General features: G+C 66.1%; 225 protein-coding genes, 2 tRNA genes, 2 rRNA genes and 1 pseudogene (2 of these 230 cut by a window edge). 140 read left to right on the top strand and 90 right to left on the bottom strand.

Features of this window, described 5'->3' with window-relative positions; genetic code table 11:
- The 4 genes from V6U71_RS00350 to V6U71_RS00365 all read left to right on the top strand — a co-directional run.
- A 23S ribosomal RNA gene (locus V6U71_RS00350) occupies nt 1-2,048 on the top strand (it extends 743 nt beyond the left edge of the window).
- Between the two features lie 132 nt (nt 2,049-2,180).
- A 5S ribosomal RNA gene (gene rrf / locus V6U71_RS00355) occupies nt 2,181-2,295 on the top strand.
- 114 nt (nt 2,296-2,409) lie between these two features.
- Nucleotides 2,410-2,486 (top strand) — tRNA-Met (locus tag V6U71_RS00360).
- A 172-nt stretch (nt 2,487-2,658) separates the two neighbouring features.
- Nucleotides 2,659-3,525: a DMT family transporter gene (locus V6U71_RS00365; protein ID WP_411340467.1), complete on the top strand. Its 867-nt coding sequence runs from the start codon at nt 2,659-2,661 to the stop codon at nt 3,523-3,525.
- 24 nt (nt 3,526-3,549) lie between these two features.
- On the opposite strand, the gene V6U71_RS00370 is transcribed toward V6U71_RS00365, so the two are convergent.
- Complete coding sequence (locus V6U71_RS00370) at nt 3,550-4,170, bottom strand: TetR/AcrR family transcriptional regulator (RefSeq protein ID WP_411340468.1); 621 nt, start codon at nt 4,168-4,170, stop codon at nt 3,550-3,552.
- An 89-nt stretch (nt 4,171-4,259) separates the two neighbouring features.
- Between V6U71_RS00370 and V6U71_RS00375 the strand changes: the two genes are divergently transcribed.
- From V6U71_RS00375 to V6U71_RS00385, 3 genes are read left to right on the top strand one after another with little or no spacing between them, the layout of a single operon-like run.
- Nucleotides 4,260-5,699 (top strand): efflux transporter outer membrane subunit, encoded by a 1,440-nt coding sequence (locus V6U71_RS00375; RefSeq protein ID WP_411340469.1) that lies wholly within the window; start codon nt 4,260-4,262, stop codon nt 5,697-5,699.
- Nucleotides 5,696-6,868 carry an HlyD family efflux transporter periplasmic adaptor subunit gene (locus V6U71_RS00380; protein ID WP_411340470.1) on the top strand — a complete coding sequence of 391 codons (1,173 nt, stop codon included), beginning with the start codon at nt 5,696-5,698 and terminating at the stop codon, nt 6,866-6,868. The genes V6U71_RS00375 and V6U71_RS00380 overlap by 4 nt, the downstream gene beginning before the upstream one ends.
- Nucleotides 6,869-6,875: 7 nt before the next feature.
- Nucleotides 6,876-8,432, top strand: a complete 1,557-nt coding sequence (locus tag V6U71_RS00385; RefSeq protein ID WP_411340471.1) for a DHA2 family efflux MFS transporter permease subunit — start codon at nt 6,876-6,878, stop codon at nt 8,430-8,432.
- A gap of 3 nt (nt 8,433-8,435) precedes the next feature.
- Here the strand turns inward: V6U71_RS00385 and V6U71_RS00390 are convergent, their stop codons facing one another.
- Entirely contained in the window at nt 8,436-8,858 is a 423-nt protein-coding gene (locus tag V6U71_RS00390) for a VOC family protein (RefSeq protein WP_411340472.1), read from the bottom strand.
- Nucleotides 8,859-8,869: 11 nt separating this feature from the next.
- Nucleotides 8,870-10,168 carry a dicarboxylate/amino acid:cation symporter gene (locus tag V6U71_RS00395; RefSeq protein WP_411340473.1) on the bottom strand — a complete coding sequence of 433 codons (1,299 nt, stop codon included), beginning with the start codon at nt 10,166-10,168 and terminating at the stop codon, nt 8,870-8,872.
- Between the two features lie 152 nt (nt 10,169-10,320).
- Between V6U71_RS00395 and V6U71_RS00400 the strand changes: the two genes are divergently transcribed.
- Both V6U71_RS00400 and V6U71_RS00405 read left to right on the top strand, forming a co-directional pair.
- Entirely contained in the window at nt 10,321-11,661 is a 1,341-nt protein-coding gene (locus V6U71_RS00400) for a dicarboxylate/amino acid:cation symporter (RefSeq protein WP_411340474.1), read from the top strand.
- Between the two features lie 57 nt (nt 11,662-11,718).
- Complete coding sequence (locus V6U71_RS00405; protein WP_411340475.1) at nt 11,719-13,599, top strand: ABC-F family ATP-binding cassette domain-containing protein; 1,881 nt, start codon at nt 11,719-11,721, stop codon at nt 13,597-13,599.
- On the opposite strand, the gene V6U71_RS00410 is transcribed toward V6U71_RS00405, so the two are convergent.
- Complete coding sequence (locus tag V6U71_RS00410) at nt 13,596-14,474, bottom strand: hypothetical protein (RefSeq protein WP_411340476.1); 879 nt, start codon at nt 14,472-14,474, stop codon at nt 13,596-13,598. The genes V6U71_RS00405 and V6U71_RS00410 overlap by 4 nt on opposite strands.
- A gap of 185 nt (nt 14,475-14,659) precedes the next feature.
- On the opposite strand from V6U71_RS00410, the gene hppD reads away from it, so the two are divergent.
- Both hppD and V6U71_RS00420 read left to right on the top strand, forming a co-directional pair.
- Nucleotides 14,660-15,751, top strand: a complete 1,092-nt coding sequence (gene hppD, locus V6U71_RS00415) for a 4-hydroxyphenylpyruvate dioxygenase (RefSeq protein ID WP_411340477.1) — start codon at nt 14,660-14,662, stop codon at nt 15,749-15,751.
- Nucleotides 15,748-16,293, top strand: a complete 546-nt coding sequence (locus V6U71_RS00420) for a VOC family protein (RefSeq protein WP_054586413.1) — start codon at nt 15,748-15,750, stop codon at nt 16,291-16,293. Before hppD ends, V6U71_RS00420 begins: the two co-directional genes overlap by 4 nt.
- A 129-nt stretch (nt 16,294-16,422) precedes the next feature.
- On the opposite strand, the gene V6U71_RS00425 is transcribed toward V6U71_RS00420, so the two are convergent.
- The 5 genes from V6U71_RS00425 to V6U71_RS00445 all read right to left on the bottom strand — a co-directional run bounded on the left by V6U71_RS00425 (nt 16,423) and on the right by V6U71_RS00445 (nt 24,169).
- Nucleotides 16,423-17,076 carry a YqaA family protein gene (locus V6U71_RS00425; RefSeq protein WP_411342287.1) on the bottom strand — a complete coding sequence of 218 codons (654 nt, stop codon included), beginning with the start codon at nt 17,074-17,076 and terminating at the stop codon, nt 16,423-16,425.
- A 97-nt stretch (nt 17,077-17,173) separates the two neighbouring features.
- Nucleotides 17,174-18,766 (bottom strand): bifunctional phosphoribosylaminoimidazolecarboxamide formyltransferase/IMP cyclohydrolase, encoded by a 1,593-nt coding sequence (gene purH / locus V6U71_RS00430; RefSeq protein ID WP_411340479.1) that lies wholly within the window; start codon nt 18,764-18,766, stop codon nt 17,174-17,176.
- Nucleotides 18,767-18,848: 82 nt separating this feature from the next.
- A complete protein-coding gene (locus V6U71_RS00435) occupies nt 18,849-19,865 on the bottom strand; it encodes a phytase (protein WP_411340480.1) in 1,017 nt (338 codons plus the stop codon).
- Nucleotides 19,866-19,874: 9 nt separating this feature from the next.
- Complete coding sequence (locus V6U71_RS00440; RefSeq protein ID WP_411340481.1) at nt 19,875-21,323, bottom strand: metallophosphoesterase; 1,449 nt, start codon at nt 21,321-21,323, stop codon at nt 19,875-19,877.
- Nucleotides 21,323-24,169, bottom strand: coding sequence for a TonB-dependent receptor (locus V6U71_RS00445; RefSeq protein WP_411340482.1), 2,847 nt, complete (start codon nt 24,167-24,169; stop codon nt 21,323-21,325). Before V6U71_RS00445 ends, V6U71_RS00440 begins: the two co-directional genes overlap by 1 nt.
- A 434-nt stretch (nt 24,170-24,603) precedes the next feature.
- Here V6U71_RS00445 and V6U71_RS00450 point away from each other — a divergent pair, with 434 nt between their 5' ends.
- The 5 genes from V6U71_RS00450 (at nt 24,604) to V6U71_RS00470 (ending at nt 28,535) form a co-directional block, all read left to right on the top strand.
- Nucleotides 24,604-25,506, top strand: a complete 903-nt coding sequence (locus V6U71_RS00450; protein WP_411340483.1) for an SPFH domain-containing protein — start codon at nt 24,604-24,606, stop codon at nt 25,504-25,506.
- Nucleotides 25,507-25,528: 22 nt separating this feature from the next.
- On the top strand, nt 25,529-25,729 hold the full coding sequence (locus V6U71_RS00455; RefSeq protein WP_411340484.1) for a toxin-antitoxin system HicB family antitoxin: 201 nt from the start codon (nt 25,529-25,531) through the stop codon (nt 25,727-25,729).
- Nucleotide 25,730: 1 nt separating this feature from the next.
- Nucleotides 25,731-25,973: a hypothetical protein gene (locus V6U71_RS00460; RefSeq protein WP_411340485.1), complete on the top strand. Its 243-nt coding sequence runs from the start codon at nt 25,731-25,733 to the stop codon at nt 25,971-25,973.
- Nucleotides 25,974-26,069: 96 nt separating this feature from the next.
- Nucleotides 26,070-26,759, top strand: coding sequence for a ribulose-phosphate 3-epimerase (rpe, locus tag V6U71_RS00465; protein ID WP_411340486.1), 690 nt, complete (start codon nt 26,070-26,072; stop codon nt 26,757-26,759).
- A 3-nt stretch (nt 26,760-26,762) separates the two neighbouring features.
- Nucleotides 26,763-28,535 carry a heparinase II/III family protein gene (locus V6U71_RS00470; protein WP_411340487.1) on the top strand — a complete coding sequence of 591 codons (1,773 nt, stop codon included), beginning with the start codon at nt 26,763-26,765 and terminating at the stop codon, nt 28,533-28,535.
- Nucleotides 28,536-28,690: 155 nt separating this feature from the next.
- On the opposite strand, the gene V6U71_RS00475 is transcribed toward V6U71_RS00470, so the two are convergent.
- On the bottom strand, nt 28,691-30,889 hold the full coding sequence (locus V6U71_RS00475; protein ID WP_411340488.1) for a M3 family metallopeptidase: 2,199 nt from the start codon (nt 30,887-30,889) through the stop codon (nt 28,691-28,693).
- Between the two features lie 85 nt (nt 30,890-30,974).
- A complete protein-coding gene (locus V6U71_RS00480) occupies nt 30,975-31,844 on the bottom strand; it encodes an SMP-30/gluconolactonase/LRE family protein (protein ID WP_411340489.1) in 870 nt (289 codons plus the stop codon).
- Nucleotides 31,845-32,135: 291 nt separating this feature from the next.
- Between V6U71_RS00480 and V6U71_RS00485 the strand changes: the two genes are divergently transcribed.
- From V6U71_RS00485 to V6U71_RS00500, 4 genes are all read left to right on the top strand, one after another.
- On the top strand, nt 32,136-33,290 hold the full coding sequence (locus V6U71_RS00485) for an acyl-CoA dehydrogenase family protein (RefSeq protein WP_411342288.1): 1,155 nt from the start codon (nt 32,136-32,138) through the stop codon (nt 33,288-33,290).
- 31 nt (nt 33,291-33,321) lie between these two features.
- A complete protein-coding gene (locus tag V6U71_RS00490) occupies nt 33,322-34,491 on the top strand; it encodes an acetyl-CoA C-acetyltransferase (RefSeq protein WP_054586424.1) in 1,170 nt (389 codons plus the stop codon).
- A 111-nt stretch (nt 34,492-34,602) separates the two neighbouring features.
- Nucleotides 34,603-35,385 carry an SDR family NAD(P)-dependent oxidoreductase gene (locus tag V6U71_RS00495; RefSeq protein ID WP_411340490.1) on the top strand — a complete coding sequence of 261 codons (783 nt, stop codon included), beginning with the start codon at nt 34,603-34,605 and terminating at the stop codon, nt 35,383-35,385.
- Between the two features lies 1 nt (nt 35,386).
- A complete protein-coding gene (locus V6U71_RS00500) occupies nt 35,387-35,824 on the top strand; it encodes an acyl-CoA thioesterase (RefSeq protein ID WP_411340491.1) in 438 nt (145 codons plus the stop codon).
- Here the strand turns inward: V6U71_RS00500 and gmk are convergent.
- Nucleotides 35,821-36,483 (bottom strand): guanylate kinase, encoded by a 663-nt coding sequence (gmk, locus tag V6U71_RS00505; protein WP_411340493.1) that lies wholly within the window; start codon nt 36,481-36,483, stop codon nt 35,821-35,823. The genes V6U71_RS00500 and gmk overlap by 4 nt on opposite strands.
- A 52-nt stretch (nt 36,484-36,535) precedes the next feature.
- Here gmk and V6U71_RS00510 point away from each other — a divergent pair, with 52 nt between their 5' ends.
- Nucleotides 36,536-37,099, top strand: coding sequence for a DUF2585 domain-containing protein (locus tag V6U71_RS00510; protein ID WP_411342289.1), 564 nt, complete (start codon nt 36,536-36,538; stop codon nt 37,097-37,099).
- A 3-nt stretch (nt 37,100-37,102) separates the two neighbouring features.
- On the opposite strand, the gene V6U71_RS00515 is transcribed toward V6U71_RS00510, so the two are convergent.
- From V6U71_RS00515 to V6U71_RS00530, 4 genes are read right to left on the bottom strand one after another with little or no spacing between them, the layout of a single operon-like run.
- Nucleotides 37,103-37,471 (bottom strand): hypothetical protein, encoded by a 369-nt coding sequence (locus tag V6U71_RS00515; RefSeq protein ID WP_411340494.1) that lies wholly within the window; start codon nt 37,469-37,471, stop codon nt 37,103-37,105.
- Between the two features lie 21 nt (nt 37,472-37,492).
- Nucleotides 37,493-38,914, bottom strand: a complete 1,422-nt coding sequence (gene fumC, locus V6U71_RS00520; protein WP_411340495.1) for a class II fumarate hydratase — start codon at nt 38,912-38,914, stop codon at nt 37,493-37,495.
- The gene (locus tag V6U71_RS00525) at nt 38,911-39,225 is read right to left on the bottom strand and encodes a hypothetical protein (RefSeq protein ID WP_411340496.1); all 315 of its coding nucleotides are present in this window, start codon (nt 39,223-39,225) and stop codon (nt 38,911-38,913) included. The genes fumC and V6U71_RS00525 overlap by 4 nt, the downstream gene beginning before the upstream one ends.
- Before the next feature lie 4 nt (nt 39,226-39,229).
- Nucleotides 39,230-39,712: an SspB family protein gene (locus V6U71_RS00530; RefSeq protein ID WP_054586432.1), complete on the bottom strand. Its 483-nt coding sequence runs from the start codon at nt 39,710-39,712 to the stop codon at nt 39,230-39,232.
- An 87-nt stretch (nt 39,713-39,799) separates the two neighbouring features.
- On the opposite strand from V6U71_RS00530, the gene hisB reads away from it, so the two are divergent.
- The 5 genes from hisB to V6U71_RS00555 all read left to right on the top strand — a co-directional run bounded on the left by hisB (nt 39,800) and on the right by V6U71_RS00555 (nt 43,726).
- Nucleotides 39,800-40,387 (top strand): imidazoleglycerol-phosphate dehydratase HisB, encoded by a 588-nt coding sequence (gene hisB, locus V6U71_RS00535; protein ID WP_411340497.1) that lies wholly within the window; start codon nt 39,800-39,802, stop codon nt 40,385-40,387.
- An 87-nt stretch (nt 40,388-40,474) separates the two neighbouring features.
- A complete protein-coding gene (gene hisH / locus V6U71_RS00540) occupies nt 40,475-41,086 on the top strand; it encodes an imidazole glycerol phosphate synthase subunit HisH (RefSeq protein WP_411340498.1) in 612 nt (203 codons plus the stop codon).
- 8 nt (nt 41,087-41,094) lie between these two features.
- Nucleotides 41,095-41,820: a 1-(5-phosphoribosyl)-5-[(5-phosphoribosylamino)methylideneamino]imidazole-4-carboxamide isomerase gene (gene hisA, locus V6U71_RS00545; protein ID WP_411342290.1), complete on the top strand. Its 726-nt coding sequence runs from the start codon at nt 41,095-41,097 to the stop codon at nt 41,818-41,820.
- On the top strand, nt 41,817-42,581 hold the full coding sequence (gene hisF, locus V6U71_RS00550) for an imidazole glycerol phosphate synthase subunit HisF (RefSeq protein ID WP_411340499.1): 765 nt from the start codon (nt 41,817-41,819) through the stop codon (nt 42,579-42,581). Before hisA ends, hisF begins: the two co-directional genes overlap by 4 nt.
- A gap of 50 nt (nt 42,582-42,631) precedes the next feature.
- Nucleotides 42,632-43,726, top strand: a complete 1,095-nt coding sequence (locus V6U71_RS00555) for a calcium:proton antiporter (RefSeq protein ID WP_411340500.1) — start codon at nt 42,632-42,634, stop codon at nt 43,724-43,726.
- A gap of 6 nt (nt 43,727-43,732) precedes the next feature.
- Here the strand turns inward: V6U71_RS00555 and V6U71_RS00560 are convergent, their stop codons facing one another.
- Nucleotides 43,733-44,869 carry a beta-ketoacyl-ACP synthase III gene (locus tag V6U71_RS00560; protein WP_411340501.1) on the bottom strand — a complete coding sequence of 379 codons (1,137 nt, stop codon included), beginning with the start codon at nt 44,867-44,869 and terminating at the stop codon, nt 43,733-43,735.
- A gap of 192 nt (nt 44,870-45,061) precedes the next feature.
- Here V6U71_RS00560 and V6U71_RS00565 point away from each other — a divergent pair, with 192 nt between their 5' ends.
- On the top strand, nt 45,062-45,613 hold the full coding sequence (locus tag V6U71_RS00565; RefSeq protein WP_411340502.1) for a hypothetical protein: 552 nt from the start codon (nt 45,062-45,064) through the stop codon (nt 45,611-45,613).
- Between the two features lie 21 nt (nt 45,614-45,634).
- Here the strand turns inward: V6U71_RS00565 and V6U71_RS00570 are convergent, their stop codons facing one another.
- The 4 genes from V6U71_RS00570 to V6U71_RS00585 all read right to left on the bottom strand — a co-directional run bounded on the left by V6U71_RS00570 (nt 45,635) and on the right by V6U71_RS00585 (nt 49,355).
- Nucleotides 45,635-46,063, bottom strand: coding sequence for an addiction module antidote protein (locus V6U71_RS00570; protein WP_411340503.1), 429 nt, complete (start codon nt 46,061-46,063; stop codon nt 45,635-45,637).
- Nucleotides 46,064-46,489: 426 nt separating this feature from the next.
- A complete protein-coding gene (locus V6U71_RS00575; protein ID WP_411340504.1) occupies nt 46,490-48,295 on the bottom strand; it encodes a CocE/NonD family hydrolase in 1,806 nt (601 codons plus the stop codon).
- Between the two features lie 303 nt (nt 48,296-48,598).
- On the bottom strand, nt 48,599-49,081 hold the full coding sequence (gene bfr / locus V6U71_RS00580) for a bacterioferritin (protein WP_411340505.1): 483 nt from the start codon (nt 49,079-49,081) through the stop codon (nt 48,599-48,601).
- Nucleotides 49,082-49,181: 100 nt separating this feature from the next.
- Nucleotides 49,182-49,355 (bottom strand): (2Fe-2S)-binding protein, encoded by a 174-nt coding sequence (locus tag V6U71_RS00585; RefSeq protein WP_037513974.1) that lies wholly within the window; start codon nt 49,353-49,355, stop codon nt 49,182-49,184.
- A gap of 182 nt (nt 49,356-49,537) precedes the next feature.
- On the opposite strand from V6U71_RS00585, the gene purS reads away from it, so the two are divergent.
- Nucleotides 49,538-49,768, top strand: a complete 231-nt coding sequence (gene purS / locus V6U71_RS00590; protein WP_054586440.1) for a phosphoribosylformylglycinamidine synthase subunit PurS — start codon at nt 49,538-49,540, stop codon at nt 49,766-49,768.
- A 23-nt stretch (nt 49,769-49,791) separates the two neighbouring features.
- Nucleotides 49,792-50,457 (top strand): phosphoribosylformylglycinamidine synthase subunit PurQ, encoded by a 666-nt coding sequence (gene purQ / locus V6U71_RS00595; RefSeq protein WP_054586441.1) that lies wholly within the window; start codon nt 49,792-49,794, stop codon nt 50,455-50,457.
- On the opposite strand, the gene V6U71_RS00600 is transcribed toward purQ, so the two are convergent.
- Together V6U71_RS00600 and V6U71_RS00605 are read right to left on the bottom strand one after the other, a co-directional pair.
- Nucleotides 50,419-50,823: a hypothetical protein gene (locus V6U71_RS00600; RefSeq protein ID WP_411340506.1), complete on the bottom strand. Its 405-nt coding sequence runs from the start codon at nt 50,821-50,823 to the stop codon at nt 50,419-50,421. The genes purQ and V6U71_RS00600 overlap by 39 nt on opposite strands.
- A gap of 2 nt (nt 50,824-50,825) precedes the next feature.
- Entirely contained in the window at nt 50,826-51,575 is a 750-nt protein-coding gene (locus tag V6U71_RS00605) for a queuosine precursor transporter (protein WP_411340507.1), read from the bottom strand.
- Between the two features lie 71 nt (nt 51,576-51,646).
- On the opposite strand from V6U71_RS00605, the gene V6U71_RS00610 reads away from it, so the two are divergent.
- Nucleotides 51,647-51,723: transfer RNA gene (locus tag V6U71_RS00610), tRNA-Arg, on the top strand.
- Nucleotides 51,724-51,765: 42 nt separating this feature from the next.
- Here the strand turns inward: V6U71_RS00610 and V6U71_RS00615 are convergent.
- Entirely contained in the window at nt 51,766-53,850 is a 2,085-nt protein-coding gene (locus tag V6U71_RS00615; protein ID WP_411340508.1) for a M13 family metallopeptidase, read from the bottom strand.
- A 123-nt stretch (nt 53,851-53,973) separates the two neighbouring features.
- On the opposite strand from V6U71_RS00615, the gene V6U71_RS00620 reads away from it, so the two are divergent.
- The 6 genes from V6U71_RS00620 to V6U71_RS00645 all read left to right on the top strand — a co-directional run bounded on the left by V6U71_RS00620 (nt 53,974) and on the right by V6U71_RS00645 (nt 62,669).
- Nucleotides 53,974-55,242 (top strand): MFS transporter, encoded by a 1,269-nt coding sequence (locus V6U71_RS00620; protein ID WP_411340509.1) that lies wholly within the window; start codon nt 53,974-53,976, stop codon nt 55,240-55,242.
- Nucleotides 55,235-55,960 carry a MerR family transcriptional regulator gene (locus tag V6U71_RS00625; protein ID WP_411340510.1) on the top strand — a complete coding sequence of 242 codons (726 nt, stop codon included), beginning with the start codon at nt 55,235-55,237 and terminating at the stop codon, nt 55,958-55,960. Before V6U71_RS00620 ends, V6U71_RS00625 begins: the two co-directional genes overlap by 8 nt.
- A 41-nt stretch (nt 55,961-56,001) precedes the next feature.
- On the top strand, nt 56,002-58,050 hold the full coding sequence (locus V6U71_RS00630) for a M13 family metallopeptidase (RefSeq protein WP_411340511.1): 2,049 nt from the start codon (nt 56,002-56,004) through the stop codon (nt 58,048-58,050).
- Between the two features lie 171 nt (nt 58,051-58,221).
- Nucleotides 58,222-60,522 carry a TonB-dependent receptor gene (locus V6U71_RS00635; RefSeq protein ID WP_411340512.1) on the top strand — a complete coding sequence of 767 codons (2,301 nt, stop codon included), beginning with the start codon at nt 58,222-58,224 and terminating at the stop codon, nt 60,520-60,522.
- A gap of 23 nt (nt 60,523-60,545) precedes the next feature.
- Nucleotides 60,546-61,307, top strand: a complete 762-nt coding sequence (locus V6U71_RS00640; RefSeq protein WP_411340513.1) for an aspartate dehydrogenase domain-containing protein — start codon at nt 60,546-60,548, stop codon at nt 61,305-61,307.
- A gap of 45 nt (nt 61,308-61,352) precedes the next feature.
- On the top strand, nt 61,353-62,669 hold the full coding sequence (locus tag V6U71_RS00645; protein WP_411340514.1) for an MFS transporter: 1,317 nt from the start codon (nt 61,353-61,355) through the stop codon (nt 62,667-62,669).
- On the opposite strand, the gene V6U71_RS00650 is transcribed toward V6U71_RS00645, so the two are convergent.
- Nucleotides 62,666-64,441: a hypothetical protein gene (locus tag V6U71_RS00650; RefSeq protein WP_411340515.1), complete on the bottom strand. Its 1,776-nt coding sequence runs from the start codon at nt 64,439-64,441 to the stop codon at nt 62,666-62,668. The genes V6U71_RS00645 and V6U71_RS00650 overlap by 4 nt on opposite strands.
- A gap of 271 nt (nt 64,442-64,712) precedes the next feature.
- Here V6U71_RS00650 and V6U71_RS00655 point away from each other — a divergent pair, with 271 nt between their 5' ends.
- The 8 genes from V6U71_RS00655 to V6U71_RS00690 all read left to right on the top strand — a co-directional run bounded on the left by V6U71_RS00655 (nt 64,713) and on the right by V6U71_RS00690 (nt 76,330).
- A complete protein-coding gene (locus V6U71_RS00655) occupies nt 64,713-67,088 on the top strand; it encodes a TonB-dependent receptor (protein ID WP_411340516.1) in 2,376 nt (791 codons plus the stop codon).
- Between the two features lie 13 nt (nt 67,089-67,101).
- On the top strand, nt 67,102-68,856 hold the full coding sequence (locus V6U71_RS00660) for a hypothetical protein (protein ID WP_411340517.1): 1,755 nt from the start codon (nt 67,102-67,104) through the stop codon (nt 68,854-68,856).
- A gap of 21 nt (nt 68,857-68,877) precedes the next feature.
- Nucleotides 68,878-69,801 carry a hypothetical protein gene (locus V6U71_RS00665; RefSeq protein ID WP_411340518.1) on the top strand — a complete coding sequence of 308 codons (924 nt, stop codon included), beginning with the start codon at nt 68,878-68,880 and terminating at the stop codon, nt 69,799-69,801.
- Between the two features lie 13 nt (nt 69,802-69,814).
- The gene (locus V6U71_RS00670) at nt 69,815-70,501 is read left to right on the top strand and encodes a fumarylacetoacetate hydrolase family protein (RefSeq protein WP_411340519.1); all 687 of its coding nucleotides are present in this window, start codon (nt 69,815-69,817) and stop codon (nt 70,499-70,501) included.
- A 112-nt stretch (nt 70,502-70,613) separates the two neighbouring features.
- Complete coding sequence (locus tag V6U71_RS00675; protein ID WP_411340520.1) at nt 70,614-72,242, top strand: thiamine pyrophosphate-binding protein; 1,629 nt, start codon at nt 70,614-70,616, stop codon at nt 72,240-72,242.
- Entirely contained in the window at nt 72,239-73,681 is a 1,443-nt protein-coding gene (locus V6U71_RS00680; RefSeq protein ID WP_411340521.1) for an aldehyde dehydrogenase family protein, read from the top strand. Before V6U71_RS00675 ends, V6U71_RS00680 begins: the two co-directional genes overlap by 4 nt.
- Complete coding sequence (gene kynU, locus V6U71_RS00685) at nt 73,671-74,924, top strand: kynureninase (RefSeq protein ID WP_411340522.1); 1,254 nt, start codon at nt 73,671-73,673, stop codon at nt 74,922-74,924. Before V6U71_RS00680 ends, kynU begins: the two co-directional genes overlap by 11 nt.
- Entirely contained in the window at nt 74,921-76,330 is a 1,410-nt protein-coding gene (locus V6U71_RS00690; RefSeq protein WP_411340523.1) for an amino acid permease, read from the top strand. The genes kynU and V6U71_RS00690 overlap by 4 nt, the downstream gene beginning before the upstream one ends.
- Here the strand turns inward: V6U71_RS00690 and V6U71_RS00695 are convergent.
- The gene (locus V6U71_RS00695; RefSeq protein ID WP_411340524.1) at nt 76,321-77,274 is read right to left on the bottom strand and encodes a LysR family transcriptional regulator; all 954 of its coding nucleotides are present in this window, start codon (nt 77,272-77,274) and stop codon (nt 76,321-76,323) included. The genes V6U71_RS00690 and V6U71_RS00695 overlap by 10 nt on opposite strands.
- 253 nt (nt 77,275-77,527) lie before the next feature.
- Between V6U71_RS00695 and V6U71_RS00700 the strand changes: the two genes are divergently transcribed.
- Nucleotides 77,528-78,544 carry an amidohydrolase family protein gene (locus tag V6U71_RS00700; RefSeq protein WP_411340525.1) on the top strand — a complete coding sequence of 339 codons (1,017 nt, stop codon included), beginning with the start codon at nt 77,528-77,530 and terminating at the stop codon, nt 78,542-78,544.
- 38 nt (nt 78,545-78,582) lie between these two features.
- Here V6U71_RS00700 and V6U71_RS00705 read toward each other — a convergent pair whose 3' ends face one another.
- The 3 genes from V6U71_RS00705 to V6U71_RS00715 form a co-directional block, all read right to left on the bottom strand.
- Nucleotides 78,583-78,975, bottom strand: a complete 393-nt coding sequence (locus V6U71_RS00705) for a hypothetical protein (RefSeq protein ID WP_411340526.1) — start codon at nt 78,973-78,975, stop codon at nt 78,583-78,585.
- Between the two features lie 129 nt (nt 78,976-79,104).
- Nucleotides 79,105-79,551 carry a VOC family protein gene (locus V6U71_RS00710; RefSeq protein ID WP_411340527.1) on the bottom strand — a complete coding sequence of 149 codons (447 nt, stop codon included), beginning with the start codon at nt 79,549-79,551 and terminating at the stop codon, nt 79,105-79,107.
- Between the two features lie 13 nt (nt 79,552-79,564).
- Nucleotides 79,565-80,368 carry an aspartate dehydrogenase gene (locus tag V6U71_RS00715; RefSeq protein ID WP_411340528.1) on the bottom strand — a complete coding sequence of 268 codons (804 nt, stop codon included), beginning with the start codon at nt 80,366-80,368 and terminating at the stop codon, nt 79,565-79,567.
- Nucleotides 80,369-80,555: 187 nt separating this feature from the next.
- Between V6U71_RS00715 and V6U71_RS00720 the strand changes: the two genes are divergently transcribed.
- The 14 genes from V6U71_RS00720 (at nt 80,556) to dmpG (ending at nt 92,338) form a co-directional block, all read left to right on the top strand.
- On the top strand, nt 80,556-81,383 hold the full coding sequence (locus tag V6U71_RS00720) for a sulfite exporter TauE/SafE family protein (RefSeq protein WP_411340529.1): 828 nt from the start codon (nt 80,556-80,558) through the stop codon (nt 81,381-81,383).
- Between the two features lie 152 nt (nt 81,384-81,535).
- Nucleotides 81,536-82,450 (top strand): fumarylacetoacetate hydrolase family protein, encoded by a 915-nt coding sequence (locus V6U71_RS00725; RefSeq protein ID WP_411340530.1) that lies wholly within the window; start codon nt 81,536-81,538, stop codon nt 82,448-82,450.
- Nucleotides 82,451-82,453: 3 nt separating this feature from the next.
- The gene (locus tag V6U71_RS00730) at nt 82,454-83,494 is read left to right on the top strand and encodes an ABC transporter substrate-binding protein (protein WP_411340531.1); all 1,041 of its coding nucleotides are present in this window, start codon (nt 82,454-82,456) and stop codon (nt 83,492-83,494) included.
- A complete protein-coding gene (locus V6U71_RS00735; RefSeq protein ID WP_411340532.1) occupies nt 83,491-84,048 on the top strand; it encodes a VOC family protein in 558 nt (185 codons plus the stop codon). The genes V6U71_RS00730 and V6U71_RS00735 overlap by 4 nt, the downstream gene beginning before the upstream one ends.
- Entirely contained in the window at nt 84,045-84,797 is a 753-nt protein-coding gene (locus V6U71_RS00740; RefSeq protein WP_411340533.1) for an ABC transporter permease, read from the top strand. The genes V6U71_RS00735 and V6U71_RS00740 overlap by 4 nt, the downstream gene beginning before the upstream one ends.
- Entirely contained in the window at nt 84,794-85,543 is a 750-nt protein-coding gene (locus tag V6U71_RS00745; protein ID WP_411340534.1) for an ABC transporter ATP-binding protein, read from the top strand. The genes V6U71_RS00740 and V6U71_RS00745 overlap by 4 nt, the downstream gene beginning before the upstream one ends.
- Complete coding sequence (locus V6U71_RS00750; protein WP_411340535.1) at nt 85,543-86,370, top strand: alpha/beta fold hydrolase; 828 nt, start codon at nt 85,543-85,545, stop codon at nt 86,368-86,370. The genes V6U71_RS00745 and V6U71_RS00750 overlap by 1 nt, the downstream gene beginning before the upstream one ends.
- Nucleotides 86,367-87,845, top strand: coding sequence for a 2-hydroxymuconic semialdehyde dehydrogenase (locus tag V6U71_RS00755; protein WP_411340536.1), 1,479 nt, complete (start codon nt 86,367-86,369; stop codon nt 87,843-87,845). The genes V6U71_RS00750 and V6U71_RS00755 overlap by 4 nt, the downstream gene beginning before the upstream one ends.
- A gap of 9 nt (nt 87,846-87,854) precedes the next feature.
- Nucleotides 87,855-88,634 carry a 2-keto-4-pentenoate hydratase gene (locus V6U71_RS00760; protein ID WP_411340537.1) on the top strand — a complete coding sequence of 260 codons (780 nt, stop codon included), beginning with the start codon at nt 87,855-87,857 and terminating at the stop codon, nt 88,632-88,634.
- The gene (locus V6U71_RS00765; RefSeq protein ID WP_411340538.1) at nt 88,631-89,068 is read left to right on the top strand and encodes a RidA family protein; all 438 of its coding nucleotides are present in this window, start codon (nt 88,631-88,633) and stop codon (nt 89,066-89,068) included. The genes V6U71_RS00760 and V6U71_RS00765 overlap by 4 nt, the downstream gene beginning before the upstream one ends.
- A gap of 4 nt (nt 89,069-89,072) precedes the next feature.
- Nucleotides 89,073-89,597 carry a 3-hydroxyanthranilate 3,4-dioxygenase gene (locus V6U71_RS00770; protein ID WP_411340539.1) on the top strand — a complete coding sequence of 175 codons (525 nt, stop codon included), beginning with the start codon at nt 89,073-89,075 and terminating at the stop codon, nt 89,595-89,597.
- A complete protein-coding gene (locus V6U71_RS00775; protein ID WP_411340540.1) occupies nt 89,594-90,373 on the top strand; it encodes a 2-keto-4-pentenoate hydratase in 780 nt (259 codons plus the stop codon). The genes V6U71_RS00770 and V6U71_RS00775 overlap by 4 nt, the downstream gene beginning before the upstream one ends.
- A gap of 4 nt (nt 90,374-90,377) precedes the next feature.
- Complete coding sequence (locus V6U71_RS00780; RefSeq protein ID WP_411340541.1) at nt 90,378-91,319, top strand: acetaldehyde dehydrogenase (acetylating); 942 nt, start codon at nt 90,378-90,380, stop codon at nt 91,317-91,319.
- The gene (dmpG, locus tag V6U71_RS00785; protein WP_411340542.1) at nt 91,316-92,338 is read left to right on the top strand and encodes a 4-hydroxy-2-oxovalerate aldolase; all 1,023 of its coding nucleotides are present in this window, start codon (nt 91,316-91,318) and stop codon (nt 92,336-92,338) included. The genes V6U71_RS00780 and dmpG overlap by 4 nt, the downstream gene beginning before the upstream one ends.
- A 19-nt stretch (nt 92,339-92,357) precedes the next feature.
- Here the strand turns inward: dmpG and V6U71_RS00790 are convergent, their stop codons facing one another.
- Nucleotides 92,358-93,311: a beta-propeller fold lactonase family protein gene (locus V6U71_RS00790; RefSeq protein WP_411340543.1), complete on the bottom strand. Its 954-nt coding sequence runs from the start codon at nt 93,309-93,311 to the stop codon at nt 92,358-92,360.
- A 154-nt stretch (nt 93,312-93,465) separates the two neighbouring features.
- On the opposite strand from V6U71_RS00790, the gene V6U71_RS00795 reads away from it, so the two are divergent.
- From V6U71_RS00795 to lepA, 4 genes are all read left to right on the top strand, one after another.
- Nucleotides 93,466-93,609 carry a hypothetical protein gene (locus V6U71_RS00795; protein ID WP_156343986.1) on the top strand — a complete coding sequence of 48 codons (144 nt, stop codon included), beginning with the start codon at nt 93,466-93,468 and terminating at the stop codon, nt 93,607-93,609.
- Nucleotides 93,610-93,665: 56 nt separating this feature from the next.
- Nucleotides 93,666-94,652: a hypothetical protein gene (locus V6U71_RS00800; RefSeq protein WP_411340544.1), complete on the top strand. Its 987-nt coding sequence runs from the start codon at nt 93,666-93,668 to the stop codon at nt 94,650-94,652.
- On the top strand, nt 94,640-95,524 hold the full coding sequence (locus tag V6U71_RS00805; RefSeq protein WP_411340545.1) for a transposase: 885 nt from the start codon (nt 94,640-94,642) through the stop codon (nt 95,522-95,524). Before V6U71_RS00800 ends, V6U71_RS00805 begins: the two co-directional genes overlap by 13 nt.
- A gap of 366 nt (nt 95,525-95,890) precedes the next feature.
- The gene (gene lepA, locus V6U71_RS00810) at nt 95,891-97,714 is read left to right on the top strand and encodes a translation elongation factor 4 (protein WP_411340546.1); all 1,824 of its coding nucleotides are present in this window, start codon (nt 95,891-95,893) and stop codon (nt 97,712-97,714) included.
- Between the two features lie 246 nt (nt 97,715-97,960).
- Here lepA and V6U71_RS00815 read toward each other — a convergent pair whose 3' ends face one another.
- The 3 genes from V6U71_RS00815 to V6U71_RS00825 form a co-directional block, all read right to left on the bottom strand.
- On the bottom strand, nt 97,961-98,242 hold the full coding sequence (locus V6U71_RS00815; RefSeq protein ID WP_054724058.1) for a hypothetical protein: 282 nt from the start codon (nt 98,240-98,242) through the stop codon (nt 97,961-97,963).
- Nucleotides 98,243-98,436: 194 nt separating this feature from the next.
- Complete coding sequence (locus V6U71_RS00820) at nt 98,437-98,736, bottom strand: DUF1153 domain-containing protein (RefSeq protein ID WP_054590010.1); 300 nt, start codon at nt 98,734-98,736, stop codon at nt 98,437-98,439.
- The gene (locus tag V6U71_RS00825) at nt 98,729-99,121 is read right to left on the bottom strand and encodes a hypothetical protein (RefSeq protein WP_411340547.1); all 393 of its coding nucleotides are present in this window, start codon (nt 99,119-99,121) and stop codon (nt 98,729-98,731) included. Before V6U71_RS00825 ends, V6U71_RS00820 begins: the two co-directional genes overlap by 8 nt.
- A gap of 145 nt (nt 99,122-99,266) precedes the next feature.
- Between V6U71_RS00825 and mnmA the strand changes: the two genes are divergently transcribed.
- From mnmA to V6U71_RS00855, 6 genes are all read left to right on the top strand, one after another.
- Nucleotides 99,267-100,400 carry a tRNA 2-thiouridine(34) synthase MnmA gene (gene mnmA, locus V6U71_RS00830; protein WP_411340548.1) on the top strand — a complete coding sequence of 378 codons (1,134 nt, stop codon included), beginning with the start codon at nt 99,267-99,269 and terminating at the stop codon, nt 100,398-100,400.
- 51 nt (nt 100,401-100,451) lie between these two features.
- Nucleotides 100,452-100,889, top strand: a complete 438-nt coding sequence (locus V6U71_RS00835; protein WP_411340549.1) for a hypothetical protein — start codon at nt 100,452-100,454, stop codon at nt 100,887-100,889.
- Nucleotides 100,890-100,980: 91 nt separating this feature from the next.
- Nucleotides 100,981-101,115 carry a hypothetical protein gene (locus V6U71_RS00840; protein ID WP_257719792.1) on the top strand — a complete coding sequence of 45 codons (135 nt, stop codon included), beginning with the start codon at nt 100,981-100,983 and terminating at the stop codon, nt 101,113-101,115.
- 39 nt (nt 101,116-101,154) lie between these two features.
- Nucleotides 101,155-101,847 carry a DsbA family oxidoreductase gene (locus V6U71_RS00845; protein ID WP_411340550.1) on the top strand — a complete coding sequence of 231 codons (693 nt, stop codon included), beginning with the start codon at nt 101,155-101,157 and terminating at the stop codon, nt 101,845-101,847.
- Nucleotides 101,848-101,936: 89 nt separating this feature from the next.
- Complete coding sequence (locus tag V6U71_RS00850; protein ID WP_082396171.1) at nt 101,937-102,248, top strand: hypothetical protein; 312 nt, start codon at nt 101,937-101,939, stop codon at nt 102,246-102,248.
- A 217-nt stretch (nt 102,249-102,465) separates the two neighbouring features.
- The gene (locus V6U71_RS00855; RefSeq protein WP_411340551.1) at nt 102,466-102,936 is read left to right on the top strand and encodes a thermonuclease family protein; all 471 of its coding nucleotides are present in this window, start codon (nt 102,466-102,468) and stop codon (nt 102,934-102,936) included.
- Nucleotides 102,937-102,954: 18 nt separating this feature from the next.
- On the opposite strand, the gene V6U71_RS00860 is transcribed toward V6U71_RS00855, so the two are convergent.
- The gene (locus V6U71_RS00860; protein ID WP_411340552.1) at nt 102,955-103,656 is read right to left on the bottom strand and encodes a hypothetical protein; all 702 of its coding nucleotides are present in this window, start codon (nt 103,654-103,656) and stop codon (nt 102,955-102,957) included.
- A 142-nt stretch (nt 103,657-103,798) separates the two neighbouring features.
- Between V6U71_RS00860 and V6U71_RS00865 the strand changes: the two genes are divergently transcribed.
- Together V6U71_RS00865 and V6U71_RS00870 are read left to right on the top strand one after the other, a co-directional pair.
- A complete protein-coding gene (locus V6U71_RS00865; RefSeq protein ID WP_411340553.1) occupies nt 103,799-104,056 on the top strand; it encodes a DUF2171 domain-containing protein in 258 nt (85 codons plus the stop codon).
- A 208-nt stretch (nt 104,057-104,264) separates the two neighbouring features.
- The gene (locus V6U71_RS00870; RefSeq protein ID WP_411340554.1) at nt 104,265-105,806 is read left to right on the top strand and encodes a sulfatase-like hydrolase/transferase; all 1,542 of its coding nucleotides are present in this window, start codon (nt 104,265-104,267) and stop codon (nt 105,804-105,806) included.
- Here V6U71_RS00870 and V6U71_RS00875 read toward each other — a convergent pair.
- Nucleotides 105,803-106,261, bottom strand: coding sequence for a hypothetical protein (locus V6U71_RS00875; protein WP_411340555.1), 459 nt, complete (start codon nt 106,259-106,261; stop codon nt 105,803-105,805). The genes V6U71_RS00870 and V6U71_RS00875 overlap by 4 nt on opposite strands.
- 134 nt (nt 106,262-106,395) lie before the next feature.
- On the bottom strand, nt 106,396-106,545 hold the full coding sequence (locus V6U71_RS00880) for a hypothetical protein (protein WP_411340556.1): 150 nt from the start codon (nt 106,543-106,545) through the stop codon (nt 106,396-106,398).
- A gap of 363 nt (nt 106,546-106,908) precedes the next feature.
- Here V6U71_RS00880 and V6U71_RS00885 point away from each other — a divergent pair, with 363 nt between their 5' ends.
- Nucleotides 106,909-107,406, top strand: coding sequence for a hypothetical protein (locus tag V6U71_RS00885; RefSeq protein WP_411340557.1), 498 nt, complete (start codon nt 106,909-106,911; stop codon nt 107,404-107,406).
- 110 nt (nt 107,407-107,516) lie between these two features.
- Here V6U71_RS00885 and V6U71_RS00890 read toward each other — a convergent pair whose 3' ends face one another.
- The 7 genes from V6U71_RS00890 to V6U71_RS00920 form a co-directional block, all read right to left on the bottom strand.
- Nucleotides 107,517-107,906: a GIY-YIG nuclease family protein gene (locus V6U71_RS00890; RefSeq protein ID WP_411340558.1), complete on the bottom strand. Its 390-nt coding sequence runs from the start codon at nt 107,904-107,906 to the stop codon at nt 107,517-107,519.
- 312 nt (nt 107,907-108,218) lie between these two features.
- Nucleotides 108,219-109,094 (bottom strand): HNH endonuclease, encoded by an 876-nt coding sequence (locus V6U71_RS00895; RefSeq protein ID WP_411340559.1) that lies wholly within the window; start codon nt 109,092-109,094, stop codon nt 108,219-108,221.
- 46 nt (nt 109,095-109,140) lie between these two features.
- Nucleotides 109,141-109,371 carry a hypothetical protein gene (locus tag V6U71_RS00900; protein ID WP_054586491.1) on the bottom strand — a complete coding sequence of 77 codons (231 nt, stop codon included), beginning with the start codon at nt 109,369-109,371 and terminating at the stop codon, nt 109,141-109,143.
- Between the two features lie 121 nt (nt 109,372-109,492).
- Entirely contained in the window at nt 109,493-110,554 is a 1,062-nt protein-coding gene (locus V6U71_RS00905; protein WP_411340560.1) for a ribonucleotide-diphosphate reductase subunit beta, read from the bottom strand.
- A 120-nt stretch (nt 110,555-110,674) separates the two neighbouring features.
- Entirely contained in the window at nt 110,675-112,633 is a 1,959-nt protein-coding gene (locus tag V6U71_RS00910; RefSeq protein ID WP_411340561.1) for a ribonucleoside-diphosphate reductase subunit alpha, read from the bottom strand.
- Between the two features lie 737 nt (nt 112,634-113,370).
- Nucleotides 113,371-114,183: an EAL domain-containing protein gene (locus V6U71_RS00915; protein WP_411342291.1), complete on the bottom strand. Its 813-nt coding sequence runs from the start codon at nt 114,181-114,183 to the stop codon at nt 113,371-113,373.
- Entirely contained in the window at nt 114,074-115,663 is a 1,590-nt protein-coding gene (locus V6U71_RS00920) for a CHASE2 domain-containing protein (protein WP_411340562.1), read from the bottom strand. Before V6U71_RS00920 ends, V6U71_RS00915 begins: the two co-directional genes overlap by 110 nt.
- Before the next feature lie 361 nt (nt 115,664-116,024).
- Between V6U71_RS00920 and V6U71_RS00925 the strand changes: the two genes are divergently transcribed.
- The 7 genes from V6U71_RS00925 (at nt 116,025) to V6U71_RS00955 (ending at nt 123,261) form a co-directional block, all read left to right on the top strand.
- Entirely contained in the window at nt 116,025-116,402 is a 378-nt protein-coding gene (locus V6U71_RS00925) for a BlaI/MecI/CopY family transcriptional regulator (RefSeq protein ID WP_054724110.1), read from the top strand.
- Nucleotides 116,402-118,150, top strand: coding sequence for a M56 family metallopeptidase (locus tag V6U71_RS00930; protein WP_411340563.1), 1,749 nt, complete (start codon nt 116,402-116,404; stop codon nt 118,148-118,150). The genes V6U71_RS00925 and V6U71_RS00930 overlap by 1 nt, the downstream gene beginning before the upstream one ends.
- Nucleotides 118,151-118,262: 112 nt before the next feature.
- Nucleotides 118,263-119,003, top strand: a complete 741-nt coding sequence (locus V6U71_RS00935; RefSeq protein WP_411340564.1) for a hypothetical protein — start codon at nt 118,263-118,265, stop codon at nt 119,001-119,003.
- Entirely contained in the window at nt 119,000-121,102 is a 2,103-nt protein-coding gene (locus V6U71_RS00940) for a TonB-dependent receptor plug domain-containing protein (RefSeq protein WP_411340565.1), read from the top strand. Before V6U71_RS00935 ends, V6U71_RS00940 begins: the two co-directional genes overlap by 4 nt.
- A 17-nt stretch (nt 121,103-121,119) precedes the next feature.
- Entirely contained in the window at nt 121,120-121,497 is a 378-nt protein-coding gene (locus V6U71_RS00945; RefSeq protein ID WP_411340566.1) for a reverse transcriptase-like protein, read from the top strand.
- A gap of 73 nt (nt 121,498-121,570) precedes the next feature.
- A complete protein-coding gene (locus tag V6U71_RS00950; RefSeq protein ID WP_411340567.1) occupies nt 121,571-122,032 on the top strand; it encodes a hypothetical protein in 462 nt (153 codons plus the stop codon).
- A 188-nt stretch (nt 122,033-122,220) separates the two neighbouring features.
- Nucleotides 122,221-123,261, top strand: coding sequence for a rod shape-determining protein (locus tag V6U71_RS00955; RefSeq protein WP_411340568.1), 1,041 nt, complete (start codon nt 122,221-122,223; stop codon nt 123,259-123,261).
- A gap of 9 nt (nt 123,262-123,270) precedes the next feature.
- Here V6U71_RS00955 and V6U71_RS00960 read toward each other — a convergent pair whose 3' ends face one another.
- Both V6U71_RS00960 and bla read right to left on the bottom strand, forming a co-directional pair.
- Nucleotides 123,271-124,935: a M28 family metallopeptidase gene (locus V6U71_RS00960; RefSeq protein WP_411340569.1), complete on the bottom strand. Its 1,665-nt coding sequence runs from the start codon at nt 124,933-124,935 to the stop codon at nt 123,271-123,273.
- Nucleotides 124,936-125,012: 77 nt separating this feature from the next.
- Nucleotides 125,013-125,891: a subclass B3 metallo-beta-lactamase gene (bla, locus tag V6U71_RS00965; RefSeq protein ID WP_411340570.1), complete on the bottom strand. Its 879-nt coding sequence runs from the start codon at nt 125,889-125,891 to the stop codon at nt 125,013-125,015.
- Nucleotides 125,892-125,986: 95 nt separating this feature from the next.
- On the opposite strand from bla, the gene V6U71_RS00970 reads away from it, so the two are divergent.
- Nucleotides 125,987-126,871: a LysR family transcriptional regulator gene (locus V6U71_RS00970; protein WP_411340571.1), complete on the top strand. Its 885-nt coding sequence runs from the start codon at nt 125,987-125,989 to the stop codon at nt 126,869-126,871.
- On the opposite strand, the gene V6U71_RS00975 is transcribed toward V6U71_RS00970, so the two are convergent.
- Entirely contained in the window at nt 126,858-127,703 is an 846-nt protein-coding gene (locus tag V6U71_RS00975) for a GGDEF domain-containing protein (protein WP_411340572.1), read from the bottom strand. The genes V6U71_RS00970 and V6U71_RS00975 overlap by 14 nt on opposite strands.
- A 231-nt stretch (nt 127,704-127,934) precedes the next feature.
- Between V6U71_RS00975 and pip the strand changes: the two genes are divergently transcribed.
- Both pip and V6U71_RS00985 read left to right on the top strand, forming a co-directional pair.
- The gene (gene pip / locus V6U71_RS00980) at nt 127,935-129,026 is read left to right on the top strand and encodes a prolyl aminopeptidase (RefSeq protein ID WP_411340573.1); all 1,092 of its coding nucleotides are present in this window, start codon (nt 127,935-127,937) and stop codon (nt 129,024-129,026) included.
- A gap of 34 nt (nt 129,027-129,060) precedes the next feature.
- Nucleotides 129,061-130,209: an aminotransferase class I/II-fold pyridoxal phosphate-dependent enzyme gene (locus V6U71_RS00985; RefSeq protein WP_411340574.1), complete on the top strand. Its 1,149-nt coding sequence runs from the start codon at nt 129,061-129,063 to the stop codon at nt 130,207-130,209.
- A 13-nt stretch (nt 130,210-130,222) separates the two neighbouring features.
- Here V6U71_RS00985 and V6U71_RS00990 read toward each other — a convergent pair whose 3' ends face one another.
- Entirely contained in the window at nt 130,223-130,882 is a 660-nt protein-coding gene (locus tag V6U71_RS00990) for a TetR/AcrR family transcriptional regulator (RefSeq protein ID WP_411340575.1), read from the bottom strand.
- 125 nt (nt 130,883-131,007) lie between these two features.
- Between V6U71_RS00990 and V6U71_RS00995 the strand changes: the two genes are divergently transcribed.
- The 12 genes from V6U71_RS00995 to V6U71_RS01050 all read left to right on the top strand — a co-directional run bounded on the left by V6U71_RS00995 (nt 131,008) and on the right by V6U71_RS01050 (nt 141,738).
- Nucleotides 131,008-133,011, top strand: a complete 2,004-nt coding sequence (locus V6U71_RS00995; protein ID WP_411340576.1) for a prolyl oligopeptidase family serine peptidase — start codon at nt 131,008-131,010, stop codon at nt 133,009-133,011.
- Nucleotides 133,012-133,167: 156 nt separating this feature from the next.
- Nucleotides 133,168-133,692, top strand: a complete 525-nt coding sequence (locus tag V6U71_RS01000) for a hypothetical protein (protein ID WP_411340577.1) — start codon at nt 133,168-133,170, stop codon at nt 133,690-133,692.
- Complete coding sequence (locus V6U71_RS01005) at nt 133,692-135,047, top strand: DNA-packaging protein (protein ID WP_411340578.1); 1,356 nt, start codon at nt 133,692-133,694, stop codon at nt 135,045-135,047. Before V6U71_RS01000 ends, V6U71_RS01005 begins: the two co-directional genes overlap by 1 nt.
- 608 nt (nt 135,048-135,655) lie before the next feature.
- Nucleotides 135,656-136,762, top strand: coding sequence for a phage portal protein (locus V6U71_RS01010; protein WP_411340579.1), 1,107 nt, complete (start codon nt 135,656-135,658; stop codon nt 136,760-136,762).
- 97 nt (nt 136,763-136,859) lie between these two features.
- The gene (locus V6U71_RS01015; RefSeq protein WP_054586510.1) at nt 136,860-137,168 is read left to right on the top strand and encodes a DUF6127 family protein; all 309 of its coding nucleotides are present in this window, start codon (nt 136,860-136,862) and stop codon (nt 137,166-137,168) included.
- Nucleotides 137,165-137,593 carry an HK97 family phage prohead protease gene (locus tag V6U71_RS01020; RefSeq protein ID WP_411340580.1) on the top strand — a complete coding sequence of 143 codons (429 nt, stop codon included), beginning with the start codon at nt 137,165-137,167 and terminating at the stop codon, nt 137,591-137,593. The genes V6U71_RS01015 and V6U71_RS01020 overlap by 4 nt, the downstream gene beginning before the upstream one ends.
- A gap of 5 nt (nt 137,594-137,598) precedes the next feature.
- Nucleotides 137,599-138,738 carry a phage major capsid protein gene (locus tag V6U71_RS01025; protein WP_411340581.1) on the top strand — a complete coding sequence of 380 codons (1,140 nt, stop codon included), beginning with the start codon at nt 137,599-137,601 and terminating at the stop codon, nt 138,736-138,738.
- 248 nt (nt 138,739-138,986) lie between these two features.
- Nucleotides 138,987-140,345, top strand: coding sequence for a tail fiber domain-containing protein (locus V6U71_RS01030; RefSeq protein ID WP_411340582.1), 1,359 nt, complete (start codon nt 138,987-138,989; stop codon nt 140,343-140,345).
- Nucleotides 140,342-140,506 carry a hypothetical protein gene (locus tag V6U71_RS01035; RefSeq protein ID WP_411340583.1) on the top strand — a complete coding sequence of 55 codons (165 nt, stop codon included), beginning with the start codon at nt 140,342-140,344 and terminating at the stop codon, nt 140,504-140,506. The genes V6U71_RS01030 and V6U71_RS01035 overlap by 4 nt, the downstream gene beginning before the upstream one ends.
- 16 nt (nt 140,507-140,522) lie before the next feature.
- The gene (locus tag V6U71_RS01040) at nt 140,523-140,804 is read left to right on the top strand and encodes a hypothetical protein (protein WP_411340584.1); all 282 of its coding nucleotides are present in this window, start codon (nt 140,523-140,525) and stop codon (nt 140,802-140,804) included.
- Nucleotides 140,804-141,349: a head-tail connector protein gene (locus tag V6U71_RS01045; RefSeq protein WP_411340585.1), complete on the top strand. Its 546-nt coding sequence runs from the start codon at nt 140,804-140,806 to the stop codon at nt 141,347-141,349. Before V6U71_RS01040 ends, V6U71_RS01045 begins: the two co-directional genes overlap by 1 nt.
- Entirely contained in the window at nt 141,346-141,738 is a 393-nt protein-coding gene (locus tag V6U71_RS01050; RefSeq protein WP_411340586.1) for a DUF3168 domain-containing protein, read from the top strand. Before V6U71_RS01045 ends, V6U71_RS01050 begins: the two co-directional genes overlap by 4 nt.
- Nucleotides 141,739-141,741: 3 nt before the next feature.
- Here the strand turns inward: V6U71_RS01050 and V6U71_RS01055 are convergent, their stop codons facing one another.
- A complete protein-coding gene (locus tag V6U71_RS01055) occupies nt 141,742-142,077 on the bottom strand; it encodes a hypothetical protein (RefSeq protein WP_411340587.1) in 336 nt (111 codons plus the stop codon).
- Nucleotides 142,078-142,124: 47 nt separating this feature from the next.
- On the opposite strand from V6U71_RS01055, the gene V6U71_RS01060 reads away from it, so the two are divergent.
- The 11 genes and pseudogenes from V6U71_RS01060 to V6U71_RS01110 all read left to right on the top strand — a co-directional run bounded on the left by V6U71_RS01060 (nt 142,125) and on the right by V6U71_RS01110 (nt 151,816).
- Nucleotides 142,125-142,532 carry a phage major tail protein, TP901-1 family gene (locus V6U71_RS01060; RefSeq protein WP_411340588.1) on the top strand — a complete coding sequence of 136 codons (408 nt, stop codon included), beginning with the start codon at nt 142,125-142,127 and terminating at the stop codon, nt 142,530-142,532.
- A complete protein-coding gene (locus V6U71_RS01065) occupies nt 142,529-142,840 on the top strand; it encodes a gene transfer agent family protein (RefSeq protein ID WP_411340589.1) in 312 nt (103 codons plus the stop codon). Before V6U71_RS01060 ends, V6U71_RS01065 begins: the two co-directional genes overlap by 4 nt.
- A 1-nt stretch (nt 142,841) precedes the next feature.
- On the top strand, nt 142,842-143,045 hold the full coding sequence (locus V6U71_RS01070; RefSeq protein ID WP_411340590.1) for a phage tail assembly chaperone: 204 nt from the start codon (nt 142,842-142,844) through the stop codon (nt 143,043-143,045).
- A complete protein-coding gene (locus V6U71_RS01075; protein WP_411340591.1) occupies nt 143,038-143,613 on the top strand; it encodes a tail tape measure protein in 576 nt (191 codons plus the stop codon). Before V6U71_RS01070 ends, V6U71_RS01075 begins: the two co-directional genes overlap by 8 nt.
- Nucleotides 143,613-145,944: pseudogene (locus V6U71_RS01080) on the top strand (DUF2460 domain-containing protein). Before V6U71_RS01075 ends, V6U71_RS01080 begins: the two are co-directional and overlap by 1 nt.
- Nucleotides 145,938-146,762, top strand: coding sequence for a DUF2163 domain-containing protein (locus V6U71_RS01085; protein ID WP_411340592.1), 825 nt, complete (start codon nt 145,938-145,940; stop codon nt 146,760-146,762). The pseudogene V6U71_RS01080 and the gene V6U71_RS01085 overlap by 7 nt, the downstream one beginning before the upstream one ends.
- 70 nt (nt 146,763-146,832) lie before the next feature.
- On the top strand, nt 146,833-147,174 hold the full coding sequence (locus V6U71_RS01090; protein WP_411340593.1) for a peptidoglycan endopeptidase: 342 nt from the start codon (nt 146,833-146,835) through the stop codon (nt 147,172-147,174).
- A gap of 70 nt (nt 147,175-147,244) precedes the next feature.
- Nucleotides 147,245-149,419 carry a phage tail protein gene (locus V6U71_RS01095; RefSeq protein WP_411340594.1) on the top strand — a complete coding sequence of 725 codons (2,175 nt, stop codon included), beginning with the start codon at nt 147,245-147,247 and terminating at the stop codon, nt 149,417-149,419.
- A gap of 51 nt (nt 149,420-149,470) precedes the next feature.
- The gene (locus V6U71_RS01100; protein ID WP_411340595.1) at nt 149,471-149,875 is read left to right on the top strand and encodes a DUF2793 domain-containing protein; all 405 of its coding nucleotides are present in this window, start codon (nt 149,471-149,473) and stop codon (nt 149,873-149,875) included.
- A gap of 129 nt (nt 149,876-150,004) precedes the next feature.
- A complete protein-coding gene (locus V6U71_RS01105) occupies nt 150,005-151,114 on the top strand; it encodes an OmpA family protein (RefSeq protein WP_411340596.1) in 1,110 nt (369 codons plus the stop codon).
- Nucleotides 151,115-151,378: 264 nt separating this feature from the next.
- Nucleotides 151,379-151,816, top strand: a complete 438-nt coding sequence (locus V6U71_RS01110) for an ExbD/TolR family protein (RefSeq protein WP_411340597.1) — start codon at nt 151,379-151,381, stop codon at nt 151,814-151,816.
- A gap of 45 nt (nt 151,817-151,861) precedes the next feature.
- Here the strand turns inward: V6U71_RS01110 and V6U71_RS01115 are convergent, their stop codons facing one another.
- The 3 genes from V6U71_RS01115 to V6U71_RS01125 form a co-directional block, all read right to left on the bottom strand.
- Nucleotides 151,862-152,398, bottom strand: coding sequence for a DUF1993 domain-containing protein (locus tag V6U71_RS01115; RefSeq protein ID WP_411340598.1), 537 nt, complete (start codon nt 152,396-152,398; stop codon nt 151,862-151,864).
- 37 nt (nt 152,399-152,435) lie between these two features.
- On the bottom strand, nt 152,436-154,247 hold the full coding sequence (locus tag V6U71_RS01120) for an ABC transporter transmembrane domain-containing protein (RefSeq protein WP_411340599.1): 1,812 nt from the start codon (nt 154,245-154,247) through the stop codon (nt 152,436-152,438).
- Nucleotides 154,248-154,352: 105 nt separating this feature from the next.
- A complete protein-coding gene (locus V6U71_RS01125; protein ID WP_411340600.1) occupies nt 154,353-154,610 on the bottom strand; it encodes a YjhX family toxin in 258 nt (85 codons plus the stop codon).
- 275 nt (nt 154,611-154,885) lie between these two features.
- Here V6U71_RS01125 and V6U71_RS01130 point away from each other — a divergent pair, with 275 nt between their 5' ends.
- Nucleotides 154,886-156,106, top strand: coding sequence for a polyhydroxyalkanoate depolymerase (locus V6U71_RS01130; protein ID WP_411340601.1), 1,221 nt, complete (start codon nt 154,886-154,888; stop codon nt 156,104-156,106).
- Nucleotides 156,107-156,294: 188 nt separating this feature from the next.
- Here V6U71_RS01130 and V6U71_RS01135 read toward each other — a convergent pair whose 3' ends face one another.
- Complete coding sequence (locus V6U71_RS01135; RefSeq protein ID WP_411340602.1) at nt 156,295-156,690, bottom strand: YkvA family protein; 396 nt, start codon at nt 156,688-156,690, stop codon at nt 156,295-156,297.
- A gap of 24 nt (nt 156,691-156,714) precedes the next feature.
- Here V6U71_RS01135 and V6U71_RS01140 point away from each other — a divergent pair, with 24 nt between their 5' ends.
- On the top strand, nt 156,715-157,719 hold the full coding sequence (locus V6U71_RS01140) for a dipeptide epimerase (RefSeq protein ID WP_411340603.1): 1,005 nt from the start codon (nt 156,715-156,717) through the stop codon (nt 157,717-157,719).
- A gap of 31 nt (nt 157,720-157,750) precedes the next feature.
- Here the strand turns inward: V6U71_RS01140 and V6U71_RS01145 are convergent, their stop codons facing one another.
- Entirely contained in the window at nt 157,751-158,215 is a 465-nt protein-coding gene (locus V6U71_RS01145) for a pyridoxamine 5'-phosphate oxidase family protein (RefSeq protein ID WP_411340604.1), read from the bottom strand.
- Between the two features lie 64 nt (nt 158,216-158,279).
- Nucleotides 158,280-158,675, bottom strand: a complete 396-nt coding sequence (locus V6U71_RS01150) for a VOC family protein (RefSeq protein ID WP_411340605.1) — start codon at nt 158,673-158,675, stop codon at nt 158,280-158,282.
- 88 nt (nt 158,676-158,763) lie between these two features.
- Between V6U71_RS01150 and soxR the strand changes: the two genes are divergently transcribed.
- Nucleotides 158,764-159,234, top strand: coding sequence for a redox-sensitive transcriptional activator SoxR (soxR, locus tag V6U71_RS01155; RefSeq protein ID WP_411340606.1), 471 nt, complete (start codon nt 158,764-158,766; stop codon nt 159,232-159,234).
- 168 nt (nt 159,235-159,402) lie between these two features.
- On the opposite strand, the gene V6U71_RS01160 is transcribed toward soxR, so the two are convergent.
- From V6U71_RS01160 to V6U71_RS01190, 7 genes are all read right to left on the bottom strand, one after another.
- Nucleotides 159,403-159,693, bottom strand: a complete 291-nt coding sequence (locus V6U71_RS01160) for a putative quinol monooxygenase (RefSeq protein WP_411340607.1) — start codon at nt 159,691-159,693, stop codon at nt 159,403-159,405.
- Between the two features lie 59 nt (nt 159,694-159,752).
- Nucleotides 159,753-160,934 (bottom strand): acetyl-CoA C-acyltransferase, encoded by a 1,182-nt coding sequence (locus V6U71_RS01165; RefSeq protein ID WP_411340608.1) that lies wholly within the window; start codon nt 160,932-160,934, stop codon nt 159,753-159,755.
- 54 nt (nt 160,935-160,988) lie between these two features.
- Complete coding sequence (locus tag V6U71_RS01170; protein ID WP_411340609.1) at nt 160,989-161,447, bottom strand: MaoC family dehydratase; 459 nt, start codon at nt 161,445-161,447, stop codon at nt 160,989-160,991.
- A 95-nt stretch (nt 161,448-161,542) separates the two neighbouring features.
- A complete protein-coding gene (locus V6U71_RS01175) occupies nt 161,543-162,742 on the bottom strand; it encodes a mechanosensitive ion channel family protein (RefSeq protein WP_411340610.1) in 1,200 nt (399 codons plus the stop codon).
- A gap of 21 nt (nt 162,743-162,763) precedes the next feature.
- Nucleotides 162,764-163,774: a DNA topoisomerase IB gene (locus V6U71_RS01180; protein WP_411340611.1), complete on the bottom strand. Its 1,011-nt coding sequence runs from the start codon at nt 163,772-163,774 to the stop codon at nt 162,764-162,766.
- Nucleotides 163,775-163,811: 37 nt separating this feature from the next.
- On the bottom strand, nt 163,812-165,194 hold the full coding sequence (locus V6U71_RS01185) for a putative O-glycosylation ligase, exosortase A system-associated (protein ID WP_411340612.1): 1,383 nt from the start codon (nt 165,192-165,194) through the stop codon (nt 163,812-163,814).
- The gene (locus tag V6U71_RS01190; protein ID WP_167346263.1) at nt 165,187-165,348 is read right to left on the bottom strand and encodes a hypothetical protein; all 162 of its coding nucleotides are present in this window, start codon (nt 165,346-165,348) and stop codon (nt 165,187-165,189) included. The genes V6U71_RS01185 and V6U71_RS01190 overlap by 8 nt, the downstream gene beginning before the upstream one ends.
- A 109-nt stretch (nt 165,349-165,457) precedes the next feature.
- Between V6U71_RS01190 and V6U71_RS01195 the strand changes: the two genes are divergently transcribed.
- Both V6U71_RS01195 and V6U71_RS01200 read left to right on the top strand, forming a co-directional pair.
- A complete protein-coding gene (locus tag V6U71_RS01195) occupies nt 165,458-166,681 on the top strand; it encodes a TIGR04063 family PEP-CTERM/XrtA system glycosyltransferase (protein ID WP_411340613.1) in 1,224 nt (407 codons plus the stop codon).
- A 47-nt stretch (nt 166,682-166,728) separates the two neighbouring features.
- Entirely contained in the window at nt 166,729-167,607 is an 879-nt protein-coding gene (locus tag V6U71_RS01200) for a hypothetical protein (protein WP_411340614.1), read from the top strand.
- Between the two features lie 6 nt (nt 167,608-167,613).
- Here the strand turns inward: V6U71_RS01200 and V6U71_RS01205 are convergent, their stop codons facing one another.
- Both V6U71_RS01205 and V6U71_RS01210 read right to left on the bottom strand, forming a co-directional pair.
- On the bottom strand, nt 167,614-167,940 hold the full coding sequence (locus V6U71_RS01205) for a hypothetical protein (protein WP_411340615.1): 327 nt from the start codon (nt 167,938-167,940) through the stop codon (nt 167,614-167,616).
- Nucleotides 167,937-168,200, bottom strand: coding sequence for a hypothetical protein (locus V6U71_RS01210; protein WP_411340616.1), 264 nt, complete (start codon nt 168,198-168,200; stop codon nt 167,937-167,939). Before V6U71_RS01210 ends, V6U71_RS01205 begins: the two co-directional genes overlap by 4 nt.
- A 128-nt stretch (nt 168,201-168,328) precedes the next feature.
- Between V6U71_RS01210 and V6U71_RS01215 the strand changes: the two genes are divergently transcribed.
- The gene (locus V6U71_RS01215) at nt 168,329-168,997 is read left to right on the top strand and encodes a S24 family peptidase (protein WP_411340617.1); all 669 of its coding nucleotides are present in this window, start codon (nt 168,329-168,331) and stop codon (nt 168,995-168,997) included.
- Between the two features lie 109 nt (nt 168,998-169,106).
- Here V6U71_RS01215 and V6U71_RS01220 read toward each other — a convergent pair whose 3' ends face one another.
- Nucleotides 169,107-169,412 carry a hypothetical protein gene (locus V6U71_RS01220; RefSeq protein ID WP_411340618.1) on the bottom strand — a complete coding sequence of 102 codons (306 nt, stop codon included), beginning with the start codon at nt 169,410-169,412 and terminating at the stop codon, nt 169,107-169,109.
- Between the two features lie 176 nt (nt 169,413-169,588).
- Between V6U71_RS01220 and V6U71_RS01225 the strand changes: the two genes are divergently transcribed.
- Entirely contained in the window at nt 169,589-170,875 is a 1,287-nt protein-coding gene (locus V6U71_RS01225) for a methyl-accepting chemotaxis protein (protein WP_411340619.1), read from the top strand.
- 126 nt (nt 170,876-171,001) lie between these two features.
- Complete coding sequence (aqpZ, locus tag V6U71_RS01230; RefSeq protein ID WP_411340620.1) at nt 171,002-171,727, top strand: aquaporin Z; 726 nt, start codon at nt 171,002-171,004, stop codon at nt 171,725-171,727.
- 40 nt (nt 171,728-171,767) lie between these two features.
- Here aqpZ and galU read toward each other — a convergent pair whose 3' ends face one another.
- From galU to V6U71_RS01260, 6 genes are all read right to left on the bottom strand, one after another.
- Nucleotides 171,768-172,634, bottom strand: a complete 867-nt coding sequence (galU, locus tag V6U71_RS01235) for a UTP--glucose-1-phosphate uridylyltransferase GalU (protein WP_411340621.1) — start codon at nt 172,632-172,634, stop codon at nt 171,768-171,770.
- Between the two features lie 144 nt (nt 172,635-172,778).
- Nucleotides 172,779-173,276 (bottom strand): OmpA family protein, encoded by a 498-nt coding sequence (locus V6U71_RS01240; RefSeq protein ID WP_411340622.1) that lies wholly within the window; start codon nt 173,274-173,276, stop codon nt 172,779-172,781.
- Nucleotides 173,277-173,299: 23 nt separating this feature from the next.
- Nucleotides 173,300-174,529 carry a diguanylate cyclase domain-containing protein gene (locus tag V6U71_RS01245; RefSeq protein WP_411340623.1) on the bottom strand — a complete coding sequence of 410 codons (1,230 nt, stop codon included), beginning with the start codon at nt 174,527-174,529 and terminating at the stop codon, nt 173,300-173,302.
- Nucleotides 174,526-175,071, bottom strand: a complete 546-nt coding sequence (locus V6U71_RS01250; protein WP_411340624.1) for a YfiR family protein — start codon at nt 175,069-175,071, stop codon at nt 174,526-174,528. The genes V6U71_RS01245 and V6U71_RS01250 overlap by 4 nt, the downstream gene beginning before the upstream one ends.
- A 131-nt stretch (nt 175,072-175,202) precedes the next feature.
- A complete protein-coding gene (gene msrA / locus V6U71_RS01255) occupies nt 175,203-175,739 on the bottom strand; it encodes a peptide-methionine (S)-S-oxide reductase MsrA (protein WP_411340625.1) in 537 nt (178 codons plus the stop codon).
- A gap of 55 nt (nt 175,740-175,794) precedes the next feature.
- Complete coding sequence (locus V6U71_RS01260; RefSeq protein WP_411340626.1) at nt 175,795-176,784, bottom strand: M48 family metalloprotease; 990 nt, start codon at nt 176,782-176,784, stop codon at nt 175,795-175,797.
- A gap of 88 nt (nt 176,785-176,872) precedes the next feature.
- Here V6U71_RS01260 and V6U71_RS01265 point away from each other — a divergent pair, with 88 nt between their 5' ends.
- From V6U71_RS01265 to rpsI, 4 genes are all read left to right on the top strand, one after another.
- Nucleotides 176,873-177,925, top strand: coding sequence for a COX15/CtaA family protein (locus tag V6U71_RS01265; protein WP_411340627.1), 1,053 nt, complete (start codon nt 176,873-176,875; stop codon nt 177,923-177,925).
- Complete coding sequence (locus V6U71_RS01270; protein WP_411340628.1) at nt 177,922-178,725, top strand: hypothetical protein; 804 nt, start codon at nt 177,922-177,924, stop codon at nt 178,723-178,725. Before V6U71_RS01265 ends, V6U71_RS01270 begins: the two co-directional genes overlap by 4 nt.
- 172 nt (nt 178,726-178,897) lie before the next feature.
- Complete coding sequence (gene rplM, locus V6U71_RS01275) at nt 178,898-179,377, top strand: 50S ribosomal protein L13 (protein ID WP_054586551.1); 480 nt, start codon at nt 178,898-178,900, stop codon at nt 179,375-179,377.
- Complete coding sequence (gene rpsI, locus V6U71_RS01280) at nt 179,377-179,874, top strand: 30S ribosomal protein S9 (protein ID WP_411340629.1); 498 nt, start codon at nt 179,377-179,379, stop codon at nt 179,872-179,874. The genes rplM and rpsI overlap by 1 nt, the downstream gene beginning before the upstream one ends.
- 269 nt (nt 179,875-180,143) lie before the next feature.
- Here the strand turns inward: rpsI and V6U71_RS01285 are convergent, their stop codons facing one another.
- From V6U71_RS01285 to V6U71_RS01305, 5 genes are read right to left on the bottom strand one after another with little or no spacing between them, the layout of a single operon-like run.
- The gene (locus tag V6U71_RS01285) at nt 180,144-180,656 is read right to left on the bottom strand and encodes a hypothetical protein (protein WP_411340630.1); all 513 of its coding nucleotides are present in this window, start codon (nt 180,654-180,656) and stop codon (nt 180,144-180,146) included.
- Entirely contained in the window at nt 180,653-181,696 is a 1,044-nt protein-coding gene (locus tag V6U71_RS01290; protein ID WP_411340631.1) for a phosphotransferase family protein, read from the bottom strand. The genes V6U71_RS01285 and V6U71_RS01290 overlap by 4 nt, the downstream gene beginning before the upstream one ends.
- Nucleotides 181,693-182,781 carry a hypothetical protein gene (locus tag V6U71_RS01295; RefSeq protein ID WP_411340632.1) on the bottom strand — a complete coding sequence of 363 codons (1,089 nt, stop codon included), beginning with the start codon at nt 182,779-182,781 and terminating at the stop codon, nt 181,693-181,695. The genes V6U71_RS01290 and V6U71_RS01295 overlap by 4 nt, the downstream gene beginning before the upstream one ends.
- 60 nt (nt 182,782-182,841) lie before the next feature.
- Nucleotides 182,842-183,690, bottom strand: a complete 849-nt coding sequence (locus V6U71_RS01300; RefSeq protein WP_411340633.1) for a metallophosphoesterase family protein — start codon at nt 183,688-183,690, stop codon at nt 182,842-182,844.
- Nucleotides 183,687-184,517 (bottom strand): diacylglycerol/lipid kinase family protein, encoded by an 831-nt coding sequence (locus V6U71_RS01305; RefSeq protein WP_411340634.1) that lies wholly within the window; start codon nt 184,515-184,517, stop codon nt 183,687-183,689. The genes V6U71_RS01300 and V6U71_RS01305 overlap by 4 nt, the downstream gene beginning before the upstream one ends.
- A 105-nt stretch (nt 184,518-184,622) precedes the next feature.
- Here V6U71_RS01305 and V6U71_RS01310 point away from each other — a divergent pair, with 105 nt between their 5' ends.
- Nucleotides 184,623-185,567, top strand: a complete 945-nt coding sequence (locus tag V6U71_RS01310) for an alpha/beta hydrolase (RefSeq protein ID WP_411340635.1) — start codon at nt 184,623-184,625, stop codon at nt 185,565-185,567.
- Nucleotides 185,564-186,340, top strand: coding sequence for a nucleotidyltransferase family protein (locus tag V6U71_RS01315; RefSeq protein ID WP_411340637.1), 777 nt, complete (start codon nt 185,564-185,566; stop codon nt 186,338-186,340). Before V6U71_RS01310 ends, V6U71_RS01315 begins: the two co-directional genes overlap by 4 nt.
- A 96-nt stretch (nt 186,341-186,436) precedes the next feature.
- Here the strand turns inward: V6U71_RS01315 and V6U71_RS01320 are convergent, their stop codons facing one another.
- The 3 genes from V6U71_RS01320 to V6U71_RS01330 all read right to left on the bottom strand — a co-directional run bounded on the left by V6U71_RS01320 (nt 186,437) and on the right by V6U71_RS01330 (nt 189,517).
- Nucleotides 186,437-187,096 carry a hypothetical protein gene (locus V6U71_RS01320; RefSeq protein ID WP_411340638.1) on the bottom strand — a complete coding sequence of 220 codons (660 nt, stop codon included), beginning with the start codon at nt 187,094-187,096 and terminating at the stop codon, nt 186,437-186,439.
- Nucleotides 187,097-187,160: 64 nt separating this feature from the next.
- Nucleotides 187,161-187,901: a methyltransferase family protein gene (locus V6U71_RS01325; protein WP_054724239.1), complete on the bottom strand. Its 741-nt coding sequence runs from the start codon at nt 187,899-187,901 to the stop codon at nt 187,161-187,163.
- A gap of 83 nt (nt 187,902-187,984) precedes the next feature.
- Complete coding sequence (locus tag V6U71_RS01330) at nt 187,985-189,517, bottom strand: lipopolysaccharide biosynthesis protein (RefSeq protein ID WP_411340639.1); 1,533 nt, start codon at nt 189,515-189,517, stop codon at nt 187,985-187,987.
- A 125-nt stretch (nt 189,518-189,642) separates the two neighbouring features.
- On the opposite strand from V6U71_RS01330, the gene V6U71_RS01335 reads away from it, so the two are divergent.
- From V6U71_RS01335 to zapE, 4 genes are read left to right on the top strand one after another with little or no spacing between them, the layout of a single operon-like run.
- Complete coding sequence (locus V6U71_RS01335) at nt 189,643-190,425, top strand: succinate dehydrogenase iron-sulfur subunit (RefSeq protein WP_411340640.1); 783 nt, start codon at nt 189,643-189,645, stop codon at nt 190,423-190,425.
- Complete coding sequence (locus V6U71_RS01340) at nt 190,425-191,405, top strand: MBL fold metallo-hydrolase (protein ID WP_411340641.1); 981 nt, start codon at nt 190,425-190,427, stop codon at nt 191,403-191,405. The genes V6U71_RS01335 and V6U71_RS01340 overlap by 1 nt, the downstream gene beginning before the upstream one ends.
- On the top strand, nt 191,402-191,899 hold the full coding sequence (locus V6U71_RS01345) for a PaaI family thioesterase (protein ID WP_411340642.1): 498 nt from the start codon (nt 191,402-191,404) through the stop codon (nt 191,897-191,899). The genes V6U71_RS01340 and V6U71_RS01345 overlap by 4 nt, the downstream gene beginning before the upstream one ends.
- The gene (zapE, locus tag V6U71_RS01350; RefSeq protein ID WP_411342292.1) at nt 191,896-193,017 is read left to right on the top strand and encodes a cell division protein ZapE; all 1,122 of its coding nucleotides are present in this window, start codon (nt 191,896-191,898) and stop codon (nt 193,015-193,017) included. Before V6U71_RS01345 ends, zapE begins: the two co-directional genes overlap by 4 nt.
- Here zapE and V6U71_RS01355 read toward each other — a convergent pair.
- Both V6U71_RS01355 and V6U71_RS01360 read right to left on the bottom strand, forming a co-directional pair.
- Nucleotides 192,988-194,031 (bottom strand): polysaccharide deacetylase family protein, encoded by a 1,044-nt coding sequence (locus tag V6U71_RS01355; protein ID WP_411340643.1) that lies wholly within the window; start codon nt 194,029-194,031, stop codon nt 192,988-192,990. The genes zapE and V6U71_RS01355 overlap by 30 nt on opposite strands.
- A 71-nt stretch (nt 194,032-194,102) precedes the next feature.
- Nucleotides 194,103-194,654, bottom strand: a complete 552-nt coding sequence (locus tag V6U71_RS01360) for a phosphatase PAP2 family protein (protein WP_411340644.1) — start codon at nt 194,652-194,654, stop codon at nt 194,103-194,105.
- Nucleotides 194,655-194,937: 283 nt separating this feature from the next.
- On the opposite strand from V6U71_RS01360, the gene mdh reads away from it, so the two are divergent.
- The 9 genes from mdh (at nt 194,938) to V6U71_RS01405 (ending at nt 204,746) form a co-directional block, all read left to right on the top strand.
- On the top strand, nt 194,938-195,900 hold the full coding sequence (mdh, locus tag V6U71_RS01365; RefSeq protein ID WP_411340645.1) for a malate dehydrogenase: 963 nt from the start codon (nt 194,938-194,940) through the stop codon (nt 195,898-195,900).
- 7 nt (nt 195,901-195,907) lie between these two features.
- Nucleotides 195,908-196,219, top strand: a complete 312-nt coding sequence (locus V6U71_RS01370; protein WP_411340646.1) for a hypothetical protein — start codon at nt 195,908-195,910, stop codon at nt 196,217-196,219.
- Nucleotides 196,216-197,106, top strand: coding sequence for a succinate--CoA ligase subunit alpha (gene sucD, locus V6U71_RS01375; RefSeq protein ID WP_411340647.1), 891 nt, complete (start codon nt 196,216-196,218; stop codon nt 197,104-197,106). Before V6U71_RS01370 ends, sucD begins: the two co-directional genes overlap by 4 nt.
- Nucleotides 197,107-197,191: 85 nt before the next feature.
- Nucleotides 197,192-200,014, top strand: a complete 2,823-nt coding sequence (locus V6U71_RS01380; protein ID WP_411340648.1) for a 2-oxoglutarate dehydrogenase E1 component — start codon at nt 197,192-197,194, stop codon at nt 200,012-200,014.
- A gap of 30 nt (nt 200,015-200,044) precedes the next feature.
- Entirely contained in the window at nt 200,045-201,289 is a 1,245-nt protein-coding gene (gene odhB / locus V6U71_RS01385; RefSeq protein WP_411340649.1) for a 2-oxoglutarate dehydrogenase complex dihydrolipoyllysine-residue succinyltransferase, read from the top strand.
- A 31-nt stretch (nt 201,290-201,320) separates the two neighbouring features.
- Nucleotides 201,321-201,647, top strand: a complete 327-nt coding sequence (locus tag V6U71_RS01390; protein WP_411340650.1) for a hypothetical protein — start codon at nt 201,321-201,323, stop codon at nt 201,645-201,647.
- A gap of 47 nt (nt 201,648-201,694) precedes the next feature.
- Nucleotides 201,695-203,092: a dihydrolipoyl dehydrogenase gene (lpdA, locus tag V6U71_RS01395; protein ID WP_411340651.1), complete on the top strand. Its 1,398-nt coding sequence runs from the start codon at nt 201,695-201,697 to the stop codon at nt 203,090-203,092.
- Between the two features lie 46 nt (nt 203,093-203,138).
- Entirely contained in the window at nt 203,139-203,756 is a 618-nt protein-coding gene (locus V6U71_RS01400; RefSeq protein WP_411340652.1) for a trimeric intracellular cation channel family protein, read from the top strand.
- Nucleotides 203,757-203,843: 87 nt separating this feature from the next.
- Nucleotides 203,844-204,746, top strand: a complete 903-nt coding sequence (locus tag V6U71_RS01405) for an alpha/beta fold hydrolase (protein ID WP_411340653.1) — start codon at nt 203,844-203,846, stop codon at nt 204,744-204,746.
- Nucleotides 204,747-204,774: 28 nt separating this feature from the next.
- Here the strand turns inward: V6U71_RS01405 and sppA are convergent, their stop codons facing one another.
- The 6 genes from sppA to V6U71_RS01435 all read right to left on the bottom strand — a co-directional run bounded on the left by sppA (nt 204,775) and on the right by V6U71_RS01435 (nt 211,571).
- Nucleotides 204,775-206,754, bottom strand: coding sequence for a signal peptide peptidase SppA (sppA, locus tag V6U71_RS01410; protein WP_411340654.1), 1,980 nt, complete (start codon nt 206,752-206,754; stop codon nt 204,775-204,777).
- 75 nt (nt 206,755-206,829) lie between these two features.
- Nucleotides 206,830-207,726 carry an NAD(P)H-binding protein gene (locus tag V6U71_RS01415; protein ID WP_411342293.1) on the bottom strand — a complete coding sequence of 299 codons (897 nt, stop codon included), beginning with the start codon at nt 207,724-207,726 and terminating at the stop codon, nt 206,830-206,832.
- A 17-nt stretch (nt 207,727-207,743) separates the two neighbouring features.
- Nucleotides 207,744-208,847: a glutamate 5-kinase gene (gene proB / locus V6U71_RS01420; RefSeq protein ID WP_411340655.1), complete on the bottom strand. Its 1,104-nt coding sequence runs from the start codon at nt 208,845-208,847 to the stop codon at nt 207,744-207,746.
- Nucleotides 208,848-208,890: 43 nt separating this feature from the next.
- Nucleotides 208,891-209,688 (bottom strand): MipA/OmpV family protein, encoded by a 798-nt coding sequence (locus V6U71_RS01425; RefSeq protein WP_411340656.1) that lies wholly within the window; start codon nt 209,686-209,688, stop codon nt 208,891-208,893.
- A gap of 50 nt (nt 209,689-209,738) precedes the next feature.
- Nucleotides 209,739-210,788, bottom strand: a complete 1,050-nt coding sequence (gene obgE, locus V6U71_RS01430; protein WP_411340657.1) for a GTPase ObgE — start codon at nt 210,786-210,788, stop codon at nt 209,739-209,741.
- A gap of 174 nt (nt 210,789-210,962) precedes the next feature.
- Nucleotides 210,963-211,571: a TetR/AcrR family transcriptional regulator gene (locus tag V6U71_RS01435; protein WP_054724269.1), complete on the bottom strand. Its 609-nt coding sequence runs from the start codon at nt 211,569-211,571 to the stop codon at nt 210,963-210,965.
- A gap of 57 nt (nt 211,572-211,628) precedes the next feature.
- Between V6U71_RS01435 and V6U71_RS01440 the strand changes: the two genes are divergently transcribed.
- Nucleotides 211,629-212,519: a metal-dependent hydrolase gene (locus V6U71_RS01440; protein ID WP_411340658.1), complete on the top strand. Its 891-nt coding sequence runs from the start codon at nt 211,629-211,631 to the stop codon at nt 212,517-212,519.
- On the opposite strand, the gene V6U71_RS01445 is transcribed toward V6U71_RS01440, so the two are convergent.
- The gene (locus V6U71_RS01445; protein WP_411340659.1) at nt 212,520-212,909 is read right to left on the bottom strand and encodes a hypothetical protein; all 390 of its coding nucleotides are present in this window, start codon (nt 212,907-212,909) and stop codon (nt 212,520-212,522) included.
- Between the two features lie 101 nt (nt 212,910-213,010).
- Between V6U71_RS01445 and V6U71_RS01450 the strand changes: the two genes are divergently transcribed.
- Nucleotides 213,011-213,559, top strand: coding sequence for a hypothetical protein (locus V6U71_RS01450; RefSeq protein WP_411340660.1), 549 nt, complete (start codon nt 213,011-213,013; stop codon nt 213,557-213,559).
- Nucleotides 213,560-213,590: 31 nt separating this feature from the next.
- A complete protein-coding gene (locus V6U71_RS01455; protein ID WP_411340662.1) occupies nt 213,591-214,121 on the top strand; it encodes a GNAT family N-acetyltransferase in 531 nt (176 codons plus the stop codon).
- Here V6U71_RS01455 and V6U71_RS01460 read toward each other — a convergent pair.
- A complete protein-coding gene (locus tag V6U71_RS01460) occupies nt 214,118-214,564 on the bottom strand; it encodes an NfeD family protein (protein ID WP_411340663.1) in 447 nt (148 codons plus the stop codon). The two genes, V6U71_RS01455 and V6U71_RS01460, sit on opposite strands and share 4 nt — an antisense overlap.
- 1 nt (nt 214,565) lies before the next feature.
- Complete coding sequence (locus V6U71_RS01465; RefSeq protein ID WP_054586585.1) at nt 214,566-215,477, bottom strand: SPFH domain-containing protein; 912 nt, start codon at nt 215,475-215,477, stop codon at nt 214,566-214,568.
- Between the two features lie 83 nt (nt 215,478-215,560).
- On the opposite strand from V6U71_RS01465, the gene V6U71_RS01470 reads away from it, so the two are divergent.
- Both V6U71_RS01470 and V6U71_RS01475 read left to right on the top strand, forming a co-directional pair.
- Nucleotides 215,561-216,370 carry an HpcH/HpaI aldolase/citrate lyase family protein gene (locus V6U71_RS01470; protein WP_411340664.1) on the top strand — a complete coding sequence of 270 codons (810 nt, stop codon included), beginning with the start codon at nt 215,561-215,563 and terminating at the stop codon, nt 216,368-216,370.
- Nucleotides 216,371-216,440: 70 nt separating this feature from the next.
- The gene (locus tag V6U71_RS01475) at nt 216,441-217,937 is read left to right on the top strand and encodes a M28 family peptidase (RefSeq protein ID WP_411340666.1); all 1,497 of its coding nucleotides are present in this window, start codon (nt 216,441-216,443) and stop codon (nt 217,935-217,937) included.
- A 65-nt stretch (nt 217,938-218,002) separates the two neighbouring features.
- Here the strand turns inward: V6U71_RS01475 and V6U71_RS01480 are convergent, their stop codons facing one another.
- Nucleotides 218,003-219,376: a class II 3-deoxy-7-phosphoheptulonate synthase gene (locus tag V6U71_RS01480; protein WP_411340667.1), complete on the bottom strand. Its 1,374-nt coding sequence runs from the start codon at nt 219,374-219,376 to the stop codon at nt 218,003-218,005.
- Nucleotides 219,377-219,639: 263 nt separating this feature from the next.
- On the opposite strand from V6U71_RS01480, the gene V6U71_RS01485 reads away from it, so the two are divergent.
- The 3 genes in view from V6U71_RS01485 to V6U71_RS01495 are tightly spaced (at most 4 nt apart) and all read left to right on the top strand, a layout consistent with a single transcriptional unit that may run on beyond the window.
- The gene (locus V6U71_RS01485) at nt 219,640-220,317 is read left to right on the top strand and encodes a Crp/Fnr family transcriptional regulator (protein ID WP_411340668.1); all 678 of its coding nucleotides are present in this window, start codon (nt 219,640-219,642) and stop codon (nt 220,315-220,317) included.
- A gap of 4 nt (nt 220,318-220,321) precedes the next feature.
- Complete coding sequence (locus V6U71_RS01490) at nt 220,322-220,672, top strand: ArsC family reductase (protein WP_411340669.1); 351 nt, start codon at nt 220,322-220,324, stop codon at nt 220,670-220,672.
- Nucleotides 220,669-221,457, top strand: partial view of a glycerophosphodiester phosphodiesterase gene (locus tag V6U71_RS01495; RefSeq protein ID WP_411340670.1) — the 5' portion only. It continues 288 nt past the right edge of the window; the window shows 789 of its 1,077 coding nt (coding positions 1-789); the start codon lies at nt 220,669-220,671; the stop codon falls past the right edge of the window. Before V6U71_RS01490 ends, V6U71_RS01495 begins: the two co-directional genes overlap by 4 nt.

Below are 221,457 nucleotides of genomic sequence, written 5' to 3' on the forward strand. Positions count from 1 at the left end.
GTAACACGCACTGGAGGACCGAACCGTTCAATGTTGAAAAATTGTCGGATGAGTTGTGTTTAGGGGTGAAAGGCCAATCAAACCGGGAAATAGCTGGTTCTCCGCGAAATCTATTGAGGTAGAGCGTCGGATGAATACCTTGGGGGGTAGAGCACTGGATGGATGCGGGGGTCGCGAGATCTACCAATTCTAACCAAACTCCGAATACCCAAGAGTAATATCCGGCAGACAGACGGCGGGTGCTAAGGTCCGTCGTCAAAAGGGAAACAGCCCTGACCTACAGCTAAGGTCCCCAAGTCACGTCTAAGTGGGAAAGCATGTGGGAATCCCAAAACAACCAGGAGGTTGGCTTAGAAGCAGCCATCCTTTAAAGAAAGCGTAACAGCTCACTGGTCTAAATAAGGGTTCCTGCGGCGAAAATGTAACGGGGCTCAAGACGTGCACCGAAGCTTAGGGTGTGTAGCAATACACGCGGTAGCGGAGCGTTCCGTAGGCTGATGAAGCGATCTGGTAATGGGTCGTGGAGGTATCGGAAGTGCGAATGCTGACATGAGTAGCGATAAACAGGGTGAGATGCCCTGTCGCCGAAATCCCAAGGGTTCCTGCTTAAAGCTAATCTGAGCAGGGTAAGCCGGCCCCTAAGACGAGCCCGAAGGGGGTAGTCGATGGGAACCACGTTAATATTCGTGGGCCTGGAGGTGTGTGACGGATCTCGTAAATTGTCTGACCTTATTGGATTGGTCAGGCTTTGAAGAGGTTCCAGGAAATAGCCCCTCCATTATAGACCGTACCCTAAACCGACACAGGTGGGATGGTAGAGTATACCAAGGCGCTTGAGAGAAGTCTCCTGAAGGAACTCGGCAAATTGCCTCCGTACCTTCGGAAGAAGGAGGCCCCACTTCTGGGCAACCAGTTGTGGGGGGCACAGGCCAGGGGGTAGCGACTGTTTAGCAAAAACACAGGGCTCTGCTAAGTCGGCTTCAAGACGACGTATAGGGCCTGACGCCTGCCCGGTGCCTGAAGGTTAAGTGGAGGGGTGCAAGCTCCGAAATGAAGCCCAGGTAAACGGCGGCCGTAACTATAACGGTCCTAAGGTAGCGAAATTCCTTGTCGGGTAAGTTCCGACCTGCACGAATGGCGTAACGACTTCCCCACTGTCTCCAGGAGATGCTCAGCGAAATTGAATTCTCCGTGAAGATGCGGAGTACCCGCGGTTAGACGGAAAGACCCCGTGCACCTTTACTGCAGCTTCAGAGTGGCATTAGGAAAGAACTGTGTAGCATAGGTGGGAGGCTTTGAAGCACTGGCGCCAGCCGGTGTGGAGCCATAGGTGAAATACCACCCTGTTGTTTTCTGATGTCTAACCTCGATCCATGAAACTGGATTAGGGACCCTCTGTGGCGGGTAGTTTGACTGGGGCGGTCGCCTCCTAAAGAGTAACGGAGGCGCGCGATGGTAGGCTCAGGACGGTTGGAAACCGTCTGTTAGAGTGCAATGGCATAAGCCTGCCTGACTGCGAGACTGACGAGTCGAGCAGAGACGAAAGTCGGTCATAGTGATCCGGTGGTCCCGAGTGGAAGGGCCATCGCTCAACGGATAAAAGGTACGCCGGGGATAACAGGCTGATGATTCCCAAGAGCTCATATCGACGGAATCGTTTGGCACCTCGATGTCGGCTCATCACATCCTGGGGCTGGAGCAGGTCCCAAGGGTTTGGCTGTTCGCCAATTAAAGTGGTACGTGAGCTGGGTTCAGAACGTCGTGAGACAGTTTGGTCCCTATCTGCCGTGGGCGTCGAAATTTGAGAGGAGTTGACCCTAGTACGAGAGGACCGGGTTGAACATACCTCTGGTGTACCTGTCGTGGCGCCAGCCGCGCAGCAGGGTAGCTATGTATGGACGGGATAACCGCTGAAAGCATCTAAGCGGGAAGCCTCCCTCAAGATAAGATTTCTTAGAGCCGTGGAAGACCACCACGTTGATAGATCGGATGTAGAAGCGCGGTAACGCGTGGAGCTAACCGATACTAATTGCTCTATTCGCACTTAAGAGTCCCGCCATCAACGACAAGCCTGATCGGCCAAAAGCCTTTAGCTTGTTCGCTTGGAGCGGATGATTGATCAGACAGTATTTGCACGGACATCGATTGAAACCCTTTTTGACCCTACGCCGGCTTCATTGCTTGGTGACCATGGCGTCAGTGACCCACCCGATCCCATCTCGAACTCGGACGTGAAACCTGACAGCGCCGATGGTACTACCGCTTAAGCGTTGGAAGAGTAGGACGTCGCCAGGCATTGCAGCCGACGTAAGGTCGAAACGGAAACCCATTCACAAAGTTAGAGGCCGGCAGCGATGCCGGCCTTTTGCTGTTTTAGCGGCCCCGGAAACGGCGCCGCGAACTGGTTGACGCGGGATGGAGCAGCCCGGTAGCTCGTCAGGCTCATAACCTGAAGGTCGCAGGTTCAAATCCTGCTCCCGCAACCAACAAGAACCCGCCGCCCGCAAGGGATGGCGGGTTTTTTTGTGGCCGGTGCGGCCGCGCTCGCCCTGTTTCGGGCATCTAGACCATGACGTCCCTCGTTTCGCACGCTATGCGCGCGGCATGAAACGCTTGCGATCCCCCCTTGGGCCGCTGGATACAGCCGTCGCCGTTGCGATGATTTTCGCGTGGGGTTTCAATATTATCGCGATGAAGATCATCGTCGGCGAGGCAGGGGCGCTGCCGTCGGCGATGCTTCGCCAGTTGATCGTACTGGTCGTCTGCCTTCCCTTCCTGCGCATCGTTCCCGGGCGTATGCTCGCCCTGACCGGTTTCGGGCTGTTGTCGGGTGCCTGCTTCTACCTTGCAGTGAGCTGGTCGCTCGCGGTCGCCGACAATGTCGGCGCGCTCGCGATCGCCGGCCAGCTCGGGGTCCCCTTTTCGCTGATCCTCGCGGTGCTGATCCTGAAAGAGCGGATTCACTGGCGGCGGATCATGGGCATCGTCCTCGCCCTCTCGGGCGTCGGGTTGCTCGTCTTCGATCCCGAGGCGGGCAAGGAAATCTACGGCATATTGGTCACCGCGCTCGCGAGCCTGATCTGGGCGTTCGGCGCCCTGATCCAGCGCGGGTTGAAAGGCGTGCCGGTGCTGACGATCACCGCCTGGGTCGGCGCGATGGGGAGTCTTGCGATGGTTCCGGCAACGCTGATCGGCGATCCGGCAGGCTTTGCGGCAATCCCCGACCTGCCGCTCTCGGCGTTCGGCTGGGTCGCCTATGCCGCGGTCGTTTCGACGATCCTCGGGCACGGCGCCATGGCCTGGCTGCTGCAGCGGCACGATGTGTCGGTGATCGTGCCCTTCACGATCCCGACGCCGGTCGTTTCTGTCGCGGCGGCTGCGGCGTGGTTCGGCACCCCCGTCACGCCGCTGATGATGCTCGGCGGCTTTATCGCGATCGTCGGCGTCGGGATCGTCGCGCTGCGGACCGCGAAGGTCGACGGACCCATGCCCGAAGCGACGAAGGCAAGCAATGTTCCGGATTGAGCGAACGATGCGGCGTCGGTCGGATCAGGCTGGTTCGGCGGTCTCGACGCACCAGGCGCGGCAGAAGGTATCAACCGCGGCATCGACTTCGTCCTGCAGCCGGCCGAGATCGCGCCCTTCGGACAGACCCAGCACCGCAAACTGATAGACGCCGGACTGGCAGAGCCCGGTAAATTGTTGGATCGCGCGCATCGGATCGCCCATCCGGATTTCGCCGCGCGCCATTTTTTCCGCGACCCAGGCCGCGGCGCGCGCCTTGCCGCGGCGCGGCCCGCGGGCATAAAAAGTCTCCGAAAGGTGCGGAAAACGCTCCGCTTCGCCGATGACGAGCCGATAGAGCGACAACAGCGGCGTCGCCGTCAGCTTGGTCATCAGCACATTGCCGAACACGCGGAGGACATCGCGCACCGGCTCGTCGAGCGGCAGATCGATCGCGAGCGCGTCGCCATATTGCGCGACAATATCATCGACGACCGCGGCGAACAGATCCTCCTTCGAGGGAAAATAGGTCCAGAGCGTCGTCTTCGATCCGCCCACCTTGCTCGCGATCGACGACATCGTCGTGCCGGCATAGCCGTTGACGAAGAAGAGCTCGCGCGCCGCGTCGACAAATGCCTTGCGCCGCAACGCCGCGGCATCGTCCAAAACAGCCGTACCATCTGGTATCATTTCGATTGACAACGCATCCTCCGAGGTCCATTGGCGCATGATACCAGCTAGTATCGTTGGACGCCATGCCTTATCGACTTCTCTCCCCCACCACATTTTTGGGTGTCGCGGTTTTCGGGCTGCTTTCCGCCTGCGCGAGTGTTCCCGACCTTGGCCCCAGACCCGCTCCGGCTGCGGCCGGCTCGCTTGCCTCGTCGGCGAGTTTCGCCGAAGCGAGCGGCGCCTGGCCGGTCGAAGGCTGGTGGCACGGTTTCGGTGACCCCGGTCTCGACCGGCTTATGGATGAGGGACTGAAGGGCTCGCCCGACATCGCGGTTGCCGCCGCACGCGTCCGCGCCGCCGATGCCTTGGCGCAGCAGGCAGGATCCGCACTCGGCCCGCGCGTCGGTGCCGAAGCGAGTGCGGGCGGGGTCCAGCAAAGCAAGACCATGGGCATCCCGCCGCAATTCGTGCCCGAAGGAATCCAGGACACCGGCCATGTCGCCGCAACCTTTTCCTTCGACCTCGACCTGTGGGGCCGCAATCGCGCGGCGCTCGCGGCGGCGACCTCCGAGGCCGAAGCGGCGCGCGTCGATGCGGCGCAGGCGCGGTTGATGCTGACCACCGGCATTGCGTCGGCTTACGCCGATCTTGCCGGCTATTATGAAGCGCTCGACGTGGCGCAGGAGGCGCTGCGTATCCGCGGCGCGAGCGCCGGGCTGTCGGCCGACCGGACCCGCGCCGGGCTCGACAATATGGCGAGCCAGCGGCAGGCCGAAAGCCGCGCGGCCGCCGCGCGCGGCGATATCGTCGCGCTCGAGGAAGCGATCGCGCTGACCCGCAACCGGCTCGCCGCGCTGGTCGGCGCGGGTCCCGATCGCGGGCAGGCGGTCGCACGCCCACAGCTTGCCGTGCCTGCCGGCGCCTTGCCCCCTGCGGCGGGCATCGACCTCATCGGCCGCCGCCCCGATATCGTCGCGGCGCGATTGCGCGCCGAAGCCGCGGCCAAGCGTATCGATGCCGCGCGCGCCGACTTCTATCCCAACATCAGCCTTTCGGTGCTGGTCGGTTTCCAGTCGCTCGGGCTGTCGAACCTGTTCGACGGCGGGTCGAAATATGGCAATGGCGGCGCTGCGATCAGCCTGCCGATCTTCGACAGCGGGCGGTTGCAGGGCCGTTATCGCGGTGCGCGTGCCGATTATGACATCGCGGTGGCGAGTTATGACGGCACGCTCGTCGCGGCGCTGCGCGACGTCGCCGACATCGTCGCCAGCCGCGCGGCGACGGCGCGCCAGCTTGCCGACCGCCGCGAGGCGCTCCGCGCGGCGTCGGAGGCGGCGAACCTGGCCGGGCTGCGCTATCGCGCCGGTCTGTCGAACCAGCTTGCGCAACTGACCGCCGAAGACAGCATGGTGGCGCTGAGCCGCTCGGTCGCCGACCTCGAGGCGCGGCAGCGGACGCTCGACATTGCCCTGATCCGCGCTCTTGGCGGCGGATATCGCGCCCAAACCCCCACAGGAGAATGACGATGGCCGAAGACACGGCTGCGGCCGCATCCCCGACTCCCCAGGACGCTCCCGACAGTGCCGAAGCGAACGGCGAACGCTTGGCGAAGCGCAAGAAGCTGCTGCGCATCCTCGCCATCGTGGTGGTCACGATCGCGGCCTTGTGGGGCATCTGGTACTTCCTGACGCAGGCGGGCCGCGTGTCGACCGACAATGCCTATGTCGGTGCCGATTCGGCGACGGTGACCGCGCTTGTTTCGGGGCCGGTCAGGGACGTGCGCGTCAGCGGCACCCAGTCGGTGAAGAAGGGCGATATCCTCGTTATCCTCGACGATGCCGATCAGCGAATCGCGGTCGCCGATGCCGAAGCGGCACTGCGTCAGGCGCGTCAGCGTTACGGGCAGGCGAGCGCGACCGCCGACGCCGCGCGCGCACGGGTCAGCGCCCGCGGCGCCGAAATCGCACAGGCGCGGGCGCGGCTGCGCGACGCCGATGCAGCGGTCGTGAAGGCACAGGCCGAATTTGCGCGGCGTAACAGCATCGCCGGGACCGGCGCGGTATCGGGCGAGGAATTGACCGCCGCGCGCGCCGCACTGACGCAGGCGCAGGCGGCGCGCGACCTTGCCGCCGCCGGCATCGCGTCGGCCGAGGCGACGCGCGGCTCGGCAAGCGGCGATCTCGGCGCGGCCGAGGCGGTGGTGCGCGGCACGACGATCGAAACCGCCCCCGACGTCGCGGCGGCGGAGGCGCGGCTCGAAAAGGCGCGGCTCGACCTCGCGCGCACGGTGATCCGTGCACCTGTCGACGGCATCGTCACCAACCGCCAGGTGCAGGTCGGGCAGCGGATTGCGGCAGGCGCGCCGATCATGGTCATCGTTCCGATCGCAACCGCCTATGTCGACGCCAATTTCAAGGAAAGCCAGTTCAGGCGCATCCGCATCGGCCAGCCGGTCGAACTCGTCTCCGACTATTATGGCGGCGATGTCGTCTATCGCGGCAAGGTGACCGGCATCGCCGGCGGCACCGGTGCGGCTTTCTCGCTGATTCCCGCGCAGAATGCGACGGGCAATTGGGTGAAGGTGGTGCAGCGGCTGCCGGTGCGCATCGCGCTCGATGCCAAGGAACTGAAGGCACATCCGCTTCGCGTCGGCCTGTCGATGGAAGCGACGATCGACACGCGCGGGAACTGAGCCGGTAATGGCCAGCGCCGCTGCCCCTGCCACAACCGCGAGCGTTCCGGCCGAGCCGCAACCGCTGAGCGGCATGCGGCTGATCGCCGCGGCGTTCGCGCTGGCGCTCGCCAATTTCGTCGTCGTACTCGACACGACGATCGCCAATGTGTCGGTCCCGCACATCGCGGGGGGCCTCGCCGTATCGCCGACGCAGGGAACGTGGGTGATCACCAGCTATGCGGTCGCCGACGCGATCAGCGTGCCGCTCACCGGCTGGCTCGCGATGCGCTTCGGCACCGTGCGCTGGTTCATGATATCGATCATCGGTTTCGGCATCTTCTCTTTCCTCTGCGGCGTGTCGCGCACGCTCGATGCGCTCGTCCTCTTCCGCGTGCTGCAGGGGCTCGCCGGCGGGCCGCTGATGCCGCTGTCGCAAATCTTGCTGCTGCGCATCTTTCCGAAGGAAAAGGCGGGGCTCGGCCTTGCGATCTGGGCGATGACGACGACCACGGCGCCGATCCTCGGTCCGATCCTGGGCGGCACGATCAGCGACAACTGGACCTGGCCGTGGATATTCTTCATCAATCTGCCCGTCGTCGCCATCTGTGCCTTCGGCGTCTTCAGCCTGCTGACGCCCTTTGAAACGAAGCGCGAAAAGGCGCGCATCGATGTGATCGGGCTGATCCTGCTCGTCGTCTCGGTCGGCGCCTTTCAGATCATGCTCGACACGGGGCGCGAGCATGACTGGTTCGGATCGACGTGGATCGTCGGGCTCGCGATCGTCGCGGCGATCAGCTTTGCGGCCTTTGTCATCTGGGAACTGACCGATGCCAATCCGGTTGTGAACCTGCGGATCTTCCGTTTCCGCGGCTTCAGTTTCGCGACGATGGCGATATCGCTGGGCTTCGGCGCCTTTTTTGCGCAGGTCGTGCTGACACCTTTGTGGCTTCAGCAGGTTGCGGGCTACACCGCGACGGAGACGGGTTTCATCGTCGCCTGGCTCGGCGTCTTCGCCGTGCTGCTATCCCCCGTCGCCGCCGGCCTGATCACAAAGGTCGATGTGCGCATTACCATCTGCGCCGGGATTCTCTGGATGGCGTTGATGTCGATTCTGCGTGCCAGCTGGAACGCCGACGTCGGTTACTGGACGCTCGCGCTGCCGCACATATTGCAGGGTATCGGCATGCCCTTCTTCTTCGTCGGGTTGACCGCGCTCGCACTGAGTTCGGTCCCGGCGCAGCATCAAACCTCGGCGGCGGGGTTGATGAGCTTCCTGCGCACGCTTTGCGGCGCGATCGGGACCGCGATTGCGACGACGGCGTGGGACGACGCCAGCCGTACCTCGCGCTCCGAACTCGTCTCGGCGCTCAACAACCCCGAAGCGACGGTGACCTCGTTGCAGAATGCCGGCTTCACGCTCGAACAGGCGCGCGCCGTGATCGAGCGGCTGGTCGAGGTTCAGGCATCGACGCTCGGCGTGCTCCACCTGTTTCTCGCCTCGGGCGTGGTGTTCGTGATCGCCGCAATATCGGTGTGGTTCGCACCAAGGCCGAAACAGATTTCGATGGGCGGCGGCCACTAAGCGCTATTTCGCAAATAATTGTCCGAGGTCGGCGAAGGCCTTGAACTCCAGCGCATTGCCCGACGGATCGTGGAAGAACATCGTCGACTGCTCGCCCGCTTCGCCGGCGAAGCGCGTGTGCGGCTCGATGACGAACGCGACGCCGTGTCCCCGGAGTCGCGTGGCCAGCGCCTGCCATTCGGCGGGCGGCAGGACGACGCCGAAATGCGGGACGGGAACCTCATGGCCGTCGACCGGATTATGCCCCGCCACCGCCGTGGACGACGCGACACGATGTGCGACGATCTGATGACCATAGAGGTTGAAGTCGATCCATTCGGCGCTGCTGCGCCCCTCGGGACAGCCGAGGACGGTGCCGTAGAAATGGCGCGCGGCGGCGAGGTCGTGGACCGGGAAGGCGATATGGAAGGGGGCGAGGTCGGTCATCGACGGGTGTTCTACACATCCTTGGCGGAAAGATATTCGTCGACGTCGATTTCCTTTTCCCAGCGTGCGACTGCGGTCGCGATCGACAGGTCGCAGGTGACGTTGGGCACGGTGCGGATCATGTCGAGGATGCGGTCGAAGGGCAGGATGAAGCCGACGACGAGCGCCGTCTGCTCGGGCGTGATGCCGATCGCGTGGAGCACCGCGGCGAGCACGAACAGCGACCCCGACGGCACCGGCGCGACCCCCATTGCGACGATCGTCGTCGTGCCCGCGATCACCAGATAGTCGGCCAGACTGAGGTCGAGGCCGAAGGCTTGCGCCGAAAACAGCGTCAGCATCGCAACATACATCGCGGCGCCGTCCATGCCGATGGTGGCGCCGAGTGGCAGCACGGTCGAGGCGACGGGCGGCGAAACGCCGAGGTTGCGCTCTGCGACGCGGATTGCGACGGGCAGCGCGGCCGAACTCGACGAGGTCGAGAAACCGACCATGATCGCGTCGGCGATACCTCGGAAGAAGGGGAGCGGCGGCAACCAGGCGAGCAGGCGGATGACAATGCCGCCATGGATCACCAGCGTGACGATCGTGGCGCCGGTCAGCACGCAGAGCGCCAGTTTGAAGATGGCGAGGAAGCTCGACGGGCCGGTCGTCCCCATCATCACCGCGATCAGCGCGAAAACGCCGAAGGGCGCGGTCTCCATCACGAACCCGACGATGCGCAGCATCACCGCTGTGCCGCTCGTGAGCAGGCGGCGTACCGGTTCGGCCTCCTTGCCCGCCGCGATGACGCCGGCCCCGACGACGATGGCGAAAAAGATGATCGACAGCGTCGCACCATTCGCCATCGCCCCGACCGGATTGTCGGGCACAATCTCGATGAACATCCGCGCCGGGTCCTGCGCTTCGGCAAGCGCCTTCGGCACCGCGCCGGCGAAGCTCGCTCCCGCGCCCGGCGCGATCAGCGTTGCGACGATCAGCCCGGTGGTGACCGCGAGCGATGTCGTGAACACATACATCGCCAGCGTCTTGATGCCGATGCTGCCGAGCCGTTTCGGGTCGGCGAGCGCCGCGACCCCCGATGCGATGGTGAGGAAGACGAGCGGGACGACGAGCATGCGGATCAGCCGCACGAACAATTCGCCGATCCACGCGATCGACGTTGCGCCTTCGCCCCACAGCAGGCCGACGATAGCGCCGAGGACGAGCGCCGCCATGATGCGTTTCCATAGCGCGATGCCGAACCAGCGGCCCAGCGGGCCGGGCTTGCCGGCATCCGTCGCGGCCGGGGGCGGCGCGGTATCGGTCATGCGGTCGATCCCATGCCGCATAGTAGCTGGTGCGCCCGCAATGTCCAATTTATGGCCGGATCGATGCCTTGATGGAGATTTCCGGCTGCCCGCTTCTTCGCTAAAAGGCCGATCCGGCGCGGCGGATTTGCCAAGCCGGACGGGGGATATCGATGACGGCTGTAACGAATTTGGGCACTCCGCGCGATGCCGTACCCCGCGGGGCCTGGTGGACGCATCTTTATGTCCAGGTGCTGACCGCGATTTTCGCCGGCGTGCTGCTCGGCCATTATTTCCCCGATGTGGGCGTCGCCCTCAAACCGCTCGGCGACGGGTTCATCAATCTCGTCAAGATGATCATCGCGCCGGTGATCTTCCTGACCGTCGCGACCGGCATCGCCTCGGTCGGCGAGGCCAAGACGCTCGGCCGGCTGACGGTGAAGACCTTCGCCTATTTCCTCTTCTTCTCGACGCTTGCGCTGATCGTCGGGCTGATCGTCGCCAATCTGGTGCAGCCCGGGGCGGGGATGAACATCGATCCCGCGACGCTCGATGCCGGCGCGGTCGCCGAATATCAGGAGAAGGCGCACGAAGCGACGCTGACCGGATTCCTCCTTGCGATCATCCCGACGACCTTCGTTTCGGCGCTCACCTCGGGATCGATCCTGCAGGCGCTGTTCGTCGCGATCCTGTTCGGCATCGCGCTGTCGCGTACCGGCGAGGCGGGGCAGCAGGTGCTGGGGATGCTCGAAAAGCTGTCGGTCGTTTTCTTCCGCCTCGTCGCGATGCTGATGCGCTTCGCGCCGATCGGGGCATTTGGTGCGATGGCGTTCACGATCGGCAAATATGGCGTCGAATCGCTCGCCAACCTGGGGGCGCTGATCGCAACCTTCTACCTGACCTCGCTGTTCTTCGTGATCGTCGTCCTCGGTGCGATGGCGCGGCTGGCGGGCTTTTCGATCTTTCGCCTGATCGCTTACCTCAAGGCCGAACTGCTGCTCGTGCTGGGGACTTCGTCTTCCGAGGCGGCGCTGCCGAGCCTGATGGAAAAGCTCGAACGGGCGGGCTGTGCCAAGCCGGTCGTCGGCATGGTCGTGCCGACCGGCTACAGCTTCAACCTCGACGGCACCAACATCTATATGACGCTCGCGGCGCTGTTCGTTGCACAGGCGACCAATGTCGACCTGTCGCTTGGCGACCAGATCGCGCTGCTGCTTGTCGCGATGGTGAGCTCGAAGGGCGCGGCCGGGGTCACCGGTGCAGGCTTCATCACGCTCGCCGCGACCTTGTCGGTGGTGCCGTCGGTCCCGGTCGCGGGCCTCGCGCTGATCCTCGGCATCGACCGTTTCATGAGCGAGTGCCGCGCGCTCACCAATTTCGTCGGCAATGCGCTGGCGGCGATCGTCGTTGCCAAGTGGGAAAAGGCGCTCGACGGCGAGGCGTTCCGGCGCGCGCTCTATGGCGATGCTGCGCCGGGCCTTGCGGCGCGGCCGATCGAGACCGACACCGATTGACGCGAACGCGGCGGCGGCACTTGGGCTTCGCGCCATGTCGTGCTAGGGGCCCGCGCCATGCTGACGATCAACGGCCTCACCGTGCGCCTTGGCGGGCGCACCATCCTCGACCGCGCGACCGCGAGTCTGCCGCCGAAGAGCCGCGTCGGGCTCATCGGCCGCAACGGCGCGGGCAAATCGACCTTGATGAAGGTGATGATCGGTCAGCTCGAAGCCGACGAGGGCGCCATCGAAATGCCGCGCAAGACGCGCGTCGGCTATATCGCGCAGGAAGCGCCCAGCGGCACCGCGACGCCGTTCGACACCGTGCTTGCTGCCGATACGGAACGGGCGGAGTTGCTCCTCGCGTCGGAGACGGTGACCGACCCCGACCGGCTCGGCGATATCCACGAGCGGCTGATCGCGATCGATGCCTATACCGCGCCCGCGCGCGCGGCGCGCATCCTGATCGGACTCGGCTTCGACGAGGAGATGCAGGGGCAGCCGCTCGACAGTTTCTCGGGCGGATGGAAAATGCGCGTCGCGCTCGCGGCTTTGCTCTTTTCGAACCCCGACCTTTTGCTGCTCGACGAACCGTCGAACCACCTCGACCTCGAAGCGACGATGTGGCTCGAAAGCTTCCTCAAGGCCTATCCCGGCCAGCTCGTGGTGATCAGCCACGAGCGCGACCTGCTCAACAATGTCGTCGACCATATCCTGCACCTTGAGGGCGGGAAGGTGACCCTCTATGCCGGCGGCTATAACGACTTCGAGCGCCAGCGTGCCGAGCGCCTCGCGCAGCTTGCCGCGGCGAAGGCGGCGCAAGATGCGCAGCGCGCCAAGCTGCAGGATTATGTCGCGCGCAACAGCGCGCGCGCCTCGACCGCGAAGCAGGCCCAGTCACGCGCCAAGCAATTGGCGAAAATGCAACCGATCGCCGCGGTCGCCGAAGATCCGAGCCTTGCCTTCGATTTCCCGAGCCCCGACGAGCTGAAGCCGCCGCTGATCACGCTCGACCTGGCAAGCGTCGGCTATACGCCGGGGCAGCCGATCCTGACGCGGCTCAACCTGCGTATCGATCCCGACGACCGCATCGCGCTGCTCGGCCGCAACGGCAACGGCAAGACGACGCTCGCGCGGCTGCTCGCGGCGCAGCTCGCGCCGATGGACGGCGCGATGGCGGCGTCGGGCAAGATGCGGGTCGGCTATTTCACCCAATATCAGGTAGAGGAACTCGACGGCAGCGACACGCCGCTCGGCCATATGACGCGGGTGATGACGGGCAAGACCCCGGGCGCCGTGCGGGCGCAGCTCGGGCGTTTCGGCTTCACCGGCAACAAGGCGACGACCGAGGTCGGCAAGCTGTCGGGCGGCGAGCGCGCGCGGCTCGCGCTCGCGCTGATCACGCGCGAGGCGCCGCACCTGCTGATCCTCGACGAACCGACGAACCACCTCGACGTCGATGCGCGCGAGGCGCTGGTACAGGCGCTGAACGGCTTCGACGGCGCGGTGCTGATCGTCAGCCACGATCGCCACATGCTCGAACTCACCGCGGACCGGCTGGTGCTCGTCGACAACGGCACCGCTCGCGATTTCGATGGCAGCATGGACGATTATGTCGCCTTCATTCTCGGCAAATCTTCCGAGAAGGAACGCGGTGCATCGAAGGCCGATCGCAAGGTAGACCGCAAGGCCGCCGCTGCTGCGCGCGAAGCCGCTGCAAAAGTCAGGAAAGCGGTCTCCGACGCAGAGGCCGACCTCGCCAAATATCAGGTCGTGCTGACCGCCATCGACCGCGCGATGTTCGATCCCGCCGGAGCAGCGAACGAATATAAGGGGCTGACGATGGGCGAATTGTCGCAACGGCGCGGCAAGATCGTCGCCGCGCAGGAGGCGGCCGAGGCGCGCTGGGTCGAGGCAAGCGAGGCGCTTGAAGCGTTCGAGCGGGAAACTGCCTAGGCGGCGCGCCGTCGCGCGCGGGCGATCGACACGCTCTGGATGGCCGACAGCAGGAACAGGATGAAGGCGATGAAGCCGCCAAGCGCTGCGACGATATAGTAATTCTGCCGGCCGCCGACCGAATTGGTTGTCATGAGATAATGCGGCGATGCAATCGTCACGCCCTGCTTCTCGAACGCCGCAACGACATCGGCCGGCAAGCCATTCTCGACAAGTACCCCCTGCATATGGTCGGCGAGGAAGATGTTCGTCCGCGGCGCCTCGCCGCTGTCGGTAAAGGCATAGCTCGCGCGGTCGATGAAGAAACGCACCGGAGCATCCTTCGCCGCCCCTTTTGCGACGACGGGCACATAGATGGTCTGGTGGTCTATATCGGCAGAACGCGAGCGGAAGGCCTCGTCGCGCTGTAGTGCGCGGTCGGTGTCGGGAACCGCGCTCGCGAAGGTCGCCGAGTCAATGGGCGGCGCGGCGTCGCCGAGCGCGGCGAGATCGACCGTTGTCCGCGGGCCCGACGGGTCGGGCAATTGCTGCGAATAGAAATACGCCCCGGTCGCGGCGAGCGTCAGGATCACGCCGCAGACCAGCATGCCGGTTCGCACCCGGCGCAGGATCGGTACCGGATCGTCGCCCGCGATCAGCGACGCCTGGTTGAGCAATTCGCGCTCGCGCAGCACGCGGAAGGCAGGGATCATCAGGATGCACGCGGGAATGGCCGCGGTCCAGACCTGCTCATAGCCACCCCATTTGGCGATCTGCCATTCGGCGAGCCAGCGGTAGAGGCCGCTGTAGTGGCTGTACTCCCACCACGCCCAGCCGATGACGAGCGCCATCCATGCCAGTGCGAACCAGAAACGCAGCGACGATCGTTGCGGCATGTCCTCGCCCCCCCTTTATGCACCCTGTTTCGATCATCCTATCATAGCTGCGCGGCAGCGCGCCTGTAGTGATTTGGGCCACAAGGCGAATCGGCATAAACTCGTGCTTCGCCGCTGACTTCTGCTTGACAGCGATGCCGTGTGCCGCGATAATAGTTTCAATTGAAACTAGATGGGAATGCAAAATGGCCGACCTGTTCGATAATCCGCTGGGCCTCGACGGCTTTGAATTCGTCGAATTTTCGGCGCCCGAGAAGGGCATGCTCGAGCCGGTGTTCGAACGCATGGGCTTCACCCGCATCGCGCGGCACCGGTCGAAGGACGTCGAATTGTGGCGGCAGGGCGGGATCAACCTGATCGCCAATTACGAACCCAAATCGCCCGCCGCCTATTTCGCCGCCGAGCATGGTCCTTCGGCGTGTGGCATGGGTTGGCGCGTGCGCGATGCCGCGAAGGCCTATTCGGAAGCGCTGGCGCGCGGCGCCGAGCCGGTCGAGGTCAAGGCGGGGCCGATGGAATTGCAGCTTCCCGCGATCCGCGGCATCGGCGGTTCGATCATCTATCTGATCGACCGTTATGGCGACGACCTCAGCATCTACGACATCGATTTCGTCTATGAAGAGGGTGTCGATCGGAACCCGGTGGGCGCCGGGCTCAAGGTCATCGATCACCTGACGCACAATGTCTATGGCGGCCGCATGGCGCATTGGGCGGCCTTCTATGAGCGGATCGCCGGTTTCCGCGAGATCCGCTATTTCGACATCAAGGGCGAATATACCGGCCTGACCTCGAAGGCGATGACCGCCCCCGACGGCAAGATCCGCATTCCGCTGAACGAAGAGGGCGCCGGCGGCGGCGGCCAGATCGAGGAATATCTGCGCGCCTATAATGGCGAGGGCATCCAGCATATCGCGTTCAGCTGCGACGATCTTTACGCGTCGTGGGACAATCTCGCCGCGCTCGGCAATCCGTTCGCGCCGTCGCCGCCGGCGACCTATTACGAGATGCTTGCCGATCGCTTGCCGGGCCACGGCGAGCCGGTCGATGAACTCCAGTCGCGCGGTATCCTGCTCGACGGATCGACGACCGAGGGCGACCCGCGCCTGCTGCTTCAGATCTTCGGGCAGACGGTGATCGGCCCGGTCTTCTTCGAATTCATCCAGCGCAAGAAGGACGAGGGCTTCGGCGAGGGCAATTTCACCGCCTTGTTCAAGTCGCTCGAAATGGACCAGATTCGCCGCGGCGCGCTCAATGTCGAAACGGAACCCGCCGAATGACCAGCCCGATCAAACTGGGCGGCGTCCACCACGCCGCCTATCGCTGCAAGGACGCGAAGGCGACGGTCGAGTGGTATGAGCGCATGCTCGGCATGACCTACACGACCGCCTTTGCCGAGGATCATGTGCCGTCGACCGGCGAATATGATCCCTATATGCACGTCTTCCTCGATGCGGGGAACGGCAACATTCTCGCCTTTTTCGAGCTGCCCAACCAGCCTGACATGGGCCGCGACGAGAATACGCCGCAGTGGGTGCAGCATCTGGCGTTCAAGGTCGGCAGCTATGACGAACTGGTCCAGGCGAAGGCGCATCTGGAGGCGAACGGCATCGACGTGCTCGGTCCGACGCATCACGGCATCTTCAAGTCGATCTATTTCTTCGACCCCAACGGCCACCGCGTCGAACTCGCCTGCGATATCGGCACCGACGAGCAATATGCCGAGCTGAAGCGCGTCGCGCCGCTGATGCTCGAGGAATGGAGCCGGACCAAAAAGGCGCCGCGCCACGCCGACTGGCTGCATACGGCGGCGAACGAGTAGAACCTGCCGGGAAAGCGACTCTCTTTCTTCGTCACCCCGGACTTGATCCGGGGTCCATGATCCCAGCGTCGCGTCAATGGATCCCGGATCAGGTCCGGGATGACGAGGGATGGGCGGGGTTCGGCAATCCTACGCCCGGTCGAGCCCGATGCTCTCCAGCGTCGCGCCGCTGCAGGCGTCGACCTTCTTTTCGCCCTTGTTGCCCGACAGCGCGCCGATGGCGAGGAAGCCTGCGACGACGGCGACGACGAACGCGCCGGTGACCCAGATCAGATATTTGTCGATGAACGCCTTGATCGGCGCCCCGAACAGCCGGAACAGGACGCCGACGAGCATGAAGGAAAAGGCCCGGCTCGCGAGGCTCGCCCACAGGAAGGTCCAGAAATTCATGTGGATGAAGCCGGCGGTGATCGTCAGCAGCTTGAACGGGATCGGCGTCGCGCCCTTGATCAGGATGATCTCGGCACCATACTGCCGCAGATAACAGGCGGCCGGCGGAAAGGCATCGGTCAGCCCGAGCACCCCGAGCAGCCACAGCCCGACGCTCTCATAGAGGAAGAAGCCGATTCCATAACCGAAGATGCCGCCCGCGACCGAGGCGAGCGTGCAGATGATCGCATAGCGCACTGCCTTTTTCGGGTTGGCGAGGCACATCAGCCCGAGCAGCGGATGCGGCGGAATCGGAAAGAAGCTCGCCTCGACGAAGGACACCAGCGCCAGCCAGAACTCGGCGTGCGGGTGCGCCGACTTCTCCATCGTCCAGTTGTAGAGCCGCTGGATGATCGACGGCTTGCGGACGATTTCGGTCATGCTGGTCCTTTGGCGCGAGGATTTCGCTGCGACGCCTCTATGCCGCCGCCCCGGCGCGAAGTCGAGCCGGTCAGTGGCGGAAGTGGCGCATTCCCGTGAACACCATCGCAAGGCCTGCCGCGTTGGCGGCCGCGATCACCTCGTCGTCGCGGATCGAACCGCCCGGCTGGATGACGCAGGTGGCGCCCGCCTCGACCGCCGCCAGCAGGCCGTCGGCGAAGGGGAAGAAGGCGTCGCTCGCGACCGCGCTGCCGACGGTGCGTGGCTCTGTCCAGCCATGCGATTCCGCCGCTTCGCGTGCCTTGACGGCGGCGATGCGCGCGCTGTCGCGGCGGTTCATCTGGCCCGCGCCGATGCCCGCGGTCGCGCCGCCCTTGGCATAGACGATCGCGTTCGATTTGACATGCTTGGCGATCGTCCACGCAAACAGCGCGTCGGTGAGCTCTTCCTCGGTCGGCGCGCGGTCGGTGACGACCTGCAGGTCGGCGCGCGTGATGCGGCCATTGTCGCGGCTCTGCGCCAGCCAGCCGCCGGCGATCGTCTTCATCATCAGCCCGCCGCGCGCCGGGTCGGGCAGTTCGCCGGTCAGCAGCAGGCGGAGATTCTTCTTCTTCGCGAACACCGCACGCGCATCGGCGTCGGCGTCGGGCGCGCAGACGACTTCGGTGAAGATACCGCTGATCAGTTCGGCGGTCGCGCCGTCGAGCGGCCGGTTGACCGCGATGATGCCGCCGAAGGCCGAGACATCGTCGCATTTCAGCGCCGCGTCATAGGCCTCGGCGATCGTCGCGGCGCTCGCGACGCCGCACGGGTTGGCATGCTTGACGATGACGCAGGTCGGATCGGCCTCGCGGAACTCGGCGACCAGCTCAAGCGCCGCGTCGGCATCGTTGATATTGTTGTAGCTGAGCTCCTTGCCCTGCACCTGCTCGGCCTGCGCGATGCCGCGCGCGGCGGGACCGGCGGGGAGGTAGAGCGCCGCCTTCTGGTGCGGGTTCTCGCCATAGCGGAGTTCGTTGGCGAGCTTGGCGGTCAGCGGCAGCGTGTCGGGGAACAGCTTGCCCTGATCGGCGAAGGCGAACCAGCTCGCGATCATCCCGTCATAGGTCGCGGTGTGCGCAAAGGCGGTCGCGGCGAGCCGCTTGCGCAGCGTCAGCGTCGTGGCGCCGCCATTGGCGTCCATCTCTTCGATCACCGCCGCATAATCCTCGGGCTCGGTGACGATGCCGACGAAGGCGTGGTTCTTTGCCGAGGAGCGGACCATCGCAGGGCCGCCGATGTCGATATTCTCGATGATCGTATCGCGGTCGGCGCCGCTCATGACGGTCTGGAGGAAGGGGTAGAGGTTGACGACGACGAGGTCGATCGCGCCGATGCCATGTTCCTCCATCGATGCGACATGCGCCGCGTCGTCGCGGACGGCGAGGATGCCGCCGTGGACGGTCGGGTGCAGCGTCTTGACGCGGCCGTCCATCATTTCGGGGAAGCCGGTGAGGTCGGCGACGTCGAGGACATTGTGCCCCGCTTCGCGCAGCGCCTTTGCGGTGCCGCCGGTCGACACCAGCTCGACGCCGTGACGGACGAGCGCGGCGGCAAGCTCGGCGAGCCCCGCCTTGTCGCTGACGGACAGCAAGGCGCGGCGGACGGGAATCAGGTCGGTCATGGGACGGGTGGCCTCGGCTGACGGGAAAGACGCGGCTCCCCTAGGCGTGCGCTGCCCGTATCGCAACCCCGCGGGGCGGTTTTTAAAGCCCCAGCGCCGCCGCGATGCGGTCCCAGCGAACCAGTTTGAAGTTCTGCGCGGCGGGCGCGTTATCGCCGTCCTGCGCGAGGAACAGGCCGTCCGGATACTCCGCGCCGAAATGGCCCGCGACGGCTTCGATCCCGTCGGTCTCGCTGGTCGCGCCATATGTCCCGGCAGCGATCGCGAAACGCCCGACATAATCCATCGCGGGCAGGCGAAAGACCGCATAGGCGTTGTCGCCCTGGCTCGACGCGATCAGATAGTGCTGTCCCTTGTGGTCGATCGTCGCCAGCCCCTCGACGTCGGCGACGAGCCGCTCGTTGTCGACGCGCGCGACGAGCCCGGCATAGTCGCGCCGCAGCTTCCAGATCCCGGCGTCTTCTTCGCCCACATACAGCGTGTCGCCATCGAAGACGCAGCCTTCGGCCTGCGTCGGAACCTTCGCTTCCCAATCGACCTCGAAACTCGGCGCGGCGTCGTCGGAAAGTGTCAGCGGGCCGACGCGGATCGTGCCGTCCTTCAGGATCAGCGCGGCGGTGAGCGGCTCGCCTGGCGCCGTTTTCCTGAAGCAGAAGCCATAGGCTTCGCCCGTCCCCGCGGCGGCGCGGCCGAGCGCGGTCAGCGAAGGCTTGTCGGGATCGAGCCGAAACAGCGCGATATGCGCGTTGACGCCGTCGTTGCGGTCGCTCGCGGCGACGATGTTGCCCACGACATCGACATTGTTGACCAGCCCGCCCTTGACGAAGGCAATGTCCTTGCCGGCGAGGTCATAGATGTGGATGCCCGCCTTCTTGTCGGTCGCGATGATCAGCGCGCGCGCCGGATTGGCCGGATCGACCCAGATTGCCGGATCGTCGGCGGCGTCGGCCTTCCCCGTTCCGACAGGGTCGGTTTCGCCGCTCGCGGCCACCGGCACCGGCGGCAGGCCGGCGATCACCGGCTTTGCTCCGCCCGCCGCACACCCCGCTAGGGCGAGCGCGAAGGTCGACAGGAGGAACGGCCTCGGAATCCGGCGCATGATCTTTCCCTATTTTGCCCGTGCGACGCAGGCGCCGCCATCGGGACCGACATCGCCCGTACAGCGCCGCGCGGCAAGCGTCGGTTCGTCGATCTCGATGAGCCGGTTGCCATCCCCGGTCCGTTCGAGGTCGAAGCCGTCGTAAAGCTTGCCCGACGCCGTGAAGGTGCGGAAACGGAGCTTCTTCGGATCGACGTCGACGATCTGGTATAGCTCGGTCGCCTCGGCGACCTTGTCGGGCTGCCACGGCGTACGGTCGTTGAGCGCGTACATTTTCGACCCGGTCACCGACACCAGATAGACCGGGCCCTGGACCGTGCCGTCGGCGCGCGCCTTGGCGCTCGCCTCGCGGCCGGCTTCCGACGTCAGGCGGCTGTAGCAATGGTCGTGGCCCTGCAGCACCAGATCGACCTTGCGCTTGTCGAACACCGGCTTCCATGCTGCCTTGATCTCTGCCGTGTCGTTCGGGCGGGCGCAGGTGAAGACGGGTTGATGGAACAGCACGACGTTCCAGTTCGCCTTGCTCGACGCCAGCGTCTTGTCGAGCCAGTCGGTCTGCGCCTGCATCGATCCGAGGTTGATCGCGGCGGTGCCGTCGAGGACGATGAAGCGGACGCCCTGATAATCGGTATAATAGGTCGTTGCCTTCACCGGATCGGCACCGTTCGCGGGCAGCGCGAACTGCGCGGGCCAATAGGGACCGAGCCGGTAGACCTCGCTGCCGTCGGGCTGCACATCGTCGATATATTCGTGATTGCCCGTCGCCGGTACCTGCGGGACGATCGCATAATTATAGCCGCCGGCCTGATTCCACTCGCCCCATTCGTCGTCGTGGTCAAGGTCATCGCGCTGCGCGACAAGGTCGCCGGCGTGGACGACGAGGCGGATGTCGCCATTGGCGTGGAACGCCTGGCGGATGACGCGGCTGGCGTAGGTGAGGATGCCGTTCTGAATGTCGCCGAGATAGAGGAAGCGGAAGGGCCTGGCGTCGTCGGCCGCGGTACGGAACTGATACCATTCGCTCCACCCCGCCGCGCCCTTGACGCGATAGGTATAGGCGGTGTCGGGGGTCAGGCCGGTGAAACGGATCTGGTGATAGAGGGCGCGGCCATAGCTGCTGGCGACGGGCATCGCCTTGCCGCCGACCAGCCTTGCCTTTTCCTCGAGCGTCGGCCCATCGACCGACACCGCGATCTGGGCCTGGGACTCGGCCTGCGCGGTGTCGGTGCGAAAGGCGACCGCCATCTCGCGCGCCGGGTCGGAGCCCGGCGTCAGGACGATGCGGTCGGGAAGATTCTTCGGCGCGTAGGGAAGGCCGGCAGAGCGGGGGATGGGGGCGCCATCCTCCGTCTGCGTCACGATCGGGAAGCGCGCGGTCGCCGGTTCGGCGGAAAGCGCGGGCCCGCCCCAGAGCGCCATCCCTGCCGCGAGCAGCGGCAGGGCGATACGCTGCGGCATCAGAATTTGACCCGCGCGCCGAACTTCATCGTCCATTTATATTGCTCGAACTGGAGCAGGTTCTGCCGGGCGCCGACATTGTTGTAGGCATAATATTTGGCATTGTTGATATTCACCCATTCGTAGAACACCTGCACCTGCTTGGTGACATCATATTTCGCCGACAGGTCGAGCTGGAAATGATTGTCGATGATGCGATCCTCGGGTGCGTCGTCGCCCAGCTCGTCGAGATATTTGGAACGATAGGTGCCGGCAAGCCGGAGCGAGACCGGGCCCTTCTCGTAACCCAGCGCCGCGTTGAACGTGTGTTTCGAGGCCGACGGCAGGCGAATCTTGCGCAGGTCGGTGATGTCGCCGTCGATCGGCACATGGCCGGTCGCGTCGGTGTAGGTGTAGTTCGCGTTGACCAGCAGCCCGTCGAACGGCGCGGGCAGGAAGCGCAGCGCCTGCGTATAGCTGAGTTCGAGGCCCCAGATCTTGGCGCTGTCGCCGTTGATCGGGATCGTCGCCTCGTCATAGGCGATGCCGTTGTAGGTGCCGGCATCCTCGAGGTTGGTGTCGACGATGAAGTTCTTCACATCCTTGTAGAAGACGCCCGCCGAAAGCGCGCCGTTGTTCGGGAGATAATATTCGACCCCGGCGTCGAAGTTCCACGCTTCATAGGGCTTGAGGTCGGGGTTGCCAAACTCGCCTTCGCGCTCGTTGTCGTCATTCTGTTCGATCGTGAAGCGCGGTGCGAGCTTCGACAGCTTGGGGCGGACAAGGCTCTTGTAGCCCGCCGCACGCAGCACGAGATTCTGCTGCGGCTCCCAGCGGACGGTCAGGCTGGGCAGCCAATGGTCGTAATTGCGCTTGAACTGGTTCGGCACGCTGATGACCGTATCGTCCTCGGCTTCCGATCCGTCGGGCAGTTCGCCGCCCTCTTCGATCAGCGTGACGGTGTTGGCGCGGATGTCGTTCTTGGTGTGCTCATAACGGACGCCGCCGATGACGCGGAGCGTCGCGCTGTCCCAGCGGCCGAGCAGGTAGCCGGCCATGACGTCCTCGCTCACCGAATAATCCTCGACCGTCGAGTCGAACAGCGAATCGAGTTCGTTGAGTTCGAAAGCGTCGCGGTCGGCGTTGAAGAAGCGGCGCACGCCGCGCTTGTCGAGCACCGGCGAAATATCGGTGATGCGATAGGTCTGGCCGCCGACGAGGTCGGCCATCGTCAGGTCGTCCATTTCCCAATATTGGGTTTCGAGATTGTAGCTCTTGTCGCGCCAGCGGCCCTTGGCGCCGGCCTGGACGGTAAAGCTGCCGCCGTCCGTCACGAATTCGCGGCCGAGATCGAACCGGGCGCCCCATTCTTCGTCCTGCGAAGCCGACAGGCCGGTGACCTGGACGCTGTCGAGTTCATATTGCGATGGATCGGCGAAATCGGCGATCGCCCCGGCGCTGCCGCCGACCGTGTAGCGCGGCCGGCGCGGGTCGGCGAAGTCGAGGCCGAGCTCGAGGCCTTCGTCTTCGAAGGTCCGCTCGAAGTTGGCGGGGTCGATCGAGCCGTTCTCGCGCTCGGTCGATTTCGCATAGCTCACCGAATATTTGGCGTGCCATCCGTTGCTGTCGGTCTCGCCGCCCAGTGCGATGCTGCGGATGCGCTGGCGCTCGAAGCGATCCTTGAGCGAGCGCTGGATCCCGATTTCACCGTCGGCGTCGCTGTAGACGAGATCGGCACCGGTACCGGTGATCTCGCCAGCATCCTCGAGCTTCAGGCTCGTCTCGCGGCGATATTCCTGGTCGTCGAACTGGCTGTAGATGCCGCGGGCATAGAGCTTGGTCGACGAACCGACGCGGAAATCGAGGTTCAGGTTCGCCGACAGGCGCTTCCGCTCGACGTCATAGTCGCGATAATTGACCTCTTCGGTCGTGATCTGGCCGTCGTCGTTCACGTCCCAGCCGTCGGCCTCGACATTGTCGGTCTCGAACTTGCGCTGATAATAGGAGATGCCGCCCGAAATGCCGACATTGTCCGACAGCCGCTGCGCGAAATCGATGCTGCCCTTCGGCGTCAGCTTTTCCGAATAATCGTTATAGCTGCCCTCGACCTTTGCGGTCAGCAGGTTCTTGCGGCGCTCGAAGGCGCTGGTCGTGTGGATTTCGATCGACGCGCCGATCGTGTCGGCGTCCATGTCGGGGGTCAGCGACTTCTTGACCTCGATCGATTCGATGCTGTCGCTCGAGATCACGTCGAGCGCGACCGAGCGGACGTCGCTTTCGGGCGCGGGCAGGCGAACGCCGTTGACCGAGGTCGCGTTGAGTTCGGGGTCGAGGCCGCGGACCGAGACGAAGCGGCCCTCGCCCTGATCGTTGAGGATGTTGATGCCGGGCAGACGGCGCAGCGATTCGGCGACATTCTGGTCGGGGAACTGGCCGACCGCGTCGCGGGTCAGCACGCTTTCGACGCCGTCGGCGGCTTTCTGGCGCGACAGCGCGCTCGCCTGCGTCGCTGACTGGCCGAGGACGAGGATGCTGTCGTCGGTGCCGAGGACGACCTTCACGCTCAGATTGCCGCTTTCGGGGACGCTGATCGTCTGGGTGCGCGGTTCGGCGCCGACATAGCGGGCTTCGAGCGTATAGGTGCCGGCAGGCACGTCGGCGAAGCGGAAGCTGCCGTCGCGATCGGCTTCGGCGACGCGGCCGAGTTCGACGATGCGAAGCTGCGCCCCCTGCAGCGCGCGCGTGTCGCTGGCGTCGGTTACCGACCCGGTGAGGTCGCCGGCGTACGCGGTGACGGGAAGGGCGGCGGCGAGCGAAAGGCAGGTGCCGAGCAGGATGCGTGAACGAACGGTACGAAGCTGGTGCATGATGTCCCCCGAGGAGTGCGATTAATCGCCGGGGCCTGTTGGCTCCCGGCGAGTCGAGGGGGCCAGTGACAGCGCTCTGTGACCGCTGTGTTACGCGACTGTCACACGACTGCAACAGAAGGTAAGCGGTGTCGGGCAAGTCGGCGAAATCGGGGGGAAGTTGGCATCGGGGAAAATTTCACGCGGATCGAAGGGCGGCGCTCGGCTGAAGGCAGGCATTTTCCTCTTCGTCACCCCGGACTTGATCCGCGGTCCATGACTTCGGCGCCGCGGTGGATCCCGGATCAAGTCCGGGATGACGAAAGTGAGAGACGGGAATGCCCGCTTCCCACCCTAAGCCGCCATCGCATTCCAGCGCCCCGAATCCAATTGACCTCACGCCAATTCGATATAAATATGATATCATAATTATATCGAGTGATTCGGAGGGAAATATGGTCGATACGGGAACACCCGCGCTGAACCGCAGTCGCGAGACACGCGCGAATACGCAAAGCGGCTATCTGATGCTGCTGATCTGGCTGGCGCTGCTCGGCGTCGCCGCTTGGGCGCTTATCACCAACATCAACGGGGGAGGCGAGGTCGCATGGAAGTGGGTCGTGCTGGGCGTCAGCGCCTTTGCCGGCACGCTCATCCTCTGCGGCTTTTACCTCATCAACCCCAACGAAGCCGCGGCGATCCAGCTGTTCGGTGCCTATAAGGGGACCGACCGGCAGGAAGGGCTGCGCTGGATCCTGCCCTGGCTGTCGCGCAAGAAGATCGCGGTCCGCGCCAACAACGTCATTTCGGACAAGATCAAGGTCAACGACCTGCGCGGCAATCCGATCGAGATGGCGGCGCAGGTGGTATGGCGGGTCACCGACACCGCGCAGGCGTTGTTCGATGTCGACGACTACAAGGAATTCGTCATGGCGCAGATCGAGGCGGCGGTGCGCTCGATCGGTTCGCGCTATCCCTATGACGATATCGAGCATCAGGAAATCACCCTGCGTGGCAACCATGACGAGGTCGGGGTCGAACTCCGCAAGGCGCTGATCGAACGGCTGAGCGTCGCGGGGATCACCGTCGACGAATGCGGGCTGACGCATCTCGCCTATGCGCAGGAAATCGCCGGTGCGATGCTGCGTCGCCAGCAGGCCGAGGCGGTGATCTCGGCGCGCAAGAAGCTCGTCGAGGGCGCGGTCGGCATGGTCGAGATGGCGCTCGACCAATTGAGTGCCAAGGGCGTCGTTCACCTCGATGACGAGCGCCGCGCCGCGATGGTGTCGAACCTGATGGTTGTGCTGTGCAGCGAACGCGATACGCATCCGGTGGTCAACGCCGGCTCGCTCTATTGATCCCGGCGTAGCGAGACGAACTATGCCGGCGCCTGCCAAAAAAGCTTTCGCACTCCGCCTCGATCCCGCGCTTTACGCGGCGATCGAACGGATCGCGGCCGCCGAACTGCGCAGCGCCAATGCCGAAATCGAGGTATTGCTCCGCGAAGCGCTCGCGCGGCGCGGCGTGGGCGTCAAGGCGCCGGTGCCCGCGAAGCGCGGCCGGCCGCCGAAGGAGAATTGAGATGCTCCACCTGCTCCTGGACGACCGCCCGTGGTTCCGCCCCAAGCGTCGCGGCTATGGCACCGGCATGCCAATCGCCTGGCAGGGCTGGGCGATGCTGGCCCTGCATATCGCGTCGATCACCGGCGTGGCCGTCCTCTTGCAGGGCCGGCCCCTCCTGTTGCCGTTCGCGGTCGTCATCGCCGGCCTCGCCCCAATGCCGCTTTATCGCGCCAAAACTGCGGGCGGCTGGCACTGGCGTTAGGCTTTTTTGTCGCCCCGGCGAACATTCGTGGCATGCGGCCTTGTCAGGGCCTTTCCGCCGCTTGCCCCCTGGTAAGTTGATGGTTAAGGCCGGTCCATGACCGCCGACCCATCAACGTCCCCAGCCGCCCCCGTCCGCATCGCCCCGTCGATCCTCAGCGCCGATTTTGCGCGGCTGGGCGAAGAGGTGCGCGCCATCGAGGCCGCCGGCGCCGACTGGGTGCATATCGACGTCATGGACGGCCATTATGTCCCCAATCTGACGATCGGCCCGATGGTGGTGAAGGCGCTGCGCCCGCACTCGACGCTGCCCTTCGATGTCCATCTGATGATCAGCCCGGTCGACCATTTCCTCGACGCCTTTGCGGCGGCGGGCGCCGACATCATCACCGTCCACCCCGAGGCGGGGCCGCATATCCACCGCACCGTCCAGCACATCAAGTCGCTCGGCAAGCAGGCGGGCGTCTCGCTCAATCCGGGCACCCCGGCGAAGATGCTCGACTATCTGATCGACGACATCGACCTTGTCCTGATCATGAGCGTCAATCCGGGTTTCGGCGGCCAGAGCTTCATTTCCAGCCAGCTTCGCAAGATCGAGGCGGTGCGCAAGATGATCGACAAGTCGGGGCGTGACATCCGCCTCGAGGTCGACGGCGGCATCGACGCGGGCACCGCGCCGCTGGCGATTGCGGCGGGCGCCGATGTGCTCGTCGCGGGGACCGCGACCTTCAAGGGCGGCCCCGATGCCTATGCCGACAATATCCGGCGGCTGCGCGGCGGCGCCTGAGGAATGGTGAAGCCGGTGATCGCTCCCAAAGATCATGAGCCGGACGCCGCTGCCGACGCCGATGCGCTCGACGACACCATCGAGCCCGGCAAACGCCTGATCCGCCTGCCCGCCGACAAGGGGCTGTCGCTCGGCGACCGGATCGCCAACCAGATTACGCGGCTGACCTGGCGCACCCCGCTCCACGCCTTCCGCCTCAAGGGCCGCTTCCCGCTCAAGCTGCTCGGCGTGCCCGAGGATCCGGTGCCCGGCGACACCCGCGCGGGGACGGCGATCCGCGCCGGCCACTTCCTCCATCGCGGACTCAAGCTGCCGCTCCATGAACTCGATTTCGCCAATCTCGACGTCGTGCCGACCTTCGCCGATTATCTGCACAGCTTTGCGTGGCTGCGCGATCTCGCCGCCACCGGCACGCGGTCCGACGGCGTGCCGATTGCCGAGACGATGGTGCGGCAATGGCTGGGCGTGCATGGCGAAGCGGTCAGCGAGCCCGCGTGGCAGGCCGACAATACCGGCTGGCGCATCCTGTTCTGGGCCGCGCACGCGCCGCTGATCCTGTCGTCGAGCGACCTCATCTATCGCTCGGCGGTGCTCAATCATCTGGCGCGCGCGGCACGCCATCTCGACCGCGTCGCCGACAAGACGCGCCCCGGCATTGGCCAGATGGTGGCGTGGGTCGGCATCGTCGCCGCATCGCTACTGATGCCCGGCGGCGAGCCGCGGCAGGTGTTCGGCGAGGCGGGGCTCCGCAAGGTGCTCGAGACGAGCTTCTACGCCGACGGCGGCAATATCTCGCGCTCGCCGCAGGCGCAGCTCGATGCGATCATGGCGCTGTCGATGCTCGCCAAAATCTACGAGATGCGCCGCATGGAAGTGCCGCCTTTCGTGCAGGAGGTGCTGGCGCGCGCCGTCCCCGCGCTGCTCGGCCTGACCCACAGCGATGGCGGGATGGGGAGCTGGCAGGGCAGCGGCGCGACGTCGGCGAGCGACATCCAGGCGATCGTCCGGGCCAGCGGCGTCCGCACCCGCCCGCTCAAGCAGGCGCGCGACTGGGGCTATCAGCGGCTCGTCGCCAACAAGGTCGTGCTGCTCGCCGATGCGGCGCCGCCGCCGATCGCCCGCGTGACCGAGGCGGGCTGCGCCTCGACGCTCGCTTTCGAACTCAGCGACGGCGACGAACGCATCGTCGTCAATTGCGGCGGCGCGGCGCTCACCGGCGCGACGATCCCCGCCGATCTGGCGCGTGGGCTCCGCACTACGGCTGCGCATTCGACATTGATCCTCGCCGACAGCAATTCGACCGCGATTCTCGCCAATGGCTCGCTCGGCAAGGGGGTGACCGAGGTCGAGCTCGACCGCCGCGAAACGCCGCAGGGCAGCCGGCTGGAGATGAGCCATGACGGCTATGCGCGCCGCCACGGGCTGATCCATCGCCGCCTTCTGATCCTGTCGCCCAACGGCCGCGAACTGCGCGGCGAGGACATGCTGCTCCCCGCCCCGCGCACGCGGCGCAAGGGCGACAAGGGCTTTGCGCTGCGCTTCCACCTCGGCCCCAATCTGTCGGCCAGCCTGACCGCCGACCGGCTCGGCGCGCTGCTCCGCATCGCGGGCGGGCCGCTGTGGCAGTTCCGCACCTCCGAAGGCGCGCTCGAAATCGAGGAAAGCCTGTGGGTCGACGGCGAGGGCCGCCCGCACCCGGGCGAACAGCTCGTCGTCACCGGCATCGCGCCCGCGGGCGGCGCGAGCATCGGCTGGATCTTCAAGCATATCGGCTAGGGCAATCACGCCCTGGCCCAGCTTCCACGCCCTAGCCCAGCTTCGTCATCCCGGACTTGATCCGGGATCCACGGCAGCGCCGAAGTCATGGACCCCGGATCAAGTCCGGGGTGACGATGGCAGATGGATCGGCCTCTGGCCGCTCCCGACCAATCCTACTCCACCGGGAAGCCCCGCTTCCTCAGCAGCGCCGACACATCAGGGTCGCGGCCGCGGAACGCGCGATAGGCTTCGGCGCGGTCGGTTTCGTTGCCGGTCATCAACAGGATGGTGCGGAACTTGTCGGCGACCGTGCGGTCCCACGGGCCGCCCGCTTCGGTGAAGGCCGCCCAGGTGTCGGCATCCATCGTTTCGGACCAGAGATAGCTGTAATAGCCCGCCGAATAGGCGTCGCTGCTGAACAGGTGGCCGAACTGCGGCAGGCGGTGCCGCATGACGATTTCCTTCGGCATGCCCATTTCGGCGAGGGTTTCGCGTTCGAACGCATCGACATCGGCCGGCGGCGTCTTGCGGTCGTGCAGTTTCATGTCGACGATCGCGCTCGCCAGATATTCGACGGTATTGAACCCCTGATTGAACTTGTCGGAAGCAAGGATCTTGTCGACCAGCGCCTGCGGCATCGGCTCGCCCGTCTTGTAGTGCGTCGCATATTTCGACAGCACTTCGGGGGTCATCAGCCAGTTCTCGTTCACCTGGCTCGGATATTCGACGAAGTCGCGGGGCACGCCTGCCAATGCGGGATAGGTGACGTGCTGCAGCAGATAATGGATGCCGTGGCCGAATTCGTGGAACAGCGTCTGCGCGTCGTCGAGGCTGATCAGCGTCGGCTCGCCTTTTGCCGCTTCGGTGAAATTATTGTTGTTCGACGCCAGCACATTGCGCTCGCCGCCAAGCGTCTGCTGGCTGCGATAGGTCGTCATCCAGGCGCCCGAGCGCTTGCCGTCGCGCGCGAAATTGTCGAGGTAGAAGACGCCGACATTCTTGTTCGTCTTGAGGTTATAGACCTCGAAGGTGCGGACCTTGGGGTCGAAGACCGGGATCGTGCCGGTGTTTTCGCGGAAACCGAGATCATAGAGCTGCCCCGCCGACCAGAACATCGCGTCGCGCAGCTTGTCGAGCTGGAGATAGGGCTTCACCTCGCTTTCCTCGAGGTCGTATTTCGCCTTGCGGACCTTCTCCGAATAAAAGCGATAATCCCACGGTTCGATCGTGATTTTCGGGCCATTGCCGGCTTTGGCTTCGGCATCGGCGATCGCCTGCATATCGGCGACCTCTTCCTTCACGCGCGCAACCGCGGCAGGCCAGACCTTCATCATCAGGCCCATCGCCGCTTCGGGCGTCTTCGCCATCGTGTCGGCCATGCGGTAATGCGCGTGGGTCGGAAAGCCGAGCAGTTCGGCGCGCTGCTGGCGCAGTTTCAATATCTCGACGATCGTCGCATTGGTGTCGTTCGCGTCGCCATTGTCGCCGCGGCTGATAAACGCCTTGTAGACGCGCTCGCGAAGCGCGCGGTTCGTTGCGCCCTGCAGCACCGGCTGCGCCGACGACCGGGTGTTCTTGATTGCCCACTGGCCGGGCTTGCCCTGCGATTCCGCAGCCGATGCGAGCGAGGCGACGAAGCCGGGTTCGAGCCCCGCGAGTTCATTCTTGTCGGTGACGAAGGTGTAGAGCTTTTCGTCGCCGAGCAGCTTCGACGAGAAAGCGGAGAACAGGCCTTCCAGCTTCGAATTCATCTGGACGAGCTTCGCCTTGTCGGCCGCCGAAAGGTTGGCGCCATCGCGCACCATCTCGTCATAGCTGCGCTCGACGATGCGGATCTGCTGCGCGTTGAGCCCGCTCGAATTGCGCTTGTCATACACCGCCTTGTAGCGGGCGAAGAGCTTGGGATCGAGGAACAGCTCGGTGTAGAAAGTAGTGAGCTTGGGGCTCCATTCGGCGTCGATGTCCTCGACGCGGTCGTTCGACTTGTTCGACGTCTGCACGCCCCACAGCGCGAAGAGCCGTTCCATCGTATCGCCGGCGAGCATCATCGGCACATGGGTGTTTTCGAAGGTCGGTTCGGCAGGATTGTCGATCACCGCCTGCACGTCGGCCTTGGTTTCGGCCATCGCCTTCTGGAAGGCGTCGGGGAAGAGTTCGGGGTCCATCTTGTCCCACGGCGGCACCCCCTCGAACGGCCCGGTCCATTTGGCGAGCATCGGATTGTCGCCCGCGGGTGCAGTGGCGGCGGGAGCCGGGGCGGGTTGGGCGGCGGAGGCGGTCTGGATATCCATGATCGTATAACCCATGATCATCGCGGTGGATGCAAGCATCATCGACAGGCGGCGACGGACAGCGGGCGCGGGGCGCGACATATTGATCTCCCGGGGAAAGCGGTTTCGCGTGAAACCATGATGGGACGTGCCTTAACCCGATATGACAGCGGGGTGCAAGCCGGTCCTAAAAGCCGAAATCGGGCTGGGTCAGGCCGGGAACATCGACCCGGAAGCGGAAGACGCCGCCCGCATGCGGCTGCGCCCGCCGTTCGTCGTCGGTCAGATTCTTGCCGGCGCTGGTAACGAAAGCGGTCCGCATATCTGCGCCGCCGAAGGCGATCATCGTCGGGCGCTGGACGGGCAGATCGACCGTGTGGACGATCTCGCCCGCGGGTGACAGCCGAACGACGCGCCAGCCGTCCCACAGCGCCGACCAGTAGCAGCCCTCGGCATCGACCGCGGCGCCGTCGGGGCGGCCATTCCCATATTCGAACTGGTGGAAGATACGCCCTTCGCCCAATGTCCCGGTGGCCGGATCGACATCATAGGCGCGGACGGCGTGGGTCGGCGTGTCGGCGTGATAGAAAATGCGCCCGTCGGGGCTGAACGCCGCACCGTTGCTGGTGGTGAGGCCGCCGAATATTTCGATTAGCGATCCGTCGGGGTCGAGGCGATAGAGCGTCGCGGCCGGGTTCGCCTTGTCGTTCGTCAGGCTGCCGACCCACAGCCGCCCGGCAGCGTCGACGCAGCCGTCGTTGAAGCGCTGTTCGGGCCTGTCGGCGAGCACTGCCGGGCCGAACGGGCGCGGCGCGGCGCCCCAGGCGTCGATCAGCGCGCAGCCGTCCTCGAGCGCCGCGACCAGCCCGCCACCCGCGCGCGGCGCGATGCAGCCGACCTGCTGACCCAGCAGCATGACCTCGTCGGCGCCGGTGACAGGGTCGGTGCGATGGATTTTGCGGCCCTCGATATCGACCCAGTAGAGGCGCGCTTCGGCGGCATGCCAGCGCGGCGATTCGCCGAGCAGTGCGCCGGCGTCGAGGAGAAGATCGACCATGAAGCGGTGTTAGCGCGGCGCGCCGACGCTGCCCAGCGACTGCAATCCTATTCGTTATTCGTCCGGCCGCCCTCGTCACCCCGGACTTGATCCGGGGTCCATTCCCGCCGGCGCTGGATGAATGGATCCCGGATCAAGTCCGGGATGACGAAGGAAACTAGTGTGACCGCGAAAGAGTTTCTTGCCGTAGCGTCTTTATACTTGACGTGCACGTAAACGTAAGGTCTTTTGGCCGGGAAGATGCGGCCGACTCCCCGCTCGCGTTCGGCTGCTCCAAGGGAAAGGAAAATGATGTCGCTCGATAACCTCTCGCGCACCGCCTATGGCGAGGACCATGAAGCCTTCCGTTCGACGGTGCGCCAGTTCCTCGAAAAGGAAGTCGCTCCGAATCAGGCGAAGTGGGCCGACGACGGCATCGTTCCCAAGGATTTGTGGCCGAAGGCGGGCGAGCTCGGCATGCTGTGCCCGACGGTTCCCGAGGAATATGGCGGGCTCGGCCTCGATTTCGGCTATAATGCGATCGTCGACGAGGAAAGCGCCTATTATGGCCGCGTGACGACGGGCTTCTCGCTCCAGTCGGACATCGTCACCAGCTATATCGTCAAATATGGCAGCGAAGAGCAGAAGAAGCACTGGCTGCCCAAGATGGTGTCGGGCGAGGTGATCACCGCGATCGCCATGACCGAACCGGGTACCGGCAGCGACCTGCAGGGCATGCGCACGACTGCGAAGAAGGATGGCAATCACTATGTCATCAACGGGTCGAAAACCTACATCACCAACGGCCAGAACGCCGACCTGATCCTCGTCTGCGTCAAGACCGACACCGAGGTCCAGCCGGCGTGGAAGGGCGTTTCGATCGTCCTCGTCGAGGCCGACCGCGAAGGCTATAAGCGCGGCCGTAACCTCGACAAAATCGGGCAGGACGAGGCCGACACGTCGGAAATGTTCTTCGAGGACGTCCGCGTGCCGATCACCAATTGCCTCGGCGAAGAGGGGCAGGGCTTCATCTATCTGATGAGCGAGCTTCCCCAAGAAAGGCTTTCGATCGCGGTGTCGGCACAGGCCTCGGCGCAGCGCGCGTTCGACGACACGGTCGAATTCACCCGCGACCGCAAGGCATTCGGCAAGCCGGTTCTCGATTTCCAGAACACGCGCTTCGTTCTCGCGGACCTCAAGACCAAACTGCAGGTCGGCTGGGCGCATCTCGACTGGGCGCTGGCGCGGCACCTGAAAAAGGAACTGACCCCCGAAGAGGGCGCCGCGGCGAAGCTGTGGCACACCGACCTGCAGTGGGAGGTGATGGACAAGTGCCTGCAGCTCCACGGCGGTGCGGGTTACATGAACGAATATCCGATCGCCCGCGCCTGGCGCGCGGCGCGCGTGACGCGGATTTTCGGCGGCACCAACGAAATCATGAAGGAACTGATCGGGCGCAAGCTCTGATCGTTTGAAATCGCAGGAAAGGAATTCTCCCATGGCTCATGCATATATCGTCGACGCGGTCCGGACCGCCGGCGGCAAGCGTGGCGGTAAGCTCGCCGGCGTCCACCCGGTCGATCTCGGCGCCGCGGTGTTCGACGCGATCGCCGCCCGCAATGATTTCGACACGTCGAAGATCGACGACGTCATCACCGGCTGCGTGTCGCAGGGCGGGCAGCAGACGATGGACCTTGGCCGCAACGCCGTTCTCGCGTCGAACCTGCCCGACTCGATCCCGGCGGTCACGATCGATCGCCAGTGCGGCTCGTCGCAGCAGGCGATGATGTTCGCGGCGCAGGCGGTGATGTCGGGGACGCAGGACATCGTCCTCGCCAGCGGCATCGAAAGCATGACGCGCGTGCCGATGGGATCGGTGGCAACGCTGTTCATCAAGGAAGGCCTTGGCCATTATAAATCGGAGCGGCTCGAGGAAAAATATCCCGGCATCATGTTCAGCCAGTTCATGGGCGCCGAAATGATCGTCAAGAAGCACGGCTTCAGCAAGGACGACCTCGACGCCTATGCGCTGGAAAGCCACCGCCGCGCGAAGGCGGCGACCGAAGCGGGCCATTTCAAGCGCGAGATCGTCGGCGTCGACGTCGACACTCCCGAAGGCCGCCAGACCCATCTGGTCGACGAAGGCATCCGCTTCGACGCGACGCTGGAGGGCATCGCCGGCGTCAAGCTGCTCCAGGAAGGCGGCTCGATCACCGCTGCTTCGTCGAGCCAGATCTGCGACGGCGCTTCGGCAGCCTTGATCGTCTCCGAACAGGCGCTGAAAGATCACGGCCTGACGCCGCGCGCGCGCATCCACCATGTTTCGGTGACGGCGGGCGATCCGGTGATCATGCTCGAAGAACCGCTGTTCGCGACCGAAAAGGCGCTGAAGCGCGCGGGCATGAAAATCGAAGATATCGATGCCTATGAAGTCAACGAGGCCTTCGCGCCCGTGCCGCTCGCCTGGCTCAAATATCTTGGCGCCGATCATGCGCGGCTGAACGTCCACGGCGGTGCGATCGCGCTCGGCCACCCGCTCGGCGCCAGCGGTACCAAGCTGATGGCGACGCTGCTCGGCGTGCTCGATGCGACCGGTGGCAAATATGGCCTGCAGACGATGTGCGAAGGCGGCGGCCAGGCCAACGTCACGATCATCGAACGGCTGTAAACCAACAGAAAATCGGCGTCGCCCCCGCGAAAGCGGGGGCCGCTGGCAACCTAGCGCTACCTCGATAGCGGCCCCCGCCTTCGCGGGGGCGACGTTTTAAGGGAGAATGACATGAAACTCGATTCCACCGTATCCGCCGTCGTCACCGGCGGCGCCTCGGGCCTTGGCGCTGCGACGGCGCGCGCGCTCGCCGCCAAGGGCGTCAAGGTCGCGATCTTCGACCTGCAGGAAGAAAAGGGCAAGGCAATCGCCGCCGAGCTCGGCGGCGTTTTCTGCGAATGCAACGTCACCGACGACGCGTCGGTCGATGCCGCCTTTGCCAAGGCACGCGAGGCGCATGGTCAGGAGCGCATCCTCGTCAACTGCGCCGGCACCGGCAACGCGATCAAGACCGCGAGCCGCAGCAAGGAAGACGGCAGCATCAAGCATTTCCCGCTCGATGCGTTCAACTGGATCATCCAGATCAACCTCGTCGGCACCTTCCGCTGCATCGCCAAGTCGGCGGCGGGCATGCTGACGCTCGACCCGATGGCGGACGGCGAACGCGGCGCGATCGTCAATACCGCGTCGGTCGCGGCCGAGGATGGCCAGATCGGCCAGGCCGCCTATTCGGCGTCGAAGGGCGGCGTCGTCGGCATGACGCTCCCGATCGCGCGCGATCTCAATAACGAGAATATCCGGGTGAACACCATCCTGCCCGGCATCTTCGACACCCCGCTGCTCGCCGGCGCGCCACAGAATGTCCGCGATGCGCTTGGCGCCTCGGTGCTCAACCCGAAGCGGCTCGGCAACCCCGACGAATATGCCAATCTTGCGCTGTGCATGATCGAGAACGGTTATTTCAACGGCGAGGATGTCCGCCTCGACGGCGGCATCCGCATGGCGCCGCGCTGATATGCCCAAACCGGAAAGCTGGCGGCTCGACGCCGCCAGCTACCCCGTCCACCTCGACCTGCAGACGCGGTTCCAGGACATGGACGTCAACGGCCACCTCAACAATGTGGCCTTTGCGGCGCTGTTCGAAAGCGGCCGGGTGCTGCTCAACCGCGACGTGCGCCCGCTGAGCGAGCGCCCCGCGAACGAGCGGACGATGGTGGCGGCGGTCGAGATCAATTATCTCGCCGAGGGCAATTTTCCCGATCCGGTGCGGATCGCGACCGGGATCGGCCGGTTCGGCACGTCGAGCTGGACGATCGTGCAGGCGATGTTCCAGAACGGCCGCGCGATCGCGACCTGCGATACCGTTGTCGTGTGCCGTACCGACGGCGAAGCGAAACCGCTCCGTGCCGAGATGGTCGCCGAACTCGAAATGAAGCTGGCGAAACCAGTCTAGAGCTTTTTGTCGGCGTCGGGCACCGACCGGATCAGGTCGCGCGCGAAGCCGATCAGGCCGATCTGCCGCCGCCGCTTCAGCCGTTCGGCGCGCAGGATGGCGCGGACCTCGTCGAAGCAGCCGTCGACATTGTCGTTGATCAGCACATAGTCGTAGCCGTCCCAGTGGCTGATCTCGTTCGCGGCGCGTTCCATTCGCGCGGCGATCACCTCGTCGCTGTCGGTGTTGCGGCTGCGCAGGCGGCGCTCGAGCTCTTCCATCGTCGGCGGCAACACGAAGACGCGCACGACGTCGGGGCCGGCCTCCTGATAGAGCTGCTGCGCGCCCTGCCAGTCGATGTCGAACAGCACGTCCTTGCCCGCGGCGAGCAGGTCCTCGACCGGCGCGCGCGGCGTGCCGTAGCGATGGCCGAAGACATGCGCCCATTCGAGGAATTCGCCCTCGGCCGCCATCTTCTTGAAGGTTTCGGTGTCGACGAAATGATAATGGACGCCGTCGACCTCGCCCGGGCGCGGCGGGCGCGTGGTCGCGGAGATCGAGAGCGCGATGTCGCTGTCCGCGTCGAGCATCATGCGCGAGATGGTGGTCTTGCCCGCGCCCGAGGGCGAGGAGAGGACGAACAACACGCCGCGGCGGTTGAGATGGACGCTGTCAGCCATGCGCGCTATTCGCCTGACCAGCGGCAGCGGTCAAGCGGGAAGGACAGCGCGGATGGCGGGGATTTCACGAACGGGCTGGCTGGTCGCGGCGGCGCTCCTCGCGCTCTTCACCGCCATATTGTTCGCGATGGGACGCCCGCCGATCTGTCCGTGCGGCACCGTCAGCCTGTGGCACGGCGTCGTCCAGTCGAACCAGAACAGCCAACAGATTTCGGACTGGTACAGCTTCAGCCATGTCATCCACGGCTTCATCTTCTATGGCCTGTCGCGCTGGCTGATCCCGCGCCGGCCGCTCTGGGTCGCGCTGGCGCTGGCGATCGGGATCGAGGGCGCGTGGGAAATCCTCGAAAATTCCAGCATCATCATCGACCGCTATCGCGAGGTTACGATGGCTTACGGTTATGCGGGCGATTCGATCCTCAATTCGGTCAGCGACGCGCTGTTCATGATGCTCGGCTTCCTCGCCGCAAGCCGGATGCGCTGGTGGGCGACGCTGGGCCTCGCGATCATCTTCGAGCTGTTCACACTATGGACAATCCGCGACAATCTGACGCTGAATGTGCTGATGCTGGTCTCGCCGGTCGAGGCGATCAAGGAATGGCAGGCCGGCGGCTGAGCGTCAGTGGAGCGCTGCGCTGCGTCCGTTGGCATCAAGCGGGATCGCGGGGGGCAAGGCGTCGCCGATCGTCTCGCCATCGGTCGGCTCATTTGTGATCCCGGCATAGGGATCGACCACCCCGGCGTTGCCCAGCGCGGCGTCCATAGCATGCGCTTCCTCGGCTGCCTTGCGCGCCTCGGCGCGCTCGGCCCATTTCTTGGTGAGATAGCCCGCCGCAACCGTCGCCGCGAGCACCGCATAGCGCTGCGGGAACAGGCGCCGCGCCGCGAACAGCGTGCCCGCGCCGATCACCGCGCCGGCGATGCCATGATTGCCTTTCTGGCGGCCGATCGCGCTGCCGAGCACGCCGCCGATGATCCGACCCATCATCTCGTCTCTCCTTCGATATTATCAATCCGCAGGATCGGCACCGGTTCCCTGGTTTTCCGGCCCCAGCATTGTCCGCGGATCGACGACCCGGTCAAAGGTTTCGGCGTCGACATAGCCAAGGTCAAGCGCCGCTTCCTTCAGCGTGCTCCCCGTTTCATGCGCATGTTTGGCGATCTTCGCCGCCTTGTCGTACCCGATCTCGGGCGCGAGCGCGGTGACGAGCATCAGCGAGCGGTTCATGAGGTCGTCGATACGGGCGCGATTGGGTTCGATTCCGGCGACGCAATGTTCGGTGAAACCGGCCATGCCGATGGCGAGTAGCTCGATGGAGCGCAGCACGTTCGACCCGATCAGCGGTTTGAAGACATTGAGTTCGAGATGGCCCTGAAGGCCCCCGACGGTGACCGCCTGATGGTTGCCGATCACTTGCGCCGCGACCATCGTCAGCATTTCGCACTGGGTCGGGTTGACCTTGCCCGGCATGATCGAGCTGCCGGGCTCGTTCGCGGGCAGGTCGAGTTCGCCGAGCCCGGCGCGTGGTCCCGAACCGAGCAGGCGGATGTCGTTGGCGATCTTGGTCAGCGCAACCGCCAGTGTATTGAGCGCGCCCGAGAAGAAGACGAGCCCGTCGTTCGACGCCAGCGCCTCGAACTTGCTCTCCGCGGGTTCGAAGGCGATTCCCGTGCTGCGCGACAGTTCCGCCGCGATCGCGACGTCGAAGCCGGCGGGGGCGTTGAGCCCGGTGCCGACCGCGGTGCCGCCCTGCGCAAGCTTGCAGATATCGTCGGTCAGCGCGCCTTCGATCCGGGCGCGGCATGCGTTGAGCTGCGCGACATAGCCGGAGAACTCCTGCCCCAGCGTCAGCGGTGTCGCATCCTGCAAATGGGTGCGGCCGATCTTGACGATGTCGTTCCACGCTTCGGCCTTGGCGGCGAGGGCATCGGTCAGTTCGGCAAGCGCCGGGAGCAGCCGCGCCGTCGTCTCGACCGCCACCGCGATGTGCAGCGCGGTCGGAAAGCTGTCGTTCGACGACTGGCCCATATTGACATGATCGTTGGGATGAACCGGGGATTTGCCGCCGCGCGTTCCGGCAAGCTTTTCGTTGGCGATGCCGGCGATCACCTCGTTTGCGTTCATGTTCGACTGGGTGCCGCTTCCCGTCTGCCAGATGGTGAGCGGGAACTGGTCGTCATATCCGCCCGCGACCACCGCATCCGCCGCGGCGGCGATCGCTTCGGCGACCCCCGCGTCGAGGCCGTGCGCGCGATTGACCCGCGCCGCCGCGCCCTTGATCCGTGCGAGGGCATGCACGATCGGCAGCGGCATGCGCTCGTGCGCGGGAAAGGCGAAATTGTGGCGGCTGCGTTCGGTCTGCGCGCCCCAATAGGCATCGGCGGGAACCGCGATGTCGCCGATGCTGTCGCTCTCGGTTCGCGTCGTCATGTCAGCAGCATCCTCGTCACCAGCACCGCTCCGGCCCAGATCATCGCGACGATGCCGAGCAGTTGCCAATATCCGGTTTCGCCCACCCGGCGCCGCAACCACCCTGCGGCGAGCCAGGCAAGGACGAGCGCGGGCGTCAGGACGAGCAGGGTGAAGCGCAGCAGTCCGTCGGCAATCTGGCCGCGCGGGAAATTGCTCTGCGTCAGCGCATAACCCTCGACCCCCCACCAGAAGGCGGCGGTCAGGACGAGCATCCCCGCGAGGGCCCAATATTGCCAGAAACGGCTGGGGGGCCAAGCTGGGCCGCCCACGCGCTCAGCGCTTCTTGCCGAAATCCACCGTCACGACGTTCGATCCATCCTCGGTCGTAACCTCGGGCCGGTCGTTGTCGGCTTCGTCATGCGGTTCGGGTTCGGCCATATCGTCGTCGCTAACCTGGAACTGCAACCCGAAATCGACCGACGGATCGACGAACGCGGTGATCGACGCATAAGGAATGACGAGGATCGACGGCGTCTGGTTGAACGACAGGCCGACGCTGAAATGATCGTCGGCGACCTTCAGGTCCCAGAAACGGTTCTGCAGGACGATCGTCATCTCGTCGGGGAATTTGGCGATCAGATGCGCCGGAATATCGACGCCGGGCGCCTGCGTCTTGAAGGTGATATAGAAATGATGCTCGCCGGGAAGGCTGTCATGCCCCTCGATCTGGCTCAGCACGCGGCCGACCACGGCGCGCAGCGCATCCTGCACGATTTCGTCATAGGGAATCAGGCTGTCGCGGACGTCGTCACTCATGGCGAAGGGGGATGAACGGGCGGCGCGTGCCGGTCAAGGGGGGAGAGTCACCTTGCATGGCGAAAAGTCGCTGCTATGGGGCGTCTCATGCGTACCGCCACTGTCCAGCGCACGACCAAGGAAACCGATATCGCGATTTCCGTCAATCTCGACGGAACGGGCGAATATTCGGTGTCCACCGGCATCGGTTTCCTCGATCATATGGTCGAGCAATTGTCGCGCCACTCGCTGATCGATATCTCGATGCAGGTGAAGGGCGACCTTCACATCGACCAGCACCACACGGTCGAGGATTCGGCGCTCGCGCTCGGCGAGGCGGTGGCGAAGGCGCTCGGCGACAAGCGCGGTATCGCGCGCTACGGCGAGGCGCATTCGCCGATGGACGAAACGCTGACGCGCTGCGTGCTCGACATTTCGGGACGCCCGCACTGCGTCTATAAATCTTCCTTCTCGCAGCCCCGGCTCGGCGAGATGGATACCGAGATGTTCCCGCACTGGTTCCACAGCTTCGCGCAGACCGCGGGCATCACGCTGCACATCGAGATGCTCTACGGCGAGAACAACCATCACATCGCCGAAAGCATGTACAAGGCGCTCGCACGCGCGCTGCGCCAGGCGGTCGAGATCGACCCACGCAAGGGCGATGCGATTCCCAGCACGAAGGGCGTGCTATGAACGGCGTCATCCCAGCGAAAGCTGGGATCGCGCGCGGTTTTTCAGGACGCATGAGATCCCAGCTTTCGCTGGGATGACGAGAGTTTGATGGCTGAGACCATAGCCTTGATCGACTACGGCGCCGGCAATCTGCGGTCGGTTTATAATGCGCTGATTGCCGCCGGAGCAGATGGCGTCGATGTGACGTTCGATCCGGATGCGGTTCTTTTCGCCGATCGCATCGTACTGCCGGGCGTCGGCGCCTTCGGCGCTTGCGCTGCTGGATTGGCTTCGCTGGATGGTATGATCGATGCGCTTACCACGGCCGTAATCGAACGAGCGACACCCTTCCTCGGCATTTGCGTCGGCATGCAATTGCTCGCCGATGCGGGCGAGGAGCATGGACGGCACGATGGGCTCGGCTGGATCGGCGGCACGGTGCGCGCCTTCGACCCTGCGCCCGGCCTGCGCATCCCGCACATGGGCTGGAACGATGTTGTCCCGACCTTCGCGCACCCCGTGATCGCGGCGGGCGAGGCCTATTATCTCCACGGCTATCATTTCGCCGATGCCGCCGATGTCGCGGCGACGAGCAGTCATGGCGGCACCTTCACCGCGGCGGTCGCAAGAGACAATATCGTCGGCGTCCAGTTCCACCCCGAAAAAAGCCAGGCCTATGGCCTCGCGACGCTCGAAAGGTTTCTCCAGTGGCGCCCGTAGATTTTGGCCTGACCATCTTCCCCGCGATCGACCTCAAGGGCGGGCAGGTGGTGCGGCTCGCCGAAGGGGATATGGCGCGCGCGACCGTCTATGGCGACGATCCGGCGGCGCAGGCGCGGCTGTTTGCCGACGCGGGCGCCTCGCACCTGCATGTTGTCGACCTCGATGGCGCCTTCGCCGGCGCGAGCGTCAACGGCGCGGCGGTCGAGAGCATCATTGCTGCCTTTCCGGGCAAGGTGCAGGTCGGCGGCGGTATCCGTAATCGGGAAGGCGTCGATCGCTGGCTCGCGCTCGGTGTCGAGCGGGTGATCATCGGCACCGCTGCGCTGAAAGACCCCGAATTCGTCAAATCCGCCGCGCGTGAGCTACCTGGCCGCATCGTCGTCGGCGTCGACGCGCGCGACGGCATGGTCGCGACCGAGGGCTGGGCCGATGTGTCGGACGTCCGCGTCGAAGATCTTGCGCGCCGCTTCGAGGATGCCGGGGTCGCGGCGCTGCTGTTCACTGACGTCGGCCGCGACGGGCTGCTCAAGGGCTGCAATGTCGAGGCGACGGTCGCGCTGGCGCAGGCGGTCGCCATTCCGGTGATCGCGAGCGGCGGGGTTGCCGATATCGGCGATATCCATGCGCTGCGTCCGCATGTCGCGAACGGCATCGAAGGCGTGATCACGGGCCGCGCGCTGTACGACGGGCGGCTCGATCTCGCCGAAGCGATTGCGGCGGGGGCAGTGTGACCGTCCGCGTCCGCGTCATTCCATGTCTCGACGTCGCCGACGGGCGCGTCGTCAAGGGCGTCAACTTCGTCGACCTGCGCGATGCGGGCGATCCGGTCGAGGCGGCGCGCGCCTATGACGCGGCGGGGGCCGACGAACTCTGCTTCCTCGATATTTCGGCGAGCCATGAAGGCCGCGGGACCTTGCTCGACATGGTCGGCCGCACTGCCGAGGTCTGCTTCATGCCGCTGACCGTCGGCGGCGGCGTGCGCAGCGCCGATGATGCGCGCGCGCTGCTCCTCGCGGGCGCCGACAAGGTTGCGGTGAACAGCGCCGCAGTTGCGCGGCCCGAGCTCGTCGCCGACATCGCCGACCGCTTCGGCAGCCAGTGCGCGGTCGGCAGCATCGACGCGCGCCGGGTCGAAGACGGCCGGTGGGAGATTTTCACGCATGGCGGCCGCAAACCGACCGGGATCGACGCGCTCGAACATGCTGTCCGCCTCGCCGAACTCGGCGCGGGCGAACTGCTCGTCACCAGCATGGACCGCGACGGCACCAAGGACGGCTATGATCTTGCGCTCGTCCGTGCGATCGCCGATGCGGTCAGCGTGCCGGTGATCGCCTCGGGCGGTGTCGGCAATCTCGACCATCTGGTCGCGGGCGTCGTCGAGGGCGGGGCGAGTGCGGTGCTTGCCGCGAGCATCTTCCATTTCGGCGAGGCAACGATCGCCGAGGCGCACGCGCGGCTTGCCGCGGCTGGATTGCCCGTTCGCGCACATTAATTGCGTAGCCGGGGGTAGTCAGCGGGGGAGGGGGCTGCAATAGACGTCCCATGACCTCGAAACTCCGCCTCGCCGACCGCACCAACGACCTCTTTCCGATCCTCGGCTTTCTCGCTGCGATGGCGAGTTTCGGGATGGGGCTCAATCCGTGGATGGTCGCGATCATCCTGATGGGTGCGGTCGTCGCAGCGGTCCACCATGCCGAAGTGATCGCGCACCGCGTCGGCGAGCCGTTCGGGACGCTGATCCTCGCGCTCGCAGTGACGGTGATCGAGGTCGGACTGATCCTCACCCTCATGCAGGCCGAACCCGAAAAGGCACAGACGCTGGCGCGCGACACGGTGTTCGCGGCGGTCATGGTGATCCTCAACCTGCTGATGGGGCTGTGCCTGCTCAGCGGTGCGATCCGCCACCATGAACAACGCTTTCAACGCACCGGAATCGGCGCGGCGCTGGCGACGCTGACCGTGCTCACCGTCGTCACGCTGGTCCTCCCCAATTTCACGTCGAGCGTGCCGGGCCCTTTCTATTCGGCGACGCAACTCGGCTTCGTCGCGGCGGTGTCGCTCATTCTCTACGGCACCTTCGCCCTGGTCCAGACCGTCCGCCACCGCGATTATTTTCTTCCCGAAGCCGACGTCGACGTCGATGGCGATGGTGAGCCCGACACCCATGCCGCACCCCCGACGATGCAGCGTACCGCGATGTCGGGCGCGCTGTTGCTCGCCAGCCTGTTCGCGGTCGTCCTGCTCGCCAAGAATTTGTCGCCCGTCATGGGCGCGCTGCTCGCCGACTGGGGCGCCCCGCCGGCGGTGCTCGGTGTGCTGATCGCGGCGCTGATCCTTGCGCCGGAGGGCTTGGCAGCCGTGCGCGCGGCGAAGGCCGACCGGCTCCAGACTAGCCTCAACCTCGCCTTGGGATCGGCGCTTGCGACGATCGGGCTCACCATTCCGGCAGTCGCGATCCTGTCGATCGTCACTGACCTGCCGATCAGCCTCGGCCTCGACGCCAAGTCGACGGTGCTGCTCTTCCTGTCGCTGATCGTGTCGGTGCAGACGCTCGCCAACGGCCGCACCACCGTGCTGCAGGGGGTCATCCACCTGATGCTGTTCGCAATCTATCTGTTCACGACATTCGTGCCGTAAGGCGCGTCACGTCTTCCGGACGAACACCGTTCCCGCCGAATAGCCCGCGCCGAACGAACAGATCAGCCCGGTATCGCCCGCCGCCATATCCTCGTGGTTGAGGTGGAAGGCGATGATCGATCCCGCGCTCGACGTGTTGCCATAGGTGTCGAGAACGGTCGGGCTTTCGTCCTCGCTCGCCTCGTGCCCCAGCACGCGATGCGCAATCAGGCGGTTCATGTTGGTGTTCGCCTGATGCAGCCATAGCCGCCGCATGTCGGCGCCCTCGAGGCCAAGCTTGCCCATTTCGGCGACGATCATGTCGGCGACCATCGGCACGACTTCCTTGAACACCTTGCGGCCTTCCTGGACGAACAGCTTGTCGCTCTTCGGTCCCGACTGGTCGATGCCGCCATGGCCGCGGTTCAAAAAGCCGAAATTGTTGCGGATGTTGTTCGAGAAGACGGTCTTGAGCTTCGTGCCGAGGATGTCCCAATGGCCTTCGGGTGCGATGGCCTTGTCCTCGACGAGGATTGCGGTCGCGACGTCGCCGAAGATGAAATGGCTGTCGCGGTCGCGCCAGTTGAGGTGCCCCGAACAGATTTCGGGGTTCACGACGAGCACGCTCCGCGCATGGCCGGCGCGGATATAGTCGGCGGCGGTCTGGATGCCGAAGGTTGCCGACGAGCAGGCGACGTTCATGTCGAAACCGAAACCGTCGATGCCGAGGGCGTCCTGAATCTCGACCGCCATTGCGGGATAGGGGCGCTGCATGTTCGACGCGGCGCACAGCACCGCGTCGACCTGCGATGCGTCGCGACCGGCGCGCGCGAGCGCATCCTTCGCCGCCAGCACGCCGATTTCGGCGAGGATCGACAACTCGTCGTTGCTCCGCTCGGCGATCCGCGGCGCCATGTGCTCGGGGTCAAGAATGCCCGCCTTGTCGACGACGAAGCGCGAACCGATCCCGCTCGCCTTCTCGATGAATTCGACACTCGATTCAGTCAGTTCGGCAACATCGCCCGCTGCTATCGCTGCCGCATTTTCCCTATTGTGCAGCGCAACATAGGCGTTAAAGCTGGCGACAAGTTCTTCGTTGGAGATGCGTTCGGCGGGGGTGAAGAGGCCGGTCGAAGAAATGACCGGCTGCGGTGCATGCGACATGGTGACTCTCATGTGTCTTACAGTTTCAAGGCACGCTGATTAAGCCCGGCCGCAGCATCGCGCAACGCCCCACGGTTTGTCTGAACAATCCCCGACGTTATGGTTAACCCGCCACTAACCATTTTGGTGGCAGACTGGCAGATGCAGGCCTCCGGGGGGATGGCTCCCCGGGCGCCGTGCGGGAGCATGACCATGGCGACGCGTTCGGGACCGGCAGCGGGCGATCTGTCGATATCGGAAATCAAGGAATTTGCAGGCTTTCCCGCGGCGACGCAGCGGTATATCCGCCGTTCGCTCGACATCGGGCTCGAACGCGACGACGCAATCGCGCGCTGGTCGCGCGACATGGTCGAGGAAACCGCGATCCGCGTCCAGGCGCGCGTCTACCAGCGGCTTGTCGATGTCCGTGCCCATATTCCCGACGACAGCGGGCTCGACGCGCTCGAACATTTCATGGCGCCGCTGATCGCGGTGTCGGCCTTCGACCTCGGGCAGGACCGGCTGCACGCCTTCGCGCCCTATCGTTTCCTCTACGAGCGGCTGCTCGGCGCGCATGCGCGGCCGTGGCTGCCGGGCGCCTTCTGCGCTGCGGCATCGCTGCCGCACCTGCACCCCGACAAACGGAAACTCCTGCTCCAATCGATCAGCGAAGCCGCCGCGACCGCGCCGGGCTGGTCGGCGCGCGAGCCGAGCTTCTACCCCGAATGGGTCGACAAGATCGACGAGACCAGGCCCGCCAATTGAGCGAGGGGCTGGGGACGGGCTCTATAGCCCGCCGACACGTCCCGGCGCGCGGGCCCGGATGAAGTTCTCGAGCGCGACGAACAGCATCTCGCGCGCGTCGCTGCCCAGCATTTCGGCGGTCAGCCAGTCGAAATGGACGCGGTCGCCGCGCGACGATGCACCGACCATTGCGGCGAGCAGCGCCTCGTCGAAGCTGACGCGCGGGCAGCAGGGCGGCGCGACGGCAAAGGGTTCGGGCCAGACATGGCCGATCGCCTCGACGACGAGGCGATAGCGCCGCGCCGCAAGGATATTGCCCCAGCGCCGTTCGAGTTCGGGCATCGGGTCGCGTTCGCTGCGGCGGCAGAGGATGCAATAGCGTAGCGCCAGGACGGCTTGCGCCGCTTCGACGGCGAGGTCGCGCACCAGCGGCTGCTGCGTCAATTGGCGGATCAGCGTGCTGCTTTGCATGAGGTCTCTGTCTCCCGGCCCATGCAGTTCCCCATGTCCATTCCGCGTTGTTAGGGAAAAAGATGCCGGCCGCTTTGGTGCAGCTAGAAGTTGCAGCGGCCGGCAGGAGGGGACTGCCCGACTGTGCTATTGAGAATTATTCGCAAATACAAGCGAAAAATGTGATGTCGGGAAATCGACTTCGAAAACCGCAGTTTTCCGGCATATTCATCGTCGGTGCCAACCCGCGGATGGCTCGCTCCGGCCGACTCGGCATAATGTGACAGCAAGCATCTCTGGAGCAGATCATCTTTGGATGAATCATCATCCCGGACTTGATCCGGGATCCATTATCCCGGCGTCGGCAAGAATGGACCCCGGATCAAGTCCGGGGTGACGATGAGCGGGATTGGCGTTGTTGGTTTATCATGCTCCAAGACGCCGCGATCAGCCCTTGGACTGCCCGATGGGGATGCTCAACGTGCTCGGATGTGCGGCGTCGTGGAACAGCCGCACGGTCACGGTGCGGGCGTCGGCCATCGTTTCGTCGGCGACCGGCTTGCCGCTGTTATAATTCTTCTGCCAGCCGAGGCCCTCGTTCGGGCGGAACACAAGACGCAGGCGATGGTCCTTGCCGATCAGCCGCGAGACGAAGAAGAAACGGTCGAAATCATAGCGTAGCGGTTCCCGGGTATCGATAAGCTTTTCGCCGCGCAGGCTCTCCCGGTGGCGCGCGCGCATATGCTGTTCGGTCAGGAACATGCTCGATCCGTCGGGGCCGATGTCATAGATCGACACCAGAAAATCGGTATCGGGCTGGTCGATGGCGATCCAGGCGGTGAATTTGAAGAAGCCGCTGACCTCGGTATCCTGTTCGAACGGCTCGCTGTGGTAAATGAGCTTGGCGGCCGAATCGGCGAGGACCATGGTCTGGTCGAGCAGGTGCGACTGGGTCAGCGTCGCCTCCAGCTTCGGCACGCTGAGGTCGCGCGGATCGTAGACATAGTGGTCGGGTTCGGCGCGGCGGGCCGGCGCGGCGCCGAGCGTTCCCGATCGATAGACGCTGACCGGATTGCCCGACGATTGCAGATGCAATGTCTCGTAACGCGACGTGACGCCCTCCAGCGTGTCGGCGTAGCGCCATTTGTCGGCCACCATGACATAATAGGCGACCTTCTTTTCCAGGAAATCGGGCCGCTTGCCGCCTTCCATCGCGAAGGCGAACCACTCGCGGTGCAGTTTCGGCATGTCGATGACGCTGTCGGGGCCGACCTTGATGCCGAAAAACTCGGCTTTGGGTTTGCGGACCTCGAGATGCCCCCACGGGCCGATCACCAGATAATGTTCCGCCTTGCTCCCGGCATATTTCAGATGCTGGCGGTGGAATTCGAGCGTGCCGGGCTGGTCGCCGTCATAGGCGCCGCACAGCGAAAGGACCGGGATCGTCAGTTTGGCGAATTGTTCGGGGGTGGGGTTGGCCCGATCCCAATATTCGTCCTGATGCGGATGCTCCATCCATTCGTCGAAGGGCTCTGAATCGAGCCCGAAATATTCGGTCAGCTTGCGGAACGGTTGGCCCGATTCGAGGAAGCGCAGAAACGCCTTCGACCAATATTCGCCGTCATTATAGGCGGTGACGCGGCCGGTATTCCCCCACACGCGCGTCAGCCAGGTCGCCGCGAAGTTGAAGAAGATGTTGTAGCGGATCGGGAAATCGAACCCGATATAGGCGGGCGCCGACGGGACGATCGTCGCGAGCCCGGCCGGGTCGCCGCGCACCGTCCCCCATTGCGTGTAACCGACATAGGACAGGCCGCACATGCCGACCTTGCCGTTGCAGAAGGGCTGCTGCGCGATCCAGTCGACGATGTCGCGTCCGTCGTCCGGATCGGTCACGAAGGGTGAAAACTCGCCCCCGGATTCGCCGCGGCCGCGCATGTCGACCGACAGATAGGGATAGCCGTTGCTGGAGAAGGAAATTCCCTCCGGGTGATAGCCGTCGGCGGTGTAGGGCGTGAGCGAGAAGATGACGGGGCGCGGCGTCTTGACGCCGCGGGGAAGGTACAGCGTTGCGCTCAGGTGCACGCCGTCGCGCATCGGGATTCGGACCGCATAGTTGATCTGCGGGTCGAACAGCGGCTCCGGCGGCCCCTCGGACCCGTCGCCCGCCCCTGCCAGCACGGCGCGCGCATCCGTCGCCGATCCCATCGCGAATACCGATGCCGCGGTCAGAAGATATTCCCGACGATTCAAGCCACCCTCCTCTTGTCGTGCAGGGGGGCGCTGTGTCTGCCGCCGGACCGGTGCCGGTTGCCTGGGACCTGTTGTTCGCCCGCCAAGGTTCGACGATAGCCGGGTCGGCTTTGGGCAGGGCACGATAATTTCTGTGGCTTTGGCCCAGTTTTGCTGCGTTTTGAGAGCGGCCACCTCAAAAGTTGGGCACGACTCTTCTTCTTCGTCATCCCGGCGGAGGCCGGGATCTCGCCGTTGGGTCAATTCGATCGGGCGGGATCCCGGCCTCCGCCGGGATGACGATTCAAATAGGGGTGATCACGCTTAGTCGTCGCTGACCGGCTTCGACTGGAGCTGGATGTAATTCTCGATGCCCATGCGCTCGATCATTTCGAACTGCTTTTCGAGCTCATCGACATGATGTTCCTCGCTTTCGAGGATGTCGGCGAACAGGTCGCGGCTGACATAGTCGCGGACGCTTTCCGAATGCGCGATCGCATCCTTGAGCAGCGGGATCGCTTCTTCTTCGAGCGCGAGGTCGGCCTTGAGGATCTCCTCGACCGTCTCGCCGACGCGCAGGCGTCCGAGCATCTGGAAATTGGGCAGGCCGCCGAGGAAGAGGATGCGGTCGGCCAGCTTGTCGGCGTGCTTCATCTCGTCGATCGATTCCTCGCGCTCGAAATGCGCCAGCTTCGCGACGCCCCAATTGTCGAGCATGCGATAGTGCAGCCAATATTGGTTGATCGCCGTGAGCTCGTTCTTCAGCGCCTCGTTGAGGAAATCGATGACCTTTTCGTCGCCCTTCATGGTGTCTGTCCTGTCATTTTATCTTGGAGTGGGGTGGGCGCCATTATACGCCCCGGTCCCGGTCGGGCCAAGGTCAAAAATGGCGGAAATCCAAGGAAAATCAGGCGGTCGCGGCGACGTCGCTGATGATATTGCGAGCGAAAGGCAGGCATTGTCCGCACTTGGGTTTGCGACCCAATTGCGCATAGGCGGCCTTGGCGCACCGCAATTGGCCATCGCGCGCAACATCGCGCAGCTGGCTTTCCCTTATTGCGTTGCAGACACAGACGACCATGTGCGAATCCCTCTCAACAAGACTCATCTAGGGATAGTGCGACGGATTCGCAACAAGAAAGATGCGACTGGTTCGCAATCCGAAAAGCCGCATTTTCGGGGGCAAGGCCCCTTGCCCGGAAAGTGATTCGCGGGCATAGGCGCGGCCATATTCCCGCCCCCGACGATAAAGGTGCGCTTCCCATGAAAGTTCAGGTCTATGTGACGCTCAAGCCCGGGGTGCTCGACCCGCAGGGCAAGGCGATCCATCACGCATTGGAAGGCCTCGGCTTCGGCGGCGTCAGCGACGTGCGCGCCGGCCGCTTCATCGAGCTCGAGGTCGCCGACGATGTCAGCGACGCCGATCTCGACGCGATGTGTGCAAAGCTGCTCGCGAACACCGTCATCGAAAACTACCGGATCGAACGCGCCTGACCGGCCGCGAAGGAGCCTGACCCATGAAGACCGCCGTCATCGTCTTTCCCGGCTCCAATTGCGACCGCGACATGGCCGTCGCACTCGAAACGGTCACCGGCCGCGCCCCGGCGATGGTGTGGCACCGCGAGACCGAACTGCCCGACGGCATCGAGTTCATCGCGCTGCCCGGCGGCTTTTCCTATGGCGACTATCTCCGTTCGGGCGCGATGGCGGCGCGGTCGCCGATCCTGCGCAGCGTCGCCGATGCGGCGGGGCGCGGCGTGCCGGTGCTCGGCGTGTGCAACGGTTTCCAGGTGCTGACCGAGGCGCAGTTGCTGCCCGGCGCGCTGATGCGCAATGCGGGGCTGAACTTTGTCTGCCGCAGCGTGCCGCTGACCGTCGAAAACAGCCAGTCGCTGTTCACCGCGGGCTACAAGGCGGGCGAAGCGATCGACATTCCGGTCGCGCATCACGACGGCAATTATTTCGCCGACGCCGAAACGCTCGACCGGATCGAGGGCGAAGGACGCGTCGCCTTCCGCTATGCCGATAATGTCAACGGCTCGGCGCGCGCCATCGCGGGCGTGCTGAACGACGCGGGCAATGTGCTCGGCATGATGCCGCACCCCGAACGCGCGATCGACCGCGCGCACGGCGGCACCGACGGGCTACGCTTGTTCGAGGCGGCGCTCGGCGTCCTCGCCTGACATTTCCTCGGGTCCGGTTTCGGCCGTCTCATCCTTGCCGCGCGGCGACGATGGCAGCCACGGCAGGACGACCGCCAGCACGACCGGCCAGAACAACGTGTTCCATATGTCGTGCCAATGTTCCTCGTCGTTGCACCAGATTTTCTGGAGCATCTCGACGCGGTGATCGAGCCACTCGTTCGCCAGCGCGGCGGCGGCCACGAGAAGCAGCGCCGCGACCGTGCCGCCGCGGCCGCGCCACACCAGCTTGACGAGGATGAAAATTCCCAGCGCGGCATAAATATGCAACGCGTCGCGGGTCAGTCCGGTCGCCGCGACCAGCGTAATCTTTGCGTCTGAAAACCAGATAGGGAAGGGCTCCGCCAAGATCAGACCTTCGCCCGGAACGGCGTGAAGTCCGTTCCTTCGTCGAAGACATCGACGCCTTCGCGCCGCTTGAGCGCTCCGACGACGATATAGGTGAACGGCGTCAGCGCCGCCTCCCACAATGTCTTGATCAGCCATTGCGACAGGACGACCTGCATAAGTTGTTCGGGGGGCCATCCGGCAAGGCCGTAAAAGGCGAGCGGGTAGAAAATCAGGCTGTCCAGCCCCTGACCGACGACCGTCGATCCGATCGTCCGCGCCCACAGCATCCGCCCGCCGGTCCACAGCTTCATCCGCGCAAGGACATAGGAGTTCGCGAATTCGCCGACGCAAAAGGCGGTCATCGACGCGATCACGATGCGCCAACTGTTGCCGAACACGAATTTATAGCTTTCCTGCCCCGGCCAGCCGTCGGCGGGGGGCAAGGCGACGACCACCCATGCCATGAACGCCATGAAGGCGAGCGCCGCGAAGCCGGTCCAGATCACCCGGCGGGCGCGGGCATAGCCATAGACTTCGGTGAGGACGTCGCCGATGATATAGCTGATCGGGAAGAACAGCACCCCGGCGCCGAACGCCCATTGGGTGCCGTCGGGCAGGGGAATATAGCTCGGTTTCGACGCGCCGATGATGTTCGACAACAGCAATATGGCGACGAAGGCCGCCATGATCAGGTCGTAATAGCGGAAGTGCCGCACGCTGGCGGCACTCACGGCGACGGGCTGCGCCGGCGGGTTGTCGGAGTCGGTCATCGGGCTGCTGCTTAACCTGCTTTGCAGCCCACGCAAACCGCGCTATTCGCGCGGCGGACAGCCTCGTGCACGCGCCCGTAGCTCAGCTGGATAGAGCACCCGCCTTCTAAGCGGGTGGTCGCAGGTTCGAATCCTGCCGGGCGCGCCATTTTTCCGATCGGCGAAGCCGGGCATTGCCGGCCCGGTTACCTCACCAGACGCGCACGCGGTCGGCGGGGGCCAGATAGAGCTTGTCGCCGGGCTTGACGTCGAACGCCTTGTACCAGGCGTCGAGATTGCGGACGACCCAGGTGCGCTGCGTCGCCGGCGAGTGGGCGTCGGTCAGCAGATGCTGGCGCAGATGCTCCTCGCGCTGCTTCACGCGCCAGAATTGCGCCCAGCCGAGGAAGAAGCGCTGGTCGCCGGTATAGCCGTTGATCACCGGCGCCGGCTTGCCGTTCAGCGAGCGCTGATAGGCGTCATAGGCGATGGTCAATCCGGCGAGGTCGCCGATATTCTCGCCCAGCGTGAACTCGCCCTTCACATGCTCGCCGGGCAGCGGTTCATAGGCGTCATATTGCGCGATCAGCGCCTTGCCCGCCGCATCGAACGCCGCGAGGTCCTTCGGCGTCCACCAGTTGGCGAGGATACCCTTCTCGTTATATTTGGCGCCCTGATCGTCGAAATGATGGCTGATCTCGTGTCCCGCGATCGCGCCGATCGCGCCATAGTTCACCGCCGGATCGGCCTTCGGATCGAAGGCGGGCGCCTGCAGGAATGCGGCAGGGAAGGTGATTTCCAGCCGGTTATAGGTGGCGTTGGCGTTCACCGTCTGCGGCGACATATACCAGTCCGACCGCTCGGTCGGCCGTTCGGTGCGGCCGACCGACCAGGCGAACTCGAACCGGTTGGCGCGGATGACGTTGCCGAACAGGTCGCCGTCCCGGACCTCCAGCCCCGCATAGTCGCGGAACTTGTCGGGATAGCCGACGCGGATAACAAAGCCCTTCAGCTTCTCCTTGGCTTTCGCCTTGGTCACCGGTTCCATCCAGTCGAGCTTGTCGATACGATCGCCCATCACGACCAGCAGGTTCTTGGCGAGATCGGTCATCGCCGCCTTGTACTCGGGCGGGAAATAGCGCTGCACATAGATTTGGGCGACCTCGTCGCGCAGCTGCGCGTTGACCAGCGTCGTACCGCGCTTCCAGCGCTCCTCACGCTCGGGCGTGCCTTTCAGGGCCTTGTCGTAGAAGGCGAAGCGCTCGGCCTCCACCGCGTCGGGCAGCGCCGGCGCCAGGCTGTCGAGGCTGCGGACGATCATCTGGTCGCGCAGCGCTTCGAGCGATGCTTTGTCGACGATCTGGGTCATCGCCGTCATCCAACTCGGTTCGCGCACCAATACTTCCGTGACGTTGGGCGCCGCGGCCTTGAGCACCGTTTGCAGGTTCAGCGCCGGGCTGGCGAACTGCGCGGTCTCGGCGAGCGTGAACTTGTGATAGGTCTTGCCCATGTCGCTCGTGTCTTCGCGGGTCCACTGGGCCTTGGCGATCTCGGTCTCCAGCGCCATCACCGCCGCGGCGCGCGCCTCGACGTTGGTTTCTCCGGCCAGCGCCAGCACCCGCCCGAGATGCGCGACATAGTCGGCGCGGATCTTGGCGAAGGCAGGCTTGTCGGACAGGTACATGTCGCGGTCGGGCAGGCCGGTGCCGCCCTGATCGATCTGGAGGATCATCCGTTCGGGCTGCTTGTCGTCGGTCCACACCCACGGCAGGATCGGGCCATAGATGCCCATCTGCATCGCCTCGGCGGTCAGCGCCGAATAGCCTTTGCGGTCGGTCAGGCCGCGGATCTTTGCGAGCCAGGGCTGGATCGGCGCCATCCCCAGCGACTCGACCTTCGCCGCATCCATGTAGGTGGCATAGGCGCGGCCGAGTTTACTCGACGGATCGTCCTGCTTCTCCTGGATGATGCCGCGCAGCCGCTCGGTGGTGAGGTCGCGCAGGATGATGTACGATCCGTACATCGCCTTGTCGGCGGGCATCGGAGTGTTCTTCACCCAGCCGCCGCTGGCGTAGCCATAGAAATCGTCGCCGGGCTTGACCGATTTGTCCATGCCGGTCTCGTCGAACCCGAAGGTGCCGATCTCGGGCTTGGCGTCCGCCGCCGCCGCCGTGGCGGGCGCGGCTTCCTGCGCATATGTGGCGGTAGCGGCCGAAAAAATGGTTCCGGCAAGAAGGATCGGGGCAAGCAGCAGGCGCATCGGTACCTCGTCTAAGTTCGGTTCGGGCACCTGCATCACCCCGATGGCACGCCTTGGCAAGACGCAGGAATTTGCAGTCTCAGCACCAGAATTTCTCGACACGCCCGCTGTGCCGATTTGCCTTGACCCTGACGTAACGTCATAGTGCAGAAGGGCAGGATGAAACTGTCTGCACCGGCCTATCTGGCGTCCTATTTCCTGTCGATTCTCGGCAATTTGATTGCCGCGGTGGCGCTGCCGCTGATCGTGCTCGACAAGACGGGGAGCGTGCTCGGAACCGGCTCGGTCGCCGCCGCGACGGCGCTGCCGGCGATCTTCGCCGGGCTGTTCATGGGCGTCGTCATCGACCGCTTCAACCGGCGCGACTGCTCGGTCGTGACCGACCTCATTTCGGCCTTCTCGGTCGCCGCGCTGCCGATCGTCGACCATATCTCGGGGCTGACGCTGTCGTGGTTCATCCTGCTCGGCATCGTCGGCTCGCTCGGCGACCTGCCGGGGCTGGCGGCCCGGACGGCGTTGTTGCCGGCCGTCCTGCGGCACAGCGGCGCATCGGCCGAGCGCATGGCGGGCTTCGCGCAGGTTCTGGTGTCGCTCGCGCTGCTCGCCGGGCCGGCGCTGGCCGGAACGCTGATGGCGCTGCTCCCCGGGACGACCGTCCTCTGGATCACCGCCGCGACGTCGCTGCTGGCGGCGCTCGCGACCCTGTTCATTCCCCGCGAGGTCGGCGCGGTGCCGGTCGAGGCGACGGAGCAACTGGCCGACGCCGGCTGGCAGGGCCTGCGCGAGGGCTGGCTGGTGCTGCTCCGCAGCCCGTTCCTGAAAGCGATGATGGCGATCGGCACCCTGTCGGTCATGGCGCTCGGGGCGCTGCAAGGATTGATCCTGCCCGTCTATTTCTCCGGCATCGATCAGCCCTCGTCGCTCGGGCTGGTGCTGTCCGCCATCGGACTCGGCACGCTCGCGGGCGGCGCGATCTACGGCACGCTGGGCGGCCGGGGTAAGCGGCGGCGCTGGCTGGTGACGGGGCTGACGGGGGCGACGATCGGGTTTGCCGTCATCGCCACGCTGGCCTCGGTGCCCGTGATCCTCGCCGGCGCCGTCGTGCTCGGGCTGTCGAGCGCCCTCTACAGCGGGCTGTTCGGCGTCCTGTCGATCGAGCGGGTGCCCGAACATGTGCGCGGGCGCATCGCGGCGATCCAGAATGCGCTGATCACCGCCGCCGTCCCGCTCGGGATCATGGGCGCCGCGGTGCTGATCGAGCTGAGCGGGTTGCCGGTCGCCGTCATCGCGACGGCCGGCATATGGGCCGCCGCCGCCGCGACGGGCCTGTTCGTCCCCGCGCTTCGCGACCTCGGGCGTGCTGCCACCGAAGCGGAGGGCCTTGCGGACGAGCCCGCGGTTGCCACGGGGATGACGGCCGATGCGTAGCAAGGATATGGCGGACCTTGCCGGCGTGACGCCGCGCACGCTGCGCCATTATCGCCAGATCGGGCTGCTGCGCGAACCGCCCCGCGACCGCAACGGCTATCGCCGCTATGGCGTCGCGGACCTCGTGCGGCTGCTGCGGATCAAGGGCCTTGCGGCGGCCGGCATCGCGCTGTCGGACATCCCGTCCTTCCTCGAAGGCGGCGGCGCGGGCGCCGGCGATGTGCTCGACACGCTCGACCGGCAACTGGCCGACCAGATCGCGCGGCTCGAGGAACAGCGGCGGCTGGTGGCGCGGCTGAAGAGCGACGCCGACCTGCCGGGCGCCGGGCTCAGCCAGCCGTTCAACGCGCTGACCGAGGGACGTTCGGAAGCGGCGATCGAGGCGTGGCGCGAACAGCTCACCCTGTTCGCGCAATTGCTGAGCCAGGAAGACCTTGCCCGCCTCTATGCGATTTACGAGCGCATGGCGGAATCACTGGCCTTTGTCGAACTCGGCAAAAGGTTCGACGCGCTCGGGCCACAAAGCGGCGATGACGAGATCGCGGCGCTGGCGAAGGAATATGCGCATCATTTCGAGGCCGTCATTCCGGAGTTCAGGGATGTGTTTCGCGTGCACCGAAAGGCGACGCTGTTCGAACTGATCAACGTGCATGCGCTGACCAGCGTCAACGACAGCCAGCGCAAGATGCTGGCGGCGGTCGCCTCATACATCGCCTGAATCCGCGATTTCCTCCACCGAATGCGAAAGGGGTTACGATCATGCGCTCTCTGTCCGTTGCGATACTGCTTTGCGGGGCGATGCTGACCGGCGGTCCCGGCAGCGTCCATGCGCAGGAAGAGCAATCGCCGGCCTCGACGCCCGCAAAGGCCGAGATCGGCAGCTTCGGCTTTGACGAGGCGGGCATGGACCGGACTGTGAGGCCGGGCGACGACTTTTTCGCCTATGCCAACGGCACGTGGATCGCCAACACGCAAATCCCCGACGACAAGCCCGCTTATGGTTCCTACTATCGACAGGAAGACCAGACCAACGAACAGCTCCGCGCGATATTGGAAGCGGCAGAGGCCGATCCCGCGAGCAAGCTCGGCCGCGCCTATGCCGCCTATCTCGACACCGACCGGGTCGAAGCGCTGGGCCTCGCGCCGATCCGCCCGTGGCTCGACCGGATCAAGGGCCTCTCCGACCGCAACGGCTATTCGGCGCTGCTCGCCGAGGCGGACGATATGCGCGTCGGCGGCCCGGTTGTCTATTGGGTCTGGCAGGACGACCGCGAACCCGGTCAGGCGCGGCTGATGATCGATCAGGCCGGGCTCGGGCTGGGCGATCGCGACAGCTATCTGTCCGACGAGCCGGCCTATGCGGCGATGCGAACGGCCTATGTCGCGCATCTGGCGAGATTGCTGGCGCTGGCCGGCGAAAGCGACGCCGATGCCCGCGCGCAGGCGGTGATGGCGCTGGAGACCGAGATCGCGAGGGTTCACTGGCCGCGTGTCGATGCCGCCGACATGGTCAAGACCTACCACAAGTTCCCGATTGCCGACATGGGAGGGTTCTCGACGCCGACCCTCGATCTGGCGGCGATCCTCAAGCGGCACGGGCCGCACCTCACGCATGTGCAGGTTCGCGAACCAGGCGCGATCAAGGGCATTGCGGCGATCGTCGACAAGGCGCCGCTCGATGTTCTGAAGGACCAGTTGATCCTGCGCAGCCTCGGCGGTCTGGCGGAGGTGTTGCCCGCCGCGATCGACGGCGAAGTCTTTGCCTTCTACGGCACGACCTTGGCGGGGACGCCCCGGCAGGCGCCACGCTGGCGGCGCGCGGTCGCCTTCGTCTCCGATGCGTTGCGCGACGATCTCGGCGCCGCCTATGTCGCGCGCCATTTCCCGCCCGGTTACAAGGCGGAAATGACCGGCATGGTCGACAATCTGAAAAGCGTAATGCACGACCGCATCGACAAGCTTGCGTGGATGCAGCCGCAGACGAAGCGGCGCGCGCAGGAAAAGCTCAAGAATCTGACGGTGCGGGTCGGCTACCCCGACCAATGGCGCGATTATGCCGCGCTCGACATCGGGGCCGGCGACGCCTTCGGCAACCGTGTGCGGGCGAACCGGTTCGACTTTCGCTACATGATGCAGCGGGCCAGCGAACCGACGCGGTGGTGGGAATGGAGCTATCTCAGCGCGCAGAAGGTCGATGCCAACGCCAATTACAATCTGTTGCAACTGACCTTCCCGGCCGCTTTCCTGCAGCCGCCGACCTTCGATCCCGGCGCCGACGCGGCGATCAACTATGGCGCGGTCGGGGCGGTGGCGGCGCACGAGATCACGCATAATTTCGACAATAGCGGCGCGAAGTACAACGAAAAGGGCGTGCAGGCCGAATGGTGGACGCCCGAAGACGTCAAGGCCTTCGAAGCGGCAGGCGACGCGCTCGTCGCGCAATATGACGCCTATGAGGTGCTGCCCGGTCTGCATGCGAACGGACGGATTTCACTGGGTGAGAATATCAGCGATCTCGCGGGCCTGACCTTTGCCTATGAGGCGTACAAACGTTCGCTGGGCGGCAAGCCGGCGCCGGTCATCAATGGCCTGACCGGCGACCAGCGTTTCTTCCTCGGCTGGGCACAGTTCTTCCGCATCAAGGCGCGCGACGAATATCTGCGGCAGACGATGCTGACCTGGCAGCATTCGCCCGACAGGCTGCGCGTGTTGACCGTGCGCAACATCGACGCATGGTACGAGGCGTTCGACGTCAAGCCCGGCGACAAACTCTATCTGCCGCCCGAAAAGCGGGTGAGGATCTGGTAAGCAACTGAAATCGCACGCCCGGCCGCGGCAGCCCGCGTATATAACAATTCTCGTATAAAAAGCCTTGGCATTATTATTATTCATATAGGCGCCGCCGTTTCAATTTTGCCCCGATAACGCCGCGCCGAATCCAACATCCAGCGGCGATCCTGAAAATTGGGGGGCTGCAAGATGAGGAAAGTTTCACGGACCGGACGGGTGCTGTTGCTGGCGGGGGCGATGTCGGCGCTGGCGATGTCCGAAGCGGCGTTCGCGCAGGATGCCGCGGCACCGCAAGGCGGCCTCGACGAAATCGTCGTTACGGCGCGCAAGCGCGAGGAGAATCTCCAGTCGGCGCCGCTGTCGGTGTCGGCGATCGGCGGCGAAGCGCTTGCCAAGGCGGGGATCGACGAATTTTCGGAGATCGCGGGCCGCGTTCCGGGCTTCACCTTCAATCCCGACAACGTCTCCGAACCCAATATCTTCCTGCGCGGGATCGGCACCGACATCGAAAGCGCCGCGTCGAACCCGGCGATCGGCTTTTTCCTCAACGACGTCTATCTGTCGCGCGCGCAGGGCACCGCGATCGAACTGTTCGACCTCGAACGCGTCGAGATCGTGCGCGGGCCGCAGGGCACGCTCTATGGCAAGAATGTCGTCGGCGGCGCGATCAACTTCATCACCCGCAAACCGACCGACGAATTCCGGGCCGGCGCCGAGGCAGGGATGGGCAATTATGGCAGCTTCGAGGTCAAGGCGAATGTCGCGGGCGGCCTTGCCGAAGGTCTGTCGGGCAGCATCGCCGCGAGCGCGCGGCACCATGACGGCTATGCCCGCAACACCTTCACCGGCAACGATGTCGAGGATCTCGACGCCTATGGCGTGATGGCGCAGCTTCGCTACCAGCCCGACGACCGGCTCGACATCCTGCTGACCGGCGACCTGACGCGGCGGCGCGGCGGCGGCAAATGGGTCGATATCCAGATTCCGTCGGAGCATAATATCCCCTTCGTGAACCCCGACCGGCGCCGCGGTCCGAACAATATCGACGGCAAGCAGGACGCCGACCTCGGCGGCGTCCACCTCAGCGTCAACTACGACACCGGGTCGGGCACGCTGACCTCGGTAACCGCCTATCGCGAGGGCAAGTTCGCGTCGGTGAACAACGATGCGGGCAGCTTCATCGACTTCACCAGGATGATCTATGGTCCCGACGGGCGGATCGATTTCGGCGCGATCGACCATTCGCTGTTCAACGACGATTATTACATCAACGACAAGGACGAGACCGCGAAGAGCTTTTCGCAGGACCTGCGTTTCCGTTCGGATTTCGACGGACCGTTCAACCTGCTCGCCGGTCTCTATTATCAGCATGAAAGCGTCGATCGCACCGAGATTGCCGACTATATCTTCGTCGAATTCTATGCGCAGGGCAAAGAGATCGCCGAGACGCGGCTGAAAAGCGATACCTGGGCGGCGTTCGTCGAAGGCACGTTCGACATCACCGACACGCTCGGGGTGACCGCGGGCATTCGCTATACCAAGGACAAGAAGCGCTTTTCGGTCTATCGCGAGACGATCGGCGACTTCCTCGGCGCCGAGTTCGAGGACGAGAATGGCGATTTCACCCGCGCCTTTTCGGCATCGAGCAAGCAGAGCTGGGATGCGTGGACGCCGAGCCTCAACCTGCACTGGCAACCGGCGGAGGACATCTATCTCTACGGCCTCGTGTCGAAGGGCTATAAGTCGGGCGGCTGGAACGGCGAGAACGCGACCAATCCCGGCGAGGCGCGCCTTGCCTATAACCCCGAATATGCCTGGAACTACGAGGTCGGGGCTAAGACGACGTGGCTCGACAACCGGCTGCGATTCAACCTCACCGGCTTCTGGACCGAATATAAGGACCTCCAGACGCAGCAGTTCGTGATCTTCGATCCCAACCTGCCCGCCGACAATGTGATCTCGAACGCGGGCAAGGCACGGGTGAAGGGGATCGAGCTCGAAACCGCGGTCGCCCCGGTCGACGGCGTGACGCTGTTCGCCAATTACACCTATATGGACGCGAAGATTACCGGCGACCTCATCAGCACCGAATTGCAATATGACCCGAGCTGCTTCTGCTCGGTGCCGGTACCGACGAACCTCAAGGGCAATGTCCTGCGCCGTTCGCCCAAAAATTCGTTCAGCATCGGCGGCGACGTGACGGTGCCGGTGAGCAGCCGGATCAACGCCTTCGTCCGCGCCGACTATAACTGGACCGACGATTTCTTCTTCGACAACGAAAACAGCGCGCGCACGCGGCAGCGGTCGGTGGGCGTGCTCAACGGCTCGATCGGCATCGCGACCGACGACGACAAGTGGGAATTGCGCCTGTGGGCCAAAAACCTGACCAACGAGCTGTATGAATCGGGGAAGAGCGACGTGATCGGCTCGGTGCTCGTTTCCTACAATCCGCCGCGCACCTATGGCGCGACGCTGCGCTGGAAATATTGAGTTCGTTGGGGGCGTGATCGGCGATGCGTGTCGGACTGATCGGTTTCGGGTTTATCGGGGCCGACCTGTACCGCCGCATCGCCGCGACCGGCGGCGCGATCGAACTGGCCTTCGTCCATAACCGGACGGCGGCGCGGCTCGCAGAGGTCCCGCCCGGCCTGATCCTCGACGATCTGGCGGAGGCGCGGCGTTTTGCGCCTGACCTGATCGTCGAGGTGGCCGATCCCGGCGTCACCCGCCACTACGGCGAGGATTTTCTCGGTTTCGCCGACTATATGCCGCTCTCGCTCACCGCGCTCGCCGATGAGGCTTTGCGCGCACGGCTCGAATGCGCCGCGGCGGGCTCGGGTCGGTCGTTGCTCGTCGCGCACGGCGCGCTCGTCGGGATGGACAGCCTCGTCGAGTGGCGGGAAGCGTGGGAGGAGGTGGCGATCACCTTCCGCAAGCCGCCCGCCAGCCTCGGCCTGCCCGCCGCGCCGGGTGAGACCCTGCTCTTCGACGGCAGCGTCCGCGAGATCGCGGCGCGCTATCCGCACAATGTCAATGCGATGGTCGCCTGCGCGCTGGCGACGGTCGGGCTCGACCGTTGCCGGGCGCGGCTGGTCGCCGACCCGGCGCTTGACCATCTGATGCTCGAGGTCGACGCGCGGGGCCGTGACGGCGCCCGGCTATCGATCCGCCGCAGCCAGCCCGCGACCGGCGTGTCGGGCAGCGAAATGGCGGCGTCGGCCTGGCGTTCGATCTGCCGCGCCGCGCCGCTGCCCGGCGGCGCGGTTTTCGTCTGATCGCGCCCGCCGGCCGAACGAAACGACCGGGCGATGGGGGAAATGATGACAATAGCAACGCCGGTGCAGCCCATCATCGACGGCTTGGCCTTTCGCGCCTTTCACGCGCGGCTGCTTGCGCTGGTCGCGGCGGTCATCCTGCTCGACGGCTTCGATATCCAGCTCGCTGCCTTTGCTGCACCCGCCATTCTCGCCGACTGGCGGATCGGTTCGGGCGCGCTGGCGCCGGTCATGGCGGCCTCGCTGGCCGGCATGGCGTTCGGCACCAGCATCGGCGGCTGGCTCGGCGATCGCTTCGGGCGGCGGCCGGCGCTGATCGGCGCGGTGCTCTGGTTCGGCGCCATGGCGATGCTGACCGCGCTGTGCACCAATGTGACGAACTTCGCGATCCTGCGCTTCATCACCGGGCTCGGGCTCGGCGCCGCAGTGCCCAATGCGACCGCGCTCGTCGCCGAATGGATGCCGCTGCGGGCGCGCAACTATGCCGTCACCGTGATCTCGGTCGGGGTGCCGTGCGGCGGAATCGTCGGCGCCGCGATCGCGTCCTGGCTGATCCCGGCCTATGGCTGGCCGGCGGCCTTCGTGGTCGGTGGTGCGCTGCCGCTGCTGCTCAGCCTCGCGATGCTGCACGGCCTGCCCGAATCGCCGGTACTGCTGGCGCGGCGCGGCGGTGCCGATGCGCAAATCGCGGCGATGATCGCGGCGGCCGGGGGAAGTGCGGCCGGGCCGTTTGCGCCGCCGCCTGCGGTCGCGGCCGGCGGCCATCCTTTCGATCCCGCGCTGCGGCGAACGACGATCGGCATGGGGCTTGCCTTCTTTGCGGCGCTGATGGCGGTCTATGCGCTGCTGAGCTGGGTGCCCGTGCTGCTGTCGGGTGCCGGTTTCGCGATGGGCAGCGCGATCCGCGGCGCGATGATCCTCAACCTGTCGGGGGTCACGGTGTCCTTCGCGCTCACCTGGGTGATGCTGCGCATCGGTTCGCGCCGGACGATCATCGCGACGGTGGCAGCCGGGATGGCGGCGCTGGGGTTGTGGAGCACGCTGCTGCACTGGCCCGGCGTCGCGCCGGGCGTCATCCTTGCCGGCCTTGCGCTCACCGGGGCGACCGTGCTGTCGTTACAGGTGCTGCTGCTGACGCTGTCGAGCCACGCCTTCCCGGTCGAATGCCGCTCGGCCGGGATCGGCTATTCGATCAGCTTCGGCCGGATCGGCGCGATCATCAGCGCCTTTGGTGCCGGGGTGCTGCTCGACCAGCCCGGCGGTACCTGGCTGTTTTTCGCGATGATCGCGGCGGCGCTCGTCCTCCTTGCCGCCGGGGCACTCATCGTTGACCGTCACCTGCGGGGGCGGCCGCACGATTAATCCCGCGGCGGCCAGGGTTTCGCCGGCGCCTTGAACGACGGCTTGCCGATCAGGGGCGACGACAGCGCATAGAAGCCGTGGTTGGTGAACGCCCACAGGATATTGCGGTCATATTCGGCGAAGATGCCATAGGTCAGATTGCCCTGTGACTGGCCGCCGGTCTCGGCTTCGGTCGGGAAGCGCGGGACGAAATAGCCGGCGATCGACGGCTTGGTCGGGTCCTTGACGTCGAAAATCTGGACCCCGCCGTTATAGAAGGCATAGGCGACCACCCCGTCGCGGAACCGGCCGGGCTGGGTGAGATAGCCCGAGCGTTTCGGCCCGAAGCTGCCGCGGCGCTGGCAGAAATCGGTGAAGCCGGCATCGGCGGGCGGCACCGGGCGCGGGAATTTCGCCGCGATGCTGAGCTTTGCCGGATCGCGCGCGTCGACGACGAGGATATCCTTGTACGGCTCGTAACATTCGTCGTTCATCGGATAGCCGTTGGTGAAGATATAGCCGGTGCGCTCATATTGGCTGAGGTCGACATTATCGAACTCGGTGCCCGCGAATTTCGGCACCTGATTGACATGTCCGACGATCTTGATGTTCGCCGGATCGCTGACGTCGAGCGAATAGAGGCCAAGCCCCGCCATCGCGCCGAAGGCGATCTTGCCGCCTTCGCCGGGCGCCTTGGTCATGAACGGCGGCATGCGCGACCCGAACCACGAGGTGCGGTTGCCCGCGCGCGGGTTCATCAGATAGGCGGCTTCATGGTCCGGGTCGCCGAGGATCTGGCCGGGCGCCGCGAACTGGCTGACGAATTTCGGGTCCGCCGGGTCGCTCATGTCCCACGCCTGATAGCCGGGGGTGTAGATATAGTCGGCGAATTCGGTGAGCATGAAGCGGTCGTCGGGCGCGGTCGACAGGAACATATATTTGCCCCCGGTCCACGCCGGAATGTCGAGCGCCCCCGATCCCTGCTGTTCGCCCGGCTTCGCGTCGGGGTGGCGATAGTCGGTGGTGCGCTCGGCGACGAGCCGCCACTGGTCGGGCAGCGGGCCGTCCATCACATAGACGCGAAAGCCCTTGAGGCCTTTCCAGTGCTTGAGCGTCGCGACGCCTTCGGGTTCCAGATATTTCTCGTCCATGATGCCATAGCGCGGCACCTCGAACGCCTGCACCATCACATATTTGCCGAGCCCCTTGTGCCACGAGATGTTTGCGGCGCCGAAGCCGTCGCCCTTCGCATAGGGATTGACGATGTCGGGCTTGCCATAGGCGCCGACGCGCTGGCCGCGGCGATAGACGAGCTTCGCCTTACGCGGATCGGTGATGTCGAACACGCCCATGCCCGAGCGGTAATAGACATACATGTAACGCTTGCCGCCGAAGTCGGCGATCGACTGCCAGGTGTGCCCGGTCGACGGAATGAAGTTGTAGAAGGCGATCTGCTCGACATTCTTCGCGTAGCTGTTCTGGTCCCAATGATCGAGCTGGCCGGGGAAGTTCGGCGCCTTGCGGACGAGCGGCGTCGCCTTGGGGTGGATGAAGCGCCCGGTCGCCGCGTCCATGCCATAATCCTTGCCCGGCACCGGCGGTTCGGGCTTGCGGTCATAGGTGAGGTTCCACCAGGCGCGGATGTCGGGGTCGGGAATGTCGCTTTCGCCCGCGGTCAGCGGCGGCACCGGCAGTGTGCCGGCGGCCGGCTCGTCGGCGTGCGAGGATGCGGCCAGGCCCGCCAGTGCAATGGCGAGCGCGCTGCCGAAGCGCAGGAAAAGATCGTATCGCATTCAAGCCTCCCGGGGATGAAACCGCGATGCTTGTCGGCCGCCTCGCCATGGCGATCCAATATTGGATATCCGGCGCGGTATAATCTTTCGGGAATAGCCTCTGCGCAGCGATCGTCGCGATCTTATATAGCCAAACTGGAATATGGACTGCCAGATTATCTATTATATCGATATAAAGAGAAGACTAGGTTCCGGCCGTTCAATCGTTCAGGCCGGCACGGGACCTTCCCATCAGAGGACAGGGCGCGTCCGGCCGCTGGGGAGGTAAGACATGCGAATGACCCGATATTGGCGCCGCGCCCTGCTTGCGACCGCTGCCGCCTGCGCGCTGCCCGGATCGGCGGGGGCGCAATCGGCGCCGGCCGATACCGAAGGCTATGGCGACGAGATCGTCGTGACCGCGCGCAAGCGCGAGGAAAGCCTGCAGGACGTGCCGATTTCGGTGCAGGCGTTCGGCAGCGCGGCGCTCGAGCGCGCGGGCATCAAGGATTTCTCCGAAATCGCCTACCGCGTCCCCGGCCTGAAGCTCAGCGCCGAGCGCGCGGTCGATACCGAGCTGTTCATCCGCGGCATCGGCTCCGACATCCAGGGCGCGGGCGCCGATGGCGCGGTCGGCATCTTCCTCGACGGTGCCTATCTGTCGCGCGGCACGGGGTCGCTGCTCGATCTTTACGATCTCGAGCGTGTCGAGGTGCTCAAGGGGCCGCAGGCGCTGCGCTTCGGCAAGAGCGTGGTCGGCGGCCTCATCAACTATGTCACGAAAAAGCCCGGCGACGAATTCGAGGGGCGCTTCGAGGCGACCTACGGCAATTACAACAAGCTCGATGTCGCCGCCTCGGTGCGCGGGCCGGTGTCCGACACGCTCGGTCTCGGGCTGACGGTCAGCTCGCGCAAGCACGACGGCTATGCGACCAACACGCGCGGCGGCGACGAGGAGGACCAGAATGTCCAGTCGGTGCGCGGCCAGCTTCGCTGGCAGCCCGACGCGACGCTCGATATCAACCTGTCGGCCGACTACACGCGGCACCGCGACGGCGCGCGCTGGGTCGATATCATCGTCCCCGGCAACAGCAACGAAGTGACCTATCTCGGCTTTTATGCGCCGCCGATCGACGGTTTGCCGGGCTTCGTCCTGCCCGACCGCAACGCCCCGTTCCGGAGCGCCGAGCGCCGCCGCGGCGCGCATAATTTCACCGGTTATCAGAACTCCGACATGTACGGGCTCAGCGGTTCGATCGATTGGCAGGCGACGGACGCGCTCAGCATCACCGCGCAGACCGCGTGGCGCGATTCGTCGCTGGCGGCGCGCGAGGACGGATCGGGAATGTTCTTCGATTTCGCGATCGATCCGGCGACGAACACGCCCGTCATCACGCCGGCGATGCTCGCCGGGATCGACACCTATCTCGCGAGCGTCCCCGACAGCTATTTCGACAGCGGCAAGGCAGAGGACGTCAGGCAATTCTCGCAGGAACTGCGCCTGCGCTGGGACGATGGCGGCCCGCTGCGCGTCGAAGGCGGCGTCTATTATCTGCGCGAGAAGATCCGCCGCGCCGAGGATGTAAACTTCCTGTTCCCCGATTATCAGGCGATCGAGGAGTTTGCTTTTGCCATGGCTTTCGGGGGTACCCCCGCGACGCCGTTCCCCGGCTCCAACCACACGGTGACGACGTCGAAGAACGACAATATCGGCGTCTTCGGCGAACTCAGCTACAGCCTGACCGACCGGCTGACGGTCGAAGCCGGGCTGCGCTATGCCTATGACCGCAAGATCTATTCGAACAACCGGTCGGGCGTGTCGTTCGAGGGCGCGCCGGTGAATTTCACGGTCGGCGAAACCCGAAGCTGGGACGCCTGGTTGCCGAGCGCCACGCTGCGCTTCGAGCCGAGCGACGATGCGACGCTCTATGTCCGCTATGCGAAGGGGTACAAGCCCGGCGGCTGGACCGGCGAGGATGCCAACACTCCCGCCGAGGCGCTGGTGTCGTTCGAGCCCGAAACCGCGGACAGCTTCGAGGCCGGCGCCAAGCTGGCGTTCGCCAACCGGCGCATCTTCCTGAACGCCGCCGCCTATTACACCACCTACGACAATCTCCAGACCAACCAGTTCCTCTCACCGGGGCCGGGGCTGCCGCCCGACAATTTCGTGTTCAACGCGGCGAACGGCACGCGCGCCTATGGCCTCGAACTCGATATGCAGGCGCGGATCACCGATACGTTCAGCATCTCGGGCAATTATGCCTATTCGCGCTGCAACTTCACCGGCGAGCTGATCATCGACGACGACGGCACCGACCTCGATGGCAACACCTGCCGCCGCACCCCGAAGCATGCGTTCGGGATTTCGGCCAATCTCGACCAGCCGATCAGCGACAATCTGGTGCTCGTCGCGGGCAGCGATTTCCAGTACACCGGCGCCAATTTCTTCGACAATCCGAACACGCCGATCCTGAAATTCGACAGCGAAATCCTGCTCAATGCCCGCATCGGCGTCCGCGACGCCGACGACAAATGGGAATTGACGGCGTGGGCGAAGAACCTGACGAACGAGCTTAATTACACGAGCAAGCTCGAACTGTTCGGAACCATCTATGGCACCTATATTCCGCCGCGCACCTATGGCGTGACGGCACGGTTCCGGTTCTGAGAAGGGGGCGGCGATGAAAGGCATCGGCACATATCGGGCGGCAGGTGTGGCGCTGCTCGCGGCGCTGCTCTGGCCCGCGATGACCGCGGCCGCCGACTGGGGCAGCGACGTCGCCTCGCGCCCGATCGACATAAAGGATCCCTGGCTGAAGGCGTGGCAGGAGGCGACGCCCGAAAACCCGCCGAAGGATCCGGTGCCGGGGGTCGATTACGGGATGAATCCCGACGGCAGTTTCCGCCATCCGTCGTCGACCCGCCTCACCACCGACGTGCCGGGCTTTCCCGGCCAGCTCGATCATTGGGACCAGAATAGTTATGCGAAGAATGTCGAGGTCGTCGCCTTCTACCCGGCGGTGACCTCGCCCTGGCACGCATGGGCGAATGTCGTCGATTTCGATGGCCGGCGCTATCTTTACACCCACGACCGCGACTATCTCCGCATTCTCGACGTCACCGATCCGCGCGCGGCGAAGATCGTCTGGTCGAAAGGCGGGGTATGGAGCGCCGAAGGGTCGAGCGAGGATTGGGATGCGGCGGCGGTCATCGACTATTTCGGCGGCGTCACCATCGCATGGAACGAGAAGCTGCAGCGCAACGTCCTGATCGCCTCCTACGAGATCGGGCGTTTCGGCCTGATGGAGGACAAAAGGCGCCAGCCCGACAAGGTCGCGGCGCAGCGCCACTATAATTCGCTCAAAGGTTTCAAGGTCTTTGTCATGAACGGGCCGACGCCCGACAAATGGGACCTGATTGCGACGCGCACGACCGACACCAAGCATCCCGACGCCCCGGTCGGCGAACAGCAGGGATCGGGCGCGCTCGACGCGGTGACCTGGTGGGGCGGCAAATATATGCTGCTCTCGGCGGCGCCCGACGACAGCTACAGCCTGACCGAATATCCCGATTATCTCTATTCGCCCGGCTATCAGGTCTGGGACATGGCCGATCCGGCGAACCCGAAGTTCGTTTCGCAGATCAATGTGCCGGGGCAGGTACTCGGCGACAAGGACAGCGAAGCGGCTTACCTCGCTAACCCGCGCGCCGGCAATCGGACGAGCTGGATGGGTTCGCGCAACCCGATCGTGCTGACAAAGCCGGTCGAGCAGGGCGGCAAGATCGGCTTCGGCGGCATGGGCGGGCTCGGCTTCTATACCTTCGACCTCAGCGACCCGGCCGCGCCGAAGACGCTCGGTCATCTGAGCGTCCCGCCGAGCTATGCCGGGACCGAGTTCGACAATGTCGACGTCAGCCAGTACGACCGCACCGGTTTCGTCTTCTCGAACGGCTATCCGATGAACGAGAGCTGTTACGAGCCGTACAAGGATATTTTCTCGATCGACGTGCGCGACCCCGCGCATCCGAAGGTCGCGGCGAAATTCCCGCGGCCGAAACCGCCGGCGGGCGCGGGCTTCACCGATTTCTGCCAGCGGCGCGGCAGCTTCGGGCCGAAACGGTCGGGCGGGCTCGGCCAGCCCGAACGCGGACGGCAGGGGCTTGCCATCTACGCCTTCTACAACGCCGGCATCCAGATTTTCGACGTGAAGGACCCGGCGAAGCCGGCGATCGCCGGCTATTTCGTCCCGCGCTTTCCGACGACAAAGGAGCTGCCGGACTACACGTTCGGCAACTCGACCTTCGCGGTCTACACCGAATATGACCGCAACATCATCTGGGCCTTTTCGGTGAACGGCGTCTACGCGCTGTCGAGTCCGCTGCTCGGCAAGCCGAACCTTGGCGCCCCGAAGGCGATCTGGCCCGAACGCCGCTGAACCCCTGACTGGAGAATGATTATGCGCGCATGTCATATCGCGCTGGCGGGAGCATTGCTCCTCGCCGGATGCTCGAACGCACCCGCCGAAAAGACCGCGGAGAAACCCGCCGAACCCGCCGGCGACAACATCCTCCACATCAGCTGGGGCGGGATTGCCGAGGCCGATGCGGGCGAGGCGAAACGGCATTGGTCGACCTGGGCGATCAATCTCGTCGACGGCGGGCCGGCCTATGGCTGGCTGTCGGACAAGGGGGTGACCCTGCCGCACGCGCTGAACTTCGAACTCGCGGGCAATGGCAAGATCGCGGCGGTCGCGCTCGACAACCGCTTCGAGCCGGTGGTGCGCGAGGACGGGTCGATGTCGCAGACCGCCGAAGGATCGCCGGTGCGGCGTTTCGCGCTGCTCGGCTCGGCCAAGGGGCCCGAGGGGCCGTACGAGACGCTCGTCGAGGGCGAGGCGAAAGCCGATGCGCAGACGGTGGTGAAACTGCCCAAGGAAGCCTCGGCGCGCTGGCTGCGGCTGCGCATCGACAGCAATTGGGCGGGGAAGGGGCAGACGCGCCTGTCGGACCTCGCGGTTCTCGGCACGCTCGAGCAGCGCGGCGGCGGCGCGATCGCGGATGCGGACGCCAGCGGCATCTATTCGCACGAATATGGCCCGATCGCGCTGCGGCAGCAGGGCACCGAGGTCTTCGGCTGCTACAACGACGGGCTCGGCACGCTGCGCGGGACGGTGTTCGGCCGCATCATGCGCCTCGCCTGGTTCTCGAAGGAAGAAGGCAGCATCGGTTCGGCGACGCTGGTCGCGGCGAACGGCAAGCTCTATGGCTTCTGGTATCGCCCCGAAGACAAGATGGGCAGCCCGTGGAATGCGGTGAGGGAGAGCGGCCTCGACGGCGCCGACCTCGGCAAGTGCCGCGCGGCGCTCTATCCGCCTGCCTGACGCCGAGGATATTATGACCAGCCCGAATTTTTCCGTTGCCGTGCCGAGTGTCGAAATTGCGGGGAGCGCCCGGCGCTTCCCCGTCCGCCGCATCTTCTGCGTCGGCCGCAACTATGCCGAGCATGCGCGCGAAATGGGCGGTTCGCCCGAGCGCGAGCCGCCCTTTTTCTTCACCAAGCCCGCCGACGCGGTTGTCGGCGGGACGGCGGAGATCGCGATGCCGCCGCGGACCGCCAACCTGCATCACGAGATCGAGCTTGTCGTCGCGCTCGGCCGCGGCGGCCGCGACATTGCCGAGGATGCGGCGATCGCGGCAGTGTTCGGCTATGCGGTCGGCAACGACCTGACGCGCCGCGACCTGCAGGCGGAGGCAAAGGGCGCCGGGCGGCCGTGGGACATGGCGAAGGGCTTCGATCATAGCGCGGTCATTTCGCCGATCCGTCCCGCTGCCGAGGTCGGCCATCCGGCGAACGCGCGCATATGGCTCTCGGTCAACGGCGAATTGCGGCAGGAAGGCGACATCGCCCACATGATCTGGCCGGTCGCCGACATTATCGCCGAACTGTCGACCTATGTCGAACTGAAGGCCGGCGACCTCATCTACACCGGCACGCCGGCCGGCGTCGGCCGGATCGTGGCGGGCGATCTCGTCGAGGGCGGCATCGACGGCATCGGAACGATCGCCAACCGTTTCGTCTGACCGCGCCTTATAACAGATAGGGTATATCGGTACGGCCTTTCGGTATTATTTGTTTATGGCGGAGGCGCCTAGGCCGGTCGGCAGAGGACGGCTCTCGCATGAAGGATCGCGCATGAAATCGACCAATGTTGCCCGCAACGTCGTGGGGGCGCTCCGCGACATGGGTGTGCGCCACGTCTTCGGCGTGCCGAGCGGCGGCTGGGTCGATTATATGGAGGCGATCCGCACCACCGACGGCATCGACTTCGTGCTCGCGAGCCATGAGGGCGGCGCGGGTTTCATGGCCGATATCTGCGGGCGGCTGACCGGCGTGCCGGGCGTCTGCTTTGGCACCTTCGGCCCCGGCGCGACCAACCTTGCGACCGGCGTCGGCGGCGCGACGCTCGACCGTTCGCCGATGATCGCGCTGACCGACGAAATGCCCGCGGCGCTGCGCGGCCGCACGGTGCAGATGGCGATCGACCACCAGGCGCTGTTCGCGCCGCTGACCAAGGCGACGATGCGGATCGAGGCCGATACGGCGGTCGCGACGCTCGCCGATGCCGCGCGCATCGCGCTCTCGGGCCGCCCGGGCGCGGTGCACGTCGGGCTGCCGCAGGGGATGAGCGCGGTTGCAGTCGAAGCGGCAGTCCTTGGCGCAATCGCCGCCGATCCGGTGCCCGCCCCGGCCGCGACGGATATCGACGCGCTGACCGCAGCCTTCGCTGCCGCCGCGAAACCGGTGCTCGCGATCGGCCTCGGCGCCGTTCACGCCGGGGTACAGGATCGCATCGTGGCGCTCGCCGAGCGTTTCGGCCTGCCGGTGCTGCTGACCCCGATGGCCAAGGGCATGATCGCCGAGGATCATCAGAGCTATGCCGGCGTCCTCTTCCATGCCCTCTCCGACCTGGTCGGCAAGACGCATGCCGAGGCCGATCTGGTCGTCGCGGTCGGTTACGATCCGATCGAGTTCAATTACGAAAGCTGGATGAAGGACGGGCTCGCGCTCGCCAGCATCGACATCGCGCCCGCCGACATCGACCGCGACAAGCATCCGGTCGTCGCCGAGGTCGTCGGGGCCATCGCCCCGGCGCTCGACGCGCTACTGGCGCTTCCCGCCGCGCCGAAGGACTGGGACCTTGCCGCGCTCGCGACACGCAAGGGGGCGATGTTCGCCAAGCTCGCGGGACGCGACGGAAATTTCGGTCCGTGCGCCGCGCTCGACGTGCTGCGCGACGTGCTGCCGGCCGACGGCATCATGACGTGCGACGTCGGCGCGCATACGCATCTCATCGGTCAGCACTGGCGGACGCCGAAACCCGGCACGCAGATCATGACCAACGGCTGGTCGGCGATGGGCTTCGGCCTTCCCGCCGCGATCGCCGCGAAGCTCTGCCGCCCCGATACGCCGGTGTGCTGCGTGCTCGGCGACGGCGGCTTCCTGATGACCGCGGGCGAACTGGCGACCGCGGTGCGCGAGAAGTTGCCGCTGGTGATCGTCATCTTTACCGACAACGATCTCGCGCTGATCCGCATCAAGCAGGAAAAGAAGCAGAACCCGATCTATGGCACGCCCGTTCGCGCCGAAGGAACGATCGGCGGGCCTTCGCTGTTCGGCGTCCCGGTGACGGTCGCGCGCGATCCCGCTGAATTCCGCGCCGCGCTCGAAGCAGGCTTTGCCGCCGGCGGGCCGGTGATCGTCGAGGCGCTGCTCGACAGCCGCGAATATGACGAGCTGGTGCTGCGCAAGGACAAGCCATGATGCACATGGCGTTCGACAGCGGCCGGTCGCTGTTGATCGGCGGCCGCTGGGAAGCGGCCGAGCGGACGATGGAGGTCATAAACCCCTGGTCGGGCGAAGCGCTGGGCGCGGTCGCTTGCGCCGATGCGGGTCATGTCGCGCGTGCAGTGGCGAGCGCCGTGCGCGGCGCCGAAGCGATGCGTGCGCTGGCGACGGGCGAACGCTCGCGCATCCTTCATGCCGCCGCGACGGCGCTCGAGGGCGACGTCGAACGCTTTGCCGCCGCGATCACCGCCGAGACGGGCAAGCCGATCCGCAGCGCGCGGCGCGAGGTGGCGCGCGCGGTCAACACGCTGCGCCTGTCGGCCGAGGAAGCGGTGCGCCTCGCGGGCGAGACGATCGCCTTCGACAGCTTCCCCGGCGGTGAGGCGCGGTCGGGGCATTATGTCTATGAACCCGTCGGCGTCATCGCCGCGATCACCCCGTTCAACGATCCGCTCAACCTCGTCTGCCACAAGCTCGGCCCCGCCTTTGCCGCCGGCAATGCCGTGGTGCTCAAGCCTGCCGAGCAGGCGCCGCTCGTCGCGATCATGCTCGCGCGGCTGCTGCTTGCGGCGGGCCTGCCCGCCGAGGCGCTGTGCCTGCTCACCGGGCGCGGCGGCGATTTCGGCGACGCGCTGACCGCGCATCCCGACGTGGCGATGGTCAGCTTCACCGGCGGCGCGAAGGTCGGCGAAGCGATCTGCCGCGCGGCGGGGATCAAGCGGCTCGCGATGGAACTCGGCGGCAACGGCCCGGTGATCGTGATGGACGACGCCGATATCGAAAAGGCGGCGGCCGCCTGTGTATCGGGTGCGTTCGGCGCAGCGGGGCAGAATTGCATCGGCGTCCAGCGCATTTACGTCCATGACGCTGTCCATGACGCCTTTGCCGATGCGCTGATCGCGGCAACGGCCCGGCTGCGCGTCGGCGATCCGACGGACGGCGAAACCGACATCGGCCCGATGATCGGCGCCGCCGAGGCCGAGCGCATCGCTGCCTGGACCGCCGAGGCGGTCTCGCGCGGCGCGACGCTGCTCGCAGGCGGCGAGCGCGCCGGAACGCTGGTGCGCCCGACCCTGCTGGCCGACGTCGCCAACGATGCGCGCGTCGCCTGCCACGAAGCGTTCGGCCCGGTGGTCAGCCTGTTCCGCTTCACCGATCTCGACGCCGCGATCGACGCCGCGAACCGCGCCGACTATGCGATCCACGCCGCCGTTTTCACCGAATCGCTCCGCACCGCGCGGCGGGTTGCCGGTCAGCTGCGCGTCGCGGGGGTCATGATCAACGATTCGACCGACTATCGGCTCGACGCGATGCCTTTCGGCGGCGCGGGGCGGGGGAATATGGGGCGCGAGGGCGTGCGTTTCGCTGCGCGCGAAATGTCGCAGACGAAGGTAATATGTTTCCATGACGCTTGATACAGCAACGCTCGACCGCGCCGCCTGCGAGGCGATGGACCGCGCCGACCCGCTCGCGCCGCTGCGCGACCGCTTCGACCTGCCGGCCGGGATGATCTATCTCGACGGCAATTCGCTCGGTGCGATGCCCAAGGGGGCCGCAGCGCGCGCACACGAGGTGGTGACGCACGAATGGGGCACCGACCTGATCAAAAGCTGGAACAGCGCGGGCTGGTTCGACCTGCCGATGCGGCTCGGCGACAAGCTCGCGCCGCTGGTCGGTGCGTCGCCCGGCGAGGTCGTGATCTGCGATTCGACGAGCCAGAATCTGTTCAAGGTGCTGTCGGCCGCAGTCGCGCTGCGGCCCGACCGCAGCGTGCTGATCCTCGAAGGCAGCAATTTTCCGACCAACAATTATATCGCCGAGGGCGTCGCCGCGGCGGCCGGCGGCCGCGTTAAGGTCCGGCTGTGCGAGAAGGACGAGATTGCCGGGGCGATCGACGACGAAACGATCGCGGTTGCGATCACCCACGTCCATTACAAGTCGGGCCATGTCCACGATATGGCGGCGATTACTACCCGCGCGCATGAAGCCGGCGCGCTCGCGATCTGGGATCTCTGCCACAGCGCGGGAGCGATGCCGGTCGACCTGGGTGGCGCGGGCGCCGATTTCGCGGTCGGCTGCACCTATAAATATCTGAACGGCGGCCCCGGCTCGCCCGCCTTCCTGTTCGCGGCCAAGCGCCATCAGGGACGGGCGCTGCAACCGGTCACCGGCTGGTGGGGGCATGCCGCGCCCTTCGCGTTCGAACCCGGATACCGGCCGCAGCACGACATCCGCCAGTTCCTCATCGGCACCCAGCCGATCGTGTCGATGGCACTCGTCGAGACCGGTCTCGACATTCACCTCGCGGCCGACATGGCCGCGATCCGCGCCAAGTCGATGGCACTCACCGACCTCTTCATCCGCCTCGTCGAGGCGCGCTGCGCAGGGCACGGCTTCACGCTCGCCTCGCCGCGCGACGCGGCGGCGCGCGGCAGCCAGGTGTCCTTTGCACATGCCGAGGGCTATCCGATCATGCGCGCGCTGATCGCCGCCGACGTGATCGGCGATTTCCGCGCGCCTGACACGGTGCGTTTCGGCTTCACGCCGCTTTATACCGGCTATGCCGATGTATGGGACGCGGTCGACCGGCTCGTCGCGATCATGGACGGCGGCATCTGGAAATTGCCCGAGCATCAGGTCCGCGACGCGGTTACATGAGCGACGGGGGAGGGGACGCAGCGATGGACGAACAGGCCTATATCGATCGCGAGGCGGGGCTCGAACGCGGGCTGACCAAGGCGCAGATCATCATGATCGGCCTCGGCGGCGCGATCGGCACCGGGCTGTTCATGGGATCGGGCATCGCCATCGGCTATGCCGGGCCCGGTGTCCTCGTCAGCTATCTGATCGCCGCGCTGGTCGCGGTGATCATGGTGTTCAGCCTCTCCGAAATGGCGGTCGTCCATCCGACCGCGGGCTCGTTCGGCACCTATGCCGAAATCTACCTCGGCCCGATGATGGGCTTTATCGTGCGTTACACCTACTGGATCCAGCAGGTGCTGCTGATCGGCAGCGAGGCGGTCGCGGTCGGCATCTATATGCGCTGGTGGCTGCCCGATACGCCGGTGTGGATGTGGGCGCTCGGCAGCGCCGCGACCGTCGTCTGGGTCAACACCCGCGCGGTCCACAATTTCGGTTCGGTCGAATATTGGCTGACGGTGATCAAGGTGTCGGCGATCGTCGCCTTCATCGTCGTCGGCCTGAGCCGCATTTTCGGCATCGTCGGTGATCCGGTCGGGCTGCACAATGTCACCGGGCTGCCGGGCGGTTTCCTGCCCAACGGCTTTTCGGGTGTGTGGCTCGCGGTGCTGATGGCGCTGTTTTCGTTCATGGGGCTGGAATTCGTGGTCGGCACCGCCAGCGAGGCGAAGGATCCGAAGACCGCGATCCCCGCCGCGCTGCGCACGATGGCGGGGCGCCTGTTCCTCTTCTACATCCTCGCGCTGTTCATCATCGTCGCCTTCCTGCCGTGGACGCAGTCGGGCGCGAAGGTCGTCACCGAAAGCCCGTTCGTGAAGATGTTCGCGAGCGCGGGCATTCCCTATGCGGCGGGGGTGATGAATTTCGTCGTCGCCTCGGCGGCGCTGTCGGCGATGAACACCAGCATCTATCTGGGCTCGCGCATGCTCTTCTCGCTCGCGCGCGGTGGCTATGCGCCGCGGACGCTCGGCGAACTCAATGCGCAGCATGTGCCGATGCGCGCGACGATCGTCACCGGGATCGGCATCCTTGCCGCCGCGTCGGTGTCGGTCCTGACCCCGCTCGCCTATAATTATCTCTTCGGCATCGTGCTGTTCGGCGGCCTTCTCGTGTGGAGCGCGATCCTCGTCAGCCACCTCCGCTTCCGCGCCCGCCACAAGGCAGTCGACCTCCCCGTCCGCATGCCCTTCTTCCCCTATGCGCAGCTATTGGGGCTGGCGCTGCTCGCCGCGATCACCGTCACCATGGCGATCGACGCCGACTGGCAGGTCGCGGTGTTCGCCGGCGTGCCGTGGCTGGTCCTGATTACCGCGGCCTATTTCGTCTGGCGGCGCATGGCGCGGGGTTCGGCGGCTCAGGCCTGATCCTGCCCCAGTTCGGCGCGGATTTCGGCCGCGACCTCGCCGACCACGTCCATGAAATAGGCGGCCGCTGCCGACAGCTCGACATTGGCGTGCATCGTCGCGCCGATCCGCGAGCCCGCACCCTCCAGCGCCACCGGCAAGGCAACCAGCCCGGCCTGGCTCAGCCCGACCTGATGCGGCATCGCGGCGAGCATGTCGGTGCTCACCAGCAACGCATGGTTGGTCAGGATCGACACCGATTCGATGACGTCGAGCGGCGGCTCCAGATCCTCGTGGCGAAAGGCCTGATCGATCTGGCGGCGGAGCGAGGTCTGGTTCGGCGGCATCACCCACGCCTGTTCGACAAGGTCGGCGAGCGTCAGCGACGCGCGTTCGGTGAGCGGGTGCCCCGCGCGCACCATGATCGACACGGTGTCGAGATAAAGCACCTCCTGCCGCAGCCCCTCGCGCTCGCGATATTCGGGCAAGCGGCCGAGCACCACGTCGATGTCGCCGGTGCGCAGCCCGGGCATAAGCCGGTCGATCGTCCCCTCGGCGACCGTCACCGCGATCCCCGGCCGCCGCTCGCGCAGCCGCGCCAGCGCGCGCGGCAGCAGCGAGGTCGAGGCGGCGAGCAGCGTTCCGACATGGACGCGCCCCGACAGGCCTTCCTCGAGCGACTGGAGTTCCTCGCTCGCGTGGCGAAGCTGCGCAAGGATCAGCTTGGCATGCTTGATCATCACCTTGCCGAAATCGGTCGGCGTCACGCCGCGCGACGAGCGCTCGAAAAGCTGGACGCCCAGCGCGTCCTCCAGCTCCTTGATGCTCTTTGTCGCCGCCGGCTGCGCGATATTGAGCGCCTGTGACCCCTTCAGCACCGTGCCTTCGTCGGCGATCGCCGTGAGCAGGCGAAGCTGGCGCAGCTTCAGCCGACTCAGCAGAAAATTCTCGTGAAACTTCGGCATGATACACCCTCCGCAGCCTTCGACGTTCGGCACCGGCCCGCTCCCCCACCCGGCCTCCCATAGGCGACTATCGTGTGGGAGGCCGGGTGGGGGAGCGGGCCGGTACCGGTTCCGGCGAGATATATCCTTTTTGTAATAGCTGGGGCAAGTCTCTGGATTATTGTTGATAGCTGCGCCTCGTTACTCAACCTCATGGCCCGCGCGCATCTGCGACCCGCGGGATGACCGACGGGACAGGGGTGCGGCGACGATCATGACTGGAAATGGTGCGAAACAGGCGGCTGTGATCGACATGCACAGCCACTTCTTCCCGGCGATGGATGCCGCCTATCGCGCGCGTGCCGAAGCCGAGGGGCTGCCCTGGCTGCGCGACGGCGGCGACGGCACGGGCTTCATCATGCAGGGCGCGAAGGAGTTCCGCCCGGTCGACGACATCCTCTGGGACCCGGCGCGGCGTGTCGAGGCGCTCGACGAGCAGGGTATCGACCTCCAGATCATCTGCGCAACGCCGATCATGTTCGGTTACAGCCGCCCCGCGCAGCAGGCGCTCGAATGCGCCGAGCGCTTCAACGACGCCGCGCTCGATTTCTGCGCCCATGCGCCCGAGCGGATGAAGCCGCTTGCGCAGGTGCCGTTGCAGGACATCGACCTGTCATGCCGCGAGGTCAGCCGGGCGATGGAAAGCGGCCATCTCGGCGTCCAGATCGGCAATCACATGGGGCTGCGCAATCTCGACGACGAAGGCATATTGACCTTCCTCACCCATTGCGCCGAGGTCGGCGCCGCGGTGCTCGTCCATCCGTGGGACATGATGGCGCGCGAACGCATGCCCAAATATATGCTGCCCTGGCTCGTCGCGATGCCGGCCGAGACGCAGCTCTCGATCCTCTCGCTGATCCTGTCGGGCGCGTTCGAAAGGCTGCCGAGGAATCTCCGCATCTGCTTCGGCCATGGCGGCGGCAGCTTTGCCTTCCTGCTCGGCCGGGTCGAAAATGCTTGGAAATATCGCGACATCGTCCGCGTCGACTGCCCCAATCCGCCCTCGACCTATGTCGACCGTTTCTTCGTCGATTCGGCGGTGTTCGACCCGCGGGCGCTCACCCTGCTGGTCGAGGTGATGGGCGAGGACCGCATCCTCCTCGGCTCCGACCACCCCTTTCCGCTCGGCGAGCAGGACATCGGGGCGCTGGTACGCGACCATGACGGGCTGTCGGCGGCGCAGAAGGCGAAGATCCTCAGCGGCAATTCGCGGACCTTCCTCAATCTGTAGTTGTCGCGGGTGTCGGCTTTTGGGGTGAGAGCCTTCCATTAGGCTGCGGATAGGACAGCGTCTCCAAGGCCGCTCGCAACCGCTGCTTCAAGTTGCTCGCGAAATCGATCAAGATCGCCGTACCTCGCGTGAAACTGGGATTGGCACCGATTCCAATCGTTACCAAAATCCTGCAAAGCAACCTGCACCGACAGCGCGCCCACAGAGTTGATGGGCTCGATGCGCAGTGCAATGCATCCACCATACCAACACCCATCAATAGGGTTTTCGGCGGCGATAGGGTAAACCTTCAAAGCGGCGACTAGATTGGCAAACTCGTCTGGCGGGCACCAATAAAAGCAGGTGCCTTTGAAGTCGCCAGTATCGAGAGACGCGACCAGTCGTGATTCACCATCATCATCTACTGCGAAAGAGAGCGAGAATGTGTTCATCGGTGCACGTTACTCACTTTAGCCTTTATCGGCCATCGGTCGTAACCAACCATCTGCACATGTTAACAAACGAAAAGGCCGCCGGAACACAGCTCCGGCGGCCTTCGCATGTCAGGACGCGAACAATCGTCACGCCGTCGGCGGTACGCCCTTGAAGCTTTCGGTGCCCGCCCAGCCGCGTTCGGACACGTCGACCATCACATTCTCGGGGCCCGCCATCTTGTATTCGGCGTTGTCCTTGGCGGGATTCTTGCCGAGCCCCTGCGCCAGATTGACGTCGTGGCGCGGTGCATAGCCCGAATTTTCGAAGCGCTCGACGACCGCGTTGATGTCGTCGCACTGAAAGCCGATGTGGTGCAGCCCGGTATAACCTTCGGGAAATTCCATCCCGGCGGCGGGGCGGTTCTTGAAGCACAGCAGCGCGATATTGATGTGGCCGTCGGTGACATAATAGCCGCGCGCGTTGCGGCTATCGATCTTGCCGGCGACGGTCCAGCCGAGGACGTCGGTGAAGAAGCCGACCGAATTGTCGGGGTCGGCGGACGCGATCGCCACATGGCGGAGGCGGGTGGTCATTGGTGAGGCCTTTCTATGTTCCGATGCGAATGGGACTGACGAGGTCGTTCAACGCCGCGACGATGCTTTGCGCGGTGATCCGGCCGGTGCCGGGATTCTCGACGGTGGGAATATTCTCGATCGACAGTTCGAAGCGCGCGCTGTCCGAATCGACAATGATGCGGTGCGTATTGCGTTCGAGCGCGGGGTCGGCCCAGATCTCGAGCTGCGTCCGCGCGGGACCGACGCCGGCCATGCCGAGCGCCGCGGCGACGTTGACGTTGGCGGGAAAGGCGATCGCACCTTCGAGCGCGCTGCCCGCGAAGATTTTCAGCGGTTCGGTCAGGCCGGTGAGGTCGATGTTGTGGCGCACGACATGCTCGGCCTTGACCAGCGACTTCACCGGCTTGCGCGTCACCATCGTCACCGAATGGATCGTGCCGACCGCGGCGGCGCGCACCGCGTCGAGCCCGAGCAAGGCGCCGGTGGCGAGGATGATACGGCCGCCGTGCGCGCGCGCGATGTCGGTCGCCTCGGGCCATTGCATCAGCGCCGCGCCGCTCACCGTCACCAGCGTCTTGCCCGCGCTGAGCGTTGCGGTGGCGATGTCGCGGAACGCCGCGGTCGGCGCGCTGTCGACGATGACGTCGGACAGGGCGACGAGTTCGGCGGTATCGACGATCGGCACCGGCCTTTCGAGCGCGGCCATCGCGGCCGCCGCGCGTCCCCGGTCGCCGGCGGAAACCGCCGCCAGCGTCAGCGGCAGCTCGCTCGCTTCGATATGGCGCGCGACGACGCGGCCGATGGTGCCGAATCCGGCAATGCCCACTTTTGTCATGTCTGCCGCGCTACGGCGTCTTTTATATATTGGAAAATAGTCTTTGGCGGGCCTTCTATCTGCAAATCGATATAGCCCGGGCTTTCGGATCAGATATATATTTTTGATTATAAATAGGCGCTGTTTCTATCTTTGACGGCATATGCAGCACGCCGCACAAGTCGGGCTGACCTTTTGGGGGAAGTCGATGCCCGATGTGCTGAACGGAGAGATGCTGACGCTCGCGGCGATGATGCTGGTGACGGGCGCCGTCGGCGGCGTGATCGCCGGCATGCTCGGCGTCGGCGGCGGCATCGTCATCGTGCCGGTGCTCGATCTCGTCCTCGCCTCGTTCGGCATCGACGGCGATGTCCGCATGCACGTCACCGTCGCGACCTCGCTCGCGACGATCATCCCCACCGCCATCTCGTCCTCGCGCGCCCATGAAGCGAAGGGTGCGGTCGATCACGATCAGCTCAAACGCTGGGCCATCGCGATCTTCCTCGGTGCGATCGCCGGCGTTGTGCTGGCCAGCCGCGTGTCGGGCGATGTCCTGTCGGCGGTGTTCGGGATCGTCGCGCTGCTCGTCGCGATCAAGATGCTGCTGCCGCTTGAAGGCAAACATATCGCCGACGCGGTCCCGGGCGGCGCGGCGGGGCAGGTCATTCCGTTCGCGATCGGCGGCATTTCCAGCATGATGGGGATCGGCGGCGGCACGCTCAGCGTCCCCGTGATGACCTTGTTCAACGTCCCCATCCATCGCGCGATCGGTACCGCGGCGCTGTTCGGCCTGCTGATCAGCGCGCCCGCGACCGTCGCCTTCGTCGTTGCCGGCTGGCATGTCGAAGATCTGCCGCCCGGCAGCCTTGGCTATGTCAATCTGATCGGGCTCGCGATCATCGCGCCGGTGTCCTACCTCACCGCGCCGTGGGGCGCGCGGATCGCCCATGCATTGTCGAAGCGGCAGCTCAGCCTGCTGTTCGGCCTGTTCCTCACCATCGTCGCGGTGCGCATGCTGCTCCGGGCCTTCGGGTGAGCCGCGATGCCGCCTCCTATAAGAAAATCGGCCCGCCCTATGCGCAACGCATATTGGATCGCCGCGCCGCGCTCGCGCAGATCGGGGGCGCCATGGCGCTCGGCTGCGCGGCCCCGGCGCTCGCCCGTCCCACCGCAAAGAAAGAGAGACGCATGACCTGGTTTGCCCTTGCCACCCGCGCCACCCCCGAAGGTCCGCGCGCGACGATCCGGGTCGGCGATGCCTTCCACGACCTGCACGATGCCGCCGCGAAACTGGGTTTCGCCGCCGTCGCAGGCGACGTCACCGCGATCGTCCGCGACTGGGATGCGCGCCGCGACGGCCTGTTCGCGCTCGCCCGGGCGCTCGGCGCGGGATCGGGAACGGTCGCCGCGCCGCAGCTCGCGGCGCCGTTCGAGCCGCGCCGTATCTTCGCCGCCGCATCGAACTTCATCGAACATGCCGAGGAAATGCAGACCAAGCTCGCCGCCAAGGCCGAGAGCGAGCCCTATATCTTCCTCAAGACCGTCGAGAGCGTCGTCGGCCCCGGCGCGACCGTGGTTGTCCCGCCGCAGGTGTCGCGTCCCGACTGGGAGGTCGAACTCGGCGTCGTGCTCGGCCGCGCGGGCAAGAATGTCGCCGCCGCCGACGCGCATGACCTGATCGCGGGTTACACGATCGTCAACGACGTGTCGGCGCGCGACCGCACCCGCCGCACTGACTTTCCCTTCTCGCACGACTGGTTCCGCGGCAAGAGCTTCGACAGCTTCACGCCATTGGGCCCGGTGTTCGTGCCGCGCGACTGCCTCGGCGATCCGCACGACATCCGCCTCGGGCTCAAGGTCAATGGCGAGGCGATGCAGGACGGCAATACGTCCGAGATGATCTTTAACATCTACGAACAGATCGCCTATCTTTCGACGATCCTCGAACTCAAGGCGGGCGACCTCATCGCCTCGGGCACCCCCGCCGGGGTCGGCATGGGGCGCGGGGTGTTCCTGAAGGACGGCGATGTCATGGCGGCGTGGGTCGACGGCATTGGCGAGCTGGCGAACCCCGTTTCCGCGCCGCACCTGCCGCGGAGCTGAGCGATGGTCGCTTTCCATCGCCGCTCGCTGATCGTTCCGCTGATCGTCGTCGCGGCGATCGCCGCGCTCACCCTGTGGAGTGCGTTCGGCGGCAACGCGCCGAAGACCGCCGCGACCGAGGGTGCGCGTACCGTCCGCTTCAACATGGCATGGCTGCCGCAGGGCAGCATGGCGGGCATCTTCGTCGCGATCGACAGGGGCTATTTCGCCGAGGCCGGGCTCGCTGTCGAGCCGGTGCGCGGCTTCGGCGGCATGCGCACCGCGAACGAGCTCGATCAGGGCATGTTCGAATTCGCCTATATCGACCCGCTGTCGGTCGCGCTCAACCGCTCGAAGGGGGGCGGCGTCCGCATGGTCGGCGGCATCAACATGCAGCTTCCGGCCGGCGCGTGCTTCGTCAAGGAGCGCCACAAGATCGCGAAGCCCGCCGACCTCGCCGGCCTGCGCTTCGGCGCCGGGCAAAGCTCGATGATCCAGGCTTTGCTCCCGGCGTGGCTCAAGGCCAATGGCGTCGATCCGGCGCAAGTCGAGCAGATCCAGCTCGACCCCGCGATCGTCGTCTCGTCGCTGGTCGAAGGGCGGACCGATGCCGCCGAATGCTGGCTCGGCAATTCGATGGCGCTGTTCGACAAGGCAGCGAAGGCAAAGGGCGTGACGATCGGGCGGATCGGCTACGCCGATTTCGGGCTCGACGTCTACGGCAGCGGCTTCGCGACGCAGGACGCGCTGATCGAGAAAGACCCCGATCTGGTGCGCGCCTTCCTCAAGGCCGCCTATCGCGGCTATGCCGACGCGGCGCGCGATCCGAAGGCGGCGCTCGCGATCATCCGAAAATCCTATCCGCTGCTCGACGAGGCGGTGACCGAACGCCAGATCCGCGAGACCGCGGCGCTGATGGCGGCCGAGGGCGGATCGCACCGCCTGAAACCCGAAAAGGTCGAGCGCACCGTCACCTATCTGCAGGCGAGCGGCCAGCTGCAGGGTTTCGACCAGGCGCCGCAGCTTTTCACCAATAGCTTCATCCCGATGGGGAACCAGCCATGACCGATCCCGCCTCCTACCGGCCGCGCCCGACGCGGCTCGGCCACCTCGTGCTCAAGGTGCGCGACATCGACCGCAGCCTCGCTTTCTATACCGAGGTTGTCGGGCTGGAGGTCTCGGACTGGATCGATCATCATATGGTCTTCCTGCGCGCCGGCGAGGATCATCACGACCTCGCGCTGCTCCAGTTGCCGCCGGGGCACAGTGCCATTCCCGAGGGGCATTATCCCGCGGTCGAGCATTTCTCATACCGCCTCGAAACGCTGGCCGAGATGGAGCAAGTCGCCGCCATGCTCGTCGCGCGCGGCATCACCATCGACCGCGGCATCGGCAAGCACGGCCCGGGAGCGAACAGCTTCCTCGTCTTCCGCGATCCCGACGGCAACAATGTCGAATTCTACACCGACATGACGCAGATCACCGCCGAACAGCCCTATGAAGCGTCGGTGTGGGACGGCAAGGACCTCGAAACCTTCGACCGCTGGCACCTCGAGCGCTTCCTCGTGCCGCCGCCCGCGCGCATCCTCGCCTTGCTCGACAAGGAAGGTGACGCATGAGCCGGTTATTGAGCCGCGACGCCGCGATCAGCATCGCCTTCTTCGCGGCGCTCGGGCTCGCATGGGAATATGGCGTCCGCTGGTCGGGGGTGCAGTCCTATCTGCTGCCGCCGCCGAGCGCGATCCTCGGCGAATTGTGGCAATCGCGCGGGCCGATCCTGTCGCAAAGCCTCGTCACGCTGACCGAAGTCTTCTGGGGCTTCATCATCGCGGTCGCGCTCGGCGTTCCCGTCGCGACGCTGATCTATTTCTCGCGCACCGCGAAACGCACCGTCTATCCGTTGTTCGTCGCGTTGCAGAGCATCCCCAAGATCGGGCTCGCGCCGCTGATCGTCGTCTGGTTCGGCTACGGGCTGACGTCGAAGCTGATCATGGCCTTCCTCTTCGCCTTCTTCCCGATCATCATCGCGACCTTGGGCGGGCTGGCGAGCACCCCGGCGCATCTCGAGGAGCATTTCCGGGCGCTGCGCGCGACGCCGATGCAGGGCTTCTGGCGCCTCCGCGTCCCCGCCGCGCTGCCGAGCTTCCTCGACGGCTGCAAGGTCGCGATGCCGCTCGCGGTGATCGGTGCGGTCGTCGGCGAATTCGTCGGCTCGAACGACGGGCTCGGCAACCTCATCCTGACCGCCTCGGGCTCCGGGCATACGACATTGACCTTCGCCGCGCTGATCGCGGTGACCCTCCTGTCGCTCCTCCTCTTCTACGGCGTCGCCTATTGGGAACGCTTCATCTGGTGGCGGGCAGCATGAGCGCGGTGATCTCCATGGCCGGCGCCGGCAAGGCGTTCGACGGCCGCAAGGTGCTGCACAATGTCAGCGCCGAAATCGGCGCCGCCGAATTCGTCTCGGTGCTCGGCCCCTCGGGGTGCGGCAAGAGCACGCTGCTCCGCCTGATAGCTGGGCTCGAGCCCTTCGACGACGGCGGCATATTGTTCAACGGCGCGGTGGTGCAGGCACCGTCACCCGACATGGGCTTCGTCTTCCAGACTTCGAACCTGCTGCCCTGGCTCAATGTCCGCGACAATCTGCTGCTCGGCGTCGATCTCGACCCGGCAGCGAAGCGTCCCGACCCTGCGGCGCTGGCCGAGCTGGTCGAGACATTGGGGCTGACGGGGTTCGAGGACAGCCATCCGCACCAGCTTTCGGGCGGCATGCGGCACCGCGTCGCAATCGGACAGGCGCTGGCGCGCGGGCCGCAGGTGCTGCTGATGGACGAGCCGTTCGGGGCGCTCGACGCGTTGACGCGCGACCGGCTCAACATGGAACTGCTGCGCATCTGGCAGCGCGACCGCAAGACGGTGCTGCTCGTCACCCACAGCATTTCGGAAGCCGTGCTGCTCTCCGACCGCGTGCTCGTGATGTCGGAGCGGCCGGGAACGATTATCGAGGATGTCCGCATCGACCTGCCGCGCCCGCGCGATCCCAGCACGACGCGCGAGGATCCGGCATTCGGCGACTATGTCGTGCGGCTCAGCAAATTGATGGGGGTATCGTGATGGACAGCGGGATGCTGGCAACGGCGGGCGCCGAAATCTACTGGCAGGCGCATGGGGCGGGCCCGGCGGTCGTGCTCGCGCACGGCATCGGCGGCAATCATGCGATCTGGTACCGCCAGCTCGATGCGCTGTCGCGTTCGAACCGCGTCATCACCTTCGACCATCGCGGCTTCGGCCTCTCGCGCGATCATGACGGGCGCGGCCGCGACGCCTTCGTCGACGATCTGGCCGCGCTGCTCGATTATCTCGACGAGGCGAAAGTCGCGCTGGTCGGCCAGTCGATGGGGGCGGGAACCTGCATCGGTCTCGCGCACCGTGCGCCCGACCGCGTCGCGGCGCTCGCGATCTGCGACAGTCTGCACGGCATCGTCGAGAGCGGCGACGTAAAGGCAATCATGGACGCGGCGCGGGCGAAGACCGCCACCCTGTCGCAGGTCGAGCGCGTGCTCGGCGCTGGCACTGCGCCCGAACTCGCGGCGCTCTACCGCCAGATCGCGAGCTTCAACGCCGCCGACCGCCACAGCCTGACCGGCCGCTTCGAGGCGCGCCCCGCCGCCGAACTCGGCGGCAAGGGCTTCCCGATCCTCTTCCTGTCGGGCGTCGACGATATCCTCTTTCCGATCGAGGCGGTGCGGCTTGTGCAGGCCGAGGTGCCGGGCTCCTTCCTTGTCGAGGTCAATGACGCGGGCCATTCGGCCTTCCTCGAAGCGTCGACCCAGTTCAACGACACGATCCTGTCGCTGCTCCAGATGGCGGGCCATGTCGGCAAGGCGGGCGCCGCGCACAGCAATGCGGCGGGCTATGTCCCGGTCGGGGGTGCGGGATGACCGGCACCGCCTATCCATTCGCGGAACGCCCGGTGCTGAACTATGTCGACGGCGCCTTCGTCGAGGGCGAGCGCTGGTTCGACAATGTGAACCCCGTCGACGGCAGCGTCGCCGGGCGCGTGTCGCAGGCGAGTCGCGACCTTGTCGACCGCGCCGTCGCCGCCGGGCGCGCGGCGCTCAAGGGGCCGTGGGGCAAGATGTCGCAGGCCGAGCGCTGCAAATTGCTCGTCCGCATCGCCGAGGGGATCGAGGCGCGCTTCGACGAATTCGCCGCGGCCGAAATCGCCGACACCGGCAAGTCGCTGCATCAGGCGCGGACGATCGACATTCCGCGCGGCGCCGCCAATTTCCGCGCCTTCGCCGCGCTCGCCGAGGCGCGCGCGATGCCGAGTTTTCGTACCGACCTTGCCGACGGACGCAGCGCGATCAACTATGCGATCGCGCGCCCGCTCGGTGTCGTCGCGATCGTCTCGCCGTGGAACCTGCCGCTGCTGTTGATGACGTGGAAGGTCGCACCCGCGCTGGCGTGCGGCAATGTCGTTGTCGTCAAGCCGAGCGAGGAGACGCCCTCGACCGCGACCTTGCTCGCCGAGGTGATGGACGCGGCGGGCGTGCCGCCGGGCGTGTTCAACCTCGTCCACGGTTTCGGCGCGGAATCGACCGGCGAGTGGCTCACCGCCAACCCCGATATCGATGCGATCACCTTTACCGGCGAGTCCGCGACCGGCGGCGCGATCATGCGCGTCGCGGCGGCGGGGGTGAAACCCGTTTCGTTCGAACTCGGCGGCAAGAATGCCGCGCTCGTCTTCGCCGACTGCGATTTCGACGAAGCCGTCGCGGGGACGGTGCGCTCGGTCTTTTCGAACTGCGGGCAGGTGTGCCTGTGCACCGAGCGCGTCTATGTCGAGCGGCCGATCTTCGAGCGCTTCGTCGCCGCGCTCGCCGAACGCGCGAAGGCGCTGACCGTCGGCGATCCTTGGTCGGGCGCCGACATGGGGCCGCTGATCTCGCACGGCCATCGCGAGAAAGTGCTCTCCTATTATGCGCTGGCGCGTGAGGAAGGCGCGACGGTCGTCGCGGGCGGCGGGGTGCCCGAACTGGGCGGCGCGCTCGCGGGCGGGGCGTTCGTCGAACCGACGATCCTCACCGGGCTCGGGCCCGATGCGCGCTGCGTGCGCGAGGAGATTTTCGGCCCCGTCTGCCACATCGCACCCTTCGACAGCGAGGAGGAAGCGGTCGAGCTTGCCAATGACACCGACTATGGCCTTGCCGCCGCGATCTGGACGCGCGACGTCGGCCGCGCGCACCGCGTCGCGGCAGAGATGGAAACCGGCATCGTCTGGGTCAACGAATGGTTCCTGCGCGACCTGCGCACCCCGTTCGGCGGCATGAAGCTGTCGGGCATCGGGCGCGAGGGCGGCGAACATTCGCTGGGCTTCTATTCCGAACCGACCAATATCTGCGTGAAACTCTAAGAGGATAATATGGCCGACATTGCCGCCATCGCCGCAAGACTCGACGAAGCCGCCATCGGCGCCCGCGCAATCGCGCAAATCACCGGGCAGGAAGGCGAATTGTCGCTCGCCGACGCCTATGCCATCCAGCGGGCGGCGATCGACCGGCGCCTCGCGCGCGGCGCGACGCTTGTCGGGGTGAAGATGGGCTTCACCAGCGAAGCCAAGATGGTCCAGATGGGGCTCAAGGACCAGATCTGGGGCCGGCTGACCTCCGACATGGTCGTCACCAACGGCGCCGCGATCGAACGCGCGCGCTTCATCCACCCGCGCGTCGAGCCCGAGGTCGCGGTGCGGCTGAAGGCGCCCCTGACGGGCGAAGTGACGCGCGACGAGGCGCTCGCGGCCATCGATGCGGTCGCCGCGGCGCTCGAGATCATCGACAGCCGCTACGAAAATTTCCGCTTCGCGCTCGGCGATGTCGTCGCCGATAATGCGTCGTCGTCGGCTTTCGTCACCGGACCGTGGCTAGCCGCCGACACCGATATCGCCGATGTCGCGATGGTGATGCGCGTCGATGGCGAGGTGGCCGAGACCGGGACCAGCGCCGCGATCCTCGGCGATCCGGTCCGCTCGCTCGTCGCGGCGGCGCGGCTCGCGGGCGCGGCGGGACTCACGCTCCAGCCGGGCTGGACGGTGATGCTCGGCGGCGCGACCGCGGCGGCGGCGATCGGCGATGCGCGCAGCGTGTCGCTCGACGCCGGCCATCTCGGCCGCGTCGGCTTCACGATCGCGGGAGGGGCGGCATGAGCGGCGACAGCAAGGGCAGGGTAATCCCCGGCAAGGCGCGCCCGCGCGGCCGTTTTCCGCATTATCGCCGCGCCGGCGATTTCGTCTTCGTCTCGGGCACCAGCTCGCGCCGCGCCGACAACAGCTTTGCGGGCGCCTCGGCCGACGAATATGGCACCGTCAGCCTCGACATCGCCGAACAGACGCGCGCGGTGATCGAGAATATCGGCGCGATCCTCGCCGACGCCGGCGGCTCGCTCGCCGACGTCGTCGATGTGACGAGCTTCCTCGTCAACATGAACGACTTCGGCGGCTACAACGCCGTCTATGCCGAATATTTCGACGAAGCGGGCCCCGCGCGGACGACCGTCGCGGTGCACCAGCTTCCGCACCCGCATCTGCTGATCGAGATCAAGGCGACCGCCTTCATCCCGCGCGCCGCCACGAAAGGATAGCGCCATGCTGACCTATGGATTGCCCTTCAACTTCCGCGAATGGATCGAGGCGCACCGCGATGTGCTCAAGCCCCCGGTCGGCAATACGCAGATCTGGGAGGATGCCGATTTCATCGTCACCGTCGTCGGCGGCCCCAATCAGCGCACCGACTATCATGTCGACCCGCTCGAGGAGTTTTTCTACCAGATCGAGGGCGACATGAACCTGCGCCTGTGGACCGACGAGGGCCCCAAGGACATGCCGATCCGCGAGGGCGACATCTTCCTGCTGCCGCCGCGCGTTCCGCATTCGCCGCAGCGCCCGGTCGCGGGGAGCGTCGGGCTGGTGATCGAACGCAAGCGCCCCGACGGGCTGATCGATGCCTTCCAATGGTATTGCGACGATTGCGGCCACATCGTCCACCGCGTCGAGGTCCAACTCCAGAGCATCGTCCGCGACCTGCCGCCGCTGTTCGAGGCTTTTTACGCGAGCGAGGCGCTGCGCACCTGCGGCAACTGCGGCACCGTCCATCCGGGCAAAGCGCAATGACCGCCACCCACGAAGCCGTCGCCCGCCGCCTCCGCGATGCCTATGCGGGCGCGGTGGTCGCGCCGCTGCGCGATGCGCTGGAGCCGACCGATGCCGCGGGCGCCTATGCGGTGCAGACGATCAACACGCGCTATTGGGAAGCGCAGGGGCGCCGGATCGTCGGGCGCAAGGCGGGCTTGACCGCCAAGGCGGTGCAGACGCAGCTCGGCGTCGACCAGCCCGACTTCGGCGTGCTATTCGACGACATGCGCGTCGCCGACGGCGGAAAGCTCGACCCGGCGCGGACGATCCAGCCGAAGGCGGAGGCCGAGATCGCCTTCATTCTCGGCGCCGGCCTGCCCGACCCCGATACTACCCCCGAACAGGCCGCGGCGGCGGTGGCAAGCGTCCACGCCGCGATCGAGGTGGTCGACAGCCGGATCGCCGACTGGAAGATCAGCTTTGCCGACACGGTGGCGGACAATGGCTCGTCGGCCTTCTTCGTGCTCGCCGACGACGGCTTGCCGCTCGCCGGGCTCGACCTCGAAGGCGCGGCGATGGAGATGTCGGTCAACGGCGCGGTCGCCTCGACCGGCGTCGGCGCCGCGGCGCTCGGCAATCCTCTGAACGCCGCCGCCTGGCTCGCCCAGACGCTGGCGACGCGCGGCGAGCCGCTGCAGGCGGGCGATATCCTGCTCGCAGGGGCGCTCGGACCGATGGTCGCGCTGACGCCGGGCGACCATGTCGAGGCGCGCATCGCCGGCATCGGCACCTGCAGCTTTACGTACAAGGCATAGCGAAATGGCGAAAACCAAAGTCGCGATCATCGGCTCGGGCAATATCGGCACCGACCTGATGATCAAGATCATGCGCCTGTCGGAGGTGCTGGAGATGGGGGCTTTCGTCGGGATCGATCCCGAAAGCGACGGGCTCAAACGCGCCGAACGGCTGGGCGTGCCGGTTACCGCGGGCGGGCTCGACGGCCTGATCGCGCTGCCCGGCTTTGCCGATATCGCGATCGTGTTCGATGCGACCTCGGCAGGCGCCCATAAGCACCATAGCGAGGTCTTGATCGCGCACGGCAAGCGCGTCGTCGACCTGACGCCGGCGGCGATCGGTCCCTACACGATCCCGCCGGTGAACGGCGACGCGCACCTCGATAGCCCCAACGTAAATATGGTGACCTGCGGCGGGCAGGCGACGATCCCGATCGTTGCCGCGGTGAACCGCGTCGCCAAGGTGCATTATGGCGAGATCGTCGCGTCGATCGCCTCGAAGAGTGCGGGGCCCGGCACCCGCGCCAACATCGACGAGTTCACCGAGACGACGAGCCGGGCGATCGCCGAGGTCGGCGGCGCGACGCGCGGCAAGGCGATCATCGTCCTCAATCCGGCCGAACCGCCGCTGATCATGCGCGACACCGTCTATTGCCTCTGCGACGACGCCGACCGCGACGCGATTGCGCAGAGCGTCGAGGATATGGTGGCCGAAGTGCAGGCCTATGTTCCCGGCTACCGGCTTAAACAGGCGGTGCAGTTCGAAAGCATCGGCAGCAACGCACCGCTGCATATCCCCGAAATGGACGGCAGCTTCACCGGCCTGAAGGTCAGCGTCTTCCTCGAGGTCGAGGGCGCGGCGCATTACCTCCCGGCCTATGCGGGCAATCTCGACATCATGACCTCGGCGGCGCTCAAGACGGCCGAGAAGATCGCGCTCCGCATGAACGAAGGAGTGGCCGCATGAGCTTCGATCCGACGACCACCAAACTCTATATCCAGGACGTCACGCTGCGCGACGGCATGCACGCGATCCGTCACCAATATGGTCTCGGCCATGTGCAGGCGATCGCGCGGGCGCTCGACCGCGCGAAGGTCGACGCGATCGAGGTCGCGCACGGCGACGGGCTGCAAGGGTCGAGCTTCAACTACGGCTTCGGCGCCCACACCGACTGGGACTGGATCGGCGCGGTCGCCGAGGTGCTCGAACATAGCGTGCTGACGACGCTGTTGCTCCCCGGCATCGGTACCATCCACGACCTCAAACATGCTTATGAGATGGGCGTGCGTTCGGTCCGCATCGCGACGCACTGCACCGAGGCCGATGTCGCGAAACAGCATATCGAGTTCGCACGCGGCATCGGCATGGACGTCTCGGGCTTCCTGATGATGAGCCATATATCGGAGCCCGAACCGCTCGCGCAGCAGGCCAAGCTGATGGAAAGCTATGGCGCGCATTGCGTTTACGTCACCGACAGCGGCGGCGCGCTGACGATGGATCAATATGCGGCGCGGCTGCAGGCCTATGACCGGGTGCTGAAGCCCGAGACCCAGCGCGGCGTCCACGCGCACCACAACCTCAGCCTCGGGGTTGCGAACAGCATCGTCGCCGTACAGAATGGCGCGGTGCGGGTTGACGCGAGCCTCGCCGGGATGGGCGCGGGCGCGGGGAATGCGCCACTCGAAGTGTTTATCGCTGCGGCCGACGTGCATGGCTGGAACCATGGCTGCGACCTTTACGCGCTGATGGATGCGGCCGAGGACCTCGTCCGCCCGCTGCAGGACCGCCCGGTGCGCGTCGACCGCGAGACGCTGACGCTGGGATATGCCGGGGTCTACTCCAGCTTCCTTCGCCATGCCGAAAAGGCGGCGGCCGAGCATGGCCTCGACACCCGCGCCATCCTCGTCGAACTCGGCCGCCGCAAGATGGTCGGAGGGCAGGAAGATATGATCGTCGACGTTGCGCTCGACATGCTGAAGCAATAGCCGCCGATCGGCCGCCGGTTCAGGGCGCGATGGCCAGCCCGTCGCCGTTCTTGCCCGCACCGATCCGCCGCAGCACCGCGCCGCTCGCGACATCGATCTCGGCGATCTTGTCGTGCCCCGTCTCGGCGGCATAGAGGCGCGTCGAATCGCCGCTGAACAGCAAGGTCACCTGCCCCGCGGCGGCGTCGCCCGACACCTTGATCTTGCGCAGCAACGCGCGCGTTTCAGCGTCGAACAGGCTGATCGTGCCGCTCGCGATATTGCTCGTCGCAATGAGCTTGCCGTCGGGGCTCGCCAATACGCGGATCGCCACCGGGTCGACTGGCTGCTCGGCGATCTTTTCGCTCGTCGCCGTATCCCACACTGATACCCGCGGGGCATCGAGGTCGCCGACCCACAGTTCGCGCCCGCCCTTCGCCAGCGCCAGCCCCTCGGGCTTGCCGCCGATGGTCAGGTCGCGCAGCTTCTTTCCATCCTGCAAATCGAGCACGCTCACCGTCCCCGATCCGATATTGGCGACATAGGCGGTGCGGTTGTCGGGCGCGACGGCAACCATGTGCGACCCTTTCTGTCCCGTCGAAATCGCGGTGACCGTGCCGTCGGGCGCGACCACCGCGACCGACTCGCTGCCTTCGGTCGTCGCGACGAGCCGCCCGTCGGACAGCCACAGCAGTCCGTGCGGCCGCTGGTTCGGGCTGAGGTCGATCGTCTTCAGCTTCGTCCGCGCCGCGACGTCGAAAATGTCGATCGTCGTCCCGCCATAGGCAACCACCGCCGCCTGCTTGCCGTCGGGCGAGATCGCAATCTCGTGCGGCATCTTGCCCGTCGGTAGCCGCGCGAGTTCTTCGCCCGACGCCAGCGCGATGACGCTCAGCGTGTCCTCGCTCTTGTTGCCGACCAGCAAGGTCTCGGCCGCCGCGGGCGTCATCGGCAACAACAACGGGCAAAGCAGGAGGGCAAGGACACGGCGCATGGCAGGACTCCGGTTGGGCCGGTCCAGCCTACCGTGCCGCGCCGTTCAGGCAAGCGCCGATGCATGACGTTTTGTTAACTGGGCTCGGCCCGCCGGCCGCCATAGCCCTCGCCGCGGCGGCATGTTGCGCCGTCGTCAAAAAGGGGAGGGAAGCATGGGGCTGCCAGCCATCGATATCAACGCCTTGCCGCTGCTCGACACCGCGGTCGGCCTGTTCGGCTCGCTTGTCGCGCAGACGAAGCCGGGCTCGTCGACGTTCGAGGTGACCGTCACCGTCGTCCTGATCATCTACGACTGAAAAAAGGGGCGCGGGCGGTCCCGGTTCCGCCCGCGCCACCTTTGGGCCGCAACTGCATGACCCCTTCCCGCCACGACCATTTTCCCGCCGCCGACCTGCCGCGCCGCCAGCGCATGCGCGCTGCCGCCACCGCGCTCGCCGGGCGCTGGCAGGCGGAGGACGAGGCGCCGGGCGGGCTCCTCGCCGCGATACGCATCGCCGGGGACCTACCGCCCGATGCGGCGCTCGCCACGCTGGCCCCCTGGCTCGACGACGCCGGCTGGCTCGGCGCGCGGCTCGACGCCGCGCTGGCCCTCCTCGCCGCCGACCCCTTCGCCCGCCCGCCGCTCCGTCCCGTCGGCGGCGGCGCGCTTGCCGGCATATTGCTCGCCGAAGCCGGGAATATCCGCGTCACCCTGCTCGTTCGCCCGTTCGAGGCACAGGGCGCGAGCGAGACCGGCGATGCAGCGCTGGCGCTGTTCGCACCGGGCCGCGCGCGCCTCCGCGTCCTCCACGCCGGCGGCGCTGCCATCGAGATGCACGACGTCGCGGTGAGCGCGGCAGAGGAGGCGGGCGGCTTCACTGCCCGTGCTGCCAGTTCCTGCATCACCGCGCCGCCGCGCCGCCTTGTCGCGGGCGAGGTGCTGATGCTCGACACCGCGCGGCAGGCGATATCGCTGACGGGCGGGGATGGCGACGTGCTGATGCTCGAAATCGCGGTCCAGCCGCCGTCGCCGCTTCCGGTGCGCGCCTATGACGTCGCGAGCGGCGGTCTCGCGCATGTGTCGGCCTCGCGCCGCGACAGCAGCTTTCGCGGCATGGCGCTCGCGCTGCTTCGCAGCCTCGGGCGCCGCGATGCCGCGCCGCTGTTCGCCGCCGAAACGCGGGGGGAGGATTTCGCCGCGCGCTGGACCGCGATGCGCGAACTGGTCGCGCTCGACCCCGCCGCCGCGCAGCCGCTGCTCGCGGTAATGGCGACAGCGGACCCGCATCCCGAGGTCCGCCGTGCCGCTGCGGCGACCCTCGCGCTCTTCGCACCGGAACCCGCGCCATGCCCCGCCTGATCGACCCGCCCGCCGGTCCCGCCTATGACCTCGAAGAGGTCGCCGCGCGCCTCGACGAGAGCGGCGTCGATCTCGCCGACGAAGCCAGCCTCGCGTGCTGCGCCGCGTTGCTCGCGGGACTGCAACGCAATCGCAGCTTCCTCGCCGACCGGGTGATCGCCGAACTCAAGGCGAGCTACCGCGACCAGCTCGAAACCAACCGCTATTCGGCGCAGGTTTTCCTCCTCCACCGCAGTCCGCGCGGCTATTTCCTCCGCGCCAACCTCTGGCCCGCCGAGCGCGACGCCGCTTACAGCGCCAGCGGCCCGGCCGCCTTCGCCTACGGTCTGCCGCACGACCATAATTTCCACTTCCTGACCACCGGCTATTGGGGCCCCGGCTATGTCAGCGACTATTATGACTATGACCCCGAAACCGTCGACGGTCGTCTCGGCGAGCCGCTGAACCTGCAATTCGTCGAGCGCAGCAGCCTAAGCGAAAGCAAGATGATGCTCTATCGCGCCCACCGCGACATCCACAGCCAGCTCCCGCCCGATAGCCTGTCGATCAGCCTCAACATTATGGACGAGGGCGAACATATCCCCTGGCGCGACCAGTATATCGTCGACCTCGAAGCGGGCACCATCGCCCGCCGCCCGACGCTGACCCCCGCCGAAATGCTTATCCGGTGCGCGGTGCATTTGACGGAGAACGGCCGCGACATCGCCGAGCAATTCGCGAAGGCGCACCCGGTGCCGCGGGTGCGCGCGAACGCCATCGCCGCGCTGGCGGCGATAGAGGAAGACGCGGACAGGGCTGCGGTTCTGGAGCGCGGGATGCGTGATGCGGACGCGCGGGTCAGCGATGATTGTAGGCGGTGGCTGGCGACTTGATTCCTCGACGAAGCAAGTGCGGGTGGCGGCCGCAGAAAGGTGAATGAACTCCTTTCCTACATTCTCCCGCCATGCCAGCCTTCCGCCTCTGGCTCTTTGAATCGTCCAAATCTGTTACCCCGCCGCCCGCGCGAAACATCGCGTCGGCGTACGACCTTTGCGGTCTTTCGCCCGCTCTTGTTGTGGGCGACCATCGCGACCTTTGGCTCACGGCTAAAGCGACAAGGGAAACAGTTTCGCGCTGCTCATGCGTATCCTTTGTCTCCTTAAAGCCGCAAAGGCCCCCGAATGCTCCCGTCGATGCGGGGTTTTTGTGGCTTTAAGAGCTTGCTGACAGCGCGGCTTTCCCCTGCTAACGCGCCGCGCATGACAACGCCCCTTTCGCATATCCGCAACTTCTCGATCATCGCGCACATCGACCATGGCAAGTCGACGCTCGCCGACCGGCTGATCCAGTTCACCGGCGGCCTCACGGCGCGCGAGATGTCGGCGCAAGTCCTCGACAATATGGATATCGAGAAGGAGCGCGGGATCACGATCAAGGCGCAGACGGTGCGCCTGAAGTACACCGCGAAGGACGGCGAAACCTACGAGCTCAACCTGATGGACACGCCGGGCCACGTCGACTTCGCCTATGAAGTGTCGCGGTCGCTCGCGGCGTGCGAGGGCGCCTTGCTCGTCGTCGATGCTGCGCAGGGGGTCGAGGCGCAGACGCTCGCCAACGTCTATCAGTCGATCGAGCATGACCATGAGATCGTGCCGGTGATCAACAAGATCGACCTGCCCGCCGCCGACGTCGACAAGGTGAAGGCCGAGATCGAGGACATCATTGGCCTGCCCGCCGACGACGCGGTGCTCGCTTCGGCCAAGTCGGGGATCGGCATCGAGGAATGCCTCGAGGCGATCGTCACCAAGATCCCGCCGCCGAAGGGCGACGCCGCGGCGCCGCTGCTCGCGATGCTCGTCGACAGCTGGTACGACCCGTACCTCGGCGTCGTCATTCTCGTCCGCGTCGTCGACGGGGTGCTGAAAAAAGGCCAGCAGATCAAGTTCATGCAGGCGGGAACGACCCACCTGATCGACCGCGTCGGCTGCTTCACGCCGAAGCGCGAGGAACTGACCGAGATCGGCGCGGGCGAGATCGGTTTCATCACCGCGCAGATCAAGGACGTCGCGCAGGCGCGCGTCGGCGACACGGTGACCGACGCCAAGAAACCCGCCGCGGCGCCGCTGCCGGGGTTCAAGGAAGTCCAGCCGGTCGTCTTCTGCGGCCTGTTCCCGACCGACGCGAATGATTTCGAGAAATTGCGCGAGAGCATCCAGAAGCTCCGCCTCAACGACGCGAGCTTCTCGTTCGAGATGGAAAGCTCGGCCGCGCTCGGCTTCGGCTTCCGCTGCGGCTTCCTCGGCCTCCTCCACCTCGAGATCATCCAGGAGCGGCTGACCCGCGAATATGACCTCGACCTCATCACCACCGCGCCGTCGGTGGTCTACAAGCTGAAGCTCGGCCACACGAAGAATGAGGCGGCGAAGGAGATCGAACTCCACAACCCCGCCGACATGCCCGACCCCAACCGCATCGACGAGATCGAGGAGCCGTGGATCGAGGCGGTGATCTATGTGCCCGACGACTATCTCGGCCCGATCCTGAAGCTGTGTCAGGACCGCCGCGGGGTGCAGAAGAACCTCACTTATGTGGGCGGCCGCGCGCAGATCACTTATGAACTGCCGCTCAACGAGGTGGTGTTCGACTTTTACGACCGGCTGAAGAGCATCAGCCGCGGTTACGCGTCGTTCGACTATCACCAGATCGGCCACCGCGCCGGCGATCTTGTCAAGATGAGCATCCTCGTCAACAACGAGCCGGTCGATGCGCTGAGCATGATCGTCCACCGCGGCTCGGCCGAAAGCCGTGGCCGCGGCATGTGCGAACGGCTGAAAGACCTGATCCCGCGCCATATGTTCAAGATCCCGATCCAGGCCGCGATCGGTGGCAAGGTGATCGCCCGCGAAACAATCGCCGCGCTGCGCAAGGACGTGACCGCCAAATGCTATGGCGGCGACGCGACCCGCAAGAAGAAGCTCCTCGAGAAGCAGAAAGAGGGCAAGAAGCGGATGCGCGAATATGGCAACGTCAACATTCCGCAGGAGGCGTTTATTGCCGCGCTGCGGATGGGGGATGACGCCTGATTCAGCCGTTACGGCGTAGCGCGCGCCGTTAGTCCCTCCCACCGCCATGCGGCGGCAGGAGGGTGATGGCGTGGACCCGGGCTGCAGAAGATCGCCCGGTTCCACCGAAGTCAGCATAAGATACGCGCTGCGCTGGCGCGGTGACCGCGGTCACAACACGACTGAAGGGTCTAACGTCACGAAAAAGGGCGCCGCGGACAAGCCGGCGGCGCCCCACTTCCTGCCCCTCGTGCGAGGGGTGGAAAGTTATTTCTTGGCTTCGGCCGGCGGGGTTGCGCCGACTTCGGACGGGGCGATCTCGCCATTGTCGTCCATCGCATTGGCCTTTTCTTCGCCTGCTGCTTCGACCGCGTCGGCCTTGGCTTCGGTGGCTTCCTTGGCCGGACCTTCGGGCATGGCGTCGGCCTGATCGTCGATGGCGTCGGCCTGTGCTTCGGCCTGATCCTCGACCTTGTCGGCGGCGGGGCTCTGACAAGCGCCGAGCGCAAGGGCCGACGTGGCGGCGAGAGCGATAACGAACTTACGCATATTGAGTGACTCCCAAAGTTGACTCTGGGGCTTAACGCGGGATGAACGTCAGGGTTGCGAAGTTTCTGTTGCCGACGATCAATTGGATTGATTTTGCTTGTAAAAATAGATTCTCCGCGAAGGCATTCTGCGCTTGTCGAACAAAAAAGAGGGCGCCGGAGCGCCCTCTTCTTTCGGGTTGCGCAGGCCTTGAGTCAGAAGCGCTGCTGGCGTTCGTACAGGTCGCGGTAATGCTGGATGCGCGTGACGCGCAGCCCGGGCATACCGCTGCGATCGATCGACCGCTGCCAGCTCGCAAACTCCTCAAGCGTCAGGCTGTAGCGTTCGCACGCTTCGTCGACGGTCAGCAGGCCGCCATTAACGGCCGCGACGACCTCCGCCTTGCGGCGCACGACCCAGCGCGTCGTGGTCGCGGGGGGCAGCGAGTCGAGCGTCAGCGGCTCCCCGAGGGGGCCGATGACCTGAGCGGGCCGGATTTTCTGGTTTTCAATCATGTTCATTCCATCGTTTCAACGTCGGGGGGATCGGGTTGACCGACGCCGACCGGTCTAATTCAGAGGGATTCAACATCGGCTGAAATCCTCTGGTAAACAGGCTGTTCATAGTTTCGGGCAGGGCGTTCACATCGCGGGACAGGTCGAAGAAACGGACCGGCCGCGCCGCGTTCCGTTGCCCGCCGGCGGTCGCGCCCCCGAGATAATGACGAAGCGCACCGACCCGTGCGGCGTGCGATTCGCGATTCGACCGCGTCTGCAGCAGCCGCACAGTCGGCAGCATCGCTTGGCGCGCGCTCGATACAGCCAGGATGATGTCGAAACCGGGGTTCGACAGGCTGGCCGCACCGGCGATGCGCGGAAGATCGGATGGGGCAAGGTTCATATCGACTCGTCTAGCGCAGACGGCCTAAGGTCCAGTAAATGCCCATTTCAGGCCTTGTTAGCGAAGCTTAACCCCCGTCAATATTTTGACGCGTGCGGCAGAAAAGCTGGTATTTTTGCGCGCCCATCCCTAGATGGCGCGCATCATGGCCACCGCAATTTCCCCCGCCGGGCTCGCCCGGGGCGATTTCCAGCTCGATGATCCGCTGAAGGACCGGCGGATCGTCGTCGCGATGTCGGGCGGGGTCGATTCGAGCGTGGTCGCGGCGCTTGCTGCGCGGTCGGGTGCCGAGGTGATCGGTGTGACGCTGCAGCTTTACGACCATGGCGCGAAGGCGAAGCGGGTCGGGGCGTGCTGCGCCGGGCAGGATATCCGCGATGCACGCGCGGTCGCCGACCGGTTGGGCTTTGCGCATCATGTCTATGATCATGAAAGCCGCTTTCGCGACACGGTGATCGACCAGTTCGCCGACGAATATCTGAGCGGCAGGACGCCGATCCCGTGCGTGCGGTGCAACATGGGGGTGAAGTTCACCGACCTGTTCCGGCTGGCGAAGGACCTTGGTGCCGACTGTCTGGCGACCGGCCATTATGTCCGGCGGATGACGGGACCCGGCGGCGCCGAACTGCACCGTGCCGTCGATCCGGCGCGCGATCAGAGCTATTTCCTGTTCGCGACCACGCAGGACCAGCTCGACTTTCTGCGCTTTCCGCTCGGCGGGCTCGAAAAGAGCGTCGTGCGCGAAATCGCCCGTGACCTCGGGCTCGGCGTCGCGGGCAAACCCGACAGTCAGGATATCTGCTTCGTCCCCGACGGCGATTATGCGACGCTGGTCAGGAAGCTGCGCCCCGAGGCGGACGACCAAGGCGATATCGTCCATGTCGACGGCACGGTGCTAGGCGCACACAAGGGGCTCATCCATTACACCGTCGGCCAGCGGCGCGGGATCGAGATCGGCGGGCAGGCCGAGCCGCTTTATGTCGTCCGCCTCGATGCCGAAGCGAAGCAGGTCGTCGTCGGGCCGCGCCGCGCGCTCGCGGTGTCAGGGGCCCGGCTGGGCGAAGCGAACTGGCTGGGCGATGTCGAAGGCCGTGAGGTGCTGGCGAAGGTCCGGAGCATGGCGCGGCCGGTCGCGGCGCGGGTAACCGGCGACCGGCTGATCTTCGCAGCGCCGGAATATGGCGTCGCCCCAGGGCAGGCGGCGGTGATCTATGACGCCGCCGACGAAAGCCGCGTGCTCGGCGGCGGCTGGATCGAAGCGACCTTTGCGCCGGAATAGATTGAACTTCTCCCCGCGATGCCGCAGCTTCGGCGGCAAGGGAGAAAAACCATGATCAACTGGGTTTTGCGCGGCGCGGTCCTGCTGTGGGCGGTCTTTTTCGTCATCGTCGGCATGCGGGGATTGTTCGATCCCCTAAGCTATACGGAAACCTTCGGCATCCTCGTCGAGGGTACGGCGACCAACACGATCCGTGCCGACCTGTCGGCCTTTTTCCTTGTCGCCGCGGGCGCCGCGGCGCTCGGCGCGCTGGTTCCGGGCTGGCTGCGGGCTTTGCTGGTCCCGGCTGCGCTCTACGGCACGGCGCTCGCGGGCCGTTTGTTCGGCGCTGCGAGCGGCGATCCGGTCAATTCGGGCATCATTCAGGCAATGATCATCGAGGCGCTGTCCGTGGCGCTGATGGTCGGGAGCTGGTGGGTGTTGTCGCGCCCCGCAATCGGCCGGAACACCGATAGGGCGAGCGACCCCGAAGGGACTTCGGTGCATTAGGGCGAATCGTCGATCCTGTCCTTTCCATCGCGACTGGGCTATCATCTCTGCGGGTCGCTCCGTGTTTCCAGTGATGGAAGGAGAAGCCATGATGTCTGATGACGACAAGCGAGGCGGTCCGGATCGACGATCGGACGAGCGCCGGATCGCCGACGATCCCGGTTACAAGGGCCCCGAACGTCGCAAGGGCGACCGGCGGTCGGGTAAGGATCGCCGTGCGCCCTGAAATCGGGCAGGCCGATCCTGCCGTTCGAGGAGGATTGCCATGACCGAACCGCGCGTGCCGCGCCTGACCGTCGATATCGTGTCGGACGTCATGTGCCCCTGGTGCATCATCGGCTGGCTGAAGTTCGAGCGGGTGATGGCGCATTTTGCGGGACGGCTGGACTTTCGCGTCCAGTGGCATCCGTTCGAACTCAACCCCGACATGCCGCCGGAGGGCGAGGACGCTGCTGCGCATGTCATGCGCAAATATGGCATCAGCGCCGACCAGAGTCGCGCGAACAGCGGGCGGATGGCGGGAGTCGTCGCCGAACTGGGCTTCAGCTTTAACCGCGGGCCCGATTTCCGGATGCGCAACAGTTTCGATGCGCACCGCCTGCTGACCTGGGCAGGGGCGCTCGAAGACCCCGAGCCGGAAGCGGCGACCGGCGTGCAAACGGCGCTGAAACTGGCGCTGTTCCGCGCCCATTTTACCGACAATCGCGATGTCAGCGACCCGGAGGTGCTGGCCGACGTCGCGGCCTCGGCCGGGCTCGACCGGACGCGGGCGGCGGCGATTCTCGCAAGCGGTGAATTCGGCGAGATGGTGCGCGCCGAGGAAGCCTATTGGGCCGACCAGAATATCACCGGCGTCCCTGCCTTCATCCTCGCCGGACGGATGCTGATCCCCGGCGCGCAGGACCCCGAAGCCTTTATTCGCGTTATCGAAAATAAGGTGCTGGCGAGCGCCGGCTGAGGAACTGCGGCGGGCGGATGGGCGTTTTCACGCCACCCCCTTGCCTGCGCGGGCTTTCCGGTCCGGCGGGCCCAGCTATGGAGCCGGTCATGGCCGATACCCCGCGCAAGCCCGAAGCGGACGCCCCCGAGGCGCTGAACCGCGAGCAGCAGGACGAAGAGGCGCAGGCACAAACCGTCGCCGAGGCCGCCCGGCGCGAACGCCGGCTGGAAGACAGCGACAAGGTCAAAAGCCGCGACGAGAGCGACGACGCGCAGGATCTGGTCGATCATATGCGCCAGATGGAGCGGTCGGGCCGGATCGACATGGATGCCTATCGCGGCGAGCGCAGCGACGACGATGAGGATGGCGAACTCGGCGAAGAGGGTATCGAGGACGACGGGCCGCGCGGCGCGCCCTGAACTCCACGAGGGAAATCCGGTCGGTCGACTACGGTGCCGCTCCGGATAGGATAGCGGCGATTGCACGCCATAGCGGTGGAGGCCGGTCAGGATTTCGCCGGGTGCTTTGTGGCAGGGCAGGCATATGGCTCGTTTCGTCGCCCGGCATCACCCTGGTTTGCGCCGTCGGCGTGTTTCGTCTCGCCGCCGTACCCAAACAGGCTTTGCCCTTTGGCTGTTGCTGGCGACGGCGGGCGTTGGCGGCGCACTCGGCATGCCGCCAGTTCTCGAACGTCCCGAGACGCGCGACACCGGTGCAGTGCTCGGGCAACCCGGCGCTCCCGCCGTAACACCAGACCGGCTGACGGCGCGCTTTGGCTTCTGTTACGGCGGCGGCGGCCGTAACTGCGTCGTCGATGGCGATACCTTCCGGTTCGAGGGTGAAAAATACCGGATCGCGGACATCGATACCCCGGAAACGCATCCGGCCCGCTGCGCGGAGGAAGCGGCGCTCGGCGAAGCGGCGACCCGACGCTTGCGCACATTGCTTAACGAGGGTGCATTCACCCTCGATGAAGCGGACCGCGATACCGACGTGCACGGCCGCAAGCTGCGGATCGTGACGCGCGGCGGGGCCAGCATCGGCGACCAGCTTATCGACGAGGGGCTGGCGCGGCGATGGGAAGGATATCGCCGCCCCTGGTGCTGAAGGGGCTTGGCGGGGAAGCTATTCCGTCTCGGGCGCGGTCTCGGCCGGCGCGTCGGGATCCACCCACGGCCCTTCGTCCCGCAGCGGTTTGTTCGGGCCAGCGAGCTGGCGAGCGACGTCGGCGGCGAGCAACTGCGCCACCGGATCGCCATCCTTGGCCGCCCATTCATCCCGGCGGGCCGCGAGCACCGCGGTGCGCTCGCTTTCAGGAAGCTCCGCGACATCGATGTAGAAGCGCACCGCCTGAAGCCAGGGCGCGTCGTCGGTCAGTACATCCTCGGCCCAGCGGCTGAACGGACCGCCCGCGGGTACCCATTGACCCTCGCGTCGGTCGAGAAAGAAGAGCAGGCGCGATCCTTTCGGCACCATATAGCGGATGCAGCCGCCGATCTCGGCAAGCGGGTGGGCATTCGCAAGATCATAGGGGTTGCTGGGAATCGCAAAGCGATCGGGCGCGATCGCGATCGGCAGCGTTGCGGGGGCGTTCGCGAGGTCGCCCTTGAGCGCTGCGATCGGTTTGATGTCGATGCGCATGGTATCGGGCCCGTCGACCGCATCGATCGGCGCGCCGCCCGTGACGGTCGCGAGCAGGATCATGTCGGCCCCGGCGACAAGTTCCATATTGGTCGGCACGGCATAGCTGGGGGCAGGCGAGCAGGCGAAGGCGGGAAGGGGCGCAGCGGCGAGCGCGAACACGGCGAACGGAAGGAGGAAACGCATCGCGCCAGGCTAGCGCGCCGGCGGACGCTTGAAAAGCGGCGCGGCTTTCGGGCGGCCTGCCGGATGACGGGAGCCAAGCGGGATTTCGCGCGTATGGTGCGTACGTCCGCAGGATTGCTGCGGAGCGCCGAGGAGAATGACCATGGCCGAACATGACCATAGCGCGATCAAGGAACATATGACCGTCGTTGGCGCCGATGGCGTCCATCTGGGCACCGTCGACCATCTCGACGGCGAGCGGATCAAGCTGACCAGGGCCGACAGCCCGCAGGCCGAGGACGGACAGGGCGGCAAGCACCATTATATTCCCGCCGGCCTCGTCGCATCGGTCGATGGCGATACGGTGCGCCTGTCGGCGACCGCCGCCAACGCGGCCGAATTGTTCGAGGAAGCCGAATAGCGGCGATAACCGATAACCAGAGGGCCGCGGGCGCAATCCGGCGCCGCGGCACTGAAACTGGCCCGCCCCGTCGCCCCGGGGCGGGCCATTTTCTTTTGCGGATCGCTACACCGGGGCCGCCAATCGACTATTGGTGATTTTTCAATGCTCTGCCGTTATGGAAGGGGCGATGGGAAGCGAGGGGGCAAATCGGGCGTCGTGGGCGCGCGTGGGGCGGATTGTCGCCGCGCTGCTGCTGTTCGCGGCCGGCTATGCCATCGCCAACCGTTATCCGCTGACGTACAATGTGCTTTATCGCCATGCGGCGGGCGACACCGAAAGCGCGGTGCGCGCGATGCTGTTCCTCGGCCTGCAGGGCGGCATATTGCTGGTCGCGCTGGCGTTGTTGCCGGGACGCTGGGCGGCGCTGCTGCTGACGCTCGCGGGGGCGTCGATCCTCGTCAACCATGGCTATAGCGGGATCGTCGGCGAGCCGGTCGATGGCGGCACGCTGGCCTGGATGATCGCCGAGACCGGACAGGCGGGCAATGCGGCGGGCGAGTTCACCGCGCCGCTGCTGATGGCCGGCGCACAGACGGCGGCGGCGCTGGCGCTGCTCGCGGCGGCGCGCTGGCTGCTGCGCGGCACGGTGACGCTGCCGTGGGGACCCGGGGTCGCGGCGGCGGTGATCGTGATGCTCGCCCTTCCTTCGGTGCTTTATCGTACGGCCGACCTGTGGCCCGAAGCGGCCGAGCGTAACATTCCGGGCCTCGGCTGGGACCTGCTGACCGCGCCCGCGCCGCCGCCACGCGCCGCGCCCGAACTCACGCCCGATCCGGCCATCCAGACGCCGCGCCATATCGTCTGGTTGATCGACGAAAGCGTTGCCGAGGCGCCCTTCGCACGGCTGATCGCGCCGAAGCTCGCCGCGGTGCCGCACGTCGATTTCGGAGTCGCGGCGGCGATGGGCAATTGCAGCGCTCCGGCGCAGGTCGCGCTGCGGTCGGGGGTCGATGTTCGCCGCGCCTCACCCGCGATCGACCTGCGGCGGACGCCGTCGATCTGGGCCTATGCGAAGCGCGCGGGCTATCGCACGATGCTGATCGACGGCCAGACGTCAGGCGCGCCGCAGAATCTGCTGCTGGCGCCCGAACGTGCGCTGATCGACGATTTCCGGCCGATGCCTGGCGGTATCGACACCGACTTGAAGATCGCCGATGCGCTCAATCGGCAGATGAGGGCGCCGGGGCGGAGCTTTACCCTTGCGGTGCTGCGCGGCGTCCATTTCCAGTATCGCGACCATTATCCGGCGGGGGCGATCCCTGCCGACAGCCCGGTCGCGCTGCAATATGACACGGCGCTGGCATGGTCGAAGGGGCGGTTCTTCGAGCGGTTGCTGGCGGGGGTCGATCGCGACGCAGTGGCGGTCGTCTACACCTCCGACCATGGCCAGAACCTGACCCCGGGGGCGCTGCCGCATTGCAGCCGCGAGGCGGTGCGCGACGAGTTCCGCATTCCGCTGCTCGCCTTCCTGCCCGATACGCTCGCGGCGCGCTATGCCGCCGCGCCGCGCGAAGGCCACTCGGCGAGCCAGATCTTTCCCGCGACGCTCGGCTGGATGGGCTACGATCCCGCCAAGGCCGCCGTGCTGTACGACAATGACCTTGACCGGTCGACTGCGCGCTATGTGTGGTTCGGGCGGACGGTGATCCCGATGGGCAACGATACGCAGGTGTCGCTGACCGCCGGGACCGCCTTTCCGGGCAACTAGCGCGTTTCGGCCGCGGCGCCAGCCTCGGCGCGCGCCTTGAGGTCGGCCTTGGGCAGCTTGGTCACCAGCCCGTGCGCGGCGCCTTCGGCGTGGCTGTAGAGCGACGACAGCGGCACATTATAGAGCTTGCCGCCGTCGACGACGATCGCCTGATCGCCGTCGATGCTCTGGACGGTGCCGACGCTGTTGCCGCTACTGTCGCTGACCTGCGCGCCGGCGCGGACATCCTCGCGCGCCGCGAGCTTGAGCTTGGTCGCATCGACCGCGTGGTTGACGCTGTCATCGACGCGATCGACGGTCTGGCCGACGCGGTCGGTCACCGTGGCGACGGTGCCGGCGGGATTGACGCCGACCTGCGCCCCGGCGTTGACATCGGCGACACCGCCGACTTGCGCGAAGGCTGGGGCAGCGATCAGGGCGGCGCCGGCGGCGAGCAGGCTGAGGGTCTTGCGCATGACTGATTTCCTTCATGTCCGTGGGGATATGAAGCGAAACCCGGCGGCTGCGGCCGGCGTTGCCCGCGGCGCGGCGGGACGGCGCGATGCTGCGACGAAGCGCCAGTCTGTGCGACTTGATCAGTGCGGTTTGATCAGTGCGGCTTGGGAGCGGAGCCGATCAGCTTGTTGAGCGTCGCGATGCGCTGGCGCGCCGCGGTCCAGTCGCGCTCGGGATGCGCCTGGATCTGATCGAGGAGGGTGCGAACCTCCTTGCGGCGGTCGCCTTCGGTTACGGCCTGCATGGGCTTTCTCCTTCCGGGCGGCACTATAGCATCGCGGTGCGGCCTGCGGCGACGGTTTGTCGCGCGGCGGGGGCGGCTCGACCCTCGCGGGCGTTATCCGCGCCGGGCAAAGGTCGCGAAGGTGACGCACAGCGCGCCCGGGGCGAAAGATCGCAAAGATTGGGCGCGGGTGTGACGTTCGGCGCGGCGGGGTTCGGCGCGGCGAGCGGGGGGCGGATTAACGGGTCAAAGAGCGAAGGGCGGCAGGCTGGCACGCGGCGGTGATGTAGGAAAGGCGCGCGCCGTCCTATTTCGCGCGGCCGGTTCCGCACGGCGACGCGGCGGGGGTGGCGCGGCGCGGTGCGAGTGCCTATCTGGGCCGCGATGACAGGCGGGGACCGGAATATGGTGGTGGTGGCGCGGCTGCGCGCGGCGCCGCTGGTGGCGTGGCAGTTCGGCTGCGCGCTGCTGCTCGGCGTGCTCGCGGCGCGGCTCGACTGGCACGGCGGCCTTGCCGAAATGCTGCGGACGATGGTGTTCGTGCAGCCGCTGGTCGGGCTGGGCATCGTCGCGGTGCTGACTTTATGGGCCTATTGGATCGGCGTGTGGCGGCGGCGCGGCGATTATCTGCGCCACGACGGCGTGACGCTCTATCGCGGCGGCAGCACCCGCTGGCCGCTGGCGCTGGTCCGCAATGTGGTGGTGACGCGCGGCGAGACGGGGCTGCATGCGCTGCGGCTGGTCGTCGACGACGACAGCGAGGTCACGCGCGAACTGGTGAAGCTCTATCTGCTCGAAGGCCCGCCCGAGGTGGTGCGCGACGGGGTGATGTTCGCGGTGGCGCGAGCGGGTGGCGGTTTGGGGGTGGTTACGGTGCATTGAGGGGGATTGTTGTGCCCTCTTCGTCATCCCGGACTTGATCCGGGGTCCATGCCCCGGCCGTAGAATGGATCCCGGATCAAGTCCGGGATGACGAAGAAAGGGAGGCGGCGTTACCCGGAAAGGGGCGGCAATCCCAATTCCTCCGCCAAATCCCGCCAATCCGGGTTCGCCGCCTCGATCAACTCGATCTTCCACTTGCGCTGCCAGTTCTTGATCCGCTTCTCACGCGCGATCGCGGCGTGCATCGTCGCGGCGAGTTCAAACCAGACGAGCGTCTTCACGCCATAGCGGTCGGTGAAGCCGCCGAAACTGCCGCCGCGGTGCTGGCAGATGCGCTGGATCAGGTGCGAGGTGACGCCGGTGTAGAGCGTGCCGTGCCGTGCCGCGCGCTCGCCATGATATAGGCGCAGGGCTGGAAGTCGGCGTGCATGAGTGGAGGCTAGGGCGGCGATGGACCCCGGATCAAGTCCGGGTGACGAGGATTGGACCGAACCGGACATTTCTCCTACCCCTGCTCCTCGTCATGCCGGACTTGATCCGGTATCCACGCGACGCTGGCGAGACGGGCCTACTGAAGGGTCATCGCGCCTATGACGGTAATGCCACCGCAATTTGGATTTATTGCAAGAGGCCGCGATAAATGAAGTATGTTATACGTTTTCAACGTGCTTGCCGTGAAGCGGGCACGCTCGCCGCTGACTTTGATTCGTGGACTATGACTGACGCGCGAAAACAGCTCCGTGATGCATATCGCCATTCGACGCGAAATTGCCGTTATTGGATTGATGCAGTTGGTGCGGATAATGAGCGCCTCAGTGTTTGAATATGTGCTCACGATGCCACGCTAGAAAGCTGGGATGGGGACGCAGTGCCGGATCGAGGGGTTCGATGGCTTTGCGGTCTGGACGAAGCAGCCGGTCAAGGCTTTCGACGTCGTTGACCTGGCGTGAGATCAGAACGGATAAGTCATCATCCAGCGAAATAAGCCCGCGATCGAACATCCAATGTGCCGTTCCAGAAAGGGCAAGGCCGTTGTTCACGCTGTCTGGTCCGTTCGTTGCGACAGGCCGTATATGCGCGGCCGCGACTTCGGCGCGACCACCACCGTTGATGAATTTGAGGCCAGTCATTGCGCAGCGTTCATCATAGGCCGCAAGTACGGCAGTACGAAACACTCGGTCGCGGACAATGCGCGACGTAAGTCTCTCCGCGCGGACCCGTTCCTGCTCAAAGCGAAAGGGTCGCTGAGTGTCATGGAGCGCGGGCACGAGCGGAGCAGGGAGATCGCCGACGCGCGGCAAAATACCTTCATCGTCACCGAGGCCGAGGTTTATGATGCGGACGAAATCCCTTTGACTCAATGGACGAACGGCAGCTTGCGCGTTGGCAAGATCGCTCTCGACGAGCCCTCCATCGATCATCCGCGGTACGCTGTGCGCGAAATCTAGATAGGTGTCGGGCTTGATGAGCGCGAGGTAATGGCCCTCGCGCGTTGGGTCGGCGACGATCTTCTCAAGCCATGCAACAGCGAAGAAGCCTCGCCCGCGCGGTTTCACCGGTTCGTAGTAAATGACCCAATCGCCCGCAAACTGTCTCGCACGAGACAGATAAGATTTGGGGAACTGATATTGCCGATATGGCTCGTCCGCATAGTGCGTGTCACGTCGATGGGCGAATACTCCCGGCATGGATTCTAGCTAGCGAAATTCGCCGGTGAACGCGATGGTCTATGCTTCAAACCGAAAACCCGCCCGCATTCCGCCGGTTCGATCCCGCCGCCAGCACCTTCTTGCCCGTCGGGGTTAGCGCCCACTTCGCGCCCTGCTGCACGACCAGTCCCAATTCGACGAGTTCGTCGCGGATCGGGTCGGTGGGGAGTTGCGGGCGGCGGTTCGAGAGGCCTTCGAGGGTCGCGCGCTGGGGCTGGCTGAGGACGAGGAGTTTGAGTTTTTTCTTGTCGGTCATTTTTGGCCTCTGACTCTGTTGTTCTTCGGTAGGGCGGTTGGCCCTTCACTGGGCCCCGGCTTTCGCCGGGGTTCTCTATGGTATCGCCCCTCCCGCAGGCGGGAGGGGTTTGGTGTGGCGCTTACTCGGCGGCGATGCCGGCTTTGGCGAACATATCTTCGCCGTCGTTTTCGGCGTCGCTCGCCGGGGTGTCGTCGCTGGTCTTCGCTTTCTTGCGATTGTCGAAGCTGGTCCACACGGTGTTCCAGTCGCCGCGCGTCGCGCCCTTCGAATATTCGGTGGCGCGCGTTTCGAAGAAGTTGGCGTGCTCGACACCGTTGAGCAGCGGGGCGAGCCAGGGGAGCGGATGCTCGTCGATCATGTAGATCGGCTGGAAGCCGAGCTGTCCCAAGCGCCAGTCGGCGATGTAGCGGATGTAGCGCTTGATCTCCTTCGGCGTCATGCCGGGGACGGGGCCCTGTTCGAAGGCGAGGTCGATGAACGCATCCTCGAGCCGCACCGTCTTCTGGCAGGTGTCGATGATGTCTTCCTTCACCGCCTTGGTCAGGCAGCCGCGTTCCTTGGTGAAGGTGTGGAACAGCTTGATGATGCCTTCGCAGTGGAGGCTTTCGTCGCGGATCGACCAGCTGACGATCTGGCCCATGCCCTTCATCTTGTTGAAGCGCGGGAAGTTCATCAGCATCGCGAAGCTGGCGAAAAGCTGGAGCCCTTCGGTAAAGCCGCCGAACATCGCGAGGGTGCGCGCGATATCTTCGTCATTTTCGACGCCGAACTGCTGCATATAGTCGTGCTTGGCGCGCATCTCGTCATATTCGAGGAACATGCCATATTCGCTCTCGGGCATGCCGATCGTGTCGAGCAGGTGGCTGTATGCGGCGATATGCACGGTTTCCATGTTGCTGAACGCGGTCAGCATCATCTTGATCTCGGTCGGCTTGAACACGCTGCCGTATTTTTCGTGGTAGCAATCCTGCACCTCGATATCGGCCTGGGTGAAGAAGCGGAAGATCTGGGTGAGCAAATTGCGCTCATGGTCGCTGATCTTCTGCGCCCAGTCGCGGCAATCCTCGCCCAGAGGCACTTCCTCGGGCACCCAGTGGATCTGCTGCTGGCGCTTCCAGAAATCGAACGCCCAGGGATATTCGAAGGGCTTGTAGGTCTTGCGGGCTTCTAGAAGGGGCATGGCGGCTATCCTCGGGTCTTGTCTCGGTTCGTGTGCCCCGGCGAAAGCCGGGGTCCAATCCTGTGTTGCGTTACTGCGCGCTGGGCCCCGGCTTTCGCCGGGGTTCACGCGGCGGGAGCGTTACTGGCAGGCCAGACACTCGTCATAATCGGTGCTTTCGGCGCTGAGTTCGAACTTCGCCGCTTCGGGCGTGTTGTCGGCCTCGACCCCGCCCGCGAAGCCGGCGCGCTGCACCGACTTGGACCGCAGGTAATAGAGCGATTTGATGCCGAGTTCCCACGCGCGATAGTGGAGCATGAGCAGGTCCCATTTCTCGACATCGGCGGGGATGAACAGGTTCAGCGATGCCGCCTGATCGATGTACGGGGTGCGGTCGGCGGCGAGTTCGAGCAGCCAGCGCTGGTCGATCTCGAAGCTGGTCTTGTAGCAGTCCTTCTCGTCCTGCGTCAGGAAGTCGAGGTGCTGGACGCTGCCGCCCTTTTCGAGGATCGAGTTCCACACATTGTCGCTGTTCTTCGCCTTGTCGACGAGGAGGGCTTCGAGGTGCGGGTTGCGGATCGAGAAGCTGCCCGAGAGCGTCTTGTGCGTGTAGATGTTCGCCGGGATCGGCTCGATGCACGCGCTGGTGCCGCCGCAGATGATGCTGATCGACGCGGTCGGCGCGATCGCCATCTTGCACGAAAAGCGCTCCATCACGCCCTGATCGGCCGCGTCGGGGCAGGGGCCGCGCTCATTGGCGAGCAGCATCGACGCCTGATCGACCTGCGCGCGGATATGCTTGAAGACGCGCAGGTTCGACGATTTCGCCATCGCGCCTTCGAACGGCAGGCCGCGCGCCTGCAGGAAGCTGTGGAAACCCATGACGCCGAGGCCGACCGAGCGTTCGCGGCTGGCGCTATATTTGGCGCGCGCCATTTCGGGCGGGGCGCGGTCGATATAGTCCTGGAGGACATTGTCGAGCATGCGCATGACGTCTTCGATGAAGCGCTTGTCGCCGTTCCATTCGTCCCAGGTTTCGAGGTTCAAGGACGAGAGGCAGCAGACCGCAGTGCGATCGTTGCCGAGATGGTCGCGGCCGGTCGGCAGGGTGATTTCCGAGCAGAGGTTCGAGGTGGTGACCTTGAGCCCGAGGTCGCGATGATGCTTCGGCATCATGCGGTTCACCTGATCGATGAAGATGATGTAGGGCTCGCCGGTCGCGAGGCGCGTTTCGACGAGCTTCTGGAACAGCCCGCGCGCGTCGACTGTGCCGCGGACGCTCTGGTCCTTCGGCGAGCGGAGGTTGAATTCGGCGCCGTCGCGGACGGCCTCCATGAACTCGTCGGTGATGAGGACGCCGTGGTGGAGGTTGAGCGCCTTGCGGTTGAAGTCGCCCGAGGGTTTGCGGACCTCGAGGAATTCCTCGATCTCGGGGTGCGAGATGTCGAGGTAGCAGGCGGCCGAGCCGCGGCGGAGGCTGCCCTGGCTGATCGCGAGGGTGAGGCTGTCCATCACGCGGACGAAGGGGATGATGCCGCTGGTCTTGCCGTTCAAACCGACGGGTTCGCCGATGCCGCGCACCGCGCCCCAATAGGTGCCGATGCCGCCGCCGCGGCTGGCGAGCCAGACATTCTCGTTCCACGTGCCGACGATGCCCTCGAGGCTGTCGTCGACCGAATTGAGATAGCAGCTGATCGGCAGGCCGCGGCCGGTGCCGCCGTTCGAGAGAACGGGGGTGGCGGGCATGAACCACAGCTTCGAGATATAATCATAGAGGCGCTGGGCGTGCTCCTGATCGTCGGCATAGGCCGACGCGACGCGCGCGAAGAGATCCTGGTATGATTCGCCGGGCAGGAGATAGCGGTCCTGCAGCGTTTCCTTGCCGAAATCGGTGAGCAGCGCGTCGCGGCTGCTGTCGGTGGTCACTTCGAACCGGCGCGCGTGGACCTTGGGCTCGCTGCTGTCGTTGAGCTTGGCGGCGGGAGGCGATTCGGGAGCCGATTCGCCCTTCGATTCGGGTGCCGCCGGAGCGTCATTCTTTGTCAGTTCCACCGTCGCCACGTCGCTCGTCTCCACCCGTTCGCTTTCCCGAAAATCCATCTGGTTCGCCCCCATTTTGACCAGCGCCGCGCGGCGCTTTGTTCCTGTCTTGTTCGACTCGGGACGAAGCCCCGACCGTAGCATCTAAACCGCCCCGCGGGGCACATATTTTTGGGCGCAAGAAGGGTTTTCCCGTGCCCATATGGGATGGGCGACGGAAATCCGCCACTTACAGCCTGATACAATTTCTTGGGGTGCCCCCGCTGGTTACCCACCACCTATAGTGCCACGTCGGCGCGGCGATGCAAGACGGTAAATGACAGATTAGGGACTCGGTTCGTCGATATTTTGATTCAGTTCGTCGCGCGGAGCGGGCCGGCCGCAGGCAAAAGATCAGCCTTTCTGCGGCCCCGCGCCCGATCAGTGTCCGGAGCGCGGTGCGGCTGAATTTTTTCGGGTCGATACAGACCCTTCGCCGGCACCTCTTGGCCGACACACCATATATTGGGGCAAGCCCGGCCGGGGACGCAAGAGCGGTTAACCAAGCCGCGGACAAAAAGCGGCAGGCGGGCAAAGAAAAAGGGCCCCGGCGATGCCGGAGCCCTTTGTCTAACCCTGGGGGCCGTTAGGCCTGACCGCCACCGTTACCGGAGCCGGCGCCGCCCAGAAATTTCCAAAACCAACCCATTTGAAATCTCCTGTAGGCACTGCCAAATCCACGGCAGTTAACGCGCCGTATACCTTAAAAAACAAGGTAAAGCGAGTCTTAACCTTAACAAATGGTTCCAAAATGGCAGTTATGCGGTGCGGCTGTGGGGAGCGGTCGAGAGGTTGGCCGAAAGCTCGGAAAATAGCTGCGGCTTTCCAAGATGATATCCTTGTCCGACGTCGCATCCGAGCCCTTCGAGCAGGGTCATGGTCTCGCGATCCTCGATGCCTTCGGCGACGGCGATGGCACCAAGACGGTGCGCGAGATCGATCGTCGATTTGACGACTTCGAAGTTGCGCTGCGAATCGCGCATCGTCATCACGAAGCGCTTGTCGATCTTGATCTCGTCGGCCTCGATCTCGGTCAGATATTCGAGGTTCGACTGGCCGGTGCCATAATCGTCGATCGACAGACGGATGCCCGAGCGGCGAAGCTGGGCGAGGGTCTGGCGCGCTTGGCGGCTGTTTTCGATCTGCGCGGTCTCGGTGATCTCGATCGTCAGCCATTCGGGCGACAGATGATGCGCGGTGAGCATGACGCGGATCGTGCCGACGAGGTCGCTGTGGTCGAGTAGCGTCGCCGACAGGTTGACCGACATGTGGATCTTGAAACCGCGCGCGTGTAGCTGTGCCGTCGAGCGGATCGCCTGATCCATGACGAACAGGGTGAGGCGGTAGATGTCCTGGCTCTTTTCGGCCTGAACGATGAACTCGTCGGGCGGGATCGGTCCGCGCGTCGGGTGCGTCCAGCGCGCGAGCGCCTCGACCCCGACGAGCTTGCCCGAGGCGATTTCATATTGCGGCTGGAAGGCGACCCAGATGTCGCCGCCGGTGAAGCGCGTCCTCGAGTTGCGAGTGGAAGCTGAGCTGCCAGCCCGCGTCTTCCTTCTGGCGCGGCGAATATTTGGTCCACAAGGCGCGGCTGCGCACCGATTTTTCGGCGGCGACGAGCGCCGCGGCAAGCCGCTGGGCGTTCGATCCCTCGAACTCGTCGTTGACCCCGAAGGCGATCGCGACGTCGACGCGCAGTTCGCCGATCGTCAGCGGCGCGTTGAACAACGCCGCGAGCCCGGCGAGATGCCCCTCGATCTGGCTGTGCTGATAATAGGGCACCAGCCAGGCGAAGGTGCCGTCGAGATCGTGGTGGAGCTGCGTGCCGTGGCAGGCCAGCGTCAGGCGGCGTGCGACCTGGTCGACCATCTGCTGGCTGCCCTCGCCGGGGAGGAAGGCGGCGAGATCCTCGAAATTGACGAGCTTCGCGGCGATGATCGTTGCGCTGCCGAACGGCTGCTGGGTGCGCAGCGCCTCGAAATTGGGCAGGCCCGATACGGGGTTTTCGCGCTGGGCCGAGAAATGGCGGCGCTTGCGCGAGACGTTGGCGCCGAGCGCGGCGATGAAAAAGGCCGCCGCGCCTATCTCGACCGAGACCAGCGACACGGTCAGGAAGATTTTCGCGGCCGCGGTTATGCCGATCACGCCGAAGGCGGCGCGGCTGTACCAGCGGCCGCGATCGAACATCAGGGCGGCGAGCAGGATGATGGCGGCCGCGAGCAGCGGCGGGAGCCAGCCGATATCGACCGGCATCCCGCGCTTGAGCGTCTCGCCCGCGATCAGGTGGATATAGGCGCCGGGAATCTTGTTGTGACCCGGCAGATAATGCTGGTCGGGCGACGCCGTCGAGGCGGGCGCGAAAATGACATCCTTGCCGTGCAATTGCGCGGCCCCGACCTTGCCCGAGATGACGTCGATCGCGCTGTAGCGGGTCACTGTTTCGGTGTCGTAGGAATAATCGATGGCGAATTGCCGGGGCTGTTCGCGGGGGTGGCCCGCCATGACGGCGGCGAAGCTGGGCAGCACCCGGCCGTCGGCGCGCACCGCCATCGGCACCTTCCAGACCTGCCAGAACCCATATTCCCAGCCGATGAACGCTTTCTGCGCGCGGTTACCGAGGCGGGCGTCGGGCCAGACCGCGCCCTCGGCTTCGGTGCCGCCGAAATTTGCCGACGGAACGGCGAGTATGATGCGGTCGTCCATGGCCTTCACTGCGGCCGCCATTTCGCCGAAGGCCGGATCCCTGACCCGGCGTTCGTAGGAAAAGTCGACGAACAGGCGGTGGACGCCCGCCTTGTCGATGGCGCGGATCAACTGGGCGTGGTTGGCGGCGGTGAAATCCTGATCGTCGACCGCCGCGAGCGTCTTGTCGTCGACCGCGACCACGACGGTCTCGCCGGAAACCGGCCGCCAGGCGATGCTGCCGAGGGCGCTTTCGACGACACGATCGATCGGCAGCGCCACGCCGGTAACACCGACGATGACGCTGAGCAGCAACGACAGCCCGAAGGTTCGCCAGCTGACGATCATCTTGTTGCCCAGCTTGAACACGCACGTCTCCAGCGATTACCGGACGTGCCTAGTCGGCGATGGTTATCATCGCGTTAATCATGAACGAAACATTGCGGCGAGCGGGGCGGTCAGGGGTGAAGATAATGCCGGAATGACGGGTTTCGGCCGCTTTATGCCCTGCCTATCTTCGTCACCCCGGACTTGATCCGGGGTCCATGACTTCGGCGCCGCCGTGGATCCCGGATCAAGTCCGGGATGACGAGGGTGGATGGGGCAATGCCCGCTCTCCACCCCAAAAACGACCGTCCATCCGCCTTGGTGTATTATCTTGATAAAACCCCTTGCCAAGCATGCGCTACAAATGTAGCACGCTACAAATGTAGCGCATGAGGTGATTCGCATGTTGTCCAGTTTGCCGCCGCGGGAACGCGAGATTGTCGATGTCCTGTACGAGCGCGGTGCATCGACGGTGACCGAGATCGGCGAGGCGCTGTCCGACGCGCTGTCGGGTTCGGCGATCCGCGCGATGCTGAAACGGCTCGAGGCCAAAGGCTTCGTGGCGCGCGAACAGTCGGAACGCGGTTTCGTCTATGCGCCGAGCGTATCGGACAAGACGGCGCGCAAATCGGCGCTGAGTCAGGTGGTGCGGGTCTTCTTCAACGGATCGGCGACCAGCGCCGCGGCGGCGCTGCTCGGCATGCAGGACGAGATGAGCGCGTCGGAACTCGACGAACTGGAAAAGCTGATTGCGGGCGCGCGCGAAGGGAGGGCAAAGTGATGATCACCGCAGCAACCCTGATCGGACTCGCATGGAAATCGGCGCTCGTCGCCGGATTGACGCTGTTGCTGCTGCGCCTCGTGCGCTCGCGCTCGGCGGGCGAGCGTTCGCTGATCGCGCACGCCGGGCTTGCCGCGTTGCTCGCGCTGCCGCTGGCGACGCTGCTGCTGCCGCAGTGGCAGCCGCTTCCCGCGGATTGGGCGATCGCCGAGCCGGCGCCCGCCGCTGCCGCCACAAAGATAACGGGGGGATCGGCGGTCGATCCGGCCTCCTCCGCCACGGCTTCAGTCCCTGTCGTGGCGGATTCGTCCGGATCGCCGCCGATCATGTCGCCGTTCGCATGGCCCTCGTTCGCCGATCTCGCGCCCTGGGTCTATGCCCTGCCGCTTGCGCTGCTCGCCGGGCTGATGGGAATCGCGGTGCTGCGCCTGTTCGCGATGCGCGGCCGCGCCGACGTGCTCGTCGAATCCTCGTGGCTCTCGGCGCTTGCCGAGGCGCAGCGGCGGATGGGGTTCAAACATGGGACCGCATTGCTGGTGAGCGATGAGCTGCGTTCGCCGATCAGCTGGGGCGTGCTGCGCCCGACGATCGTGCTGAGCCCGAAGGCGGTGGCGGCGGTCGGCGAGGCCGAGGCGATCATCGCGCACGAACTTGCGCATGTCGCCCGGCTCGACTGGGCAAAGCTGCTCGCCGCGCGGCTGGCCTGCGCGCTCTTCTGGTTCAACCCGCTGGTGTGGATGCTGGCGCGCGAGAGCCATCAGCTCCGCGAGGAAGCGGCCGACGACGCCGTGCTGATGGCCGACATCGACGGTCCCGATTATGCGACGCTGCTGGTCGGCGCGGCGCGGCACGACAACAAGGCGACGCTGATCGCGGCGCACGGCGTCGCCCCGGCCAAGGGCAGCCTGAAGCGCCGGATCACGCGGGTGCTCGACGGCAGCCTGAAACGCGGTCCGGCAAGCGCGGGCTGGATCTTGATGAGCCTGGTCGTGCTGGCGGGGATCACCGCGCCGCTCGCCGCCTTTTCGGCGACGGCGGAAACGAAGGTGGCGGACGAAACCCATGCCATGGCCTTCGTCGCGCAGCAGTCGGCGATACGGTCGATGCAGTCGGCCATGACGGCGAAAGACCTGACCGACGTGGAAACGAGGGACGTGGATACGGGGGCCGCTCCCGCCGCAGAGCCGCTCCGCGCCGACGATCTGGTCGGCATGCGCGCAGTCGGCGTCACCCCCGAATATGTCGCGAAGCTGCGCGAGCATGGCGGGTCGATGGACCCCGACGACATCATCGCCGCGAAGGCGACCGGGGTCGATCCCGCCTATATCGGATCGATGCGCGCGATCCTTCCGGGCGCCGATTTCGGCGATCTGGTCGGGGCGAAGCAGGTGGGTATCGACGCTGCCTTTGCCCGCGACATGAAAGAGCATTTCCCCGGGGTCGATCTCGACGACCTGATCGCGCTCAAGGCGATGGGGGTCGATTGCGACTTCGTGACCGACATGCGCAAGGCCGGCGTCCGGCTGCGCGATCCCGACGACGCGATCGAACTGCGCGCGACGGGCATGCATCCGCGGGGCAGGGGCGCGAAACGGAGCATCGTGTCGAAGGACGGCGCCACCGTCCGCTTCGGCCCCGGCCCGGTGATCGAGGCGCGCAGCGCCGACGGCCGCGTCGCGCGGATCGAAGTCCCCGAAGCACCGGCCGCGACGCGTCCGCCGATGCCACCCGCGCCGCCGGGCACCTGACGCCCGGACATTCGTCCAAACCCGACATCCGTTGATCGAAGCCCTGTTTTGAAAAGCCGCTGCGGCGGCGAGCGATGACGCTCGCGCGGCGCACGGAGGGAGGAGTGCACCCATGAAAGTCCCATATCTTGCCGTCGGCGCCGCGCTGCTGTCGGTTCTCGCCTGCTCGGTTCCGAGCACCGCCGCCGACCCGCTCGTCCTGAACGACATCGAATGGAAAGCGGCGCCCGCAAAGGGCAAGGGCGAGCCGCATCTGCAGGTCAGCCGCCGGAAATCGAACAGCAGCGTGTCGATCGACGGATCGCGCCGCGAACTCGCGGGCACCGAGGCGGCGCTGCGCGGCGCGGCCGGGCCGGTGTCCTTCACGATCGTCCATGCGGCGGGCACGCTCGCCTGCACGGGGGTGCTGAAGGCGGCCCATGATGGCGCCGGCCGCTGTCGCTTTACCGCCGATCCGGGCTTCGAGCGCGACCTGGCGTCGCGCGGCCTCGCGCCCGAGGATCGCGACGACCTGCTCGCCATGTTGCTGGTCGATGCGACGATCGAACTGGCCGACGGACTGACCGCCGCGGGCGTGAAGCCGAAGGACGACGGCGACCTGATCGCCGCCGCGGCGCTCGATGTCACGCCGGCCTATGTTCGCGACCTGCAATCGGAGGCGATGACGCTCACCGCCATCGAGGATGCCATCGCGTGCAAGGCGCTCGATGTCGACGGCGCCTATGTGCGCGGGCTCGCGGCGGCCGGATACCGGAAACTCAGCGCCCATGATGTCGTCGGGATGAAGGCGCTCGGCGTCTCGCCCGAATATGCGCGGGCGATGAACCGCGCGGCGAGCGGGAGCGGCAAATGATGCGGATGGTCAGCCTGACCGCGATCACTGCGGCGCTTTGCGGTATGCCCGCAACCGCGCAGGAGGCGCCGGTCACCGGCGATACGCCGCCGCCGGCGCCGGTCGAAGCGCCCGCCGGCGGGGTCAGCCGCGCGGCGCGGCAGATTTATACGCCCGCCGACTTCGCGCGCTACGCCCCGAAGAACGCCTATGACATGCTGAAGCAGGTTCCGGGTTTCGCGATCCGCGACAATGAGGATCTGCGCGGGCTGGGGATCGCGACGGGCAATGTGCTGTTCAACGGCAAGCGGCCGTCGAACAAGGGCGACGACATGTACACCCAATTGTCGCGCATCCCCGGCGGCAATGTCGAGCGGATCGAGATCGTCGACGGCGCGACGCTCGATATTCCCGGACTGTCGGGGCAGGTCGCCAACATCGTCTATCGCGCCGACAGCTTTTCGGGGCAGTTTTCGTGGAAGCCCGAATTTCGCGCCCACTATACCGACCCGCTGTTCACGCGCGGCGATATTTCGGTGCGCGGGCGGACGGGCGCGATCGAATATGAGGTGGCGCTCAACAACGACGACAGCGCGCGCAGCGGCGCCGGCGGGCCGACGCTGATCTATGACGGCGCGGGCAATATCATCGAAGAGCGCTCGGACATCTGGAACACCCATTATGACACGCCGAAGCTGTCGGCGCGTGTGACGTGGGACGGGCCGGGCGGCAGCGTCGCCAACCTCGGCGGCCATTACCAGCGTAAGTACGACCGCTATTATGAGGACGGGCTGCGCGTCTCGCCGGGGCAGCCCGACCGGTTGCGTAGCGTACGCGACAAGGCCGATAGCTGGAATTACGAGCTGTCGGGGGATTACCAGTTCGGCTTCGGGCCGGGGAAGCTCAAGCTGATCGGGCTCCGGCGCTTCAGCCACGAGCCCTATGCGCAGGAAATCATCACCACGCCCGTCGACGGGTCGACGCCGACCGGCGACCGCTTCGCGCAGGTCGGCGACCTTGGCGAAACGATCGCGCGCGCCGAATATCAGTGGAAGATGTTCGGCGGCGACTGGCAATTGTCGGGCGAAGCGGCGTTCAACACGCTCGACAATGTCGCGTCGATTGCGGTGCTGAACCCGTCGGGTGTCTTTGTCGACCAGCCCTTCCCGGGCGGCATCGGCGGGGTCAGCGAAGACCGGTACGAAGGATTGCTAAGCTTCGGGCGCAAGCTGACCGACACATTGTCGTTCCAGCTCGTCGCCGGCGCCGAACATTCGACGATCACCCAAACCGGCATCGACGGCCAGACGCGCAGCTTTTTCCGGCCCAAGGGATCGGTGACGCTGGCGTGGGTGCCGTCGGCGGATTTCGACGTGTCGGTGAAGCTGCGGCGGCGCGTGCTGCAACTGTCTTTCTACGACTTCCTGGCGCGCGCCTTCCTCAACGACGACAACCAGAATGAGGTCAACAACGACCTGCGGCCGCAGCAGGACTGGACCATCGAGGCTGAGGCGAACAAGAAGCTGGGGGCCTGGGGGTCGACCAAGCTCAACTTCATCTATCGCGATGTCGAGGACCGTGTCGATGTGATCCCGGTCGGCACCGACGGCGAGGCGGTCGGCAATATCGACAAATCGCGCGCCTGGGCGATCGACTGGACGTCGACGATCAACCTCGATCCCGCGGGGCTGAAGGGCGTCAAGCTCGACACGCGCCTGTTGTACCAGAAATCGTCGGTGCGCGATCCCTTCACGGGGGAGAAACGATCCTATTCGGGCTGGACCGACACGGTAGCCGAAATCAACCTGCGGCACGACATCGCGGGGACCGACTGGGCGTGGGGTGCGGGGGGCGAATATGGCCATTACCAGCCCAATTATCGCCGCAACCAGTCGGACAAGGTCTGGGAAGGCCCGGTCTTTGCCAATGTCTTCGTCGAGCACAAGAATGTGATGGGGCTGACCGTCCGCGCGACGATCGCCAATGCGCTGAATGCCCGGTCGAAACGCGATCGCACCGTCTATACCGGCGTGCGCGGCGACAGCCCGATCGACTTCGTCGAAAAGCGCAACCGGCTGATCGGGCCGATCTTCGCCTTTTCGGTGCGCGGCAAGTTTTAGGGCGCTATGGCGGTTCGATGACGGGCCGCCGGACCAAAATCTATTTCGACGGCGGCTGCCGCCCCAATCCGGGGACGATGGAGATCGCCGTCGTCACCGGGGGCGTCGCCGAGATCCATCGCGACGCCGGGCAGGGCAGCAGCATGGACGCCGAATGGCTGGCGCTGCTTGCGGCGCTGCGACTGGCGCGGAGGCAAGGGCTTGCCGACTTCGTGCTGCTCGGCGACGCGGCGGCGGTGGTCGCGCAGGCGAACGGCGCGGCGCGGGCGCCCGGCGCGATGGCAGCGCATCTGTCCGCCTTCCATGTGCTGGCCGGCGACGGTCCGGCTCCGCGTGTGCGGCACATCAAACGCACACAGAATCTGGCAGGCATCGCGCTTGCGCGAGGCCGATAGCGGCAGGGTCCGCACACCAGTTGTTAAGCGCCGGTCCGCTATCCCTGCAGCGACCAAATGGAAGACCGGCACGTTGAAGCAGACCCATCCCTTGCCCGTTCATCACAGCTGGCCGCTCTATGAGCGCGACCGCTTTTTCGAGCTTGGCCAGCTGCACGGGGTCGACACGCTGGACCCCGTTCCCGACCTCGTCGATATCGTGGTGCCCGTGCGGCCCGCACGGCTCGGCCGGTGGGAATGCGACCTGACCGACAATGACCGGCTGAACTGGTCGGACGAGGTCTATGACATCTTCGGCATAACCCGCCGCGCGGCGGTGACGCGCGAAGAGGCGGTCGCGCTTTATGGCGAAGGATCGCGCGCGGCGATGGAAAAGCTCCGCGCCTATGCGATCCGGTACCGGCGCGGCTTTACCATCGATGTCGAGATCAGGCCCGCACAGGCCGGGCCGCGGTGGATGCGATTGATCGCGGCGCCGGTGTGCGTCGACGATCGGGTCGTCAAGCTGCAGGGACTGAAATTCATCCTGCGCTAAATCGCGCCAAGCCGTGCCTGAACGGCGCCGGGTCGGGCGGCGCGCTCGACCGGACCTGAGAAAAGACCGGTCTGGACCGCCGGCGTTGACGCCTCCGGACCATCGTCACAATCCGAAGATCGCGGTCGTTGCGGGCATTTGTGCGCGCGCCCGATTCTTCCCCCATAGCCAAAAGGCGCCCGCCCCACATGAAATTCTTCAATCGGTTCGCATCGGCCGCCCACGACATGGCCATCGACCTGGGAACCGTGAACACCGTGGTTTATGCGCGTGACAAGGGAATTGTCCTCAATGAGCCGTCGGTCGTCGCGCTGGAGACGCGCGACGGCGTGCGGCGCGTCAAGGTGGTCGGCAACGAAGCCAAGCTGATGATGGGCAAGACGCCGAGCAATATCCAGGCGATCCGGCCGCTGCGCGACGGCGTGATCGCCGACATCGACGTCGCCGAACAGATGATCAAACACTTCATCGACAAGGCGAAGGGCGGATCGGGACCGCTGCGTCAGCGCAGCAACGTCGTCATCTGCGTGCCGTCGGGGTCGACGATGGTCGAGCGCCGCGCGATCCGCGATGCCGCGACCAACGCCGGCGCGGTGACGGTCCAGTTGATCGAGGAATCGCTGGCCGCCGCGATCGGTGCGGGACTTCAGGTCACCCAGCCGACGGGCGCGATGGTGGTCGATATCGGCGGGGGTACGACCGAGGTCGCGATCCTGTCGCTCGGCGGCATCGCCTACAGCAATTCGGCGCGCGTCGGCGGCGACAAGATGGACGACATGATTTCCTCCTACATCCGCCGCAAGCATAATCTGATGATCGGCGAAATGACCGCCGAGCGCGTCAAGCTGGCGATCGGCTGCGCGACCCCGCCCGAGGGCGACGGCATCGTGATGGGGGTCAAGGGCCGCGATCTGGTGACCGGCCGGCCGTCAGAGGTCCGGGTCTCCGAAGCCGAGGTCGCCGAAGCGCTGGCCGAACCCGTTGGGCAGATCGTCGCCGCGGTGCGCGCGGCGCTGGAGCAGACGCCGCCCGAACTGTCGGCCGACATCATCGATTACGGCATCACGCTGACCGGCGGCGGTGCGCTGCTCGGGCGGATGGATCAGGCGATTGCCCGCGCCACCGGGCTGCATGTGCAGGTTGCCGAGGACGCGCTGATCTGCGTCGCGATGGGGGCAGGGCTGGCGTTCGAGGATCGCGCCTATCACGGCGTGCTGCTCGCCGCCTGACCGGCGCCGCTATTTCCGCGACGCTGCGCTCGCGTCGCGGATCGCCTTGAACTCGCTGCCGGGCTTCCATTCGGGCCAGCGGACCGAACGGGCGAGTTCGTCGCCCATTTCGTAAAACAGTTCGATATCCTGCACCGCGCCATCGAGGTTCCAATCGCTGCCCCACGCGTCGCACGCCTGATGATAGCATTTGCCCGTATAGTCATCGACCCACTTCTGGCCGGCCGGCTTGCCGCCGTCGACGAGGTCCGAGGCGCCCGCGATGCCCATCATCAGGAGGACGGGGACGCCGCGCTTGGCAAGGCTGAAATGGTCGGCGCGGTAGAAGAGGCCGCGTTCGGGCAGGCTTTCGGGTGTTACTGTACGGCCCTGCGCCGCGGCGAAGCGCGCGAGATCGTCCTCGAGCGTGCCCTGTCCCTTGCCGACGAGGACGACGTCCTTCGCGCGCCCCGCGGTCTGCAGGATGTCGAGGCCGAAGTTCGCGACTGTCCTTTCGGCGGGAAAGAGCGGGGCTTGCGCATAAGCTTCGGAGCCGAGCAGCCCGCGTTCCTCGGCGGTCCAGAAAGCGAAGGCGACGGTGCGGTCGGGCGGCGGCGCGGCCTTGAACAGCCGGGCGATTTCGAACAGCCCGGCGACGCCAAGGGCATCGTCGTTGGCGCCGGCGCGATAGATGCGGCCCTGCGCGTCGGGGGCGCCTTCGCCATAGGCGTCCCAGTGAGCGCCATAGATCACCACCTCGTCGGGGCGCTTGGCGCCGGCTATCTTCGCGAGGACATTCTGGCTCTGCACGACCTCGTGCGTCACCGGGATTGCGGCGGTGAAGCCGGTGCCGAGATCGACGGGCCGGAAATCCTTGCGGCGCGCGGCGGTGCGCAGCTTTGCCAGATCCTGTCCGGCGGCGGTGAACAGCTTTGTCGCGGTTTCGCCCGAAATCCAGCCTTGCAGCGCGAGGCTGGTCAGCTTGTCGGGGGTGCGGACGATGTCGTAATTTTCGCCGCCGGGGCTTGTAACGACATTCCAGCCATATCCCGCGCCATCGGTGTCGTGGACGATCAGCGCCGCGATCGCGCCGCGGCGTGCCGCCTCCTCGAACTTGTAGGTCCAGCGGCCATAATAGGTCATCGTCCGGCCGCCGAACTTGCCGAATGCATCCTCGCCCTTGGTCGCGACGAAATCGGGATCGTTGACGAGGAAGACTGCGACCTTGCCCTTGAGATCCTGTCCCTTGAAATCGTCCCAGCCGCGTTCGGGGGCGCTGACCCCGTAGCCGACGAAGACGAGCGGGGCGTTCGCGACCGCCGCGCGGTCGTTCGGCTGGAGCGAGGAGAGGTAGATGTCGGTGCCTGCGGCGAGCGGGGTTGCGGCGCCCTTGCGGTCGAATTGCAACGTTTCCGCCTTGCCGAGGCGGGTGTGGAGCAGAGGCACGGGCTGGGTCCAGCCGCCGTCCACGCCTGCGGGTTCGAGGCCAAGCGCCTGCAGCCGCCCGATCAGGTAACCGATCGTTCGCTCCTCGCCCACCGTGCCCGGTGCGCGGCCCTGAAACTGGTCGGCGGCGAGGGTGCGGACGGTCTGGGCGAGATTGTCGGCGCTGATTGCCGGGGCGGGAGAGGTTTCCGCGACAGCCGGTGCGGCGATGGCGGCAAGAGAGAGCGCGGCGGAAAGGCGAAGGGACATCAAGAGGATTGGCTCCGGCTGGGGGGGAGCCGCGAGCCTAGCATGACGACGATTGGCGGCGCCACCGTCAAGTCGGATCAGCGCGGCGTCGCGGCGCCCTCCTTCGCGATCCGTTCGGCGAGGGCGCGGCGCGAGCGGTCGGCATAGGCCCGGCAGGCGCCCGGCCGGGCGCTGAAACGCGCGCCCTCGATGCCGGCATTGCCGGGGTGCGCGGCGATGAGGATGTCGCAGGCAAGCGCGTCCATCGTCCGGTAGCTTTGTGCGAAGCCGGCGACGATCGGCGCGCTGGCGGGTGCCGTGTAGCGATAACCGTCGGCCGATACGGGGTTGAGGCTGGACGCGAAGACGATCGTCCGGCAGCGTTTCGCTTCGCAGGTCTGCCAGCTCCAGCTCATGCTGCCCATCGTGTGGCCGGGGGTGGCATGCGCGGTGACGACGGTCTTGCCGAGACGGAGGGTTTCGCCGTCGGCCATGGTCCGCACCCGCGCGACGGGCGGAAAGCGCATGTCATAGGCAAGCTGGGGATCGTCGGCAGCGGGACCGCCCGACCGCAGCGCTTTGGCGCCGCGCACGCTTGCGACGACGCTTGCCCCGGTATCGCGGGCGAGCGCGGCGATGCCGCCGGCATGATCGGCATGGGGCTCGGTGCTCAGAATATATTTGACGTCTTCGGGCCGGAAGCCGAGTGTGCGGACATTGGCGAGGATCGCGGAGGCCGACTGGGGGAGGGCGCCGTCGACGAGGATAAGGCCGTCGCCGGTGTCGATAAGGGCGACGCTGAGTCCGCCGAAGCCGACAAGGTAGCTGTTACCGTAAAGCTTTTCGGGTGGACGGGGTTCGATCCATTCGGCGCTGTTCGAGGTGACAATCGGCCGGGTCAGCGGATCGTCGCCGGGCTCGAAACTGCCGCCTGCCGCTGCGACGAGCCAGGTTAACAGACCGATGGTTGCGATCATCTTCACTCTCCCTTCGCCATCGGGATGCCCGAGGGGCGGCGGTCGGACAAAGCATCAATTCTCGACAAAGCCATGAATTCATCTCATGATAGATCATGGACCGGGCCCAGCTACCGCTCAACGCGCTGCGCGCCTTCGAGGCGGCGGCGAGGCACCTGAACTTTACGCGCGCCGCGATCGAATTGTGCGTGACGCAGGGGGCGGTGAGCCATCAGGTCGCGCAACTCGAACAACGGCTCGGCACCCGGCTGTTCCACCGGCTGCCGCGCGGGCTGGCACTGACCGACGATGGGCAGGCGCTGGTGCCGGTGCTCGGCGAGGCCTTCGACCGCGTCGCGGCGACGCTGGAGCAATATGCCGGCGGACGGTTTCGCGAGGCGCTGAAGGTCGGGGTGGTCGGCACCTTCGCGATCGGATGGCTGTTGCCGCGCATGGACGCCTTTGCGCGCGCGCACCCGCACATCGACCTCAAGCTGTCGACGAACAACAATCGCGTCGACCTGGCGGGCGAAGCGCTCGACTATGCGATCCGCTTTGGCGACGGCGCCTGGCACGCGACCTGGGCCGAGCCTTTGGTCGAGGCAGCGATGGCGCCCGTTTGCGCGCCCGCGATGGCGGCGCGGCTGAAGGCGCCCGCCGACCTGGCGCGCGTGCCGCTGCTGCGATCGTACCGCGCCGACGAGTGGGCGCGCTGGTTCGCGGCAGCCGGGGTCGAGGCACCGCCGCCGCGCGGCGCGGTGTTCGACAGTTCGGCGCTGATGGCGGCGGCGGCGGCTGCCGGGATCGGCGCGGCGCTGGTCCCCGTTTCGATGTTTGCGCGCGAACTGGCCACCGAAACGCTGGTGCAGCCGTTCGCGGTCGCCATCGATGCCGGCCGTTACTGGCTGACGCGGCTGCAGTCGCGCGCCGAGAGCGAGGCGATGCAGAGCTTTCGCGGCTGGCTGGCCGTCGAGATCGCATGCGACCCTAGGCAGTCATGATGAGGTTCCGGCCGCCTTCCTTGGCCGCATAGAGCGTCTGGTCGGCGCGGCGCGTCGCCTCGGCAAGGTTGGCATAACCGCGGACCTGCGCGAGGCCGCACGAAAAGGTCACCCTCCGTCCTCCGACAGTGAAGGCGGCATTGCGGCGAATCACCGACTGCAGCCGGCCCAATATCTCGCGCGCCTGCCGCGGCGAGGTGCCGGGAAAGAGGACGATGAACTCTTCGCCGCCCCAGCGTGCCGCGATGTCGGAGCGGCGGAGCGAGGCCGAGAGATAATCGGCGAAGTCGGTCAGGAGCTGGTCGCCGCGATCGTGGCCGTGGTCGTCGTTCACCGCCTTGAAGTGATCGAGGTCGAGCATCGCGATCGTCGAATAGCTGTCGTCGGCGAGGATCGGTGCGACCGTGTCGAGGAAGCCGCGCCGGTTGCGCAGGCCGGTCAGCACGTCGCGCTCGGCCGCATCCTTGAGCTGCTCGATCCGCCGCGCGGTCTCGTTTGCTGCCTGCGCGACGCCGTGCAGCAATTGACCGACCAGATCCTCGCCGCCGACAGGGACCGGGCCGACGCGGCCGCCGCGCTGTACGGTCTGGAGCATGAGGGTTGCACGGCGGATCGGCATCAACAGCTCCGACACCGCGAAGATCGCGCCGATCGTGCCGAGCAGAGTCGCGGCGAGGAGGACGCCGAACAGCGATCCGTCCCATTCGCTGCGCCAGCTCAGCAGGACGATGCACCCGACGAGCGGCAAATGGACCGCGACGAAGCAGATCGCGAGAATGCGGCGTTCGTAATGCCGGGGGAAGAGGAACCGCGTGGCTTCGTAGAATCGCATAATATCTCCATGCACCGGCCCCCCTCGCGAGGCGAAGCCAGCCGAACAACGTTTCCCGAAGGTTAAGGGGCTAAGCATCTGCGGCGAGCCGTGATGCCACTGCCGACAAGCTGTTGAGAACAGGCCATTGATTCCGAAAGAACGGGCATGGACAGGGTGCGGGCTGGACAAGTGGGGAGGGGAAGCTAAGCCCTGCCCGACGGGCGGCGACGCCGTGCTGAGGAGGTACCCATGGATTTTTCGCGGTTGCAGGCATCGAGCAAGATCGGCGACGGCTGGGTCTATCCGCAGCCGCCATGCCTGAACTTCGGCTGGCTCGAGGTCGATATCGATCCCGCGCATCGCATCTATTGGGAGGAATATGGCAATCCGGCGGGCGAGCCGGTGATGTTCCTCCACGGCGGTCCCGGCGGAGCGTGCGCGCCCGCGATGGCGCGCTTCTTCGATCCGAAGCGCTATCGCGTCATCCTGTTCGACCAGCGCGGGTGCGGCAAGAGCGAGCCCAATGTCGCGTCGGCGGGGCCGGCGATCGCGCTGGCGAAGAACACGACCGCCGACCTGATCGGCGACATCGAGAAGCTGCGCGACCATCTGGAGATCAGCGGGCGCATGCACGTTTTCGGCGGGAGTTGGGGGAGTACGCTGGCGATGGCATATGGCATCGCGCATCCGGAGCATTGCGCCAGCCTGGTGCTGCGCGGGATCTTTCTGGGGGCGGCGGAGGATCTGGCGTATCTTTATCAGGGCAATGCCGCGACGTGGGAGCGCGACCCGTTCGCGATGACCGCGCCCGGCGCCTATATCAAATATCCGGGCGAGTGGCGCGCGCTGCTCGAAATCCTGACGCCCGACGAGCGGCGCGACGTGATGACATCGTACAAGGCGATTTTCGACATGGTGCCCGCGACCGCGGCCGAGAAGGAAAAGCAGCTCGCGGCGGCGCTGGCCTGGTCGCTGTGGGAAGGCCAGATTTCGAACATGATTCCCGAGGAAACCGATACCGGCAAATTCGGCGAGGCCGATTTCGCGCTCTGTTTTGCGCAGATCGAGGCGCATTATTTCGCCAACAAACTGTTCCTGCCGGCAGGGCATTTCTTCGACCATATCGCGACGCTCGCGTCGATCCCGGTGCATATCGTCCATGGCCGCTTCGACGAGGTCTGCCCGCTGACGCAGGCGTCGCGGCTGGCGGCGGCGCTTCGCGATGCGGGGCGCGAACCCGCGACCTTTGTGATGACCAACGCCGGGCATAGCGCGATGGAGCGCGAAAATGCGCTGGCGCTGACCGCGATCATGGACGGCCTGCCGGCGCTGGCGGCATGACGGGCGGCGCGAGCCGGATATAGGGGAAGACGACGTGGTTGCAGCGATCGAACCGTTTCACGCGATAGCCATCAGCCGGATGGCGCACGAACTGGCCGCAAAGGGGCGCTCGATCATCCATATGGAGTTCGGGCAGCCGTCGACCGGCGCCCCGGCGGCGGCGATTGCGCGCGCGCACGAGGTGCTCAATTCGGATGCGATGGGATATTGGGAAAGCATCCCGCTGAAGGACCGCATCGCGCGCCATTATGCCGAAGCATATGGCGTGCGCGTCGCGCGCGAACAGATCATCCTGACCTGCGGCGCCTCGCCGGCGCTGGTGCTGGCGCTGACCTCGCTGTTCGAACCCGGTGACCGTCTTGCCTTCGCGCGGCCCGGCTATGTCGCGTACCGCAACACGGCGAAGGCGCTGTACCTCGACGCACAGGAAATCGAGTGCGGCCCGGACGAACGCTTCCAGCTCAGCGCGGCGGCGATCGCGGCGCTCGTCCCCGCGCCCGCCGGGATCATCGTCGCCAGCCCCGCGAACCCGACGGGTACGATCATCGCCCGCGACGAGCTGGCGGCCATCGTCGACGTCTGCCGGAGGCGCGGCATTCGCATCGTTTCCGACGAGATATATCACGGGCTGAGCTACGCAGAGCCGGCCGCTTCGGTGCTCGAATGGGACAGCGAGGCGGTCGTCATCAACAGCTTTTCCAAATATTTCAGCATGGCGGGCTGGCGCCTCGGCTGGATCGTGGCGCCGGCCGGGCTGGTCGACACGGTGCGCGCCCGGATGGGCAGCCTGTTCCTGACCCCGCCCTCGCTGGCCCAGCACGCCGGGCTTGCGGCATTCGATTGCACGGACGAACTGGCGGGGCATGTCGAAACCTATGCGCGGAACCGCGCGATCATGCTGCGCGCCCTGCCCGCGATGGGGCTGCGCGAGATCGCCCCGCCCGACGGTGCTTTCTATGTCTATGCGAATGTCGCGCACCTGACCGGCGACAGCATGGCGTTCTGCAAGCAATTGCTGGCCGACACCGGCGTCGCCGCGGCGCCGGGGATCGATTTCGACCCGGTCGACGGCGGAAAATTCATCCGCTTCAGCTTTGCGGTGTCGACCCCGCTGGTCGAGGAAGCGATCGAGCGGATGGCGCCGTGGTTCGCGGCGCGGACGGAAGCGATGATGGCGGGTTGAGCGCCGCCGGCGCTCAGGCGCGCGATGCGCTTTTGTTCAGGATCACCTGTTCGATTCCGGCCAGCACGATCGCCAGCCCGTCGTCGAAGAGTTGCCGGTCGCTGCCCGACACCTGCGCCATGGCGGTCATTTCGTCGGCGACATCGGCACTGAAATAGTCGGTCAGCATGTCGCGCGTCTCTTCGAGCGAATATCTGCCGACCGGATTGGCGTGCGCGGATTCGCCCCGGCATACCGCCCAGTTGCTGACCACCATGTTCGCGCGCATCGCATCGGCGGTCGTCCAGCCCAGTTCGCCCAGCCGGGCGAAGGTCAGCCGCAGCAGCTGCAGGCCCACCCGCTTGGTGACGACATTGGTGTCGATGAACGACCCCGGCTGCTCGAGGCCGAGCCGGTAGAACCAGATTGCCACCTCGGTCAGCACGTCGCGCCAGCTTGCGGCCTGCATGATGTCCGGCAGGCCCATTTCCGCCACCGCGCGTTCGGTCAGCGCGTCGAGCAGCGCCTGACGCGCCGGAAAATAATAATAGACGGTCTTCACCGAGATGCCGAGCGCGTCGGCGAGCGCGGTGAGCTGCAGCTCGGCCGGCTCCCACCGCGCCGCCGCCTCGATAATCTCGTCGCGCGTCACCTTGGGCGGGCGGCCCATCCGCTTGGTCATCGTCGTGGTCATAGGTCCCTCTTATGCCCTCTTGACAGTTTTTGGAAGCTAGGAGAAAAGTACTTATTAGAAGTCGAGAGAAAAGTAGGATTCGGGATCGCGTGTCGCGCCGGATTTCGTGAGCAGAGGAAGAGAAAATGACCGATATGATCGCCGCCGCCGTCGAGAATCCCTTTGGCTGGATCGAAGACGACGCCGATGCTGCCGTGATCGAATGGCAGCGGCAGGCGAATGACAAGACGGTGGCGGAGCTGGCCGCTTCGCCCAACGCCGCGCGCGTTGCCGCCGCGGTCAACGCCACGTTCGAGGATTTGTTCGCCGCGACCGCGCCCGAGCGCTTCGGCGACACCTGGTTCCGCAAGGTCCAGATCGAAGGGCGCGCCAATCTGGTGCTGACGGTATCGTCCAGCCCGACCGGCGCAGGGCGCGTGCTGATCGACCCGAGCGACCATGGTCCCGCTGCGACGATCGCGATCTGTCATCCCTCGCACGACGGGAGGTTGCTGTTCGTCGGCATCAGCGAGGATCATGCGATCGCCTATCGCGTCCTGAATGTCGCGGACGGCAGTGTCGTGCGCGAATTTCCGTCAATCGCCGGCTATGCGCTGGGCGCCTGGGCGCACGACAACAGCGGCTTCTTTTATTCGGTCCTCGCCATGAAGACGCTCGCCGACGGTCAGGTCGCACCGCAATATGACGTCTGGTGGCAACCGCTGTCGGGCGAGGCCGAATTGCAGCCGACCGAACTCGACTTTCCCTTTGGCTGGCCGGTGGTGTCGGCCGATGGCCGCTGGGTCGCGGTGATGGCCAACCAGACCGCGCCGCGCCCGCGCTGGATCAAGCGTATCGACGGCGGCGAATGGACGCGCGTGCTGGCGGAGGACGCTGGCCCGGCGGGTTCGATGTACAAGGGCCGCTTCGTCGGCGACGAATTTTGGGCGATCACCGACGACAGGTCGGGCTGGTGCCGGCTGGTCGCCATCCCCGCCGACAGCTTCGACGACCCGTCGAGCTGGCGCGAGTTGATCGCCGCCCGCGACGAGATCAAGCTGGTCTCGCTCACCCTGTGCGGCGAGCATGTCGCGCTCACTACTATCGAGGGTGGGGTGATGCGGCTCAAGTCGCTCGACCGGCAGGGGCGCGATCGTGGCTATCTGCCGCTCCCCGGCGATGGGGCGTTCGGGCTGATGGGTTTCGGCTTCATCGCCGCAATCATGTCCGACGTCGTCGGCGCCGACGGCGACGGTTGCGTGTTCATTCACAGCAGCCTGACCTCCGGCTGCGGCGTCTATCGCGCCGATCTCGGCACGCTGACGGTCGCGGAGCTGGAACCGTCGGTACATCCGCTGAGCGATCGCGAGCTGGAATGCCTGAGCGCCACCGGCCCGAACGGCCCCGTCACCTATTGGGTGCTGCGCAAGCGGTCGACCCCGCTCGACGGCAGCGCGCCGACGATCGTCACCGGCTATGGCGGCTTCAACGCGCCGTGGATCCCGAGCTATTCGGCGATGGGCGCGGCGTGGACCGAACTGGGCGGGCTGTGGGTCCATACCCAGCTCCGCGGCGGCGGCGAGCGCGACACCCAATTCTGGAACGAAGGCCGGATGCACCGCAAACAGGGCACGTTCGACGATATGTTCGCAGTGATCGAGGATCTCCATGCGCGCGGTTTCGCGACGCCCGAACGCACCGGGGTGACCGGTTCGTCGAACGGCGGCCTGCTCACCTGCGCGGTATTTACCCAGCGTCCCGACCTGATCGGCGCGGCGGTCGCGCAGGTGCCGGTGTGCGATCTGGTCAACCTTGCCCGCGATCCGGTGCCGCTGAACATCGTGAAGGCGGATTATGGCGACCCGGCGATTGCCGAGGATGCGGCGGCGATGCGCGCCTATTCGCCCGTCCACCGGGTCCGCGCCGGCACCCCTTATCCCGCCCTGCTGTGCGACGCGGGCGCCGCCGACACCACCTGCCCGCCGTGGCATGCGCGCAAAATGGTCGCGGCGGTCGAAGCCGCAAACAGCTCCGACCGCCGTATCCGCCTGCGCGTGCGCGAAGGCACCGGCCACAATGCGATGACCCGCGAACTGTTCATCGAGCGCGACGTGGAGGAGTTGATCTTCCTTTACGACGAGCTGGCGTAAGCGGCGGGGATGAGGTAATAACCATATAGGTTATTTTCTATTGACATCGTCACGCTGATATGGCACAAGTGTCACATCATGAAGAATTGCGAGTCGGGCCGGCGGCCTTCCGATGCGGGAGGCTGTTCCGGCCCGATCGCATTTGGAGGTCGGGCGATGGATGTGGCGACGGGCGATGGAGAGACTGGCGGGCGCGGATCGGGCAACGATGCCGTCGAACCGCAGTCGAGACAGATAACCCCCCATCAGCTTCAGGTCTTTCTGGAGGCGCTGGCCGAAAGCTGTCATGTGCGCGCTTCGGCAGCGGTCGCGGGGTTCGCCCCGTCGGCGGCGTATAAGCTGCGGCGACGCGACCCATGCTTTGCCGAGGCATGGCAGGCGGCGCTGGAAAGCGGCTATGCGCGGCTGGAAATGGCGCTGGTCGAGCGTGCGATCCAGACGATCGAGGTCGCGCATGACGATAATCCCGACGCGATACCGGTCATCGGTGCGATGACGGTCGCGCAGGCGATCGACCTGATGAACAAGCATCGCGCCAGCATCGAAGGCGGCCGAGCCAAGCGCGTTCGGCTGAATGCGCGCAGCCGGCCGACCGCCGAGGAGACCGACGCCGAAATATTGCGCCGCATCGCGATCATGGAGCAGCAGCGCGAGCGCGCGGCAGAAAAGGACGCGAAATAGTGCAGCTCGCGCGGTGGCTGGAGCGGCTGGAGTTGCGCGAGGACGAGACCATAGTCGACCGGCTTCTGGCGCTGTCGCCCGACGACCGGCGGCGCGTGTTGCGCGAGATCCCGCGCAAATATGTGCAGGAGCTGGACGAGCGTTGGTATCAGTGGGCGCATGCGGGGCAGCGCGAGCCGCCCGGCGACTGGCCCGTGTGGCTGATCCGCGCCGGGCGAGGGTTCGGCAAGACGCGGGCGGGTTCGGAATGGATCAGCGAAATGGCACGGCGCATGCCGGGCACCCGCATCGCGTTGGTCGCGGCGAACGAAAATGACGGAATGCGCGTGATGATCGAGGGGCCAAGCGGGCTGCTGGCCGTCGCGCGGGCCGACGAAGCCCCGCAATGGCGACATCGGCTGCGCGAGCTGCATTTCGACAGCGGTGCGGTCGCGACCTTGTTTTCGGCGGCGGCGCCCGAAAATCTGCGTGGTCCCGAACATCATCTCGGCTGGTGCGACGAACTGGCGAAATGGAAGAAGGGCGGCGATGCGGGGTGGGACAATCTGATGCTGGGGATGCGGCTGGGGGAAAGACCCCGCGTGCTGGTGACGACGACGCCGCGCCCGGTGCCATTGATGCTGAAGGTCGCGGCTGTGCCGGGCTGCGTCACGAGTCTCGGCCGGACCGCCGAGAATCCGCACCTGCCGGCGAGTTTCGTGACGCATATGATCGCGCAATATGGCGGGACGCGGCTGGGGCGGCAGGAGCTCGACGGCGAATTGCTGGAGGATGTCGAGGGGGCGCTGTGGTCGCGCGGGCTGATCGAGCGGTGCCGGATCGGCGCCGGCGACATCGGCAAGCCGGTACGCGTCGTGATCGGCGTCGATCCGCCGGCCACCGCCAACGGCGATGCGTGCGGGATCGTGGTGGCGGTGGAGCTCCGCGACGGGCGGCTCGCGGTCGTCGAGGATGCGAGCGTCGAGACGCCGCCGCCCGCGATATGGGCGCAGGCGGTGGCAGCCGCCGCGGCGCGCTGGGGCGCCGACCGGATCGTCGCCGAGAGCAATATGGGCGGCGAGATGGTCGAGGCGACGCTGCGCCAGGCCGACTGCACGCTGCCGGTGACGCCGGTGCATGCCAGCGTCGGCAAGGCGCGAAGGGCGGAGCCGGTGGCGATCGCTTACGAGCGCGGGCGGGTGGTGCATGCGGGGGCGTTCGCGGCACTGGAAGACGAGCTTTGCGGGTTGCAGGTGGGCGGCGGCTATGCGGGGCCGGGGCGTTCGCCGGACAGGGCCGATGCCTGCGTGTGGGCGCTGGCGGCGTTGCTGGAGGGGCTGAAGAAGGGGCGGGCGCCGGGGGTGCGGCGGGTTTGAACGGTGGGTTGGCAACTACAAGGTCGGATGCTTCGAGATCAGATTATCCTGACGGGATAATTTTCTTGCGAGCTGTGGCCCGCCTGTGCGAAAGTTTCGCACGGCGAAACTCGCAAGGGTGGTAGCCGTCCTACCCGTTCTGCTCCGCCTAGAAGTCGAACGAATACTGGTTAGGCCAACGCCGGGTATGGGCAGTCACCTGCTCGACCCGGCCAAGGCGCCAGCGCTTATATGCTCGTACGAATACGCGCTTCATAAGCTGTCTCCTTTTTGAAGATGGGATTGAGCCCACGCTCCGGAAGGCCTCGTGCCTCCGCGCCGTTCAGAGGCCGCGGTTCCGGTCAAAAAGGTTGGTAGGACGACTACCGACAATCTGGATAAGCGAGCAGGAACAAATAGCCAACCATGAACATGGGCCATTTCCACCCGTTGGTCTCGCTGGCTGTGTGTGAATAACCAATCCGTTCGCATCGAGCGACGTCGAGATGCCCATCGGCATAGCGTTTGCCTTCGCGGTGTCTCGACTTCGCTCGACACGAACGGAGAATAGGGCGGCGTCTTGACGCACTGGGCCCCGGCTTTCGCCGGGGTGCATTTAGGAGATCACTATGAACTGGTTTGGCCGCAAGGCCGCGCAGGGGCCTGCGCGGCCTGCTTTGTCGCGGGTGTATGGGAGCTGGAGTGCGCCGGCGCCGCTGACGTGGGAAGCGCAGGTGCGCGAGGGCTATTTGTCCAACGCCATCGTGCAGCGCGCGGTGCGGCTGGTCGCCGAGGCGGCGGGGTCGGCGCCGGTGGAGGCGGACGATCCGGCGCTGCTGGCGCTCGTTTCCGCGACGTCGGGCGGGCAGGGGCTGGTCGAGACGCTGGCGTCGCAACTGCTGCTGCACGGCAATGGCTATGTGCAGATCCTGACCGATGGCGCGGGGGTGCCGGCCGAGCTGTTCGCGCTCCGGCCCGAGCGGGTGACGGTCGAGGCCGACGCGCGCGGGTGGCCGGTCGCCTATCGCTACAAGGCCGGCGGCAGCGCCGCGGTGCTGCCCGCCGAGGACGGTGCGGGGCGGACCGCGGTGGTGCATGTGAAGGCGCTGCATCCGCTCGACGATCATTATGGCGCGGGGTGCCTCGGTGCAGCATCTGGCGCGATCGCGGCGCATAATGCCGCGGCGAAGTGGAATGCGGCGCTGCTCGAGAATGCGGCGCGGCCGTCGGGGGCGCTGGTGCACGATCCGGGTGAAAAGGGGATGCCCTTGTCGGCCGAGCAGGTCGACCGGCTGCGCGAGGAACTGGCCGAGAGCTTCGCGGGCGGGGCGAATGCCGGGCGGCCCTTGCTGCTCGAAGGCGGGCTCAAGTGGCAGGCGCTGTCGCTGTCGCCGGCGGAGATGGATTTCCTGGCGCTGAAGGATTCGAGCGCGCGCGAGATCGCGATGGCGTTCGGGGTGCCGCCGATGCTGCTCGGGCTGCCCGGCGATGCGACCTATGCCAATTATCGCGAGGCCAGCCGCGCGCTGTGGCGGCTGACCGTGCTGCCATTGTGCGCGAAGATATTGGGGGCGATTGCGCAGGGGCTGAGCGGCTGGTTCGACGGCGCCGGGCTGCGCGTCGATCTGGATCGGGTGCCGGCGCTCGTCGAGGACCGGATGGCGCTGTGGCGCGAGGTGTCGGCGGCCGACTGGCTGACCGCGGACGAGAAGAAGGCGCTGCTGGGGGTGGCTTAGCCACCTCGTCATCCCAGCGAAAGCTGGGATCGCTGGCGGCGTGCCACAACGATAGCGGTCCCAGCTTTCGCTGGGACGACGATTTGAGGACATCGGCATGGATGAGGAAGAGGCGCTGGCGCGGTTGATCGCGCTGGCGGGGACGAGTGCGCCCGATGCGGCGCTGTTGCGCGCGGTCGTCGAGGAAGCGAGCGAGCTGGGGGCGCGGCGGGCATTGGCAAGGCTCGGCCTCGCCGACGAGGCAGCGCGCGACGATGTGAGCGACCTCAGGCAACTGCTCGGCGCGTGGCGCGACGCGAAGAAAAGCGCCTGGGCGGCGGCGGTCGACTGGGCGGTGCGCGGGATGTTGGCGCTGCTGGTCGTCGGGCTGGCGATGAAGCTGGGACTGCCGGGGCTGCTCAAATGAGCGCGGTGGCGGAACGGGTCCTCCCGCAAGCGCGCGGCGAGGTGCGGTTCGCGGGCTATGCGTCGGTGTTCGACCGCGTCGATCGCGGCGGAGACATTGTGCGTGCGGGGGCTTTTGCGGCGAGTTTGCGCGAGGGGCGCCCGGTGCCGCTGCTCTGGCAGCACCGGCCGGGGGCGGTCGTCGGCACGATCGAGACATTGGCCGAGGATGCGCGCGGGCTGCGCGTCGTGGCGCGGGTGACGCATCCGACGGCGGCGAAGCTCGTCGAGCGCGGCGCGCTGACCGGCCTCAGCTTTGGATATCGGGTGCGCGCGGCGCGCGGGGACGGGCCGCGCGAGCTGCTGGCGCTCGACCTTGCGGAGGTGAGCCTGGTGGCGGCGCCGATGCAGCCGCTGGCGCGGGTGATTCAGGTGGTGAAGGAGTGACAAGCATGGACGATATGGAAGTGAAGGCGGACGCGCTCGAGGGGGCGTTCGATGCGGTGCTGGCGGCCGAGGCGGTCGACGATCTGAAAGCGTCGGTCGCGGCGCTGAAAGCACAGGTCGATGCCCAGGCGGTGGCGGCGTCGCGGTTGCCGCTCGACGGCGCCAAGGCGGCCGATCCGGCGCGTGACGCGTTCGTCGAGCGCTATCTGCGCCGCGGCATCGACGCGGGGGTCGAGATGAAAAGCCTGTCGGGGGCGAGCGGCGGCGAGGGCGGCTATGCGGTGCCGCGCGAGATCGACGGTTCGATCGCCGCGATGCTGAAGGCGCTGTCGCCGATCCGGTCGATCGCGACGGTCGTGCAGACGGGGACGAGCGGTTATCGCAAGCTGGTGGCGACGGGATCGATGGGCGCCGGCTGGGTCGGCGAGACCGCGGCGCGGCCCGAGACCGCGACGCGCAGCTTTGCCGAGATCGCGCCGCCGTCGGGCGAGCTCTACGCCAATCCGGCGGCGAGCCAGGCGATGCTCGACGATGCGATGTTCGACGTCGAGGACTGGCTGGCCGAGCAGCTCGGCCGCGAGTTCGCGGTCGCCGAGGGCAGCGCGTTCGTGAACGGCAACGGGACGAACCGGCCGAAGGGTTTCCTGACCTATACGGCGACGAACGAGGTCGACAGCGTGCGTGCCTTCGGGTCGCTGCAGTATCTCGCAACGGGGACGGCGGGCGCCTTTCCGGCATCGAACCCGCAGGACAAGTTGGTCGAGCTGGTCCATTCGCTGAAGGCGCCGTACCGGCAGGGGGCGTGCTGGGTGATGAATTCGGACACGCTGTCGCGCATCCGCAAGTTCAAGACCAGCGACGGGGCATTCGTGTGGCAGCCGGGGATGGTCGAGGGACAGGCGGCGACGCTGCTCGGCTATCCGGTGGTCGAGGCCGAGGACATGCCCGACGTCGGCGCGAACAGCCTGTCGGTCGCCTTCGGCAACTTCGCCGCCGGATATCTGATCGCCGATCGCGGCGAGACGCGCATCCTGCGCGATCCGTTCAGCAACAAGCCTTTTGTGCATTTCTATGCAACCAAAAGGGTGGGCGGTGCGATCATCGATTCACAGGCCATCAAATTGCTGAAGTTCGCCGCCAGCTAAGCAGCGCTGGTGCGCGATGGGCGCCCGGCCTTGGGTTCCCTTCCCTTTCGGGTCAGGGCCGGGCGTCAACAGCCTGCGCCGAGCTTCCGTCCAGGGCGGCCTGCAAATAACGACTTTTCGGACTTCCGGTGCTCACGTGCAGAAGCACGCTGCGCGCCGGCTTCCGAAAATTCCTCATTTTCGGCTCACCTGAACGAAAGCTCGGCGCAGGCTTCTCCTGAAATTATATCGGAAAGGATGGCGCTGCCATGCCGACCCCTTTTTTCGCCGATCTGGTGCGCGAGCTGTGCCAGGAGGGCGGGACCGGGCCGCTGACGCCGACCGGCGCCGTGCCCGGCCATCGCCGCTTCGCCGGCAACGTACCGATCGACACGCCGTTTCACTATGCCATCGCGGGGGTCGTCCACGAAGGCCAGTGGGAGGCCGGGCTCGGCCGGATCGACACGAGCGGCCGGCTGGTCCGCGATACGGTCGCGGCGTCGTCGAACGGCGGCGCGCTCGTCGACTTTACGCCCGGGCTGAAAACGCTGGCGCTGACCGTCGGGGCGGGATGGTTCGCCGCGACCGATGCGGCAGGCGCGGCGCTCGGCGTATCGGTCGCCGCGAAACAGCCGCTGTCGACGGGGCACGATGCCGTTGCGACCGGACTGGCGGACGATCTGGTGACGGTGCGGCGGAGCGGCGGCTGGGTCAATCTTCCGCTCGCCGCGCTGACATACAAAAATGCCGCCGGGGCCTATGTCGCCGGTGGGGCGCTTTCCTGTTCCAGCGGTACGGCAGCGGCGCCGTCGGTCGGTTTCGGATCGAGCCCGGCGACAGGCCTGTTCCGGGCGGGGACCGATATATTGGGGATGGCGACCGGCGGGGTCGAGCGCGTCCGGGTCGCCGCGAACGGCGATTTCGGCATCGGATCGACCGCCGCGGCCAACACGCGTCTGCTGGTGCGTTCATCGGATTCGGATGCGATGCAGGTGATCGCGCGGTTCCAGACGACGAACGTCGCCGGCAATGATTCGCATTATTTGACGATTGCCGCCGACCCGACGGCCAATCTGATCCAGCTCGCATCGACCGGCACCAGTGCGGGCGGTTTTACGTTTGTGGCGGGATCGACCGAGCGCTTGCGGCTGCTGGCGGCCGGTACGTTGCAACCGGGCGCCGACAACGGCCAGACGCTGGGGTCGGCATCGTTCCGCTGGTCGGTCGTTTATGCCGGGACGGGGACAATCAACACATCGGATATGCGCGACAAGACATGGCGCGGCGGCGCCACCGGGGCCGAATTGCACGCGGCGCGGCGGATCGCGGCCGAACTGGGGTTCTTCCAGTGGAAGGACGCGATTGCCGAGAAGGGAGCGGCCGGTGCACGCCATCATTTCGGGCTGCGCGCGCAGGCGGTCTGGGCGATCATGGCCGACGAGGGACTGATCGATCCGGTCGGCGCCGACGGCCGGCCGGGCGCGACCCCCTATGCCTTTCTTTGTTGGGACGAATGGGATGCGGATGGCGGGACGCAGACGCGCTTCGGCATCCGTCCCGACCAGCTCGCGCTGTTCCTGATCGCCGGGCAGGAGGCGCGGATCGCGGCGCTGGAGGCAGCGGCGTGACGGCGGGAAAGCCGCCGTCGTCGCAGGCGATCGGCGATGCCGGGCGGCGCGATCTGCCGGGCGAATGGGGCGGCGCGGCGCCCGACGCAGCGCGGCCGCCCGCCCGCCACCTTCAGCCCTGCGGCGTGGCGCGGCGGGTGGTGGTGGTTCGCAAACCCTGACGAGAAAGGAGCGGACATGACGATGGTGGTGAAGGATCCGGGGGCACGGATCGATTTCGAGTTCGAATGGGCGGCCGCCTATCCCGACGGGCAGGCGGTGCTGGCGAGCGCATGGACGTGCGTGCCCGACGAGCCCGACGGCGTCGCGGTCGCGGCGGCGAGCCACGATCTGCTGAAATCGGTCGCGACGCTGACCGGCGGAATTGCCGGTCGCATCTATCGCGTGAGCAACCGGGTGACGATGAGCGACGGGCAGATCGACGAGCGGTCGCTGACCGTGCGGGTGGAGGAACGGTGATGACGACGAGCCTGGTACCGGGCGAGGCCCCGGTGAGCCTCGACGAAGCACGCGGCTGGCTGCGGCTGGGCGCGAGCACCGACGATGCGGTGGTCGCGGGGCTGATCCGCGCCGCGGCGAACATCTGCGAAAGCTTTGTCGGCCAGTGGCTGGTGATCCGCGAAGCCGAGGAGATCGTGGCCGTCGCCGACGGCAAGATCCGCCTGTCGGTGCGGCCGGTGGTCGCGGTCGAGGCCGTGACCTTGCTCCTCGCGGCGGGCGGCGAAAGCGAGGTCGCCGAAGCGGACCGGAGCCTCAGCCTGTCGTCCGACGGGACCGGCCGGCTGTCGATCGCCGGGACGCGCGACGGCGACCGGGTGCGTGTCCGCTATCGCGCGGGCATGGCCGCCGACGTCAACGCCATTCCCGAGGCGATCCGCCATGGCATATTGCGCATGATGCAGCATCTCCACGCGGCGCGCGACGGCGAAACCGGCGCGCCGCCGGCGATGATCGCGGCGCTGTGGCAGCCGTGGCGGCGGGTCGGGCTGGGGAGCGGCCGATGAGCGGGGCCGAGCAGGCGGTTCGGGTGCGGGCGCTGGACTTGCTGTCCGCCGACGCGGAACTTGCTGCGCTGGTGCATGGCATATTCGACGGCACGCCGCCGCGCGCGAGTGCGCCCTATGTGTCGGTCGCAGCGGCCGAGGGGAGCGACTGGGGCACCAAGGATCGCGCCGGGCGCGAGGTGCGGCTGACGCTGCTGCTCGCCGGCACGGGTAGCGCGCCCGGCGATCGGGCGGCAGGGAGGATCGAGGCGGTCGTCGCATCGTTGCGCGGGGCGGCCGGCGATTGGACTGTCGTCGGCGCGCGCGCGATCCGGACGCGCTTCAGCTTTGCTCGCGACGGCGGCTGGCGGCACGAAGTGGTAGTGCGTTGCCGCTGCCTCGCGGCGTGAGCATCAGTCGCCGGGGCGCGAGTTGTTTTCCGAATAGTCCTTGAACTTGTCGACGAAGTTCGCGTGGTAATCGTCGACCTGCATGTCGGCATTTTCGGCTGCATCGGCCTCCGAATCGCCGCCCGAACGGTTGAGCGCGATCACTGCGGTGCGAAAGGCGGCGCGTTCGGTTTCGCACACCGACTTGACCGACATTTCGAACTCGGCGGCGGTGATCTTGTCGTCGAGCCCCTTCTTCATCGCCGTGTTCAGACATTTGGTGAAAGCGACGCGCGTCGTGTCGACCGCGGCGGTCGGCGACGGCGCCATGACGGCCAGAAGCAATGTCGTGAAAAGCATCCTGCGACTCCCCGTTTGCAGTGATTTTTCTGTGAGGAGATTAGACGATGGCAATTGAAAATGGGAGCGCTTTTCTGCTCAAGATCGGCGATGGCGGGGTGCCGCCCGCCTATGGCACCGTCGCGGGTCTGCGCACGACGCAGCTTTCGGTGAACGGCGAGGCGGTGAACGTCACGACCAAGGATTCGGGGGGCTGGCGCGAGCTGCTGTCGGGTGCCGGGGTGCGATCGGTTTCGGTGAGCGCGGCGGGGATCTTTACCGGATCGGCGGCCGAGGTGCGGCTGCGCGGCCATGCGCTGTCGGGCGCGATCGACGATTATGAGCTGAGCTTCGAAAGCGGCGAGCGGATGCAGGGCCGCTTCCTGGTCACCCGGCTCGACTATGCCGGCGACTACAACGGCGAGCGCAATTATACGCTGAGCCTGGAATCGAGCGGGCCGGTGGCGAGCCTGTGAGCAGCGCGAACCCGCTGCGCGGCGAGGCCGAACTGCGCGTCGGCGACGCGGTGCATGTGCTGCGCCCGAGCTTTGCCGCGCTGGTGGCGGCCGAAGACGAGCTGGGACCGCTGTTCGCGCTGGTCGAGCGCGCCGCCGACGGCAAGCTGGCGCTCGGCGAACTGGCGTCATTGTTCTGGCATTGCGTGCGCGACCGGCCCGAGGCGCTGACCCGCGAGCGGGTCGGCGAAGCCGTCGTCGCGCAGGGGCTGGTGGCGGTGACCCCGGCGCTGCGCGTGCTGCTGGGGCAGATATTGCAGGGGCGGTGAGGTGCAGGACGAACGGCTGGGTCCCGCCGCGCTGGCGCTCGCGGGGGTGATGGCGCGGGTCGGCGGCTGGCGGCCGGACGAGTTCTGGGCGGCGACGCCTGCCGACGTCCGCGCGATGCTGGCGGGGTGGGCCGACGAGGATGCGGCGCAGGGGCTGGGGCGTGCCGCGCTGGCGGCGATGATGGAGGCATTTCCCGATGGATGAGATCGACGAGCTGGTGGTCGCGGTGCGCGCCGACACCGGTCTTTTCCGCCGCGACATCGCGGCGATGCGCGCCGAGCTCGACGGGCCGCTCGTCGCCGGCGCCGAGCAGGCCGGCCGCGCGATCGAAGGCGCGCTGTCGCGCGCGATCCGCACCGGCAAGCTGGGGTTCGAGGATCTGAAACGGCTGGTGCTGTCGGTGATGGCCGACGTCGCGCGGGTCGCGATTTCGAACGGCATCGGCGCGGCGATGGGCGGCGGGTCGGGCGGCGGCGGCGGATTGCTGTCGCTCGGAACCTCGATCGCGATGGCGCTGTTCGGGGCGCCGGGACGCGCGACAGGCGGGCCGGTCAGCGCGGGGCGCGCCTATATGGTCGGCGAGCGCGGACCCGAGCTGTTCGTGCCGACCGCAAGCGGGCGCGTCGAGGCCGCAGGCACGGGCGGTGTGCGTAATATCGCGATCACGGTGAATGTGCGTGGCGATGCGGGGAGCGAGCCGCAGCGGCTGGCGCAGACCGGGCGGCAACTGGCGCGCGCGGTGCGGCGCGCGGTCGCCCAAGGAGAGGATTGATGGGCTGGGCGCTGGTGGCGGCCGAGCCGCATCATAGGAAGGGCTGGCTCAAGCGGTTCGACCCGCGCTTCTGGACGGTCGATTTCGCGCGGCCGATGATGGCGAGCGTGACGAGCGATACGCCGCGGGCGCTGCGCGTCGAGACGGTTTTCTATCGCAAGCAGGATCTGGCCGGGCTGATCTGGGAGGCCGAGGACCGCTGGGATCACCCGCTGCTCGCCTATGAGACGAAGCGCGACTTCCGGCACACGCAGCTCCGGTTCCGCTGGCGGTCGGGCGGGATCAAGCCGCTCGACGCGCTGCATGGGCCGACGCTGACCATCGAGGGGCGCGACGCGGCGGGCAGCCCGCGCGCCTGGTATGTGCGGCTGTGGAACTATGCGGCGGGGACGGCGGAGGATGCGCTGGTCAGCCTCGATTTCGACGACCTCGACGGCGGCTTCCTGTTGCCGGCCGAGGCGGACCCGGTGTGGGCGGGCGACATCGACCGGATGTTCATCTCGCTGGTGCCGCCGGATTACGACGCGAGCGACGGCGTGCTTGCGGCGCCGGTCGAGGGCTGGGCCGAGATGAGCGAGATCGCCTGTGCGGGGTCGGGATCGGTGCTGGCGATCGGCGATGTCGTGCTGCCCGAACACGCCCTCGGCATCGCGGGCGGCTATGACGACAGCTATAATCTGACCCCGGCGCGGGTGGTGCGGCAGATCGTGCAGCTCGGCTATCGCGGCGACGTCGTCCATTATGTCGGGATGAGCCATTATATGCGGCTCGAGGCGGCGAGCGGCGGTTTTTACGCGAGCCTCGCGGGCGGGGTGCTCAACGGACCGTGCGCGGCGTGGCATGCCGGTTATGCGAGCGCCTGCAAGGCGGCGGGGCTGGGGCTCATCTGGTCGCTGTCGTACGAATATTTCGATGCCTATTGCTCGGAGGACTGGAAGCAGCGGACGGCCGATGGATCGCCGGCACTGACCGGCTGGGAGCCGCCGTCGACCTTGCTGTCGCCCGCCAATGCCGCCGCGATGGGCTATCTGCAGCTGGTCGCGCGGGCGTTCGTCGCGATCGGCGCGGCGGCGGATTTGCCGCTGAAATTCCAGGTCGGCGAGCCGTGGTGGTGGACCGCGAGCGAAGGGCGGCTTTGCGCCTATGACGCCGCGACGACGGCCGCGCTGGGCAGCGCGAGCGTTGCGATCCCCGATGTGCGCGGGACGCTCGACGCGGGGCAATTGGCGATGCTCGACGCGCTCGGCGCACTGCTGGCGGCGTCGACCGGCGCTCGTTGCGGCGGCGCGCGACGAGGCGGGGGCGGCGGGGCTGGTCAGCCATTTGCTCGTCTTTTTGCCGACGGTGCTGGACAATGAAGCGCCCGAGGTGCGGCGCGCCAATGTGCCGCCGGACTGGGCGGCGCCGGCGTTCGATGTGCTGCAGCTCGAGGATTATGACTGGGTCACCGCCGGGCGCGGCGACGAGACCGCAGGTGCGCGCGCGGTGATGGTTGCGCGGCTTGGCTATCCGGTCGACGAGCAGCATTATTTTTCGGGGTTCGTGCTGCTGCCCGAACAGCGGGCGCAGTGGGGACCGATTGCGGACGCCGCCGATGCGGCACGGCGGGCCGGGGTGGCGCAGACCTTCATCTGGGCGTTGCCGCAGGTGGCGCGCGACGGTTTCGTGACATTCGACGGACAAGGCGACGGGGAGGGCGAGGTGCAGGCTTTTGATGCGGTGGATTTCCCGCTGGCGATCGGGCGCGAGGCGCTGGTGGTGACCGAATTTTCGACCCAGATCGTGAGCTCGCCGTCGGGGCACGAGCAACGCGCGAGCGAATGGGCCGAGGCACGGATGCGCTACGACGCGGGACCGGGGGTGCGATCCGAGGCCGACGTGCGGATCTTGACCGATTTCTTTCGTGCCCGGCGCGGCGCGGCGCGCGCGTTCCGCTTTCGCGACCCGTTCGATGGCAGTTCGGCAGGAAGCGGCGGCATGCCGACGGCGATCGACCAGTGGCTGGGGACTGGCGACGGCAGCCGGCGACAGTTCGCGCTGGTCAAACATTATGGCAGCGACGATGCGGTGCAGGCGCGCGCGATCCGCCTGCCGGTCGCGGGGAGCGTGCGGGTGTCGGTCGACGGGATCGAGACCGCGGCCTTTGCCGTCACCGATGGCGGCGAGGTGCTGCTCGACGCCGCACCGGCGGACGAGGTTGCCGTGCGCGCGGGCTTCCTGTTCGACGTGCCGGTGCGCTTTGCCGAGGACCGGCTGGAGGTGAGCCGCGCGACGTTCCTCGCCGGCGAGATCGCGAATGTGCCGCTGGTCGAGGTGCGGGCGCCATGGTGATCGCGGCGGCGCCCGACTGGCTGCGCGAGGAGCTGGTGACGCTGGCGTGGTGCTGGCGGCTGGCGCGGCGCGACGGGGTGGTTATCGGGCTGACCTCGCACGACCGCGACCTGGTGATCGACGGGATCGCCTATCGCGCGGCGCCGGGGATGAAGCCGTCGGCGATCGAGACGAGCGACAGCCTCGATGCTGCGACGATGGATCTCGAAGGCGCTATCGCGAGCGAGGCGATCGCGGCGCGCGATCTCGACGCGGGGCGCTGGGACGGCGCCGAGCTCGTGCTGTTCGTGACCGACTGGACTGCGCCCGATGCAACGCCGGTGACCGTCGCGCGCGGATCGCTGGGGGCGATCGAGCGGCGCGGCGCGGCTTTTGGCGCCGAATTGCAAGGCGTGACGCGGATGCTCGACCGGCCGGTGTGCCCCGCCACTTCGCCGAGTTGCCGCGCGTCCTTGGGCGACCGGGCGTGCCGCGTCGATCTGGCGCCGCTGACGTACAGGCGGCGGGTGATCGCGGTCGCGGGGCGGACAGTCACGCTCGACAGCGCGGTGGCGGGCGCGATGGCGTTCGGCGAATTGCTGTGGCTCGAGGGAGCGAACTGCGGACTGGCGAGCCCGGTGATCGGCGCCGAGGGCGCGGTGCTGCATCTCGCCGAGGCGCCGCCCTTGGCCGTGGCGCTGCCGGCCCGGGTGCGGTTGACCGAAGGGTGCGACAAGCAGCTTTCGACGTGCCGGACCCGCTTTGCCAATTCGGTTAATTTTCGCGGTGAAGCACACCTGCCCGGTAATGATCTGCTGACGCGATACCCCGGTGGATGACGTCGGCCAGCGCGCCTTCGCTGCGGCGCGCGGGATGGTGGGAGTGCGGTTCCGGCCGCAGGGAAGCGACGTGCGGACCGGGGTTGATTGTGTCGGGCTGGTGTGGGCGGCCTATGCGGCGGCGGGACGGCGTCTGGTGCGGCCGCAGGGCTATCCGCTGCGCGGCTGGGTGCGGGCGCAGGTCGAGGCGGGGCTGACGGCTGCGGGATTCATGTCGGTCGGCGGGGCAGTCCGCGATGGCGATGTGGCGCTGATCGCGCTCGATGCCGGGCAATTCCACCTCGGGCTGATCGGCACGGATCGGCTGGTGCATGCGCATGCGGGGCTGCGGCGGGTGGTGGAAACGCCGGTAGGTGGATCGGAAGATTTGGCACGGTGGCGATTGCCGCCTTGCCCACCCCGCTGCGACTAGCGAACGAGTTCGCAAGTCTCGCTGCCCCTCCCGCATGCGGGAGGGGCGACGCTTTCATTGGAGGACTGGGATGGCGACTTTGGTGCTGACGGTGGTCGGCGGGCTCGTTGGCGGGCCGGTGGGGGCGGCAATCGGCGCGACGCTCGGCCAGCATGTCGACGCCGCGATCTTCAAGCCGAAGGGGCGCGAAGGCCCGCGGCTGGCCGACCTCAAGGTTCAGGCATCGACCTATGGCCAGCAGATCCCGCAACTGTTCGGGACGATGCGCGTCGCGGGCAGCGTGATCTGGGCGACCGACCTGATCGAGCGGCGGACGAAGAGCGGCGGCGGCAAGGGGCGGCCGTCGGTGACCGAATATAGCTATTCGGTTTCGCTCGCGGTGGCGCTGTCGTCGCGGCCGATCCGCGCGATCCGGCGGATCTGGGCGGATGGCAATTTGCTGCGTGGGTCGAGCGGGACGTTCAAGGAGCGCTGCACCTTTCGCTGGTATCCGGGGGGCGAGGATCAGGCTGCCGACCCGCTCATTGCGTCGGCAGTAGGAATGGCCTCGGCGAGCGCGTTTCGGGGTACCGGCTATGCGGTGTTCGAGGAACTCGAACTGGCGAGCTTCGGCAATCGCATCCCGTCGCTGACCTTCGAGGTCGAGGCCGATGCCGGGCCGATCGACGCGGGTATGGTCGGCGATACCCTGCTCGGCGAGGCGGGGCTTTGCAGCGGTGGCTGGGCATTCGCGGGCTATGCCGCGTCGGGCGACCGGGCGCGCGATGCGCTGGCGCCGCTGTTCGAAGCCGACGCCATGCGGCTGGTCAGCGATCCGGGCGGATGGCATCTCGCCCCCGCAGGCATCGGCGCAGCCCCGGTCGCGCTTGCCGGTTTCCGCGAAACGCGGCGCGCCGAAACACAGGGCGACCGGGTCGAGCAAAACCGCGCGGCGCTGTCGTCGCTGCCTGGTATCATACGGCTGCGCCATTACGAGCCCGAGCGCGACTATCAGCTCGGTCAGCAGGCGAGCGCGGTCGCGGGCGGCGGGGTTCGCGAGGAGCGGATCGACCTGCCTGCGGTGCTAGCCGCCGGATCGGCGCGCGCTCTTGCGCAGCAGCTTGCGGCGGCGGCGACCGATGGCCGTGGAACGGTCGTCTGGCAGGCCGACCTTGGCGCGCTGGCGCTGCCCGTCGGCGGCGTCGTCACCCTGATCGATGGAAGCGGCTGGCGCGTGGCGAGCCGGTCGGTGCGTGCGAACGACGTGCGAATAGAGCTCCGGCGATACCAGCCGCTGACCGGCGGTTCCGTGGCGGCCGATCCGGGCGCGCCGGTGGTCCAGCCCGACTGGGCCGATGCGACCGGCACCGTGCATATGTTCGACTTGCCCAGCCTCGGCATAGCTGCCGCGCAGGCGCCGCGGCTCGTGGTCGCGGGAGCGGGCAGCAATGACGGCTGGCGCGGCGCCGACTGCTGGGTCGTGCCGATGCCCGGGGCCGAGCCGGTGCCCGCCGGCGCGCTGCGCCCGGCGGCGGCGCTCGGCGCGCTCGCCGAGCCGCTGGGCGCGGGAAGCGCCGACCTGTTCGATCTGGCCAATGCCGTCGTCGTCACGCTGGTCAATCCGGCGATGACGCTCGAGACGGTCGACGATGCGCGGCTGCTCGGCGGAGCAAACCGGGCGATGATCGGCGGCGAACTGCTGCAATTCGGCGTTGCCGAAGCCGTAACGCCCGGCGTCTGGCGCCTGTCGCGGCTGCTGCGCGGACGGGCGGGGAGCCATGCGGATGCGCATGCCGAGGGCGCGCCCTTCGCGATGATCGACGATCCGGCCTTGCTGCTGCTCTCCGACGACCTGGCGGCCTGGGCCGAAAGCGGCGCGGCGATCGTCCAGTGGGCGCCGCGCAACGGTACCGGTATCGAAGATATCGAGATGCCGGGCACGGCGCAGGCGTTGCGGCCGCTGGCGCCGGTGCATGCGCGTATCCGGCCCGACGGTTCGGGCGGTGTCGACATCGACTGGATTCGCCGCAGCCGCGCCGACCCGGGCTGGCGCGACCATGTCGATATTCCGCCGGGCGAAAGTCGCGAAGCATGGCGCGCCGAGCTGGTTCCCGCAGTGCCGGGGTTCGGGCCGTGGGAGCGGCCGTCGGCCAGCCTTCATCTCGAAGCCGCGATCATCGCGGCGCTACCGCCGGGATGCCACATCGAACTTCGCCAGATCGGTGACTTCGCGGTGTCGGCTCCACTCATCCTGCCCCTGACCTGAAAGGAAGATCTCATGCCCGCAACCCCTCGCTTTTCTTTGCCCCTGCTGGCGATGGCACAGGCGCAAAAGGAGGTTACGCACAACGAGGCGCTGACCTTGCTCGACGCGCTGGTTCATGCGGTGATCGAAGCCGGGCCGCAGGCCGACCCGCCGGCTACGCCGGTCGAGGGTTGCTGCTGGCTCGTCGGATCGGACGCTACGGCCGCGTGGGCGGGGAAGGAGGATGCGGTCGCGATCTGGACGTCGGGCGGCTGGCGATTCGTGCTCCCCCGCGCGGCGATGCGGGTGTCGCGTCTTGCCGATGGAGCATCGTTGCGGTTCGACGGCGAAAGCTGGGTCGAGCCGCCGTCGATCGCGGGCGCGGCGGGCGGGTCGACAATCGACTCAGAAGCCCGTAGCGTGCTCGCCGCACTGATTCTGCTGCTCGAGGCGCATGGTCTTCTGATTTCAGGCTGAATTTGCCTTTACTCGCATCAAAAGTGCGACTTTTTTACAACAGAATGGTGATTTGTTCGCTTGCGTGGAACCAAAGGCGCGGGTAGGACGTCTGGCGAGACGTATATCTCAATTGAAAGGGGAATTACTATGAGGAAGCTTGCCGTCGCTGTGGCGTTGGCCTCCACTGCCCTGGCGTCGCCTGCTCTGGCGCGCGACAACTCCTGGTATGTGGGTGTCGGTGGTGGTGCTATGATCGTCGAGGACATGGACCTCGACATCGGCGCTGTCGAAAATGCTGGCACGCTCGATCACCGGACCGGGTACGACTTCGAAGGCACTGTCGGTTATGACTTCGGCGGTTTCCGCGCGGAAGTCGAAGTCGGCTATCGCGAAGCCGATATCAAGGCCGGTACCTTCACCGTCGGAATCCCCAACGGGGTGCCCGGTGGTTCCTTCACCGGCAGCACGCCGCTGAACGGTGACTCGAACGCTCTGAGCTTCATGGTCAACGGTATGCTCGACTTCGGCGACGATGACGGCATCCAGGGCTTCATCGGCGGTGGTGCCGGTGTGGCTCGCGTTTCGGTCGAGCCGGTTTTCGCCGGTAACTTCCTCGACGATTCGGACACGGGCTTCGCTTGGCAGGCAATCGCCGGCGTTCGCGCGCCGCTGACCCGCAACATCGATGCCGGCCTGAAGTATCGTTTCTTCAACGTCAACGGTGTCGACCTGGTCGACCAGCTTGGCCGCGACGTTTCGACGCGCTTCCGTTCGCACTCGCTGCTCGGCACGCTGACGTTCAACTTCGGTGGCGCAGAGCCGGTTCCGGATGTGGCTCCGCCGCCGCCGCCGCCGCCTCCCCCGCCGCCGCCCCCGCCGCCCCCGCCGCCGCCGCCGGTGGTCTGTGCGCCCGGACCGTACATCGTGTACTTCGACTGGGATCAGTCGAACATCACGCCGGAAGCGGCTTCGACGCTCGACAACGCGATCAGCGCCTACAACCAGGGCTGCACGGGTACGCAGGTCATGCTCGCCGGTCACGCCGACCGTTCGGGTTCGGCCAAGTACAACGTCGGTCTGTCGGAACGCCGCAACACGGCGGTTCGCAGCTACCTGACCGCACGCGGTATCTCGGACAGCTCGATCAGCGCGCAGGCGTTCGGCGAAACCCGTCCGGCCGTTGCGACCGCCGACGGCGTCCGCAACGACCAGAACCGTCGCGTGGAAATCACTTACGGTCCGAACTCGGGCATGTAAGACCGGTTTCCGCTCCCGACAGGGACTGGAAGACAAAGAGGGGCGGTACCGAAAGGTGCCGCCCTTTCTTTATGCGCGCCGCCGGTTTGGCATGGTGGAGGGCCGAGGGCGCCGCGCTTTTTATTTGCGCTGCCGATAAAATGTTATACCATTACAAAGCGGGTTGCCGATTACCTGCAATGGATGCAGGGGACCGATCCGCAGCGCGGGGCTGGCGCGCGTCGATCTTGCCGAGCCGCCTCGCGCCCGAGAGGGAGAGAGACGATGCGCCGACGTCGCAGTGCTTTTCACCACAGTATCTTTCGCACCGATCCCAACGGCGATCCCGACATCAACACGACGCCGCTGATCGACGTGATGCTGGTGATGCTGGTGATGTTCATCATCACCATCCCGCCGCCGACGCACAGCGTCGATGTGATGCTGCCCACCGACGGGCGCGGAATTCCGGTCGAGGACAAGAATAGCGTGACGATCGATACCGCCGACGTCATTCGCTGGAACGACGAGGCTGTCGACCTGGCGGAGCTGAGCGCGTTGGTGAAGCAGGCGGCCAAGCGCCCCGAGCCGGCGACGATCCTGTTCGCGCCCGAGGCGCGGGCCCGCTATCTTCGCGTCGATGAAGCGATCGGGGCGATCCGCCGCAATGGCGGCAGCAAGATCGCCTTTCCGGGGATCGACCAATATCGTGAGCTGATCTGATCCGATATTACCCCGCCGCCCGCCGGGCGGCGGGAAGCCGATCCGTCAGGCGGCGGGGGCAGTTCCGGGGCGCAGATAGGCCATCATGTAACTGACATAGTCGGCTTTGCCGAGCGGCACGCCCATGTGGCGGAGGATGCCGTAGGCGGCGACGAGGTGGAAGTAATATTGCGGCTGCGCCCAGTCGCGCACGTAGGTGGCGGCGGTCATGTCGAACGCCATGCCGTTCGGCAGGTCGAAGCCGACCGCGCGATCGGGATCGCCATCGAGCGTCGCGCGTTCGATGGTTTCGAGCCATGCCAGCGTCGCGGCGATCTGTGCCTGCAAGCCCGCGAAGTCGGTGGCGTCCTCGTCCAGCATGGGAGCGCCACCCGCGCCGAGCCGCGTCGCCACTTGGATCGCCTGTCCGCATGAAAAGCGCACTTGCGAGGCGAGCGGGAACATGTCGGGCGCGAGGCGTGCGGCGATGAACTGCAGTTCGCCGATATCATTGTCGCGGCCCCATGCCAGCGCCTTGCCGAGCTGGCCCGACAGGGCCTTCAATCCGTTGATATAGGCGGGGACGGTAAGGTCGTAGAGCATGGCAAGGCGTCCTTTGAAGGGTGGCGGCAGGTTGGTTCTAGGCGGCGGCCAGATTGTCCTGGAACTGTAGCCGGGCAAGGCGGGCATAGAGGCCGTCGGCGGCGACGAGATCGTCGTGGCGGCCTTCCTCGACGATGCGCCCGTCGTCCATCACAACGATACGATCGGCGGCGCGGACGGTCGCGAGCCGGTGCGCGATGACGATCGTCGTGCGGTCGTGCATCAACGTTTCGAGCGCATCCTGCACGAGCTTTTCGGATTCGGCGTCGAGCGCCGAGGTCGCTTCGTCGAGCAGCAGGAGCGGCGCGCGGCGGAGCAGCGCGCGGGCGATCGCCACGCGCTGGCGCTGGCCGCCCGACAGCCGCGCGCCGCCTTCGCCCATGAAGGTATCGAGACCCTGCGGCAGCTTGCGGAGGAACTCCTCGGCATTGGCGGCGCGGGCGGCATCCCAGAGTTCCTCGTCGGTCGCGTTCCAGTTGCCGTAGCGCAGATTGTCGCGCGCCGACGCGGCGAAGATCACCGTTTCCTGCGGGACCATCGCGATGCGGGCGCGGATGTCGGCGGGGTCGGCATCGACGAGCGGTACGCCGTCGAGCAGCACTTCACCGCCCTGCGGATCGTAGAAGCGCTCGGCGAGCTGGAAGAGCGTCGATTTGCCGGCGCCCGACGGGCCGACGATCGCCACCGTCTCGCGCGGGCGGATCGCGAGGCTGAAACCATGCAGCGCCGGGGCATCGGGTCGGGTCGGATAGTGGAATTCGACATTCCTATATTCGAGCATGCCGATCATCGGATCGGGAAAGCGCTGCGGCTTCGCGGGCGCGGCGATGCTGGGTTCGGCATTCAATAATTCGCTGAGCCGCTCGGCGGCGCCGGCGGCACGAAGCAGGTCGCCATAAACCTCGGTCAGCGCGCCGAATGCGCCCGCGACAAGCCCGCCGGTGAGGACGAAGGCAGCGATCGTGCCGCCGGTAATCGTGCCTTCGGCAACGCCGACGGCGCCGTACCAGAGCAGGGTGGTGATCGCGCCGAACAGCAGGCCGATGACGATCGCGGTCATCGTCGCGCGCAGGCGGATGCGGCGCTTGGCGGTCGCGAAATTGGCCTCGACGGCGGTGGCGAAGCGCGCCGCTTCGCGGTCCTGCTGGCCAAAGGCCTGGACGATCTTCATCGCCCCGAGCTGTTCGGCGGTGGTCGCGCCGATGTCGGCGACGCGGTCCTGGCTCGATCGCGAGACATTCTGGAGCTTTCGCCCGAGCAGCACGATCGGCATGATGATCACCGGGATGCCGAGCAATATGCCGCCGGTGAGCTTTGGCGAGAGCGAGAAGAGATAGGCGATGCCGCCGATCCCCATCACGACGTTGCGGAGCGCGACCGAGACAGTGGTGCCGACGGTCTGTTCGATGATCGACGTGTCCGACGTCATGCGCGAGGCGATTTCCGACGGACGGTTTTCCTCGAAGAAACCGGGCGCGAGGCGGAGCAGATTCTGCTGTACCCCCTGGCGAATGTCGGCGACGGTGCGTTCGCCGAGCCAGCTCACGAAATAGAAGCGCAGCGCGGTGGCGATCGCGAGCAGCAGCACGATCACATAGAAGAAGCGGAAATGCGGACTGACATCGCCGCCGCCGGCGACGAAGCCGCTGTCGATCATTTCCTTGAACTGATACGGGATCGCCAGCGTCGCGATGGCGGCGACGCCGAGCGCGATCACCGCAATCAGGAGCTGTAACGGGTAACGGCTGGCATAGTGCCAGACCATGCGCAGACTACCGAGCTTGCGCGGGCGCTTGTCCTGCATTTCGCCCGGAACGGGCGGGGCGGGCTGGTCTGATCGTGTCGCCATTGCGCACGCCCTAGCAGCGGTCGCGGCGGCGCTCAACGCCGCAGAATGATGCGCCGCTTCAAGCGCTTTGAAGGGGAGCGCGATGATCGCCGCGCTCCCCATCCGTCAGCGGTTGTCGAGCTGGGCCCGCACGGCGCGCAGCCCGGCTTGCGAGATGCGGTACGGCGCACCGTTTTGCGACCCGATGAAACCGCGTTGGCGCAGCCGCCGGAACAGCGGCAGGTTCATATTGGCGAGGACGAAGCCGTCGCGGGTGAAGCACAGCGCCTCGACGATATCGCCCTCGTCATCGCGGCGATGACGGATCATGCCGCCTTGCGCCAGCACATGGAGCACGCGCTGCTCCGCTTTCGAAATGTTCATGGAATATGTCCGGGATTTTCAGCAACAGGGGCGCGCCAACCGCCGGGGTCGGCACGCACGCACATCCCGATGTCGCCGGGATGTTAGCGGTTGCCCGCAATCTCAGACATAATCACTCCGAAGGCGCATAATGCGCCGCGCGGGCAGGATATGAATAATTATCATCGCCTGCAAACGATTTTGATGCATTGCACAATGAAATGGATGGCCTAGACTGCCCCTAACGAACGGGCGCCCGCCAGAGAGCGTCGGGGCTGCGCAAGGAACGAACATCTATGCTGTATCACGCGTTTGAAATGCAGAAGAGCTGGCTTGCCGGGGCAAGCGCACTGGCGACCGCGGGCGCGCAGGTCATGCAACACCCCGCGAATCCGCTCGGTTATTTCGGCGGCAGCCCGATGTTCGCGTCCGCGCTCGAAGTCTTTGCCCATGCCGCGGCGCCGCGCGGCAAGCCGGGATTCGACCTTTACGAAACGACGGTCGATGGCGAACCGGTGCGCGTCACCGAAGTCGTCGAAGCGCGCAAGCCCTTCGGCCAGCTCAAGCATTTCAAGCACAAGGGCGCCAAGGATGCGCCCAAGCTGCTGATCGTCGCGCCGATGTCGGGCCATTATGCGACGCTGCTGCGCGGCACCGTCGAGCGCATGCTGCCCGGCCACGACGTGTGGATCACCGACTGGCGCGACGCGCGCAATGCGCCGCTGGAAGCGGGCAAGTTCGACCTCGACGATTATATCGATTATCTGATCTCGTGGCTCGAGCATATCGGGCCGGGCGCGCATATGCTGGCGGTGTGTCAGCCGTCGGTGCCGAGCCTCGCGGCAGCGGCCGTCATGGCGGCGAACAAGCACAAGTGCCGGCCGAAGACGCTGACGATGATGGGCGGCCCGATCGACACGCGCAAGGCGCCGACCGCGGTCAACGAACATGCGACGACGCGGCCCTATGCGTGGTTCCAGGAAAATGTCATCGCGACCGTCCCCGCCTATTATCCGGGGGCAGGGCGCCGCGTCTATCCGGGCTTCCTGCAACTCGCGGGCTTCATGTCGATGAACCTTGGCAATCATATGATGAGCCATTGGGAGATGTTCAAACACCTAGTCGACGGCGATGGCGAGAGTGCCGACAAGACCAAGGAATTTTACGACGAATATCGGTCGGTGTGCGACATGACCGCCGAATTCTACCTGCAGACCGTCGATGTCGTGTTCCAGCGCCACCTGCTGCCGAAGGGCGAGATGCTGCATCGCGGCCAGCCGGTCGATATCGGCGCGATCGAGGATATCGCGATCCTCGCGATCGAGGGCGAGCGTGACGATATTTCGGGGATCGGCCAGACCAAGGCGGCGCTGACGCTCGCCAAGGCGCTGCCGGCCGAGAAGAAGAAATATCTGATGGCGAAGGCGGTCGGCCATTACGGCATCTTTAACGGCCGCAAATGGCGCGAAGAGATTGCGCCGGTGGTCGAAGGGTGGATCCGCAGCAACGGCGGGTGAGGGTGGCTGCCGGTCGGTTTTAGCCTAAAGCCGCCCTCTCTTTCATCGTCACCCCGGACTTGATCCGGGGTCCCGCTTGACCTCATGAACTGCCGATGCCTCAAAAAAGCGGGATCCCGGATCAAGTCCGGGATGACGAAGGTGGATTGAGCAACGGCAGCTTCTCACCCCAAAGCAGAGCTTCCCGTTCAATGCCAAGGCGAGGTCCGGACGCTCCAGTAGACGATGTAAAGAAGTGCCGCCCACAGCAGCAGGATGAAGGCCATCCCGGCGCGGCTCGACGGGCGCTCGCTCGCGACCTCGGCGGCGGCGTGCAGTTCGGCCCATAGCGGATCGGGGATCAGACGGCGGACGAGCCACAGCCCGAGCGGGACGATGATCAGGTCGTCGAGCCAGCCGAGCACCGGGATGAAATCGGGTACCAGGTCGATCGGCGAGAGCGCATAGGCCGCGACCGCGACCGCGAGGAGGCGCGCCGACCACGGCACGCGCGGATCGCGGGCGGCGAGCCAGGCGGCATGCGCTTCGACTGCGAGCCGGTGGCCCAATTCGCCGATGCGTTCGGAAAGGGATTTGCCGGTCATCGCGATCTACACTAGCCTTCTGCGATGGCTATCCAACTGAAAAGCGCGCGTGTCGAACGCTGGCCCGTCGCGGGCTCCTTCGTTATCAGCCGCGGCGTGAAGACGCATGTCGATGTCATCGTTGCCGAAGTCGAAGGCTCCGAGGACACGGCGCGCGCGACGGGACGCGGCGAGGGGACCCCGGTCTATTATCTCGGCGAGGATGCCGCGTTATGCCGCGACCAGTTGCTGCGCGCCGCGCCGCACATCGCCGATCTGGGCGCCGCCGAAGCGCGGGTGGCGATACAGGAAATCATGGGGCCGGGGGCGGCGCGCAACGCGCTCGACTGTGCGCTCTGGGATCTCGAAGCGCGCCAACGCGGCCTGCGGCTCTGGCAATTGGCCGGGTGCGACGGCGCGCCGACCGCGCGCGTCACCGCCTATACCATCTCGCTCGGGACGCCCGGCGCGATGGCCGAGCAGGCCGCGACGGCCGAGGCCGACGGCTATTGCCTGCTCAAGGTCAAGCTGACCGGCGAAGACGACCGCCTGCGCGTCGCGGCGGTACGCAAAGGCGCGCCCGGGGCGCGGCTGATCGTCGATGCCAATGAAAGCTGGGGCGGGATCGACATATTGAGCGAGGCCGAAGCGCTTGCCGACATGGGAGTCGAGATGATCGAGCAACCGGTGCCGGTCGGCGCCGATGCGCTGCTCGATCCGATTTACGCGCCGGTGCCGTTCGTCGCCGACGAAAGCTGTCAGACCACGGCCGACGTGGCGCGAATCGGCACCTTTTACGACGGCGTGAATATCAAGCTCGACAAGGCGGGCGGGCTGACCGAGGCGCTGCGGCTTGCCGACGCCGCCGACGCGGCAGGGCTGTCGATCATGGTCGGGTGCATGCTGTGCACCAGCCTTGCGATCGCCCCCGCCTTCGTGCTGGCGCAGCGGGCGCGCTGGGTCGATCTCGACGGGCCGGCGCTGCTGGCACGCGATCGCGAGGCCGGGTTCGAGTTTCGCGAAGGGCTGATCGGGCCGCCGGTGCTGTAACCGCCCCCGTGCGAGGCAGGGGCGGGACATTTTACAGCGCCACCTCGGCGTGCTTGCCGAGATCGCCTTCCTTCATCGTCATCCCGGTCGCGAGCTTGAACATGCCCTTGATCCCGGGGTCGGCGGTCCAGATTTCGGCGTCGTCGAGGTCGAAGCGCAGGAGGACGAGCTTGGGGTCGTTCTTGCCGCCTTCGTACCAGGCCGCGATGCCGTTGTTCCACAGCCGGTCGAGCACGGCGCGGTCGGTTTCGTCGCGCAGCGTCCCCGAAATGCAGGCGAACAGGTCGTGCCCCTTCGACGCGAACTGCGCCATCGCGGGGCCGCCAGCGGCAAGGCGGTTGTCGGTTGCGGTGAAGAACCAGAAGGCGCTGTTCGCATCCTTGTCGAGCTGGGCGTTCATCGGGATATGGTGCGCGCGCTCGCCGGTCATGCCGACCATGACATAGGGGCTGTCGGCCAGCGCTTTCCAGAATTGCTTTTTAATGTCGTCGCTCATCGAAAGGCTCCTTCATGCCCCCCGATGCACGATCAACGCGGCAGACCGCCGGTTGTTGCCCGGTTCAGCGCGGCGCGGGCTCCGCATAGCTGACGACTTCATATTCGATGCCGTCGGGGTCGAAGAAGTAGAAGCGGCGGCCTGGCTCGTAATCGCCGTGGTTGAAGGGCAGGAGGCCGACGGCCTTCACGCGTGTTTCGACCGCTTCGAGGTCGTCGACCTGGACGCCGACATGGTTGAGCGGCTCGCCCTTCGGATAGCGGAGGCCGGTCTCGATGCCGCTCGGCGGTGTGTAGAGCGCGATATAGGCGCGGTCGCTGCCGACGTGGATCGTGTGGCCGCCGCTCTGCGCCGGACCGCGCCAGCGTTCGTGCCAGCCGAAGATGGCGATCATCAGCGAGGCGGTCCTTGCCGGATCGCTGACGGTCAGATTCACATGTTCGATGAAGGGGTGCGTCACTTGCTTGCTCCTGATTCGGGTTGACGCAGGACTTTTAGAAGCTCAAGTCAGCTTTAGATCAAGCCTTATTCGAAAGGGCGGCGCGAGCATGCACCGGCGCGACCTGATTGCCATCGGCGAACTTGCGGCACGCACCGGCGTGGCGGTGTCGGCGATCCGTTTCTATGAGGCGAAGGGGCTGATCGAGGCACTGCGCACCAGCGGCGGGCAGCGGCGTTTCCTGCGCGCCGACATCCGCCGCGTGTCGTTCATCCTGATCGCGCAGCAACTGGGGCTCAGCCTCGAGGAAATTGCCGGGGAGCTGGCGCGCCTGCCCGCCGGGCGGACGCCGAACGCCGCCGACTGGACGCGGATCAGCACCGGGCTGCGCGCGCGGATCGACGCGCAGATTGTCGCACTGGCGCGGACGCGCGAGCTGCTCGACAATTGCATCGGCTGCGGCTGCCTGTCGCTCAAGAAGTGCGGATTGTACAACCGCGAGGACAAGGCGGCGCAGCGCGGCGCGGGGCCGCGTTACCTGCTGGGCGACCGGGCGGGGGAGATTGCGGAGGTCGGGTGACGGCGGTTTTGGTGGCTGTGGGGTGGGGAACGGACGTTCCATACCCTACCCTCGTCATTCCCGCGAAAGCGGGAACCCAGTGTGGGGCAGGCCGACGCACGCTCTGGGTTCCCGCTTTCGCGGGAATGACGAAGTAAGGGACGTCCGCTTCCAGCCGTCAGCGGCCGATCAGACGGCGGCGAGCTTTTCGATCTCGGGCGCGCCGGCGAGGCAGGGGCCGAGACGTGCGCCGATGGTGCGGAAATGATCCGACGCGCGGTGCGCATCGACCGCCGCATCGTCGTCGTAGCATTCCATCACCTTGTACACGCCGGTCTCGTCCGTGCGAAACAGGCGGTAATAGCTGTTGCCGGGCTCGTTCGCGGCGACCGCAGGGGCAAGTTCGGCGAAGACGTCCTCGAATTCGGCTTCCTTGCCGGGCTGGACGCGAATGGTCGCGATGATGCCGATTGCACTCATGACAAATCCTCCGGTTGCAGATGGCCGGGGCCGGCCGACGGCCCGCCCCGGCGCATGCGTCAGAAAACCTCGAACAGGCCGGCCGCGCCCTGGCCGCCACCGATGCACATGGTGACGACGGCATATTTGACGCCGCGGCGCTTGCCCTCGATCAGCGCGTGGCCGACGCAGCGCGCGCCGGTCATACCGAAGGGGTGGCCGATCGAGATCGAGCCGCCGTTGACGTTGAGCAGCTCGTTCGGGATGCCGAGCTTGTCGCGGCAATAGAGCACCTGCACCGCAAAGGCTTCGTTGAGTTCCCAGAGCCCGATGTCGTCCATCTTGAGCTCGAAGCGTTCGAGCAGCTTGGGGATCGCGAAGACAGGGCCGATGCCCATTTCGTCGGGCTCGGTGCCCGCGACCGCCATGCCGACATAGCGGCCGAGCGGCTGGAGCCCGCGCTTTTCGGCGACCCTGGCTTCCATCACGACGCAGGCCGACGAACCATCGGCGAGCTGGCTGGCGTTGCCGGCGGTGATCGTGTGGCCTTCGCCCATCACCGGCTTCAGGCTGGCGAGCCCTTCGAGCGTCGTGTCGGCACGGTTGCATTCGTCCTTGTCGGCGACGACGTCCTTGAAGGTGACTTCCTTGGTTTCCTTGTTCACCACCGCCATGGTCGCCGGGCAGGCGACGATCTCGTCGTCATATTTGCCTGCGGCCTGCGCGGCTGCGGTGCGCTGCTGCGACTGGAGCGAATATTCGTCCTGATATTCACGGCTGATGTTGTAGCGCTTGGCGACGACCTCGGCGGTGCCGATCATTGGCATATAGGTGGCCTCGTGCATCGCGATCAGCTCGGCATCGGTTTCGATGAACACCTTGCCGCTGCCGCTGACCTTCGAGATGCTTTCGATGCCGCCGGCGACGCAGATGTCCTGACGGTCGACGATGATCTGCTTCGCGGCGGTCGCGATCGTCATCAGGCCCGACGAGCACTGGCGGTCGATCGACATGCCGGGGACGGTGACGGGCAGGCCCGAGCGGAGCGCGATGAGGCGCGCGACGTTCATCGTCTGCGAACCCTGCTGCATCGCGGCGCCGAAAACGACGTCGTCGATCTCGCCGCCTTCGAGGCCGGCGCGCTCGACTGCGGCCTTCACCGAGAAGGAGCCGAGCGTCGGGGCGAGGGTGTTGTTGAACGAGCCGCGTGCCGCCTTGGTCAGCGGGGTGCGGGCGGTGGAAACGATGACGGCGTCACGCATGATGAAATTCCTCTTCGGTAAGCCTTGTGGATTCTTTGCCGGGGAGGGCAGCGTTCAAACGAAAAACTGGCTGATCCATTCGGCGATCAGGGCAGGCTTTTCCTCGCCCTCGATCTCGACGGTAACTTCATTGGTCTGCTGCCACTGGCCGGGGCGCTTCTCGTCCAGTTCGAGCAGTTTGATGTGGCTGCGCACGCGCTTGCCCGACCGGACGGGCGACAGGAAGCGGACCTTGTTGCAGCCGTAGTTGACGCCCATCTTGATGCCGCCGACCTTGGGGCCGTCGGTGCTCGCGCCGAGCAGCGGCAACAGCGACAGGGTGAGGAAACCGTGTGCGATGGTACCGCCAAAGGGCGTCAGTTTCGCCTTTTCCTCGTCGATATGGATGAACTGATGGTCACCGGTCGCGTCGGCGAACTTGTTGATCATCTCCTGATCGACAAGCACCCATTCGGACGTGCCGAGATGCTCACCGACCTTGGCTTGCAGTTCCTGCGGCGTGATCGTGGCCATATCTCATCCCCTGTAATCGCTGGTTCGGGGCGCGTTCTAGGCCTGTCTTGCCGCACGGCACAAGACCCTAGCCACCATGCCGCGGCGCCGTAGCGTCAGGCGGGCTTCGCGGCTTTTGCGGTGCGGGCCTTGGGCTCCGGGGACTCGGGATAGGGCATGATCATCGTGCCGTCGGGCGCCGACGTGAAGGTGGTCTGGGTCGGATAGGCGAATTCATATCCCGCCGCGGCCATCGCCTCGAACAGGCGGATCGCGACGTCGGTGCGCGCTGCGGTCACCACCTGATAATCCTCGCTATAGACGTCGAACAGCAATTCGAAGTCGAGGCTCGACGGCCCGAAGGTGACGAAGCTCGAACGGATGAACTCGTGGCCCGAAGCCTTTACCTGTTCCTCGAGCAAGGCCGGCAGGTCGCGGAGCATGGCGGGCGTCGTCTGGTAGATGACGCCGATCGCAAAGGTGATCCGGCGGCGGTGCAGATGCGCGAAGTTCGAGATCTCCTTGCTCAGGAGGTTGGTGTTCGACACGATCAAGAGCTCGCCGTTGATCGAGCGCAGCCGCGTGCTCTTTAGCCCGACGCGTTCGACCGTCGCAGTCGTCGTGTCCCATTTGATCGTCTCGCCGTTGCGGAACGGCCGGTCGAAGATGATCGACAGCGCCGCGAACAGGTCCGAGAAGATGCCCTGTGCGGCGAGGCCGATCGCGATGCCGCCGATGCCGAGACCGGCGACGAGGCCGGTGACATTGACCCCCATATTGTCGAGGATGACAATGGTCGCGATCGCGAACAGCGCGACGCTGATCAGCAGGCGGATGATGCCCATCGCATTGACCAGCGTCTCGTTATGTCCGTCGGAGGCGCGGCGCTGGATCAGCCCGAGAATGATCTCGCGCACCCAGATTGCGACCTGCAACACCACCGCGATGGTGAAGATCGTCTGGATGAGCTGCATGATTACGGCTGGCGGCTGCGCATAGCCCGCGACCGCGCGGATCGCGACGATCGCGAGCACGGCCGACTTGGTCTTGTGGATGACGCGCCCGACGATGTCGGTCAGGGTGAATTCGCCCGGCGCCGATTGCGCCCGCTTCAATGCAAAGCGGCGGATCATCGACAGGATGAAATAGATGGCGAGGCCCGCGCCGATTGCGATGCCGATCTGCAGCCAGTGGCTGTTGATCCAGGCGACGCTCGCGTCCCACCAATAGCGGAGGTCGGCGAGCGGATCGGTCGCGGGCCTGGTGGCCGTCTTCGTCGCGGCGGTCTTGGCGGCGGCAAGGATCGAGAAAGTCATGGGGGCCTTTGGGTCCTCGGGTCAGGCGGAACGCAGTAGCGCCGCAGCATCGGGCGCGCGTTCGAGATAGGTCAAAAATCCGCGCTCGTAACGCGAAAGATATTTGGTCGCGCGCGGCAGCGGTCCGGCAGCGGATGCGAAGTCGCCGCGTTCCTGCGCCGCGGCGATCATCGCCGGGTGGATATAGGCCTTGCGCGCGATCGCGGGCGTATTGCCGAGCCAGTCCGATACATGGGCAAGCAGCATCTTGAGCGTCGGCGGTTCGTCGGCGCCGTAAAGGAAGGCAAAGGCTGCGACACTCGCCGACCAGGTGCGGAAATGCTTGGCGCTGAACTCTTCCCCCATCGCGTCGCGGATATAGGCGTTGACGTCTTCGGAGCCGACCGCACAAAATTCGCCCTCATCGTCATATTGGAACAGCTTTTGCCCGGGCAGGTCCTGAAGGCGGCGGACGAGCGTGGTCAGGCTGCGGTCGCTGATCGTCACCACCCGCTCGGCGCCGCCCTTGGCGCGGTAATTGAGGCGGAGCGTGCGGCCGGTCAGGCTGGCGTGGCGCTGGCGCAGCGTCGTTGCGCCGAAGCTCTTGTTCGCGGTGACATATTCCTCGTTGCCGACGCGCAGTGCGGCGAGGTCGAGCAGCCGCACGACGGCGCCGACGACGCGTTCCTGGCACAGGGTGCGCCGCGCGAGGTCGTCGGCGAGACGCGCGCGCAGCAGCGGCAGCGCATGGCCGAAGGCGGCGCAGCGGTCATATTTGTCGGCTTCGCGCGCCAGCCGAAATTCGGGATGATAGCGATATTGCTTGCGCCCGCGCGCGTCGTAACCGGTCGCGAGGATATGGCCGTTCGGGGCTGGGCAAAACCATGCATCCTCATAGGCGGGGGGCAGGGCAACCGCGTTCAGCCGCGCGATCTCGTGCCGGTCGCGGATGAGCTTGCCCTTCGCGTCGCGATAGCGCCAGCCATCGCCGGCGCGCTCGCGGCCGATGCCGGGCAGGCTGTCGTCGACATGGATCAGGCGGACCGCGGGCATGGGGCTATAGCGCCCCGGCCGCAAGGAAGGTTCCGCGTCAGCCGGGGTTCGGTGTCGGGTGGCGGGCCGGTACCTGCGCGGGGCGCGCGGTCAGCGGGCGCCAGCCGGCCTCGCGCTCGCGGCGGCGGCAATAGGTCGAAAGCCCCATCTGCAGCGCGAGCATCATGTAGATGAAAGGCTGGAAGGCGATGCCGACGAACAGCGATCCGATCAGATAGGTGACATGGCCGTTTTGCAGCGCGGTCGCGAGCGGAGCGATCCATTGCTCCTCGGCGCGCCGCGTCTTGAGGTAGCGATGGCGGAGCCGCTCCATCTGGATCAGCCCGGTCAGGTGGAGGAGCAGCCACATCGCAAGGCCGGGATAGCCCTGTTCGCCGAGCATTTCGAAATAGCTCGAATGATAGGCGCGCGAATGCTCCTCATAGACCGAGGCTTCGGCATTTTGCGGGGCATTGGGATCGTAGGCGGTCGCCGCCTTTTCGACGCGGACCCGGTTCTGGATATAGGCGTTGAAGCCGCCGCCGAACGGGTTCTCCTTGGCATATTCCCACGTCCACATCCACACCGCGACACGCGTCGAGGCCGACTGGTCGGACTTGTGATCGCGGATCGTTTCCATGCGCTGCGTATAGCTTTGCGGCAGGAAGGGAATCGCCGCCGTGGCGAGCAGGCCGGCGCCGGCGATATAGAGGAAGCGGTGCTTGACCGACCGAAGAGACAGCACCGCGAGCACGACGAGGCATACGAGCCCGGTGCGCGCCTGCGTCCCGATCGGGAGCAGCGCGCAGGCAAAGACCAGCGCGAAACAGAAGAGCGAGACGCGCCAGTCGGGCGGAAAGATGGTGCCGTGGCGCCGGTACCAGAGGATGAGCGGGATGATCGCGATGCCGACGGTCGACATGATCGACCCTTCGTAGAGCCCGAAATTCTCGTTGAGCAGCAATTGCAGCGAGCCATAGCCGCCGCCGCCTGCGGCGGTCTTGATTCCGCCCGCGATCGCGATCGATGCAGCGGAAAGCAGCATGATCACGATCAGCGCCTCGATACGCAGCTTGGTGCGCAAGGTCAGCGGCAGGAAGATCGCCCAGACGAGCGCTTTCCACACCCAGCTCCATTTGTCCGCTGCCTCGACAGGGAAATCGGCCTGGATCGTCGTAATCCAGCAATAGATGAGGATCGCGAGCAGCAGGAACTGCCGCCCCGACCATCGCGTATCGCGCTTGTCGTCGACTGCGAGCCAGCCGAAGATCGCAAGCCCGAAGACGATCAGCGAGATCGGGATCGAGTTGATCAGGAAATAGCTGAGGCGCTGCGGCGCGACGATATCGATGTAGCAAAAGCACAGCACGAACAGGAACGGCTTGCGGAAACCGATCCCGATGAAAGCGAAAAGAAAGGCGACGAAGGCAATGTCACGCATCGCCGTCGGCCTCTCGCCTGGCTTCGGCGTCCTTGCGCTGTTGCCACAGCACGCGCGGGCTGACTTCGCGGTCGAGGTCGTCGCGATGCAGCAGGCGCCACAGCGCGATCGCCATCAGCACATGGGTGAGGCCAATCGAGAAATTGTCGACCATTCGGGCCTGACCTTGTCCTTTTCGGGCCCGGAAAGAGGGCCTTGTCACAGGCGCGTTACGATATTGGGGTTGACGCCGCGTTAAGCCTTGTCTGCCAATAGGCCGCATCATGACCCGGATATTGCACGTCCTCGATCATAGCCTGCCCGCGCACAGCGGCTACACCTTTCGCACGCGCGCGTTGATGAAGGCACAGGTCCGGAATGGATGGGAGGTTGCGGGCGTGACTGGCGTCCGCCATCCGGAACCCGGTCCGGACGGCGAGACGGTCGATTGGCTGACCTTTTATCGCACCCCGCCGATCGCGCCGGCGCGTTCGCCGATCCGCGAATGGCGCGAGATCGGCGCGCTGGCCAGACGGGTCGAGGCGCTGGCGCATGACTGGAAACCCGACCTGCTCCACGCCCATTCGCCCGTGCTCGACGGGCTTGCGGCGCTGCGCGTCGGCAAGCGTCTGGGAATCCCCGTAATCTATGAAATCCGGGCTTTTTGGGAAGATGCGGCGGTCGGTAACGGGACAGGGCGCGAAGGCAGCGCGCGGTACCGGCTGACCCGGCAGCTCGAGACCTGGGCCGCCAAGTCGGCGGATGCGGTCGCGGTGATCTGCGACGGGCTGCGCGGCGATCTGATCGCGCGCGGCATCGCTGCCGACAAGATTATCGTCTCGCCGAACGGCGTCGACCTCGACCTGTTCGGCGACCCGCCGCCGCGCGATGCGGGTTTGGCTGAGAGGCTTGGTCTGGCGCCCGACGATGCGGTGATCGGCTTTATCGGCAGCTTCTACGACTATGAAGGCATCGATGACCTGATCGCGGCGATGCCGGCGCTGGTCGCGGCGCAGCCGAAGGCGCGGCTGTTGCTCGTCGGGGGCGGTCCGATGGAAGTCGCGCTGAAAGCACAAGCCGCGGCATCGCCGGTGGCCGGCCATATCCACTTCGCCGGCCGCGTTCCGCATGAAGAGGTCGAGCTTTATTATTCGCTGATCGATATCCTTGCCTATCCGCGCAAGAAGATGCGACTCACCGACCTCGTCACGCCGCTGAAGCCTTTGGAAGCGATGGCGCAGGGCAAGCTGGTCGCGGCATCCGACGTCGGCGGCCACCGCGAACTGATCGAGAATGGCGTCACCGGCAGTCTGTTCGCACCCGACGATCCGGCTGCGATCGCCGCGAATCTGGCAGCGCTGCTCAAAAATCGGGACATCTGGGACGAGCGGCGGCGGACGGCACGTATTTTTGTCGAAACCCATCGTAACTGGTCATCAAACATTTTACGTTACGAGCCTGTTTACCAGCGATTGCTGCAACGGGACGGAAGCCCGCGCGCAGCATAGCGAGACGGAAGGACGCCGCGCCGCGCGGCGGCGGATTTGGAAGCAATATGGACGACGCCAGCGAAAAGACCGGAAAGGCCGTATGGGCCGCGCTGCTGCGCGGACTGCGCCCCGCCGTGCCGGCGGTGATCGGCGCCGCGGCGCTGACCTTCCTGTTCGCCGCGGTGATGCCGCTCGCCTGGGTCGCGGGAATCAGCTGGAATCTGTACCTCGATCGCCTCTCCGACCTGTTCCTGCCGCCGATCGGCAATGGCGGACGGCTGGCGATGGCGCTCGGCATGGCGGCAATCGCCGCCGTGGTCGCGGGCATCATTGCGTTGATGATCGCCGAGCCCGAAGCGACCGGGGTCGCGTCGCTGCGCCGCCGGATTCGCCGCCGTTCCGAAATCGATGAGGATACGGACGAGGTGTTGCGCCGCCGCCGCGTCGACCTGCATCCCGACGATCCGCCGCGCCCGCCGATTCGTGCCGGGCGCGACCTCCCCGCCGAGGGGTTGGGGCCGGTTGGCGCCTATAATGCCGCGATCGTAGCGGACGACGAAACCGAATTCGATCTGTCCTTTGCCGAACGGGCCGAGGACGAAGCCGATATCGGTTTGCCGGCTAGCGACGGTGACGAACTCGTCCTCGCCGATCTTGCGCCCGAACGCGCGGATCCCGAGTCCACCGGTGACGAACCCTGGCTTCAGCCCGCCGAACTGGCGGCGCCGATCATGCCCGACCCCGCCGACAAGAGCCTCGGCGCGATGGTCGCCCGTTTCGAGGCCGGGTTGGCACGCCGTCGTCAGCCACATGCGGAGCCCATTGCGGCTCCGGGCGCCGCCGTCACTGGCGCAGCCGTGGTGCACGACGAGCCGGAGGTCGATTTCGCGCTCGAGGCCGCGCTCAGCACCCTGCAACGGATGACCCGCAGCGCCGTCGGCTGACGAAGGTCAGTCCTCCACCGTCAATATCTCGATCCGCAAGGTGTCGGTCGGGCCCGCCGGTTCGACCGCGATATCGGCGACGATATGCCCGGCGAGCGTCCATTCGATTGCCGAGAGCCGGTCGCGCAGCGCCCGGCAAAGCAGAGGAATGTCGCCCACGGCGACGACGCACGGAAACAGATGCCGCGCTCCGACAAAATTGGCACTCGCCCACGGCCGGAGGGTCGAGGCACCGAGCGTCAGGCCATGTGGCAGTTCGCGCGCGAGCAGGCGGAACAGCCGGCGGTGCGGGCAGCCGGGGCGGGCGGGCGTGGCAGGCGACCAGCGGATCATGCTTGGGCTCCCGAATCGAGGGCGCGGGCGGCGCGTGTGCGGCGATCGCCTTGCGGCCGGACGTGGCCCGCGCGGCGTTCGGCACGCCATTTGTTCATGAAATGTTCCACACGGCACTGGACATCGAGTCCAGCTTCGCGTCCGCCGCGCAGGTCGCTGACCAGCCGCGGATCGTGCACCGCGGCGCGCCCGAATACGCTGGGCGGCATCGCCGATTCGTGCAGGAAAGTCTCGATCCGTTGCAGCAGGCTGCGCTTCATAATTTCCTCCCTTTTCCGCCCATCGGATGGACGACTCGTCAAATAGGATATTTCCTATCTGAGCAGAATTTTCCTACTTGTCTAGGAAAAATCCTATTGCTAAAGACGAAATAGGAAGGACCAACCCAGTGGCCGATTTACCCGACGATCCACGTGCCGCGCTCGACAGGCTCTTGCAGGAAAAGGGTGTCGATTATGCGCAGCTTTCGGCGCGCATCGGACGCAACCCCGCCTATATCCAGCAGTTTATCAAGCGCGGGTCGCCGCGGCGGCTGGCCGAACAGGACCGCGCGCGCATTGCCGCCTATCTGGGGGTATCGGAAGCGTTGCTCGGCGGCGCGCTACAGCGCGTCGCGGTGCCTTCGCGCGCGCGCGCCGCCGATATGGTGCTGGTGCCCAAGCTCGCGATCGGTGCCTCGGCGGGCGCCGGGGCCAGCGTCGACGGCGAGCCGGTCGAGGGCGAGGTGGCATTCGACCCCAAATGGTTGCGCGGGCTCGGCGCCGATCCGCGTGCGCTCAGCATCATCCGGGTCGAGGGCGATTCGATGGCGCCGACGCTGAACGACGGCGACGACATATTGGTCGACGGCGGCGATGCGGCCGGCCGGCTGCGCGACGGCATCTATGTGCTGCGCATGGACGATGTGCTGATGGTGAAGCGCATCGCGCGCGCGCCGGGGCAGGGGCGAATTTCGGTGATCAGCGACAATCCGCATTATCGCAGCTGGGACGACCTGCCGATGGCGGCGGTGCAACTGGTCGGGCGCGTCGTGTGGACGGGGCGGCGGGTGCGCTGAGGTTCGCCGGCTAACGCGGATGGCGGCACCGGCCCGCTCCCCCACCGGCCTCCCTAGGTTACTATCGTTGGGGAGGCCGGTGGGGGAGCGGGCCGGTGCCGCAATATCGTCAATAAGGCGTCGCCATCTCCGCTTCGATCTCGTGGTCGAGCACTTCGGCGCGCTGGCATTGCGCCTGATCGCCGTTCCGGCATTTCTGCGTCGCCTTGTCGCGTTCGCGCGACAGCTTGCCGACGCGCTCCTCGCGCTTGCGCAGCTCGCGGCCGCGATTGCGGTCGGACTCATCCTGGCTCGTCGTCGACCAGTCGGCGACCTGCCCGACCGCCTTGACCGGCGCGGTAACGACCGACTTGACCGCCCCGACACAGCCGCCGAGCAGCGGTGCCATCAGCACTGCGATAATCAGGGTGCGCATTTCGTCCTCCTCGGTGTCGGTCGGCCATCGCATAGCAGCGCCGATGTGAACAGGATATTGCGATGAGCGGTCCACTGTATTGGTATCTGTCATATCACTGAAACAATTGGTTAAATTTCTGTTTACCATCAAGGGCTAGGCGATGCGAACCCGTTGCCGCAGACCGAAGAGATATGATGACCCTCGCGCTCCCCGACCTTGTTCCATTTTCCAGTCACAGGGCGGCGGTCGGCGTCGATGCGCATCTGTCCGAGGTCATCGATATTTTTCGCGGCAATTCGCAGCTCCGCATTCTGGCGGTGCTCGACAAGGAAGATCGGCCGGTCGGTATTATTCGGGAGCAGCGGGTGCGCGAATTGCTGTTCTGTCCCTATTGGTTCTCGCTGATGCAGAATCCGACGATTGGCGGTTCGATTGCGACGATGATCGAGCCCTGTCTGACCGCGAGCGTCACCGAATCGACGGCCTGCCTGCTGCGTATTTCGTCGGCATCGCCCGGACACGAAGGGCTGGTGCTCGTCGACGATGGCCGTTTCGTCGAGACGCTCGACAGCGGCCAGATCGCCCGGCTGGCGATGCTCCGCGAAATGGAACTGGCGCAGGAACGCACCGCCCGCGCGGGCCGCGTCGGTGATGCCGGACGGCAATTCCAGCAGGAAATCGCGACGCTCACCGACGTGCTTTCCGACATGGCGCGCGAGGCCGAGACGGTGGCGCTGCACCTGTCCGAACGCGCGCAGCGGACCGGACGCGATGCGGTTTCGGTCGCGGGCGCCACCGCACAGACGTTGGCGGGGCTCAAATCGCTCGGCGAGCGTGGCCATGCGCTTGCGGCGGCGATGGCGCAGATCGTCGACGATGGCCGCCGCGCGCGCGACGCCCGGCAGGAAGCGCGCATCACCATCGCTCAGGCCGGCGACCGCGCCGCCGCGCTCCGGGCGGCGAGCCAGTCGATCGAACAGATGCTGGCGCTGATCGTCGATATGGCGAGCCGGACGAATATGCTCGCGCTCAACGCCGGCATCGAGGCGGCAAGGGCGGGCGATGCGGGTCGCGGCTTTGCCGTGGTCGCGACCGAAGTGAAGACGCTGGCGCGCCAGACGCGGTCGGCGGCGGGCGATATAACCCGATATGTCGATCGCATCCGCGCCGTCATCGACGAGGTGAACGATGGTTTCGACGAGGTCGAAAGCGCGATCAGCGCCAATAACGGCTTTTCCGACGCGATCGACCGGGCCGTCGACGGCCAGAGCGCGACGACGCTGACGATCGCAAGCTATGTCGAGCAAGCGCTGTCGGCGGGCCGAGAAATCGACGTCCGGGCGCTCGATATCAGCCGCGGTGCACTTGCCGTGGAAGGCGGCGCCGAAACGCTCGGGCAACTCTCCTCGCGTCTGACGCATGCGGTGCAGTCGCTGCATCAGCGCACGCACCGTTTCATCGACACGGTGGCCGCGGCGTGATCGCCGCGCCCGGCCGCGGCCGGGCCCGAAGGCCTGCCGTTACAAGGGCTTGCCGCCCCGTTTCCTGCTGCTAGACTGCCCCGCGCGCCGGGGGCGCTCATGGCCGCCGGCGGGGAGGAGGGTCATATGACGAATATGCAAAAAGGGCTCGCCGAGTTCATCGGCACCTTCTGGCTTGTCTTCGGTGGCTGCGGCAGCGCGGTGCTGGCGGCGGGGGTGCCCGACGTCGGCATCGGATATCTCGGCGTGTCGCTGGCTTTCGGTTTGACCGTGGTGACGATGGCATATGCGATCGGCCATATTTCGGGCTGCCATCTCAACCCCGCGGTAACGGTGGGCTTGTGGGCCGGCGGGCGTTTCGATGCGCGCGACATCCCGCTTTATGTGGTTGCACAGGTGCTCGGCGCGGTCGTTGCGGCCTTTCTGCTCTTCTATATCGCCAGCGGTACGCCGGGCTATGATCTCGCGACCAATGGCCTTGCCGCCAACGGGTTCGGCGAAGGGTCGCCCGGCGGCTACGACCTCTGGTCGGGCCTGCTGATCGAGATTTTGCTCACCGCCTTCTTCCTGTGGATCATCATGGGGTCGACCGACGGCCGCGCGCCGGCAGGCTTCGCGCCGATCGCCATCGGGCTTGCGTTGACGCTGATCCACCTGATTTCGATCCCGGTGACCAACACCTCGGTCAACCCGGCGCGCAGCACCGGACCGGCTTTGGTCGTCGGCGGGCTGGCGCTGCACCAGCTCTGGCTGTTCTGGGTCGCGCCGGTGATCGGCGGGCTGGCAGGGGGCTGGCTCTATCGCACCGTCGGTGCGGATCGTTTCCCCAAGCCGAATATCGAAGGCGAGTAAAAGGCGGAGCGCCGGCCGGGCCGTTTCCGGCCGGCGCCGCCTATTTCAGCAGGTCGACGGCGAAGGCGCGGACGTCGGCCGCCATGTCGGGGCGGGCGAGCGCGACCGCAAGGTTCGCCTGGATATAGCCGGCCTTCGACCCGCAGTCATAACGCGTGCCGTCGAAGGTCACGGCGTGGAAGGGCTGCTTGCCGATCATCGTCGCCATCGCGTCGGTGAGCTGGATCTCGCCGCCGGCGCCCTTTTCCTGCCGTTCGAGTACGCGCATCACTTCGGGCTGGAGGATGTAGCGGCCCGAGATGATGAGGTTCGACGGGGCGTCGGCGACCGCCGGCTTTTCGACCAGTCCTTTGACTTCGGTGAGGGCGCCGTCGGCCTTGCCGGGGGCGATGACACCGTAGCTCGATACCTGCGCGCGCGGAACTTCGAGCACCGAGATGAGGTTGCCGCCGACGCGATGGTAGGCGTCGACCATCTGTTTCATGCAGCCGGGCGAGCCGTGCATGAACTCGTCGGGCAGGAAGATCGCAAAGGGTTCGTCGCCGACGATATCGCGCGCGCACCAGATGGCGTGGCCGAGGCCCATCGGTTCCTGCTGCCGGACATAGGCACAATTGCCGGGGCCGAGCCGCGTCGGTTCGAGCACCGACAGATCCTTGCCGCGTTCGGACATCGTCTTTTCGAGTTCGAAGGCGATATCGAAATGATCCTCGATCGCGCTCTTGCCGCGGCCGGTGACGAAGATCATCTGCTCGATCCCCGCCTCGCGCGCCTCGTCGACCGCATATTGGATCAGCGGCCGGTCGACGACGGGCAGCATTTCCTTCGGGATCGCCTTGGTCGCGGGCAGGAATCGCGTGCCGAGTCCGGCGACGGGAAAGACGGCTTTGCGGATCGGCTTCAGCATCGACAGCGGCTTAGCCGTGAACGCCGGGCAAGGAAAGGCCGGTGCTTTCGTCGAAGCGGCACCGGCCCGCTCCCCCACCCGGCCTCCCTAGGTTACTATCGTCGGGGAGGCCGGGAGGGGGAGCGGGCTGGTGCCGAAACGCCGTTACGGCGTGACGATCACGACGACGCGGCGATTGTCCTGGCGCCCGTCGGCGGTGGCGTTGCTCGACAGCGGCAGCGTTTCGCCGCGGCCGACGATCTGGTCGGCGGTCAACTGCATGCCGTTTGCCTGCATCGGTGCCGCGACCGCCTGTGCCCGCGCCTGCGACAGCGTCAGATTATAGGCGGCGGTGCCGACTGAATCGGTATGGCCTTCGACGCGAGCGGTCATGATGCCGACCGAGACGAGCCGCGCCGCCATCGCGCCGATCCGCTGTTGCTGGTCGTCAGAAATGCCGCTTTCGTTCGTCGCGAAAAGCAGCCGCTCGGGCATGTTCAACTGCCAGTCGAGGCCGGTTTCGACGAAGCCCTCGGACTGGAGCACGGCAATCTGGGCCGGGCTGAAGCCGGTCTGTGGCGGCGTGCTTTGGCAGGCCGCCAGCAGCAACGCGAAACAAGCAATGAAGAAGAGGCGGATGTTGTACGCAAAGGGGTAAGTCACAATTTCACTCCGTTTGGTCCCTGTCATCGGATCGAACGATTGGTCAGTTTGTCGGCATACATGGCGGCGTCGGCGGCGGTGAGCAGCGCGGTCGCATCGGCTCCGTTTTCGGGATAGACGGCGACGCCAACGCTGACCGAGGCGCGATACTTCTCGCCGCCCGGCAGCGCGACGGGCTGGGCGACGCAGGCGCGGATGCGCATCGCGAGGTCGCCCGGAACGGTTTCGCTGTCGAGGGGGTCGATGATGACGACGAACTCGTCGCCGCCGATCCGCGCCGCGAAATCGCCCTTGCGCAGCGTGTCCTTGATGCACGCCGACAGCGCGACGAGCACGGCGTCGCCCGCGGCATGGCCGAAATTGTCGTTCGCGGCCTTGAAATTGTCGGCGTCGATGAAGAGCAGCGCGAAGCGGCCGCCGCGGCGCCCGGCGGCTTCGATCCGCCGTGCCAGCTGTTCGTCGAAGGCCGCGCGGTTGGGCATTTCGGTCAGCGGATCATGCGAAGCGCGGTGCGCGAGAATCGCATGCTCGCTTTCCATATGACCCTGCCATCCCTGTAGTTCGTCGAGCAGCGCATTGATGTCGCCGCCGAGCCGGTCGAGTTCGGCGATGCCGAGCGGCTGGACGCGCTTGTCGAACCGGCGATGGAGGCGGACGTCGTGCGCGACGGTGGCGATTTCGTTGAGCGGCTTCACCAGCTCATATTCGAACCGGCGCGCCAGCGCGATCGTCCCGAAGGCGGTGATGAGGAGGCAGATCAGCCCGGCGAGCAGGCCGATCCGGACATAGTCGGTGAGTGTCGAACTGTCGCCCCATACCTCGACCTTGCCGACCGCCGAACCATTGCGCCGGACCGCGACGGCATAGGGTTCGGGGAAGAAGATGCGCGTCAGCAGCGGCGCCGGATCGTCGGCGGGCGAGGTCCATTCTATCAGCGGCCGGCCGCGATCGTCGAGCACGCGCAGCCGGGCGATGCCGGGAATCTGCGTCAGCGGCTCGATCCCTTCGCGGGCGGCTTGCGGATCGTTGAAAATCAGCGCCGGTTCGACGCCATAGGCGCCGAGCTGCGCGGCCAGTTCGATATTGCGGTCGGCATAACCGCGCAGCGCCGTGACCCCGGCAAGCAGGATGGTGATGCCCGAGAGCGCAACGGCGAACAGCGTGATGCCGAAGTGAAAGCGCGACAGCAGCTTCTGCAGCGTCGTGCGCGCGCCGATGCGTTCGCCGGTCCGCCCGGGCGTGCGGCCGGTCATGGCGCGCCCTCCCCGTCGCGGCCGATCTTGAGCACGCGCGGATCGATGCGCAGCGGCCCACGGCCGATCGCGTCGAGGTTGACCGAAAAGCTGAGCCCTGCCTGCCGGTTCGCGAGGCAGAACATGGCGCCATAAACACAGGCGGCGTCGTCGTCGGTGATCGTCAGCGCGGGGCGGCCGCGCACCCAGCCGATCAGCCGCTGGCGATCGGCGACCGGCATGCGCCCGAGGAAGACGATGTCGCAGTCAGCGCCGCTCGTCACGCCGTCGACCGTCATGCGGCGGACGGTCACGGCGGGGCCGCCCGGCACGACCGGCGCCATGCGGTCGGTCAGGCGCGGCGCTCCGACAAGGCACATCGTCCTGACCGCGCCGCGCTGGCCGTCGGGCCAACGGGCATAGCCGATGATGCCGCCGAGCATGCGATTGACCGCGCGCGCGGTTCCGCCGGCGCTGTCCTCGACAATCGTCTGGCTGGCGGCCTGGACCGACATCTGCGGCGTCGTGAACAACGAGCCGATCAGAAACAGCGATGCCAGCACCTTGCAGTGACCCCCAACTGCGTGTTCGGGGCCATCCTGCCCCAGCGAGGGGGCGTCCGCTAGTTAAAAGAGTATGAAAGTCAAGGAAAAGTAGCGGCATGCAACCTTATTGCAACACCTGCGGCGAGGCGTCAGCCGGTGCGCAGACGGTCGCCGAAGCCCTTGCGGAGCTTGGCGAGCTTCGGCGGGATGACGGCCATGCAATAGGGATTGCGCTGCCCTTCGCCGTCCCAATAGGACTGGTGGTAGTCCTCGGCTGGATACCAGTCGCTGGCCGCCTCGATCGTCGTGACGATCGGCGCCGGCCAGTCGGCCTGCGCCCGTTCGATACCGGCGCGTGCAGCGTCGCCCTGTGCGGCGTCGAGCGGGAAGAGGGCGCTGCGATACTGGGTGCCGATGTCGTTGCCCTGACGGTTGAGGGTCGTCGGATCGTGCGTCGCGAAATGGACGTCGAGCAGGTCGTCATAGGAAATGACCGAAGGGTCGAAGACGATGCGGATCGCCTCGGCGTGCCCGGTGTCGCCGCCGCATACCTGCTTGTAGGTCGGGTCGGGAACTGCACCGCCGATATAGCCGCTCTCGACGCTCTCGACGCCGGCGAGCGACTGGAACACGGCCTCGGTGCACCAGAAGCAGCCTCCGGCGAAGATGGCGTTCTCACGGGTCATGGCGTCGATCCCTTTCGGAAGGAGGAAGATGCCTCCAAAATAGGATGGCGCCGTCCTATTCCAAGGGCGGCGGCGCTGCGATCAACGGCGGGTCGAGCGGTTTGCCCGATGCCTCGGCGGTGTGGATCGCCACGATCTCGGTTTCGAGCGCGCGGACGCGGTCCTGCCAGCGCGGGTGGGTGCCCGCCTGGAACAGCACCGGTCCGTTGCGCTTGCCGAAGCGCTGCCAGAAGCGCACCGCGGCATCGGGGTCGTAGCCAGCGGCGCGCATCAGCCATACCGACAGCCGGTCGGCTTCGATCTCGGTCTGGCGGAACAGGCCGGCGCTGCGCCCGAATTGCTTGCCAAGGCCGCGGTCGACCCCGGCAGCGTCGAGCCGGGCGCGGTGGCGGAGGATGTTGTGGGCGAGTTCGTGCGCGACCGCTGCCGCAAGTTCGTCGTCGTCGCTGGCGAAGCGCGCGAGCCCGGCGCTGATCAGCACCAGCCGCCCGTCGGCCTGTCCCGCTGCCCGGTCGCGGGCCTCGACGCGAAAGTCGCTGGCGCAGCCGGGGACTGGGCGCACCGCGATGGGGCGACCATCGCCCGGGTCCACCTCGATGGTCCTGGCTGTATCCTGCGCGCCGAGACGCGTTTCGAACGCCGCAATGCGGGCAAAGGCATCGCTGTCTTCGGCGGCCGGGGCAAAGTCGTCGATCGCATGGACCGCCATGCCGACGTGCAGCCCCGCGATGGCTGCGGGCGAGCCGGGGGCGATCGCGGCGATATAGGGTACATCGCTATCGCTCGCGTTATAGGCGGCGCGGGCTTCGGTGCGGTTCGGTGCGTCGTAGAGGCGGGGATCGCCCCAGATCCACCCGAACTGCGGTTGCCGCTTGTCGCAATGGCTCGCATTGGCGGTGGTCAGACGAAAACCGACTGCGGCAACACGCGCCTCGAGCGCCGCCAGCACGGCATAAGGCGATGTGTCGGCCGGGGCCGCCGCGGTTGCCGGTGCCGCGAGCAGCGCCGCCATGGCGGCGAGGAACGATCGTGCGAAACGGGGCATTGCGGCGCCCTTATCAAGGCGGACCTGTCGCGGCCATGAATTTTCGGCCTCTTGCCTATCACCGGGCAAGCGCCGATAGGGCGGGGCGATGACCGACGCCTCGACTCTCTCGCCCTCCGTTCATCCTTCCGTGCCGCGCCCCGCCGCCCTTGCGCGCTGGCTCTGGGCGGTCGCGCTGCTGGTGATCGCCGTCGTGGCGGTGGGCGGTATCACGCGCCTCACTGAATCGGGGCTGTCGATTACCGAATGGAAACCCGTCTCGGGCGTGCTGCCGCCGCTGACCGAGGCAGGCTGGCTCGCCGAGTTCGAGAAATACAAGCAGATTCCCGAATATAAGGAAATCAATGCCGGAATGTCGCTCGCGGCGTTCAAGGGTATTTTCTTCTGGGAATGGCTGCACCGCATCCTCGGCCGGCTCGTCGGCATGGCGCTGCTTGTCCCGCTGGCCTTCTTCGCCTGGCGCCGCGCGATCCCTGCCGGATATGGCTGGCGGCTGTTCGGCCTCGCGGTGCTGGTGGGGCTGCAGGGCGCGATCGGCTGGTGGATGGTCGCCTCCGGCCTCGTCGACCGCACCGACGTCAGCCACTTCCGGCTGGCGCTCCATTTGCTGACGGCGCTGTTCCTGCTCGCGGCACTCGTCTGGACCGCGCGCGATTTCGCGCTGATGGCGCATGATCGCGCCGCGATCAGGCCGCCGCTGACCCGAATGGCGGGGGTGGTGATCGCGGTCCTTTTCTTCCAGCTCTTGCTCGGCGCATGGGTCGCGGGGCTCAATGCGGGTTACGTCGCGAGCACCTGGCCGTCGATGAACGGCCATTTCGTTCCCGAGGGGATCGACTGGTCGCATGGTGCGTGGTTCGCCTTCACCAACGATCCGTTCCTGATCCACTTCATCCACCGCTGGTGGTCGTGGGTCGCGGCGCTCGCCCTGCTGCTGCTCGCGCGCCGCCTGTCGCGGCGCGGCGCGCGGACCGAGCCGACGCTGCTCGTCGCCGTCGTCGCGGCGCAGATGACGCTCGGCATCCTGACCGTCGTCACCGGCATGTCGATGTGGATCGCGGTGCTGCATCAGGTGACCGGCGCGGTGCTGGTCGCGGTCACGGCGGCTTCGCTCCACCGGCTGGGCCGCTCGGGCGCATGATCGCGGCGGCGGGGCTCGGCGGCGCGCTGTTGCTGCTGGCAGCGCAGCCTTCCGTTTCGCCTTCGCCTGCCCCGCCGGCCGCTGTCGCGCCCGCTTTGCAGTTCGCACCGCCGCTCGATCGGCCGATGACCTATCGGGTTACGACGCGGCGGCTGGGGCGCGACGGGACGCTGATCAGTTTTTCGCTGACCTATGCGTTGCAATGGCAGCGCGCGGGGCGCGGCTACCAGCTCGTCGCGACGCTGCAGCGGATCGATTCCGATGCGCGGCCCGAAGTGACACGCGCGCTGACCGCGGTGCTCCAGCCGCTCGTCGGCGAGCCGATGACCTATCTGGTCGCACCCGACGGCAGCCGGGTCGAACTGATCGACGCCGACGCGCTGTGGGAGCGGGCGATGGCGCGGACGCAGGCGCTCGGCGCCGCGGCCGGGCAGGCGGAGGCGCAGCAGATGGCGGCGCTGATCGCCGCGCTGCCCATCGAACAGCGGAACGAGATGGCCAGCGCCGATATCCGCGCGCTGGTGGCGCCCGCGAACGCCGCGATCCCGACCGCGGGCGGGGCGAGCGTGTCGATCCGGCACGACGGCGCGATGCAGATGGTGGCGCAGGTCGAGCGCGAATCGCTTGCCGCCGGTGGTGCGGAGCAACCGCTCGAAACCGACAATCTGTGGACGATCGATACCGCGACCGGCCTTGTCGTTCGCGACCAAAGGCAGAGCTGGATCGTCGAACCCGGCAGCGCTGCGCGGACGCTCGTCGAGGAGCGGGTTCGCGCGCTGGAGCCCGTGGCAAAAGAGTGAAGGTATCATAATACCCGTCAGCAAAGCCGCGATATGCTTGACTTTGCGCCCCGGAAAGGTCATTGGCTCGCTCCGAAGCGCCGCTGAGTCCCTTCCCGGATCAGGCGGCGCGGTTTGTTTCGGGCGGCGGCATCGCCGTTCGTCCTAGTCCATCTCTGTCAAGGAGCGTGCCATGAAGGCGCTGACCAAGACGACTGTTTCGGCAAACGCTGCCACGGTCGAAAAGAAATGGGTGCTGATCGACGCCGAAGGTCTTGTTGTGGGCCGCGTTGCTTCGATCATCGCCAACATCCTGCGCGGCAAGCACAAGCCGTCGTTCACCCCGCACGTCGATTGCGGTGACAATGTCATCGTCATCAACGCGGAGAAGGTGGCGTTCACCGGCAACAAGCTGCAGGACAAGCGTTACTACAAGCACACCGGCTATGCCGGCGGCATCAAGGAAACCAGCCCCGCGAAGATCCTCGAAGGTCGTTTCCCCGAGCGCGTGCTCGAAAAGGCCGTCGAACGCATGATCCCGCGCGGTCCGCTCGGTCGCCAGCAGATGCGCAACCTGCGCATCTTCGCCGGCACCGAACATCCGCATGAAGGGCAGAACCCCGAAGTGATCGACGTCGCGTCGATGAACCGCAAGAACAAGGTGGGTGCATAATGGCTGACGAACAGACCATGACCGATCTCAAGGACCTCGCCGGCGCCGTCGAAGGCACTGTTGCGGCTCCCGTTTCGAACGCGCCGCTGCGCGAAAAGATCGTCGACAAGCAGGGCCGCGCCTATGCGACCGGCCGCCGCAAGGACGCTGTCGCCCGCGTGTGGGTCAAGCCCGGCACGGGCAAGATCACCGTCAACGGCCGCGATCAGGAAGTCTATTTCGCGCGCCCGACGCTGCGTCTCGTCATCAACCAGCCGTTCGGCCTGACCGAACGCACTGGCCAGTATGACGTCGTTGCGACCGTCAAGGGCGGCGGCCTGTCGGGCCAGGCGGGCGCCGTGCTGCACGGCATCGCGCAGGCGCTGACCCGTTTCGAACCGGCGCTGCGCAGCCCGGTCAAGGCGGCCGGCTTCCTGACCCGCGACAGCCGCGCCGTCGAGCGTAAGAAGTACGGCAAGGCGAAGGCCCGCCGCAGCTTCCAGTTCTCGAAGCGCTAACAGCTTTTTCCGCCGACGGGTGGAAAAGAGAAGGGCGGTCCGGCAACGGGCCGCCCTTTTTCGTTGGCCGTCCAACGATCGCGAATCAAGGGAGAGATGGCGGCATTGGTGTGGGCGCGGACGTTGCTTATCTCACCTTCGTCATCCCGGACTTGATCCGGGATCCACTGCGGCCTCGAAGTCATGGACCCCGGATCAAGTCCGGGGTGACGAAGAAGGAAATGTCCGCTTCCGGCCGATTCCGGACGCTCCGTCACGAGGCCAGCAGGTCAAATAAATGGATCATAGGCCCATTGCAGCAATGCCTGTCGCTGGCGCGGGCGGCAGAAGATGTTGCCGGGTTCGCAATTGGCGCGAATTTGCCCGGCATGGCGCGAAAAGCCGCGCCACCGCTTGATCTGGATCGCATCAATGTCGGGCAGGCGGCGGCCCATATAATAGCGGCAATACCATTGGAACCAGCCGCGCGGGTCGGGACCGTAAATCCACCCCTTGTCGCGCCAGACCGACAGCGGTTGCCGGCTTTTGACCCCGAAATAGTTGAGGCTTTCGTCGGCGATGTCGGCGGTCTTTGCCTTGCTGAACCACGATTTCGGAAATTCCGCCGTGCAGTCGTTGCAATATTTGCCTTCGAAAACGCCCATCTCCAGCATTTCCTGCGGGGTGAAATGCGGCGTGAAATCGGGATCGAAATCCTGCCCGGGGCGGGCGGTCAGGCGATAGCTGTAATCCGACTGCATCCTGTCGTGCACATGGACCAGCCGGCCCTTCTTCTCGCTCACAGCAACTCCAGACTTCCGAGGGCCAGGGCCTGTCGCGCCGGGCGTTCGGCCATGACCGCAAACATTTCGTCCCCGCGCGCCGTGCGCTCGACGCTCATCGACGCGAAGACCGCCATGAAATAGCCGCTGAGCGCACCGATGCGATAGTCGGTCCATAACGCTTCGGCATCGATTTCGATGCCCCGCGCGTCCAGCGCGGCGATCCAGTGATCGAAGGCCGGACGATCGGCCGCCGCGCGTTCGGCCGGATCGGCGATGCTGGTGCCGACCAGATAGGCGAGGTCGCTGGCACCGCTGCCGCGCCCGAGCGTCTGCCAGTCGACCAGCCAGCAGCGCGTTCCGTCGGGGGCGAAGAGGATATTGTCGATGCGAAGGTCGCCGTGCACGATCGTCCGCGCCGCAGGCGTGCGCGCGAGATAGGCGTCGAGCCGCTCGACGATCCCGGCGCCGAGGTCGAGCAGTTCGGGTGCGAGCCGCGCGGCATAGCGCTCGCGAAAGCCGAGATAGAATTGCGGGAACAGGCTGCGGATCAGGTCGCCGTTGTCGCGCGACAGCCAGGGCAATGTTTCGAGCCGCGGGTCGTTCCAGAGCAATGCGTGGAGCCCCGCCGCGGCGTCGATACAGGGCCGCAATCCCGCAAGGCCGGTACCGGCAAGCTGGTCGCCCTGCCGCGCCGGAGCGAGGTCCGAAAGGATGAGGACGAAGTCGACGTCGTCGGCCGCGATCTCGGCATGATAGCAATGCGGCGCCGCAACGCCGCTCCCCTCGGCAAGCTCGCGGTACCAGCTCACTTCCTTGACATAAGTGCCGGTGAGCTTGGCGATATTGCGGCTGGCCTCGTCATGGCTCGGGCATTTGGCGACGACGCTGGCCGGGGCTTCGACGCCGTCCGCCCAGTCGAGCGCCAGCCGGAAGCTGTCGCACATCTGGCCGGTGCCGACAGGGGTTGCCGTAAAGCCGCGTAGCGCGCCCGGTTCCTGTCCCAGCTTCGCCGCGAGCCACGCCGGGCTCATGGCGCCGGGCGCGGTCGGAAAGCTCAAGGTGCCGGGTCCATCAGGCCGGCGAGGCCGGTGGGCGCGTGCGGGCCGACGAACAATTGCTCGAGCACGCCGACGCCGGTGTCGCTGCGGTCGCCGTCGGTCAATTCGGCGCGTACCAGCGCCTGGACATGCATCGCGAGCGGATTGCCCCACGTACGATCGGCTTCCGACAGGCTGTCGTGCGCGACCTTCAATCCGCCATGGTCGAAGCCATGACCCCAGACGGGATGCGTGTAGCCGAGCCCGCTCATCGCAAACATCGGCCCGGTCGGCGTCAAGGTCAGCCGGGTCGAGGCGTCGAAATCGGCAGTCAATTTGCCAAGGCGGCGCGTTCGCGGCTGCCATTCGGCGGCGAAGCCGGGGTCGGCATAATGGCGTTCGCCGCCGTTCGCGCCGACGATCACCGCCCGGCGGTTCCACGGACTGCCTGCGCCGTCGTCGTTGCTGTGGAAGAAGAGCGAGCGATCGGCGAAATTACACGGCGTCCACAGCCAGAAGAACTGGCTGAAATTTCCCTCCGGCGGCGGCTGCGGTTCGGCGGCGCCGACGGGACGGATGCCCCAGCTCCGGTCGCGCGTTCCGGCCCAGCCGGCATCGACATCGACGCGCGTGCCGTCGACCGAAAGCCAGCCCGACCAATGGCCGTTCTGCGTCATCCGCGTATAGTCCATGAACAGCCGCGTCCCGTTACGGCGCGTGAAGCGCGGCTCCTCGATCGGGAAGTGGCGCGCGGTGAAATGAAGTTCGGCGGCGAGCGGGCCGTCGTTCGCCGCGATGCGCAAGCTCAGCCGTTCGAGCGGTTCGTCGATCGCGATTGCGATCGGGCCGACCGCCAAATCGAGCCGCTCGCCTGCCGAGCGGCGGCTGGCGCGCAGATTATGCTGCACGCCGTCGACGATGACGCAGAAGGCAGCATCGACGATGCCGAGCTGCGGGTAAAAGCCCATCGCGGCAGCGAAGAAGACCGACCCGTCGGGGCTGTAGCCGTTGAAGAAATAGCGATCGTAGAAATTGCGATCGGTGCCGGCAAACGCAATCGGCTCGGCGCTCTGGTGCAGCGGGAAATCATCGCCCTTGGTCAGCATCGTTCCTCATCCCGTTTTTTGTTGCAACCTAACGGGAAGCGCGTCGGCGTCAATGCAGCGTCAATGTACGGGGGGATCGACCGGCGGTATCGCGCGCACCGGCGCGACGGGCTCGCCGGGTTCGCGCGGCGGAAGGGCGTCGGGCGGCACATCGGGAATCTGCATGTCGGGCGTGGCGATCTTTTCGACATTACGAACGCGCACCGCCAGCGTACCGTCGGCGAGGCGCAGCTCGTTGAAGCTTGGCGGGGTCGAGCGAATGCGCTGCGACAGGGTGCCCGCGCCGATCATGCGGATCGGGCCGGCCGGGGTCGGCTGGACGAGGTCGAAGGCATCGTGGACATGCCCGGTGAGCACCGCCGCGACGCCGCGCGCGGCCAGCTCGCGCAGCGCGCGGGTGCCGCCACGGGTGAGCGCCCGGCCGCGGGTTCCAGCCTCGACGAGCGGATGGTGCGCGGTGACGAGTGCGGCAGTTCCGGGAGGGAGCGCATCGATGGCAGCGAGCGTCTTGGCGAGCGCTTTTTTCGTCACCCAGCCCTTCGACCAGTCGAGCCGCCATTGCGCCCGCGCCGTCGTCTTGAGCGGCACGATCGCGACGCCGGGCAGGTCGAGCTCGCGTTCGACGAGCCGTTCGATGCCGCGAATGCGCCGATAGGGATAAAAGAAGCGCGCGAACGGGTTGAAATAGGGCAGGTCATGGTTGCCGACCTCGACCGTCACCGGCACGTCGAGCGCGCCGATCCAGTCGCAGGCGGCGGCAAATTCGCGGCTCCGCGCGCGCATCGTCAGGTCGCCGGTGATCAGGATCGCGTCGGGCCGGTCGCGGCGCACGATATCGCGGAACCAGTCGAGCGCGGCGCGGTCCTCCAGCCCGAAGTGCAGGTCGCTGATATGGAAAAGCAGCGTCATTGCGTCGCGATGAAATCGACTTTGCTGGCGCCGAGGGCGAAGCATGCAGGCGAGGCAAGCTCGGCGAGCTCGCCGTCATATTCGAGGCTGATCGGCCGCGCGCTTTCGAGAATGATCGTTTCGCCGACCGCGATCTCCTCGCTCGGCCCGTCGCGGAAATCGCCGCCGAGCCAGGCGAGACCGTGGCGCAGCACGTCGGCGGTGCCTTCGGTCAATATGCCGTCGGCGCGAACGCCCTGTTCGGTCGGGGTCAGGATGATCGCAGGATAGTTTTTCGTCTGCCCTGCGACGCGGACGCCGGGGGCGTTCAGCATCGCGTCGAGCGCGTCTGGCGCTTCCCCGGCCGCCTCGATCAGGCCATCCTGACGCATCGTCTCACGCACTTCGGCCCAATGCGTTGCGGGCCCCGCGACGACGGTGATGAAGGCGGTGCCCGCCTCGCCGCGGACGATCGGTATCGCCTGCCGCCGGCCTTTTCCGGACAGCGCATCGGCGAGGATGTCGGGCGCCGCCCGGTCGCCGTGCAGCGCCTTCGACAGCAGGTTGAGCGTCCCGCCCGGAAGCGGCAGGACCGCACCGTTCCACCCGGCGGCCCCGGTTGCGGCGGCGTTGATCGTTCCGTCGCCGGTCCAGACGAGCAAAAGGTCGATGGCCTGCCGCTTGAGTTCGGTCGCATCGGGAATCTGGTCGTCGGGCAGGGCAAAGGTTGCGGCGAGCGGCGCGCCGGCGGCGCGGCAGCTTTCCACAATCTGTTCGAGCACGGCTTCGTCATGGCTGCCGGACTGGCTGTTGCAGACGAGCGCGGGGCGGGCGAAGGGGCTGGTCATGCCCTTTTCTACGCATGAGCGCGCGAAAGGTCACCTCGTTCGGATGCGGGTTCGGATCATGGCCCGCTTGTTCGCGGGCGCGCGGCACTGTAGGGCGCGGAACCTATGGCAAGGCGCGAAGCCAAAGGACGGCGGTTGATCAAGATCCTGATAGTCGTGGGACTGCTGATCCTGCTGTTCGGCGGCGGCGGGCGGATGATCCTTGCGGGCGGCGCCAAGTCGCTCAACCTCGGCGACCGGCTGCTCGGCGACGGCGACGGTGCCACCCTGCAGGTCGCGGGGCAGCCCTATGGGCCGGGGCCGCGCAACATGCTCAACATCTGGGTGCCGACGGGGACGCAAAAGACCGACCGGCTGCCGGTGATCGTCTGGCTGTATGGCGGCGGCTGGTACAGCGGCGCGCGCGACGATTACGGCTTTGCCGGGCGCGCCTTTGCCAAGCAGGGCTTCATCGTCGTGATCCCCGATTACCGGATCGTCCCCGAAGGGCATTGGCCGGACTTTCTGCAGGACAGCGCGGCGGCGGTCGCATGGACCGAAAAGCATATTGCAGCCTATGGCGGCGACCCCGGCCGGATCGCGCTGGCGGGGCATTCGGCGGGCGCCTATAATGCGGTGATGCTCGCGCTCGACCCGCAATGGATGCGCGAAGCGGGCAGCGATGCATCGGCAATCCGCGGCGTCGCGGCGCTGGCGGGCCCCTATGACTTCCTGCCGTTCGAAAAGGGCGGCCGCGCCGACGTCGCGATGGGCGATATCCGTCCGGCCGAGCGGACCCAGCCGATCCAGTTCGTCCGCGCCGACGCGCCGCCGCTGTGGCTTGGCCATGGCACCGCCGATACGGTGGTGCGGGTGCGCAACAGCCAGAATCTGGCGGCTGCGATGCAGCGGGCCGGCGGGGCAGCGACGCTGCGCACATACGAGGGGCTCAGCCATAACGACCTCGTGATGGCGCTGACCGGGCCACTCGCATACAAGGGGCCGATCCTTGCCGAGGCGACCGACTTCCTGCGCGGTGCGACCGCGCGCCGGCTGCCGCCCGCTTCATGACCGCTCCGATCCCCGCCATCGTCATGGCCGGCAGCCGTCCCGGACCCGACCCGCTGCTGACGGGCAGCGGCGCGTCGACCAAGGCGCTGCTGCCGGTCGCGGGACAGCCGATGCTCGTCCATGTCGTGCGCGCACTTCGCGCTTCGCCGCTGGTCGGGCCGATCACGGTGCTGGCGCAGAACAGCGCCGAGCTTGCCGCCGAGCCGGGGCTAGCGGGGCTTGCCGACATGCATTTCGCCGATTCGGGCGCCGGGATCAGCAGCTCGCTCGCCGCAGCGCTGCCGCCCGGCGACGATCCGGTGCTGGTGACGACCGCCGACAATGTGCTGCTTACCCCGGCGATGATCGCCGAGTTTCTGGCGGGAGCCGAGGGCAGCGATGTCGCGGTGGCGATGGTCGAAAAGGATGTGCTGCTCGCGCGCTATCCCGAATCGAAGCGCACCTGGCTTAAATTTCGCGGCGGCTGGTGGTCGGGCGCGAACATGTTCCGGCTGCGCGGGCGGCGCGTGCTGCCGCTGCTCGACTTTTGGGGACGGATCGAGCGCGACCGCAAGAAGGGGCTGAAGATCATCGCCGCCTTCGGACCCTGGCTGTTGATCGGAGCGTTGCTGCGGCTGTTCACGATCCAGCAGGGGATCGCGCGCGCCGGACTGCGGTTCGGGCTGAAGGCGACGGTCGTCCCGATGTCCGAGGGCGAGGCGTGCATCGACGCCGACAAACCGGTCGACATCGAACTGATCGAGAAGATCATGGCGGGGCGGAACGCCTCCTAGTTTCCGTTCGTGTCGAGCGAAGTCGAGACACCCCTCGACCTTATTCTTGGCGCGATGGGCATCTCGACTTCGCTCGATGCGAACGGGGATGAGAGGTCAGGTGTTTGCCAGCGTCTCGTCCACTGCTGCGGTCGCGATCGCCAGTTCTTCCTCATAAGGGATCGTCGCATCGATATCGACGATCGGCGCGCCATTGAAGGTCAGCAGCGGCACCGTTTCGACCTTGCGGGTGATCAGGGCGCGATCGTGATCGGGCTTGCGCGCCATCACCGTGTCGACGTCGACGTGCAGGCGAATCACCAGCGTCGGCACATAAGCCGCCATTTCGGCATAGAGCGCGCGTTCCTCGGCCTGCATCGCCGTCAGGCGCGCGTTCGTCGCACGGCCGGCAAGGATCGGGCCATCGTGGAGGCCGGGCACCTCAAGCTGCGGATAGCGGTCGGTGACGATGGTGATGCCGGCGCGGCGTGCGCCAAGCAGGCTTTCGAACTTGGCGCGGCGCTTTTTCGACTTGTTCAGCGCATAGCGCGCCGCGAACAGCCCGGGGATCGGCTCCCCGGGTTCGCGGAGGCGATCGGCGATGCCGTCGAGGAAGCGGTGCAGCGGCGGGCCGATGACCGGCCAGCGCCCGATGCGCCGTCCCTGTTCGCCCGAGCCGAGGCCGAGGTAGCCGCTCTCCGCCTTGCGCGTTTGCTGCACATGCGCGAGCAGGTCCGCCGACAGGGTCGACTTGCCCGACCCGTCGCTGCCGACCACCGCGATTAGAGGAGCTAAACGCTCCTCGGGTGCAATCAGGGGAGCGAGATCGCTCCCCATTTGATCAGCTCAGTTCCTTGAAGAAGCCGACCATCTTCAATCCGCCGATAATGAAGCGGACGACGACGAGCGCACCAAAGGCATAAACCCAGGTCCACTGCTGCGGCGTCAGGACGTCGAAGTTGAAGTCGAGGCGCGCGAACCAGGTCAGGAAGACCGTCGTTGCGAGCAGGAACAGCTTGTTCTGTTCGCGCCAGATCATCCGCTTCCACCAGAAGGGGTACTTCGGCTTCACCCAGCCGTGGAGGCGCGGGAGGAGGGCGGGGACGTCCTTTGCCCATTCGGCATGCGCGGCGCCGAACTTTTCACGCAGGAACTCTTCCTCATAGATCGAGATGCGCTCGTAGATCAGGATCGCGAGCAGGAAGACGATCGCGCCGAACACCCAGCTTCCCGACAGCATCGCGAGGCCGGTGAAATTGAGGATGCGCCCGACATAGAGCGGGTTGCGCACGAGGCTGTACGGCCCGGTGGTGTTGAGTTCGCTCGCCTCGGCGGCGACCTTGGCGCGGCCCGACGTGCCGAGCGCGGCCCAGCCGCTGGTGAAGACACGGACGATTGCGCCGGCACTGGCGACGCCGAGCGACAGCCAGAACCACGCGCAGTCGCCGAAGGCTGTCTGGAACGGACCCCAGTCCTTGCTGCACCAGGCGATCAGCACCGAGATGGCGATGGTGATGTAGATATAGGTGCCGCGAATAAAGAAAAGGCGCTTGCCGCTGCGGGCGAGTTCTTGCTGGTACATGGATATTCCGCCTGTTGGCCGCAGGTGCGGCAATTACGTGGCGTCCCCTCTAACCGTTTTTGCGGCCAAAATAAGACGGAAAGTTACACGAGCCGCAGCTTGCGCGCCGTCTTGCCCAGCGAGGCGCGGTCGGCGTGGGGCAGGGCGAAACGCAGCGACGACCAGATCGCGGCGGCCGCGATGACGACGATCAGCGGCAGCGCGACCGGATCGGGCAGCCGGCTGACAACCAGCGCGAGCCCGCCCGCGGCAAGGGTGATGAACAGGCCGCGCAGCGCAACCGTCGGGAATTGATGGTCGAAGGGATGGAGCCGCTCCGCCGCCGCGAGCTGGAGCATCGGGACGCCGGCCATCACGACAAGGCCGATCGACATGGCGAGCGTGACGCCGGTGAGCTCGTCCATATGGCCGACGATCAGCCAGCCCGAAGCGAGCGCGACGATCACGCCGAAGATTGCGGCGGTGAGCTGGTGGCGGAAGGCGGCGACAACCTGGAGAACGGGCATCGAGATGCCGAGCACCGCCTCCAGCGCGCGCGCGAACAGCAGGATGACGACGGCGCCCTGCGCAACATCGGCCTGATGCCCGAACAGGCTGAGCAGCGACGAACTGCCCGCCGCGAGCACCGCCGCGAGCGGCAGCGCGATCGCGGCGATCAGGCGGGTCGCATAGGCATAGATATCGGCGACCTGCGCGCGGTCCTCGCGCTCGGCGCTCGCCGCGAGCGGCGCCATGACATAGACGAAGGCGATGCGGACGAGCTGGACGACGCTGGAGAGCTTGCGCGCGATCGTGAACAGCGCCGATGCGCTCGCGCCCGCGGCGCCGGGCAGCAGCAGGTTGAGGATCAGCGCGGGGGCATCGCCGAACAGCCGCGCGATGATGTTCGACGGGAGGATCGACAGCCCGGCCCAGAAGGTATTGCGCGCGGTTTCGGTGACCAGCGGCCCGCGTCCGAGATCGGCAAAGCTGTAATAACGGCGGAGCAGGCGGACGCAGAGGATCGCGGTGATGGCGAGCGAACAGAGGTGGGCGATGAACAGTCCCTTGAGCCCGAGCCCGCCGGCAAAGAACAGCCCCGCGAACACCAGCCGCATGATCTGTTCCCAGACGATGCGCAGGCGGATTTCGGCGCCGAACACCATGCGGGCGCGCATCGCCGAGGTCGCGATCTCGACGAAGGCCCATAGCGGCAGCGCCCACACGAAGAGCTGGATCGCGGGGGTGACGAGCGCGCGGTCCTTTTCGGCGACGTTGAGCAGTGGCGCGAGGTCGCCCGCGAAGATCGCGATCAACGCGGCAACGATAAGGCACGGACCGACGCCGAAGATCATCGCGGTGCGCAGCGCCGCGGCCGCCTCCGCGTCGCTTGCGGACTGGGGGACGGTGCGTTGCATCGCGCTCGTCATCCCGGTGTCGAAGATATTCTCGAGCAGGTTGATCGTCGCCCACAGCACCGCATAGAGGCCGTAACCCGCAAGCCCGAACATCAGCACATAGAGCGGCTGCGCGACGATCTCGACCACCGCGCCCAGCCGCGCGAGGATCGTCGTGCCGAGCCCGCGCGCGACGCTGCGGCTGGTAACGGCGGGCTGGGCGGCGGCGTCTTCGCTCATCCTTGCGCCCCTAGCGGCTTGCCATCATGGCTACCAGCGGCTTTCGCGCTTTTGCGCCATCCACCCCTTGCCGACTCCCTCAATCGGGTCTAGTCGGACCGCGATTGCATAGGGGAAACCGCGATATGGCCGAATTCCGTCTGCCCAAGAACAGCCGCCCGCAAAAGGATGGCAAGGTCCACAAGGCCGAAGGCGCGGCCGCGGTCAAGACGTTCAAAGTCTATCGCTACGATCCCGACAGCGGCCAGAATCCGCGCTTCGACACCTTCGAGATCGATACCGAAAAATGCGGCCCCATGGTGCTCGACGCGCTCATCAAGATGAAGAGCGAGCAGGACAGCACCCTGACCTTCCGCCGCTCGTGTCGCGAGGGCATTTGCGGTAGCTGTTCGATGAACATGAACGGCAAGAACGGCCTCGCCTGCACCACCGCGATCGAGGATCTGAAGGGCGACGTCACGATCACTCCGCTGCCGGCGATGGACGTGATCAAGGATCTCGTCCCCGACTTCACCCATTTCTATGCGCAATATGCGTCGATCGAGCCGTGGCTGAAGACCAAGACGACGACGCCGAGCGGCAAGGAGCGGCTGCAGTCGCCCGAGGAACGCGAAAAGCTCGACGGGCTTTACGAGTGCATCCTGTGCGCCTGCTGCTCGACGAGCTGTCCCAGCTATTGGTGGAACAGCGACAAGTTCCTCGGCCCGGCGATCCTGCTCCAGGCCTATCGCTGGCTCGCCGACAGCCGCGACGAGATGACCGGCGAACGGCTCGACGAGCTGGAAGACCCCTTCCGCCTCTATCGCTGCCATACGATCATGAACTGCTCGAACGCCTGCCCCAAGGGGCTGAGCCCGGCGCGCGCGATCGCCGAGATCAAGAAGCTGGAAGCCGAGCGGCAGGTCTGATGCGGGGCTGGCTGCCGGCGCTGGTTGCGCTGGCGCTGGCCGGCTGCGCAGCAAATCCTGAGGTCGAAGCGGTGCCCGCGCCGCGCACTTATGCGCATGGCATCGGCGGGGCGACCTTCCTGATCGGCGGCAGTTTCGCGCCCGGCCGCTCGCCCGACGGCAACAGCCTGATCCTCTATGGTCCCGAGGGTGCCTTCGTGATCGACAGCGGCCGGCACGCCGAGCATCTGACGGCGATCAAGCAGGGGCTGAGCGGGATCGGCATGACGCCGGTCGCGATCGTCAATACCCACTGGCATCTCGACCATATCAGCGGCAATCCGGCGCTGAAGGCGGCGTTTCCGGACATCAAGGTCTATGGCACGTCGGCGATCGACGGGGCGTTGACGGGTTTCCTTGCGGCAAGCGCCGCGTCGTCGCGCAAGGCGCTGGCCGAAGGCGCCGTCCCGGCGAGCGCGGTTGCGGATGTCGAGGGTGACCTTGCGACGATCGCGCGCGGCGCGGAACTGCGGCCCGACGTCGTCGTTGACGAGACGCGCGACGTGGCGATCGCCGGCCGGCCGTTGTCGCTGCGCGTCGCGCACCGCGCGGTCACCGAGCGCGACCTGTGGATCTACGACGCGCCCGAAAAGCGCGCGATCGTCGGCGACCTCGTCACGCTGCCAGTGCCGTTCCTCGACACTGCCTGTCCGGAGGGCTGGATGAAGGCGCTCGATGAAGTGGCGGCTTCCGGCGCGGAGCAGATCGTTCCCGGGCACGGTCCGATCATGTCGCTCGTGGATTTCGAGCGCTGGAAGCGAGCTTTCGTCGATTTTATCGCTTGCGCGAAGGGGACGGGCGCGCTTGAGGCTTGTTCGGCGGGCTGGCTCGCCGGCGCCGCACGATGGGCCGACGACAATCGCCCGCGGACGAAGGCGATGGCGGATTATTACGGCGAGCTGGTGCGCTCGGGCAAACTGGATGGATATTGCAAGGCATGAATGACGGGATCGAGGAACCGAAGCGCCGCGACAATTTCAGCGCCGAGGAACTGGCGGACGGATGGGTGAGCTGGAACCTCAAGGACCCGAGCCGTTTCAACGCCTTTATCGAACCTTTGTCGGTGCGCGCCGAGCCCGACACGTCCGACGGCCGCCCGCAGGCCCGCGTCCGCATGATCCCCGAACGCAAGCACAGCAATCTTGGCAATAATGTCCATGGCGCGGTAACGCTGGCGCTCGTCGACATCGCGCTGTTTGCGGCGTCGCACCAGTTCGGTTCGCTGAACGCTGGCCATTCGGTGACGCTCGACCTGTCGACCCAGTTCGTCGGCGCGGGGAGGCTGGGCGAACCGCTCGACGCCGTGGTCGAGCTGGTGCGCGAGACCGGCCGGCTGATCTTCCTGCGCGGACTGGTCGTGCAGGGGGCAAAGGACGAGCATATCGTGCTGACCTTTGCGGGCACCATTCGCAAGGCGAGCAAGGATCGCGGCTGATGTCGGTGCTCGCCGAATATGACGCGCTGGTCGCCGCGGGCGAACTCAGGCCCGACCCCGAACAGCGTGCCGCCGCGGAGCGGCTGAACCGGCTCCAGGCCGAACTCGAAGCATCGCCGCCGCGCGGCAGCCTGCTGTGGCGTCTGACCGGCCGCAAGCCCGAGGCGCCGCGCGGGGTCTATCTGTGGGGTTCGGTCGGGCGCGGCAAGTCGATGCTGATGGACCTGTTTTACGACGCGCTGCACATCCAGCGCAAGAAGCGCGTCCATTTCCACGCCTTCATGCTCGACGTCCATGCGCGGATGCGCGAGGTGCGCAAAAGCGAGAGCGGCGACCCCATTCCGCTCGTCGCCGACGCGCTGGTCGAAAATGTCCGCTGCCTCGCCTTCGACGAGATGGTGGTCAACAACAGCGCCGACGCGATGATCCTGTCGCGCCTGTTCACCGCGCTGATCGAACGCGGGGTGACCGTGGTCGCGACCTCGAACCGGCCGCCGAAGGATCTCTACAAGGATGGTTTGAACCGCGAGCATTTCCTGCCGTTCATCGCGCTGGTCGAGGAACGGCTCGACGTGATGGGCCTCAACGGTCCGACCGACTATCGCCGCGACCGGCTTGGCGACGGCGCGCGGTGGTTCGTACCCGCCGACGAGGCAGCGAGTGCGGCGCTGTCGGCCGCTTTCTTCCGCCTCACCGATTATCCGCCCGAAGATCGCTCCAAGGTGCCGACGCTCGACCTCGACGTCGGCGGCGGACGGACGCTGCACGTTCCGAAAGCGCTGAAGGGGGTGGCGGTCTTCTCGTTCAAGCGGCTGTGCGGCGAGGCGCGCGGGGCGTCCGACTATCTCGCGGTCGCGCGGCACTTCCACACCGTGATCATCGTCGGCATCCCGCGCATGGGGCCCGAGAACCGCAACGAGGCGGCGCGCTTCGTGACGCTGATCGATGCGCTCTACGAATATAAGGTCAAGCTGCTGGCGAGTGCGGCGGCGATGCCCGACGACCTTTATGTCGCGGGCGACGGGGCGTTCGAGTTCGAGCGCACGGCGAGCCGGTTGTCGGAAATGCAGTCCGACGATTACCTCGCGCTAGGCCACGGCCAGGAGGATGCCGCCTAATATCTTGCCCCAGCGCGACGAGTTGAGCGTCACGGAGACGACATCGCGGACATAGCGGACTTCGTGCGCGAGATGCCCAATGCCCTGTTCGATTTTACGGCGCAGCGTGCGCAGCGGTTTGGGCGCCGCGATACCGATCCGTCCTGGCCGTGCGGGCGGGGCAGGCAGCGTTGCCAGGCCGCCGCTCGTCACGCGCGCGTCGTCCGCGACGGCGCGGCACAGCGCCTCCATGCGGGCGGCGGCGAGATGGTTCGGCACCTCGCGGTCGCGGCTCAGCAATTCGAAACTGTGGCTGAACGCCGAGAACTGGATCGCGCCGCTTGCCGCGCTATGGTCGAGCGCGTCGCGCATCTCCTGTTCGGACATTGCGCAAAGCTGGGCGGGACGGAAACTGTTGGCGCGGTCCATCAGCCCGCTGACCGGAACCTCGACGACGCCCAGATGTTCGCGCATGCCAAGATCGCCCGCGTCGAGCGAAATGGCGCAGCCATGGCCGAGATAGGCGCCGTTGAAGCTGCTGTCGAAGCGAAAGCCCAGCGCCGCGAGCGCGCGGAGCGTGTCGTCATTGGCGCCGAAATTGCCGGCGCGAAACGCGGTTGGGCGGGGCGCGCCCGCCCCGACCAATATGTCGCGGGCAAAGCCGATCAGCTTTTTCTGGGCCGCAAGCGGAAAATCGCCGATATTGCGCCCGGTGAGGTGGCCAGCCGGGTTGAACATCGCAAATTTCAGCCACTCGGTATGGATATGAAGCTGTACCTCGTGGCCGCGCCGGACGATCGGCTGGACGATCGCGTCGATGATTTCGGGGCCGTAAACCAGCGCGGGCATCGGATCGACGAAATAGACCCCCGTCAGACCATAGCGATCGAGCATGTCCATCTGGAAATGGATCCCGAAATCACCGTCGCGGCAGCGGCCGAGGATCGAGCTTTCGAAATTGGCACGCGCATCGGCGCCCCGTTGATAGAGGCGCGCCGACAATTCGGTGTCGAAGCTGATGATGGCCCGTGTCATCCCGGCCAATCTAGCCCGGGGGCGGTATAGGGACGGTTAACCCGAAACTGCGGCGATTCCGGGGCGCCCGATCAAAAACGGAAACTGACATCCACGCCCGCCCCCTTGGTGTCGCCCCACGGAAAAATCTGCACCCGTTCGTTCGCTTTGCTGGTGATGAGATGCCCGGTTGCCGTCCCGATCGCTGCGCCGACGAGCACGTCGCCGACCCGGTGCTTTTTGGCCTCGACGCGCGACAGGCCGACGAACGAGGCGACAAGATAAGCGGGCAGTCCGGCTTCCCAGCCATGGCGGTTGTGCAGCGTCGCGGCGGCCGCAAAGCTCGTCGAAGTATGGCCCGAAGGAAAGCTCTTGTTATCGCTGCCGTCGGGGCGGCGCGACGGGAAGGCTTCTTTCAGTCCCTGCGTGATCAGCATCGTGCCGCCGATGCTGCCGCCCGCCTGCAGGACGCCCTCCCAGTCGCCTTCGACTGCCGGCACCGCGAAGGCGGCGACGACGAGCGCATTCTTGGCGATCGTACCTGCATCGTCCCAGCCGTCTTCGCTGGCGCTGACCGGCGCGGCGAGACCAAGCGACAGGGCTGCGGCGAGGACGGGAACAAAGCGCGGCGAGATTTGTTTCATGCGAAGCGAGCTTATGCCGCTGTCATGCAAAGGCAAGGAAAAGCCGTCAGGATGGCGCGAAACCATCCGGCGATGCGCATGCTGCCACCCCTCTCACCTCTCTTAATGTTATTGCGAACTATTATCAAAAAAAGGCGGATTTTCGTCCTTTTCGCAGTTGTTTCCTTAAGGGAATCGGCGTAGGGGCGTCGCCAGTCTTGGGACCGGCATGGCGCTTTAGCCCGTGCGCCGACCGGTCTGTGAACCAAATGCCGGGCTTGCCAGGAAGGGAGTGCCGCGCGCCATGGGACGCAAGAAGATCGCTTTGATCGGAGCCGGGAATATCGGCGGAACGCTGGCGTTGCTCGCCGCGCAGAAGGAACTGGGCGACGTCGTCCTGTTCGACGTCGTCGAAGGCGTGCCGCAGGGCAAGGCGCTCGACCTGTCGCAGGTCGGCCCGATCGCGGGCTTCGACGCGAAGATCACCGGCACCAACGATTACAAGGATATCGCAGGCGCCGACGTCATCATCGTCACCGCCGGTGTCGCCCGTAAGCCGGGCATGAGCCGCGACGACCTGCTCGGCATCAACCTCAAGGTCATGAAGGCCGTCGGCGAAGGCATCAAGGCCAACGCTCCCGACGCGTTCGTCATCTGCATCACCAACCCGCTCGACGCCATGGTGTGGGCGCTGCGCGAATTCTCGGGGCTCCCGCACAACAAGGTCGTCGGCATGGCCGGCGTGCTCGACTCGGCGCGCTTCAGCCACTTCATCGCCGACGAATTCGACGTGTCGGTGAAGGATGTGAACACTTTCGTGCTCGGCGGTCATGGCGACACGATGGTCCCCGTCGTCCGTTACTCGACCGTCAACGGCATCCCTGTCCCCGACCTCGTCAAGATGGGTCTGTCGTCGCAGGACAAGATCGACGCGATCGTCAAGCGCACCCGCGGCGGCGGCGGCGAGATCGTCGCGCTGCTCGGCACCGGTTCGGCCTTTTACGCCCCCGCTGCTTCGGGTATCGCGATGGCCGAAGCCTATCTGGGTGACCAGAAGCGCATCCTGCCCTGCGCAGCCTATGTCGACGGCCAGTACGGCCTTGACGGCCTTTATGTGGGCGTTCCGGTGCTGATCGGCGCCGGCGGTGTCGAGAAGATCGTCGAGATCGAACTCGACGATGCCGACAAGGCGGGCCTGCAGGTCTCGGTCGATGCGGTCAAGGAACTGCTGGACGCGTGCAAGTCGCTGGATCCGTCGCTGGCTTAAGCCGGATATGGTCGCCATCCTCTTCCTGCTTCTCCCCCTGCCGTTTTTGCTGCTGGGGTATTTCGGGAAATGGAAGGTGACGGCGGCGATCATCGGGCTGCTGGGCTTGTGGCTGGTATACATCTTATACCTCCATCGGACTGGCGACCCGAACGATCCATCGTTGAATGAATATGGCGCCCAGATTTTCCCTTATTTCCTGGGCGTGCTGATCGCAGGAATGTCTTTGGCCCACGGTATCGGTTGGAGCGTTCGCTATTTGAAGACTCGGTTCGATGATAATCGCGCTAGGTCAAAACTCGGAGAGACTTTCGAATGAGCATCCTCATCGACAAGAATACAAAGGTCATCACGCAAGGGATGACCGGTGCCACCGGCACCTTCCACACCGAACAGGCGCTCGCCTATGGCACGCAGATGGTCGGCGGCGTGACGCCGGGCAAAGGCGGTTCGACGCACATCGGCCTGCCGATGTTCAACACGGTCGAAGAAGCGAAGCATGCGACGGGCGCGACCGCGTCGGTCATCTATGTGCCGCCGCCGTTCGCCGCCGACTCGATCCTCGAGGCGATCGATGCCGAGGTCGAGCTGATCGTCGCGATCACCGAAGGCATTCCGGTGCTCGACATGGTCAAGGTGAAGCGCGCGCTGTCGGGTTCGAAGTCGCGGCTGATCGGCCCGAACTGCCCCGGCGTGCTGACCCCCGACGAGTGCAAGATCGGCATCATGCCGGGCAACATCTTCAAGAAGGGCAGCGTCGGCGTCGTCTCGCGCTCGGGCACGCTGACCTATGAAGCGGTGTTCCAGACGTCGAACGTCGGCCTCGGCCAGACGACCGCGGTCGGCATCGGCGGCGACCCGGTCAACGGCACCAACTTCATCGACGTGCTCGAACTCTTCCTTGCCGACGAAGCGACCAAGTCGATCATCATGATCGGCGAAATCGGCGGCGACGCCGAGGAGCAGGCCGCGCAGTTCCTGATCGACGAAGCGAAGCGCGGCCGCAAGAAGCCGATGGCCGGCTTCATCGCGGGTCGCACGGCACCTCCGGGGCGCCGCATGGGCCACGCCGGGGCGATCGTGTCGGGTGGCAAGGGCGACGCCGAAAGCAAGATCGCGGCGATGGAAGCCGCCGGCATCAAGGTGTCGGCGAGCCCGTCGGAGCTCGGCACGACGCTTGCCGAAGTGCTCAAGGAACGCGTCTGAGCCAACCGGCCCGCCGGCAGGCTTTGCCGGCGGGCCTCCGCTCCCCATATAAGATGACAACCCTTTCCTCCCCGTGGAAAAGCAGATGAACCTCGAACGACAAAGCTTCGACATCGACGAGCCCCAGGCCGGCCCGAGCTGGGCGCCGAAGAACTGGCCCAGCATCGACAGCGACGACCTGACCGCCGCGCTCGATCCGCAGCAGATGCAGGTCGCGGTGAAAGCCGCCGCCGCGAAAGCCGGCGCTCCGCTGTCGAACGCCGAAGTCGAGCGCGCCGCGGACGATTCGATCCGCGCGATGATGCTGATCCGCACCTACCGCGTGCGCGGACACCTTGCCGCCAACCTCGATCCGCTGGGGCTCAGCCAGCGTGAGCTGCCCGCCGACCTCACTCCCGAATATCACGGTTTCGCTGGCGCCGATCAGGATCGTCCGATCTGGATCGGCGGCACGCTCGGCCTCGAAAAAGCGACGATCCGGGAGATCGTGGCGATCCTGCGCGCCAATTATTGCGGCAATGTCGGCCTCGAATATATGCACATCGCCGATATCGAGGAGCGCCAGTTCCTGCAGGAACGAATGGAAGGTGCCGACAAGATCATCGAATTTTCGGTCGAAGGCAAACGCGCCATCCTGAACAAGGTGATCGAGGCCGAGGAGTGGGAGAAATTCCTCGCGCGCAAATATGTCGGCACCAAGCGCTTCGGCCTCGATGGCGGTGAATCGATGATCCCGGCGATGGAATCGATCATCAAATATGGCGGCCAGTACGGCGTCAAAGAGATCGTCTATGGCATGGCGCATCGCGGGCGGCTCAACATGCTCGCCAACGTGCTCGCCAAGCCGTATCAGGTGATCTTCCACGAATTTTCGGGCGGCAGCGCCAACCCCGACGATGTCGGCGGATCGGGCGACGTCAAATATCACCTCGGCACCTCGACGGACCGCGAGTTCGACGGCATTTCGGTGCATATGTCGCTGGTTCCGAACCCCTCGCATCTCGAGGCGGTCGATCCGGTCGTGCTCGGCAAGGTGCGTGCGCAGCAGGTGGCGCGCGGCGACCTGACCGAACATGCGCAGGTCCTGCCGGTGCTGATCCACGGCGACGCGGCCTTCGCGGGACAGGGGATCGTCTGGGAGTGCCTCGGCTTCTCGGGCATCCGCGGCTACAACACCGGCGGTTGCATCCACTTCATCGTCAACAACCAGATCGGCTTCACGACCAGCCCGCAGTTCGCGCGCTCGTCGCCCTATCCGTCGGACGTCGCAAAGGGCGTGATGGCGCCGATCCTGCACGTCAACGGCGACGATCCCGAAGCCGTGACCTTCGCCTGCAAGCTCGCCATCGATTTCCGCCAGCGTTTCAAGCGCGATGTCGTGATCGACATGTGGTGCTATCGCCGCTTCGGCCATAACGAGGGCGACGAGCCTTCGTTCACCCAGCCGCTGATGTACGCCAGCATCCGTCAGCACCCGCCGGTGTCGCAGCTTTGCGCGGCGAAGCTCGAAGGTGAGGGCGTGATCGATGCCGGCTGGGCCGACGCGCACCGCGCCGAGTTCGTGGCGCGGCTGGAAGGCGATTTCGAGGCAGCGAAAAGCTACAAGCCGAACAAGGCCGACTGGTTCGCCGGGCGTTGGTCGGGGCTGCATTCGCCGGCCGATCCCGAGAATGCGCGCCGTAATATCGCGACCGGCGTGTCGGAGAAATTGTTCGATTCGATCGGTCGCACGCTGACGACGATCCCCGGCGACCTCGAGGTGCACAAGACACTGCGCCGCGTCATCGACGCGCGCGCCGCGATGTTTGCCGACAAGAGCGACGACGAGGTGTTCGACTGGGCGACCGCCGAAAGCCTCGCCTTCGGGACCTTGCTCAGCGAGGGTTATCAGGTCCGCCTGTCGGGTCAGGATTCGGGGCGTGGCACCTTCAGCCAGCGCCACGCCGTCTGGGTCGACCAGAAGGACGAGCATAAATATATCCCGCTGACCACCGTACCGCACGGCCGGTTCGAGGTGCTGGACAGCCCGCTGTCCGAATATGGCGTGCTCGGCTTCGAATATGGCTATGCGATGGCCGACCCGAAGAGCCTCGTGCTCTGGGAAGCGCAGTTCGGCGATTTCGCCAACGGCGCCCAGATCATGATCGACCAGTTCATCGCGTCGGGCGAAGCCAAGTGGCTGCGCGCTAACGGCCTCGTGCTGCTGCTCCCGCACGGTTATGAAGGGCAGGGCCCCGAGCATAGCTCGGCGCGCCTCGAACGCTTCCTGCAACTGTGCGCCGGCGACAATATCCAGGTGTGCAATATTTCGACGCCGTCGAACTATTTCCACGTCCTGCGCCGCCAGATGCTGCGCCCGTTCCGCAAGCCGCTGATCATCATGACGCCGAAGTCGCTGCTCCGCCACAAGCTGGCGGTGTCGCAGCGTTCGGATTTCATCGGCGAGGCGCATTTCCGCCGCATCATGTCCGACCGCACCCCGCCCGAGGACAAGGCGATCAAGCGGGTCGTGCTCTGTTCGGGCAAGGTCGGTTATGACCTGATGGAAGCCCGCGACGCCGCCGGACTGACCGACACCACGGTGATCCGCATCGAGCAGCTCTATCCCTTCCCGGGCGAGCCGCTCGCGATCCGGCTGAAGCGCATGCCGAACCTCGAAGAGGTGGTGTGGGCGCAGGAAGAGCCGCGCAACAACGGTAGCTGGTTCTTCGTCAACGAACTGATCGAGGACGCGCTGACCGAGGCGGGACACAAGGGCATGCGCCCGCGTTACGCCGGGCGCGCTGCCGCCGCGTCGCCCGCGACGGGTCTGATGAGCCGCCACCAGACCGAACAGTCCGCGCTCGTCGCCGATGCGCTCGGCCTTTCGGTTCGTGCCGAAATCCGCCGCGCCAAGAACAAAGCCTGAGCCAAGCTTAAGCCCTAAGGAACTGCATTCATGAGCACCGAAGTCAAAGTCCCCACGCTGGGCGAAAGCGTCACCGAAGCGACGATCGGCGAATGGCTGAAACAGCCGGGCGAGGCGGTCGCGGTCGACGAACCGATCGCCAGCCTCGAAACCGACAAGGTCGCGGTCGAAGTGCCGTCGCCGGTTGCCGGCGTGATGGGGCAGCAGGTCGCGGCGGTCGGCGATACCGTCAATGTCGGCGCAGTGATCGCGACGATCGAAGCGGGCGCGGGCAAGGCCGCGGCGCCTGCCGCTGCACCCGCCGCGAAGGCAGAGGCGGCGGCGCCTGCTCCTGCCGCCACTGCCGCGCCTGCGCAAGCCGAGGAAGGCGTCGACACCGTCACGACGATGTCGCCCGCGGTGCGCCGCCTTGTCCTCGAGCATGGCGTCGACCCGACGAAGATCAAGGGCAGCGGTAAGGACGGCCGCCTCACCAAGGAAGATGTGCTCGCCGCCGCCAATGCGGCGCCCGAAGCTGCCGCGCCGGCTCCGGCCGCAGCGCCCGCCGCAACTCCTGCAGCCAGCGGCGCCCCGGGCCGCCGCGAGGAACGCGTCAAGATGACGCGCATGCGCCAGACGATCGCCAAGCGGCTGAAGTCGGCGCAGGACACCGCCGCGATGCTGACGACGTTCAACGACGTCGACATGTCGGCGGTGATCGCGACGCGCGACAAATATCGCGAAAGCTTCGAGAAGAAGCATGGCGTCCGTCTGGGCTTCATGAGCTTCTTCACCAAGGCGGTCGCGCTCGCTGCGCACGACATCCCGGCGGTCAACGCACGCATCGACGGCGACGAGATCGTCTATCACGACTATCTCGATGTTTCGGTCGCGGTTAGCGCGCCCAACGGTCTGGTCGTGCCGGTCGTCCGCAACGCCGACAGCCTGTCGTTCGCCGACATCGAAAAGGCGATCGCCGACCTCGGCAAGCGTGCCAAGGAAGGCACGCTGACGATGGACGACATGACCGGCGGCACCTTCACCATCTCGAACGGCGGGGTGTTCGGCGGCCTGATGTCGACCCCGATCATCAACCCGCCGCAGTCGGCGGTGCTCGGCCTCCACCGCATCGAGGACCGCCCGGTCGTGCGGAACGGCGAGATCGTGATCCGTCCGATGATGTATATCGCGATGAGCTATGACCACCGCCTGATCGACGGGCGCGAGGCAGTGACCTTTTTGAAGACGATCAAGGAAGCCATCGAGGATCCGACGCGTCTGCTGATCGATCTTTGATCCTTCTTCCCTTCACAGAGGAGCGCAGCCCATGACGCCTTTCCCGATACGCCCGATCCGGGCAGCGAGCCTGTTTCTGGCAGCCTTTTCGCTGACGGGTTGCGGCGAGGGTGCGAGCGACATGGGAAAGGGGTTCGAGGACGGATTCAAGACCGAATTCGTCGAGAAGTTCGGTAACTCTTGCCGTGGTGCCGCCGCCGGTGGCGGGGCGTCAGCCGACAAGGTTTCCGAAGTCTGCAAATGCGCGGCCGATGAATTGGTCAAGAAATACAGCGCATCGGAATTGATGAGCCTGTCGCCCGAAGCGGCGATGCCGGTTATGAAAGAATGTGCCGCGAAATCGGGCCTTCCTGTTTAAGCGGGCGCGCTCCGCGGTGGCAGGCAGCATATTGAGGTAGATTGAACATGGCTGATTACGACTACGACGTCCTTGTCATCGGTGCCGGCCCCGGCGGCTATGTCGCGGCGATCCGCGCGGCGCAACTGGGCCTCAAGACCGCGTGCGCCGAAGGACGCGAAACGCTCGGCGGCACCTGCCTCAACGTCGGCTGCATCCCGTCGAAGGCGATGCTGCACGCGTCGGAATATTTCGAAGCTGCGGCGGGCGGCGCGATGGCGGCGATGGGCATCAAGGTGAAGCCCGAACTCGACCTCGGTACGATGCACGGCCAGCGCAAGGATGCGGTGAAGGGCCTGACCGGCGGCATCGAGTTCCTGTTCAAGAAGAACAAGGTGGACTGGCTGAAGGGCTATGCGCAGTTCACGTCGAAGGACAGCGTCGAAGTCGCCGGCAAGACCTATCGCGCCAAGAATATCATCATCGCGACCGGATCGTCGGTGACCCCGCTTCCCGGCGTCGCGGTCGATAACGACAAGCAGGTCATCGTCGATTCGACCGGCGCGCTCGAACTGGCGAAGGTGCCGGGGCATATGGTCGTGATCGGCGGCGGGGTGATCGGGCTCGAACTCGGCAGCGTGTGGCGCCGCCTCGGCGCCAAGGTCACCTGCGTCGAGTATCTCGACCAGATCCTGCCCGGCATGGACGGCGACGTTCGCAAGGAAGCGAACAAGATCTTCAAGAAGCAGGGCATCGAGTTCAAGCTGAAGACCAAGGTCACCGGCGCGACGGTCAAGGGCAAGAAGGCGGTGCTGACGCTCGAACCCGCGGCCGGCGGCGACGCCGAAACACTCGAAGCCGATGTCGTGCTCGTGTCGATCGGGCGCAAGCCGAACACCGACGGCCTCGCGCTCGACAAGGCGGGGCTCGCGGTCAACCAGCGCGGCCAGATCGAAACTGATCACGATTTCAGCACGCAGGTTCCCGGCATCTGGGCGATCGGCGACGTCATCCCCGGCCCGATGCTCGCGCACAAGGCCGAGGACGAAGGCATCGCCTGCGCCGAAAATATCGCCGGCCAGACGGGTATCGTGAACCACGACGTCATCCCGTCGGTCGTCTACACGTGGCCCGAAATCGCCGGTGTCGGCCTGACCGAAGAGCAGGCGAAGGAAAAAGGCGAGGTCAAGGTCGGCAAGTTCCCGATGATGGCGAACAGCCGCGCCAAGACCAACCACGAACCCGACGGCTTTGTGAAGGTGATCGCCGATGCGAAAACCGACCGCGTGCTGGGCGTCTGGTGCATTGCCAGCGTTGCCGGCACGATGATCGCGCAGGCCGCACAGGCGATGGAATTCGGCGCGACGTCGGAAGATATCGCCTATACCTGCCACGCGCATCCCACGCACAGCGAGGCGATCAAGGAAGCCGCGATGGCGGTGACGGGCAAGCCGATCCACGTCTGACGATCCGCCTGTCCCGCTTCATGGAGGCGAATGTTAAGGAACCGGGGTGGAGCCGCAATCGATCATCCGCCTGCTAGACTTGGCCGGCATCGGTGTGTTCGCGCTGTCGGGCGCATTGATGGCGGTGCGGCTGCGCCAAACATTGGTCACCGCGAGTTTTTTCGCGCTCGTCACCGGGGTTGGCGGTGGCAGCGTACGCGACCTCCTCATCGGGGCGCCGGTCTTCTGGGTACAGGACGGCGCGATTGCGGCGGTGTGCATCGCCATCGCGCTGATTGTGTGGGTGACGCCCGAACGCTGGTGGCCGGGGCAATTGCTCGAATGGGCCGATGCGGTGGGGCTGGCCGCCTATGCCGTTTTCGGTACCGCCAAGGCTTTGGCCTGGGGCGTGCCGCCCTTTCCGGCGCTGATGATGGGGGTGATCACCGGCTGCGTCGGCGGTACGATCCGCGACATCCTTGCCGGGGTGCCGTCGATCATCATGCGCCCCGAAGTCTATGTTACCGCTGCTGCGCTCGCATCGGGCCTTTTCCTGCTCCTGCAATGGCTGGGGACGGGAACGCCGGTGGCGGCCGTGGCGGGTGCGGTCGCCGGCTTTGTCCTGCGCGGCGCCGCGATTCACTGGTCGCTCGCGCTCCCCGCATATCGCGGACCCAAAAGCTAGGCCGCGCGCCGGGCTTGCCAAATCGCGAATCTGTGGCAGGTTCGGCTTGTGAACATCGGTGTCAGCACCTTCCATCGCGGAGATTCCATGACAACAGAGCAGGCGACCGCCAGCGGCATCAGCATCACCTATGAGGACAAGGGCCCGCGAGAGGCGCCGGTGATCCTGCTGGTGATGGGGCTCGGGGGCCAGTTGACCTTATGGCCGGACGAGTTCGTTGAGGCACTGAACGCGCATGGCTTCCGCACCATCCGCTACGACAATCGCGATGTCGGCCTGTCGACGCGCTTCGATACGGCGGGGGTTCCGAACCTCAAATGGATGTTCGTCAAGGCGGCGATCGGCCTGCCGGTGCGTCCCGCTTACACGCTGGCCGACATGGCGGCCGACGGCATCGCGCTGCTCGACCATCTCGGTGTCCAGCGCGCGCATATCGTCGGCGCGTCGATGGGGGGAATGATTTCGCAGCATATCGCCGCGCGCTATCCCGACCGTGTCCTGTCGCTGACCTCGATCATGTCGACCACCGGCAACCGCCGCCTGCCGCGCGCGAACAAGGAGGCGATGCAGGTCCTCGCGAACCGGCCGATGAGCGGCGACAAGGAGGATCTGATCGCCTATTCGGTGCGCGCCGCGCGGGTGATCGGCAGCCCCGGCTATCCGGCGACCGAAGAGCGGCTGCAGCGCCGGGTGCGGAGCGATTTCGAGCGCGGATGGTACCCGCAGGGCGTCGCGCGGCAGATGGCGGCGATTGTCTCCGACGGCGACCGGCGCGCGATGCTGAAGGAGATCGAGGCACCGACACTGGTCATCCACGGCGAGGCCGACCCGCTGGTGCCGATCGCCGGCGGGCGCGACACGGCGGAAAATATTGCGGGGGCACGGCTGCTGACGATCCCGGGGATGGGACACGACCTGCCGCTGGCGCTGGTCGATACGCTCGCCGACGCGATTGCGGAACATGCGCAAAGTGTCGCCGTAGCGGCCTAGCTTTCCCCTCCCGCGTACGGGAAGGACGCTATTTCAGTAGCAGCGCCAGCGTTCCCAGCCACCCCTTCGCTTCGGCCTTCCCGGCCAGCGGGACAGCCGGCAGATAGGCGCGGCAATCGAGGCACGACGCCTGGATCGATCCGGCCTGCGTCAGCAGCGACAGGTCCTGAAGCAACCGCCGTTCGGCGAGTTGGCGGTTCATCGCCGCGATGCCGAACCAGCCGCGCGGCGCGGCGGCTGCGGGCTCCTCGACCCCTGCCCAGCTCGCCAGCATCTTCGAGAATTCGCTCGGCTCGTCCTCGAAATATTTGGCGTGATATTCGCCGTCGATCTTGGCGAGCTTCGCCGCCGCGGCCAGCGCGTCTGGCAGGCCGCCGAACTGGTCGATCAGGCCGATCTGGCGCGCCGTGCCGCCCGCCCAGACGCGGCCCTCCGCGATCGCCTGGATCTTTTCGAGCGGCTGCTTGCGGCTTTTGGCGACGAGCCCGGTGAAGCGCGCGTATACGTCTTCCACGCTCGCTTGCGCCATCGCGTTGAATTCGTCGCTGACCCCGCCGAGAATGTCGGGCTGGCCCGACAGCGGCGTCGTCTGGATGCCGTCGGTGGTAACGCCGACCTTGGCGAGCGTTTGTTCGAAGCTTGGCAGGATGCCGAAGACGCCGATCGATCCGGTGATCGTCTCGGGCTCGGCAAAGATGCGGTCGGCGGGGGTGGCGACCCAATAGCCGCCCGAGGCTGCGACATTGGCCATCGATACGACGATCGGCAGCTTTTTCGCCTTGGCGGCGAGTGTCGCCTGGCGGATCTGTTCGGACGCGAGCACCGAGCCGCCCGGCGAATCGACGCGCAGGACGATCGCCTTCACACTGCTGTCGGCGGTTGCATCGAGGATGTGCTGCGCGACAGTCTCGCCGCCCGCCGTTCCATTAGCTGCCTCGCCGTCGACGATTTCGCCGACCACGGGCACGACGGCGATGCGGCTGCCGGTTTCCTCGGGCGGATTGGCGGCCACCCAATTTTCGAGCGGGATCGCGTTGAACGTCCACGGCTGGCTGTCGTCCGGCGCACCGCTGATCTCGGCGACGCGGGTGTCGAAGGCCATGCGACCGCTGACCTTGTCGATCAGTCCGGCGTCGAGCGAGGCCTTGCTGAGATCATTGCCCGCCGCGCGAATCGCGCCGGCGGTGTCGGCGATAAAGGGATCGATCTTCGCCTTGGGACGCGCTTTCCTGACGTCGCTCAGCCAGTTTTCCCACAGCGCGCCGGCATAGGCGAGATCGGCTTCCTTGGCCTCGGGCGACTGGTCGGCGCGGAGATAGGGTTCGACGGCGCTTTTGAAGGTGCCGACGCGATAGATGTGCGCGGTGACGCCCAGCCGGTCCATCAGTCCCTTGTAATAGAGGCGCGAGCCGCCGGGGCCGGCGATGGCGACGCCGCCGATGCCGTCGGCCCAGATTTCGCTGGCGTGCGCCGCGACCTGATAGCTGTCGGTGGTATAGGCGGTGGCGAAAGCGAGCACCGGCTTCTTCTTCGCGCGCACCTTGTCGATCGCGCTGCCGATTTCGGCGAGCGACACCTGCCCACCGCCGAGGAAGCGGTCGAGGTCGAGCACGACCGAGGTCACGCGTTTGTCGTCGGCCGCGGTTTCGAGCGCGTGGACGACGTCGCGCACCCGGATTTCCTTAAGGTCGTTACCGCCCGACAGCGCCGCGAGCGGGTCGATCTCTGCCGGCTGTTCGGTGACGATACCGTCGAGGTCGATGACCAATGCGCCCTGGCTGACTGGGAGGCCGGCGTTGGGGCGGCCGGCAAGCAGGCCGAAGAGCAAGGCGAAGAACATGAGCAGGAAGACGAGCGCCAGTCCGTCCTTCAACGCGACGAGCAGGTGCCACACCTTGCGCGGAAAGCTGGTCGTGCCTTTCGGCTTGTCCTCGCCCGGCAGCGGCCGGCGAACGGGAATGGCCCACGGGCCGGCGGGATTGGCGGTATCGGGAGAGCTGTCGGTCATGCGGGTAAATCTAGGGAGGCGGCCCGCCCTTGGCAATGCGTGCTTCGACGGGCGGCACACCCGGCTCCATGGGCGTCAGAGCCATCCCTCGCGGCGATACCAGTTCACCGTCGCGGCGAGTGCGTCCCCCGTTTCGATTTCGGGCCGCCATAGCTCGGGCGGCGGACAGGCGCCGGCGGCGACCACCCAGTCGGGATGCGCGATATAGCGGGCGCGGTCGGGGGTCAGCTTGGCGCGGCTGCGGCGGACGAGCGTGTCTAGCCGACCCCCCGCCTTGAGCAGCAGCGCCGGGGTCGCGAGCGTCGAAACGTGGCGGCGCCCGACGGCGCGGCCGATGGCGCGCGCGAAGCTGCGGTGCGACCAGCCGTTCGTGCGGCCGTCGTCGGGTTCGTACGTTTGCCCAGTACTGACATCGCGGTCGGCGGCGAGGGCGACGAGCAGGCGTGCGAGCTCATCGACGTAGATCGCCGACAGGCGCCCGTTGGGCACCAGCGCAATCCCGCGCCGCGCCATGCGAAACATGTCGAGCATCTCGGTATCGCCGGGGCCGAACACCGCGGGCGGGCGGACGATCGTCCAGTCGAGCCCGCTCGCGCGCACGAGCGTTTCGGCGCGGGCTTTCGACCAGCCATAATCGGAGATGCCCGGCTCGCGCGCGGCGAGCGAGGAGACATGGATGAAGCGGCCGATTCCTGCGCCGCGCGCCGCGTCGATAACATGGCCGGTCGCTGCGACATTGCCCGCCTCGAAGGCTGCGCGCGTCGGGACGCTCACGACGCCGGCAATGTGCATCACCACATCGGCGCCCGCCACCATTTCGGCGAGGCTGTCCGGCCGGTCGAGCGCGCCGGCGATCCAGGTGACGCCGGCCTGTTCGGGCTGCGGGCGGCGGGTGAGGGCGCGGACGTGCCAACCCGCCGCGACGGCCTGCCGCAACGTCGCGCCGCCGACGAAGCCGGTCGCACCGGTCATCGCCAGCGTCGGCGAAGTCACAGCAGCACCATATGGTCGCGGTGCACCATGGCTGCTCGCGGCGCATAGCCGAGCGCGGCTTCCTGCGCGTCGCGGCCGAGGCCGAGGATCGTGGCAGCGTCGGTGGCGGGATATTCGGCGAGCCCGCGCGCGACGATGCGTCCGTCGGGCCCTGCGATGTCGAGGATGTCGCCGCGGGCGAAGCTGCCGCTGACTGCGGTAACGCCTGCCGCGAGCAGGCTCGCGCCGCCGTGCAACGCCTTCACCGCGCCGGCGTCGATGCTGAGCCGTCCCTTGGCGGTCAACCCGCCGGCGAGCCACGCCTTGCGCGCGCTCGCGCCGCGTTCGGCCGTGAACAAGCTGTGCCGCGCTTCGGTCGACAGCGGCCGGTCGATCCGTCCCGACGCGATGGCGAGGTGCGCGCCGGCGGCATTGGCGATGCGCGCCGCGGCGATCTTCGACACCATGCCGCCCGAGCCCATTCCCGACGCCGAACCGGTGTCGGCCATTGCCTCGATCGCGGCGTCGATACGGTCGATACGTGCGATGTGAACGGCACCGTCCCGCGCCGGATTGCGGTCGTAGAGGCCGTCGATATCGCTGAGCAGGACGACACCGCCGGCGCCGGCGGCCTGCGCGACACGCGCGGCGAGGCGGTCGTTGTCGCCGAAGCGGATTTCCTCGGTCGCGACGCTGTCGTTCTCGTTGATGATCGGCACCACGCCGAGACCCAGCAGCCGGTCGAGCGTCGCCGAGGCGTTGAGATAGCGGCGGCGATGTTCGAGGTCGTCGAGGGTGACGAGCATCTGCGCCGCGGTCAGCCCTTCGGCGCCGAGCACCTCGGCCCAGACCTGGCTGAGCGCGATCTGCCCCGTGGCGGCGGCCGCCTGCGCATCCTCGAGGCTGGCGCGGCCGCCCTTGGCGAGGCCGAGCCGCCGCGCGCCGAGCGCGATAGCGCCCGACGAGACAACGGCGACCTGCTGGCCGGCGCGGATGCGTTCGGCAATGTCGGCGGCAATCCCGGCGAGCCAGTCGCGCCGCACCGCCCCATCCGGGTCGACGAGCAGGGCCGATCCGATCTTGACGATCAGACGGGGGCAGGAGGCGGGCGCGAACAACATGCGCCGCCGATAGCGCGCATGATGCGCCGCGCCAATGGTCTGCTTAGCGGTCGCCGCCGAAAGTGTAGCTGAGCGCGATCCCCGCCGACGGCTGGCTGCGCGAACCGGAATGACGGACAATCGGCGAATCGGCCGCATCGCCGACCAGCCGGTCGTAGCGGCCATAGACGCCGACCCCCCAGCGCTTGCCGAGCTGGCGGAGATAGCCCGCCGTCATGCCGACCGACTGGATACCGCCCCCGGGGTCGAAAGCGGCCAGACCCGAGGCGGCGGATGCCGCCGGGGTGACGCCGAAATAGGCGCGCCGGTATTTCGCATCGCCCAGCGTCACGCGCGGACCGATCGAAAACAGCCAGTCGTCGCCGTCGCGCGCGATATAGTCGGCGCTGACCTCGCCGACCCAGCCCTTGTGGCCGCTGAGACCTTTGCGGCCTTCGATGCGGACGCGGAATTCGGGCGCCAAGGAATATTGCGCAAAGGCGCCGGCCTCGATTGACAAGCCGACCTTAGGCAGATTCGCCTCGACATCGGCGGCGGTGCGCTTGCCGATAAAGCCGAAAGCGGGGCCGAAGGCGAAATTGCCCGAGTGGACGAGCGGCGAGCCGAAGCTTTCGTCGGGGGCTTCAAATTCGAACGGCGTGCCTTCGGGCGACCGCGACAGGTCGACATAGGGGCCGATCGTCATGTCCTTTGCGCCGGGCCAGGCCGGCGAAAGTTGCGGGCCCAAAATGATCCGTGTCCGTTTCGGGGCGTCGGCCTGCTGCGCATGGGCGGTAAGCGCCGGGGCGAGCAAAACCGTCGCGGACAATAGCGCACGGTTGAAAAGACGATATGCGGGCATCCGGAAATCCTTGTTGTTCCAGATGAAATCCCCGCTCGCGGCTTTCGTTCCTAGATCGGGGACCATTCGCCCGCTTCACCGGGCGCGTCATCGTCGTCGGCCCCGGGTTCGGGTAGGCCCACCGCTTCGAGCAATTTGTCGAGCACCGCGTCGATGCCGGCGCCGCTGGCGCCCGACAGCGCCATCACCGGCTGCCCGCTTTCGGCTTCGAGTTCGGCGGACAGTGCGGCGATCAATTCGTCGTCGAGCGTGTCGACCTTGTTCAGCGCGACGATCACCGGCTTGTCGACAAGGTCGGCGCCATAGGCTTCGAGCTCGTCGCGGACGATACGATAGCTGGTCGCAACATCCTCGTCGTTTGCGTCGACGAGATGGAGCAGCACGCGGCAGCGTTCGATATGGCCGAGGAAGCGGTCGCCAACCCCCGCGCCTTCGGCGGCGCCCTCGATCAACCCCGGGATGTCGGCGACGACGAATTCGTGCCCCTTGTGGCTGACGACGCCGAGCTGCGGGCGGAGCGTGGTGAAGGCATAGGCGCCGACCTTCGCCTGCGCATTGCTCACCGCATTGATGAAGGTCGACTTGCCGGCGTTGGGCAGCCCGACGAGACCCGCGTCGGCGAGCAATTTCAGCCGCAGCCAAACCCACATTTCCTCGCCCGGCCAGCCCGGCCCGTGCTGGCGCGGGGCGCGGTTGGTCGAGGTCTTGTAACTGGCGTTGCCGCGGCCGCCGTCGCCGCCGCGCAGAAAGGCGATACGTTCGCCTTCCTTGGTCAGGTCGGCGAGCAGGCTGCGCTCTTCGTCGTCGTCGAGGATCTGGGTGCCGATCGGGACCTGGATCACAAGGTCGGGGCCGCCCGCGCCGGTGCGGTCGCGTCCGGCGCCAGGCGTGCCACGCTTCGCCTTGAAATGCTGCGTGTAGCGAAAATCGATCAGCGTGTTGAGGCCGGCGACCGCCTCGAAGATCACGTCGCCGCCCTTGCCGCCGTTGCCGCCGTCGGGGCCGCCATATTCGATATATTTCTCACGCCGGAAGCTGACGGCGCCGGGACCGCCGTCGCCGGACTTGATGAAGATCTTGGCTTGGTCGAGAAAATGCATGACAGGGCCTTTGGGGCGGGAGAGGGTGAGGCGCTTATAATTTCCGTTCGCAACGAGCGAAGTCGAGATGCCCCTCGGCCGTGTACGCCAGTTGGGTGTCTCGACTTCGCTCGACACGAACGGAATGAGGGGATTGGCGCGCCCCTAGCCCGTACCAGGCAAAAAAGCCAGCCCCTAGCCTTGCGGCTTCGCGCCCTGCTCGGCCCAGAAGGCAGCGATCCGGCCGGTGATCAGTTCGGTGGCGAGCGCCCGCGCGGTGTCGCGGGGCAGCGCCAGCGCTTCGGCCATCGGCCCGCCGAGTTGCGCATCGCCCATCGCCATCAGCACGAGCGCCAGCGTATCCTCGTGCATCAGGCGTTTCTCGTGCGCGTCGGGCGCCATGCCGTCGATCAGCCGGTGGATCGCGTCGATCACCGGGTCGAGCGCGCCTTCATTGCCCGTCGCCGCCATCCATGTCGCGAGCGCCCCCGCGCCGCCGCTGCCGAAGGCGTCGAAGGCCAGGTCGACAATCTCGCGCACATTGCGTTCGCCCGGCGCCGATTCGGTCATCTTGCGGCCGATCGTGTCGCAGACGGTATCGGCGAGATAGGCGGCGAGCGATTTTTGCAGTCCTGCGGCGCTGCCGAAATGGTGGAGCAGATTGGCGTGGGTGCGGTCGACGCGCGATGCCACGGCTTTCAGCGTTACCGCTTGCGGGCCCATTTCGATGAGGATCAGCCGTGCTGCTTCGAGCGCGGCGGACCGGCTTTCCTCGGGACTCAGGCGCTTTTTCACTATTGACATATGTGTAAGTAAACCCTATTGCCGACCCCATCGCCCCTTTTCGACGGTATGACCCATATGTCCAGCCTTTCTCACTCTCCCACCCCCGCCGATCTTGCCATCACCCCGCGCGATGTGCGCTTCGGGCGCGACCAGAAGCAGGGCCGCTGGTGGCTGAACGGCGATCCGATCGCGTCGGCGTTTCACACCGCGCTGTCGGTGACCTTTCCGAAGGGCGAAGCGATGTTCATCGAAGCGGTGAAGGCGCATCGCGATGGCGTCGACGAGAAACTCGCCCGTGAGATCCGGGCCTTTACCCAGCAGGAAGTGATCCACAGCCGCGAGCATGTCGTCTTCAATCGCAAGGCGGCGGAGGCGGGTTACGACCTGTCGGAACTCGAAGCCGACGTCGACCATATCATGGAGATGATCCGGACGCGCCCGCCGATCGTCAACCTGATGGCGACGATCGCGCTCGAACATTATACCGCCATGATGGCCGCGATCATGCTCAAGGACCCCACGATGTACGAGGGCGCCGAGACTGAATGGGGAATGCTGTGGAAATGGCACGCGATCGAGGAGATCGAGCATAAGGGTGTCGCCTATGACACTTGGCTCCACGCGACGAAGGACTGGAGCCGCTGGCGGCGGTGGAAGGCCAAATCGCTGATGATGGTTCTGGTCACGACGCGCTTCTGGCCGAAGCGCGTGAAGGGTATGAAGGCGCTCTTGAGACAGGACGGGCTGACCGGCTGGCGCATCACGGCGCGTATCTGGTGGTATCTGCTCGGCAAGCCGGGAATTCTCCGCCGCAGTTTCCTGCCCTGGCTCGCCTATTTCATGCCGGGCTTCCATCCGTGGAACCACGACGACCGCGCGCTGATCGGTAAATATGAAAGCGATTATGCCGACGCGGTGATGCCGGCGCAGGCGTCGAAGCCCGAACTCGCGGCCGCCGCCGCCTGATCAGGCGGGAGCCAGTGCTTTGGGGGCGGTGCGATAGCCCCAGAGGCACAGGCCGAGCATGAACAGGTTCGACACGAGGTCGAGCGCCATCCACCGGTTCATTACCGGGACGACGAACACGAAATAATAGTTGAACCAGAAAAAGGGCAGCAGCGCGGCGCCGTAGACGGCGAACGTCCGTTTCGTCCACCTGCTGAAGGCGATGAACAATCCGCCGAGCACCGCCTGCGCGCCGAAGCAGCCGATCAGCAGTGCGCTCGTCACGCTCAGATGCTGGTAATCCGGATTGATCGTCAGCCGTTCGACCATGTGCGGCGCGGCAAGGCACCAGCCGCCGAGGATCAGGAAGGGAAGGGCGAGCAGGCGCTGCGGCCAGGGCGTGTCGGGCATGGCGGGCTTTTAGCCGGAACGGCCGCGATCCGCCATCCGGGGTGGACGTGCGATGCCGCCTCCCATATCCATTGCGCGAGAGGAAGCCGATGCAGCCGCATATGTCCGCGTCCGAGATCGCGCTATTCGAAGCGCAACTGGCGGGCAAGGCGTCGCTGCTCGAATTCGGCTCTGGCGGCAGCACGGTGACGGCGGCGCGGTACGTGCCGCGGATCGTCAGCGTCGACAGCGATCCTGCCTGGCTGGCGAAGGTCGCCGCAGAGCCCGCGCTGGCGGCATGCGATTTTACGCCCTTCCACGCAGACATCGGTGCTGTCGGCGAATGGGGTTATCCGCTGGAGGAGGCGCGCCTGCGCGACTGGCCGCGCTATCACGCCGGGGTCTGGCGGAGCATGACGGGAAGCCCTGATGTCGTCCTTGTCGACGGCCGTTTTCGCGTTGCCTGCCTGCTCCAGAGTCTCATCCACTGCAAACCCGACTGCGCGCTGCTGTTTCACGACTTCGGTAACCGGCCGCACTATCATGTCGTGCTTGGCCATGCCGAGATCGTCGGGGAGGCCGATACGCTCGTCGTCCTGCGCGCGAAGCCCGCGATCGACGGCAAGGCGCTGCTTCACGACCTGTTCGACCATTTCCTGATCGCCGATTGACCGGCGGAGCCGGCTTGGGCATGCCCGGGTCATGATTACTGCCCCGCCCGTCATCGAAACCGAACGCTTGCGCCTGCGGGCAGGCCGGTTGGCCGACAAGGATGTCCATATCGCGATGTGGGCCGATGCGCGCGTCACCCGCTTCATTGGCGGCGAACCGCGTGCGCCCGACATTAGCTGGGGTAAGTTTCTGAGCTCAGCCGGCCTTTGGCCGGTGATGGGTTTCGGCTATTGGGTATTCGCCGACAAGGAAAGCGACGCGCTGGTCGGCATGGGGGGCTTAAGCTATTTCTGTCGCGGCATTCCCGAACTCGAAGGCGTGCCCGAAGCCGGCTGGGCGTTCGATGCCGATCACTGGGGCGCCGGCTATGCCACCGAGGCGATGAGCGCGGCGCTGGGCTGGGCCGACGCGAACCTCGACGCGCGCGAAATACGCTGCATCATCGATCCGGGCAACGCGGCGTCGGAACGCGTATCGGCAAAGCTGGGGTTCAAGCGCATCGGCGAAAGCGATGCGCTGGGCCATGTCGTTGCCATCTATAGCCGTCCGAAGGGCGGTTAGGCCGCCTCGACCACCAGTACGCCGCCGTCGGCGCTGATGACGCGGACCTTGGCGCCTTCGGCGACGTCGGGACCGCGCACCGGCCATTCGCCGTCGCCGACCTTGGCGCGGCCGCGCCCGTCCTCGATCGCTTTGGTCACCGTCAGCACTTCGCCGACCAGCCGCCCGCCGCGCTGGTTGAGGTGCGGATCGGTGGTGGTGATCGGGTTCGCCTTCAGCCAGCGGCGGCCGCCATAAAGCGCGACGATCGCCAGTACGGCGAAGATACCGAGCTGAACCGGTATGCTGAGCGGGAGCACCCAAGCGAGAACCCCGGTGACGATCGCGGCGGCACCGATCCAGATCAGGAAGAAGCCAGGCGCGACGATTTCGGCGGCGACCAGCAGTACGCCGACCGAGAGCCAAACCCAATGCGGGTCCATATCGGCGATGAAGTCGGGCATGTCAGGCTCCCTTGCGTTCGAGCGCGTCCTTTGCGAGTTCGCCGATGCCGCCCAACGTGCCGATCAGCTGCGTTGCCTCGACGGGGAACAGGATCGTCTTGGCATTAGGGCTGGTCGCGAACTGGCTCACCGCCTCGACATATTTCTGCGCGATGAAATAGTTGATTGCCTGCGCATTGCCCCCGGCGATTGCGTCCGACACCATCTGCGTCGCTTTCGCTTCGGCTTCGGCCTCGCGCTCGCGCGCCTCGGCGTCGCGGAAGGCGGCCTCGCGGCGACCCTCGGCCTGCAGGATCTGGCCCTGCTTCTCGCCCTCGGCGCGCAGGATTTCGGAGGCGCGCATGCCTTCTGCTTCGAGGATGTTGGCGCGCTTTTCGCGCTCGGCCTTCATCTGGCGTGCCATGGCGTTCGAAATGTCGGCGGGCGGGCGAATGTCCTTGATCTCGACGCGGGTGATCTTGACCCCCCACGGCGTCGTCGCATCGTCGACGACATGGAGCAGGCGGGTGTTGATCTCGTCGCGCTTCGACAGGGTTTCGTCGAGATCCATCGACCCCATGACGGTGCGCAGGTTGGTCGTCGTCAGGTTCATGATCGCGAGATAGAGGTCGCTGACCTCATAAGCGGCGCGCGCGGCATCGAGCACCTGAAAGAAGACGACGCCGTCGACCGCGACCATCGCATTGTCCTTGGTGATGATTTCCTGGCCCGGAATGTCGAGCACCTGTTCCATCATGTTCACCTTGCGCCCGACGCGGTCGAAGATCGGCATGATGAAGTTGAGCCCGGGCTGCGCGGTGTGCGTGTAGCGGCCGAAACGTTCGATCGTATAGGCATAGCCCTGCCGCACCGGCGTCAGCGCCCAGACCAGAAACACCAGCGCCAGAACCACCAGTGCGAGTGCGAATTCCATCGATCGTCCCCTCTGCAAAATTGCGACTTTGCAAACCCGCTTCCTTATTGCGGCAATGGCGGGGTTGCGCCACAGAAAAGCGCATGACCCCAATCGAATATGCCCCCCGCTCGCTCCTCTATGTTCCCGGCTCGAACGCCCGCGCGCTCGAAAAGGCGCAGGGTTTGGCAGCCGACATGCTGATCATCGACCTTGAGGATGCGGTGCCCGCCGACCGAAAGGATGCTGCGCGCGAAGCGATGCGGGCGGCAGTGTCTGCGGGCTTTCCGGGAAAACGCGTCGCGGTGCGCGTCAACGGTACGGGCAGCGCGGAGCAGGCCGCCGATATCGCTGCGTTGGCCGGGCTGGCGCTCGATGCAGTGGTGCTGCCAAAGGTCGACGCGCCAGCCGATCTCGATCCTTTGCGTGCGCTCGGTTTGCCGATCTTTGCCATGATCGAGACCCCGGTCGCTATCTATGCCGCGCGGGATATCGCCGCCGACCGCGATGTGCGCGGATTGATCGCGGGGCTCAACGACCTTGCGCACGAACTCAGGCTGCCCGACGGCATGGACCGCGGCGCGATGAGCCATGCGATCCAGGCAATCGTCCTTGCCGCGCGCGCGGGCGGTTGCTGGTGCTTCGACGGCGTTTACAACGCGATCGACGATGCTGCGGGCTTCGCCGCCGAAGCGGGTGAGGGACGCCGGCTCGGGTTCGACGGGAAGACGCTGATCCACCCGTTGCAGGTCGATCCGTGCAACAGGGCCTTCGCGCCGTCGCCGCGCGAGATCGCCGCCGCCGAAGCGCTCGTCGCCGCGGCAATCGGCGGCGCGCAGCGCCACGACGGGCGGATGATCGAGGATATGCACGTCGCCGCGGCGCGCGCGCTGCTCGAACGCGCCGGGGGCTGAATTCGCGCACCGTTCGTCGTTCGACGAACGCGCCTTGCCTGCCCAAGGCGAAAATGCGATGCGCCGCGTCATGCACAAAATGACGTTTCGCGCCGGATTGACGGCTCTCGCTCTCGTTGCTTCTGCCAGCCCGGTTGCGGTTTTGGCCGCCGATGCGCCCGTTACGGAGGCTCAGCTCGCCGAACATATCAAGGTGCTGGCGAGCGATGCGTTCGAAGGGCGCGCGCCGGGAACCGAGGGCGAGGATCGCACCATCGCCTATATCGTCGGCGAATGGGCCAAGGCGGGGCTCGAAGCCGTCCCGGGGAGCGCCACACCCTGGTTGCAACCGGTGCCGCTGATCGAAAGCCAGTCGACGGGCAGCTCTGCCAAATTCAAGGTCGGTGGTCGCGATTTCGCGCTGGCGGACGACGGGATCGTCCTGACCGGCCGCGAGCCTTCGGTGTCGCTGGCGGGCCTGCCGGCGGTGTTCGTCGGCTATGGCATCGACGGCGCGGGCAAGGTCAATGCCGATGTTGCCGGCAAGCTCGCGATCATGCTGTTCGACAATGCGCCCTTTGGCGACAAGCTGCCGCGCTATCGCGAACGGCGGCAGATGCTGGCCGATGCCGGCGCGGCCGGCGTGCTGGTGATCGCCACCGATGCGCTGCCGTGGGAACAGCTCCGCGAGGCGGTGGGGGAAAAGTCGACGCGCCTCGCGAGTGCCAAGGCGGGGCCGCAGATCACTGGCTTCCTGTCGGCGGAGGCGGCCGATGCGCTGCTTGCCGGGGCGGGACAGGATGGCGCGGCGGTGCGCGAAGCCGCGAAGTCGAAGGATTATCGCGGGCTGGCCCTGCCGGTCACTGCCGACCTTGCGGCGACTTCGACCATCCGTGCCTATGACAGCCACAATGTCATCGCGAAGCTGCCGGGCGCCAAACCCGACGGCAAGGCGGTGCTGTTCCTCGGGCATTGGGACCATCTGGGTATCTGCCGCCCCGACGATGCGACCGACCGCATCTGCAACGGCGCGGTCGACAATGCGAGCGGTATCGCGGTTTTGATCGAGACGGCGAAGCGCCTCGCTACCGGACAGCGTGCCGATCGGGACATCTATTTCCTCGCGACGACGGCGGAAGAGAAGGGACTGCTCGGCGCCCATTATTTCGCCGATCATCCCGCCCTGCCGCTGGCCGACATCACCGTCGCGCTCAACGTCGACACCATCGCCATCTCGCCGCGCGGCACGCCGGTGGCGACGATCGGCCGCGGCCAGCCGGCCTATGATGCGGTGGTGCGCGACGTCGCGACGAAGCTGGGACGCAAGCTCGACGACGACGGCGAGGCCGATGCCTTTATCCAGCGGCAGGACGGCTGGGCGCTCGGCGCCAAGGGTGTCACCTCGCTGATGGTCGGCGGCAGCTTTTCGGACATGCCGCTGCTCGAAGCCTTCCTCGGCAGCGACTATCATCAGGCAAGCGACAATTTCTCCGATAAGATCCCGCTCGGCGGGGCGGCGGAGGACGCCGATCTGCATGTCGCGCTGGGGCGGGCGTTTGCCGATACCAAGCGGTGGCCGGGGAAGTAATCTTCGCAGCATAATAAACGTGGCCCCCGCGAAGGCGGGGGCCACGTTATTCTATCGGACGCGCTTTACGCCGCCTGCTTTGCCCGATCGGCCATTTCCTGATTGAGCATCTCGGCCAGCAGGAATGCGAGTTCGAGGCTCTGCCCGGCGTTGAGGCGGGGGTCGCAATGCGTATGATAGCGGTCGGCGAGATCCATCTGGGTCACGTCCATCGCGCCGCCGGTGCATTCGGTCACATTCTGGCCGGTCATCTCGATATGGATGCCGCCGCCATGGGTGCCCTCGGCGCGGTGCACGGCGAAGAAGCCGCGCACTTCGGCGAGGATGCGCTCGAACGGGCGCGTCTTGTAGCCGTTGGGCGTCTTGATGACATTGCCGTGCATCGGGTCGCATGACCAGACGACCGGGTGGCCCGATTCCTTCACCGCGCGCACCAGCTTGGGCAGATGCGCCTCGATCTTGTCGTGACCGTAACGCGTGATCAGCGTCATGCGTCCGGCAACATGGTTCGGATTGAGCGTGTCGAGCAGGCGCAGCAGCACGTCGGCCTCAAGGCTGGGGCCGCACTTCATGCCGACCGGATTGCCGATGCCGCGCAGATATTCGATGTGGGCCGAGCCTTCGAAGCGGGTGCGGTCGCCGACCCAGAGCATGTGGCCCGACGTGTCGTACCAGCCGCCGGTCAGGCTGTCCTGCCGCGTCAGCGCCTGCTCATAGGGGAGCAGCAACGCCTCATGGCTGGTGTAGAAGCTGGTGCCCTTGATCTGCGGGACCGTGTCGGGGGTCACGCCGCAGGCTTCCATGAAGGCGAGCGCTTCGGAAATGCGCGCCGCGGTCTCCTGATATTTCTTCGCCCACGGGCTGCGGTCCATGAAGTCGTGCGTCCAGGCGTTGACCTGGTGCAGATTGGCATAGCCGCCGTTCGCGAACGCGCGCAGCAGGTTCAGCGTCGCCGCCGACTGGTTATAGGCCTTGACCATGCGTTGCGGATCGGGCTCGCGGCCTTCGGCTTCGAACGCGATGTCGTTGATGATGTCGCCGCGATAGCTCGGCAGCGAAACGCCATCGACATCTTCCATGTCGGCCGAGCGTGGCTTGGCGAACTGGCCCGCCATGCGGCCGAGCTTCACCACGGGCATCTTCGATGCAAAGGTCAGGACGACCGCCATCTGGAGCAGGACGCGGAAGGTGTCGCGGATATTGTTGGGATGGAATTCCGCAAAGCTTTCGGCGCAGTCGCCACCCTGCAACAGGAAGGCCTTGCCCTCGGCGACGCGGCCGAGTTCGGTCGTCAGGTCGCGCGCCTCGCCGGCAAAGACGAGCGGCGGATAACCCGCAAGCTCACGTTCGGCGGCCGCAAGCGCCGCGTCATCGGAGTAGGTCGGAAGCTGGCGAGCTTCGTGCGAGCGCCAGCTATGCGGCTGCCATTGTTGCGTCATCGTCCCGTGTCTTCTGTGTTTCCGAGCACCAAAAATCGACTCGGGCGCCGCCATGGCGCGAATGCACCCTGGAAGCAAGGAACCGGAAATTAGCATCGCGGTACGATTTGCGCACCCCCTGCTTTTCTTCACCTGCGAAAACTGGTAGTTTGCGATGCTTCGGGAGGGTGTAGCCGGGAGCGCGCCCCAAGGCGTTTGGTAATCGGTAACGTTATATACCTAAGTGTCCCAGCTGCGGGACCGCGACGCGAAACGACTTGGTTATGGCGAATTTCAATCCGGCTCTGTTCGGTTATGGGGCGTTGCTGCTGCTGCTTGCGGCCTCTTTTGTCGCACGCCTCGATCATTTTCGCCTCGGGTTGGCTGCCGCGGCCCTGCTTGCGATGCCGGTTGCCGTCTTCAGCCCCGGGGGCATGGGTTATGCGGCGTTTTTGCTGGTTATCCTGATCGTCAATCTCGGCATGGCGGCGCGTGTCTGGCTTAGCGATGCCGCGATCCGCTTTTCGACCGAGGAGCAGTCGCTCCGCCGCCAGCATTTCGAGGGGTTGAGTCCGACGACCGCCCGCCGCCTCATCGATCAGGGCCACTGGATTTCGGCGCGCCGCGGCGAAGTCCTGATCCGCGAGAACCAGGCGGCGCCGAGCCTGTTCTATCTCGCCGAGGGCGAGGCGCTGATCCAGCGTGACGGGATCGAGGTCGGCACCGTCTCCGGGGGGACCTTGATCGGCGAAGCGACGGTGCTCGACGGTGCCCATGCGACAGGCACGGTATCACTCGCGACCAATTCGCGGCTGTGGTTCGTGCCTGCGGCGGCGCTGCGCGCGTTCCTTGCCGCTAATCCCGATATCGCCGGCGCCCTTCACGAAGGCTTTGCGCGCGCGCTGCGCGGCAAGCTGGCGAATGCGAATGCTCGCATTGCCGACATGCCGCCGCTATCCTGATGGCATGACGCTGATTCTCTATGGTATCCCGAACTGCGATACGGTGAAAAAAGCGCGGCGCTGGCTCGACGAGCATGGTGTCGCGCACCGGTTCCACGACTTTCGCAAGGACGGACTCGATCCCGGCCTTTTGCAAGGCTGGATCGACGCGCTTGGCTGGGAAAAGCTGCTCAACCGGAGCGGCACGACCTTCCGCAAGCTTCCCGATGCGCAAAAGGACGGGCTCGATGCGGCAAAGGCCAAGGCGTTGATGCTCGAGCAGCCTGCGATGATTCGCCGCCCGGTGGTCGAGGCTGGGAGCGAGGTTTCGGTCGGTTTTGCGGCCGATGACTGGCAGGCGCGCTTTGCGGCATGACACGCAGGCTCGCGGCACTGCTGGCGGCTTTGTTGTCCGCCGGTTGCAGCGCTGATGCCGTGACCGCGCAGCCGACCCTCGACGGCCGATCGCCGATCGTCATCGCGCATCGCGGGGCTTCGGGCGAGCGTCCCGAACATACGCTGGCGAGCTACCGGCTCGCGATCGAATTGGGCGCCGACTATATCGAACCCGATCTGGTGCTTACCAGGGACGGCGTGCTCGTCGCGCGGCATGAGAACGAGATTTCGGAGACGACCGATGTCGCCGATCGTCCCGCATATGCGGGGCGGAAAACAACGAAGACGATCGATGGGCAGGCGGTGACCGGGTGGTTCACCGAGGATTTCACGCTCGCCGAACTGAAAACGCTCCGAGCGCGCGAGCGGCTGCCGAAATTGCGCAGCACCGCATATGACGGCCAATATGAGATCCCGACCTTCGAGGAAATCCTGACGCTTCTTGCCGAGGTGAATAAGGGTCGCGCCAAGCCTGTCGGCGTGTATCCCGAAACCAAGCACCCAAGCTATTTCGTGTCGATCGGACTTCCGCACGAGGCGCCCTTGCTCGCGCTGCTCGACCGATATGGTTACCACGGGCCCGACGCCCACGTCTTTATCCAAAGCTTCGAGACCGGGAACCTCAAGGCGTTGCGCGCCAGAAGCGACCTGCCGTTGATCCAGTTGATGGATGGCGAGGGCGGCCCTGCCGACAATTCCGCGCTGACCTATGCCGCCATGGCAACGCCTGCGGGACTTGAGGCCGTTGCCGTTTATGCCGATGGT

This window comes from Sphingopyxis sp. J-6, from assembly GCF_046603995.1.
In the GTDB taxonomy this organism is placed as follows: domain Bacteria; phylum Pseudomonadota; class Alphaproteobacteria; order Sphingomonadales; family Sphingomonadaceae; genus Sphingopyxis.

Excerpts from the sequence above, each read along its gene's own strand:
- V6U71_RS00365 (WP_411340467.1), top strand. The coding sequence starts at position 2,659 with ATGATTTTCGCGTGGGGTTTCAATATTATCGCGATGAAGATCATCGTC.
- V6U71_RS00375 (WP_411340469.1), top strand. The coding sequence starts at position 4,260 with ATGCCTTATCGACTTCTCTCCCCCACCACATTTTTGGGTGTCGCGGTT.
- V6U71_RS00380 (WP_411340470.1), top strand. The coding sequence starts at position 5,696 with ATGACGATGGCCGAAGACACGGCTGCGGCCGCATCCCCGACTCCCCAG.
- V6U71_RS00385 (WP_411340471.1), top strand. The coding sequence starts at position 6,876 with ATGGCCAGCGCCGCTGCCCCTGCCACAACCGCGAGCGTTCCGGCCGAG.
- V6U71_RS00390 (WP_411340472.1), bottom strand. The coding sequence starts at position 8,858 with ATGACCGACCTCGCCCCCTTCCATATCGCCTTCCCGGTCCACGACCTC.
- V6U71_RS00395 (WP_411340473.1), bottom strand. The coding sequence starts at position 10,168 with ATGACCGATACCGCGCCGCCCCCGGCCGCGACGGATGCCGGCAAGCCC.
- V6U71_RS00400 (WP_411340474.1), top strand. The coding sequence starts at position 10,321 with ATGACGGCTGTAACGAATTTGGGCACTCCGCGCGATGCCGTACCCCGC.
- V6U71_RS00405 (WP_411340475.1), top strand. The coding sequence starts at position 11,719 with ATGCTGACGATCAACGGCCTCACCGTGCGCCTTGGCGGGCGCACCATC.
- V6U71_RS00410 (WP_411340476.1), bottom strand. The coding sequence starts at position 14,474 with ATGCCGCAACGATCGTCGCTGCGTTTCTGGTTCGCACTGGCATGGATG.
- hppD (WP_411340477.1), top strand. The coding sequence starts at position 14,660 with ATGGCCGACCTGTTCGATAATCCGCTGGGCCTCGACGGCTTTGAATTC.
- V6U71_RS00420 (WP_054586413.1), top strand. The coding sequence starts at position 15,748 with ATGACCAGCCCGATCAAACTGGGCGGCGTCCACCACGCCGCCTATCGC.
- purH (WP_411340479.1), bottom strand. The coding sequence starts at position 18,766 with ATGACCGACCTGATTCCCGTCCGCCGCGCCTTGCTGTCCGTCAGCGAC.
- V6U71_RS00435 (WP_411340480.1), bottom strand. The coding sequence starts at position 19,865 with ATGCGCCGGATTCCGAGGCCGTTCCTCCTGTCGACCTTCGCGCTCGCC.
- V6U71_RS00440 (WP_411340481.1), bottom strand. The coding sequence starts at position 21,323 with ATGCCGCAGCGTATCGCCCTGCCGCTGCTCGCGGCAGGGATGGCGCTC.
- V6U71_RS00445 (WP_411340482.1), bottom strand. The coding sequence starts at position 24,169 with ATGCACCAGCTTCGTACCGTTCGTTCACGCATCCTGCTCGGCACCTGC.
- V6U71_RS00450 (WP_411340483.1), top strand. The coding sequence starts at position 24,604 with ATGGTCGATACGGGAACACCCGCGCTGAACCGCAGTCGCGAGACACGC.
- V6U71_RS00455 (WP_411340484.1), top strand. The coding sequence starts at position 25,529 with ATGCCGGCGCCTGCCAAAAAAGCTTTCGCACTCCGCCTCGATCCCGCG.
- V6U71_RS00460 (WP_411340485.1), top strand. The coding sequence starts at position 25,731 with ATGCTCCACCTGCTCCTGGACGACCGCCCGTGGTTCCGCCCCAAGCGT.
- rpe (WP_411340486.1), top strand. The coding sequence starts at position 26,070 with ATGACCGCCGACCCATCAACGTCCCCAGCCGCCCCCGTCCGCATCGCC.
- V6U71_RS00470 (WP_411340487.1), top strand. The coding sequence starts at position 26,763 with ATGGTGAAGCCGGTGATCGCTCCCAAAGATCATGAGCCGGACGCCGCT.
- V6U71_RS00475 (WP_411340488.1), bottom strand. The coding sequence starts at position 30,889 with ATGTCGCGCCCCGCGCCCGCTGTCCGTCGCCGCCTGTCGATGATGCTT.
- V6U71_RS00480 (WP_411340489.1), bottom strand. The coding sequence starts at position 31,844 with ATGGTCGATCTTCTCCTCGACGCCGGCGCACTGCTCGGCGAATCGCCG.
- V6U71_RS00485 (WP_411342288.1), top strand. The coding sequence starts at position 32,136 with ATGTCGCTCGATAACCTCTCGCGCACCGCCTATGGCGAGGACCATGAA.
- V6U71_RS00490 (WP_054586424.1), top strand. The coding sequence starts at position 33,322 with ATGGCTCATGCATATATCGTCGACGCGGTCCGGACCGCCGGCGGCAAG.
- V6U71_RS00495 (WP_411340490.1), top strand. The coding sequence starts at position 34,603 with ATGAAACTCGATTCCACCGTATCCGCCGTCGTCACCGGCGGCGCCTCG.
- V6U71_RS00500 (WP_411340491.1), top strand. The coding sequence starts at position 35,387 with ATGCCCAAACCGGAAAGCTGGCGGCTCGACGCCGCCAGCTACCCCGTC.
- gmk (WP_411340493.1), bottom strand. The coding sequence starts at position 36,483 with ATGGCTGACAGCGTCCATCTCAACCGCCGCGGCGTGTTGTTCGTCCTC.
- V6U71_RS00510 (WP_411342289.1), top strand. The coding sequence starts at position 36,536 with ATGGCGGGGATTTCACGAACGGGCTGGCTGGTCGCGGCGGCGCTCCTC.
- V6U71_RS00515 (WP_411340494.1), bottom strand. The coding sequence starts at position 37,471 with ATGATGGGTCGGATCATCGGCGGCGTGCTCGGCAGCGCGATCGGCCGC.
- fumC (WP_411340495.1), bottom strand. The coding sequence starts at position 38,914 with ATGACGACGCGAACCGAGAGCGACAGCATCGGCGACATCGCGGTTCCC.
- V6U71_RS00530 (WP_054586432.1), bottom strand. The coding sequence starts at position 39,712 with ATGAGTGACGACGTCCGCGACAGCCTGATTCCCTATGACGAAATCGTG.
- hisB (WP_411340497.1), top strand. The coding sequence starts at position 39,800 with ATGCGTACCGCCACTGTCCAGCGCACGACCAAGGAAACCGATATCGCG.
- hisH (WP_411340498.1), top strand. The coding sequence starts at position 40,475 with ATGGCTGAGACCATAGCCTTGATCGACTACGGCGCCGGCAATCTGCGG.
- V6U71_RS00555 (WP_411340500.1), top strand. The coding sequence starts at position 42,632 with ATGACCTCGAAACTCCGCCTCGCCGACCGCACCAACGACCTCTTTCCG.
- V6U71_RS00560 (WP_411340501.1), bottom strand. The coding sequence starts at position 44,869 with ATGTCGCATGCACCGCAGCCGGTCATTTCTTCGACCGGCCTCTTCACC.
- V6U71_RS00565 (WP_411340502.1), top strand. The coding sequence starts at position 45,062 with ATGGCGACGCGTTCGGGACCGGCAGCGGGCGATCTGTCGATATCGGAA.
- V6U71_RS00570 (WP_411340503.1), bottom strand. The coding sequence starts at position 46,063 with ATGCAAAGCAGCACGCTGATCCGCCAATTGACGCAGCAGCCGCTGGTG.
- bfr (WP_411340505.1), bottom strand. The coding sequence starts at position 49,081 with ATGAAGGGCGACGAAAAGGTCATCGATTTCCTCAACGAGGCGCTGAAG.
- V6U71_RS00585 (WP_037513974.1), bottom strand. The coding sequence starts at position 49,355 with ATGGTCGTCTGTGTCTGCAACGCAATAAGGGAAAGCCAGCTGCGCGAT.
- purS (WP_054586440.1), top strand. The coding sequence starts at position 49,538 with ATGAAAGTTCAGGTCTATGTGACGCTCAAGCCCGGGGTGCTCGACCCG.
- purQ (WP_054586441.1), top strand. The coding sequence starts at position 49,792 with ATGAAGACCGCCGTCATCGTCTTTCCCGGCTCCAATTGCGACCGCGAC.
- V6U71_RS00605 (WP_411340507.1), bottom strand. The coding sequence starts at position 51,575 with ATGACCGACTCCGACAACCCGCCGGCGCAGCCCGTCGCCGTGAGTGCC.
- V6U71_RS00615 (WP_411340508.1), bottom strand. The coding sequence starts at position 53,850 with ATGCAGGTGCCCGAACCGAACTTAGACGAGGTACCGATGCGCCTGCTG.
- V6U71_RS00620 (WP_411340509.1), top strand. The coding sequence starts at position 53,974 with ATGAAACTGTCTGCACCGGCCTATCTGGCGTCCTATTTCCTGTCGATT.
- V6U71_RS00625 (WP_411340510.1), top strand. The coding sequence starts at position 55,235 with ATGCGTAGCAAGGATATGGCGGACCTTGCCGGCGTGACGCCGCGCACG.
- V6U71_RS00630 (WP_411340511.1), top strand. The coding sequence starts at position 56,002 with ATGCGCTCTCTGTCCGTTGCGATACTGCTTTGCGGGGCGATGCTGACC.
- V6U71_RS00635 (WP_411340512.1), top strand. The coding sequence starts at position 58,222 with ATGAGGAAAGTTTCACGGACCGGACGGGTGCTGTTGCTGGCGGGGGCG.
- V6U71_RS00640 (WP_411340513.1), top strand. The coding sequence starts at position 60,546 with ATGCGTGTCGGACTGATCGGTTTCGGGTTTATCGGGGCCGACCTGTAC.
- V6U71_RS00645 (WP_411340514.1), top strand. The coding sequence starts at position 61,353 with ATGACAATAGCAACGCCGGTGCAGCCCATCATCGACGGCTTGGCCTTT.
- V6U71_RS00650 (WP_411340515.1), bottom strand. The coding sequence starts at position 64,441 with ATGCGATACGATCTTTTCCTGCGCTTCGGCAGCGCGCTCGCCATTGCA.
- V6U71_RS00655 (WP_411340516.1), top strand. The coding sequence starts at position 64,713 with ATGCGAATGACCCGATATTGGCGCCGCGCCCTGCTTGCGACCGCTGCC.
- V6U71_RS00660 (WP_411340517.1), top strand. The coding sequence starts at position 67,102 with ATGAAAGGCATCGGCACATATCGGGCGGCAGGTGTGGCGCTGCTCGCG.
- V6U71_RS00665 (WP_411340518.1), top strand. The coding sequence starts at position 68,878 with ATGCGCGCATGTCATATCGCGCTGGCGGGAGCATTGCTCCTCGCCGGA.
- V6U71_RS00670 (WP_411340519.1), top strand. The coding sequence starts at position 69,815 with ATGACCAGCCCGAATTTTTCCGTTGCCGTGCCGAGTGTCGAAATTGCG.
- V6U71_RS00675 (WP_411340520.1), top strand. The coding sequence starts at position 70,614 with ATGAAATCGACCAATGTTGCCCGCAACGTCGTGGGGGCGCTCCGCGAC.
- V6U71_RS00680 (WP_411340521.1), top strand. The coding sequence starts at position 72,239 with ATGATGCACATGGCGTTCGACAGCGGCCGGTCGCTGTTGATCGGCGGC.
- kynU (WP_411340522.1), top strand. The coding sequence starts at position 73,671 with ATGACGCTTGATACAGCAACGCTCGACCGCGCCGCCTGCGAGGCGATG.
- V6U71_RS00690 (WP_411340523.1), top strand. The coding sequence starts at position 74,921 with ATGAGCGACGGGGGAGGGGACGCAGCGATGGACGAACAGGCCTATATC.
- V6U71_RS00695 (WP_411340524.1), bottom strand. The coding sequence starts at position 77,274 with ATGCCGAAGTTTCACGAGAATTTTCTGCTGAGTCGGCTGAAGCTGCGC.
- V6U71_RS00700 (WP_411340525.1), top strand. The coding sequence starts at position 77,528 with ATGACTGGAAATGGTGCGAAACAGGCGGCTGTGATCGACATGCACAGC.
- V6U71_RS00705 (WP_411340526.1), bottom strand. The coding sequence starts at position 78,975 with ATGAACACATTCTCGCTCTCTTTCGCAGTAGATGATGATGGTGAATCA.
- V6U71_RS00710 (WP_411340527.1), bottom strand. The coding sequence starts at position 79,551 with ATGACCACCCGCCTCCGCCATGTGGCGATCGCGTCCGCCGACCCCGAC.
- V6U71_RS00715 (WP_411340528.1), bottom strand. The coding sequence starts at position 80,368 with ATGACAAAAGTGGGCATTGCCGGATTCGGCACCATCGGCCGCGTCGTC.
- V6U71_RS00720 (WP_411340529.1), top strand. The coding sequence starts at position 80,556 with ATGCCCGATGTGCTGAACGGAGAGATGCTGACGCTCGCGGCGATGATG.
- V6U71_RS00725 (WP_411340530.1), top strand. The coding sequence starts at position 81,536 with ATGACCTGGTTTGCCCTTGCCACCCGCGCCACCCCCGAAGGTCCGCGC.
- V6U71_RS00730 (WP_411340531.1), top strand. The coding sequence starts at position 82,454 with ATGGTCGCTTTCCATCGCCGCTCGCTGATCGTTCCGCTGATCGTCGTC.
- V6U71_RS00735 (WP_411340532.1), top strand. The coding sequence starts at position 83,491 with ATGACCGATCCCGCCTCCTACCGGCCGCGCCCGACGCGGCTCGGCCAC.
- V6U71_RS00740 (WP_411340533.1), top strand. The coding sequence starts at position 84,045 with ATGAGCCGGTTATTGAGCCGCGACGCCGCGATCAGCATCGCCTTCTTC.
- V6U71_RS00745 (WP_411340534.1), top strand. The coding sequence starts at position 84,794 with ATGAGCGCGGTGATCTCCATGGCCGGCGCCGGCAAGGCGTTCGACGGC.
- V6U71_RS00750 (WP_411340535.1), top strand. The coding sequence starts at position 85,543 with ATGGACAGCGGGATGCTGGCAACGGCGGGCGCCGAAATCTACTGGCAG.
- V6U71_RS00755 (WP_411340536.1), top strand. The coding sequence starts at position 86,367 with ATGACCGGCACCGCCTATCCATTCGCGGAACGCCCGGTGCTGAACTAT.
- V6U71_RS00760 (WP_411340537.1), top strand. The coding sequence starts at position 87,855 with ATGGCCGACATTGCCGCCATCGCCGCAAGACTCGACGAAGCCGCCATC.
- V6U71_RS00765 (WP_411340538.1), top strand. The coding sequence starts at position 88,631 with ATGAGCGGCGACAGCAAGGGCAGGGTAATCCCCGGCAAGGCGCGCCCG.
- V6U71_RS00770 (WP_411340539.1), top strand. The coding sequence starts at position 89,073 with ATGCTGACCTATGGATTGCCCTTCAACTTCCGCGAATGGATCGAGGCG.
- V6U71_RS00775 (WP_411340540.1), top strand. The coding sequence starts at position 89,594 with ATGACCGCCACCCACGAAGCCGTCGCCCGCCGCCTCCGCGATGCCTAT.
- V6U71_RS00780 (WP_411340541.1), top strand. The coding sequence starts at position 90,378 with ATGGCGAAAACCAAAGTCGCGATCATCGGCTCGGGCAATATCGGCACC.
- dmpG (WP_411340542.1), top strand. The coding sequence starts at position 91,316 with ATGAGCTTCGATCCGACGACCACCAAACTCTATATCCAGGACGTCACG.
- V6U71_RS00790 (WP_411340543.1), bottom strand. The coding sequence starts at position 93,311 with ATGCGCCGTGTCCTTGCCCTCCTGCTTTGCCCGTTGTTGTTGCCGATG.
- V6U71_RS00795 (WP_156343986.1), top strand. The coding sequence starts at position 93,466 with ATGGGGCTGCCAGCCATCGATATCAACGCCTTGCCGCTGCTCGACACC.
- V6U71_RS00800 (WP_411340544.1), top strand. The coding sequence starts at position 93,666 with ATGACCCCTTCCCGCCACGACCATTTTCCCGCCGCCGACCTGCCGCGC.
- V6U71_RS00805 (WP_411340545.1), top strand. The coding sequence starts at position 94,640 with ATGCCCCGCCTGATCGACCCGCCCGCCGGTCCCGCCTATGACCTCGAA.
- lepA (WP_411340546.1), top strand. The coding sequence starts at position 95,891 with ATGACAACGCCCCTTTCGCATATCCGCAACTTCTCGATCATCGCGCAC.
- V6U71_RS00815 (WP_054724058.1), bottom strand. The coding sequence starts at position 98,242 with ATGCGTAAGTTCGTTATCGCTCTCGCCGCCACGTCGGCCCTTGCGCTC.
- V6U71_RS00820 (WP_054590010.1), bottom strand. The coding sequence starts at position 98,736 with ATGATTGAAAACCAGAAAATCCGGCCCGCTCAGGTCATCGGCCCCCTC.
- V6U71_RS00825 (WP_411340547.1), bottom strand. The coding sequence starts at position 99,121 with ATGAACCTTGCCCCATCCGATCTTCCGCGCATCGCCGGTGCGGCCAGC.
- mnmA (WP_411340548.1), top strand. The coding sequence starts at position 99,267 with ATGGCCACCGCAATTTCCCCCGCCGGGCTCGCCCGGGGCGATTTCCAG.
- V6U71_RS00835 (WP_411340549.1), top strand. The coding sequence starts at position 100,452 with ATGATCAACTGGGTTTTGCGCGGCGCGGTCCTGCTGTGGGCGGTCTTT.
- V6U71_RS00840 (WP_257719792.1), top strand. The coding sequence starts at position 100,981 with ATGTCTGATGACGACAAGCGAGGCGGTCCGGATCGACGATCGGACGAG.
- V6U71_RS00845 (WP_411340550.1), top strand. The coding sequence starts at position 101,155 with ATGACCGAACCGCGCGTGCCGCGCCTGACCGTCGATATCGTGTCGGAC.
- V6U71_RS00850 (WP_082396171.1), top strand. The coding sequence starts at position 101,937 with ATGGCCGATACCCCGCGCAAGCCCGAAGCGGACGCCCCCGAGGCGCTG.
- V6U71_RS00860 (WP_411340552.1), bottom strand. The coding sequence starts at position 103,656 with ATGCGTTTCCTCCTTCCGTTCGCCGTGTTCGCGCTCGCCGCTGCGCCC.
- V6U71_RS00865 (WP_411340553.1), top strand. The coding sequence starts at position 103,799 with ATGGCCGAACATGACCATAGCGCGATCAAGGAACATATGACCGTCGTT.
- V6U71_RS00875 (WP_411340555.1), bottom strand. The coding sequence starts at position 106,261 with ATGCGCAAGACCCTCAGCCTGCTCGCCGCCGGCGCCGCCCTGATCGCT.
- V6U71_RS00880 (WP_411340556.1), bottom strand. The coding sequence starts at position 106,545 with ATGCAGGCCGTAACCGAAGGCGACCGCCGCAAGGAGGTTCGCACCCTC.
- V6U71_RS00885 (WP_411340557.1), top strand. The coding sequence starts at position 106,909 with ATGACAGGCGGGGACCGGAATATGGTGGTGGTGGCGCGGCTGCGCGCG.
- V6U71_RS00890 (WP_411340558.1), bottom strand. The coding sequence starts at position 107,906 with ATGTCCGGTTCGGTCCAATCCTCGTCACCCGGACTTGATCCGGGGTCC.
- V6U71_RS00895 (WP_411340559.1), bottom strand. The coding sequence starts at position 109,094 with ATGCCGGGAGTATTCGCCCATCGACGTGACACGCACTATGCGGACGAG.
- V6U71_RS00900 (WP_054586491.1), bottom strand. The coding sequence starts at position 109,371 with ATGACCGACAAGAAAAAACTCAAACTCCTCGTCCTCAGCCAGCCCCAG.
- V6U71_RS00905 (WP_411340560.1), bottom strand. The coding sequence starts at position 110,554 with ATGCCCCTTCTAGAAGCCCGCAAGACCTACAAGCCCTTCGAATATCCC.
- V6U71_RS00910 (WP_411340561.1), bottom strand. The coding sequence starts at position 112,633 with ATGGATTTTCGGGAAAGCGAACGGGTGGAGACGAGCGACGTGGCGACG.
- V6U71_RS00925 (WP_054724110.1), top strand. The coding sequence starts at position 116,025 with ATGTTGTCCAGTTTGCCGCCGCGGGAACGCGAGATTGTCGATGTCCTG.
- V6U71_RS00930 (WP_411340563.1), top strand. The coding sequence starts at position 116,402 with ATGATCACCGCAGCAACCCTGATCGGACTCGCATGGAAATCGGCGCTC.
- V6U71_RS00935 (WP_411340564.1), top strand. The coding sequence starts at position 118,263 with ATGAAAGTCCCATATCTTGCCGTCGGCGCCGCGCTGCTGTCGGTTCTC.
- V6U71_RS00940 (WP_411340565.1), top strand. The coding sequence starts at position 119,000 with ATGATGCGGATGGTCAGCCTGACCGCGATCACTGCGGCGCTTTGCGGT.
- V6U71_RS00945 (WP_411340566.1), top strand. The coding sequence starts at position 121,120 with ATGACGGGCCGCCGGACCAAAATCTATTTCGACGGCGGCTGCCGCCCC.
- V6U71_RS00955 (WP_411340568.1), top strand. The coding sequence starts at position 122,221 with ATGAAATTCTTCAATCGGTTCGCATCGGCCGCCCACGACATGGCCATC.
- V6U71_RS00960 (WP_411340569.1), bottom strand. The coding sequence starts at position 124,935 with ATGTCCCTTCGCCTTTCCGCCGCGCTCTCTCTTGCCGCCATCGCCGCA.
- bla (WP_411340570.1), bottom strand. The coding sequence starts at position 125,891 with ATGATCGCAACCATCGGTCTGTTAACCTGGCTCGTCGCAGCGGCAGGC.
- V6U71_RS00970 (WP_411340571.1), top strand. The coding sequence starts at position 125,987 with ATGGACCGGGCCCAGCTACCGCTCAACGCGCTGCGCGCCTTCGAGGCG.
- V6U71_RS00975 (WP_411340572.1), bottom strand. The coding sequence starts at position 127,703 with ATGCGATTCTACGAAGCCACGCGGTTCCTCTTCCCCCGGCATTACGAA.
- pip (WP_411340573.1), top strand. The coding sequence starts at position 127,935 with ATGGATTTTTCGCGGTTGCAGGCATCGAGCAAGATCGGCGACGGCTGG.
- V6U71_RS00990 (WP_411340575.1), bottom strand. The coding sequence starts at position 130,882 with ATGACCACGACGATGACCAAGCGGATGGGCCGCCCGCCCAAGGTGACG.
- V6U71_RS00995 (WP_411340576.1), top strand. The coding sequence starts at position 131,008 with ATGACCGATATGATCGCCGCCGCCGTCGAGAATCCCTTTGGCTGGATC.
- V6U71_RS01000 (WP_411340577.1), top strand. The coding sequence starts at position 133,168 with ATGGATGTGGCGACGGGCGATGGAGAGACTGGCGGGCGCGGATCGGGC.
- V6U71_RS01010 (WP_411340579.1), top strand. The coding sequence starts at position 135,656 with ATGAACTGGTTTGGCCGCAAGGCCGCGCAGGGGCCTGCGCGGCCTGCT.
- V6U71_RS01015 (WP_054586510.1), top strand. The coding sequence starts at position 136,860 with ATGGATGAGGAAGAGGCGCTGGCGCGGTTGATCGCGCTGGCGGGGACG.
- V6U71_RS01020 (WP_411340580.1), top strand. The coding sequence starts at position 137,165 with ATGAGCGCGGTGGCGGAACGGGTCCTCCCGCAAGCGCGCGGCGAGGTG.
- V6U71_RS01025 (WP_411340581.1), top strand. The coding sequence starts at position 137,599 with ATGGACGATATGGAAGTGAAGGCGGACGCGCTCGAGGGGGCGTTCGAT.
- V6U71_RS01030 (WP_411340582.1), top strand. The coding sequence starts at position 138,987 with ATGCCGACCCCTTTTTTCGCCGATCTGGTGCGCGAGCTGTGCCAGGAG.
- V6U71_RS01040 (WP_411340584.1), top strand. The coding sequence starts at position 140,523 with ATGACGATGGTGGTGAAGGATCCGGGGGCACGGATCGATTTCGAGTTC.
- V6U71_RS01045 (WP_411340585.1), top strand. The coding sequence starts at position 140,804 with ATGACGACGAGCCTGGTACCGGGCGAGGCCCCGGTGAGCCTCGACGAA.
- V6U71_RS01050 (WP_411340586.1), top strand. The coding sequence starts at position 141,346 with ATGAGCGGGGCCGAGCAGGCGGTTCGGGTGCGGGCGCTGGACTTGCTG.
- V6U71_RS01055 (WP_411340587.1), bottom strand. The coding sequence starts at position 142,077 with ATGCTTTTCACGACATTGCTTCTGGCCGTCATGGCGCCGTCGCCGACC.
- V6U71_RS01060 (WP_411340588.1), top strand. The coding sequence starts at position 142,125 with ATGGCAATTGAAAATGGGAGCGCTTTTCTGCTCAAGATCGGCGATGGC.
- V6U71_RS01075 (WP_411340591.1), top strand. The coding sequence starts at position 143,038 with ATGGATGAGATCGACGAGCTGGTGGTCGCGGTGCGCGCCGACACCGGT.
- V6U71_RS01085 (WP_411340592.1), top strand. The coding sequence starts at position 145,938 with ATGGTGATCGCGGCGGCGCCCGACTGGCTGCGCGAGGAGCTGGTGACG.
- V6U71_RS01095 (WP_411340594.1), top strand. The coding sequence starts at position 147,245 with ATGGCGACTTTGGTGCTGACGGTGGTCGGCGGGCTCGTTGGCGGGCCG.
- V6U71_RS01100 (WP_411340595.1), top strand. The coding sequence starts at position 149,471 with ATGGCACAGGCGCAAAAGGAGGTTACGCACAACGAGGCGCTGACCTTG.
- V6U71_RS01105 (WP_411340596.1), top strand. The coding sequence starts at position 150,005 with ATGAGGAAGCTTGCCGTCGCTGTGGCGTTGGCCTCCACTGCCCTGGCG.
- V6U71_RS01110 (WP_411340597.1), top strand. The coding sequence starts at position 151,379 with ATGCGCCGACGTCGCAGTGCTTTTCACCACAGTATCTTTCGCACCGAT.
- V6U71_RS01115 (WP_411340598.1), bottom strand. The coding sequence starts at position 152,398 with ATGCTCTACGACCTTACCGTCCCCGCCTATATCAACGGATTGAAGGCC.
- V6U71_RS01120 (WP_411340599.1), bottom strand. The coding sequence starts at position 154,247 with ATGGCGACACGATCAGACCAGCCCGCCCCGCCCGTTCCGGGCGAAATG.
- V6U71_RS01125 (WP_411340600.1), bottom strand. The coding sequence starts at position 154,610 with ATGAACATTTCGAAAGCGGAGCAGCGCGTGCTCCATGTGCTGGCGCAA.
- V6U71_RS01130 (WP_411340601.1), top strand. The coding sequence starts at position 154,886 with ATGCTGTATCACGCGTTTGAAATGCAGAAGAGCTGGCTTGCCGGGGCA.
- V6U71_RS01135 (WP_411340602.1), bottom strand. The coding sequence starts at position 156,690 with ATGACCGGCAAATCCCTTTCCGAACGCATCGGCGAATTGGGCCACCGG.
- V6U71_RS01140 (WP_411340603.1), top strand. The coding sequence starts at position 156,715 with ATGGCTATCCAACTGAAAAGCGCGCGTGTCGAACGCTGGCCCGTCGCG.
- V6U71_RS01145 (WP_411340604.1), bottom strand. The coding sequence starts at position 158,215 with ATGAGCGACGACATTAAAAAGCAATTCTGGAAAGCGCTGGCCGACAGC.
- soxR (WP_411340606.1), top strand. The coding sequence starts at position 158,764 with ATGCACCGGCGCGACCTGATTGCCATCGGCGAACTTGCGGCACGCACC.
- V6U71_RS01160 (WP_411340607.1), bottom strand. The coding sequence starts at position 159,693 with ATGAGTGCAATCGGCATCATCGCGACCATTCGCGTCCAGCCCGGCAAG.
- V6U71_RS01165 (WP_411340608.1), bottom strand. The coding sequence starts at position 160,934 with ATGCGTGACGCCGTCATCGTTTCCACCGCCCGCACCCCGCTGACCAAG.
- V6U71_RS01170 (WP_411340609.1), bottom strand. The coding sequence starts at position 161,447 with ATGGCCACGATCACGCCGCAGGAACTGCAAGCCAAGGTCGGTGAGCAT.
- V6U71_RS01175 (WP_411340610.1), bottom strand. The coding sequence starts at position 162,742 with ATGACTTTCTCGATCCTTGCCGCCGCCAAGACCGCCGCGACGAAGACG.
- V6U71_RS01180 (WP_411340611.1), bottom strand. The coding sequence starts at position 163,774 with ATGCCCGCGGTCCGCCTGATCCATGTCGACGACAGCCTGCCCGGCATC.
- V6U71_RS01185 (WP_411340612.1), bottom strand. The coding sequence starts at position 165,194 with ATGCGTGACATTGCCTTCGTCGCCTTTCTTTTCGCTTTCATCGGGATC.
- V6U71_RS01190 (WP_167346263.1), bottom strand. The coding sequence starts at position 165,348 with ATGGTCGACAATTTCTCGATTGGCCTCACCCATGTGCTGATGGCGATC.
- V6U71_RS01195 (WP_411340613.1), top strand. The coding sequence starts at position 165,458 with ATGACCCGGATATTGCACGTCCTCGATCATAGCCTGCCCGCGCACAGC.
- V6U71_RS01200 (WP_411340614.1), top strand. The coding sequence starts at position 166,729 with ATGGACGACGCCAGCGAAAAGACCGGAAAGGCCGTATGGGCCGCGCTG.
- V6U71_RS01205 (WP_411340615.1), bottom strand. The coding sequence starts at position 167,940 with ATGATCCGCTGGTCGCCTGCCACGCCCGCCCGCCCCGGCTGCCCGCAC.
- V6U71_RS01210 (WP_411340616.1), bottom strand. The coding sequence starts at position 168,200 with ATGAAGCGCAGCCTGCTGCAACGGATCGAGACTTTCCTGCACGAATCG.
- V6U71_RS01220 (WP_411340618.1), bottom strand. The coding sequence starts at position 169,412 with ATGCGCACCCTGATTATCGCAGTGCTGATGGCACCGCTGCTCGGCGGC.
- V6U71_RS01225 (WP_411340619.1), top strand. The coding sequence starts at position 169,589 with ATGACCCTCGCGCTCCCCGACCTTGTTCCATTTTCCAGTCACAGGGCG.
- aqpZ (WP_411340620.1), top strand. The coding sequence starts at position 171,002 with ATGACGAATATGCAAAAAGGGCTCGCCGAGTTCATCGGCACCTTCTGG.
- galU (WP_411340621.1), bottom strand. The coding sequence starts at position 172,634 with ATGCTGAAGCCGATCCGCAAAGCCGTCTTTCCCGTCGCCGGACTCGGC.
- V6U71_RS01245 (WP_411340623.1), bottom strand. The coding sequence starts at position 174,529 with ATGACCGGCCGCACGCCCGGGCGGACCGGCGAACGCATCGGCGCGCGC.
- msrA (WP_411340625.1), bottom strand. The coding sequence starts at position 175,739 with ATGACCCGTGAGAACGCCATCTTCGCCGGAGGCTGCTTCTGGTGCACC.
- V6U71_RS01260 (WP_411340626.1), bottom strand. The coding sequence starts at position 176,784 with ATGCCCCGTTTCGCACGATCGTTCCTCGCCGCCATGGCGGCGCTGCTC.
- V6U71_RS01265 (WP_411340627.1), top strand. The coding sequence starts at position 176,873 with ATGACCGACGCCTCGACTCTCTCGCCCTCCGTTCATCCTTCCGTGCCG.
- V6U71_RS01270 (WP_411340628.1), top strand. The coding sequence starts at position 177,922 with ATGATCGCGGCGGCGGGGCTCGGCGGCGCGCTGTTGCTGCTGGCAGCG.
- rplM (WP_054586551.1), top strand. The coding sequence starts at position 178,898 with ATGAAGGCGCTGACCAAGACGACTGTTTCGGCAAACGCTGCCACGGTC.
- rpsI (WP_411340629.1), top strand. The coding sequence starts at position 179,377 with ATGGCTGACGAACAGACCATGACCGATCTCAAGGACCTCGCCGGCGCC.
- V6U71_RS01295 (WP_411340632.1), bottom strand. The coding sequence starts at position 182,781 with ATGCTGACCAAGGGCGATGATTTCCCGCTGCACCAGAGCGCCGAGCCG.
- V6U71_RS01300 (WP_411340633.1), bottom strand. The coding sequence starts at position 183,690 with ATGACGCTGCTTTTCCATATCAGCGACCTGCACTTCGGGCTGGAGGAC.
- V6U71_RS01305 (WP_411340634.1), bottom strand. The coding sequence starts at position 184,517 with ATGACCAGCCCCTTCGCCCGCCCCGCGCTCGTCTGCAACAGCCAGTCC.
- V6U71_RS01310 (WP_411340635.1), top strand. The coding sequence starts at position 184,623 with ATGGCAAGGCGCGAAGCCAAAGGACGGCGGTTGATCAAGATCCTGATA.
- V6U71_RS01315 (WP_411340637.1), top strand. The coding sequence starts at position 185,564 with ATGACCGCTCCGATCCCCGCCATCGTCATGGCCGGCAGCCGTCCCGGA.
- V6U71_RS01325 (WP_054724239.1), bottom strand. The coding sequence starts at position 187,901 with ATGTACCAGCAAGAACTCGCCCGCAGCGGCAAGCGCCTTTTCTTTATT.
- V6U71_RS01330 (WP_411340639.1), bottom strand. The coding sequence starts at position 189,517 with ATGAGCGAAGACGCCGCCGCCCAGCCCGCCGTTACCAGCCGCAGCGTC.
- V6U71_RS01335 (WP_411340640.1), top strand. The coding sequence starts at position 189,643 with ATGGCCGAATTCCGTCTGCCCAAGAACAGCCGCCCGCAAAAGGATGGC.
- V6U71_RS01340 (WP_411340641.1), top strand. The coding sequence starts at position 190,425 with ATGCGGGGCTGGCTGCCGGCGCTGGTTGCGCTGGCGCTGGCCGGCTGC.
- V6U71_RS01345 (WP_411340642.1), top strand. The coding sequence starts at position 191,402 with ATGAATGACGGGATCGAGGAACCGAAGCGCCGCGACAATTTCAGCGCC.
- V6U71_RS01355 (WP_411340643.1), bottom strand. The coding sequence starts at position 194,031 with ATGACACGGGCCATCATCAGCTTCGACACCGAATTGTCGGCGCGCCTC.
- V6U71_RS01360 (WP_411340644.1), bottom strand. The coding sequence starts at position 194,654 with ATGAAACAAATCTCGCCGCGCTTTGTTCCCGTCCTCGCCGCAGCCCTG.
- mdh (WP_411340645.1), top strand. The coding sequence starts at position 194,938 with ATGGGACGCAAGAAGATCGCTTTGATCGGAGCCGGGAATATCGGCGGA.
- V6U71_RS01370 (WP_411340646.1), top strand. The coding sequence starts at position 195,908 with ATGGTCGCCATCCTCTTCCTGCTTCTCCCCCTGCCGTTTTTGCTGCTG.
- sucD (WP_411340647.1), top strand. The coding sequence starts at position 196,216 with ATGAGCATCCTCATCGACAAGAATACAAAGGTCATCACGCAAGGGATG.
- V6U71_RS01380 (WP_411340648.1), top strand. The coding sequence starts at position 197,192 with ATGAACCTCGAACGACAAAGCTTCGACATCGACGAGCCCCAGGCCGGC.
- odhB (WP_411340649.1), top strand. The coding sequence starts at position 200,045 with ATGAGCACCGAAGTCAAAGTCCCCACGCTGGGCGAAAGCGTCACCGAA.
- V6U71_RS01390 (WP_411340650.1), top strand. The coding sequence starts at position 201,321 with ATGACGCCTTTCCCGATACGCCCGATCCGGGCAGCGAGCCTGTTTCTG.
- lpdA (WP_411340651.1), top strand. The coding sequence starts at position 201,695 with ATGGCTGATTACGACTACGACGTCCTTGTCATCGGTGCCGGCCCCGGC.
- V6U71_RS01405 (WP_411340653.1), top strand. The coding sequence starts at position 203,844 with ATGACAACAGAGCAGGCGACCGCCAGCGGCATCAGCATCACCTATGAG.
- sppA (WP_411340654.1), bottom strand. The coding sequence starts at position 206,754 with ATGACCGACAGCTCTCCCGATACCGCCAATCCCGCCGGCCCGTGGGCC.
- V6U71_RS01415 (WP_411342293.1), bottom strand. The coding sequence starts at position 207,726 with ATGACCGGTGCGACCGGCTTCGTCGGCGGCGCGACGTTGCGGCAGGCC.
- proB (WP_411340655.1), bottom strand. The coding sequence starts at position 208,847 with ATGTTGTTCGCGCCCGCCTCCTGCCCCCGTCTGATCGTCAAGATCGGA.
- V6U71_RS01425 (WP_411340656.1), bottom strand. The coding sequence starts at position 209,688 with ATGCCCGCATATCGTCTTTTCAACCGTGCGCTATTGTCCGCGACGGTT.
- obgE (WP_411340657.1), bottom strand. The coding sequence starts at position 210,788 with ATGCATTTTCTCGACCAAGCCAAGATCTTCATCAAGTCCGGCGACGGC.
- V6U71_RS01435 (WP_054724269.1), bottom strand. The coding sequence starts at position 211,571 with ATGTCAATAGTGAAAAAGCGCCTGAGTCCCGAGGAAAGCCGGTCCGCC.
- V6U71_RS01440 (WP_411340658.1), top strand. The coding sequence starts at position 211,629 with ATGTCCAGCCTTTCTCACTCTCCCACCCCCGCCGATCTTGCCATCACC.
- V6U71_RS01445 (WP_411340659.1), bottom strand. The coding sequence starts at position 212,909 with ATGCCCGACACGCCCTGGCCGCAGCGCCTGCTCGCCCTTCCCTTCCTG.
- V6U71_RS01450 (WP_411340660.1), top strand. The coding sequence starts at position 213,011 with ATGTCCGCGTCCGAGATCGCGCTATTCGAAGCGCAACTGGCGGGCAAG.
- V6U71_RS01455 (WP_411340662.1), top strand. The coding sequence starts at position 213,591 with ATGATTACTGCCCCGCCCGTCATCGAAACCGAACGCTTGCGCCTGCGG.
- V6U71_RS01460 (WP_411340663.1), bottom strand. The coding sequence starts at position 214,564 with ATGCCCGACTTCATCGCCGATATGGACCCGCATTGGGTTTGGCTCTCG.
- V6U71_RS01465 (WP_054586585.1), bottom strand. The coding sequence starts at position 215,477 with ATGGAATTCGCACTCGCACTGGTGGTTCTGGCGCTGGTGTTTCTGGTC.
- V6U71_RS01470 (WP_411340664.1), top strand. The coding sequence starts at position 215,561 with ATGACCCCAATCGAATATGCCCCCCGCTCGCTCCTCTATGTTCCCGGC.
- V6U71_RS01475 (WP_411340666.1), top strand. The coding sequence starts at position 216,441 with ATGCACAAAATGACGTTTCGCGCCGGATTGACGGCTCTCGCTCTCGTT.
- V6U71_RS01480 (WP_411340667.1), bottom strand. The coding sequence starts at position 219,376 with ATGACGCAACAATGGCAGCCGCATAGCTGGCGCTCGCACGAAGCTCGC.
- V6U71_RS01485 (WP_411340668.1), top strand. The coding sequence starts at position 219,640 with ATGGCGAATTTCAATCCGGCTCTGTTCGGTTATGGGGCGTTGCTGCTG.
- V6U71_RS01490 (WP_411340669.1), top strand. The coding sequence starts at position 220,322 with ATGACGCTGATTCTCTATGGTATCCCGAACTGCGATACGGTGAAAAAA.